Annotated in this window: 208 protein-coding genes and 4 pseudogenes (2 of these 212 running past the window's edge); 99 read left to right on the top strand and 113 right to left on the bottom strand. The window is 66.1% G+C overall.

All coding sequences use genetic code 11. The features are described from left to right. Positions 1-1,245: the 3' portion of an ATP-dependent chaperone ClpB gene (gene clpB / locus ACFVVK_RS01350; RefSeq protein WP_390262334.1), read on the top strand. 1,413 nt of this gene lie to the left of the window's left edge; the window shows 1,245 of its 2,658 coding nt (coding positions 1,414-2,658); the start codon falls outside the window, past its left edge; its stop codon occupies positions 1,243-1,245. A 148-nt stretch (positions 1,246-1,393) separates the two neighbouring features. On the opposite strand, the gene ACFVVK_RS01345 is transcribed toward clpB, so the two are convergent. After that, on the bottom strand, positions 1,394-2,227 hold the full coding sequence (locus ACFVVK_RS01345; RefSeq protein ID WP_390262331.1) for a septum formation family protein: 834 nt from the start codon (positions 2,225-2,227) through the stop codon (positions 1,394-1,396). Positions 2,228-2,521: 294 nt separating this feature from the next. On the opposite strand from ACFVVK_RS01345, the gene ACFVVK_RS01340 reads away from it, so the two are divergent. After that, positions 2,522-2,752: a DUF3073 domain-containing protein gene (locus tag ACFVVK_RS01340; protein WP_390262329.1), complete on the top strand. Its 231-nt coding sequence runs from the start codon at positions 2,522-2,524 to the stop codon at positions 2,750-2,752. Between the two features lie 350 nt (positions 2,753-3,102). Continuing rightward, on the top strand, positions 3,103-3,885 hold the full coding sequence (locus ACFVVK_RS01335; protein ID WP_390262326.1) for a VOC family protein: 783 nt from the start codon (positions 3,103-3,105) through the stop codon (positions 3,883-3,885). Between the two features lie 102 nt (positions 3,886-3,987). Here the strand turns inward: ACFVVK_RS01335 and purM are convergent, their stop codons facing one another. The 3 genes from purM to ACFVVK_RS01320 form a co-directional block, all read right to left on the bottom strand. Continuing rightward, entirely contained in the window at positions 3,988-5,157 is a 1,170-nt protein-coding gene (gene purM, locus ACFVVK_RS01330; protein ID WP_390262324.1) for a phosphoribosylformylglycinamidine cyclo-ligase, read from the bottom strand. Continuing rightward, the gene (gene purF / locus ACFVVK_RS01325) at positions 5,154-6,860 is read right to left on the bottom strand and encodes an amidophosphoribosyltransferase (RefSeq protein WP_390262321.1); all 1,707 of its coding nucleotides are present in this window, start codon (positions 6,858-6,860) and stop codon (positions 5,154-5,156) included. The genes purM and purF overlap by 4 nt, the downstream gene beginning before the upstream one ends. Positions 6,861-6,926: 66 nt before the next feature. Further along, entirely contained in the window at positions 6,927-7,304 is a 378-nt protein-coding gene (locus tag ACFVVK_RS01320) for a hypothetical protein (protein WP_390262319.1), read from the bottom strand. A 100-nt stretch (positions 7,305-7,404) separates the two neighbouring features. Between ACFVVK_RS01320 and ACFVVK_RS01315 the strand changes: the two genes are divergently transcribed. Next, positions 7,405-8,253 carry a class I SAM-dependent methyltransferase gene (locus ACFVVK_RS01315; protein ID WP_390262317.1) on the top strand — a complete coding sequence of 283 codons (849 nt, stop codon included), beginning with the start codon at positions 7,405-7,407 and terminating at the stop codon, positions 8,251-8,253. A gap of 52 nt (positions 8,254-8,305) precedes the next feature. Here the strand turns inward: ACFVVK_RS01315 and bcp are convergent, their stop codons facing one another. Beyond that, positions 8,306-8,785, bottom strand: coding sequence for a thioredoxin-dependent thiol peroxidase (gene bcp, locus ACFVVK_RS01310; protein WP_390262315.1), 480 nt, complete (start codon positions 8,783-8,785; stop codon positions 8,306-8,308). A 138-nt stretch (positions 8,786-8,923) separates the two neighbouring features. Here bcp and ACFVVK_RS01305 point away from each other — a divergent pair, with 138 nt between their 5' ends. After that, positions 8,924-9,916, top strand: a complete 993-nt coding sequence (locus tag ACFVVK_RS01305) for a serine hydrolase (protein ID WP_390262312.1) — start codon at positions 8,924-8,926, stop codon at positions 9,914-9,916. A 92-nt stretch (positions 9,917-10,008) separates the two neighbouring features. Here the strand turns inward: ACFVVK_RS01305 and allB are convergent. Together allB and ACFVVK_RS01295 are read right to left on the bottom strand one after the other, a co-directional pair. After that, positions 10,009-11,343 (bottom strand): annotated as a pseudogene (gene allB / locus ACFVVK_RS01300) (allantoinase AllB); the annotation flags it as partial. A gap of 264 nt (positions 11,344-11,607) precedes the next feature. Beyond that, complete coding sequence (locus ACFVVK_RS01295) at positions 11,608-12,408, bottom strand: hydroxypyruvate isomerase family protein (RefSeq protein ID WP_390262309.1); 801 nt, start codon at positions 12,406-12,408, stop codon at positions 11,608-11,610. Positions 12,409-12,603: 195 nt separating this feature from the next. Between ACFVVK_RS01295 and ACFVVK_RS01290 the strand changes: the two genes are divergently transcribed. After that, a complete protein-coding gene (locus ACFVVK_RS01290) occupies positions 12,604-13,488 on the top strand; it encodes an aminoglycoside phosphotransferase family protein (protein ID WP_390262307.1) in 885 nt (294 codons plus the stop codon). A gap of 28 nt (positions 13,489-13,516) precedes the next feature. On the opposite strand, the gene ACFVVK_RS01285 is transcribed toward ACFVVK_RS01290, so the two are convergent. From ACFVVK_RS01285 to ACFVVK_RS01250, 8 genes are all read right to left on the bottom strand, one after another. Continuing rightward, on the bottom strand, positions 13,517-14,527 hold the full coding sequence (locus tag ACFVVK_RS01285) for a cyclase family protein (protein ID WP_390262304.1): 1,011 nt from the start codon (positions 14,525-14,527) through the stop codon (positions 13,517-13,519). Then, positions 14,524-14,799, bottom strand: a complete 276-nt coding sequence (locus tag ACFVVK_RS01280; protein WP_390262302.1) for a hypothetical protein — start codon at positions 14,797-14,799, stop codon at positions 14,524-14,526. The genes ACFVVK_RS01285 and ACFVVK_RS01280 overlap by 4 nt, the downstream gene beginning before the upstream one ends. Positions 14,800-14,811: 12 nt before the next feature. Next, positions 14,812-16,149: a TRAP transporter large permease subunit gene (locus tag ACFVVK_RS01275; protein ID WP_390262299.1), complete on the bottom strand. Its 1,338-nt coding sequence runs from the start codon at positions 16,147-16,149 to the stop codon at positions 14,812-14,814. Between the two features lie 79 nt (positions 16,150-16,228). Next, positions 16,229-17,011: a DUF1932 domain-containing protein gene (locus ACFVVK_RS01270; RefSeq protein WP_390262297.1), complete on the bottom strand. Its 783-nt coding sequence runs from the start codon at positions 17,009-17,011 to the stop codon at positions 16,229-16,231. A 65-nt stretch (positions 17,012-17,076) separates the two neighbouring features. Further along, complete coding sequence (locus ACFVVK_RS01265) at positions 17,077-17,709, bottom strand: RraA family protein (protein ID WP_390262294.1); 633 nt, start codon at positions 17,707-17,709, stop codon at positions 17,077-17,079. Between the two features lie 111 nt (positions 17,710-17,820). Beyond that, positions 17,821-18,825, bottom strand: a complete 1,005-nt coding sequence (locus tag ACFVVK_RS01260) for a tripartite tricarboxylate transporter substrate binding protein (RefSeq protein WP_390262291.1) — start codon at positions 18,823-18,825, stop codon at positions 17,821-17,823. A 70-nt stretch (positions 18,826-18,895) separates the two neighbouring features. Then, positions 18,896-20,398, bottom strand: coding sequence for a tripartite tricarboxylate transporter permease (locus ACFVVK_RS01255; RefSeq protein ID WP_390262288.1), 1,503 nt, complete (start codon positions 20,396-20,398; stop codon positions 18,896-18,898). A gap of 2 nt (positions 20,399-20,400) precedes the next feature. Beyond that, on the bottom strand, positions 20,401-20,904 hold the full coding sequence (locus tag ACFVVK_RS01250; protein ID WP_390262286.1) for a tripartite tricarboxylate transporter TctB family protein: 504 nt from the start codon (positions 20,902-20,904) through the stop codon (positions 20,401-20,403). A 132-nt stretch (positions 20,905-21,036) separates the two neighbouring features. Here ACFVVK_RS01250 and ACFVVK_RS01245 point away from each other — a divergent pair, with 132 nt between their 5' ends. Both ACFVVK_RS01245 and ACFVVK_RS01240 read left to right on the top strand, forming a co-directional pair. Beyond that, a complete protein-coding gene (locus tag ACFVVK_RS01245) occupies positions 21,037-21,834 on the top strand; it encodes an IclR family transcriptional regulator (protein WP_390262284.1) in 798 nt (265 codons plus the stop codon). Between the two features lie 189 nt (positions 21,835-22,023). Next, entirely contained in the window at positions 22,024-23,430 is a 1,407-nt protein-coding gene (locus ACFVVK_RS01240; protein ID WP_390262282.1) for a DUF222 domain-containing protein, read from the top strand. 80 nt (positions 23,431-23,510) lie between these two features. Here the strand turns inward: ACFVVK_RS01240 and ACFVVK_RS01235 are convergent, their stop codons facing one another. From ACFVVK_RS01235 to pucL, 4 genes are all read right to left on the bottom strand, one after another. Beyond that, positions 23,511-24,323 (bottom strand): bifunctional allantoicase/(S)-ureidoglycine aminohydrolase, encoded by an 813-nt coding sequence (locus ACFVVK_RS01235; protein ID WP_390262280.1) that lies wholly within the window; start codon positions 24,321-24,323, stop codon positions 23,511-23,513. A 46-nt stretch (positions 24,324-24,369) separates the two neighbouring features. Beyond that, positions 24,370-25,728 (bottom strand): DUF6986 family protein, encoded by a 1,359-nt coding sequence (locus ACFVVK_RS01230; protein ID WP_390262277.1) that lies wholly within the window; start codon positions 25,726-25,728, stop codon positions 24,370-24,372. A gap of 3 nt (positions 25,729-25,731) precedes the next feature. Continuing rightward, the gene (gene aceB / locus ACFVVK_RS01225) at positions 25,732-27,330 is read right to left on the bottom strand and encodes a malate synthase A (RefSeq protein ID WP_390262274.1); all 1,599 of its coding nucleotides are present in this window, start codon (positions 27,328-27,330) and stop codon (positions 25,732-25,734) included. Between the two features lie 152 nt (positions 27,331-27,482). Next, positions 27,483-28,391 (bottom strand): factor-independent urate hydroxylase, encoded by a 909-nt coding sequence (gene pucL / locus ACFVVK_RS01220; RefSeq protein ID WP_390262271.1) that lies wholly within the window; start codon positions 28,389-28,391, stop codon positions 27,483-27,485. A 329-nt stretch (positions 28,392-28,720) separates the two neighbouring features. On the opposite strand from pucL, the gene ACFVVK_RS01215 reads away from it, so the two are divergent. The 3 genes from ACFVVK_RS01215 to ACFVVK_RS01205 all read left to right on the top strand — a co-directional run bounded on the left by ACFVVK_RS01215 (position 28,721) and on the right by ACFVVK_RS01205 (position 33,172). Continuing rightward, on the top strand, positions 28,721-29,215 hold the full coding sequence (locus ACFVVK_RS01215) for a nucleoside deaminase (RefSeq protein WP_390262269.1): 495 nt from the start codon (positions 28,721-28,723) through the stop codon (positions 29,213-29,215). 85 nt (positions 29,216-29,300) lie between these two features. Then, positions 29,301-30,317 carry an FAD binding domain-containing protein gene (locus tag ACFVVK_RS01210; RefSeq protein ID WP_390262266.1) on the top strand — a complete coding sequence of 339 codons (1,017 nt, stop codon included), beginning with the start codon at positions 29,301-29,303 and terminating at the stop codon, positions 30,315-30,317. After that, a complete protein-coding gene (locus ACFVVK_RS01205) occupies positions 30,314-33,172 on the top strand; it encodes a molybdopterin-dependent oxidoreductase (protein ID WP_390262263.1) in 2,859 nt (952 codons plus the stop codon). The genes ACFVVK_RS01210 and ACFVVK_RS01205 overlap by 4 nt, the downstream gene beginning before the upstream one ends. A gap of 20 nt (positions 33,173-33,192) precedes the next feature. Here ACFVVK_RS01205 and ACFVVK_RS01200 read toward each other — a convergent pair. After that, positions 33,193-33,911, bottom strand: a pseudogene (locus ACFVVK_RS01200) (ATP-binding cassette domain-containing protein). Between the two features lie 47 nt (positions 33,912-33,958). On the opposite strand from ACFVVK_RS01200, the gene ACFVVK_RS01195 reads away from it, so the two are divergent. Next, positions 33,959-34,942 (top strand): aldo/keto reductase, encoded by a 984-nt coding sequence (locus tag ACFVVK_RS01195; RefSeq protein ID WP_390262261.1) that lies wholly within the window; start codon positions 33,959-33,961, stop codon positions 34,940-34,942. A 26-nt stretch (positions 34,943-34,968) separates the two neighbouring features. Here ACFVVK_RS01195 and ACFVVK_RS01190 read toward each other — a convergent pair whose 3' ends face one another. Next, a complete protein-coding gene (locus tag ACFVVK_RS01190) occupies positions 34,969-35,493 on the bottom strand; it encodes a DUF488 family protein (protein ID WP_390262258.1) in 525 nt (174 codons plus the stop codon). Positions 35,494-35,579: 86 nt separating this feature from the next. Between ACFVVK_RS01190 and ACFVVK_RS01185 the strand changes: the two genes are divergently transcribed. Continuing rightward, positions 35,580-36,224 (top strand): uracil-DNA glycosylase, encoded by a 645-nt coding sequence (locus tag ACFVVK_RS01185; protein ID WP_390262256.1) that lies wholly within the window; start codon positions 35,580-35,582, stop codon positions 36,222-36,224. Positions 36,225-36,250: 26 nt separating this feature from the next. Here ACFVVK_RS01185 and nboR read toward each other — a convergent pair whose 3' ends face one another. The 12 genes from nboR to ACFVVK_RS01125 form a co-directional block, all read right to left on the bottom strand. Next, positions 36,251-36,859, bottom strand: coding sequence for a nicotine blue oxidoreductase (gene nboR / locus ACFVVK_RS01180; protein ID WP_390262253.1), 609 nt, complete (start codon positions 36,857-36,859; stop codon positions 36,251-36,253). Between the two features lie 9 nt (positions 36,860-36,868). Then, on the bottom strand, positions 36,869-37,213 hold the full coding sequence (gene uraH / locus ACFVVK_RS01175; protein WP_390262251.1) for a hydroxyisourate hydrolase: 345 nt from the start codon (positions 37,211-37,213) through the stop codon (positions 36,869-36,871). After that, positions 37,210-37,707, bottom strand: coding sequence for a 2-oxo-4-hydroxy-4-carboxy-5-ureidoimidazoline decarboxylase (uraD, locus tag ACFVVK_RS01170; protein WP_390262248.1), 498 nt, complete (start codon positions 37,705-37,707; stop codon positions 37,210-37,212). Before uraD ends, uraH begins: the two co-directional genes overlap by 4 nt. A 50-nt stretch (positions 37,708-37,757) precedes the next feature. Next, positions 37,758-38,594: an alpha/beta fold hydrolase gene (locus ACFVVK_RS01165; protein WP_390262245.1), complete on the bottom strand. Its 837-nt coding sequence runs from the start codon at positions 38,592-38,594 to the stop codon at positions 37,758-37,760. 258 nt (positions 38,595-38,852) lie between these two features. After that, positions 38,853-39,983, bottom strand: coding sequence for a phosphotransferase (locus ACFVVK_RS01160; RefSeq protein WP_390262242.1), 1,131 nt, complete (start codon positions 39,981-39,983; stop codon positions 38,853-38,855). A gap of 103 nt (positions 39,984-40,086) precedes the next feature. Next, complete coding sequence (locus tag ACFVVK_RS01155) at positions 40,087-41,973, bottom strand: ABC transporter ATP-binding protein (protein ID WP_390262240.1); 1,887 nt, start codon at positions 41,971-41,973, stop codon at positions 40,087-40,089. Then, positions 41,970-43,145 (bottom strand): glycosyltransferase family 4 protein, encoded by a 1,176-nt coding sequence (locus ACFVVK_RS01150; protein ID WP_390262237.1) that lies wholly within the window; start codon positions 43,143-43,145, stop codon positions 41,970-41,972. Before ACFVVK_RS01150 ends, ACFVVK_RS01155 begins: the two co-directional genes overlap by 4 nt. Further along, entirely contained in the window at positions 43,142-44,362 is a 1,221-nt protein-coding gene (locus ACFVVK_RS01145; protein ID WP_390262235.1) for a glycosyltransferase, read from the bottom strand. The genes ACFVVK_RS01150 and ACFVVK_RS01145 overlap by 4 nt, the downstream gene beginning before the upstream one ends. Next, positions 44,349-45,587: a glycosyltransferase family protein gene (locus ACFVVK_RS01140; protein WP_390262774.1), complete on the bottom strand. Its 1,239-nt coding sequence runs from the start codon at positions 45,585-45,587 to the stop codon at positions 44,349-44,351. Before ACFVVK_RS01140 ends, ACFVVK_RS01145 begins: the two co-directional genes overlap by 14 nt. A gap of 171 nt (positions 45,588-45,758) precedes the next feature. Then, positions 45,759-47,312: a sensor histidine kinase gene (locus ACFVVK_RS01135; protein WP_390262232.1), complete on the bottom strand. Its 1,554-nt coding sequence runs from the start codon at positions 47,310-47,312 to the stop codon at positions 45,759-45,761. 48 nt (positions 47,313-47,360) lie between these two features. Then, positions 47,361-48,026 carry a response regulator transcription factor gene (locus ACFVVK_RS01130; protein WP_390262229.1) on the bottom strand — a complete coding sequence of 222 codons (666 nt, stop codon included), beginning with the start codon at positions 48,024-48,026 and terminating at the stop codon, positions 47,361-47,363. A gap of 236 nt (positions 48,027-48,262) precedes the next feature. Continuing rightward, positions 48,263-49,165, bottom strand: a complete 903-nt coding sequence (locus ACFVVK_RS01125; RefSeq protein WP_390262227.1) for a serine hydrolase — start codon at positions 49,163-49,165, stop codon at positions 48,263-48,265. 183 nt (positions 49,166-49,348) lie between these two features. On the opposite strand from ACFVVK_RS01125, the gene ACFVVK_RS01120 reads away from it, so the two are divergent. Further along, on the top strand, positions 49,349-50,269 hold the full coding sequence (locus ACFVVK_RS01120; protein ID WP_390262224.1) for a 2-hydroxyacid dehydrogenase: 921 nt from the start codon (positions 49,349-49,351) through the stop codon (positions 50,267-50,269). Between the two features lie 36 nt (positions 50,270-50,305). On the opposite strand, the gene ACFVVK_RS01115 is transcribed toward ACFVVK_RS01120, so the two are convergent. Then, complete coding sequence (locus ACFVVK_RS01115; protein WP_390262221.1) at positions 50,306-50,683, bottom strand: VOC family protein; 378 nt, start codon at positions 50,681-50,683, stop codon at positions 50,306-50,308. 178 nt (positions 50,684-50,861) lie between these two features. Between ACFVVK_RS01115 and ACFVVK_RS01110 the strand changes: the two genes are divergently transcribed. Together ACFVVK_RS01110 and ACFVVK_RS01105 are read left to right on the top strand one after the other, a co-directional pair. Continuing rightward, the gene (locus tag ACFVVK_RS01110; protein WP_390262218.1) at positions 50,862-52,604 is read left to right on the top strand and encodes an ABC transporter ATP-binding protein; all 1,743 of its coding nucleotides are present in this window, start codon (positions 50,862-50,864) and stop codon (positions 52,602-52,604) included. Further along, positions 52,601-54,664 carry an ABC transporter ATP-binding protein gene (locus tag ACFVVK_RS01105; protein ID WP_390262215.1) on the top strand — a complete coding sequence of 688 codons (2,064 nt, stop codon included), beginning with the start codon at positions 52,601-52,603 and terminating at the stop codon, positions 54,662-54,664. Before ACFVVK_RS01110 ends, ACFVVK_RS01105 begins: the two co-directional genes overlap by 4 nt. A 339-nt stretch (positions 54,665-55,003) precedes the next feature. Here the strand turns inward: ACFVVK_RS01105 and lhgO are convergent, their stop codons facing one another. The 11 genes from lhgO to ACFVVK_RS01050 form a co-directional block, all read right to left on the bottom strand. Continuing rightward, the gene (gene lhgO, locus ACFVVK_RS01100) at positions 55,004-56,236 is read right to left on the bottom strand and encodes an L-2-hydroxyglutarate oxidase (protein ID WP_390262212.1); all 1,233 of its coding nucleotides are present in this window, start codon (positions 56,234-56,236) and stop codon (positions 55,004-55,006) included. Positions 56,237-56,279: 43 nt separating this feature from the next. Further along, a complete protein-coding gene (locus ACFVVK_RS01095; protein WP_390262210.1) occupies positions 56,280-57,056 on the bottom strand; it encodes an SDR family oxidoreductase in 777 nt (258 codons plus the stop codon). A gap of 529 nt (positions 57,057-57,585) precedes the next feature. Further along, on the bottom strand, positions 57,586-58,758 hold the full coding sequence (locus ACFVVK_RS01090) for an acyl-CoA dehydrogenase family protein (RefSeq protein WP_390262207.1): 1,173 nt from the start codon (positions 58,756-58,758) through the stop codon (positions 57,586-57,588). Continuing rightward, complete coding sequence (locus tag ACFVVK_RS01085) at positions 58,755-59,924, bottom strand: CaiB/BaiF CoA transferase family protein (RefSeq protein ID WP_390262204.1); 1,170 nt, start codon at positions 59,922-59,924, stop codon at positions 58,755-58,757. The genes ACFVVK_RS01090 and ACFVVK_RS01085 overlap by 4 nt, the downstream gene beginning before the upstream one ends. Further along, positions 59,921-61,120 carry a hypothetical protein gene (locus tag ACFVVK_RS01080; RefSeq protein WP_390262201.1) on the bottom strand — a complete coding sequence of 400 codons (1,200 nt, stop codon included), beginning with the start codon at positions 61,118-61,120 and terminating at the stop codon, positions 59,921-59,923. The genes ACFVVK_RS01085 and ACFVVK_RS01080 overlap by 4 nt, the downstream gene beginning before the upstream one ends. Positions 61,121-61,164: 44 nt before the next feature. Beyond that, on the bottom strand, positions 61,165-62,442 hold the full coding sequence (locus ACFVVK_RS01075) for a CaiB/BaiF CoA transferase family protein (RefSeq protein ID WP_390262198.1): 1,278 nt from the start codon (positions 62,440-62,442) through the stop codon (positions 61,165-61,167). A gap of 87 nt (positions 62,443-62,529) precedes the next feature. Continuing rightward, a complete protein-coding gene (locus ACFVVK_RS01070) occupies positions 62,530-63,297 on the bottom strand; it encodes an IclR family transcriptional regulator (protein ID WP_390262195.1) in 768 nt (255 codons plus the stop codon). Positions 63,298-63,369: 72 nt separating this feature from the next. After that, the gene (locus ACFVVK_RS01065; protein ID WP_390262192.1) at positions 63,370-64,329 is read right to left on the bottom strand and encodes a 2-hydroxyacid dehydrogenase; all 960 of its coding nucleotides are present in this window, start codon (positions 64,327-64,329) and stop codon (positions 63,370-63,372) included. Between the two features lie 41 nt (positions 64,330-64,370). Then, complete coding sequence (locus ACFVVK_RS01060) at positions 64,371-65,897, bottom strand: aldehyde dehydrogenase family protein (RefSeq protein ID WP_390262189.1); 1,527 nt, start codon at positions 65,895-65,897, stop codon at positions 64,371-64,373. A gap of 46 nt (positions 65,898-65,943) precedes the next feature. After that, entirely contained in the window at positions 65,944-66,630 is a 687-nt protein-coding gene (locus ACFVVK_RS01055) for a methyltransferase (RefSeq protein WP_390262186.1), read from the bottom strand. 1 nt (position 66,631) lies between these two features. After that, a complete protein-coding gene (locus ACFVVK_RS01050) occupies positions 66,632-67,735 on the bottom strand; it encodes a zinc-binding dehydrogenase (protein WP_390262183.1) in 1,104 nt (367 codons plus the stop codon). Positions 67,736-67,881: 146 nt separating this feature from the next. Between ACFVVK_RS01050 and ACFVVK_RS01045 the strand changes: the two genes are divergently transcribed. The 3 genes from ACFVVK_RS01045 to ACFVVK_RS01035 all read left to right on the top strand — a co-directional run bounded on the left by ACFVVK_RS01045 (position 67,882) and on the right by ACFVVK_RS01035 (position 72,677). Further along, the gene (locus tag ACFVVK_RS01045) at positions 67,882-68,928 is read left to right on the top strand and encodes a glycerate kinase (protein ID WP_390262180.1); all 1,047 of its coding nucleotides are present in this window, start codon (positions 67,882-67,884) and stop codon (positions 68,926-68,928) included. Between the two features lie 548 nt (positions 68,929-69,476). After that, positions 69,477-70,829 carry an MFS transporter gene (locus ACFVVK_RS01040; protein WP_390262177.1) on the top strand — a complete coding sequence of 451 codons (1,353 nt, stop codon included), beginning with the start codon at positions 69,477-69,479 and terminating at the stop codon, positions 70,827-70,829. Positions 70,830-71,225: 396 nt separating this feature from the next. Next, on the top strand, positions 71,226-72,677 hold the full coding sequence (locus ACFVVK_RS01035) for an amidase (RefSeq protein WP_390262174.1): 1,452 nt from the start codon (positions 71,226-71,228) through the stop codon (positions 72,675-72,677). Between the two features lie 227 nt (positions 72,678-72,904). On the opposite strand, the gene ACFVVK_RS01030 is transcribed toward ACFVVK_RS01035, so the two are convergent. From ACFVVK_RS01030 to ACFVVK_RS00975, 12 genes are all read right to left on the bottom strand, one after another. Beyond that, positions 72,905-73,441, bottom strand: a complete 537-nt coding sequence (locus ACFVVK_RS01030) for a recombinase family protein (RefSeq protein WP_390262171.1) — start codon at positions 73,439-73,441, stop codon at positions 72,905-72,907. Positions 73,442-74,197: 756 nt separating this feature from the next. After that, the gene (locus tag ACFVVK_RS01025) at positions 74,198-75,295 is read right to left on the bottom strand and encodes a glycoside hydrolase family 172 protein (RefSeq protein WP_390262168.1); all 1,098 of its coding nucleotides are present in this window, start codon (positions 75,293-75,295) and stop codon (positions 74,198-74,200) included. A 93-nt stretch (positions 75,296-75,388) separates the two neighbouring features. Beyond that, the gene (locus ACFVVK_RS01020; RefSeq protein WP_390262165.1) at positions 75,389-76,288 is read right to left on the bottom strand and encodes a carbohydrate ABC transporter permease; all 900 of its coding nucleotides are present in this window, start codon (positions 76,286-76,288) and stop codon (positions 75,389-75,391) included. Between the two features lies 1 nt (position 76,289). After that, on the bottom strand, positions 76,290-77,105 hold the full coding sequence (locus ACFVVK_RS01015) for a carbohydrate ABC transporter permease (protein ID WP_390262162.1): 816 nt from the start codon (positions 77,103-77,105) through the stop codon (positions 76,290-76,292). Between the two features lie 206 nt (positions 77,106-77,311). Beyond that, a complete protein-coding gene (locus ACFVVK_RS01010) occupies positions 77,312-78,634 on the bottom strand; it encodes an ABC transporter substrate-binding protein (protein WP_390262159.1) in 1,323 nt (440 codons plus the stop codon). Between the two features lie 164 nt (positions 78,635-78,798). After that, positions 78,799-79,854, bottom strand: coding sequence for a LacI family DNA-binding transcriptional regulator (locus ACFVVK_RS01005; protein ID WP_390262156.1), 1,056 nt, complete (start codon positions 79,852-79,854; stop codon positions 78,799-78,801). 436 nt (positions 79,855-80,290) lie between these two features. Continuing rightward, the gene (locus tag ACFVVK_RS01000) at positions 80,291-81,247 is read right to left on the bottom strand and encodes a carbohydrate kinase (protein WP_390262153.1); all 957 of its coding nucleotides are present in this window, start codon (positions 81,245-81,247) and stop codon (positions 80,291-80,293) included. A 238-nt stretch (positions 81,248-81,485) separates the two neighbouring features. Further along, positions 81,486-82,835: a hypothetical protein gene (locus ACFVVK_RS00995; RefSeq protein WP_390262150.1), complete on the bottom strand. Its 1,350-nt coding sequence runs from the start codon at positions 82,833-82,835 to the stop codon at positions 81,486-81,488. Positions 82,836-82,927: 92 nt separating this feature from the next. Next, positions 82,928-83,974, bottom strand: a complete 1,047-nt coding sequence (locus ACFVVK_RS00990) for a ribose ABC transporter permease (protein ID WP_390262147.1) — start codon at positions 83,972-83,974, stop codon at positions 82,928-82,930. Next, on the bottom strand, positions 83,967-85,499 hold the full coding sequence (locus tag ACFVVK_RS00985; protein WP_390262144.1) for a sugar ABC transporter ATP-binding protein: 1,533 nt from the start codon (positions 85,497-85,499) through the stop codon (positions 83,967-83,969). The genes ACFVVK_RS00990 and ACFVVK_RS00985 overlap by 8 nt, the downstream gene beginning before the upstream one ends. Before the next feature lie 75 nt (positions 85,500-85,574). Beyond that, complete coding sequence (locus ACFVVK_RS00980) at positions 85,575-86,537, bottom strand: ABC transporter substrate-binding protein (RefSeq protein WP_390262141.1); 963 nt, start codon at positions 86,535-86,537, stop codon at positions 85,575-85,577. A gap of 172 nt (positions 86,538-86,709) precedes the next feature. Next, complete coding sequence (locus ACFVVK_RS00975) at positions 86,710-87,765, bottom strand: LacI family DNA-binding transcriptional regulator (protein ID WP_390262139.1); 1,056 nt, start codon at positions 87,763-87,765, stop codon at positions 86,710-86,712. 231 nt (positions 87,766-87,996) lie between these two features. Between ACFVVK_RS00975 and ACFVVK_RS00970 the strand changes: the two genes are divergently transcribed. Beyond that, a complete protein-coding gene (locus tag ACFVVK_RS00970) occupies positions 87,997-89,214 on the top strand; it encodes a DDE-type integrase/transposase/recombinase (RefSeq protein ID WP_390262136.1) in 1,218 nt (405 codons plus the stop codon). A gap of 61 nt (positions 89,215-89,275) precedes the next feature. Continuing rightward, positions 89,276-89,446: a hypothetical protein gene (locus ACFVVK_RS00965; protein WP_390262133.1), complete on the top strand. Its 171-nt coding sequence runs from the start codon at positions 89,276-89,278 to the stop codon at positions 89,444-89,446. Between the two features lie 195 nt (positions 89,447-89,641). On the opposite strand, the pseudogene ACFVVK_RS00960 reads toward ACFVVK_RS00965, so the two are convergent. Then, positions 89,642-89,806, bottom strand: a pseudogene (locus tag ACFVVK_RS00960) (helix-turn-helix domain-containing protein); the annotation flags it as partial. A 79-nt stretch (positions 89,807-89,885) separates the two neighbouring features. Between ACFVVK_RS00960 and ACFVVK_RS00955 the strand changes: the two are divergent. From ACFVVK_RS00955 to ACFVVK_RS00935, 5 genes and pseudogenes are all read left to right on the top strand, one after another. Next, positions 89,886-90,062: pseudogene (locus tag ACFVVK_RS00955) on the top strand (FadR/GntR family transcriptional regulator); the annotation flags it as partial. 30 nt (positions 90,063-90,092) lie between these two features. Further along, positions 90,093-90,566, top strand: a complete 474-nt coding sequence (locus ACFVVK_RS00950) for a FadR/GntR family transcriptional regulator (RefSeq protein ID WP_390262771.1) — start codon at positions 90,093-90,095, stop codon at positions 90,564-90,566. Between the two features lie 248 nt (positions 90,567-90,814). Continuing rightward, a complete protein-coding gene (locus ACFVVK_RS00945; RefSeq protein WP_390262131.1) occupies positions 90,815-92,182 on the top strand; it encodes an MFS transporter in 1,368 nt (455 codons plus the stop codon). Next, the gene (locus ACFVVK_RS00940; protein ID WP_390262128.1) at positions 92,179-93,444 is read left to right on the top strand and encodes an alpha-hydroxy acid oxidase; all 1,266 of its coding nucleotides are present in this window, start codon (positions 92,179-92,181) and stop codon (positions 93,442-93,444) included. Before ACFVVK_RS00945 ends, ACFVVK_RS00940 begins: the two co-directional genes overlap by 4 nt. A 1,061-nt stretch (positions 93,445-94,505) precedes the next feature. Next, on the top strand, positions 94,506-94,778 hold the full coding sequence (locus ACFVVK_RS00935; protein WP_390262125.1) for a hypothetical protein: 273 nt from the start codon (positions 94,506-94,508) through the stop codon (positions 94,776-94,778). A 143-nt stretch (positions 94,779-94,921) separates the two neighbouring features. Here ACFVVK_RS00935 and ACFVVK_RS00930 read toward each other — a convergent pair whose 3' ends face one another. Continuing rightward, positions 94,922-95,503: a rhodanese-like domain-containing protein gene (locus ACFVVK_RS00930; RefSeq protein ID WP_390262122.1), complete on the bottom strand. Its 582-nt coding sequence runs from the start codon at positions 95,501-95,503 to the stop codon at positions 94,922-94,924. A gap of 27 nt (positions 95,504-95,530) precedes the next feature. Further along, positions 95,531-96,235 (bottom strand): GntR family transcriptional regulator, encoded by a 705-nt coding sequence (locus tag ACFVVK_RS00925; protein WP_390262119.1) that lies wholly within the window; start codon positions 96,233-96,235, stop codon positions 95,531-95,533. A 247-nt stretch (positions 96,236-96,482) separates the two neighbouring features. Between ACFVVK_RS00925 and ACFVVK_RS00920 the strand changes: the two genes are divergently transcribed. The 4 genes from ACFVVK_RS00920 to ACFVVK_RS00905 are packed head-to-tail and all read left to right on the top strand — an operon-like array spanning position 96,483 to position 100,335. Beyond that, positions 96,483-97,397 carry an ABC transporter substrate-binding protein gene (locus tag ACFVVK_RS00920; RefSeq protein WP_390262116.1) on the top strand — a complete coding sequence of 305 codons (915 nt, stop codon included), beginning with the start codon at positions 96,483-96,485 and terminating at the stop codon, positions 97,395-97,397. 6 nt (positions 97,398-97,403) lie between these two features. Next, a complete protein-coding gene (locus ACFVVK_RS00915) occupies positions 97,404-98,375 on the top strand; it encodes an amino acid ABC transporter permease (RefSeq protein WP_390262114.1) in 972 nt (323 codons plus the stop codon). Continuing rightward, positions 98,372-99,136 carry an amino acid ABC transporter ATP-binding protein gene (locus tag ACFVVK_RS00910; RefSeq protein WP_390262112.1) on the top strand — a complete coding sequence of 255 codons (765 nt, stop codon included), beginning with the start codon at positions 98,372-98,374 and terminating at the stop codon, positions 99,134-99,136. The genes ACFVVK_RS00915 and ACFVVK_RS00910 overlap by 4 nt, the downstream gene beginning before the upstream one ends. A 23-nt stretch (positions 99,137-99,159) precedes the next feature. Continuing rightward, entirely contained in the window at positions 99,160-100,335 is a 1,176-nt protein-coding gene (locus ACFVVK_RS00905) for an alpha-hydroxy acid oxidase (RefSeq protein WP_390262109.1), read from the top strand. A gap of 175 nt (positions 100,336-100,510) precedes the next feature. On the opposite strand, the gene ACFVVK_RS00900 is transcribed toward ACFVVK_RS00905, so the two are convergent. The 9 genes from ACFVVK_RS00900 to ACFVVK_RS00860 all read right to left on the bottom strand — a co-directional run bounded on the left by ACFVVK_RS00900 (position 100,511) and on the right by ACFVVK_RS00860 (position 111,087). Further along, positions 100,511-101,470 (bottom strand): hypothetical protein, encoded by a 960-nt coding sequence (locus ACFVVK_RS00900; RefSeq protein WP_390262107.1) that lies wholly within the window; start codon positions 101,468-101,470, stop codon positions 100,511-100,513. 167 nt (positions 101,471-101,637) lie between these two features. After that, positions 101,638-102,906: a M20 family metallo-hydrolase gene (locus ACFVVK_RS00895; protein ID WP_390262104.1), complete on the bottom strand. Its 1,269-nt coding sequence runs from the start codon at positions 102,904-102,906 to the stop codon at positions 101,638-101,640. Continuing rightward, complete coding sequence (locus ACFVVK_RS00890) at positions 102,903-104,573, bottom strand: amidohydrolase (protein WP_390262101.1); 1,671 nt, start codon at positions 104,571-104,573, stop codon at positions 102,903-102,905. The genes ACFVVK_RS00895 and ACFVVK_RS00890 overlap by 4 nt, the downstream gene beginning before the upstream one ends. Beyond that, positions 104,570-105,886: an MFS transporter gene (locus ACFVVK_RS00885; protein WP_390262098.1), complete on the bottom strand. Its 1,317-nt coding sequence runs from the start codon at positions 105,884-105,886 to the stop codon at positions 104,570-104,572. The genes ACFVVK_RS00890 and ACFVVK_RS00885 overlap by 4 nt, the downstream gene beginning before the upstream one ends. Before the next feature lie 29 nt (positions 105,887-105,915). Continuing rightward, a complete protein-coding gene (locus ACFVVK_RS00880) occupies positions 105,916-107,289 on the bottom strand; it encodes an ArgE/DapE family deacylase (RefSeq protein WP_390262095.1) in 1,374 nt (457 codons plus the stop codon). Positions 107,290-107,368: 79 nt separating this feature from the next. Further along, on the bottom strand, positions 107,369-107,986 hold the full coding sequence (locus tag ACFVVK_RS00875) for an RraA family protein (RefSeq protein ID WP_390262093.1): 618 nt from the start codon (positions 107,984-107,986) through the stop codon (positions 107,369-107,371). 5 nt (positions 107,987-107,991) lie between these two features. After that, positions 107,992-108,387, bottom strand: coding sequence for a RidA family protein (locus ACFVVK_RS00870; protein ID WP_390262091.1), 396 nt, complete (start codon positions 108,385-108,387; stop codon positions 107,992-107,994). Position 108,388: 1 nt separating this feature from the next. After that, complete coding sequence (locus tag ACFVVK_RS00865) at positions 108,389-109,783, bottom strand: MFS transporter (protein ID WP_390262089.1); 1,395 nt, start codon at positions 109,781-109,783, stop codon at positions 108,389-108,391. A 77-nt stretch (positions 109,784-109,860) separates the two neighbouring features. Next, positions 109,861-111,087, bottom strand: coding sequence for a PLP-dependent aminotransferase family protein (locus ACFVVK_RS00860; RefSeq protein ID WP_390262087.1), 1,227 nt, complete (start codon positions 111,085-111,087; stop codon positions 109,861-109,863). A gap of 152 nt (positions 111,088-111,239) precedes the next feature. On the opposite strand from ACFVVK_RS00860, the gene ACFVVK_RS00855 reads away from it, so the two are divergent. The 4 genes from ACFVVK_RS00855 to ACFVVK_RS00840 all read left to right on the top strand — a co-directional run bounded on the left by ACFVVK_RS00855 (position 111,240) and on the right by ACFVVK_RS00840 (position 116,502). Further along, the gene (locus ACFVVK_RS00855) at positions 111,240-112,142 is read left to right on the top strand and encodes a LysR family transcriptional regulator (RefSeq protein WP_390262084.1); all 903 of its coding nucleotides are present in this window, start codon (positions 111,240-111,242) and stop codon (positions 112,140-112,142) included. 132 nt (positions 112,143-112,274) lie between these two features. Continuing rightward, positions 112,275-113,927, top strand: coding sequence for a thiamine pyrophosphate-dependent enzyme (locus ACFVVK_RS00850; RefSeq protein WP_390262081.1), 1,653 nt, complete (start codon positions 112,275-112,277; stop codon positions 113,925-113,927). A gap of 8 nt (positions 113,928-113,935) precedes the next feature. Continuing rightward, positions 113,936-115,312: an NAD-dependent succinate-semialdehyde dehydrogenase gene (locus ACFVVK_RS00845; RefSeq protein ID WP_390262078.1), complete on the top strand. Its 1,377-nt coding sequence runs from the start codon at positions 113,936-113,938 to the stop codon at positions 115,310-115,312. 41 nt (positions 115,313-115,353) lie between these two features. Next, positions 115,354-116,502, top strand: coding sequence for a helix-turn-helix domain-containing protein (locus tag ACFVVK_RS00840; protein WP_390262075.1), 1,149 nt, complete (start codon positions 115,354-115,356; stop codon positions 116,500-116,502). Between the two features lie 46 nt (positions 116,503-116,548). Here ACFVVK_RS00840 and ACFVVK_RS00835 read toward each other — a convergent pair whose 3' ends face one another. Continuing rightward, positions 116,549-118,042 (bottom strand): MFS transporter, encoded by a 1,494-nt coding sequence (locus ACFVVK_RS00835; RefSeq protein ID WP_390262073.1) that lies wholly within the window; start codon positions 118,040-118,042, stop codon positions 116,549-116,551. 138 nt (positions 118,043-118,180) lie between these two features. Here ACFVVK_RS00835 and ACFVVK_RS00830 point away from each other — a divergent pair, with 138 nt between their 5' ends. From ACFVVK_RS00830 to ACFVVK_RS00800, 7 genes are all read left to right on the top strand, one after another. After that, a complete protein-coding gene (locus ACFVVK_RS00830) occupies positions 118,181-119,203 on the top strand; it encodes a DUF808 domain-containing protein (protein ID WP_390262070.1) in 1,023 nt (340 codons plus the stop codon). A 35-nt stretch (positions 119,204-119,238) separates the two neighbouring features. Further along, the gene (locus ACFVVK_RS00825; protein ID WP_390262067.1) at positions 119,239-120,198 is read left to right on the top strand and encodes a lipid kinase; all 960 of its coding nucleotides are present in this window, start codon (positions 119,239-119,241) and stop codon (positions 120,196-120,198) included. Between the two features lie 216 nt (positions 120,199-120,414). Beyond that, positions 120,415-120,687, top strand: coding sequence for a hypothetical protein (locus ACFVVK_RS00820; RefSeq protein ID WP_390262064.1), 273 nt, complete (start codon positions 120,415-120,417; stop codon positions 120,685-120,687). A 152-nt stretch (positions 120,688-120,839) separates the two neighbouring features. Further along, the gene (locus tag ACFVVK_RS00815) at positions 120,840-121,466 is read left to right on the top strand and encodes a TetR/AcrR family transcriptional regulator (protein WP_390262061.1); all 627 of its coding nucleotides are present in this window, start codon (positions 120,840-120,842) and stop codon (positions 121,464-121,466) included. Between the two features lie 97 nt (positions 121,467-121,563). Continuing rightward, positions 121,564-123,081, top strand: coding sequence for an aldehyde dehydrogenase family protein (locus tag ACFVVK_RS00810; protein ID WP_390262058.1), 1,518 nt, complete (start codon positions 121,564-121,566; stop codon positions 123,079-123,081). Next, positions 123,082-124,725 carry a GMC family oxidoreductase gene (locus ACFVVK_RS00805; RefSeq protein WP_390262056.1) on the top strand — a complete coding sequence of 548 codons (1,644 nt, stop codon included), beginning with the start codon at positions 123,082-123,084 and terminating at the stop codon, positions 124,723-124,725. A gap of 126 nt (positions 124,726-124,851) precedes the next feature. After that, complete coding sequence (locus ACFVVK_RS00800) at positions 124,852-126,414, top strand: APC family permease (protein WP_390262053.1); 1,563 nt, start codon at positions 124,852-124,854, stop codon at positions 126,412-126,414. A 111-nt stretch (positions 126,415-126,525) separates the two neighbouring features. Here the strand turns inward: ACFVVK_RS00800 and ACFVVK_RS00795 are convergent, their stop codons facing one another. After that, positions 126,526-127,755 carry an MFS transporter gene (locus tag ACFVVK_RS00795; RefSeq protein WP_390262768.1) on the bottom strand — a complete coding sequence of 410 codons (1,230 nt, stop codon included), beginning with the start codon at positions 127,753-127,755 and terminating at the stop codon, positions 126,526-126,528. A gap of 297 nt (positions 127,756-128,052) precedes the next feature. Here ACFVVK_RS00795 and ACFVVK_RS00790 point away from each other — a divergent pair, with 297 nt between their 5' ends. After that, positions 128,053-128,901 carry an aldo/keto reductase gene (locus ACFVVK_RS00790; RefSeq protein ID WP_390262051.1) on the top strand — a complete coding sequence of 283 codons (849 nt, stop codon included), beginning with the start codon at positions 128,053-128,055 and terminating at the stop codon, positions 128,899-128,901. 36 nt (positions 128,902-128,937) lie between these two features. Here the strand turns inward: ACFVVK_RS00790 and ACFVVK_RS00785 are convergent, their stop codons facing one another. Continuing rightward, a complete protein-coding gene (locus tag ACFVVK_RS00785) occupies positions 128,938-129,786 on the bottom strand; it encodes an HAD-IIB family hydrolase (protein ID WP_390262048.1) in 849 nt (282 codons plus the stop codon). 129 nt (positions 129,787-129,915) lie between these two features. On the opposite strand from ACFVVK_RS00785, the gene ACFVVK_RS00780 reads away from it, so the two are divergent. Beyond that, positions 129,916-130,539 carry a dihydrofolate reductase family protein gene (locus ACFVVK_RS00780; RefSeq protein WP_390262046.1) on the top strand — a complete coding sequence of 208 codons (624 nt, stop codon included), beginning with the start codon at positions 129,916-129,918 and terminating at the stop codon, positions 130,537-130,539. A gap of 148 nt (positions 130,540-130,687) precedes the next feature. Next, positions 130,688-131,089: a hypothetical protein gene (locus ACFVVK_RS00775; RefSeq protein ID WP_390262043.1), complete on the top strand. Its 402-nt coding sequence runs from the start codon at positions 130,688-130,690 to the stop codon at positions 131,087-131,089. A gap of 48 nt (positions 131,090-131,137) precedes the next feature. On the opposite strand, the gene ACFVVK_RS00770 is transcribed toward ACFVVK_RS00775, so the two are convergent. The 5 genes from ACFVVK_RS00770 to ACFVVK_RS00750 form a co-directional block, all read right to left on the bottom strand. Next, a complete protein-coding gene (locus ACFVVK_RS00770; RefSeq protein ID WP_390262041.1) occupies positions 131,138-131,470 on the bottom strand; it encodes a hypothetical protein in 333 nt (110 codons plus the stop codon). Between the two features lie 391 nt (positions 131,471-131,861). Further along, positions 131,862-132,680: a hypothetical protein gene (locus ACFVVK_RS00765; RefSeq protein ID WP_390262038.1), complete on the bottom strand. Its 819-nt coding sequence runs from the start codon at positions 132,678-132,680 to the stop codon at positions 131,862-131,864. A 756-nt stretch (positions 132,681-133,436) separates the two neighbouring features. Further along, the gene (locus tag ACFVVK_RS00760; RefSeq protein WP_390262035.1) at positions 133,437-134,447 is read right to left on the bottom strand and encodes a cytochrome b/b6 domain-containing protein; all 1,011 of its coding nucleotides are present in this window, start codon (positions 134,445-134,447) and stop codon (positions 133,437-133,439) included. A gap of 590 nt (positions 134,448-135,037) precedes the next feature. Then, a complete protein-coding gene (locus tag ACFVVK_RS00755; protein ID WP_390262032.1) occupies positions 135,038-136,021 on the bottom strand; it encodes an electron transfer flavoprotein subunit alpha/FixB family protein in 984 nt (327 codons plus the stop codon). Positions 136,022-136,034: 13 nt separating this feature from the next. Further along, complete coding sequence (locus tag ACFVVK_RS00750) at positions 136,035-136,811, bottom strand: electron transfer flavoprotein subunit beta/FixA family protein (protein ID WP_390262030.1); 777 nt, start codon at positions 136,809-136,811, stop codon at positions 136,035-136,037. A 150-nt stretch (positions 136,812-136,961) separates the two neighbouring features. Here ACFVVK_RS00750 and ACFVVK_RS00745 point away from each other — a divergent pair, with 150 nt between their 5' ends. Continuing rightward, the gene (locus tag ACFVVK_RS00745; RefSeq protein WP_390262028.1) at positions 136,962-137,807 is read left to right on the top strand and encodes an IclR family transcriptional regulator; all 846 of its coding nucleotides are present in this window, start codon (positions 136,962-136,964) and stop codon (positions 137,805-137,807) included. 93 nt (positions 137,808-137,900) lie between these two features. Here ACFVVK_RS00745 and ACFVVK_RS00740 read toward each other — a convergent pair whose 3' ends face one another. Next, positions 137,901-139,373: a purine-cytosine permease family protein gene (locus tag ACFVVK_RS00740; protein ID WP_390262026.1), complete on the bottom strand. Its 1,473-nt coding sequence runs from the start codon at positions 139,371-139,373 to the stop codon at positions 137,901-137,903. Between the two features lie 247 nt (positions 139,374-139,620). Here ACFVVK_RS00740 and ACFVVK_RS00735 point away from each other — a divergent pair, with 247 nt between their 5' ends. Together ACFVVK_RS00735 and ACFVVK_RS00730 are read left to right on the top strand one after the other, a co-directional pair. Continuing rightward, positions 139,621-140,913, top strand: a complete 1,293-nt coding sequence (locus ACFVVK_RS00735; protein ID WP_390262765.1) for a DUF6379 domain-containing protein — start codon at positions 139,621-139,623, stop codon at positions 140,911-140,913. 29 nt (positions 140,914-140,942) lie between these two features. Then, the gene (locus ACFVVK_RS00730; protein ID WP_390262024.1) at positions 140,943-142,421 is read left to right on the top strand and encodes a DUF6379 domain-containing protein; all 1,479 of its coding nucleotides are present in this window, start codon (positions 140,943-140,945) and stop codon (positions 142,419-142,421) included. Positions 142,422-142,483: 62 nt separating this feature from the next. On the opposite strand, the gene ACFVVK_RS00725 is transcribed toward ACFVVK_RS00730, so the two are convergent. After that, the gene (locus ACFVVK_RS00725; RefSeq protein ID WP_390262021.1) at positions 142,484-143,428 is read right to left on the bottom strand and encodes a LysR family transcriptional regulator; all 945 of its coding nucleotides are present in this window, start codon (positions 143,426-143,428) and stop codon (positions 142,484-142,486) included. 232 nt (positions 143,429-143,660) lie between these two features. On the opposite strand from ACFVVK_RS00725, the gene ACFVVK_RS00720 reads away from it, so the two are divergent. The 12 genes from ACFVVK_RS00720 (at position 143,661) to ACFVVK_RS00665 (ending at position 155,298) form a co-directional block, all read left to right on the top strand. Beyond that, positions 143,661-144,956 (top strand): ABC transporter substrate-binding protein, encoded by a 1,296-nt coding sequence (locus ACFVVK_RS00720; protein ID WP_390262019.1) that lies wholly within the window; start codon positions 143,661-143,663, stop codon positions 144,954-144,956. A 53-nt stretch (positions 144,957-145,009) separates the two neighbouring features. Further along, positions 145,010-145,969: a carbohydrate ABC transporter permease gene (locus tag ACFVVK_RS00715; protein WP_390262017.1), complete on the top strand. Its 960-nt coding sequence runs from the start codon at positions 145,010-145,012 to the stop codon at positions 145,967-145,969. A 3-nt stretch (positions 145,970-145,972) separates the two neighbouring features. Then, the gene (locus tag ACFVVK_RS00710; protein WP_390262015.1) at positions 145,973-146,809 is read left to right on the top strand and encodes a carbohydrate ABC transporter permease; all 837 of its coding nucleotides are present in this window, start codon (positions 145,973-145,975) and stop codon (positions 146,807-146,809) included. 143 nt (positions 146,810-146,952) lie between these two features. After that, positions 146,953-147,729, top strand: coding sequence for a TIM barrel protein (locus ACFVVK_RS00705; RefSeq protein WP_390262012.1), 777 nt, complete (start codon positions 146,953-146,955; stop codon positions 147,727-147,729). After that, a complete protein-coding gene (locus ACFVVK_RS00700) occupies positions 147,726-149,288 on the top strand; it encodes a GMC oxidoreductase (RefSeq protein WP_390262011.1) in 1,563 nt (520 codons plus the stop codon). The genes ACFVVK_RS00705 and ACFVVK_RS00700 overlap by 4 nt, the downstream gene beginning before the upstream one ends. Positions 149,289-149,355: 67 nt before the next feature. Further along, a complete protein-coding gene (locus ACFVVK_RS00695) occupies positions 149,356-149,751 on the top strand; it encodes a DUF6379 domain-containing protein (protein WP_390262009.1) in 396 nt (131 codons plus the stop codon). Next, a complete protein-coding gene (locus tag ACFVVK_RS00690) occupies positions 149,748-150,851 on the top strand; it encodes a sugar phosphate isomerase/epimerase family protein (RefSeq protein WP_390262006.1) in 1,104 nt (367 codons plus the stop codon). The genes ACFVVK_RS00695 and ACFVVK_RS00690 overlap by 4 nt, the downstream gene beginning before the upstream one ends. 20 nt (positions 150,852-150,871) lie before the next feature. Further along, positions 150,872-151,897: a sugar phosphate isomerase/epimerase family protein gene (locus ACFVVK_RS00685; protein ID WP_390262003.1), complete on the top strand. Its 1,026-nt coding sequence runs from the start codon at positions 150,872-150,874 to the stop codon at positions 151,895-151,897. Between the two features lie 9 nt (positions 151,898-151,906). After that, positions 151,907-152,677 (top strand): nuclear transport factor 2 family protein, encoded by a 771-nt coding sequence (locus ACFVVK_RS00680; protein ID WP_390262000.1) that lies wholly within the window; start codon positions 151,907-151,909, stop codon positions 152,675-152,677. An 8-nt stretch (positions 152,678-152,685) separates the two neighbouring features. Next, the gene (locus tag ACFVVK_RS00675) at positions 152,686-153,084 is read left to right on the top strand and encodes a DUF6379 domain-containing protein (protein WP_390261997.1); all 399 of its coding nucleotides are present in this window, start codon (positions 152,686-152,688) and stop codon (positions 153,082-153,084) included. Positions 153,085-153,101: 17 nt separating this feature from the next. Next, entirely contained in the window at positions 153,102-154,280 is a 1,179-nt protein-coding gene (locus tag ACFVVK_RS00670; RefSeq protein WP_390262762.1) for a Gfo/Idh/MocA family protein, read from the top strand. Between the two features lie 13 nt (positions 154,281-154,293). After that, entirely contained in the window at positions 154,294-155,298 is a 1,005-nt protein-coding gene (locus ACFVVK_RS00665) for a sugar phosphate isomerase/epimerase family protein (protein WP_390261995.1), read from the top strand. 89 nt (positions 155,299-155,387) lie between these two features. On the opposite strand, the gene ACFVVK_RS00660 is transcribed toward ACFVVK_RS00665, so the two are convergent. Further along, positions 155,388-156,416: a restriction endonuclease subunit R gene (locus tag ACFVVK_RS00660; protein WP_390261992.1), complete on the bottom strand. Its 1,029-nt coding sequence runs from the start codon at positions 156,414-156,416 to the stop codon at positions 155,388-155,390. A 53-nt stretch (positions 156,417-156,469) separates the two neighbouring features. Between ACFVVK_RS00660 and ACFVVK_RS00655 the strand changes: the two genes are divergently transcribed. Continuing rightward, on the top strand, positions 156,470-156,886 hold the full coding sequence (locus ACFVVK_RS00655; RefSeq protein WP_390261989.1) for a DUF6379 domain-containing protein: 417 nt from the start codon (positions 156,470-156,472) through the stop codon (positions 156,884-156,886). A gap of 27 nt (positions 156,887-156,913) precedes the next feature. Here ACFVVK_RS00655 and ACFVVK_RS00650 read toward each other — a convergent pair whose 3' ends face one another. Next, positions 156,914-157,816, bottom strand: coding sequence for a ThuA domain-containing protein (locus tag ACFVVK_RS00650; RefSeq protein WP_390261986.1), 903 nt, complete (start codon positions 157,814-157,816; stop codon positions 156,914-156,916). Between the two features lie 97 nt (positions 157,817-157,913). Continuing rightward, positions 157,914-159,176 carry an ROK family protein gene (locus tag ACFVVK_RS00645; RefSeq protein ID WP_390261983.1) on the bottom strand — a complete coding sequence of 421 codons (1,263 nt, stop codon included), beginning with the start codon at positions 159,174-159,176 and terminating at the stop codon, positions 157,914-157,916. Between the two features lie 105 nt (positions 159,177-159,281). Here ACFVVK_RS00645 and ACFVVK_RS00640 point away from each other — a divergent pair, with 105 nt between their 5' ends. From ACFVVK_RS00640 to ACFVVK_RS00615, 6 genes are all read left to right on the top strand, one after another. Beyond that, entirely contained in the window at positions 159,282-160,322 is a 1,041-nt protein-coding gene (locus tag ACFVVK_RS00640; protein ID WP_390261981.1) for a Gfo/Idh/MocA family protein, read from the top strand. Beyond that, entirely contained in the window at positions 160,319-161,116 is a 798-nt protein-coding gene (locus ACFVVK_RS00635) for a hypothetical protein (protein ID WP_390261978.1), read from the top strand. The genes ACFVVK_RS00640 and ACFVVK_RS00635 overlap by 4 nt, the downstream gene beginning before the upstream one ends. 163 nt (positions 161,117-161,279) lie before the next feature. Then, a complete protein-coding gene (locus ACFVVK_RS00630) occupies positions 161,280-162,776 on the top strand; it encodes an MFS transporter (RefSeq protein ID WP_390261975.1) in 1,497 nt (498 codons plus the stop codon). A 16-nt stretch (positions 162,777-162,792) separates the two neighbouring features. Then, entirely contained in the window at positions 162,793-164,370 is a 1,578-nt protein-coding gene (locus tag ACFVVK_RS00625) for a GMC oxidoreductase (RefSeq protein WP_390261972.1), read from the top strand. A gap of 75 nt (positions 164,371-164,445) precedes the next feature. After that, positions 164,446-165,408, top strand: a complete 963-nt coding sequence (locus ACFVVK_RS00620) for a LysR family transcriptional regulator (RefSeq protein ID WP_390261970.1) — start codon at positions 164,446-164,448, stop codon at positions 165,406-165,408. 72 nt (positions 165,409-165,480) lie between these two features. Beyond that, entirely contained in the window at positions 165,481-166,263 is a 783-nt protein-coding gene (locus ACFVVK_RS00615) for an SDR family NAD(P)-dependent oxidoreductase (RefSeq protein WP_390261968.1), read from the top strand. Here ACFVVK_RS00615 and ACFVVK_RS00610 read toward each other — a convergent pair. From ACFVVK_RS00610 to ACFVVK_RS00580, 7 genes are all read right to left on the bottom strand, one after another. Next, complete coding sequence (locus ACFVVK_RS00610) at positions 166,260-167,033, bottom strand: SDR family NAD(P)-dependent oxidoreductase (protein WP_390261965.1); 774 nt, start codon at positions 167,031-167,033, stop codon at positions 166,260-166,262. The genes ACFVVK_RS00615 and ACFVVK_RS00610 overlap by 4 nt on opposite strands. 1 nt (position 167,034) lies before the next feature. Next, positions 167,035-168,033: a fumarylacetoacetate hydrolase family protein gene (locus ACFVVK_RS00605; RefSeq protein ID WP_390261963.1), complete on the bottom strand. Its 999-nt coding sequence runs from the start codon at positions 168,031-168,033 to the stop codon at positions 167,035-167,037. A gap of 12 nt (positions 168,034-168,045) precedes the next feature. After that, complete coding sequence (locus ACFVVK_RS00600) at positions 168,046-169,119, bottom strand: amidohydrolase family protein (protein ID WP_390261960.1); 1,074 nt, start codon at positions 169,117-169,119, stop codon at positions 168,046-168,048. Further along, on the bottom strand, positions 169,116-170,240 hold the full coding sequence (locus ACFVVK_RS00595) for an FAD-dependent oxidoreductase (protein ID WP_390261957.1): 1,125 nt from the start codon (positions 170,238-170,240) through the stop codon (positions 169,116-169,118). Before ACFVVK_RS00595 ends, ACFVVK_RS00600 begins: the two co-directional genes overlap by 4 nt. A gap of 71 nt (positions 170,241-170,311) precedes the next feature. Beyond that, a complete protein-coding gene (locus tag ACFVVK_RS00590; protein ID WP_390261954.1) occupies positions 170,312-171,352 on the bottom strand; it encodes a cyclase family protein in 1,041 nt (346 codons plus the stop codon). After that, a complete protein-coding gene (locus ACFVVK_RS00585) occupies positions 171,349-172,311 on the bottom strand; it encodes a fumarylacetoacetate hydrolase family protein (RefSeq protein ID WP_390261952.1) in 963 nt (320 codons plus the stop codon). The genes ACFVVK_RS00590 and ACFVVK_RS00585 overlap by 4 nt, the downstream gene beginning before the upstream one ends. 6 nt (positions 172,312-172,317) lie before the next feature. Beyond that, positions 172,318-173,337 (bottom strand): VOC family protein, encoded by a 1,020-nt coding sequence (locus ACFVVK_RS00580; RefSeq protein WP_390261949.1) that lies wholly within the window; start codon positions 173,335-173,337, stop codon positions 172,318-172,320. 307 nt (positions 173,338-173,644) lie between these two features. On the opposite strand from ACFVVK_RS00580, the gene ACFVVK_RS00575 reads away from it, so the two are divergent. From ACFVVK_RS00575 to ACFVVK_RS00560, 4 genes are all read left to right on the top strand, one after another. Next, positions 173,645-173,992, top strand: coding sequence for a hypothetical protein (locus ACFVVK_RS00575; RefSeq protein WP_390261946.1), 348 nt, complete (start codon positions 173,645-173,647; stop codon positions 173,990-173,992). A 113-nt stretch (positions 173,993-174,105) separates the two neighbouring features. Further along, on the top strand, positions 174,106-174,525 hold the full coding sequence (locus tag ACFVVK_RS00570) for a YciI family protein (protein ID WP_390261944.1): 420 nt from the start codon (positions 174,106-174,108) through the stop codon (positions 174,523-174,525). 20 nt (positions 174,526-174,545) lie between these two features. Further along, positions 174,546-175,799: an RNA polymerase sigma factor gene (locus tag ACFVVK_RS00565; protein ID WP_390261941.1), complete on the top strand. Its 1,254-nt coding sequence runs from the start codon at positions 174,546-174,548 to the stop codon at positions 175,797-175,799. Positions 175,800-175,903: 104 nt separating this feature from the next. Further along, positions 175,904-176,209 carry a hypothetical protein gene (locus ACFVVK_RS00560; protein WP_390261938.1) on the top strand — a complete coding sequence of 102 codons (306 nt, stop codon included), beginning with the start codon at positions 175,904-175,906 and terminating at the stop codon, positions 176,207-176,209. A 69-nt stretch (positions 176,210-176,278) separates the two neighbouring features. On the opposite strand, the gene ACFVVK_RS00555 is transcribed toward ACFVVK_RS00560, so the two are convergent. From ACFVVK_RS00555 to ACFVVK_RS00535, 5 genes are all read right to left on the bottom strand, one after another. Then, on the bottom strand, positions 176,279-178,231 hold the full coding sequence (locus ACFVVK_RS00555; RefSeq protein ID WP_390261935.1) for a transketolase: 1,953 nt from the start codon (positions 178,229-178,231) through the stop codon (positions 176,279-176,281). 123 nt (positions 178,232-178,354) lie between these two features. Continuing rightward, positions 178,355-178,588, bottom strand: a complete 234-nt coding sequence (locus tag ACFVVK_RS00550; RefSeq protein ID WP_390261933.1) for a DUF6480 family protein — start codon at positions 178,586-178,588, stop codon at positions 178,355-178,357. Between the two features lie 187 nt (positions 178,589-178,775). Next, entirely contained in the window at positions 178,776-179,582 is an 807-nt protein-coding gene (locus tag ACFVVK_RS00545) for an SDR family NAD(P)-dependent oxidoreductase (protein ID WP_390261930.1), read from the bottom strand. Between the two features lie 129 nt (positions 179,583-179,711). Next, a complete protein-coding gene (locus tag ACFVVK_RS00540) occupies positions 179,712-180,218 on the bottom strand; it encodes a DivIVA domain-containing protein (RefSeq protein WP_390261927.1) in 507 nt (168 codons plus the stop codon). Continuing rightward, positions 180,215-181,348, bottom strand: a complete 1,134-nt coding sequence (locus tag ACFVVK_RS00535) for a globin domain-containing protein (RefSeq protein ID WP_390261924.1) — start codon at positions 181,346-181,348, stop codon at positions 180,215-180,217. The genes ACFVVK_RS00540 and ACFVVK_RS00535 overlap by 4 nt, the downstream gene beginning before the upstream one ends. A gap of 694 nt (positions 181,349-182,042) precedes the next feature. Here ACFVVK_RS00535 and ACFVVK_RS00530 point away from each other — a divergent pair. Both ACFVVK_RS00530 and ACFVVK_RS00525 read left to right on the top strand, forming a co-directional pair. Next, entirely contained in the window at positions 182,043-182,873 is an 831-nt protein-coding gene (locus ACFVVK_RS00530) for a DUF4192 family protein (RefSeq protein ID WP_390261921.1), read from the top strand. A gap of 138 nt (positions 182,874-183,011) precedes the next feature. After that, complete coding sequence (locus tag ACFVVK_RS00525; RefSeq protein WP_390261918.1) at positions 183,012-183,191, top strand: hypothetical protein; 180 nt, start codon at positions 183,012-183,014, stop codon at positions 183,189-183,191. 40 nt (positions 183,192-183,231) lie between these two features. On the opposite strand, the gene ACFVVK_RS00520 is transcribed toward ACFVVK_RS00525, so the two are convergent. Beyond that, positions 183,232-184,752, bottom strand: a complete 1,521-nt coding sequence (locus ACFVVK_RS00520) for an ATP-binding protein (protein WP_390261916.1) — start codon at positions 184,750-184,752, stop codon at positions 183,232-183,234. Next, positions 184,749-185,432, bottom strand: coding sequence for a response regulator transcription factor (locus ACFVVK_RS00515; protein ID WP_390261913.1), 684 nt, complete (start codon positions 185,430-185,432; stop codon positions 184,749-184,751). The genes ACFVVK_RS00520 and ACFVVK_RS00515 overlap by 4 nt, the downstream gene beginning before the upstream one ends. Positions 185,433-185,565: 133 nt before the next feature. Here ACFVVK_RS00515 and ACFVVK_RS00510 point away from each other — a divergent pair, with 133 nt between their 5' ends. Next, the gene (locus ACFVVK_RS00510; RefSeq protein ID WP_390261911.1) at positions 185,566-186,006 is read left to right on the top strand and encodes a hypothetical protein; all 441 of its coding nucleotides are present in this window, start codon (positions 185,566-185,568) and stop codon (positions 186,004-186,006) included. Between the two features lie 24 nt (positions 186,007-186,030). On the opposite strand, the gene ACFVVK_RS00505 is transcribed toward ACFVVK_RS00510, so the two are convergent. Further along, complete coding sequence (locus tag ACFVVK_RS00505; protein ID WP_390261908.1) at positions 186,031-186,879, bottom strand: Rieske 2Fe-2S domain-containing protein; 849 nt, start codon at positions 186,877-186,879, stop codon at positions 186,031-186,033. A 321-nt stretch (positions 186,880-187,200) separates the two neighbouring features. Between ACFVVK_RS00505 and ACFVVK_RS00500 the strand changes: the two genes are divergently transcribed. The 4 genes from ACFVVK_RS00500 to ACFVVK_RS00485 all read left to right on the top strand — a co-directional run bounded on the left by ACFVVK_RS00500 (position 187,201) and on the right by ACFVVK_RS00485 (position 191,446). Then, entirely contained in the window at positions 187,201-187,746 is a 546-nt protein-coding gene (locus ACFVVK_RS00500) for a DUF2127 domain-containing protein (protein WP_390261905.1), read from the top strand. 73 nt (positions 187,747-187,819) lie between these two features. After that, positions 187,820-189,268: an MFS transporter gene (locus tag ACFVVK_RS00495; protein WP_390261903.1), complete on the top strand. Its 1,449-nt coding sequence runs from the start codon at positions 187,820-187,822 to the stop codon at positions 189,266-189,268. A 365-nt stretch (positions 189,269-189,633) separates the two neighbouring features. Beyond that, positions 189,634-190,770: a sensor histidine kinase gene (locus tag ACFVVK_RS00490; protein ID WP_390261900.1), complete on the top strand. Its 1,137-nt coding sequence runs from the start codon at positions 189,634-189,636 to the stop codon at positions 190,768-190,770. Further along, complete coding sequence (locus tag ACFVVK_RS00485; protein ID WP_390261897.1) at positions 190,763-191,446, top strand: response regulator; 684 nt, start codon at positions 190,763-190,765, stop codon at positions 191,444-191,446. The genes ACFVVK_RS00490 and ACFVVK_RS00485 overlap by 8 nt, the downstream gene beginning before the upstream one ends. A gap of 49 nt (positions 191,447-191,495) precedes the next feature. Here the strand turns inward: ACFVVK_RS00485 and ACFVVK_RS00480 are convergent, their stop codons facing one another. Genes ACFVVK_RS00480 through ACFVVK_RS00460 form a run of 5 tightly spaced genes read right to left on the bottom strand, consistent with a single transcriptional unit; the run spans position 191,496 to position 197,099 of the window. Further along, positions 191,496-192,830 carry an LLM class flavin-dependent oxidoreductase gene (locus ACFVVK_RS00480; protein ID WP_390261895.1) on the bottom strand — a complete coding sequence of 445 codons (1,335 nt, stop codon included), beginning with the start codon at positions 192,828-192,830 and terminating at the stop codon, positions 191,496-191,498. After that, positions 192,830-194,227: an LLM class flavin-dependent oxidoreductase gene (locus ACFVVK_RS00475; protein ID WP_390261892.1), complete on the bottom strand. Its 1,398-nt coding sequence runs from the start codon at positions 194,225-194,227 to the stop codon at positions 192,830-192,832. Before ACFVVK_RS00475 ends, ACFVVK_RS00480 begins: the two co-directional genes overlap by 1 nt. Before the next feature lie 42 nt (positions 194,228-194,269). Next, a complete protein-coding gene (locus tag ACFVVK_RS00470) occupies positions 194,270-195,151 on the bottom strand; it encodes an ATP-binding cassette domain-containing protein (protein ID WP_390261889.1) in 882 nt (293 codons plus the stop codon). After that, entirely contained in the window at positions 195,127-195,990 is an 864-nt protein-coding gene (locus ACFVVK_RS00465) for an ABC transporter permease (protein WP_390261886.1), read from the bottom strand. The genes ACFVVK_RS00470 and ACFVVK_RS00465 overlap by 25 nt, the downstream gene beginning before the upstream one ends. Beyond that, entirely contained in the window at positions 195,987-197,099 is a 1,113-nt protein-coding gene (locus ACFVVK_RS00460) for an ABC transporter substrate-binding protein (RefSeq protein ID WP_390261884.1), read from the bottom strand. Before ACFVVK_RS00460 ends, ACFVVK_RS00465 begins: the two co-directional genes overlap by 4 nt. Positions 197,100-197,663: 564 nt before the next feature. Here ACFVVK_RS00460 and ACFVVK_RS00455 point away from each other — a divergent pair. Continuing rightward, positions 197,664-198,956 (top strand): amidohydrolase, encoded by a 1,293-nt coding sequence (locus tag ACFVVK_RS00455; RefSeq protein WP_390261882.1) that lies wholly within the window; start codon positions 197,664-197,666, stop codon positions 198,954-198,956. A 48-nt stretch (positions 198,957-199,004) separates the two neighbouring features. Here ACFVVK_RS00455 and ACFVVK_RS00450 read toward each other — a convergent pair whose 3' ends face one another. Together ACFVVK_RS00450 and ACFVVK_RS00445 are read right to left on the bottom strand one after the other, a co-directional pair. After that, on the bottom strand, positions 199,005-199,997 hold the full coding sequence (locus tag ACFVVK_RS00450; protein ID WP_390261879.1) for an alpha/beta fold hydrolase: 993 nt from the start codon (positions 199,995-199,997) through the stop codon (positions 199,005-199,007). Then, positions 199,994-201,457, bottom strand: a complete 1,464-nt coding sequence (locus ACFVVK_RS00445; protein WP_390261876.1) for a DJ-1/PfpI family protein — start codon at positions 201,455-201,457, stop codon at positions 199,994-199,996. The genes ACFVVK_RS00450 and ACFVVK_RS00445 overlap by 4 nt, the downstream gene beginning before the upstream one ends. A 112-nt stretch (positions 201,458-201,569) precedes the next feature. Here ACFVVK_RS00445 and ACFVVK_RS00440 point away from each other — a divergent pair, with 112 nt between their 5' ends. Beyond that, on the top strand, positions 201,570-202,598 hold the full coding sequence (locus tag ACFVVK_RS00440; protein ID WP_390261873.1) for a GlxA family transcriptional regulator: 1,029 nt from the start codon (positions 201,570-201,572) through the stop codon (positions 202,596-202,598). An 82-nt stretch (positions 202,599-202,680) separates the two neighbouring features. On the opposite strand, the gene ACFVVK_RS00435 is transcribed toward ACFVVK_RS00440, so the two are convergent. From ACFVVK_RS00435 to ACFVVK_RS00420, 4 genes are all read right to left on the bottom strand, one after another. Continuing rightward, positions 202,681-203,049, bottom strand: coding sequence for a YybH family protein (locus ACFVVK_RS00435; RefSeq protein ID WP_390261870.1), 369 nt, complete (start codon positions 203,047-203,049; stop codon positions 202,681-202,683). A 327-nt stretch (positions 203,050-203,376) separates the two neighbouring features. Further along, positions 203,377-204,876, bottom strand: a complete 1,500-nt coding sequence (locus ACFVVK_RS00430; protein ID WP_390261867.1) for a SulP family inorganic anion transporter — start codon at positions 204,874-204,876, stop codon at positions 203,377-203,379. Positions 204,877-205,201: 325 nt separating this feature from the next. After that, positions 205,202-206,581 (bottom strand): MFS transporter, encoded by a 1,380-nt coding sequence (locus ACFVVK_RS00425; protein ID WP_390261864.1) that lies wholly within the window; start codon positions 206,579-206,581, stop codon positions 205,202-205,204. Positions 206,582-207,053: 472 nt separating this feature from the next. Beyond that, positions 207,054-207,617, bottom strand: coding sequence for a hypothetical protein (locus ACFVVK_RS00420; protein ID WP_390261862.1), 564 nt, complete (start codon positions 207,615-207,617; stop codon positions 207,054-207,056). 331 nt (positions 207,618-207,948) lie between these two features. Between ACFVVK_RS00420 and ACFVVK_RS00415 the strand changes: the two genes are divergently transcribed. Both ACFVVK_RS00415 and ACFVVK_RS00410 read left to right on the top strand, forming a co-directional pair. Then, positions 207,949-209,157 carry an aspartate transaminase gene (locus ACFVVK_RS00415; protein WP_390261859.1) on the top strand — a complete coding sequence of 403 codons (1,209 nt, stop codon included), beginning with the start codon at positions 207,949-207,951 and terminating at the stop codon, positions 209,155-209,157. A gap of 45 nt (positions 209,158-209,202) precedes the next feature. Continuing rightward, positions 209,203-209,898 carry a 4-carboxy-4-hydroxy-2-oxoadipate aldolase/oxaloacetate decarboxylase gene (locus ACFVVK_RS00410; RefSeq protein ID WP_390261856.1) on the top strand — a complete coding sequence of 232 codons (696 nt, stop codon included), beginning with the start codon at positions 209,203-209,205 and terminating at the stop codon, positions 209,896-209,898. A gap of 152 nt (positions 209,899-210,050) precedes the next feature. Here ACFVVK_RS00410 and ACFVVK_RS00405 read toward each other — a convergent pair whose 3' ends face one another. Both ACFVVK_RS00405 and nac read right to left on the bottom strand, forming a co-directional pair. Then, positions 210,051-210,293, bottom strand: coding sequence for a hypothetical protein (locus ACFVVK_RS00405; protein WP_390261854.1), 243 nt, complete (start codon positions 210,291-210,293; stop codon positions 210,051-210,053). Positions 210,294-210,415: 122 nt separating this feature from the next. Then, entirely contained in the window at positions 210,416-211,366 is a 951-nt protein-coding gene (gene nac, locus ACFVVK_RS00400) for a nitrogen assimilation transcriptional regulator NAC (protein ID WP_390261851.1), read from the bottom strand. A gap of 391 nt (positions 211,367-211,757) precedes the next feature. Between nac and ACFVVK_RS00395 the strand changes: the two genes are divergently transcribed. From ACFVVK_RS00395 to ACFVVK_RS00350, 10 genes are all read left to right on the top strand, one after another. Next, positions 211,758-212,543, top strand: coding sequence for a LamB/YcsF family protein (locus tag ACFVVK_RS00395; RefSeq protein ID WP_390261848.1), 786 nt, complete (start codon positions 211,758-211,760; stop codon positions 212,541-212,543). A gap of 2 nt (positions 212,544-212,545) precedes the next feature. Beyond that, entirely contained in the window at positions 212,546-213,277 is a 732-nt protein-coding gene (locus ACFVVK_RS00390) for an allophanate hydrolase subunit 1 (protein ID WP_390261846.1), read from the top strand. Then, complete coding sequence (locus ACFVVK_RS00385) at positions 213,274-214,287, top strand: biotin-dependent carboxyltransferase family protein (RefSeq protein WP_390261844.1); 1,014 nt, start codon at positions 213,274-213,276, stop codon at positions 214,285-214,287. The genes ACFVVK_RS00390 and ACFVVK_RS00385 overlap by 4 nt, the downstream gene beginning before the upstream one ends. Before the next feature lie 141 nt (positions 214,288-214,428). Then, complete coding sequence (locus ACFVVK_RS00380; RefSeq protein WP_390261842.1) at positions 214,429-215,190, top strand: SDR family oxidoreductase; 762 nt, start codon at positions 214,429-214,431, stop codon at positions 215,188-215,190. Positions 215,191-215,256: 66 nt separating this feature from the next. Further along, positions 215,257-216,195, top strand: a complete 939-nt coding sequence (locus tag ACFVVK_RS00375; protein WP_390261839.1) for a 2-hydroxyacid dehydrogenase — start codon at positions 215,257-215,259, stop codon at positions 216,193-216,195. Positions 216,196-216,258: 63 nt separating this feature from the next. Continuing rightward, a complete protein-coding gene (locus ACFVVK_RS00370) occupies positions 216,259-217,029 on the top strand; it encodes an SDR family oxidoreductase (protein WP_390261836.1) in 771 nt (256 codons plus the stop codon). Continuing rightward, a complete protein-coding gene (locus tag ACFVVK_RS00365; RefSeq protein WP_390261834.1) occupies positions 217,029-218,102 on the top strand; it encodes an L-idonate 5-dehydrogenase in 1,074 nt (357 codons plus the stop codon). Before ACFVVK_RS00370 ends, ACFVVK_RS00365 begins: the two co-directional genes overlap by 1 nt. Further along, positions 218,099-218,668: a gluconokinase gene (locus ACFVVK_RS00360; RefSeq protein WP_390261831.1), complete on the top strand. Its 570-nt coding sequence runs from the start codon at positions 218,099-218,101 to the stop codon at positions 218,666-218,668. Before ACFVVK_RS00365 ends, ACFVVK_RS00360 begins: the two co-directional genes overlap by 4 nt. Before the next feature lie 132 nt (positions 218,669-218,800). Continuing rightward, positions 218,801-219,157 (top strand): VOC family protein, encoded by a 357-nt coding sequence (locus tag ACFVVK_RS00355; protein ID WP_390261828.1) that lies wholly within the window; start codon positions 218,801-218,803, stop codon positions 219,155-219,157. 33 nt (positions 219,158-219,190) lie between these two features. Continuing rightward, the gene (locus tag ACFVVK_RS00350) at positions 219,191-219,493 is read left to right on the top strand and encodes a putative quinol monooxygenase (RefSeq protein ID WP_390261826.1); all 303 of its coding nucleotides are present in this window, start codon (positions 219,191-219,193) and stop codon (positions 219,491-219,493) included. A 211-nt stretch (positions 219,494-219,704) separates the two neighbouring features. Here the strand turns inward: ACFVVK_RS00350 and ACFVVK_RS00345 are convergent, their stop codons facing one another. Genes ACFVVK_RS00345 through ACFVVK_RS00335 form a run of 3 tightly spaced genes read right to left on the bottom strand, consistent with a single transcriptional unit; the run spans position 219,705 to position 221,816 of the window. Next, the gene (locus ACFVVK_RS00345; RefSeq protein ID WP_390261824.1) at positions 219,705-220,037 is read right to left on the bottom strand and encodes a hypothetical protein; all 333 of its coding nucleotides are present in this window, start codon (positions 220,035-220,037) and stop codon (positions 219,705-219,707) included. A gap of 40 nt (positions 220,038-220,077) precedes the next feature. Then, a complete protein-coding gene (locus ACFVVK_RS00340; RefSeq protein ID WP_390262759.1) occupies positions 220,078-221,358 on the bottom strand; it encodes a Y-family DNA polymerase in 1,281 nt (426 codons plus the stop codon). A 26-nt stretch (positions 221,359-221,384) separates the two neighbouring features. Further along, positions 221,385-221,816 (bottom strand): LexA family protein, encoded by a 432-nt coding sequence (locus ACFVVK_RS00335; RefSeq protein WP_390261822.1) that lies wholly within the window; start codon positions 221,814-221,816, stop codon positions 221,385-221,387. A gap of 223 nt (positions 221,817-222,039) precedes the next feature. Here ACFVVK_RS00335 and ACFVVK_RS00330 point away from each other — a divergent pair, with 223 nt between their 5' ends. The 8 genes from ACFVVK_RS00330 to ACFVVK_RS00295 form a co-directional block, all read left to right on the top strand. Next, positions 222,040-222,390 carry a metalloregulator ArsR/SmtB family transcription factor gene (locus ACFVVK_RS00330; RefSeq protein WP_390261820.1) on the top strand — a complete coding sequence of 117 codons (351 nt, stop codon included), beginning with the start codon at positions 222,040-222,042 and terminating at the stop codon, positions 222,388-222,390. Beyond that, positions 222,387-223,091: an aquaporin gene (locus tag ACFVVK_RS00325; protein ID WP_390261818.1), complete on the top strand. Its 705-nt coding sequence runs from the start codon at positions 222,387-222,389 to the stop codon at positions 223,089-223,091. The genes ACFVVK_RS00330 and ACFVVK_RS00325 overlap by 4 nt, the downstream gene beginning before the upstream one ends. Beyond that, on the top strand, positions 223,088-223,498 hold the full coding sequence (locus tag ACFVVK_RS00320; RefSeq protein ID WP_390261815.1) for an arsenate reductase ArsC: 411 nt from the start codon (positions 223,088-223,090) through the stop codon (positions 223,496-223,498). Before ACFVVK_RS00325 ends, ACFVVK_RS00320 begins: the two co-directional genes overlap by 4 nt. A gap of 204 nt (positions 223,499-223,702) precedes the next feature. Beyond that, positions 223,703-225,064 (top strand): FAD-dependent oxidoreductase, encoded by a 1,362-nt coding sequence (locus ACFVVK_RS00315; RefSeq protein WP_390261812.1) that lies wholly within the window; start codon positions 223,703-223,705, stop codon positions 225,062-225,064. After that, on the top strand, positions 225,061-225,576 hold the full coding sequence (locus ACFVVK_RS00310; protein WP_390261809.1) for a GNAT family N-acetyltransferase: 516 nt from the start codon (positions 225,061-225,063) through the stop codon (positions 225,574-225,576). Before ACFVVK_RS00315 ends, ACFVVK_RS00310 begins: the two co-directional genes overlap by 4 nt. 48 nt (positions 225,577-225,624) lie before the next feature. After that, the gene (locus ACFVVK_RS00305; RefSeq protein WP_390261806.1) at positions 225,625-226,134 is read left to right on the top strand and encodes a DinB family protein; all 510 of its coding nucleotides are present in this window, start codon (positions 225,625-225,627) and stop codon (positions 226,132-226,134) included. A gap of 424 nt (positions 226,135-226,558) precedes the next feature. Beyond that, a complete protein-coding gene (locus ACFVVK_RS00300) occupies positions 226,559-226,735 on the top strand; it encodes a hypothetical protein (protein ID WP_390261803.1) in 177 nt (58 codons plus the stop codon). Positions 226,736-226,883: 148 nt separating this feature from the next. After that, positions 226,884-227,182, top strand: the 5' portion of a protein-coding gene (locus ACFVVK_RS00295) for an aminotransferase class I/II-fold pyridoxal phosphate-dependent enzyme (protein WP_390261801.1). It continues 1,162 nt past the right edge of the window; the window shows 299 of its 1,461 coding nt (coding positions 1-299); the start codon lies at positions 226,884-226,886; the stop codon falls past the right edge of the window.

Here is a 227,182-nt window from a genome sequence, read left to right as displayed (position 1 = left end):
CGGGTGGGGGACCTGCGGGCCAAGCTCGACGAGCTCCGCTCCGCGGCGGACAAGGCCCAGCGCGAGGGAGACCTCGAGACGGCATCCAGGGTCCTCTACGGGGAAATCCCGGCCCTGGAGCGGGAACTGAACGCCGCCGCCGCGGCCGAAGCCGCCGTGCCCGACAAGTCCGCGCAGATGGTGGCCGACGAGGTCACCGCCGATGACATCGCCGAGGTGATTTCGGCCTGGACCGGCATCCCGGCCGGGCGCATGCTGCAGGGCGAGAGCCAAAAGCTGCTGAATATGGAACACGTTCTGGGCGAACGGCTGATCGGCCAGAAGAAGGCCGTCGCCGCGGTCTCCGACGCCGTGCGCCGGGCCCGCGCCGGAATCAGCGATCCCAACCGGCCCACCGGCTCCTTCCTGTTCCTCGGCCCCACCGGCGTCGGCAAGACCGAACTCGCCAAGTCCCTCGCCGACTTCCTCTTCGACGACGAGCGCGCGATGGTGCGGATCGACATGTCCGAATACTCGGAAAAGCACTCCGTGGCCCGGCTCGTCGGCGCCCCTCCCGGGTACGTCGGCTACGAGGAAGGCGGCCAGCTGACCGAGGCCGTCCGGCGGCGCCCGTACTCGGTGCTGCTGCTCGACGAGGTGGAAAAGGCCCATCCGGAGGTCTTCGACATCCTCCTGCAGGTGCTCGACGACGGCCGGCTCACCGACGGTCAGGGCCGCACCGTCGACTTCCGCAACGTGATCCTGGTGCTCACCTCGAACCTGGGCAGCCAGTTCCTGGTGGACCCCACCCTCGACGCCGAGGCCAAGCGGAACGCCGTCATGGCCACGGTGAATGCCTCCTTCAAGCCGGAGTTCCTGAACCGGCTGGACGAGGTGGTGCTGTTCGACCCGCTGAACGTGGAAGAGCTGTCCAGGATCGTGGAACTGCAGGTCAAGGAATTGGGCGAGCGCCTCAAGGGCCGCCGGCTGAACCTGGAAGTTACCGAGGGCGCCCGCGCCTGGCTGGCGGTCACCGGATTCGACCCCGCGTACGGCGCCCGGCCGCTGCGCCGACTGGTGCAACGCGAGATCGGCGACCGGCTGGCCAAGGCCATCCTGGCCGGCGAGATCTCGGACGGCGACACGGTTGTGGTGGACACCGCGCCTGATCTGATGGAACTCACCATGGACGGCCGGGAAACCACGGACTGGCCCGACGGCGGCACGTCCACCGGCGCCGGGCTCTCGGTCCGGCGCAAGGAGTAGGGCCCCTCGGGGCCCCGCGGACCGAAAGGCCGCCGGGGCCCGCCGCCGGGCTCCTTCGCCAGCGCCGCCGGGCACGGCGTGAAGAGTAAGTTAAGCAGCACTGGCAGCCGGGATCTTTCCGGCTGCCAGTGCTGTGTGACGCGCCGGGTTAGGGCAGCAGGGATTTCGTGAGGACGTTTCCGGTATTTGCTACGACGTAGCAGTCGACCCGGCGGTCGCCCTTGTTCCAGCTGCTCGAGCTGGGATAGGCCAGTTTGTAGCTCAAGGCGTCACCGGTCTTGTCCGTCAGCGGTGCCGCTCTGCAGACATCACGTGCCTTTTGCTTGAGCGCTTCCCGGCCCGGGTAGGAGTCCCCGGCCGCGTACTTCTCCACGGCGACCAGCTGCGCCGAGTGGCCGGTGGCACAGTCGACGACAGTGGATTGTTGCGCATTCGGATCAAAGTCCTTGAAGCAGTCGCGCAGCTGGAAATCCATGGGGGTGACGCCTTCCAGCGGCAAGGTCCCGCGGCTGGCAGGGGACGAAGCCGACGCCGCTGCGGCGGCCGGACTGTTGTCCGCGGAGGGCTGGCCAGTGCCGGCGACGGACGCCACAGCCCACCAGGCCAGAAGCCCGAGGACGGCTAGCACGGCCGCGGCCACCCCGAGCCGTTTGGAGCCCTGGCGGCGGATCCGGCGGGCGACAGGACGGATCCGCCCCGCGACAGGACGGATCCGGCGGGCCAAGGGGCGCGCACGGTCGGAGAGTGCGGTGATGGCGCCGGCGAAGGCGGTCCCGGGGGCCTTCGCAGCGGGTTTCCCCGCTGGGGGCGCGCCAGGCGCCCCGACCTGCCCGGAAGGCTCGGCGGGTCCGCGTGAGGGCGCCGTCGAAGGTTTTGCGCCCCGTTCCGCATCGACTTCGATGACGGGCAGGGCGGACGTCGGCGGCCTCGAAGGCGGCGGCGGGATTGCCCCGGCGCCGGGCCTTGGATTCTCTTCAGCCAATGAGAAATTCACCACTTCCGTGCGTCTCTTGCGCGGGCTGGAGGCCCGGCGTCGTGGCCCTTTTCTGGGCGCACATCACGAAACTCTATCGAAGATGCACGGCGCGGCGCATACGCCCGGGCCCGCTGCTGCCCGCTGGAGGAGGCGCCGCGCTGTCCACAGGGGGCGGGGCGGCAAGCAGTCGGCGCCGAAAGCATGTAATCTAGGTGTACGACAAATTGACCAAACATTCCGGGGCCTCACCGATCGCCAAAGGTGACCACCTCCGGTCCAAGTACAAAAGGGGGTCACGCCATGGGGCGCGGCCGTCAAAAGGCAAAAGCTACTAAGCAGGCTCGGGACATCAAGTACTACTCCCCGAACACTGACTATTCGGCCCTTCAGCGCGAGCTCACGGGTCCGGGAAGTCGTGCCACGAACCACTTTGCGGATGACCCGGTTGAACCGGATTATTCAGCGTACGTGGATAAGTACGCGGACGATTTGGAAGACGACGACGAGGTAGATTCCCGTCGCATAGGTTAGTCGGCGCTTCGTCCCGGCAACCTTTTCCCGCGGTCGCATCGGCCAGGTCGCACTGGCCAGTTGCATTACAGTTGCACTGTTCAGTGGCCTTGTCCGGTGACAGTGCCCGATGGGATCCTTCCGGCACCGCGCGGTGCCAGTCATTGAACTCCAGGCCGTCGGCCGCGCCTGTCTCAGGCGTGTCCGGCGGCTTTTCTTGCGCCACGCGCTAGGCACCACGCGCTAGGCACCACGCGGTGGGGACCGCGGGTGAGGCACTGCGCTGTGCGGTTGTCACCCACTGTGCCGCGGGCTAGGTTGATCGTGCCGGATTCCTCCGGACAGGACGCCATTGCACCGGAAGGACTGCCATGACCCTACGCACGGGATTCGCCGAGGGCGAGCTCTGCTGGACGGACCTGCAGACCAGGGACGTGGAAGCGGCCAAGGCCTTCTACTCGGCGGTTTTCGGCTGGCGGTATGAGGACCTGCCCACCCCGGACGGACGCAGTTACGCGCAGGCCTTCCTCGGTGACGCCTTGGTGACGGTGCTCGCCCCGCAAAACAGCCAGCAGGAATCCGCGGGTGAACCGGGCCGGTGGAACGTGTACTTCGCGGTCGACGACGCCCGGGACCTGGCTGCCGAGCTGGCCCATTCCTCCGGTCGGCTTGAATTCGGCCCCGAGGAAATCGGTGACACCGGCGTCATGGTCTTTTTCGCCCCGCCCGGCGGCGGAACCACCGGGGCCTGGCAGGCCGGCAGCCATTTCGGTGCCGCCCGGAGCCAGGAAACGGGCGCCTTGACCTGGGCCGAGCTGCTGACCCCGGAACCGCAGGCCGCCGTCGGCTTTTTCCAGCAGATTTTCGGCCACGAGGTGACCGAATACCCCCAGGACGACGGCGGTACTTACACCACGCTCATGGTGGCCGGCACGGAAGTGGCCGGGATCGCGCGGGTGCCCGGCGATGCGCAGGACACCCTCCAGCCCGGTTGGCAGGTGTATTTCGGGGTGTCCGACGTCGCGGAAGCGGTGCAGGCCGCAGTGGCTGCGGGCGGGGTCGTGCTGATTGAACCGGAGGAGGGCGACGAAGCCGGCAGCATCGCCACCCTCCAAGACCCGCAGGGCGGCGTGTTCAACCTGCTGGAGGTCTGAAGCCCCGCCAGGGAACCCTGCCGGCGTGGGCCCAGCCACCGGCCCCCTTGCTAAGGGGCCGATTTGGAGCACCCGGTGCGTGCCTCGCGGGAGACCTCGGGCTTAGGCGTAGGCGTTGACCAGGCGGACAGCGCCGCCGTCGACACCCTTGGCGCCCTGGACGTAATCCGGGCCCGTCTTCACGATGGAATCCGAGTTCTCCTCCACGGTGCCCATGATCCAGGACGGCAGGCCGCGGTCGTTGAGCCGGTTCACCGCGGCGTCCGCGGCTTCCGGGGACACGATGGCGACCATGCCCACGCCCAGATTCAGGGTGCGCTCGAGGTCGGCGAGGGGCACGTTGCCGAGCTCGGAGACCAGCTTGAAGATGGCCGGCAGTTCCCACGTGGCGCGGTCAACGGTGGCCAGCAGGCCCTGCGGAAGGACGCGGGCCAGGTTGGCCGCGAGACCGCCGCCGGTGACGTGGCTGAAGCCGTGGACGGCCTTCCCGCCTGCGCCGGCGTTGACCGGGAAAGTGCGGGCGAGGTCCAAGCAGTCCGCCGCGTAGACGCGGGTGGGTTCGAGGAGTTCCTCGCCCAGGGTGCGGCCGAGTTCGGAGACCTGGCGGTCCAGGGCCCAGCCTGCGTGGTTGATGACGCGGCGGACCAGGGAGTAGCCGTTGGAGTGCAGGCCGGAGGAGGCCATGCCGATCACGACGTCGCCGGCGCGGACACGGTCCGGGCCGAGCAGGGCATCGGCCTCGACGACGCCGGTAGCGGCGCCGGCGACGTCGTACTCGTGCTCACCCAGCAGGCCGGGGTGCTCGGCGGTTTCGCCGCCCACCAGGGCGGTGCCGGCGACCGAGCAGGCGGCCGCGATGCCGCGGACAATGTCAGCGATGCGCTCGGGCACCACCTTGCCGCAGGCGATGTAGTCGGTCATGTAGAGCGGCTCGGCGCCCACCACCACGATGTCGTCGACCACCATGCCGACGAGGTCGTAGCCGATGGTGTCGTGGATGTCCATGGCCTGCGCGATGGCCACCTTGGTGCCGACGCCGTCGGTGGACGTGGCCAGGAGGGGCCGCTTGTAGGTCAGCAGCCTGGAGACGTCGTAGAGGCCGGCGAACCCGCCGACGCCGCCGATCACCGAGGCGTTGTGGGTTGCCTTGACGGCATCCTTCATGAGTTCGACGGCGCGGTCTCCCGCTTCGACGTCGACGCCGGCGGAGGCGTAGGTGATGCCGGAGTTCTGGGCGGCGTTCATGTCAGCGGCCGGGGAGGCGGAAGTCATACTGGCTCTTTCTTGTCGGCTGTGGTGACGCGGTCGGCATCGGTGAGCAGTTCTTCGAATTCCGAGTCCGGCCCCGGGTCGCAGCCCGTGGCGCCGGCCTTCTCGGCCGGATCCTCGTCCGCGGAGATCGCGGCGCCGGGGTCGGCGTCGGAACCGTCAGACGGTGCCGCAGCGGCCTGCGCGGAAGCGGCAGGAGCCGCGCCGGGCACAGCTGCGGTGGGGCCGGGAAGACCGCCGAGGTCCGTGCGCTCCAGCAGGTTCTTGCCGAGTTTGTCGGCGCCGGGCAGCTCGATCGGGTACTTGCCGGTGAAGCAGGCGGTGCAGAGGCGTTCGCGCGGCTGCCGGGTGGCGTCGATCATGCCATCCTCAGAAATGTAGGCGAGCGAGTCGGCGCCGATCGCCTGGGAGATCTCGTCAATCGTGGCGCCGTTGGCGATCAGTTCCGCGCGGGAGGCGAAGTCGATGCCGTAGAAGCACGGCCACTGCACCGGCGGCGAGGAAATTTTCACGTGCACGGATGCGGCCCCGGCCTCCCGGAGCATCCGGACGATGGCACGCTGGGTGTTGCCGCGAACGATTGAGTCGTCCACCACCACTACGCGCTTGCCGCGGATCACGGATTCCAAGGCGTTGAGCTTCAGTCGGATGCCGAGCTGCCGCAGGGTCTGCGACGGCTGGATGAAGGTTCGGCCCACGTAGGCGTTCTTGACGAAGCCGTGCGCGAACGGGATCCCGGATTCCTCGGCGTAACCGACGGCGGCGGGGGTGCCGGATTCCGGCACCGGAATGACGATGTCCGCTTCCTGGGTGTTCTCGCGGGCCAGCTGGCGGCCCATCTCCACACGGGATTCGTAGACCGAACGGCCGGCGATGGCGGCGTCGGGGCGGGCGAGGTACACGTATTCGAAGACGCAGCCGGCCGGGGTGGCCTCGGCGAAGCGCCGGGCTCGGACGCCGTCCTCGTCGATCGCGATGAATTCCCCGGGCTCGATTTCGCGGATGAAGCTCGCACCGACCGTGGCCAGGGCGGACTGCTCGGAGGCGACCACCCAGCCGCGCTCCAGCCGGCCGAGGCACAGCGGGCGGATGCCGTAGGTGTCGCGGGCGGCGTAGAGGGTGCCCTCATCCATGAAGACGAAGCAGAAGCCGCCCTTGATCTTGGGCAGGAGTTCCATGGCGGTCTGCTCGAGGGACTTGCCCTCTTCACCCTCCAGGAGCGCCGTGACCAGCGCAGTGTCCGAGGTGTTGCCCTGCTTCATTTCGCCGCTGAGGTTGCCGCCGTTGCGGTCCGTGATCATGGCCTTGAGTTCGGCCGTGTTCGTCAGGTTGCCGTTGTGGGCCAGCGCCACGGTGCCCGTGGAAGTGGCGCCGAGGGTGGGCTGGGCGTTGGCCCAGTGGCTCGCACCCGTTGTGGAATAGCGGCAGTGGCCGACGGCCAGGTGCCCGGTCAGGGTGTTCAGCGTCGCCTCGTCGAAGACCTGGGATACGAGGCCCATGTCCTTATAGACGTTGATCCGCTTGCCGTCGCTGGTCGCAATGCCAGCCGACTCCTGACCGCGGTGCTGCAGTGCATACAGCCCGTAATAGGTAAGTTTTGCTACTTCTTCACCGGGTGCCCAGACCCCGAAGACGCCGCATGCGTCCTGGGGGCCTTTTTCGCCCGGGAGAAGATCATGAGAAAGTTTTCCATCGCCGCGTGCCACTGGTCGATTATCTCATGATGTGCGCTAAGACTTTTCCGGCGGCCGGATTATGACCTGCCGCCCAACTCAGGCGCGGTTCCCGCCGTCGGCCTCCGGGGTTTCAGGAGCGGAGTCCGGGACGGGCTCGACGACGGCGCGTTCGGCCCGGCGGACACTCATCCGGTCCAGCACCAGGGCCGCCACGGCACCGAGGATGACGCCGCCGGCCGCGCAAAGAACCATGAAGAAGCCGAAGACCGAGCCGCTGTCGTAGCTGGCATCACCGGGGAGCGTGTAGGCGAGAACGGCGGCGACGATTACGCCCACGAGCCCGCCCAGGATCAGGAAAGGCACGTACTTCGGTGCCCGGCGGACGGTGACCTGGCGGCGCTCCGGGACGGTGCCCGGGGCTGGTTCCCGCTGGGGGTCGGTGCCTGCGGAGCCGGGTGTTTCATGGGGAGACATGCTGTTAAGCCTACTGCCCTTCGACTCATTGCCGGGGACTAATTCGCGGGGCAGACTAGGTGTGGGGGAGGGTCAGGTGCAGACGAGCTAAGGAACCGCCATGTTAGCTTCGGCCGGCCGTATTCGCGACGAGCAGCGTTTGATCTGGGATGAGTTCTCGGCGGGCTGGAAGAAGTGGGACGCTGAACTGCTCGGCTGGCATGCCCCCTTCGGCGCGACCCTGCTCCAGGAAGTCCGGCTGCGGCCCGACGCCTGGGTGCTGGATGTGGCGGCGGGCTCGGGGGAACCCGGACTCAACGCGGCCGAGCAGGTACAGGACGGTCGTGTGGTTCTCGCCGACATCTCCGCCGGGATGCTGCGCGTGGCCCGGGAGAAGGCAGCGGCCCGGGGCCTGAACAATGTGGACTTTGAGGTTTGCGATGCAGCCGCGATGCCCTTTGACGAGAGCGCGTTCGACGCCGTGTACTGCCGCTTCGGTTTCATGTTCTTCCCCGTGATGTCCGCGGCCATGCGCGAGATGGTCCGGACCGCCCGGTCTGGCGGCCGGGTTGGCGCCGTCGTCTGGGGACGGGCTGCGGAGAACCCGTGGGCCAGCCTGATCCTGGGCACAATTGCCAGGCACCGCGAGTTGCCCATTCCGCCGGTGGGAAGTCCCGGGCTGTTCCGCTGCGCACCCACCGGGTTCATGACCCGCATGTTCAGGGACGCCGGGCTCGCGGATGTGGCGGAGTACAAGGTCAGCACCGACCTGGTGCACGAATCCCCGGAGAGCTACTGGGAGTTCATGACTGACATCGCGACCACCATGGCGACGGGGCTGGCCAAGGCGGACGAGGAGTCGCGGGCCTTGATCCGCTCGGACGTCTTCCAGTTGCTGGGCCGCTACGAGCACGACGGCGCCATCCGGCTCAGGTCCACGGCCACGGTGGTGGCCGGGACGAAGCCATAAGCGGCGGGGGTTTTCGCGGCGGTGCGGGGCGGAGAAGAAGCCGCCCGGAGAACTAGACGCCGAGCTCTTCCTTCAGCGCGGCGACGTGCCCCTGGGCCTTGACCTGGTACTGCGCCAGCGTCACCTTGCCCTCAGGGTCCAGCACCACCGTGGAGCGGACGATGCCCTCCGTGATCTCGCCCGCGACCAGCTTCTCGCCCCAGGCGCCGTAGGCCAGGGCAACCGCGTGGTCCTCGTCGGCCAGGAGGGGGAAGGTCAGGGCGAAGTCGCCGGTGAAGTGGGCGAGGGCCTCGGGGGCGTCGGGGGAGATGCCCAGGACCTCGTAGCCCGAACCCTGCAGGGAGGACAGGCTGTCGCGGAAGTCGCAGGCTTCGGTGGTGCAGCCCGGGGTCGCGGCCTGCGGGTAGAAGTACACAATGACGTTCTTGCCGCGGTAGTCGGCCAGGGACACGGGCTTGCCTGCAGCGTCGGGCAGGGTGAATTCCGGGGCCGGCGTGCCGGGCTGGAGCTTGACGGTCCGAGTGGCGCTCATGGGGTGATCCTTCAGGGAGGGGACAACGGGTATGTGGTGCACAACACCGGCATCGCAGACTGTATTCCGCCGGCCGAGCCCATCATGACAGCCTTTTCAAAGCTCAGGCATAGCTGCTGCAGTTAAAGTTGAACCACTATGGAACAGCACACGCCACGGCAACGAGCAGTCGGATCCCGGCGCACCCCAGACGGCAGAACCGAGGGCAGCCGGCCCGGCCGGCTGGCCGGGCGGCCGCGTGTCCTGGTTTGGACGGCCTGCGCCGCGGTACTCGCCGTCGCGCTGGCGGGCGGCTTCTTCTCGACCGCGGAGGCGCGAACGACGGCGGCGGCCACCGGTTTCAACCCAGGCAGTCCCGGGGCGGGCGGCAGCGCTTCGCCGTCAGCCGGCCCCAGCGCGTCGGCCCCGGCGACTGCCCCTGCGGCGCCCATCGACGCCGCGCTGGACTCGAAAATCAACGCCATTCTCGAGGCCAACAGCCAGTACCAGATCGGTGTGGCACTGGTGGACGTGTCCTCCGGGGTCAGCTCCGCGAGCGATGTCCACGAGTACGGGGTCCGGGATGCGTTCGTTGCGGCCAGCACCGCCAAAGTCCTGGCCGCCGCAGCCTACTACCACCTGGTGGAAACCGGCGCCGCCACTCTCGATGACCCGTTGGGGGCTTACACATCCGGGTTCCAGCTCCGCGAAATGATCCAGCAAAGCGACAACGACTCGTGGTCGCTGATCATGAACGCTGTGGGCCACGCGGAACTGACCAACTACGCGGCGTCGATCGGTGTCGACTACGACCCGGAAACCAACACGCTGACCCCTGCCGAAATGGCCACCATCCTGGCCGGCGTCTATTCCGGAACACTTCTGAACGCCGAGGACACCGCCCAGCTGCTGTCCTACATGCAGGACACCAACTACGAAACGCTCATTCCCGCCGCTGTGCCGGACGGAATCACGGTCTTCCACAAGTACGGACTGCTGAACGCCGAACTGCACGACGTCGGCATCCTCGCCCAGGGCGGTACCGCCTACGCCTTGGTGATCTATACCAAGGGCGAAGGCCTCACCGACGATCCGGAACGCAGCGAGGTAATCCGTCAGATCACTAAGACGGTAGCCGGCACCCTGTTTTAGCTTGGCCGTGCTAAGTCCGCGCCGTGCACGCTTTGCCGGGGCTTTCCGTTGGCGCCGGGCTCGGGCCGCCCGGGGTTGCCTGGCGCTGACACCCCACGGCGGATCAGCTTGCCGGCCGGCGTCCGGCCGTCGACCAGAGTGCCGCGCACGAACGTCTGCCGGACGACGCCGGACAGCGCCTTGCCGTCATAGGGGGTGACGGGGTTCTTGTGCTTGAGCTTGGAGACATCCACGACGTAGGCCTCGTCGGGAGCGAAGACGGCAAAGTCGGCGTCGGAGCCCAGCGCGAGCTGGCCCTTGTTGGCGAGGCGTGCCAGCGCGGCCGGCTTCTCGGCCATCCAGGACACCACCTGCTCCAGCGGGATCCCGCGGTGCCGGGCCTCGGTCCAGATCAGGGACAGGCCTAGCTGCAGCGAGGAGACGCCGCCCCAGGCCACCGCGAAGTCCCCGTTTTCCAGGTCTTTGAGGTCGAGGGTGGACGGGGAGTGGTCCGAGACGATGCAATCGATGGTGCCGTCCAGCAGGCCGGCCCAGAGCAGCTCACGGTTGGCGGCCTCGCGGATCGGCGGACAGCACTTGTAGGCGGTGGCCCCGTCGGGGATTTCCTCCGCCGTCAGCGTGAGGTAATGCGGGCAGGTCTCCACGGTGAGGTGGACGCCGTCGCGCTTGGCGCCCGCGATCATGGGCAGCGCGTCCGACGAGGACAGGTGCAGAATGTGCGCCCGCGCGCCGGTCCGGCGGGCGCGTTCGATCACCTCGGCGATGGCCTTGTTCTCGGCACCGCGGGGACGGGAGGCCAGAAAAGTGGCGTAGTGGTGCCCACCCGGCCGGGGTGCGTGGTCGATCGTGTGGGCGTCCTCGGCGTGGACGATCATCAGCGAGTCAAAGGACTTGAGCTCGGCCATGTCCTCTTCCATCTCGTCCGCTTCCAGGTGCGGGAACTCGTCCACGCCGGAGTGCAGCAGGAAACACTTGAAACCGAACACTCCCTCGTCGTGCAGGCCGCGCAGCTCGGGCTTGTTCCCGGGCACGGCACCGCCCCAGAACCCGACGTCCACGAACGCCTGGTCCTCGGCCACCTCGCGCTTGAGCTTGAGCCCTTCCACGGTGGTGGTGGGCGGGATGGAGTTCAGCGGCATGTCGATGATGGTGGTGACTCCACCGGCCGCGGCGGCCCGGGTGGCGGACGCGAAGCCCTCCCACTCGGTGCGGCCGGGCTCGTTGACGTGGACGTGCGTGTCCACGAGGCCAGGGAGGAGCGCTTCGTCGTCGGCGAGTTCCAGGACCTCCGTGCCGGTCAGGGCGCCGCCGAGCGGCTCGATGGCGACGACCACGCCGCCGCGCACACCGACTTCACGCGCCGCGATGCCGGCGGTGGTGAGAATGCGCTTGCCCCGGATGACGAGGTCAAAGCTGTCTTCAGGCATTCAGGGACTCCATTTACGGGGACCTGCTTCGACTATGCACATTTCTACTCTGGCCTCCAGCGAGGCCAGCGGGTAGACCCGCCGCAATCCGGAAACCTTCTGCTCTTTTGGGTGTGCTGAAGGAAGCCCTGTGCGGTCCGGGGGGACATTGAGGGTCCTTCGGATGGGAAACGCCGACGGCGGGCCTACTTTTCGTGTCAATGTGCCCCCGGACGGCCCGATGAAGTAGCTACCCGGAGGAAAGGGCCCGGGTGCGGGTGGGGACTAACCGGCGACGTGCGGGCGGATGGCCCAGGCGAAGGCGGTCTCGGCGGGTTCCTTGTATTCGAGGCCGATGTGGCCCGCATAGCCGAGTTCGCGGCTGCGGCTGATCCATTCGCCCAGCGGCAGGTTCCCGGATCCGGGGGCCCCGCGACCCGGGCTGTCGGCGATCTGGATGTGGCCGAAGTCCCTGGCATGGTCCTCGATGACGGCGCCGACGTCCTCGCCGTTGACCGACAGGTGGTAGAAATCAGCAAGGAGCCTGAGGTTCTCCGTGCCAGTTTCGTCCTTGACCCGGGTGATGACGCCGAGCGCGGCCGCCGCGGTCAGCAGCGGGTAGCGGGGTGCGCCGCTGACCGGCTCCAGCAGCACAGTCCCGCCGATCCGGGCGACGCCGGCAGCGGCGGCCGCCAGGTTGGTTACGGCCAGTTCGTCCTGTTCCTCCGGCAAGTGCCCCTCCTGGCGGTTGCCGTAGAGGGCGTTGAAGGCGGTGCAGCCGAGGCGGCCGCCGATCCCGGCGACGACGTCGACGTTGTCCTGAAATTCGGATCCGCGGCCGATCCAGGACACCAGGCCGCGGTCTCCGCCGGGCATGTCGCCGGCATTGAAGTTCAGGCCCGTGAGCTGGACGCCGGCGTCGGTGATGGCGTTCTCAAAGCGGCTGGTCTCCGCGTCGGTGGGGACGGAGGTTTCGAAGGGCCACCAGAATTCGACGGCGTCAAAACCGGCAGCCTTCGCCGCGGCCGGGCGTTCCAGCAGGGGAAGTTCGGTCAGGAGGATGGAGCAGTTCACGGAGTACGTCATTGTGGTTCCTTCGGGCTGGGGCCGGAGCGGCTCCGGGGGTCCGCGGTTGGCGTTGTTTCCCGGGCTGCCGTCGAAGTCACTTTAGCGCTCGGCCGGCTGTCCTCCCCGCGGTTGAAGACCCCGTTCAGGACGGTGAGCCGCCGGGCCAGCGTATCTTGAGGGCAGGTGTAATCGACAAGGAAGGCGGGTCCCCTTATGGCAGGAATGCCACCGGCCACCGTGGAGGTGAGTGCCGCCGTCGTCCGTTCCCTCGTTCGGGACCAACGGCCCGACCTCGCCGGTCGCGCGCCGGTGCGGGTCGCCAACGGCTGGGACAACGCGACGTTCCGGCTCGGGAACGATCTCGCCGTGCGGCTGCCCCGCCGTGCCGAGGCCGTGCCGCTGATCCTGCACGAGCAGCGGTACCTTCCCGGCGTCGCCGAGCGCTCGCCGGTCCCGGTGCCCGTCCCCGTCCATGCCGGCCAGCCGACGCCGGGCTTTCCCTGGCCGTGGAGCATCGTGCGGTGGGTTCCCGGCGCCCCGGCGGCCGACGTCGAACCGGCGGAGCGCGGCCCGGCCGCCGCAGGCCTTGCTGCTTTCCTGATGTCCCTCCATGTGCCCGCCGGCGCAGGCGTCCCGGTGAATCCTTTCCGGGGTGTGCCGCTCACGGACCGTGATGCGGCCGTACGGGAACGGCTCGGGGACAGGGAATGCTACCCGCAGGCAGCGGAACTGCGGGTGCTGTGGGCGCGGGCCTGCGCCGCCGAAGCGTGGGAGGGCCCGGCGATGATGCTCCACGGGGACCTGCATCCGGGCAACATTCTGCTGGGGGCCGACGGATCCCTGGCCGGCGTGATCGATTTCGGCGACGTCGGGGCCGGGGATCCGGCTGTCGATCTCGCCGTGGGATGGCTGATGTTCGACGCCGGCGCCCGCCGACGCTTCATTGGCGCCTTTGGCCCCTCGGTCGACCGGGACACCTGGACGAGGGCCCGGGGCTGGGCTCTGGTCCTGTCGACGGCCATGCTCAGCAATTCCGACGACAATCCGCGGATGTTCGCCGTGGGCGAGTTCGGGATCCGGCAGGTGCTGGAAGGCTGAGCCCGCCCGCGTTCCCCGTGGCCCCGAGCTAGGTTACGGCTGTGGCGTTGGCCGGCGACCCGGTTGCTCCCGTGATGTTCAGCGGCTTGATGGTGACAAGTGCGTCCCAGCTGCCGGCGGCCTTCATGTGACGGCTGAGCGGGCCGAGGTTCCAGAGTTCGCCCAGGGGGAGGCCGAGTTTGGCGAGGAACTGCTGGTGCATCATGCCGTGGTCGTTGGGTGCGGTGAGGTGGTAGGGGCTGGCAGCAACTGGCGGGAGGCATTCGACGGCAAAGTTGTCCGCGGCGAGGACGGCGAGCTGGGTGTCCCAGACCCAGGCGACGAACTCTGCTGATTGTTCAATGCCGGTGGCCCGGCGGCGGTCGCGGAGGGTGTTTTTGTCCTCGGCCGGGAGCGCAAGGAACCATTCGCACCAGCCTGTGTGCAGCATCAGGATGTCGCCCGGCTGGAGGGTGAGGGATTGCGCGCGGGCGGCGGCCTGGATGAGCCCGAGGCTGAGGGGTTGCCCGGCGGCATGGTCTATTGGCGTGCCCTGGTCCCTGCAGTAGCCGTCGACGTCCAGCAGCACGCCGCGGCCGACGATGGGCTGCTCGGCCCACACCTGGATTCCGAGGGCGGCTGTCCCTTCGCGTATTTCCTCGTCCGGCGTGCCGTTGTAGAAGCCGACGTCGTCGGCCCTGCGGTGCCGGAGCCCGTCGATCTGGGTGGATCCCTGGAGGTAGTACCCGTCGAGATAGTCGTCCCGGTGGGCCGGGTGCGCGGAGTAGATAGTGTGCCGGGGCGCCCGTCGTTTCAGGGACATCCCGGGATCGAATGCGTCGGCAGGGTAGTCCAGGCCGAAGACGGTCCCGGTCCGGATGCAGCTGGCGGCCTCCTTGATTGTCCGGGACTGGATGAAGGACGGGGTGCCGCGCTCGGCGTCGGGAAACAGGCCCCAAGAGGTGCCGGCGAGGTGGCCGGGGCGTTCCAGCAGTTTTTGGTGGGACGGGTAGGTTGTGCCCCCGGTGCCGGTGCCGGTGCCCGCGTCGGTGGCCGTCATGGCAGGCGTACTTCCTGCTGCGGCTGGTCCCGTTTCTTTTTTTCTGTCCTCTTTTCTTCCGTGCCGTAGCTGAGCAGGAACCCGGCGATAGCGCAGACGGAGGCGGCGATGCACGCCGGACCCTTGACGGCGTCGTTGAGGATTGCCAGCCAGTCGCCCTGCCCGGTGAGCAGGGCCAGGGCCTGTCCCGCAACGAAAACGATTCCGGCGATGAGGAGCGCCGCCAGGCTGATGACGAAAACGGCGTTGATGGTGCGTCGAAGCTTCGGCATTTTTACTGTTCCTTAGACGGGGAGGACGCCGACGGCAATCAGCACCCCGATGGCGAGCAGCGGCAGGGCATAGAGGGCGAACAGGCGGGCGAAGGTCTTGATCGGGTCCACGTCGGCGATGCCGCACGCGACGTACAAGGGGGCGCCGCCGGGCGGCACTGCTGCCTCGCAGGAGGAGAACACCAGCACCGCGACTGCCGCGGTGGTTGCCGGCACACCGGCGGCGACGAGGGTGGCAACGCCCACGGTTCCGACGGCGGCCATGGTCGCCGTCGCGGAGAGCGGCGCGGCCACCGCAATGACAATCAGTCCGATCAGGATGGCCAGCAGCCACAGCGGCAGGTTGAACTGGTTCAGCAAGGCCGTCATTTGCTTGGGCAGTCCGGTGGCTGCCAGGGCGTTGGCACCGGCGAAGGCGAAAACCACCGTGACGCCGACGACGCCGAAACGTGGCGCGGACTGCTGCAGGAGGTCCCAGTAAGCCTTCCTGCCGCGCGGCAGCCCCCGCCGTCCCAGAATGAGGCCGGTGATGATGAGTACCACGGGGATCCAGACGATGACGCTGACGGATTTGGTCACGTCGGAGCCAGTCCAGCCGGACAGGAAGTCGGCGATGGCCCCGGAGGTAATGATCAGCGGGACGGCCACAACGATGAATAGGAGCATGGTGGCCCAGCCTTGGGCGAACGCCCGGCGGACGGGCGTTCGATCCGCCGAATCAACGGGTGCCATGTTGGACTGGCGGATCAGCACATACGTGATGATCATGCGGTGCAGGAAGCACCAGAGCCCGCCGATCAGGAGCGGAATGACAAGATCGTTGATCTGAAGCAGCGGCCCGACGGTGGCCGATCCGACCAAGACGAACATGGACGCGCTGAACGGGAAGGTAATGCCCATTCCCGCGTTGCCTGCCACGAGCGTTGCCGCGGACGGCTTGTCGAGCCGGGACTTTTCCATCCACGGGATAGTCACTGAACCCACGGTGGCGGCGATCGCCGCCTGGTTGTGGACCACGCCGCCCAGCCCGGCCGAGGCGATGGTGGAAACCCAGGCAGGGCCGCCCTTGACCCCGCCGATCAGGGAGTTCAGCAGTTCGATGAGCCGGTCCAGAACACCGGTCCATTCCAGCAGGTAGCCCATGAAGACGAACGCCATGGTGGCGTAGACGATCTCGTCGGTCACGGCCGCGTAGAGGGCGTTCCAGCCGGTCTGGGCGGCGGCCGCCCCGGTGAACGGAAGGACAACGAGGAACCCGAGGAGCATCGCTTCGCCGACACTGCGTTTGATGACGGTCGTCCACAGCAGGATGACGGCCAGGTAGGCTCCAAGAGCCCAGATGCCGGTCATCGGGCTGCTCCTTCGGGGTTTGGGTTTGTTTTCGGGTTCATCGTTGATTCCCTATTCATAGATTCTGCCTCATGCGCGTCTAGCGCAGGGCAGCCTCCGGGGCCGGCGCTGCCGCGATGCGTGTCAGCGCTGCAGCCGAGGCCTCCGTCATTTCTGCCGGGACGCCGAGTTCGGCAAGGTAGTTTGCCGTGTCCTGCATTTCCCGGGACCTGCGGACGGCGTGCTTGGACGTTCCCGTGATGAGCCGGTCGATGACTGCCTGGCCGTCGCCGGCGAGCTGGCGGGCGATTTGCTCCCGGATCCATTCCTCGAGGCCCGCGGCCCGGCCGGCCGTGACGGCCTCGACAACGATCGAGGCGAGGCCCTTCATCAGGACGCTGCGCAGCAGCTTGTGGGACATCGCGGCCCCCGGACCGCCGTCGGCAATTTCGACGTCGGTGCCCAGCGGCGTCAGCAGCTCTGCCACCGCGGCCGATCCCGGGCCGCTGACCATGATCGGGGTCTTGGCGCCGAGCGCGGCGACGGGACCGAGGATCGCGACGTCGGCGAAGAGCGCCTGGCTGGGCAGCTGGCTGAGTTCCTGCATGACCGCGGGGGAGGACGAGGTGAGGTCGGCGTAGGTGCTGCCTGCCGGAAGTACGGGCAGGCAATCCTGCGCGACGCTGCGGGCAGCGGCCGCGCCGGTGAGCACCAGAACAATCTCGGCGCCCTGGCACGCTTCAGCGGCCGTGGCTGCCCGGACGATTCCAGGGGTGGAGGGGGCCACGGGGTCGAATCCCGTGACCTGATGGCCGGCGGCAGCCAGTGCCTCGGCGTAGGCTGCTCCTGCCTCGCCCAGGCCGATGATGGTGCACTTTGTCATGGTTTTTCTTTCCTTACGTACTGGTTCTGGCTGCCGCCGGACGGCGATTTCTTGCTGGTGGCGGGTTACTGGCCGCGGGCGGCGATGATGGCGGCCCGGCGGTTGGTCTCGTCGGCGAACACGGCTTCCGCCGCTTCCGCCACGGCCGCCGCCTGCTCTAAGGGGATGACCACGACGCCGTCGGAGTCACCGATGATGATGTCGCCGGGTAGGACGGGAACGCCGCCGAAGGCGACGGGGCCACCGATCCGGTGGGGCCCGTTCTTGTAGGGACCGGCGGGGGTGACGGCCCGGGCGAAGACCGGCATGCCGATTTCACCGAGGGCTTCCGCGTCGCGAGCCGCGCCGTCGAGGGCGAATCCGGCGATCCCGAGGTTGATGGCGCGCTCGCCGATCAGCTCGCCCAGGAGGGCGCGGGACTCGTCGCCGCCGCCAGCCACGACGATCACGTCCCCGGGCTGGGCCGTTTTCAGGGCCTCATGGATGCCCTGATTGTCACCTGGGCGGGTCCAGACGGTGAAGGCGGGTCCGGCGATTTTCGCGCCGGGCCAGATGGCCTGGATCGCCGAGTCCGCCACTCCCAGCCGGTCCATGGCATCGCCGATGTTGGCTGCGGGCAGCTTGGCCAGCCGGTCGACGAGTTCCTGGTCCGGGCGGGTGAAGGTTGTGTCAGCGTCCTGAAGGGCGGGGGTTGTCATAGCGGTGTTTTCCCTAAGGGTGTCGGGGTGGAACTGGGCGGGGCAGGCTATGTCCCGGAGGGATTGGTCCTGCTCCGCCCAGTCCTTCTTCGATCAGTCGTTTATCTGGAATCAGTCTTTTTTCTGGACCAGGGGCAGGACCTTCTTGAAGTCCGCTTCCTGTCCGGCCCAGAACTTCTCGTAGTCGCCGCCGGAGAGGTAGCTGGTCTGCAGGCCGAGGGCGCTCATCTTTTCCTTGACGGCCGGGTCCTCGATGGCCTTCTGCAGTGCGGCTTCGAGCTTCTTGGCGACGGCGTCAGGCAGCCCGGCGGGGGCCGAGTATCCGCGGACGGTGCCGGCTTCGACGTCGTAACCGGATTCCTTGAAAGTGGGGACGTCCGGCAGCGAGGCGGCGCGTTCGGAGGTCATGATGCCCAAGACGCGTGCCTTGTTCTGCTTGGTCAGGTCGGTCACGTCGCTGACGTTCGCCACGAGGACATTGACGTGCTTGCCGAGGAAGGCCGTGGTGGCCTGGGAGGCTCCTTCGGAGAAGTGCACGGGTGCGAATTGGGCGCCGGTGGTCTCCTGGATCTGGGCGAGGGCGAAGTGTTCGCCGGTCTGCAGGCCGGTGGTGCTGGCGGTGATGGATTTCGGCTGCGCCTTGGCGGCGTCGAGGAGTTCCTTCAGCGTCTTGTAGGGGCTGTCCGGGCTAACGGCGATCACTGCAGGGTCAATAACCTGGCGTCCGAGGGGCTGGAAGCTGGCGCGGGTGTACTTGGCGCCGCGGGCCGGGTCCAGGGGGGAGACGACGACCGACGGGGAGCCGGTGGCGCCGATGGTGTACCCGTCGGGCTTGGCGCTGGTCAGTGCGGTGTAGCCAATCTGGCCGCCGGCACCGGGCTTGTTGATGACCTCGACGTTGGTGCCGAGTTCCTTCTCCAGGATCGGCTGGACGAGCCGCGCCGCGGTGTCCACGGCTCCGCCGGAGGAGAAGGCGACGATGAGGTCGATGGACTTGCCCTTCTTCGGGAAGTCGTCCCCAGAGGCTGCATTGTTGGCACTGGCGTTGGCGCCGCAGCCGGTGAGGGCGAGCAGGGCAGCTGCGGCGATGGCGGCGGTTATTTTCTTGCGTGACAAGGTCTTCTCCTTTGAAGGGATGTGCGGGCTAAACGGTTGTTTGGTACTCGGATGTGGGGATGAATCGGGTTTAGGCTTCGGGGTCCTCGGTGAGGGCCTTGGGTTTGCGGAACTTGAGCAGGGGGCTGCAGATGATCAGCACGCCCACGCCGATCAGCACGGCGGAGATGGGGCGGCTCGTGAAGACGCTGAAGTCGCCCTGGGAGATTTCCAGGGATTCGCGCAGGGAGCGTTCCATCAGCGGGCCCAGCACCAGGGTGAGGACCATCGGTGCCAGCGGGATGTCCAGGTTCCTCAGGGCCAGGCCGAGGAGGCCGAAGCCGATCATGACGTAGACGTCGAAGACGCTGAAGTTGATGGTGTAGGCGCCGATGACCATGAAGAGCAGGATCAGGGCGGTCAGGATGGGGGCGGGAACGCGCAGGATGGAGGTCCACAGGCCGACGAGGGGGACGTTGAGCAGGAGCAGCAGCACGTTGCCGATGAAGAGGCTGGCGATGATGGCCCAGGCGATCTCGGAGTGGTCGGTGAACAGGGCGGGCCCGGGGGTCAGGCCCTGCTGGAGGAACGCGCCCATCAGCACCGCGATGGTCGGGGATGCCGGGATGCCGAGGGTGAAGAGCGGGATCAGTGCGGCGTTGGCGTGGGCGTTGTTCGCTGTTTCGGGGCCGGCGACGCCTTCCACTGCGCCCTTGCCGAGTTGGTGGCGGAAGCGGGAGAACTTCTTTTCCGCGGCGTAGGACAGCAGGGAGGAGACCGATCCGGTCATGCCCGGAATGAGGCCGAGACCGAAGCCGACACCGGTGCCCCGGGCCATGGCGGGGGCGCTGCGGCGCCATTCCGTCCGGGTCGGGAGCAGGGAGCGCATGCCGGGGGCATGGACCAGCGGGGTCTCCGCGTTCTTGCGGTAGGACAGGATTTCGGAGAGTCCGAAGACGCCGACGATGACGGCGACGAAGCTGACGCCGTCCAGGAGCCGGTCCATGCCGAAGGTGAAGCGCGGCGCGCCGGCCACCGGGTCGATGCCGACCATGGAGATCAGCAGGCCCAGGGCGCCGGAGATGATGGCCTTGACCATGGACTTGCCGGCCAGGGCCACCAGCAGGGAGATCCCGACGACCATGAGCGCGAAGAACTCCGGCGGCCCGACGAGCAGACCCAGTTCACCCAGGGGTTTGGCGGCCGCGACCAGGCCGATGGTGGCGATGGTCCCGCCGACGAAGGATCCCACGGCGGCCAGCGTCAGCGCCGCACCGGCCCTGCCGATCTTGGTCATGGCGTAGCCGTCGATGGTGGTGATCGCCGAGGACGCCTCCCCCGGGGTGTTCAGAAGGACGCTGGTAATGGTGCCGCCGTACTGGGTGCCGTAGAAGATGGCGCACAGCATGATGATCGAGCCGGCGGGATCCAGGTTCAGGGTGAGCGGGATGAGCAGCGCCACGCCGGCCACGGGGCCGACGCCGGGAAGGACTCCGATGATGGTGCCGAGCAGGCAGCCCAGGAAGGCAAAGAGGAGGTTCTGCCAGGTCATGGCGGTGGCGAAGCCGCCGAGCAGTTCGTTGATTGTGTCCACGTCTAGAGTCCGATCAGGTTCAGCGGAGCGAAGGCCGACACGGGAAGGGCGACGTTCAGCCCGTAGTTGAAGGCATAGAACGCGCCGACGCTTCCGGCCAGGGCGATGATCAGCGAGGACACCCAGGTCCGGCGGCCGCGCAGTTTCAGGTGATAGAGCAGGAACAGGAACATGCTCAGCTGGAAGCCCAGCAGGTCCATGACGGACGCCAGGACAACAAGGCTGACCACGACCGAGGTCACCACGCCCCGGTCGATTGCCTCGGCCCGCTCGCTCGGTCGGCGCAGCTCCTGGACCAGCCAGAGTGCGGACATGGCGACCAGCACGCCGCCCATGGCGAACGGGAACAGTCCGGGACCGGGTCCCAGCGAGGTCCACAGGCCCAGGCCGACCGAGCTGACCAGAACATAGACGCCGACGGCGGTAAACGCGCCGATGCCGCAAAGCACCGACGGGGCGATGCGCACGGCGCGCCCGGGCTCTGTCAGTAGTGACTCCGTTGTCATCGTTTCCTTCTTACATTCCGTGATCGTTCATTTCATTCTATGAAAGAACATTTCGTCAGAAGAAATAGTGACACGGCCCACAGGGAGTGTCAAGCGGTCCTCAGCGGACGGGAAGTTACATAGAATGAAAGAATGACGGCCACCAGCACACGATCCGGCGCTGCAGCGGAAGACGGCTCCAAGCCTTCGAACATGCGCTCGCTCTCGCGGGCGATGGAAGTCTTCGCCGAGTTGCAGCGGGCCGACCGGCCCCAGCGGCTGAGCGACCTGGCGAGGACCTGTGGCATGAGCCTGCCGACGACACTGCGGATCCTGCGCGTCCTGCAGGACTTCGGCATGGTCAGCCAGATCGACAAGACCTACCGGGTCGGGCCGGCCGTGCTTCCCGCAGCGCGCAGCTACCTGGAGAACGACCCCCTGGTGACATCATCGCGTCCGGTGCTGCAGCAAGTCGCTGCGCAGACGGGAATGACCGCCTCCCTGTACACCCGCCTTGGTTACGAGCGCATCCTGGTAGCACGCGTCGACGGCGACGCCCCGCTCCGGTACGACATGCCTCTGGGCAAGCGGCTTCCGCTCACCGTCGGCGCCGCCGGCAAGATCCTGCTTGCGGGCGCCCCGGACAGCCATCTGCAGGAAGTGGTGCAGGCCGCGGTGGCCGCCGGACACGAACCGCCAACCTTCAGCCTGGCCGAGCTCAAAGCGCGCCTTCCCGAACCCGGAACGGACTACGCCTACTCGGCCGACGAACGCGCCACAGGAGTGCTCTCGGTCGCGATCGCCATCAGCAGGTCCGGGCTGCCCAGCGAGTCCATCGCCCTGACCAGTCCGGTGGAAGCGGTCACGGAGGACGGCCTGATGGCGGGCATCCCGGAGTTGCGCCGCGCGGCGGCACGCCTCGCGGAACTGCTCGAGGGGACCGCCTACTGAGCGTCACCGCATGGGGGCGGTTCGAACGTATTTAGTGTTAACAGCGCATTCGTCGGGCGCGTGACCGGCGCCGTACCGGAAGGCGGATTTCGAATCGGCATCAATGCCACCAGCCACCGTGGAGGTGAGTGCATCCTACGGTTCCGGCACTGCGGCTATTTTGTCGGTGGTCGCTGAAATGCTGTTGGTATGGAAGGCACGGCAGTTGTCGGGACGGTGGAGGCCATCGAGACCTCCGTCTCCGCGCTGGCTGCCCTTGCCGGACACCGGGCCGGGGACCCAGCTTCGACGAGTGCTGACCCGCTCCGCGATCAGGCGGACGCGTGCCTGGACGGCATGGCCGAGGTGGGCAGGATGGAGGCCCGGCTTGCCGCTCTGAAAGTCCACTTCACCGCCGGATACGCCAGCGCTGCAGAAGCAATGGCAAAGCCGGCGGAGTCCCCGCAGGAGCGCACCGCCCAAGAGATGGCCGTGAGGGCCGAGGTTGCCTGCGCCCTGACAGTGAGTGAAGCAACGGCCGCGGCGCTTCTGGCCGAATCCACTGCCCTGACCACGGTGTTGCAGCGGACCCTTGCCGGGCTGCAAGCAGGCACCCTGTCCTGGCAGCACGCGCGGGTGATGTGCGACGAAACGTCTGGGCTGGAGCCCGCGGCCGCTGCTGCCCTAGAAGGCCATTTCTTGGACCCTGATGCTCCCGGGGCCGCGCGCGGTTGCCCTGCCGGAGAGCTGGTGCCGTCCCGGTTTCGGGCCAAGGCACGCAGGTGGCGGGAACGGCACCACCCGGTCAGTATCGAGGAACGACACCGCCGCAGTGCCCTGGACCGTCGGTTGGAGTGCGTCCCGGACCGGGACGGGATGGCCTGGCTTGCCTCGTACCTGCCCGCGGATGCGGCGGAAGGCATCTGGTCCCGGGCCACTGAAGCAGCACGCGCACTGCAGGGCCCGGACGAGGCGCGGACGCTGACGCAGCTGCGCGCGGACGTCGCCGCCGACTGGCTCCTGCGCGGTGTCGCGGAAGGAACGCCGTCGCCAACGGCCCAAGTGCTCATCACCGTTCCGGTGTTATCGCTCCTGGGTGCCGGAGAGGAACCGGCTGTGCTGGACGGGTATGGGCCCGTCCCGGCGAGCGTGGCCCGCCGGCTTGTCGGAGAGGGCGCCGAGTCGTTCATGCGGGTGCTGACTGATCCGCGCAGCGGCGCGCCGCTGGAGATCGGACGGGCCAGCTACCGGATTCCGAAGGCGATGCGCCAATGGCTGCGGCTGAGAGACGGACGGTGTCCTTTCCCCGGTTGCAACAACCATTCCCTGGACAACGAGGGCGACCACCTCTTGGCGTGGTCCGACGGCGGGGGCACGGGCATCTCCAACCTTGGCCAGCCGTGCCGCAAGCACCACCGCCTCAAACACACCACACGCTGGGAACCGGTTGAGGCGACCCGGGATGAACCACCCGGCTGGATCTCGCCCTCGGGTCGCTACTACCGCAGCGAATACCAGGACTGGGAACCACCGGACTGGCCTCATGAGCTCGAAAGCTTCGACCCGCCGTTGCCAGTCGATCCCTTTCCTGACTGGGCATCATTCACGGCCGCCTAAAACCCGGCCGCACCAGATCAACGAAATACCAGAGTTCAGCTGTGTGAGGGGCCGATTGCTCCTCACACAGCCTGCAAAACTTAGGTCAGACGGATCTGGCGGTTGACGTCCTTGTACAGCAGGTAGCGGAAGTTGCCCGGGCCGCCGGCGTAGCAGGCCTGGGGGCAGAAGGCACGCAGCCACATGAAGTCGCCGGCCTCCACCTCCACCCAGTCGTCGTTGAGCCGGTACACCGCCTTGCCCTCCAGTACGAAGAGCCCGTGCTCCATGACATGGGTTTCGGCGAACGGGATGGAGGCCCCGGGTTTGAAGGTGACGATGTTGACGTGCATGTCGTGCGCGAGGTCATCCGGATCCACGAAGCGGGTGGTGGCCCAGGCCCCGTCGGTGCCCGGCATCGGCCGCGGTTCGACGTCCTGGTCGCGGGTCACGAAGGATTTCGCAGTGTGGCCCGCCAGCCGCTCATATGCCTTCCGGATCCACTGGAAGCTGGCGATCTCGCCGGTCTCGTTCGCCACGGACCACTGCGCCCCCGCGGCGAGGTAGGCGTAGCCGCCTTCGCCGAGCCGGTGGATTTCCCCGTCGAGGGTCAGTGCCAGCGCGCCCCTGGTCAGGAATAGAACGCCCTCGACGCCGGCCTCCGGTTCGGGTTTCGCGGAGCCGCCACCCGGGCCCACCTCGACGATCAGCTGCGAGAACGTGGTGGCAAATCCGGCGATGGGCCGGGCGAGGATCCAGGAGCGGGTGTTGGTCCAGCCCGGCAGATTGCTCGTGACGATGTCCCGCAGCGCGCCCTTGGGGATGACCGTGTAGGCCTCCTTGACCACGGCGCGGTCGGAGAGGATCTGGGTCTGCGGCGGAAGCCCGCCCTCGGGGTAGAAGTAGTTGCTCATGCGTGCGTTCCTTTTGCTCAGGAGGTGTGCCCAGGAGGAGGCGTGCTCAGGGGCCGGGGGAGCCGGCCCCCCGCGGATGGGCCAGTGCCGTAAGTTGGGGGAGCCCGACGCCGGCCAGCGCCGGGACTTCGTCGGCACCGACGGCGCCGCACTGGACGCCGCGCAGCACGAAGGCTGCCAGGGCACGGGCGGTGGCTGGTTCATCCAGGACGCCGCCGCCGGTTTGCTCCACGTAGCTGCGGAGCCGGGACGCGGCGGCGGGGAGCCCTTGCCGGTAGAAGGCATAGGTCGCGGCGAACCGGCTGGGCAGCTGGGCCGGGTGGAGATCCCAGCCCTGGTAGTAGCCGCGCTCCAGGGAACGGCGGACCAGCCGGCCGTGGAGCTGCCAGGCCTGCTCCACGTTGTCGCCCACCGGGAGGATGTTGGTGGAGCCGTCGGAGAGTCGGATCCCGGTGCCCGCCACGGCCAGCTGCATGACTTCCTTGGCGAAGTCCGCCACCGGATGCTCCATGGACTGGTATTCGGCGGAAATCTGCAGCGACGCCGAGTAATCGTAGGTCCCGTAGTGCAGACCGCTGATCCGGCCGGGAACCACGTGCGGCAGGCGTGCCACCGGCGAGGTGCCGTCCGGGCCTAGGACGAGCTGCGGCGTCTCCACCTGCACCTCAAAGCGGAGCCGGCCCGCGGGCAAGGAGTGGACTTCCTCAAGCCGGGACACGGCGAAGTCCATGGCCTCCACCTGTGCCACGGTGGTGACCTTGGGCAGGGTGAGGATGAGGCCGTCGGGGAGTTCGCCGGCGGCGGCCAGCTGTGACACGAAGAGGTCCAGGGTTCGCAGGCCCCGGGCGCGGGTGGCGGCTTCGAAGCACTTGAAGCGGATGCCGATAAACGGCGGCGCGATGCCGGTAGCGACGGCCGCAGCCACCGCTGACGCCGCGGCGAGGGCGGCGTCGTCCTCGGCGTCGTCGCCGCGGTCCCCGAATCCGTCCTCGAAGTCCAGGCGGAGGTCCTCGATCGGCTCGCGGGCCAGCTTGGCTCGGACGCGCGGCGCGACGGCGGCGGCCAGTTCGGTGTCCTGGCCCAGCAGCGCGCACAGGCTTTCGATCCCGCCGCGGGCCTCCGCCGCGGCCACGGCCATGGCGCCCCAGTCGGCGGCGAACCCGGGGCTGAAACGGTCGGCCGGAACGTAGACGGTGTGCACCGGCTGGCGGGATCCGTCGTCGCCCGGGTAGTTGCGCTCGAGCAGCCGGTCGGTGCCGGCCAGCTGCGCGTCGATCCGGGCGAGGTCCGCCCCGGAAAGGGCAAGCGTTCCCGGACCCAGGTTCCTCGCCTGACTCCTTGCCTGGCGGTGTGCCTGGCGCTGTGCCTGTGCCTGCGGCCCTCCGCTGGCCGAGGCGTCTGCCATGCCTCAGCCCACCAGCTCGTACGCCGGGGTGGTGAGGAAATCGGTGTAGTCCTCCGACAAGCAGATCTCACCGATCAGGCGGCTGGCGGGCTGGTAGTGCCGGGCGAAGGCTTCCTCGCCCACCTCACCGCGCAGTTTCTCAGTTTCCTCGGCGAGGATGGCGGAGACGAGCTCGCGGGTGACCGTGCGTCCGGTGTCGGCCAGCACCACACTGTTGCGGATCTGCTGCCAGACCTGGGACCGCGAGATTTCCGCCGTCGCCGCGTCCTCCATCAGGTTGTGGATGGCCACGGCGCCGTTTCCGGAGATCCAGACGGCGGTGTAGGCCATGGCCACGTAGAGGTTCAGCCGCAGGCCGGCCTCGGTCACCTGGCCCCGGGCGGACCGGATGTCCAGCAGCTGGTCGGCGGTGACGCTGACCTCGGGCCGCTGCTTGTCGATCTGGTTGGGCCGCTGGCCCAGAACGGAGTCGAACACCTCCTGGCAGACCGGCACCAGGTCCGGGTGCGCCACCCAGGAGCCGTCGAAGCCGTCGCCGGCCTCGCGCGTCTTGTCCGCCCGCACCTTCTCGAAGGCCTGCGCGGTCACCTCGGGTTCGCGCCGGTTGGGAATCACCGCTGCCATGCCGCCCATGGCAAAGGCGCCGCGGCGGTGGCAGGTCTTGACCAGGAGCTCGGTGTAGGCACGCATGAACGGCGCTGTCATGACGATCGAAGCGCGGTCGGGCAGGATAAAGCTTTCACCGGCGTCGCGGAAGTACTTGATGATGCTGAACAGGTAGTCCCAGCGGCCGGCGTTCAGACCTGAGGCGTGGTTGCGGAGTTCGTAGAGGATCTCGTCCATCTCGAAGGCCGCCGGGATGGTCTCAATCAGGACGGTGGCGCGGATGGTGCCTTGCGGAATACCGATGAAGTCCTGGGCGAAGACGAAGATCTCGTTCCAGAGCCGTGCCTCAAGGTGGCTCTCCATTTTGGGCAGATAGTAGTAGGGGCCGTGACCGTTTGCCAGGAGCCGCTGGGCGGTGTGGAAGAAGTGCAGACCGAAGTCCACCAGCGCGCCGATGGTGTGTTCCCCGTTGATCAGCAGGTGCCGTTCCCCCATGTGCCAACCGCGGGGACGGGCCACTACGACGGCGAGCGGACCGTCGGTGCGTAGCGCGTACTCCTTGCCTTCGGGCGAGGTGTACTTCAGGGTTCCGTCTGCGGCGTCGCGGAGGTTGAGGATCGATTCGACCACGTTGGCCCAGGTGGGCGTGCTGGCGTCCTCAAGGTCGGCGAGCCACACCTTCGCGCCGGAGTTCAGCGCGTTGATCGCCATTTTGGCCGGGGCGGCCGGTCCGGTCATCTCAACCCGGCGGTCCTGCAGCGCCGCGGGCGCCGGAGCGACGCTCCAATCGGCGTCGCGGATCTCCTGGGTCTCCGGCAGGAAGTCCAGGCGGCCGGTCCGGGCGACGCGCTCGCGCTTGATGGCGCGGGCCTTGAGCAACTCGTCGCGGGTCCCGGCAAAGCGGAGGTGAAGTTCCTCGACGAAGGCGAGCGCTTCCGGTGTCAGTATTTCCCCGGCCCGGTCGACGGGCTGGGGATCGGTGACGGTGAGAGCCATTTCTGGTCCTTTCGGGCTTGAATGGAGCGATCGCCGGGCCGACCTCCGGGGTCGGTTGGCCATGGCGAACACATTAGCGTCCTTGGCCGTGGGCGCAACGTGTTCCTCGCCGGTGACGTGGGGGGCCTGTATCTGAAGCAAGGCCGGACGGTCTAGCAGAAGCCGGCAATCCCGCTCCAGGCGATCTCTGCAGGAGCGGTGTCGTCTCGCTGGACTGTGGCCTCGATCAGGCCGTAGGGACGGTCAGCGGCGAAGAAGACCTCATTCGGGTTGTCGAGGCCAAATGGTGAGAGGTCGACAAGGAAGTGGTGCTTGTTGGGCATGGAGAACTTGATCTCGTCGATTCCGGGGTGCGCTTCCAGGATCTTGGCGCCCATGTCGAAAAGGGTCTGCTGCAGGGCGTGGGAGTAGTTTTCGCTGAAGCCTTCCAGCAGCAGGCTCCTGACCTCGTCGTAGCTCTTGTTGAAGTCGAGCGTGCCGAAATCGGTGCCTGTCTTGAAGCGCCAGCGGGCGGATACCTCGGTGGCCAGGATGCGGTCAGCGGTTTCCGGGAGGGTGGTGTATTTGTCCCGCGGGAAGCCGCTGAAGCCCGACTGGGTCGACTTCAGTACGGTGAGGTCCTTGAGCCCGGCGATGAGGTGTTCGGTTGCGCCGTCGCGGACCAGGACAGCAGTACGGACTTCCTGGCCGCTGCGGACGAAGGAGTGGCGGTGCCCGGTTCCGTGGGCCTGGATCCGGTCCCATTTGTAGGACTCGGCCGCCCAGCGGCCGCCGCTGACCCAGTCGAAGCTCGAGGTGAAGTGCTTGCCCAGCCGGAGCAGGAAGGCCTCGGGGGAGCCGATGCCCTCCCGGGCGAAGGCGTAGATGGTGTTCTTCTGGGTGTCCGTGGCCACCACATGGCTGTTGTCGCCGTCGAGGTGGGCGGCTGCAAAGTCCCCGCGCAGCTGCGAGGTGACGTTCAGGTCTTCGATTTCATGGCGGTCGGTGTCCCTGGTGATCTTGACGACCCGGACTTCCGCTTTGCCGTACTGGTTGTGGCCTAGGACGATCTTGTTGCTCATGGTCTGGTTCCCAACTTCAGGATGTGGCACCAGAGTCCCACATGGAATTAAGGTGTACATGACTTTCCGGAAAACCGGTTGTGGCCGCGCGGCCGCGACCTTGACTGCTGGCAGAAATTCATAGATCGAAACCGGGGTTCCGCCGAAATGCAGGCGCCGGCCGGACGTCCCGGTGCTACTGTCGATCTTGCCAGCGGCGGGCAGCCCGACCCCGGGGAGGCTGCCCACCAGGCGCACCTGCAAGGCACATGCTGAAGTCTGGTCATCGTCGCATCCGCCCTGGCGTTCCCGTCTCGGTGAACCGGCTTCCGCAGCAAGGGAGTCGCAGCATGACTACATCCGACACTGCCCGGAAGTACCTGGCGCGGTCCATCGAGCTGGCCACGGCCAACGTCTCGAATGGCGGCGGCCCGTTCGGCGCAGTGCTGGTCACCGCGGACGGCCAAGCGTTCGACGGCGTCAACCGCGTCACCGCCACCAACGATCCCACCGCGCACGCCGAGGTCACGGCCATCCGGCGGGCGTGCAGCGAACTCGGCACCTTTGATCTGAGCGGAGCCACGCTCTACGCGAGCTGCGAGCCGTGCCCCATGTGCCTGGCATCGGCGCTGTGGGCACGGGTGGCGCGCGTGGTGTTCGCCGCGGACCGGCACGATGCCGCGTCCGCAGGGTTCGACGACGCCGTCTTCTATGGATACTTCGAAAATGACCAGCGCGAGGCGCTCATGCCGGTCGGCAGGCTGGAGCTGACAGGGCCCGAAGCCCTCGGGGTCCTGGATCCCTTCAACGCCTGGAACTCGCTCGAGTCCCGGACCAAGTACTAGCGCCGGGGACTGCGGCCATGGTGGATCTGCTCCAGCTCCCTGGCACCTGGCGGCCGGCCGAGTCCGGACAGCGCCAGGAGGCCTCATGGACCTGAACACCGTCGAAGAGGTGGTCCGCACCGCTGACCCGGCCCAGTGGCGCGAGGGCGACGCCTGGCTCGCCGGGGGAACCGTGCTTTTCTCTTACGGTGGCGCCGCGTTTGGAAAGGAGGCGCCGCGGCGTCTGCTGGACCTGGGCTCCGCGGACTGGGCACCCCTGGCGGTCTCGGCCGCGGGCATCGAGCTAGCGGCCACCTGCACCATCGCCCAGCTGTACGCGTTCCCGGACTCGGAAGCCGGCCGGGACCGGGCCGGGGAGTGGCCCGGGCTGGAGCTCGTCCGCCCCTGCTGCGACTCCTTCGTGGCATCGTTCAAGGTCTGGAACATGTCCACGGTGGGCGGGAACCTGTGCACCTCGCTGCCGGCCGGGCCCATGATCTCGCTCTGCGCCGCGCTCGACGGCACCGCCACCCTCCTGGGACCAAGCGGCGCCACCCGCACGATTCCCGTGCTGGATCTCGTCACGGGGGACGGGACCAACTGCCTCGTTCCCGGCGAGCTCATGCGCAGCGTGAACCTGCCGGCGTCGGCCCTGTCCTCCCGGGTGGCCTTCCGCCGGTTGTCGCTGAGTCATCTGGGCAGGTCGGCGGTGCTGCTGATCGGAAGGCTCGACGCCGACGCCAGCATGGTCCTGACCATCACCGCTGCCACGAAGCGCCCCGTGCAGCTGCGTCTGAAGTCCTCCCAGGCGGCGCTCGCCGACGCGCTCTCGGCGGCGCTGGACGCGGCCATCCCGGATCCGTTGTACCACGACGACGTCCATGGCCTGCCCGCCTGGCGCAAGGACATGACGTACCGGCTGGCCCAGGAAATCCGGGCTGAGCTGACCGCCCTGGCAGGCGCCGGTCCGGCACCCGTCTCCGGTGACTTCTGGCCGCCGCGGGCCTGGCCACCGGCCGCCCGTGCCGCGGAGGCCGGTGCGGCGGGGGTCCGTGCGGCGGAGGCCGGTGCCCGGACGCCATCTCCCCGACCGCCATCTCCCCGAACGAAGGGGCCTGAATGACCGTCGAGTTCAACGGTGCAATCGAGATCAACGGCGTCCCGGCGCAGGCCGAACCGCGGCCTGGGCAGTGCCTGCGGACGTTCCTGCGCGAGCAGGGGAATCTTGGCGTGAAGAAGGGCTGCGATGCCGGCGACTGCGGCGCGTGCACGGTGCACGTGGACGGCGTGCCGGTGCACAGCTGCATCTTCCCGGCCGTCCGCGCGGCGGGCCGGGCAGTCACCACGGTGGAGGGGCTGGCCAGCACCGCCGGCGGCGCCGAGCTTCACCCGATGCAGCAGCAGTTCCTGGACCGGCAGGGTTTCCAGTGCGGTTTCTGCACGGCCGGCATGGTGATGACCGCCGCGACCTTCGATGACGAGCAGCGGGCGAACCTGCCCCGCAACCTCAAGGGCAACCTGTGCCGGTGCACGGGGTACGCGGCGATCGAGGACGCCGTCCGCGGCGAGGAAGGGCATCCGGACGCCGCCGCGGCGGGACCCGGGGTCGCGGATGTTGGCCAGGCCGGTGCGCAGCCCGTTCCGCGCACCGGCCAGCTCGGCGACGACGTCCCCGCACCCGCCAGCCTCGCCGTCGTCACGGGACGAGCCCGCTACACCCTGGACGTCCCGGCCGGCGAACTCCCCGGGCTGCTGCACGTGAAGCTCCTGCGCTCTCCGCATGCCCACGCCCGGATCCGCTCGATCGACGCCGCGGCCGCATTGGCGGTTCCCGGCGTCGAGGCGGTCTTCACGCACGAGGACTCCCCGGCGCAGCTGTTCTCCACGGCCCAGCACGAACTCCATACGGACGACCCGGACGACACCCGGGTGTTCGACGACGTCGTGCGGTTCATCGGCCAGCGGGTCGCCGCCGTCGTCGCCGATACCGTGGCCGCGGCGGAAGCCGGCGCGCGTGCGTTAAGGGTCGACTACGAACTGCTGGACGCCGTCTTCACCCCGGAGAACGCCATGCTGTCCGGTGCCCCCGCCCTCCACGGGGACAAGGACGCCGTCACGGCCCGCATCAGCCGGCCGGAGCGGAACATCGTGGCGGAACTACATTCCGAACTCGGCGATGTGGCCGCCGGGTTCGCCGCGGCGGACTTCATCCACGAGCACACCTATCGGACCCAGCGTGTGCAGCACACCGCGCTCGAAACCCACGGGTCCATCGCCTCCTTCGACAGTGACGGGCGGCTGCAGATCCGCACCTCCAGCCAGGTCCCGTTCCTGGTGCGGCGGACCCTGGGCCGGGTCTTCGGCCTGCCGGAAGAGCAGATCCGTGTGGTCGCCGGCCGCGTGGGCGGCGGATTCGGCGGCAAGCAGGAGGTCCTCACCGAGGATGTCGTGGCGCTGGCCGCGCTGAAGCTCAACCGCCCTGTCCAGCTGGAATTCACCCGGACCGAACAGTTCACAGCCGCTACCACCCGGCACCCGTTCACCATCCACCTCAAGGCCGGCGCCAGCCGCGACGGCCGGCTGACCGCGCTCCAGCTGGAGGTACTCACGAACACCGGCGCCTACGGCAACCATGCGCCCGGGGTCATGTTCCACGGCTGCGGCGAGTCGCTGGGGGTCTACCGGTGCGAGAACAAGAAGGTGGACGCTCACGCCGTGTACACCAACACGGTGCCGGCCGGCGCCTTCCGCGGCTATGGACTGAGCCAGATGATCTTCGCCATCGAATCCGGCATCGATGAGCTCGCAACCGGGATCGGCATGGACCCCCTGGAATTCCGCCGGCGCAACATGGTCCGCGAGGGCGACAGCATGCTTTCCACCCGGGACGAGCCCCAGGAGGACGTCCACTACGGCAGCTACGGACTGGACCAGTGCACCAAGCTGGTAGAGGATGCCCTGGCCCGCGGCCTGGAACGCTGCCGCGCGGCGGGCCTCGACAGCCCGGGCCCGGACTGGGTCATCGGTGAGGGGACGGCCCTGTCCATGATCGACACCGTCCCGCCCCGCGGCCACTTTGCCCACTCCTGGCTCCGGCTCCTGCCGGACGGGACGTACGCCGCCGACGTCGGGACGGCCGAATTCGGCAACGGCACCACCACTGTCCACGCCCAGCTCGCGGCCACCGCACTGTCCACCACGGCGGGCCGGATCACGGTCCGCCAGTCGGATACGGACCTTGTGGTCCACGATTCCGGCGCGTTCGGATCTTCCGGCACGGTGGTGGCGGGCAAGGCGACCCTGGCTGCGGCCACGGACCTGGCCGTCCGGATCCGTGCGTTCGCCGCCGGCATCTGGCAGACCCAGGCCTCCGCGTGCATCCTGGAGGATGACGCGGTCATCTGCGACGGAACCCGGGTGCCGCTGGCGGAACTCTACGACGCCGCCCGGCAGGCCGGCGTCGAACTCGCCGCCGAGGGGCATTGGGGCGGCACGCCGCGTTCGGTCGCGTTCAACGTCCAGGGGTTCCGCGTGGCCGTCAATACCGGCACAGGGGAGCTGCGGATCCTGCAAAGCGTGCAGGCGGCCGACGCCGGCGTGGTGGTCAACCCGCGCCAGTGCCGCGGCCAGATCGAGGGCGGCATCGCGCAGGCCCTCGGCGCCGCGCTGTACGAGGAGGTCAGGGTGGACGACGCCGGCCGCGTCACCACGGACATCCTGCGGCAGTACCACATCCCCACCTTCGCGGACGTGCCGCGCAGTGAGGTGTACTTCGCCGACACCAGCGACAAGCTGGGACCCCTTGGGGCCAAATCCATGAGCGAAAGCCCGTTCAACCCGGTGGCCCCGGCGCTCGCCAACGCCATCCGGAACGCCACCGGCGTGAGGTTCTCCCAGCTGCCCATCACCCGCGACAGGATCTATCTGGGCCTGAAGGAAGCCGGCCTGACCCCTCCCGTCCAAAACAACAAAACGTGAATTTCACGGAGTAAGCGCAACTAAATGTGCCGGAGGTACCGCTCGGGGGAATCCAAGAACGACCTCCAGTTCGTGACCAGATCTAGGTCCTCCCAAACCTGCGGCCGCAGACCCCAGGGCCCGACTTCCAGGATCTGAGCGCCAGGCAGCGCGGCCAGAACCGGTGAGTGCGTGGACATGATGACCTGTGAGTCGCCGGTGGCCAGAAGTTCCTTCAGGACAGCAAGAAGGGTAAGGCACCCGGTGAAGGACAAAGCTGACTCCGGCTCGTCGAGCACCCACAGCCCGTGTCCTCGGAATCGGTCTACGGCCAACTGCAAAAACGACTCGCCGTGGGACATGTCGTGAAACGCGATATCACCGGACCTGCTGGGGTTTTTCTCGAGGTAGGTGAAGAACCGTGCATGGTTTCAGCCCGCAAAAAGTACCCTCGTCTGGTTGCTCCCGCATTCCTGACCAACTGCAGATGATTCGCGAGCACCGATTCGGTGGACCTCGTGGTGTGACGCGCGCCCGTTGATCCGCCCTCTGGGGACAAACCGTAAGCCAGAGCGATCGCTTCCACGAGGGTGGATTTCCCCGATCCGTTTTCACCGACGAGGACGGTTGCGGGCGTCAGATCAAGGCCTTGGTCGAGCACCTGGGCTATAGGCGGCAGTGCAGCCGGCCATTGACCCCGGTCCAATACATTCTTCGGATCCTCTGACAGCCGTCGGACGGGGTGGTGGTGGAGAGGCATACGCACATTGTTGCAGGCGTGCTCTAGGAGGGTCTTATAGTCGGATGATGGAAAAGCGAATCTTGGGCAAGACCGCACGCAACGTCTCTGTCGTTGGCCTGGGGACATGGCAGCTCGGCGCGGACTGGGGCAACGTGGACCAGGCAGCGGCTCGGGCCATCCTGGCGGCATCCGTGGAAGCGGGCGTCACGTTCTTCGACACCGCGGACGTCTATGGTGATGGTCGCAGCGAGCAGGCCATCGGAGCGTTCCTGGCGGATAACCCCGGCCTGGACATCACGGTGGCCACCAAGATGGGCCGCCGGGCGGAGCAGCGGCCGGAAAACTACAACCTTGCCAACTTCCGCGAGTGGACGGACCGGTCGCGGCGCAACCTGGGCGTCGAAGAGCTGGATCTGGTCCAGCTGCACTGCCCGCCGACCGCCGTCTACAGCAACGCCGAGGTCTACGACGCGCTGGACACACTCGTGGCCGAGGGGGCCATCCGGAACTACGGCGTCAGTGTCGAACGGACAGACGAAGCCCTCGAAGCCCTGCGCCACGAAGGCACGGCGACCGTGCAGATCATCCTCAACGCCTTCCGGCTCAAGCCGCTGGACGAGGTGCTGCCGGCGGCAGAGGCTGCCGGGGTGGGCATCATTGCCCGCGTTCCGCTCGCCTCGGGGCTGCTCTCCGGCAAGTACACGAAGGACACGTCCTTCGCGGAGAACGACCACCGGAACTTCAACCGCACCGGCTCAGCGTTCGACGTCGGAGAGACGTTCTCTGGCGTCGACTTCGGTCAGGGCCTCAAGGCGGTGGCCGAGTTCGAGGAGCTGGTGCCCGACGGCGTCAGCACCGCCCAGGCGGCCATCGCCTGGATTGCGGCGCAGGACGGGGTCAGCACGGTGATCCCCGGCGCGCGGAACGCGGACCAGGCGCGCTCCAACGCCGCCGCGGCTGCCGTCAACGGCATTGACGCAACGTTCGACGTCGGTGTCCGGGAGATCTACGACCGCTACTTCCGCGGGTCCGTCCACCCGCGCTGGTAGCTGCTCCTGAGGCTGGCCGCGGCTGCTTAGTCTTCCGGATACCAGACCCGGTTTCCGTCAACGCGGGCAAAGGAGGTCCGGGTGTGGGGTTTGGCGGACTTGTGCGTCATGATGTCCAGCACTTCGACGTTCCGGGCCAGGAGCGCGTCGCCGATCAGGGAGCGGTGGCACCGCCACGGGACGGCTTCCGCGCACATGATCGCCGCATTATTGGTCCGTCCGCGTTCTATCAGCTGGTCGATGGCCGCTGAGAATTCCTCGGTCTGCATATAGTCCGCATAGCCCCGGAACGACGCGTTCCGCCAGGCACCGTTCGGGCTGTCTTTTCGGGCATGCCGCAGGCCGCCGAGGGATTCCATCCGCCGGTAGGTGATCCCGCTGGCACGCAGGCTCGCCGCCAGGGCGTCCCCGTTGAACTGCGGGTTGTGCCGCGACTTCGGGACGGTGCGCACATCGATGAGCTTCTTGATGCCGTGGGCCTTCAGGATGCCGATGAATTCGTCTACGGGATGAGTGGAGTGCCCGATCGTGAAGATGGTCATGTCCGTCATGCCCCAATGCTAAAGGGGGCGGCAATGTTTAGGGGGCGGCCGCTATATTCTGATTGCCGTATGAGCTGCCAAGGAACGGGCGTCGCGTGACTTCATCCTCCATCAGTGACTTCATTGACCGGCTCGCTTCGGTGGAAACCGGGCCCCAGTGCAACAACTTCTTCAACCATGCCGTGCCGGGGAATGCGCAGCGCCGGCGGAACCTGGAAATCTACCTGCAGGAAATGCTGGACCGCTCCCCGCAGGTGCTGCTGGTGGGCGAAGCCCCCGGTTTCAGGGGCATGAGGATCACAGGGGTTCCGTTCACCAACCGCACCATTTTCGAAGGCCCGGCCAACAGGTTCGGGCTGTTCGGGCCGGGGAAGGGCTATGTGCTGCCGGCCGAGGCTGCGGGCGTCGCGTCCGAGCCGACGGCGACGGTGATGTGGGAGGTGCTGGCCGAGCTGGAATTCCTTCCCCTGCTGTGGAGCGCCTGCCCGTGGCATACCCATGCGCCAGGCCGGCCCATGTCCAACCGCACTCCGACATCCGCCGAAACAGCCCTCGGAACTCCGTTTTGGCAGTCGTTGACGGAGCTGTTTCCCATCGAGTCCGTGGTGGCGGTGGGTAACGTGGCGCACCGCAGCCTGCAGCGGAGCGGACTGGACGCGCCGAAGATCAGGCATCCCGCCCATGGCGGCCGCGCCAAATTCAAGCTCGGCCTGCAGGAGCTGTTTTTCCGCTCTGGCTAAACCAGCGCGGCTATATCAACGCGGGGTCAGCGGAGAAGGTCGAGCTGGTCCGGGGTGTCGAGGTCCTCGCCGCCGGAGAGGTCGCTGCAGTCCACCAGGTCGACCAGGTCCGGGCGGCCCTGCAGGAACACCCGTGCCCCGGCATCGCCCGTTGCCGCGTCTGCTGCTGCGGCGCGGAGGCTGGCATCCAGCAGCAGCGGGTGGCCGCGGCGCAGTTGTCCGTCCGGCTCCCGGTAGGCTGCCGCCGTCACGCGGCCCGGACGGTGGGCGTCGATGAGCCGCTCGACGGTCGCCGGCGTCAGGCCGGGCTGGTCCACCAGCGCGATGAGCACATGGTCCTCCGGGTCCGCCGCGGCAACACCGGCACGGAACGAACTCCCCATCCCGGTGGCCCAGTGCGGATTTTCGATGACCCGGTGCCGGCTGAGGTCGGTGGCGGCGCGGACCCGTTCCGCTTCCGCGCCGAGTACCGTCACCACTTCCCGGCAGCCGCCGGCGAGCAGTACGTCGGCGAGCACTTCGACCAGCGTATGGCCGTGGAACGGGAGCAGCGCCTTGGGCCCGAGTCCCAGCCGCGTCCCGGCACCCGCGGCAAGCAGCACCGCCGTCGTGCGTGGTGGTCCGCTGTCGCTCATGTGGCTGCCTCAGCTGCCGCGGTAGGTGGAGTACGCGAAGGGGCTCAGCAGGAGCGGCACGTGGTAGTGGGCCTGGGAACCGTCTACCGCGAAGGTGAGCGTGACTTCGGGAAAGAAGGTCTCGGTCCGGGCGGCCGCGTAATAGGCTCCGGTGTCGAAGCCCAGCCGGTACGTGCCGGAGGCCAGCCGGTCGGGACCCAGCGACTTGATGCGCCCGTCGTCGTCCGTGGCGCCGGCCGCGATCCTGACCCAACGTCCGCCGTCGTCGAGCATGTCCAGGGTGACGGCGACGCCCGCGGCGGGCTTACCGGAGCCGGTGTCCAGGACATGGGTGGTGACGTGGGATGTGCTCATGCGCCGATCAGTCCTTGGAGTCGGAGTACCGCGATTTCGCGCAGTTGCTGGCCGATGATCACTTGTTCCTCTTCGGGGGTGTGGGCGAGCCTGGTGTTGAGGGCGGCCAGGATCTCCTCCCGGCTGCGGCCGGCCGCGCGGATGAGGAACACCTGGCCGAACTTCTCCTCGTAGGCGCGGTTTCCCTCGGCGGTGGCTGCCGCGACCGCAGGGTCCGGAGCGCCGAGAGCTGCCTGCTCCGACTGGGAGAGCCTGGCCTCCTTACTGGTTCCTGCGGCTCGTTCGCCGATGCGGGGATGGTGGGCGAGAGCGGCCGCCACCTCGTCGCCGGTGAAGGGGTCCGCCGCGTGGACTGCCGCGTCCCGGAGGCTTCCGGGGCTGCCGTAGGGCCGGGAGTCGAGGATCTCGGCAATCCACCGCTCAATGTCCAGGCAAGGGCGCAATACCGCCGCAGCTTCCGCGCGGCCGGCCGCATTAAAGTCTTCCAACAACATGTGCCAGATCTTATGGGACAGTGCGGGCATCCACGGGCAGCGCTGGGGGCCTACTTGGAAAGGAACCGCAGCAGGATTTCGTTGATCTCGGCGGCGTGCGTCCACAGCAGGCCGTGCGGGGCGCCGTCGATTTCCACATACTCCGCGGCCGGCAGGGCCTTGGCGAAGCGTCGGCCAGCGACGTCGATCGGGAGGATGTTGTCCGCGGTCCCGTGCACGATCAGGGCCGGCACGTCGATCTTGGGGATGTCGGCGCGGAAATCGGTCAGCCAGGTCGGCTGCGCGGCCACCGAGGCCGTGGGCCCGCCGGAAACGGCGAGGTTCCAGCCGGCGCGCATGACTTCCTCGCTGAGCCGCGGGGTGCCGAGGAACGTGTCGCTGTTGTAGAAATTCTTGAAGAAGTCGGTGAAGAAGGCGTACCGGTCCGCCGTCACGGCGTCCAGCAGGCCGTCGAAGACCGGCTGCGGAACGCCCTCGGGGTTGTCCTCCGCCTGCAGCAGGTAGGGTTCCAGCGAGGCGAGAAATGCGGCCTTCGCCACGCGGGCGGAGCCGTAGGTTGCCAGGTAGCGGCCAACTTCGCCGGTGCCCATGGAGAAGCCCACTAAGACGGCGTCGTTGAGGTTCAGCGTCGTCAGGATGGCGTTCAGGTCCGCCGCGAAGGTGTCGTAGTCGTAGCCGTCGGTGGGCTTGCTGGACTTTCCGAAGCCGCGGCGGTCGTACGTGATGACCCTGTAGCCGGCGGACAGCAGCGCCGTGGTCTGCTTCTCCCAGGAGGAGCCGTCCAGGGGGTAGCCGTGAATCAGGACTACTGGCTGTCCGGACCCGTGGTCCTCGTAGTAGAGCTCGACGTCCGTGCTGTTTTCAGTTCCAACCTTGATGTAAGCCATGAAGCGTTCCTCTCGGTACGGCGGATCAGTTCGGGGTGAAGCCGGCGCGTGCTCCCGGATCAGGTCCCACGTAGGGAAGTAACGCCCGCTGCCGGCAGGGTGTTCCCGGACTGGTCCGGGCCAGATCGGGCCGCATCCACCATACGTTGCAGATTTTCCAGTTCGACGGCGGCCGGGGCGGGGGTAGCGCCTCAACAATCGCGCGGTGCGCCGCTACCCCCGCCCCGGAGTGTTGCCGGGCCCAGCCCCTCGACCACGTCAGCGGCCGCCGGATTCCATAGCCTCGCTTGCGAAGCCGGACTTGTAGCCGGACCCGAGTGAGATGTGCGCGGCACGTTCGCCGAGCACAGCCAGGGCCCTGGCCGAGCGATTGGGATACGGGGAACAGGCCAGCCGCAGCCAGGCGCCGTCGGAATAAGCATGGAACCGGTCCGGGCTGACGTGCAGCTCTTCCGCGGCAGCCAGGATCCGCGTGTGGGCAGCCAGATACCGGTCCGGCGAAATGCAGGGTATGCGGGCACTCAGTTCCAAGTGAACGTCCAGGTTCGCCAGATCCAGGGCGGCCTCGGCCTGGGCGGTATCGTCGAAATCCAGCAGGCCTAGCGGCGAGGGGCCGTCGGCGGCAAGGATTTGCTTGTCGTGGAGGTCCCCATGCGCCCAGACCAGCGGATCCGGCGCGGTCCGGAGCAGGTTCCGGATCACGTCGTCGGCCCGTGCGCTCAGGGTGGCGCGTTGGGATGCGGCTTCCGGGACGTCGTTATAGTGCCGCAGCCAGCGGTTCACCCAGCGCCGCAGATCGGCGACCTCCACCTCCGGGGAATGGACGGGCAGCGCGGCCAGGGCTGCGTGCCCGGCGGAGCTACCCACCTGGGCGGTCCAGGCGTGCTGCCATCTCTCCCACAGTCGGTCGAACTCTTCATCACTGAGACCCGCGGTGTCGTCGCCCAGATACCCCAGGGGCTGGCCGGGAACGGCGCTAAAGACGATGACGTCCGGAGAGTTCCGCAGAACCCTGGGTGCGGTGAAAGTCCCGGGGGCGAGGAGGATCTCGGTCTGCGCGCAGCGTTCCGCGGGCACGATTGCACCGCCGGGCGGGAAGACCTTGATATAGCCAGCATCGGTCCGGACGACGGCGCGCATGTGCGGCCGGTAGGAGACCAGCTCCCCGCGCCGGGATTCGGCCCGCAGGGACGGAAGCCCTGGATCGTCCTCGGACAACAGCTCGAACGCTCCGCCACGCAGCATGCCTCCCCGGACGCCGGCCTGCCCCGGCGCCACGACCTCCAAGATGTAGTCGCCTGCCGTGCTGTCCGGCCACACCCGGTGGATACGCCAGGTTTGCCCGCAAGAGTCGACGGCGGAACGCGGGACCCGCGGGTGCCAGCTCATGCGATCAACTCCAGGGCTCGGTGGATAGGGCCGACAGCCAGAACGACGTCGGCGTGGAGACAACCGGGCTGGACAAGCCCGCGTTGTCCCTGCAGGACGCTGCTCATGTCGGCACCTTAAACAGTTCGCCGGGTTCTCCGCTCTGCTGCCGATGGACCCAGCCCGCAAAGCGGGAGCCCGGAGCGGCCAGCAATGACTGCGGCGGCCCATCTTCGAGGATTTCGCCGTCTTCGAGCCACACCACCCGGTCGCACGATTGGGCCGAGTTGACATCATGGGTAATCGTGATGGAGGTCCGGCCCTCCGTGAGTGTGTCCAGGGCATCGAGGACCGAATCGCGGGAGGCCGGATCAAGCCCGGCCGTCGCCTCGTCCAGGATCACGATGGGGGCCTTGCGGAGCATGGCGCGGGCTACGGCCAGCCGTTGACGCTGGCCCCCGGAAAGATCATTGGCCGCCTCGCCGAGGACAGTTTCGTAGCCCTCGGGCAGTGCGCGGATGAAACCGTCGGCCTGGGCAAGGGCTGCCACGGCTTCGATCTCCTCATCGGTGGCATCGAGGCGGCCGAACCGGATGTTCTCCCGGACCGAAGTTCCGAACAGCACGGAGTCTTGGAGCAGGATTGAGACGTGTGCGCGCACGGAAGCGATCGTCAGATCCCGCAGGTCCTCCCCGCCGAGGCTGACGCTCCCCTCCCAGGGGTCCACCATCCGAAGGATCATGGACGCCAGCGTGGACTTCCCGGCCCCGGAGGGCCCCAGCACGGCGCAGTGTTGACCCGCGGGTATGGTCAGGGTGATCCCCTTGAGCACCGAAGCCCCGTCGAAGTGGCCGGCCCAGACGTTGTCGAACACGATGTCCGGGTGCGGGCTCTTGAGCGCGACGGCGTGCGGTGACTCGGGGACATCACTCTGGGCCTCGAGCAGGTCCGCCACCCGTTCCCCGGAGGCCGTCGCGCGGGCGATGCGGCTGGTGTACCTGGCCACATCCTTGAGCGGCCTCATCCCGGTTTTCAGGTAAAACAGGAAAACGGTCAGATCTCCGGGGGTCATCGCATGTTGCATCACCCTCCATCCACCGGCAGCCAGGACAACCCCCGTCGCGATTCCGGTCAGGACATCGGTTTTCCGTTGCAGGCTGGCGGTCAACCGTAACGTGGCCACCCCGGAGCCAAGCGCTGCCTGGTTGCTCTTGCCGAAGCCCGAGCTGAGGGTGTCTTCGAGTCCGTACGCCTGGACTTCACGTATTGCTCCCAGGGTCTGTGCGGCTGTGGTGGCAAGGGCGCTTTCGCCCTTGCGTGATTTGCGGGCAGCGGTGGTAATCGATCCCGAGCTCTTACGGGACAAGACAATGAATATCCCGATGGACAGGAACGTCACCAGAGCGATAAAGGGATCGAGCCAAAGCATGATGATCATCATCGCGACCAGGGACACGATGTTGCCGATGAGCGGGAGCCCCGCGGTGATGGCCACGTCCTGCAGCCGGGACACGTCCCCGACGAGCCGTTGGACCGTGTCGCCGGTGGAGGCGCGGCTGTGGTGGCGCATCGACAGGCTCTGGAGGTGGCGGAAGGTCCGGGCGCGCAATTCGGAGGAAACGCGGGTACCCACGAGGGCAAACGAGATCGCGGACAGGTAGCTTGCCACGGCCCGGATCAGGCTGATGACAACTATTGCGCCGGCGCAGAGAAGCAGCACCTCGGCGCTTGCCTCCACGCTGAGCGGGGACTTGCGCAGATGGGCGCCGAGTGAGTGTGAGACGGAGTCGAGGACGATCTTCACCGGCCACGGTTCAAGTAGCCGGAAGAGGATTTCCACGGCCATGGCAATGAATCCCCAGGTGATGAGCAGCCTGTGCCCGCGCAGATGCGGGCGGATGCACCGCAGGGTCCGGCGCATCGGAGTGGGTTCGGCCGGTGCGGTGGCTCCGATCCTTCCCCACAGTGTTCGCCAGCCACGGGGGCTCGAATGCCTGGCAGCGGTGCTCATTTCGTTGCCAGTCTGCGTGCCGGCGGTAGCGCCTCGGTGATCCGGGACAGCACACCGCTCCAGCTGAACCGTTGCACGGCGTCGCTGCGGGCCTCGAGCCCCAGCCTGTCCCGCAGGTTCGGGTCTTCGCCGAGCCGGATGAGGGCGTCCGCGAGTGCGGCGGGGTTCCCGGGCGCGACGAGGATGCCGGTGCGGCCGTCCTGGATGATGGACGGGATCTGGCCCACGGCGCTTGCGATCACGGGCAGCGCGGCCGCCATGTACTCAAAGACCTTCAACGGAGAGAAGTAATCGTCCTGGCCGGGTGCGTCCGGGGGATAGGGGGCGGCGGCGGCGTCGAATTCTGCCAGGAGGCCGGGCACGGCTGCCGGCGCAACGGCGCCGGTGAACACCGTCGGCACGCCGAGGGACTCGGCGAGGCGTTCGAGGTCCTTCCGGCCGGGCCCATCACCCACCACCTGGACCTGCCAGCGCAGGCTAGGGTCGGCGGTCTGCTGGTTGGCGAGCGCGACGCCGTGCAACAGGGCGGGAACACCGTGCCAGGGCTTCAGGGTTCCGACAAACCCGACCGTGAGGTGGTCCGGATTCCGGCGGCCGGGGCGGCGGCCCGGGATTCGGTCGACGTTCACGCCGTTCTGTGCCAGCACGGTCCTGGCGGTCGGCACCCGCGCCCGCACCCAGCGCACCACGGGATCGGAGACGCAAGCCACGACGTCGGCCGTGGCGGCGTTGCGGCGGAACACCGTCTCAGCCTTCTTCACATCCAGCAACTGGCGGTACCGCTGTTGCTCTTCGATGAGCGGAGCATTCACCTCAAGCACCGACGGCACGTCCAGAATCCGGGCCACCACTGACAGGGCCGGGCTGAACAGCGAATAGCGCTCGTAGAACAGCCCGCAGCCGTTGCGCAGGACCTCGTCCGCCAGGCCCAGCGCGGCGTCCTGGACCGCCCGTTCCCGCGCGGGGCCGGGGACGGGTTCCGGATTGACTTCGACGACGTCGAGATCGGCAAGATCGCTGGGCCGCTCGGTCCCGAGCCGGGTGCAGTAGACCGTCACGGCGGCGCCGGTCTCGCGCCACGCCCGGACGATTTCCTGGACGTGCACCGAGGAGCCCTTGGTGCCGAAAACGGGCACGCCGGGGTCGGCGCAGAGGTAGGCCACGCGTGTCATGCGACTCTCCTTTCCGGTCGGGAGAGGGACCTCAGGAGCTCGGCCTGGCGGTGGACGTCGTAGTTCTCTTCGATCACGGCGCGGGCATTGCGGGACACGGCTGCCCGGTCGATGGCGGGGGAGCCGAGCGTGCGGATGCCGCGCGCGAGGGCGTGCGAGTTGCCGGGCCGGACCAGGACCCCGGTGGAGCCGTTCCGGACCACCTCGGGGATCCCGGTGACGGACGTGCTGACGCAGGGGACGCCGGTGGCCATGGCCTCAAGCAGGACCGTGGGCATGCCGTCCGCGTTGCCGTCGGCGCCCACCACGCAGGGTGCCACGAAGATATCGGCGGACTGGAGCAGCTCGTGGACCTGGTCCTGGGTCTGGGGGCCGAGGAGGCGGACGTACCCGCCGAGTCGGAGCTGGCCGATGCTGGCTTCCAGCTCCTCGGCCATGAGCCCGGTCCCGGCGATCCGGAGGTCCATTTTGACCCCCTGGTCCAGCAGTTCGGCGGCTGCGGGCAGCAGATGCTGGAAGCCTTTCTTTTCCACCAGGCGGCCGATGGCCGCGATCCGCAGGGTCGGTCCGAGCGGGCGGGGCTCCCGGTAAGGGAAGCGCTCCAGCTCCAGGCCGTTGCGCACCAGGTGGAGCCGTGACGTCGAGCCCGGGAAGCGGCGGCGCAGGTAGCGCATGTTGTACTGGCTGATGGTCACGGCGTGGTGGGCCTGCTCGAGCTTGAGCCGCAGATCCTCGTCCTGGACCGATTCATGGAAGATGTCCACCGCGTGGGCCGTAAACGAGAAGGGGATGCCGGTAATGAAGGACGCCAGCCGGGCGACCGTCGTGGCGCCCGAGGCGAAGTGGACGTGCATGTGCCGGATGTTGCGGCCCTGCAAAGCGGTGGCCAGGTTGATGGCCTGGACGGCTTCGTCCGCCGTGGCGGCGGCGAGTTCGGCGAAATTCCGGCCCAGGGCGGCCGTGAGCCCCGCCTCCTCGGCCAGCCGAAGTGACTCCCACAGGGCGATCGTCTTGATGGGGCGGTCAATGTAGGTCACCGGGGCCTGGACCCGGGCGAGCTCGGGGTGGAACCGGGCGTCGTCCGTGGGCAGGAGGGAGAATATCTCGATCCGGTCGCCCGCCGCCTCGCGGGCCAGGATCTCCGAGACAATGAACGTCTCGGAGAAACGCGGGTACATCTTCAGGACGTAGGCTGTCCCCGGTTCAGACGGCGACACGGCTGGCACCTTCCTTGGTCCCTACGGTTGCCGCGCGCTCACGACGAGTGCCGGACTGATCGGCACCGGACCGCTCGGCATCGGCCAGCGGCTGCAGCAGCTCGGCGGCCAGTTGGGGAACGCGGACCAGCCCGTCCAGCACTGCGCGACGGCGGTCCACAGCGGTGCCGAACCGCGAGGCCAGCCAGTCCGCCAGGAACTCCGGCGTCAGTGTGCCGACGTCGTGCTCCTCCAGATACCCCGCCGCCGCCAGGGACGCGGCCCGGATCCGCTGCTCGGCCCGCGACTGCGTGCGGGGCACAATCAGCGCGGGGACATGGGTGCCCATGATCTCGCACACCGTGTTGTAGCCGCCCATGGAGACGACGGCGCCTGCGTGCCGGAGGTGGAACACGATGTCGTCCACCGAGGCCACGACCTTGACGCCGGGGCGGGCCCGCCGCTGGAGGTCCTCGAGTTGCCCGGCGGGCATCTGCGGGCCGGCGACCACCAGGTGCCCCAGGCCGTTCGGGACCGGCGCGACGACGGCGACGCTGGCCAGGGCATAGCCGTCCGAACCGCCGCCGACCGTGGTCAGGCAGTAGGGGCCGGGCATGCAGCTGGTCCCCGAGGCCGAGAGCCTCCCCTCGGCGAGATAGCCCGTGTAGCGGATGAGCTTGCGGAGGGCGAAGGGTATTTCACCGGCGGCCACGGGATCGTAGACGGCGGGATCGCCGTAGACCCAGATGGCGTCGAACAGGGACTTGACCACCCGGGGACCGCCCACCCGCGCCCATTCGGCAAGGGCAGCGGCGGGGGAGTCCAGGACCTCACGGAGGCCGAGCACCACCCGCACGGGCCCGGCGGTACGGGCGCGCCGCAAGGCTCTTTCGAGTTCGCCGTGCACGCCCGTGGCGTGGCGGTCCACGATCACCAGGTGGGGGCGGAAGCCCGCCAGCGTTGCCTGCAGCAGCCTGGCCCGAAGAGGCACGAACTCCTGCATGGACAGCGCTAAATTCCGGGGCAGATAGCCGTCAGCGCTCTTCGCCACGCCCGGCAGGAGCACCCAGTCCCATCCCTCGGGCAACTGGAACGCCGGTGCCAGGGCTGTGCCCGTGATGAGGATCCCGGTGACCGGGCGGTCGACAAGCCCCGGCAGCTGATTGCTCAGGGCATGGGCCAGCGCCAAGTTCCGGCGCACATGTCCCAGCCCTACCGAATCATGTGAATACAGCACGATCCGCATTGGCTCCACAGCAAATCCTCCCGGCCCCCCGGTGCCCCGGAGACGCGTGCGATCGCACTGTTCCGGTGCCGGCGCTGACTGATGACACTAACCAGACTGCTCCCCAAGAGTGAGGGCGGGATGAGGGGAAGATTAAGGATTTCTCATCCAAGACACAGCAAACGTTCAGGGTCAGACGCGGACGCTGACGGACTGCAGCGGAATGCGGATCAGGAAGGTGGCGCCGTGGCCGTACGCCGAGTCCACGGTGGCTATGCCGCCGTGCGCCTGAGCGATGGCCGCGACGATTGCCAGGCCCAGCCCTGAGCCCTCCTCGCCGCGGCCGGGGCGCGCCCGGCCGAACCGTTCGAAAATGCGCTGCTGGTCCTCGGCCGCGATGCCGATGCCGTCGTCGCGCACCCACAGCAGGAGCGTGTCCGACGCCGGCACCGGGGTGCCGTCGGCCGCCGTCGGACCTTCGATCCTGGAGCCGAGCGCAATCGTGGAGGACGGATCGGTGTACTTGACGGCGTTCGCGGCGAGCTGGACCAGGGCCTGGGTGAGGCGCTGCGGGTCCGCGTCCACCACGAAATCGGCTTTTTCATCGATCTTCCAATGGCGGTCGGCCAGGACGTGCACTTTCTCCATCACCTGGTCCAGAAGCTCCGGGATCCGGACGGGCTCGCGCCGGATGAAGCCGGGGTCGCCGGAGTTGGCCAGCAGCAGGAGGTCGTCCACAAGGCGCTGCATCCGGTCCACCTCGTCCAGCAGCACCTCCCGTGTGGCAATGACGTCCTCCGGGTCATCGACCGTCTCCAGTTCGAGGTGCCCGCGGAGGATGGTCAGCGGGGTCCTCAGCTCATGCCCGGCGTCGTCCAGGAACTGCTGTTGCTGCTGCGCGCCCTCGTCCAGCCGTTCCAGCATGGTGTTGAAGGTCTTGGCGAGCAGGGTGACGTCATCCTCGCCCTTCCTCACCTTCACGCGCTGCGTCAGGTCCTCCGGGCTCACCGCACTGGAAGCCTCGCGCAGCCGGCGGAGCGGATTGAGCAACCGGCCGGCCACGATGCCGCCAATCACCGCGGCCGCCAGGAGCGTGCCGAGGGCCACCAGCGAATACGTCCGCACGGCGCCGATGTTGTGCTCGCGCTGATCGCCCGCGTCCCTGCCGACCAGGAGGAAAGTCCCGGCGGCGTCGGTGGTCCCCTTCAGGGGTACCACGACCGCCCGCAGAGGGCTGCCGGCGGCGTCGAGCTCGCCGAAAGCCGCGCCGGCCGCATCCCGCATCCCGGCGGCGTCGGCGAACATTGCATCGTTCAAGAGCGTCCTGTGCCGGTTGCCTTCGACGGTCCATGCCACGCGCCCGTCCACGATTCCGGCCATGACCTCGTTGCTGCGCGGCTCGAGATCTTCCGCGGCCTCGTGGAGGGCGCTGCTGGGGGTCCTTTCGGCGGAGTCCCCGGACGCCTTCTTGCCGGTCTGGACGAGCTTGACCACCGCTTTGGCCCGGTCCAGAAGCGCCTGGTCAAACCTGGCATCGGACTCCTGGAACTGGACCACGAAGGTCACCAGTCCCGCGGTGACGAGCCCGGCAAGCATCATCACCAGCATGGCCGCCACCACCCGGAACCGCACCGAGTGGACTTTCGCGCCCCAGCCGGCCGGGTCCTGGGTGCCCGCCGCGGCGGAGGTTCCGGCCGGAGCGGACTGGCCTTCCCCACCGGGCCGTTCGTCCGAGGTGGGCACCATGTCTCCTTTCCGGCGGAGGGCTGTTGCTTTGCCAGTACCTGCCGACGCCTAGCCGAGGCGGTAGCCGGCGCCGCGCGTGGTGAGGATGCGGTCCGCGCCGATCTTCAGCCGCAACTGGCGCACGTACACGTCCACCACGTTGGACGTGCCGTCGAAGTCGTAGCCCCAGACGTGGCTGAGCAGCTGCTGGCGGCTCAGGACCTGTCCGGGATGCAGCAGGAACATTTCCACCAGGGCGAATTCGCGTGCGGAGAGCTCCACCATCCGGCCGTCGACGCTGACGGTGCGGGTGAGCAGGTTCAACTCCAAGGGGCCGTAGCGCATGACGCTGCCGGCGAGCACATCTCCGGTGTCCCCTTTGCGGACCCGGGCCCGGATGCGGGCCACGAGTTCCTCAAAACGGAACGGCTTGACGATATAGTCGTCGGCGCCGCCCTCCAGGGCCGCGACGGTGTCGGCGGAGGAGGAGCGGGCCGTGAGGAAGATGACCGGGATGCCCACCTGGCCGTGGCGCAGCGCAGCCAGCACAGCGAAACCGTCCAGGCGGGGGAGTCCGATGTCGAGGAGCAGAAGATCGAATTCGCCGCTGGAGCCGTAGTCCACCGCGGTGACGCCGTCGGCGACCACAGTCGGGGCGAAGCCGGCGGCGCGCAAACCCTTTTCGATGAAGCGGGAGATGCGTTCTTCGTCTTCTGCAATCAGGATGCGGATCAAGGTGACTCCCTGGAAAAGCCCAGTGGTGGGGCATCTCCGGTAGGTGAGCCGGGCGGGACGCCGAGGCCCCAGCAGCCCCGATCGGCCCCAAAATCCCCGGCAGCTGCGGGCCCCGTGGTGTGGGCCCGTAAAAATCGGCGGGCGGTATCCCAATTTCTATCCTGCCCCTGTCAGGGGGCGCGCGCCACCTTTGAATGGTTGATTTTCAGGCTGTTAACAGCCCATAACCGCCGCCGCTACAACCGCCCGAACAGGGCTCCCGCGACCTGGCGGGTCAGCTGGTGGATGAGGTCCAGCCGGTCCTCGCTGTCGGCGTCGTTAGGACCCCACGTGTAGATGACCACGGCGTAGGAGCGGTCCCCTGAACTGAGCAGCGCGGCGTCGTGGACGTATCCTTCCACCACGCCGTACTTGTGATGGACAGTGATCTCCGGGGAGAGGGCCGCCGGGATGAGGTCTTCGTCATTGGTGTGCTGCATGTAGCCGAGCAGCTCCGCAGTGTGGTCGGCGTTGAGCAGCTTGCCGGTGGAGAGCTGCCCGAGGAGCCGGGCCACATCCGTCGGGGCCAGCAGGTTTTGCTTGGGATCGTAGGCGATGCCGAGGGTCGCGGCGTAGTCGGTCAGGCGCGGATAGCCGATGTCCTGCATCAGCAGCAGCCACGCGTCGTTGTTGCTGGCGTTGATCATGGCCTGGAGCTGGAACGCGGCGTTGAACGCGCCCAGTCGTGAGTCAAGAGACTTTTCGCCGGTTTCCACGAGGTGGTAGTACGCGGCGGCGGTCAGGACCTTCGCGGTGCTCGCCGCCGTGTACGGGGCGACGTCGCCGTAGCTCTGCAGCTGACCGTCGCGGGTGTTCAGAACGGCGACGCCGATCCTGTGATCGGGGTGTTCGCCGATGATCCGCTGGATCTCGGCGGGGAGGTCGACGGCGGGGCCGGCCGGCTGGCTGGCAACGGCCGGGGCGGCCTCCGGTTGGCTCTGCTGGAAGCTCACCTCCGTGAAGGCACGTTGCGGCGACGATCCGCTGAGGAGGATGCCGGAAACCACGACGCCGGCCAGCACCAGCGCGAGGGCGGCCCAGACGAACGCCAGCTTCCTGCGGTGGTGCGGCGCGGCCGGCCGGGAGCCCGGTTTCGTCATGTGCGTGCGCCTTCCTGGCTGGCGGTGGTTCTCACTTCGTGGTGCTCACGGATTTGACGTTAGGCGCGGTCGGCGGCGAAGTCCACGGAACGCGCGGGGCGCCGCGGAAGTCGGTCCGGATTCCGCTGTCCATGTGCCGGACCCGGCCCCGGCACGCGGTGTGCCTCTACTACGCTGGCATTCATGACCCGAAAAATCACCGTTACCCTGCCGGACGCGTCCTTGCGTGAACACTTTCAGCCGCATCCGGACGTCACCATCCTCGAGTGGGACTTCGACGGTGCGCCACCGCAGCCGCGGATCGACATCGCGGTGCAGCCCTACATGAGCGGCCCGCAGGTTCTGCGGGGTCTGGAAGGCGTGGAGACGGCGCTGGTGCAGAGCCAGTCGATCGGGTACGACGGCGTGGCCGGCTGCCTGCCTTCCGGCCTGGTTTTCGCCAACGCGGCCGGTGTCCACGAGACCTCGACGGCGGAACTCACAGTTGCCCTGATCCTTGCCAGCCAGCGCGAGTTTCCGCGCATCATCCAGAACCAGCAGGAGGGCCGGTGGGAGACGCGGCCCACGGCCAGCCTGGCCGACCGCCGCGTGCTGATTGTCGGCTACGGCGGAGTGGGCAAGGCGATCGAGGACCGGCTTCTTCCCTTCGAGGTCAGCGTGACCCGGGTGGCGAGCAAGGAGCGGACGGACGAGCGGGGACCTGTCCACGGCATTGCGGCGCTCCCCGCGCTGCTGCCGGAGCACGACATCGTGGTGGTCGGCGTGCCGCTGAACGACTCCACCCGGCACCTGGTGGACGACGCCTTCCTCTCGGCCATGCCGGACGGCGCCCTGCTGGTGAACATAGCGCGCGGGCCCGTGGCGGACACGGACGCCCTGGTGCGGCACACCGCCTCGGGGCGGATCCGCGCCGCGCTGGACGTCACCGACCCCGAACCCCTGCCGCAGGATCACCCGCTGTGGCGGACCCCGGGCGTTCTCATCAGCCCGCACGTGGGCGGGGCGAGTTCGGCAATGCGGCCGCGGATGGGCCGGCTGCTCCAGCGCCAGATCGGCCTCATGCTGGCGGGCGAACCACCGGTGAACGTGGTCCTGAACGGCTAGGCGGGACGGGCCGGGCGACTCTGGCGGCCCGGGCGGTCAGCCGGCCGGAGCCGGTTCCGGCTGGGCGGTGTCCACCACGCAGAACCGGTTGCCTTCGGGGTCGGCCAGGATCACGTAGTCTGCGTCCGCCGGCCGCTTGCTCCACTCCACGCGGGTGGCGCCCAGGGCCAGGAGGCGTTGGACTTCCGCGTCCTGCTGCTCGGTATAGAGGTCCAGGTGGATCCGCGGCGGAACCTGGACCGGCGCGGGCACTCTGTCCAAGGAGACGCACGGGCCGGCACCGCCCCGCGGCGCGAGGATGACAAAATCGTCACTCGGCTCGTGCCGCGGCTCGTAGCCCAGGGCAGCCTGCCAGAAACCCATCTGGCGTTCGAGGTTGTCCACCCGGATCACGATCGAGCCAATGCTCAGCATCCGCCCCAAGCTACACCCGGGCGAACAGCCCGGCAAGCAATCCCGCCGGGCAAACCACCTCCGCCGACGCGCCTCCGATTCGCCGTGAGAGGAACGCAGTCCATTCCCGGGATGCGGACGTAAACTGACGTTCGGATCACCGCGTACAGCGGGAATAACACTGCGAAGTGGAGACCGGATGCTCTGGAAACTGCTCGTCGAATACCTGCGGCCGCAGCGGCGGCTGCTGCTCGCCGTCGTCGTCTTCCAGCTGGCGGCCTCCATTGCCTCGCTGTATCTGCCCACCCTGAATGCGGACATCATCGATAACGGTGTGGCGACGGGGAACACGGAGTACATCCTGCGCATCGGCGGCGTGATGCTGATGGTTACCCTGCTGCAGATCGTCTGCACCGTTGTGGCCGTGTATTTCGGTGCGAAGGCCGCGATGGGCCTGGGCCGGGACGTCCGGGGTGCGATTTTCGGCCGCGTGGCCGCGTTTTCCGAGCAGGAGGTCACCCGCTTCGGCCCGCCCAGCCTGATCACCCGCTCCACCAACGACGTCCAGCAGGTCCAGCAGCTGGTCCTGATGTCCGCCACGCTCATGGTCACCGCACCCATGCTCTGCATCGGCGGGGTGATCATGGCCATCCGGCAGGACGTGCAGCTGTCCTGGCTGATCGCGGTCAGCGTGCCTGTGCTCGTGGCCGGCGTCGGGTTGATCGTCAGCCGGATGGTGCCGCTGTTCCGGCTCATGCAGGCCCGGATCGACACGGTCAACCGGGTGCTGCGCGAACAGCTCACGGGCATCCGCGTGGTGCGGGCCTTCGTCCGGGAGGACGTGGAAACCGCCCGCTTCACCCGCGCCAACGAGGACGTCACGGACACCGCGCTGCGGGCAGGCCGGCTCATGGCGCTCGCGTTTCCCACGGTGATGCTGGTGCTGAACGTCTCCAGCACGGCCGTGATCTGGTTCGGCGCGTTCCGGATCGAGGACGGATCCATGCAGGTGGGCACCATGATCGCGTTCCTGAGCTACCTGATGCAGATCCTGATGTCCGTCATGATGGCCACCTTCATGGCGATCATGATCCCGCGCGCGGCGGTCTCGGGGGACCGGATCGGCGAGGTGCTCGGCACCGAATCCAGCGTCCGGCCGCCGCTGCACCCGGTCTCGCGCGCGGCCGGCCGGGCGGCGCGCGGCGAACTGGAGATGGACGACGTCGGATTCGCCTACCCGGGTGCCGAGCAACCCGTGCTTTCGCACGTGAGTTTCACCGCCCGCGCGGGGCAGACGACGGCGATCATCGGCAGCACCGGCGCCGGCAAGACCACCCTGGTGAACCTGATGCCGCGGCTGTTCGACGCGACGTCGGGTGCGGTGCGGATCGACGGGGTGGACGTGCGGGAGCTCCACCCGGACCTGCTGTGGGGGCACATCGGCCTGGTCCCGCAGAAGCCCTACCTCTTCTCCGGCACCGTGCGCAGCAACCTGCTCTACGGCAAGCCCGACGCCACCGAGGACGAGCTGTGGCAGGCCCTGGCCATCGCGCAGGCGCAGGACTTCGTGCAGGAGCTGGAGGGCGGGCTGGACGCTCCGATCTCGCAGGGCGGGACCAACGTCTCCGGCGGCCAGCGGCAGCGGCTCGCGATCGCCCGCGCACTGGTGAAGCGGCCCGAGCTCTACATTTTTGACGACTCCTTCTCCTCGCTGGACACCGCCACGGACGCCCGGCTGCGGCAAGCGCTCAAACAGCACACCGCCGGGGCCACCCTGGTGATCATCGCCCAGCGGGTCTCCAGCATCGTGGACGCGGACCAGATCCTGGTGCTCGAGCGCGGCAGGATCGTGGCGCACGGTACGCACGAGGAACTGCTGGAGACATCTGGGACGTACCAGGAGATTGTGAACTCCCAGCTCGCGGCGGAGGAGGCGGCATGAGCCGGACCGACAAGGCGCCGACGCCGGCTCCCGCTGCCGTTCCCGCTTCCGCTCCGGGCGCCGCGCCTCCGGGCCCTTCCGCGCCTGCGGGGGCGCCCGCCGCGCAGACCCCCATGCGCATTCCCCGCCCCGCGGGCGGGCCCGGCCGCGGCGGCCCGTTCGCCGGGATGAACATCCCGGTGGAGAAGGCAATGAACTTCGGGCCGTCCGCCCGGCGGCTGCTGGGGGAGCTGCGGCCCGAACGGCTGTGGCTGACGCTGGTACTGATGCTCGCCGTCGTCGGCGTGACGTTCTCGGTGATCGGGCCCCGGCTGCTGGGCGAGGGCACCAACCTGATCTTCGCCGGCGTCGTGTCCAAGCAGCTGCCCCCAGGGGAGAGCCAGGCCCAGGTGATCGCGCAGCTGCGCGCCGCCGGGCAGACCCAGCAGGCGGACATGCTCAGCGCCATGACGCTGACGCCCGGCACCGGGATCGACTTCGCCGCGCTGGCCTCCGTGCTGCTGTGGGCGCTGGCGCTTTATGTGCTGGCCTCGGCGTTCGGCTGGATGCAGGCTTACCTGCTCAACGGCGTCGTGCAGCGCACCATGTTCCGGCTGCGCCAGCGGATCGAGGCGAAGATCAACAAGCTGCCGCTGCGCTACTTCGATTCCGTGCAGCGCGGCGAGGTGCTCAGCCGGGTGACCAACGACGTCGACAACATCTCCCAGAGCCTGCAGCAGTCCATCAGCCAGGCCGTGACGTCGGTGCTGACCGTGGCGGGGGTGCTGGTGATGATGATCCTGCTCTCGCCCACGCTGGCGGTGATTGCGCTGGTGACCATTCCGCTGACGCTGGTGACGACGGCGGTGATCGCCAAGCGCTCGCAGAAGCTGTTCGTGGCGCAGTGGCGGCACACCGGCGAGCTGAACGGGCAGATCGAGGAGACGTACACCGGGCACGCGCTGGTGAAGGTGTTCGGCCGGCAGCGCGAGGTGGAGGAGCGATTCCGGCAGAAGAACGTGGAGCTGTACCAGGCCAGCTTCGGCGCGCAGTTCATTTCCGGGCTGATCATGCCGGCCATGACGTTCATCGGGAACCTGGTCTACGTGGGGATCGCCGTGGTGGGCGGCCTGCAGGTGGCGTCCGGGGCGATGCAGCTCGGCGACGTGCAGGCGTTCATCCAGTACTCCCGGCAGTTCACCCAGCCGCTGGCCCAGCTGGGGTCCATGGCCAACCTGCTGCAGTCCGGGGTGGCGTCGGCCGAACGGGTGTTTGAGCTGCTGGACACCGAGGAACAGTCGACTGATCCGTCTCCCTCCGTGGCACCTTCCGGCGGCCAGGGGCGACTGGTGTTCGAAGACGTCTCCTTCGCCTACGCGCCGGACAAGCCGCTGATCTCATCCCTTTCTTTGGTGGCCGAGCCGGGCCAGACAGTCGCCATCGTCGGGCACACCGGCGCGGGCAAGACCACGCTGGTGAACCTGATGATGCGCTTCTACGAGCTCGACGCCGGGCGGATCACGCTTGACGGCGTGGACGTCACCGCGATGACTCGCAACGAGCTGCGCTCGCGGATGGGCATGGTGCTGCAGGACACCTGGCTGTTCGGCGGGACCATCCGCGACAACATCGCCTACGGCCGGCCCGGTGCGTCCGAGGACGAGATCCTCGAGGCGGCGCGGGCGACGTACGTGGACCGGTTTGTCCGGTCCCTGCCCGACGGCTACGACACCGTTCTGGAGGACGAGGGCGGCAATGTCTCCGCGGGCGAGAAACAGCTGCTGACCATCGCCCGGGCGTTCCTGGCCCGCCCGTCCGTGCTGATCCTGGACGAGGCGACGAGCTCCGTGGACACCCGCACCGAGGTGCTGGTGCAGAAGGCCATGAGCGCGTTGCGGTCCGACCGGACTTCGTTTGTCATTGCCCACCGCCTCTCCACCATCCGCGACGCCGACCTCATCCTGGTGATGGAATCAGGGCAGATCGTGGAGCAGGGGACGCATGCGTCCCTGCTGGCGGCCGGTGGGGCGTACGCCGCACTGTACGCGGCGCAGTTCGCTGCTCCGGCGGCGGAGGTATAAACGTCTGCGGTCTGCGAGGCCGGCCAACGCTGACATACGCGTTGACTCCGGCCTTTGGGGATGATCGGCAGACACAGTCAGATCCCCACGGGTGCTGGTGAGCATCAGCATTGTCAGGTTGAGATCTGAGAGCCTCTTGGGGCCGTGTCAAGAAAGGGGGAATCAGAACCTATTCTGACAACCTTTCGATCGCCTGCCTGACGTCAGGTTGGGGTGTACGTCAACCAAATAGTGCCCGGGTGACGAGCTACTCGCTCCTAGGCATTTTTGGCCGAGGTCCCCGCAATAGCAATGGGCGAACCGGCGAAGCCATCGGCAGACTCCGTCCCTCTTCCATTCCTATCCTGCTTGCGCGAGGGCTTCCTCAACGATGTGTTCGGCGATGGCGAGGGAAGCCGTGGCACCGGGGGAGGGTGCGTTGCGGACCTGGACGAGCCGCCCGGTGGAGCGGATGACGAAGTCGTCGACGAGACTTCCGTCCGAGTTGAGGGCCTGCGCACGGATCCCGCGCACGCCCTTGACCACGTCGGCTGATTCGATGGCCGGCACGAATTTGCGGGCTTCTTCGACGAAGGCATTTTTGCTGACCGCAGTGCGGACCTGCCGGAGGGTCGCGGGGATGTTATCGGCGGCAAACTTCCAGAAGCCCGGGTACGTCAGCGTGTCCGCCAGGTCGCGCAGGTTAGGTGCGTTGTTCCGGTAGTTTTCCCGGGCAAGGGACAGGAAGGCGTTGGGGCCGAGCATGACCGCGCCGTCCACGCGTTTGGTCAGGTGCACACCGAGGAAGGGGTACCGGGGGTCCGGGACGGGGTAGATGAGGCCGTTGACGAGTGAGGAGCGCTCGGGGCGGAGAAGGAAGTAGTCGCCGTAGAACGGCACGATTTGCGGTCCGTCGTCCTTCTTCCCGCGGGTTCCCGTCCGGTCGGTGACGGCGTTGGCGAGCCTGTCAGACTGCAGTCCGGCGCACGTGATGACCAAGTCGAAGGCCTCTGCGTCGAAGCCGGAGCCGGAAATCCTGACCTCGGAGCCGGTCACGTCCAGCCCGGTGACCAAGGCTCCGAGACGGATCTGTCCGCCGTCGGCCTTGACGTCCTCGGCGAGCGACCGGGTAAGTGCTGGGTAGTCGATGATGGCGGTGTGCGGGGAGCGCAGGGCGGCGATGCCTCCGGTGCAGGCCGGTTCCAGTTCGCGCAGCCGGTCGCGGTCGATGATGGCGACGTCGGGGACGCCGTTGGCCTTGGCCCGTTCGAAGATGCTGTGCAGCCGGTCGAGCTCAACGCTGGTGTGTGCTACGACAACCTTTCCGCATTCGTCGTAGGCGATGTTGTTCTTAGCGGCGTATTCGGCCAGCAGATCGACCCCGCGGCGGCAGAGCCGGGCCTTGAGCGAGCCGGGCTCGTAGTAGAGGCCAGCGTGGACGACGCCCGAGTTGTGGCCCGTCTGGTGTCCGGCCAGGTCAGACTCTTTCTCAAAGAGGGTGACCTGGGCGCCGTCGACCATCCGGGACAGCTGCCGGGCCACTGCGGTGCCGATGATTCCGCCGCCGATTACTGCAATTCGATTCGTTGTCATTACTCTTCTTCCGTTCTACTCAGCCACCACTCACCAGCCCGAGTCACAAGGTTCGGACCAGCCCGCCGTCGCAGCGAAGCGCTGTGCCCGTCACGTAGGAGGCAAGACCGCTGCATAGAAAGGCGGCCGTTGCTCCCAATTCCTCGGTGTTTCCGTAACGCCCCGCTGGGATGGACGCACGCGATTCTTGTTCAATTACGTCAACCGTGACTCCGCGTCGTCGGGCTGCCGCACGGTCAAGGCCACGGGTCCGCTCTGTCGCGATTCGCCCCGGGAGCAGCATGTTGACTGTGACATTGTCCGAAGCCACCTCTGCCGCGAGCGTTTTCAGGTACCCTGCCAGGGCAGCACGGCCGGTGTTTGATAGCGCCAAATTCGGCAGTGGGGCGGCCACGCCGCTTGAGCCTATTGCCAGGATCCGGCCCCATCGACGGTTTCTCATGCCTGGCAGAAAGCTGCTCACGAGTGCGTGCTGGGGCCGAAGCAGGAGATCGAACGCGGAGGACATATCTGCACTGCTGAGTCCGGTCGCTGTTCCCGGGGCCGGCCCGGGTCCGTTCAGCACGACGATGTCCACGGAGCCAAAGCGTGATTCGGCTGCGGTTATTGCTGTGCTGAGGCCCTCCTGCGTGCAGAGATCGGCTTCGACGCCGATCGCCGCGGTTGGCAACTCTGCTGCAATCTTTCTGGCCTCCTCGCCTCGTCGGCCGGTGATGACCAGATGGGCGCCTTCCCTGGCCAGGGCCGAGGCGACGGCCAACCCCAGGCCTCCGGTAGACGCCGCCACGAAGGCTGTTTTCCCCTGAATGCCGAGATCCACTAGGAGGCCTGTCGCGCCGGAGGCCGCGCAGGGGCGTGTCCTGAAATGTTCATGTAGCTTGTCTCCTTGGTGTCAGAGGGTCAGGGCATGTATTTCATGCCCTGGTAATCCTCGATGTACTACGACTCAGTTTTTTCACTTCATCATCATTTCAGCCCGTCGAAACGACGGTGATGCGGTTCGGGGGCGGGCACAAAGTTGTCGAGGCTGGCTACCGGGGACTTTGCCGACCGCTTGAACCTCATCCTGGACGTTTTCGGCGAACGCGTGTCCGCTAGGCCCAAGGGCCCTGTCCTGATCTGGAACCAGCAACTGGAGACACCGAGAGGCCAGCCCGACAGCCAGCGAGATGCTATTGAAGCCACCCATAGAAGGGGCGGCAGTGGATCGCTGCAGCGCACCCTGAGAAACAGGCAATTGCGGGACGGCCCGAGCGGTGGTTAGCTCCGGGCCGTCCCAAGCTGCGCTGGCGGCCGGAATCGAATCGGTAGGGTCGGTATCGGTATGACAGCGCGGCATGCCTCCGGGACTAGGAGAGGAGGTCCTTGGCGATGATGTTCCGCTGGATCTGGTTGGTGCCCTCGATGATCTGCAGTCCCTTGGCCTCGCGCATGAAGCGTTCCATGGGGTAATCGGTGCTGTAGCCCTTGGCACCGAAAATCTGAATTCCGTCCAAGGTGATCTGCATGGCGGTATCGGTTGCAAAGGTCTTGGCGATTCCGATCAGCGGCGCTGCCTCCCGGGGTGACATCCCGGCGTCGAGAACGGCTGCTGACTTGTAGACCAGGTGCCTCGACGCTTCAAGGCCGATCTTCATGTCTGCCAACATCCACTGCAGGCCTTGGAAATCGGCGATTGGCTGGCCGAATGCCTGGCGTTCCTTCGCGTATGCCACGGCGTGTTCGAGGGAGCCCTGTGCAAGACCGAGCGCACGCGCTCCAACGAGGGGGCGCAGCCGTGTAAAGGTGCTCGCTGCGGTCTTAAATCCCTCGCCTTCCTCACCCAGCCGGTCGCTGGTGGGGACAAAGACGTTGTTGAACTCCACCTCACAGGACGGGATTGCCCGGCCGCCGATCTTGTTCATCTTTGCGCCCCTGGTGACCCCTTCGGCGTCCGTGGGTACAACGAAGGCGCTGAGCCCCTTGTGACCGGGACCGCCGGTGCGGGCGAAGGTGACAAAGTAGTCAGATACCGGAGCGTTTCCGGCCCAGACTTTCTTTCCTGTCAGCCGGTATCCTCCCGCCACAGGCTCGGCCCTGGTCTGCAGGTTTGCCATGTCGGAGCCGACGTCGGGCTCGGTGTTGGCTGTGGAGAACCGCAACGTGCCGTTTGCCAGCTTCGGCAGGAACCGCTCCTGCTGTTCGGCGTTGCCTGCGGCGCTGATCGCGAAGAACGGCTGCCAGGTCATCATCAGCAGGTATGAAGTGTTGTAACAGGTGCGGGTCAGGCCCTCGATGGCCAGTGCGCAACTGAGGATGCCGGAGTTCCGGCCCCCGTGCTCCGGGGCGAACGGCAGTGCCAGAAGGTTTTTTTCCACCAGGAGGTCGAACATGTCTTGGGGGTATTCGCCGGTCTTGTCCCGCCTGTCCGCGCCGGCGGCTACGGGTCCGTCCGCCAGCACTCGGATTTCTTCCTGAAGGGCAATCTGTTCGTCAGTGAGTGCGTACTGGTCCTGCTGTTTGGTCTCGGTGATCGTGGTCATGACTGCTCCTCTGCGTGGGTTTCTTTTGTGTTTGTGGGGTGTGGTGCGGTGGGGTGATAACTTGGCTCGCGGGCTGCTCCCTGGGCTACCAATCGATCTATGTCACTGTTCGGGAAGCCGAGTTGGCGCAGGACTGCCCGAGTGTGCTCGCCCAGGCGTGGCGGGGGAGTGTCCACAACAGGCCATGGTGGGTCCGCCTCCACCGGGGTACGGACCTGCCTCAGAGTGCCGACAGCGGGATGCTGCACTTCCAGTGTCCGGGAAGGCGCGCCGGGCAGGACGTCGGATAGTTCAAGAACGGGGACGGCGCCGCGTCCTTCCGGGCCGAGCAGTTCCAGCCAGTGCTTACGGGGGCGGGTGCGGAGGATTGCCGCAACCTGCGCGCGGTTCAATTCGGATCCGTTGGACGGTTCAGACTGGAGGCCGGCGGCAATCCAGGACTCAGCGTCGTTCTCCACCCACAGCGACCGGCCGTCACCGCAAACGTACGGACCCCTGATCGAACCGGGGTCTACAGTTGAGTCAGCGTTTCCCACCTGATCCGTTTGGGCGTACAGCTGGGTGTCCAGCAGATTGAGGTCGATTGTGGAGCCCATTCCGCTGTCCGCCCGGCGGTGGAGTGCTGCCAGGATACCGACGGCGGCGAGAACTCCCGCCCCGACGTCCGGCAGACTGACTCCCATCCGCACCGGCCTGCCCTCTAATTGTCCGGTGGACGCCATCGAGCCGCTCAGTGCCTGTATCACCGGGTCATTGGCCGGGCGCGTCGCATAGGGGCCATCGGGACCAAAAGCGGACACGGTGCAGTAGATGAGTTCCGGATACCTGGCGCGCAGCTCAGCGGCGCCCAACCCGAGCCGTTCAGCAGTGCCGGGCCGGAAATTCTGAACGACGACGTCGGACCGTTCCACGAGCTGCAGTGCGGCATCCAACCCTTCCGGCTGCTTGAGATCCAGCGAGACGCTGCGCTTACCGCGGTTGAACCCGAGGAAGATGGCTGACTCCCCGGCGGAGTAGACGCTACCCATGCCGCGGCCGATCTCGCCGGCGGGTGGTTCGACCTTGGTGACCTCGGCGCCAAGGTCCGCCAGCAGCATGGTGCACCAAGGCCCGGCGACAAAATGCGTCAGGTCCAGTACGCGCACCCCTGCCAGCGGCCCGGTCATGAGACTGTTGCGCCGTCGGGGCGCCCGGATGCGCCGTCCATGGTGAGCGGGGCCGTCGGCCCAAGCGCCAGGACCGACCAGTCTGGGTGCAGGTGGCGGTATGCCGCTTCGACGATCCAGTAGTTGCCGTAGGGCATGACGTCCTCCAGGGGGAAGCGGGAGAATCCTGCTCCGGCTTTCTCTGCCGGGAGGCGGCCCCAACTGCTGTGCAGAAGGACTCCGCCGGGAGAGAGATAGTTGGTGAACAGCTCGGCGGTAATGGAGTCCGCCGCCGCCGAGGCCCATGCGGCCGATTCATCGTCCAGCCGTGCCAGGCGCATCAACGCATTCGCTGCGATGGTCGCGCTGCAGGAGTCGCGAGGGACGGCAGGTGCGTCGGGGTCTGCGAAGTCGTAGAACGGCACATGGTCCTCGGGCAGATGGTTCACGTACCAGCGGCACACCTTGCGTGCCACCTCGAGGAAGCGGGGATCGCCGGTGGCTTCATACACGTTGACGTAGTTGTGCATTGCCCAGGACTGCCCCCGCGCCCACGTGGTGTTGTCGCTGTAGCCCTGCATTGAGTAGCGGCGGGCTGGCTGACCGGATTCAAGGTCGAACTCGATGGCCTGATACGCCGCGCCGTCCTCGCGCACGATACCGTAGTCCAGCAGGTTGGTGTTGTGCACCCGTGCCGCAGCGGCCAGTTCCGGGTCCTCGGCGGCGGCCCAATAGAACGGAAGCAGGTTCAGCCCCGTGTCAATGACGGCGCGGTTGACGCCTACGACCTGGAAGAACACTCCCAGGCGCTCGTCGAAGTTTGTCCTGTACTGCCGCGTCGCCTCGAGGGCGGCTTTCGCGAGGCCGGCATCCCCGGTGAGGCGCGCTCCCAGGCAGGACGCGTAGAACAGGTCGCTGCCGGCCGCCGAGAACCGCGGCGGCTCCTGGGACAGGCTTCCTGCGACAACGCCGGCCAGCTTCCGGGCCGCGGCACGAACGCGGTCGTCATCGAAGTGGTCGGCCACCAGCCAGAGTCGCCCGGTCAGAAAGCCGACCCACTGGAAGGTGGACCAATCGTGCGGCAAGTAGGCCTCACAGGGACGGTAGCCACCGGTGGTGTACTTGAATCCGGGAACGGCGCCGACAGGTGAGTTCTCGATGAGCTGGAGAACCGGTTCGAGGCCGCGGCGGACGTCTTCGAGAGCCTGCTGTGCCAAGTCCTGAGTGGAAGAGCGCTGCGTGGTTAATGTTGGAATGATGCTCATGAGATTCCTTCGTGACTCTTGCTTGTGCTGTAGCTTTGGGTGCGCCGGGGCTGTGCTGCGGCCGGTTCAGGGCCTAGGGCGGCAGCGCCGCCATCAATGAGATTCCGGAGTTCTGTGTCCGAGATGCCGGCCCCCTGCAGGATTTCCTTCGTGTGTTCGCCCAACAGCGGCGGCGCGTTCCGGACAGGCGGACGCTCGCCGTCGAACGTCATGGGGAGGCCGACGGTGGTCAGCTCTCCCAGGGTCGGGTGCTGCATTTTGGCCAGCAGTCCGTTGTGGATGACCTGGGGGTCGGACATCGCTTCCGAAAGGTTGTTGACCGGTGCGCACGGGACTCCGGCGTCCTGAAGCGTCTTCAGCCACTCCGCGCTGGGACGCTGTGCCATGAGCGTGCCGAGCTGATCGGCGAGTTCCGCCCGATGCTCCACTCTCCCGACATTCGTGGCGTATTTCGGATCGTTGGCAAGCTCCGCCCGGCCCAGCCCCGAACACAGCAGGCGCCAGAATTTGTCGTTGATGACCGCAATGTACACGTAGCGGTTGTCGCTGCAGCGGAAGGCCTGATAGGGCGAGAACTGCGGGTGCGCGCTCCCCAGCCTCGGCTGTTCTTCGCCGTTGATGAGGTATTCCTGCGCGCGGGGTCCTAAGGCAAATACGGACACGTCCAGCAGGTTCAGTTTGACTTCGCTTCCCTGCCCGTTGCGCTGCCGGCCCACAAGTGCTGCAAGGATGGCATAACCGGCCATCATCCCGGCGCCGAAGTCGGGAACACTCACGCCCTGCCTGGACGGCGGACCGTTTTCCTCGCCGGTAATCGCCATGGCCCCGGAGAGTGCTTGGACAATGGGGTCGTTGCCAGCCAGATCCACGTACGGCCCTGAAGGTCCGAATGCGGAGATGGACGCGTACACAATGCCGGGATTTCGCTCGGCAAGGCTCGCCCGGTCCACACCGAGCTGCGCGGCTTTTCCGGGCCGCAGATTCTCCACCACGACGTCCGCGTTCTCGGCAAGGCGGAAGAAGACTTCCCGGCCCTCCGGCTGCTTCAGGTCAAGGGCAACGCTGCGCTTATTCCGGTTCAGAGACAGAAACACAGCACTCTGGTCACCCGCATAGATGCTGCCGGCCTGCCTTGACATATCCCCGGTCTCGGGCTTTTCGATCTTGATAACGTCGGCACCCAGGTCCGCCAGGACCATGGTGCACCATGGGCCGGCCGCAAGGTGGCTGAGATCCAGGACCGTGATTCCTTCAAGCGGCAATCGTTCGGCCATTACTACTCCTTGGTTCGTATGTAGGAAACCGGTTCGAGCATGTGCCCCCAATTGACCCATGCTGCGCGGTTTCACTTTTGTTGTCTGTTAGCGGGTAGAGAGTGCCGTGGATACGGTGTCAGCGGCCTGGACTACCTGGGCGCCGAGCTCCCTTTGCTCTGCGGTGTTCTTGCTGGAGCCAAGATAGGCCAGGCTGAGTGCTGCAACAACCTTTCCCGTGTGGTCACGGACGGGGGCTGCGAAGCCCGTGATGGCCGAATGCAGTTCCTGATTGTCGAGCGCATAGCCGCGTCTGGCCTGCTCCTGCAGGTCTTTACGGAAGGCGTCGGCGTCCGTAATCGTGTGGCCGGTCATGCGTTCGAAGACATGCTCTGCAAGCCACTGCTCCCGGTCGGCTTCAGGCAGGGCTCCTATGAGTACCTTGCCCAAGGACGTGACATGTGCGGGGATGCGGGTCCCTACGTGCGTTACCAGCCGTACCAGGCTGTCCCTGTTCTCTACCTTTTCTATATAGAGGACATCGTGTCCATCCAGTACAGCGAGGTTGCACGTTCCGCCGGTGCGGCCGGACAGTTCCTCCATGGCAGGTCTGGCAAGCTCCGGGAGATCAACGAGTTCCAGGGCAGTGGCCGCAAGAGAGAACAGCCGGAGACTCAGCCTGTACCGCTGGCTGGCGTCCCTGACCACGAACTCCTTGGCCTGCAGGGTTTGCAGGAGCCCGTGCGTGGTGCTTTTTGGCAGATCCAGTGCCTGTGCGATCTCGATCATCCGCATGGGTGACTTACGTTGCGAAAGCAGCTCCAGGAGAGCGGCAACACGCTCGACGGAGCGAACAAATCCGTTGTCGCTGACCAATTTTCATAACTCCTTCTCCGGCTGCACAGTCTATGGAACAGTAACAGCAGGCCCACTCGAATCGTTTCTTGCCTATCCGGTGACGGGTGTCACGGGAGGTTGGCCATCAAGCACGGCCAGAGCATTTTTCACTGCGAGCAATGCCATGCCCGTCCGTGTCTGCTCCCCGGCGCTTCCAATGTGGGGGGTGAGCACCACATTGTCCAGTTCGAGCAGTCCCGGATGAATGAACGGCTCATTCTCGAAGACATCCAGTCCGGCCCCGCGGATGCGTTTGGCCTTCAGCGCCTGCACCAGTGCGTCCTCATCTATCAGCGGGCCGCGGGCCGTATTGATGATCACTGCCCCAGGTTTCATGGAGGCGATCGCCTCGGCATCGATCAGGTGGCGCGTCTGGGCTGTAAGCGGTGCATGAAGGCTTACAACGTCGGCCGTGGCCAGGAGTTGGCTCAACGGCATCCGTTCCACCCCGCCGTTGGCTGTTGGTGCGGAGCCAGCGGCGATCACGCGCATTCCGAAAGCCCGAGCCCTTTTGGCAACGGCTTCCCCGATGCGGCCGTAACCGACGATGCCGAGTACTTCCCCGGTGAGGTCACGGCCGAGGAAGAGCCGAGGTCCCCACGACCAGGACTCACCGCGCCGGAGGAAGGCGTCCGCCTCGACAATCCTGCGGTTGAGCGCCAGCAGGAGACCCATTGTCAGGTCTGCAGTTGCGTCGGTGAGGACGTCGGGCGTATTGGTGACCGTGATACCGCGGCTCCTGGCAGCTTCGACGTCGACGTTGTCGGTGCCCACTGAAACTGCCGAAACCACCTGCAGCTGAGGGCCGGCGCGGTCGAACAATTCGGCATTCATCACCTCGGTGAGCAATGTAATGATCCCCGCAGCACCGCTAACCCCGTTTAGGAGGTCATGCCGGGTGGGCGGCAAGTCGCGATCCGGGTGCACTACGAGCTCCCGTCCGGAGTTCCGCAGTATCCTCATCGGTTCCGGGCCGAGGTCCCGTGTAACGTACAAGTGCCCTGTAGCCATGACCACCTCCATGTGGCTAGATCGGTTTATTGCCGGACGACTCAGGCCGGGTCGGTTCCGTTGTCCAGGATCAGGCCCCGCCGTCCTGAGACCGCCTGGCCTGGCTGGGATCCGCTGCTGTGCTTGAGGTAAACCACCTTCGTCTGGGTGAAGAAGTCAGCGTTGGTGAGACCGATGGAGAAGGCTCCCACGCCGGATTCCTTCACCCCGCCGAAGGGTACATGCGGCTGGCTGACCGTCCCGTGGTTGACATGGATCATGCCTGCGCGGGTTTCCCGGCTGAAGCGCATGACCAGATCGAGGTCTTCACTGAACACAGCCGCCGCCAGTCCGTAATCGGTGTCGTTGACGATGTCGATCGCTTCGTCAACGTCTTTGACGCGGGTAATCGTCAGCACGGGGCCGAAGATCTCCTCGCGGGCGACGGTCATATCCCGGGTGACGTGATCGAGGATGGTGGGGGCGTAGTAAAGGCCGTCCGGAATCTGCCGGTCCGGCGTCGTCCGCAAGGCGCCTTCCTCGATGCCCTGGCGCACGTAGCCGGAAACTTTGGTGAGCTGCGCGTGATTGACTAGGGGCCCGACGACGGTGCCCTCGGCGTCGCCCGGGCCCACCTGCAGGCCGGACCATGTCTCGGTGAGAATGGCTACCAGGTCGTCGGCGATCTCTTCGCGCACCAGAACCCGGCTGATGGACGTGCAGCGCTGCCCGGTGGCCTGGATCGCGGCGCTGGTGATCTCCGCGGCCACAGTGCGCAGGTCCTCTGCGCTGTGAACGTAGGCGGCATTCTTGCCGCCGAGTTCGAGTTGCACGGCGCCCATACGGCGGGCAACAGCCTCGTTGACCGTCCTGCCGACGCCGGTGGAACCTGTGAAGGAGACGCCTGCAATCCGGCGGTCTTCCGTGAGCTGTGTTCCAACTTTTGAGCCTCGGCCTGTCACTACGTTCAGGACGCCTTCCGGCAGTCCGGCGTCGCGGAGCAGGGCTGCGAGGGCCAGTGCGGTGAGCGGGGTTTCGAGGGCTGGCTTGAGGACAACGGTGTTGCCGAAGATCAGAGCGGGAGCGATTTTGCGTACGGGGGCGACGGCTGGGAAGTTCCACGGTGTAATGGCCGCAACAACCCCGATGGGTTCGCGTTCGGTGTAGACGAGCTGGCCCGGTGTGCGGCTGGGGATGGTGGTCCCGTGGATGCGGGTGCCCTCTCCGGCGGCGTACTCCAGCTCCATCCGGGCGCGGCCGAGCTCGCCGCGTGATTCTGCCAGCGGTTTACCCATTTCCCGAGTCATCAGCCGGGCGAGGTCTTCGAGATTCTCTCCGATAAGGTCGCTCCAGCGGCGGAGAATGTCGCCCCGTACCGGTCCGGGAGTTCCGGCCCAGCCGGGAAGAGCGCGCTCGGCGGCAGTGATGGCGGCGTCGACGTCCTCGGGGGTCGAATCCGGAACAATGCCGACGATATCGTCCTTGTCGGCCGGGTTCAGGGTCTCTACTCCCTCACCGGAACTCGGGACCCAGGCGTTGTTGATGAAATTGACCCCGTGCGGGTACTCAAGCGTCTGCTGATCAAGCATGGTGTTCTGCTCCTTGTGAATTCTGAGGTGTTCTTCGGGCCGGTACTTATCTGCTCACGCGCTGAACAGTCAGCCCGGCATCAACCCAACTGCGGTCCCAGCTGTCATCATTGATGGCCAGGGTGGTGATTCGTTCACGTTCAACAACGGCCTCGGCCGCTGCAACGACGTCGGCGATACGATGGCGGGGTACAAAGACGATCCCGTCTTCATCGCCAACCACCAGGTCTCCCTGGCTGACTGCCGTGCCTCCTATTGCAACGTTTCCCCTAATCAGTCCGGGCCCGTCCTTGTATGGGCCCAGGTGGGAGACTCCGCGGGCAAAGATCGGGATGTCGAGTCCGGCAAGCTCGGAGAGATCGCGGACGGCGCCGTCGAGCACGATCCCTGCTATTGCCCTGTTCTGCGCATAGCTGCCCAGAAGTCCTCCGATGATCGCGCGGTCTGTTTGCCCGCCGGCATCGACCACCAGCACGTCACCCTGCTCCGCCATGTCGACAGCCTTGTGGACCACCAGGTTGTCGCCCGGACGCGTCTGCACAGTCAGTGCGCGCCCGACCATGCGCACCGTCTTGCCGGCTGCAGCGTTCGAGGCGACAGGGGCGAGCCCGACTGCCCCGCCGAAGCGCTGCATGGCGTCCGAAAACGCGGCGGTCGGCAGATTCGCGCAACGCGCAAGAAGGTCGGCGGGGATCTCGGGGACCCGGTCATATACAAGACACTCGGCCGTCATCTCAGATACCTGCCGATGCCGGCCGTAGGACCGCTTTCATCACAGAGCCGGCCTTGACGTCGGCGACTGCTTCATTTGCCTGCTCGAGGGGGTATTCGGAGAGAAGCGCAGCAAGATCGAACTCGGCGAGCAGCCGGGGGAGGGTCTGGATATAACGAATGTAGTGCTGCGGAGAAAAGCCCCAGGATCCCTGAACGGTTAACTGCTTTCGGGTGATGTAGTGCGGGTTGATGGGAGTCGTGCCGTGGTCCGTGTATTGCCCCACCACGCAATACTGTCCGCCCGGACGGACCATTTCGATGCCCTCGGCCACCGCCGAAGGGATGCCCGCGCATTCAATAACTACGTCTGCGCCCTGGCTGTGGGGGGTAAGGGCCTTGACGGCGGCGATGCGGTCCTCCGTGCTGGTTCCGTCCATCACGTCGAAGTGCTCGTGTCCGACGCCAAGTTTGGCAGTGATTTCCAGCCTCGAAGCAGGACCGCCCACGATGATGACCTTTGCTGCGCCCGATAGCTGGGCGTAAATCGCGGCGGCAACGCCCACGGGCCCGCTGCCCTGGATTACTACGATGTCCCCGAAGCTGATTTTTGTTTCATACAGGACGCCGTGGACCGCTGTCGGGCCGGCGCAGCCGAGGGGGATGACATCCCGAGGGGTGATCCCGTCAGGAAGCTTCACAAGGGTGGTTCCAGGCTGCAGGTACATGGAGTCCGCCCACCCACCGGAAAGATGGGGAAACGTGTCGGCGCGCTGGTTGATGCCGTAGATCCGCCGTGACCCGGTGCAGAGGGTCGGCTGCTGTTCAACGAGGCAGTACCTGCACCTGCCACATGCCACGCTGTTCTGCCAGGCGACGGCGTCGCCTACTGCAAGCGGATTCCCGAGAACGTCGTGAGTGAGACCCTTGCCGAGAGCAGCGATACGTCCCACTGCTTCGTGCCCCAGGACGACCGGGGTCGGAATGGGCAAGCGGCCGGCCTGCAGGTGCACATCAGTGCCGCAGATCCCTGCGTACTCAACGTCAACAACAGCGGCGTTCTCACCTGGTTCCGGGATGTCGAAACTTCTCATTTCAAAGGGCTGTTCGAAAGCTGAAAGCACCATTGCTCGACTCTGAGCGGTCATCTGATTCTCCTTGGGTAAAACCTCGTGGACCCGTCCGGTTCATATATACGGACTAAGTTCTAAATAAGGTACCGTCATGTCGGATCTTGTACAACCCCTTTTTTGTATTGATAAGGAGCACGAGCATGAGGATCTTGGCAGCACCGGATAAGTTTCGCGGAACCGCAACCGCGGCCGAGGTGGCCGACACGATAGCGATGGCCGCACGGGATCTGGGCCATGTGGCGGAGACTCTGCCGATGGCCGACGGGGGAGAAGGCACGTTGGAGGCACTGGGGGGCGCGACGGAAGTTTCCATGGTCACCGGCCCCGACGGCATACCCCGGGAAGCGCACTGGCGCCTCTCGGAGGGGACGGCCGTTATCGAAATGGCCCGCGCCTCCGGCCTGGCCCTGCTGCCGGGCGGAATCAACGACCCCCTGACGGCCACATCCGCCGGCACCGGTGAGCTCATTAGGGAAGCCTTCGAACGCCGCGCCCGTACGGTCATCGTCACCATGGGAGGCTCCGCCACCACCGACGGAGGACTGGGGGCACTAAATGAAATGGGCGCGATCCCCGGCGGTGCCGAGCTGATTGTGGTCTGCGATGTGGAGACGCGGTTCAAGGATGCAGCGCGAGACTTCGGGCCGCAAAAGGGCGCATCTCCCGAGCAGGTCGCTGAGTTGACTGAGCGGCTTGAAGATCTCGAAGCTGAGTATCTGGACAGGTTCGGAGTCAACGTCAGCAATATGGTTGGCTCCGGGGCAGCTGGCGGCCTGGCCGGCGCGTTGCTTGCCGCCGGAGGGACCCTGCACCGCGGATTTGACTACGTCGCGGGCATGCTGAACTTGGATGCCGCGATTGAAAGGGCCGATATTGTGCTGACCGGCGAAGGACTCTTGGATTCCCAGTCCTTCAAGGGAAAAGTGGTGGGAGGAGTCGCCGCAACAGCCCGCATGCGAGGTGTTTCCATTGCGGCGGTGGTGGGCAGTGTCGCTCCCGGATTCGCCGCCCCGATTCGGGCCCGCAGCCTTGTGGAGACGGTCGGCCCCGCGGCCGCGATGGAAGAAACACTTTCGGCGGTTCGCGAAGCTGCCACTCTGGTCATCGCCGACCTAGCCCAGGCCCACGGGCAAAACCCACAGCTTCCGCGCCTGACACCTACCAAGGCAAAGCGCCTGCCGGCTTAGCTCGCTGCACGCCGGCCCGTAAAGCCTCAATTTCAGCATCAACCGCCGCTGGGCGACGACGCAGGGACCGTCCTCTCCGTCTGGCAGTATGTAGCAGCGGCGCCGCGTCCATTCCTTTCTCGGGCTGCCTCAGGTCGGCCGCACGTTTTACGCACCAGTGACACAAAGCACAAAAAAAGCTTGTTTTGCAGCAAAAAGGCCCGTACCTTATTTGGAACTGGGTACCGTATTTCGAACTGCGAGATTCCAGGAGCATTGAAACAAGGAGAATTAGGTGAACGCTCAGAGCCGAGCAATGATGCTTTCGGACGACGGGCGGGCCCTCACGCTCCACGAAGACCAAGATCGTCTGTCTAGGCCAAGTGCCTGGAATTGACGCCACATCCATCTCCGCACATCCTCCGATTACCGATGCCGCACGACGCAATTGCGGACATCAGCGGGGGCACTAGCGAAAACGACGTCCACTTTCTCGAGGAGACTTCCATGTCAGAACAGCAACCGGCCGGCGCGCCCCTGGTTCACATCATCGACGAGGGGGAGCGGCAATGAACGCTGAAGCCAAGACTGCTACCACCCACCCTTCCCCCACAGCCACCCTGGGCCGAGGCAACCGTTACCGGTGGGGGATCGGCGGCCTTCTGGCTGTGGGCGCTTTCGTCAATTACATCGACAGAGTCAACATTTCCATTGCTGCCAGCCCGCTCAGTGAATCTCTGCACCTTTCCCCGGGAGAGCTTGGACTGCTCCTGTCGGCCTACCTGTGGACTTACACAGTTCTGCAGTTACCGATTGGCTACCTGATCGACCGCATAGGCGTGCCGTGGGTGATGCGGATCGCCGTAGCTTTGTGGACCGTCTCCTCTTTCGTTACCGCGATAAGCGGCGGCCTCGGGCTCTTGTTGGTTTCGCGGCTACTCTTGGGGATTGGCGAAGCCCCCGCGTGGCCGGCATCCTGGAAGGCCATGGGATATTGGTTCCCGGCTCGTGAGCGCGGCAGATGCATCAGCCTCCTCGATGCGTCTTCGAGGGCCTCGAACGTCTTGGGCCTGCCCGTCATGGCCTATGTGGTTTCCGTTTTTGGCTGGCAGTCCGCATTCGTCCTGACCGGGGTCGTCAGTCTGGCCTACACGGTCGCGTTCTGGGTCATCTACCGCAACCCCGCGGAGGCCCGCCGAGCAGCCAAGCTATCCGCAGCGGAACATGAATACATCCTTGAGGGAGGCGCCCAGCAGGAGACGTCCCCGTCCGAATCCCCGTGGTCGAACGTCAGCTACCTGCTGCGTCGCCGCAAGACCTGGGGATTGGCCATTGGCTACGCAAGCTACGTGTATGTCTATTACCTTCTGCTGTCATGGCTGCCCTCGTACTTGGAAAAGTCGCAAGGTATGAGCGTCCTGAGTAGCGGAATATACTCTGTGGTTCCTTGGCTTGTAGCCGTGGTTGCCGAGCTTGCTATTGCCGGGTGGCTGATGGATCATCTTATCCGGCGTGGATTTGACCCCACGAAAACCAGGCGTGCCTTCCTGGTCCTCAGCATGGTTGGTGCGCTGGGCGTCGCGGGAACCGTGACTACCCACGACATCGTTGCCGTGATGATATATCTTTCGATCGGGGCTGCCGGGCTGGCTGTCAACGCTCCAACGGGTCAAAGCATTATCACCCTCATCGCGCCTCGAGGATCGGTGGCTTCATTAGGCGGCATTGTCAACGGGGCGGCAAATCTTCTCGGACTGACCGCGCCGATCGTCACCGGTCTCGTCGTCGAGGCCACCGGAAGTTTTGCGGGCGCGTTCATGATCGCCGGTCTCGTCACAGCGATCGGGATACTCTCGTACATCGTGGTGCTGGGCCGGATCGAACAGATTCCCGAACCGTCCCAGTCGTTGGCGCGTCCGTAACCATGCCACCACCGCCTGGATACCGCTCTTGCATCCCGTTCCATGGTTCTGTTCCGGGTCACCCTTCCCTCCCTCCGATTATCGGCTGAACGTCTCCGGAGCTATGTGCCCCCGAAGGAGCCCAAACGCCAAATAGGGAAAGATCTCTCAGATGGTTCCCAGAAGTTTGACTGGAACGGTAAGAGCCTGTGCCGCTAGGGCCTGAGCACGGTTTGCACCGGGCTCAGGCCCTCCAGCGTGATTGAGAGTTTCAGCCGCCTAGCCAACCAAGAGCCGTTCGGTCTAGGTAAGGCCAGAACCAGGGATATTGCCTGATCTTTAGGTTGAGTCGTTTTAGTGTTGGGGGCAGATCCGCCATCCCATTCCCGGGTACCGAGCAAGAGAAGGACGTATTTCGTGAGCACTTCGTTGTTGCGCAGGCTCAACTTCGGCCTGGACGATGCAACCGGCATCGCTGGGAAAGTCCGCACCGGCCGCCGCAGCGCCGTCGACGTCTTGGCCCAGGCCCGCGCGCGGGCGGAATCGGCTGCAGGTAAGACTGCCAACGCATTCATTACAGAAGACTGGGACCGTGCCGCCGAGGCGGCCGCCGCACTCGACAAACGCGGTGCTGCCCGCGAAGAACTGGGGCCACTGGCCGGAGTGCCGCTAAGCGTCAAGGATGTTATTGCAGTTGCCGGGTTGCCGGTTACCGCCGCCAGCCTGGCGTTCGCAGACAGGATAGCGACGACGACTGCGCCGGCCGTGCAGCGTCTGCTGGACGCCGACGCGATCCTGATCGGCAAAACCAATTGTCCCGAGTTCGCGTTCGGGCCCAGCTGTGACAGTCACTTAGGGGGCCGGACGACCAATCCGCGGTTTCCGTCGGCCACCCCGGGCGGTTCCAGCGGGGGCGAGGCGGCCTCCCTGGCTGCAGGAATCTCGGCTCTGGGGATCGGATCCGATTACGGCGGTTCCCTCAGATGGCCCGCCCAGTGCGTTGGAATAGCAGCATTGCGTCCGGGGCTGGGCAGCCTTCCCGTCGAGGGGCAGGTTCCCGGGGCCGATGGGTCTTTCGGCGACGATGGCATTATTCCGGCTACCGGCAGCGGAGTGCAGGGCACCTTTCAGACCATTGGCCCCATGGCCCGGTCCGTGCGCGACCTCCGCACCGCCTTCCAAATTATGAGGGACCAGTCGGATACCCCTACTGCAGAACCGCCCCAGTCTGTCGGTTACGATGGCGCCCGGGCCCGGCCAGGGAACCGCCCCATGCGGCTTTTGTGGACCGATGGAAGCAGGTTCGGCCGTGTCCGCAGGGAGGTTAGGGTCATGATGGAACAAGTCGCGGCGAAACTGCTCGCGGACGGGAGTGCGATCCGTGAAGAACCAGAAGCGCTAAGCGGCTGCCTGCCGGCCTACGACCGTCTGAGAGCAGTGGACCCTATGCAAGAACATGCCGCCGCAATCAGGGGCCGGGAACACCGCATCTGTCCGTCGAACCTGCACGCCGTCCGCTCGACATTCCTCTCCAGTCCGGCCGAAGTGCGGCACGCCTGGAGAGCGGCCGAGGCGGCGCGAAGGGCTGCGCAGGAAGAACTTGCGGCGGTCGACGCCCTCATACTGCCAGTAGCGGGCGGCCCTGCCGCCGATACGGATGGGCTGCTGGACGTCGACGGAACGTCCGCCCAGGGCTGGGAAATCATGGGGCACTGCCGGGCAGTAACACTCACCGGCTGCCCCGTAGTCTCGATTCCCGTTGCCATGTCATCCGACGGGCTCCCACTATCCATCCAGATTGTGACCGGTCCCGGCCTGGAACTCCACGCGCTGGACATCGCCGAACAGCTAGAGCTGCTTCTCGTTTAGGCAAAGCAGCATTTGCGCCCGCATCCGCAGGCTCCAGACCGATGGCACGGCCAGCGTCCTGCTGCCACAAGCCCTGACGCGGTGAGGGGCCGACTACGGTTGGAGCTGGCCTTTATTCAATCGCCGATAATGGACCTTTCGTCAGGTTGTCGCGCGGCTTTTTTGTCGCATTACGTCTATGCCGGCGGGGGAGGGATTCACCCCAGCTTGGCGTAGCGGAGGAACTGCTACACGGCTTCGCGGCTGATCCCGTCCTCACGGGCAAGGACGGCTTTCGGGACACCGCTACCGGCGCGCTGGACCAGCTCTGCCGCCCGTTCCGGTGGGAGGGTCTTTTTCCGCCCTTTATAGGCGCCGCGCTGCTGTGCCAGGGCGATGCCTTCCCGCTGGCGTTCCCTGATGAGGGAGCGTTCGAATTCGGCGAAGGCTCCCATGACGGAAAGCATAAGGTTGGCCATGGGGGAGTCCTCACCGGTGAAGACCAGACTCTCTTTGACGAACTCCACCCGCACCCCTTTACGGGTCAGGCCCTGGACGAGGGCGCGTAAGTCATCCAGGTTCCGGGCGAGCCGGTCCATGCTGTGCACCACCACGGTGTCCCCGTCGCGGGCAAACCGCAGCAATTCCGTCAGCTGGGGCCGGGCGGTGTCCCTGCCGGAGGCCTTGTCCGTGAACACCCGGTCCAGAACCTGGCCTTCGAGCTGGCGTTTCTCGTTCTGGTCCAGCGTGCTGACCCGCACGTACCCGATCCGCTGCCCAGCCACCGGCACCTCCAACCCTCCTCCTGTCAGGTTGAGTTCTAGGCCCGTCCCAGAAGGAAGTCAAGACGTCCAGGCCCCGAACCGTCAGGCTGGGGGTGTACTCCAACTGCTCAGTGAATTCTGCACCGGCAGAATGACATCGGTTTGACGAAAGACCGGGGAACTTCTTCGTGCCCAATCATCCGAAGATCGCTGGGCCCTCGGTTTCCGCGTCGGCACCACCACTACAGAGATCAACTGTCCGGTGATGTTCCCCCGAGCGCGTGGGCACCCAAGAGTCCCAGCTATTACGACGGGATCGGCAGGGCCGTTCAGCGCCCGAACGACCGACGTACCAGGTATCCCCGCTGGCTCGACGAACCACGAGGTCGGCTGACCACCCCCCTGACCGGGCCGGTGACCACAAATCGCTGATAGAACGCCTTCGTGGGCTGGACGGTAAACCGCCCAGCCCACGTTGGCCCCAAGGATCGCGTTCTGACGCCGAGGATTGTGAGCCACCGGGTCAAGGATCTCATTGGCTAATGCTGGCACAGCCCATTAGTCGCCGGAGGGTCTTGGTTAGTCGGGAACGAGACTCTGTGTGGAGTTGGAGTCCAGGGTTGCGGAACTGTGGAATAACGGCCTCATCCTCACAGTGCCCATTCCCCGGGTTGCGGCCTTGCGTCCAGAACTGGACGTCCCCTATTTCCACAGTCCGGTGAAGGCTCATGCTCAAAGCAGCGACACGTTCACAACCCGGACCATCCGCTGGCTCCGCTACCTCGGCCATCTTTCCGTTGCGGCAGGAAGGCTTGGGAGGGACCGCGCGGGGGACGATTGGTACCAGTAAGCGGTTGTGCAGATGTCGTCTTGTCGTTCGAAGAGGCCGTGGTCCCAGGCGCCGATCTGTTGCAGGGTGACCTTGAGCTTGTCGTCGAAGTAGATCGGGTCGGGCAGGTGCCAGCGATACAGCCCGTGCATGGGGGGCATCTCGGTAGAGAACGGTGAGGCTTTCGTCGTGTCTTTTGCCGAGTGGTACGGGTAGCCGAAATAGGGTGCGCTGAAGGTGAGGATCTCCGGTTCGGGCTCGGTTCGCAGTTCGTCTTGAAATGCCCAGGCCCCTCCGGCGTAGTCCTCAAGGCCTGTGCTGCACAGCGTCGGGTGGTCCTTGTCGCTGTCGACGTAGAACTTGACCTCGCCTTCGCCCCACCAGTAGCGGTGCAGGGAGGTGAGGGCCACGTAGGTGCCGACGTAGGTCCCCCGCCCGGACACTCCGTCGAGGATGACGTGGTCGGTTCCTAGCGGGGTTGTCCCGTTCGACCGGCGCCACTGGGCGTGGAAGTAGCCGACATCCGTGCCAAGGTCGTCGCCGGTGGTGTAGTCGATCTGGAAGAAGATGTGGGGGAGGTCGCCGCCGTGCTGGCTTTCCAGGGTAAGCCGGGCGCCGGAGCGGAAGGGCATCGGGAAGTAGCAGTTCATGCCGCCAGTCGGGGCGACCACGATCGGGATGGAGTTGACCAACGCGCGGGTGGCGAATCCGTTGCAGAAGAAGTCCCCAAGCGGCACTTCGACCGAGGGCGACTCGGACCCGTCCCAATAGGCCCTGAGCACTAGGTCCCGCAGGACGAAGGGGCCACTTTCCGTGCGGTCAGCGACTGTGATCCAGATGTGGCGGATCACTCCAGGTCCGTCGATGTCTGCCAAGGTGAGGGTTTCACCGGCGGGAAGGGGCAGGTACGCCGTTCCCTTACGTCCGGGTCCGAGGTTGGATGCTGTCTGGGCCGCTTTGCCGGCCTGCCCTGTCGGGTTTTCGGCGTTGATCGATCGGCTGCGCAGGCCGGGGTTTGAGCTCAGAGTGCTCCACGTGGTGAACAAGATTGGTGTCCCTTCGGATTATTGTTTGGGCATGGCTCAACCACACCGATGGTGATGGCTGATGACCTAGTGACTTTCGGTTCTGGTTGCCGGCTATTTGACGGCTCCCGCGGTTACCCCGTGGCTGAGGGTTCGCTGGAAGATCAGGAAGAAGATGAGCGTGGGAAGCAGGGACAACAGCGATCCGGCGTTCAGCACGGTGACGTCGATGTTGTGTTGTCCGCGGAGCGTCGACAGGGCAATCGGCACGGTCTGGGAGGATTGATCGGCGAGCAATACGACCGGGATGTAGAACTCGTTCCAGGTCCAGATGAAGAAGAAGACGATGAGTACCGATAGCGTCGGTGTAAGCACTGGGAGGAGGATCCGCCGGAGTATCTGCCAGCGGGTCGCGCCGTCGATGGCAGCCGCCTCGAGGAGCTCCTTGGGTACGGTGGCCATCACGCTGGCAAGAAGGTAGGTGCCAAACGCGGCCTGTAGGACCGTAAAGACAATGATCACCGACCACACGGTATTGAAGGTGTGGGTTGCTTGCGCTCCGTAGAACAGTGGGTAGATCAAGGCTTCGTGGGGAAGCATCGTCGACAGGAGCAGCAAGGCCAGAATGAGTCCGCTTCCCTTCACCCGGCCGATGCCGATCGCGTACGCGCTGATCAGCCCTAGCGCGGTACCGAGGAATGCCACCGCGGTCGAGATGAGAATCGAGTTCCACAAGGCGACGGGGAAGTTGACGATCGACAGGTAGTTGTAGAAGGCGTCGACACTGAAGAATTCCGGCCAGGACAGTGGCCCGTTCGCCGAGTAGTCGGCGCCGGATTTGAAGGCGTTCAGCACCATGAGCAGGAACGGTGAGAGCATAATGGCGGCGATCAACGATGCGATGGCCAAGATCAGCCATCGCATCGTCGAGGGCCGGCGGTGCCGTCTCTGACTAGCGGGGGTGGGCGGTTCTGCCTTGGCAGTCTCGTAGATTGGGTCAACTTGAAGGCTCATGTCAGCCTACTCTTTGGTCGTTTTCGGAGCGCCGCTGCCAGATCAGCATCGCGGCGGCCACGATGAAGATCACGAACGACATGACGGTGGCGATGGTGGAGCCGTAGCCCACTTGAGAGAGCTCGAAGAAGTTTCGGTATGCGTAGTAGGAGGGCACGACGGTCGAGCCCTCAGGTCCGCCGCCGGTGAGGATCAGGATGGGTGCGAAGACTTTTAGTGCGGCCACGGTCGCCGTCAGGACGACGATGAAGACCTCTGGCCGGATCGTCGGCACAGTGATCGCGGCAAACCGCCGCCACCAACCCGCGCCGTCGAGCGCGGCGGCTTCGTAGAGTTCGGGGTCAACCCGAGAGAGTGCGGCCATGAAAATAACCACGGGGTAGCCGATCTGCAGCCAGCCCAGCATGAGCATGACCGCATACAGTGCCAGATTCGGGTCACCCAGCCAGTCGGGCGGATCCGTGACGCCGGCAGTTTTCAGGAAGGTGTTGATGGACCCGCGGCTAGGATCCAGGATCCAGCTCCAGATGAACCCGGCGACAGCGATGGGCAGGATCTGGGGCAGGTAGTAGGTGGCGCGTAGGAACGCGGCGGTCCGGCTTCCGAACTTCTTTCCGAGGTAGTCGAACAGCATCGCGGCCAGCAGGAGGCCGATCAGAGTCGGGACGACGACGATCGCCACGACCATGAACAGCGAGTTCTTGAACGACAGCCAGAAGTTCTCGTCATGGAGGAGGTCGACATAATTGCCGATTCCGTACCAGCGGAACGGCGCTGATCCGCCCTTCCACTTGAAGAGGCTAAAAACGACGTTCATTACGAAGGGAACCGCGACGACTGCCGTGAAACCTACGCTGATGGGGAGGAGGTACCACCAGTACGAGGCAGAGCGCCGGGGATTTTCTCGCGCAGGGGGCCGCGTGGGGACTAGGACTGCCATTGTCCGTCACACTCTCTTTCTGTTTGGCAAGGCCGGGGACGCCGCATCCATGGCGCCCCCGGCCTCTTTCGAAGTCGGACGAGTCAGCGTTTCGTGCCGTCGTCGTAGAACTTCTGCAGCGCCGTCATGTATTGGTCTGCTGTCTCGTTGCGGTTCGACATCGCCTGCATGTGGTTCTGAATGAAGTCCAGGAAGCCGGGAACCGGGTAGTCCGGGTAGAAGGACAAAGTGTCTGCCGCGACAAGCTGGTTGAACCGCTCAGTGAATGCGCGAGTTGTCGCGTCCGTGATCTTGTTGGCATCGCCCGCGAGGGGCAGACCTCCCAGCTGTCCGATAGTGTTCTGAACCTCGGGGCTGAGGGTCGTGTCGATCCAGTCGTAGGCGAGATCCTTGTTCTTTGCTTTGGACGGGACTCCCCACAAGTGGCCGGAGGAACCCATCGTCAGGTTCGCCCCTGGCATGGTGAAGTACCCCCAGTCGAATTTCGCGTCCTTGCGAATCCGGGCAAACTGTCCGTTGTTCCAAGGCAGCGTCGCGGCGTTGCCGCTGAGGAAGTTAACGGTGGCCTGTTCGAATGACAGGCCTCCAAGCTTGTCGCCCACATATCCCTTGTCGATCCAGTCCTGGAACTTTTTGGTGGCTTCAGCCCAGGGCCCGGAGTGGAAGTCGACGGAGTTCTTGATGAACATGAAGTCGTCGATCTGTTGCCGGGTGGCAGCAGCAGAGACCAGTGAGTACCAAACCCACATCTGGTTGAATCCCTGGCTGGTGCTCGCCGAGCTCGAGATCGGAACCTCGCCGCTGGCTTTGAGCTTGTCCATGGCGGTTTCGAACTCCGCCATCGTTGTGGGCAAGTTGGTGATCCCGGCCTTCTGGAATTTCTCTTTGTTGTAGTAGAACATCACGTACTCGCCGATGTTCGGGATGCCGTACCAATCGCCGGAACCGGCGCGGCCGTCCTGGTCATATTTGGCGAAGGCCGCCATCGAGCCCGTCACCTTCTTGTCCCAGCCATACTTGGTGACCTGGTCGTTGAGCGGGTCGAGCAGTCCTTGGGCGGCGAGCTGTCCGCCGTCGGCGTTGCCCTTGTTGAACTCAATCACGTCGGGAACGTCGTTGCCCGAAAGGGTGATCTTGGCGTTCTGGCGAAGCGCATCGAAGCTCGTTTGCTGGAAGTTGACCTTGACATCCGGGTGTTTGGCCTTGAAGATCTCCAACGCCTTCTGCCAGCCTTGGCCCTGGGGAGTCGTGGGGTCCTCATATTGAAGGATGGTGAAGGTCTTGCCGGCATCGCTGCCTGAGCTCCCGCTGCTGCTGCCGCAGCCGGCAAGCCCTACTGCGGTGAGGACAGCGGCCGTTAGGACCGCACAGGCTTTCCTCGTCGCGCCTTTCATTCCTGCTTTCACTTACTAGCTCCTTTGTTGTGTTGCCTCGGTGGGCCGAGGGGGGATTGGGCATTTCGCTGGTTTCGGGGTCTTTTGGGCAGGGGGAACCGAAGTCGAGTCGTTCCCTGTTCTCGTTCCGTCGATTCCGTCAGGCCATTTGAGGCGTGCTTTTCCAGGTGCCGCCGCTACGGCATCGAACCGCCCCTGCCTATATGTGCGGTTGCGGGGCCAACGGAGTCTCGTTCGATTACCGGGCAAGGCATTAGCCGGTGGGCTGGTGCCTGGTCCGAGCCCGCGCGAGTGCGGGCTATGGCCTGTTTGGCCGCCCATGCTCCCATCTCGCGGTGCGGTAGCTGGATGGTGGTTAGACCCGGCAGGAGACTGTCGGCGACGTACTGCCGGTTATCGAATCCGACGATGGACAGATCATCCGGGATCTGGAGTCCAAGCTGGTGAGCTGCCTGATAGAACCCGAAGGCGATCTGGTCGGAGAAGCAAAACACCGCCGTAGGACGGTCTGAGCGTTGAAGAATTTCCAACGCCGGTAGCCGACCCGCGGCCGCGCTCGGTTCTGCGGCCTCCACGATGAGTGAGGGGTCCACCGGGATCCCGGATTCCGAAAGAGCCGCCTCGTACCCGGCCAGCCGGAGCGATCTAGCCACAAACTCCGAACTGGACACATTGCAGAAGGCGATCCGACGATGTCCCGCCTGAATCAGATATTGCGTCGCTGCGAAGGCGCCCCCCACCTCGTCGGGGACCACCCAGTCGACAGTGCTGTCGCCGTTCCTCGGCCGTCCGTTGAGGACAACAGTGGGCACGGAAGCAGGAACGAGGGGCAGATCGACGTCACGATGAAACTCGGCTGCGACGATAAACCCCTCAATGTTGCGTTGCAGGAGTGCCTTGACCGCAGGACTATCCAGTTCGTGGTTGCCGGCAGTGTCGATCAGCATAAGGAGAAATCCCTCCTCGGCGGCTGCGACCTGCGCACCGGCAAGCATTTGGCCACCAAACGGGATGGACGCCACGCGATCGGACAAGAGCCCGATGGTCCGGGTCTGCCGGGTCTTCAACCCGCGTGCCAGCAAGTTGGGCACGTACCCTAGTTCGTCCGCTACCTGGCGGATGCGCTGGGCGACGTCGGCTCTCACCCGTCCCCCGTCGCGGTCATTCAAGACCAGCGAGACAGTCGATACAGAGACGCCGACATGCGTGGCGATGTCTCTCATGGTCAGCATGGGCACCTCCGTCAAACGATTGAAGTCAAACGATTGATGTCGACGGTAGGGACGTCAAACGCGTTGACGCAATCACGTTACCTAATCGTTATTTTTGTGAGGATCGGCACGCCCAAGCGTGGAGGGCGCGGGGGAGTGAGATGCGGTCCTTATGGCTGTTGAGGCAGCGGAGTTCGCTACGACGGGTGGTTCGTGTCGGGCCGGTGAGCCGGGGGATCAAGATCGGTTCAACGGAGGTAAACGCGGCTGTCGGGTTCAAAATCCAGAACGTTGCGAAGATTCTTGAAGTCGCGTCGGGGGTGGGTGTGCAGGCAGTGGCGTCCTCCTGCGCTGGGTTGGACGAGGACCGGGACCAGGCACCTTCTGCAGCAGGCCAGGATCACCCTGCCCGAACATCCACCTGTAGGGAGTAGGTGACCGTGGATTGCATCCCTATCTAGGCATCCGCGACTGCGGTGGATGTCGCCAATTCCGGCAGGTCCGCGAGCAGCTCTACCATTGTGGGCGGGTTGGCGCCGGGCCGGCGGACGGTGATGGCTGCGGCCTTGGTCGCCGTGAGGCCTATGGCTTCCAGTACGGCTGGTGCGAGTCCGTCCGTTCCGCGTGCCAACAGGCCGTATATCAGGGCTGCCATGTAAGCATCCCCAGCGCCGATCGTGTCCGCCACTTCGGATCTGATGGCGGGTAGATGCAGTTGTGTGGCCGGGGTAGCCAGCAACGAGCCCTCGGAGCCCCTGGTGACCACCGCTAGATCTGTGCCGAGTCCGAGGAGCCGTGCGGCGGTGTCCTCGAGCTGCAGCTCCGGGTAGAGCCAATGAGCGTCGTCATCGCTGAGCTTGACCACGTCGGTTAGCGGGACGAGCTCTTCAAAGATGGATCTGGCCTCGGCATGACTGCCCAGCAGCGCCGGCCGGATGTTCGGATCGTAGGTGACCATGCATTCGCGGTGGGCCTGTTCCAGCAATGCTTTGACGGCAGCTGCTCCTGGAGCAAGGAAGGTCGCGATCGAGCCCGTGTGGAGCACCTTGGGAAGGCGGGCCGGGGCTATGGGCGGCAGTTCCCAGTGGATGTCGAAGTCATAGCGGGCGGAGCCGTCGGCGGCGAGGGTGGCGGTTGCGGTGGCTGTACGGCCCTGGGACTTGGAGCCGGGAACGAGCATGACGCCGGCGTTTTCGAGGTGTGCCTCTATTGCCCGGCCGCGTTCGTCGTTGCCGAGCGCCGTCAGGAGGGCGGTACTGACACCGAGGCGCCCCAGTCCGTAGGCGACGTTGGCCGGTGATCCGCCCGGGTGCTCAACGGTACATTGGGCGGAAGTAACGATGTCGACTAAGGCTTCGCCGACGACGATGACGTCCGGGGCCGTGACGGAGTCGCTGCAATGGGTTCTAAGCATGGAGGGCCTTTCTGGAGCCGCCCGGGGGCCTTTTTTGGGCACCCGGGACGGGAGGCGGGGAGGAGATGAGGGGTTTCCCAGCGGGCTAGGTCTGGCGGTGCCCCTCGGAACGAGTGGCAATTCGGCGTGAATGGGCAGCCTGCTACGGCCTGTATGCCAGCTAACTAATCCTTCGGCTGGGCCAGCCAGCCAGACCGTTCACGGGCGGAACGACATTGGAGGGAGCCATCGCTGGTGCTCACGCCGACTGGACTGCCGGCGGGGTCTCGAGCTGGTCGGCGACGTGCTGCCAGGTGTCGGCGAACGCGCCGTAGGCCGTTTTGATCTGGACGCCGACGGGGAGTTCGGGGCACTCGTTTTCACCGTTGGTGCCCCAGTTAACCCAGCCGGACTGGCGCCGTTGCACGATCTGGAAGGCTCCCGATGGTTGGGAGGTCCACCAGATCATGGCCCTGCCGAGTGTCGAATGGAATTCTGCCGTTTTAGAGGCAGGTCCAGGGAAGATCGTTTCGTGCGCCACGCTGGAGACATCGACGGGCTCGCGCGCGATGGTCCATTGGCGGTCCGGCAGATCCGCGAGCACGTGTGAACTGGCCCGTACCCGGGCCAGCCGTTCGCGGATCTCGTCGTTGTCGAGCGCGCCTTCCCAGCTGCAGAACAGCCGCCAGTAGAGGTCCCAGTGGGCTGCTTCAATATTGCCGCTGAGTTGGCGGCGGAATTCTTCGAACTTCGCGGTGTCAGAGGTGGAGGCAGCGATGGTTTCGTCCACCATTGTGGCGAGTTCAGCCGCGTACGGATCCCCGGACCGGTAGCGGGTGCCGCCGTATGCTTCGAAGCGGTCGAAGACCACGTCGCCCTGGCCGGCCTCAAATTCATCGCCGACAGTGATCTTGTTCGTTATTGAACGGCCATTGATGACGGTCTGGAAGTCATCGATCCGGTAGCTGCGCGTGAAGTGGGGGGTGCCGTAGGTGAATTTCCAGTCTATGGAGAACGTCTTGCCCTTGAGTTCGTCGAGCAAGCCGTCCGGGATTGTCCCGTTCATCCGGTAATGATGCAGAACGGGGCCGTACTCGAGCGTTTCGATTTCGACGGTGGTGTGCTCGGGCGGGTTGATGAGGCCGTTTTCCGGGGTGAAGAAGGGGCCGTAGAAGCCTCCGATGGCGTTGTTGCCTGAGGGGAGCAGGTCGATGCCTTCTTTCAGGGTGGCGAAGTGGCGCAGTCCCCACTTTGAGGATCCGGTGCCCTCGGCTGTGCCCGAGCACATTTCGAGGTCGAAGTATCCGGTGTCGAGCCGTACAAAGGCGTCAGGTTCAACAGGTTCCCGTTCGGTGATTCCTTCGACGTGTCCCGTTGCCGGCGCTTCCAGGGCGAGTTCCACGCTGCCTTCAAAGGACACGACGGTGATGAAGCTGGTCTTCCCCGCCACGGGCTGCGCGTGTAGCCGCTGGCACATAAGGGTCTCTCCGGCGTTGGTGGTCGCCGTCCAGAGGTTTTCCGTTAGTTCGGCGTCGACGGTGAAGGTTACCGGTTCGTTGATCCGGCGTCCGGGAAGCGTGTCCTTCAGGACAATGGTGGGCAATGCCACGGGATTTCCTCTCGATTGGGGGAGTGTTGCCTGTCCGGCTGTTCCGGGTTCTTGGGCGGGCTGGTCGGGTCGGGCAGGCTTCGGCAGTATGTTTACGCGGGCGTCTGGGCGGCGACGGCCCGGGACCACGGCATGCGGAGTGTGCGTTGCTTCAGGCTGTCGATGATCACTGCCAGGATGATGACGAGCCCTTTGATCAGCAGCTGGGTGAAGAATTGGACGTTCATCAGGATCAGTCCCGTGCTCAGGACGCCGAGAATGACGGAACCGATGAGGGTGCCGTAGATCCGGCCCCGCCCGCCGACGAGACTGGTGCCACCCAGGACGACCGCCGCGATGGCATCCAGTTCGTAGCCGGTGCCGGCTGTGGGCTGGGCCGAGACCACTCGGGCGGAGAAGATGACGCCCGCGAGTCCGGCGCAGGCCCCGGAGATGACGTATACGGAGGTGAGGACGCGCTTGACGTTGATGCCGGCGAGTCTGGCAGCCTCGGCGTTGCCGCCGACGGCGTATACGTGCCGGCCATACCGGGTGCGTTCCAGGACGAACCACGCCACGACGTAGACGATGACCATGATCACCACGGGGACCGGTATGCCGGCGATGTACCCGTTGCCGGCATCGCGGAAATTAAGGGTGTTGGAGACAATGGGTTGCCCGTCGGTCATGGTGAATGCCGCACCGCGCAGGAATGTCATGGTGCCGAGGGTGACGATGAAGGCGGCCAGCGACATGTACGCGATGAGCATGCCGTTGATCAGACCGGCGGCCGCCCCCGCGAGGACGCCAACGAGGATCGCGACGGGTGCAGGCAGTCCCGCGATGCCGGTCATGACCGACGCGACGCCGGCCACTGCCAGGATGGAGCCGACGGATAGGTCGATGCCGGCGGCGAGAATGACGAATGTCATTCCGGCAGCCAGGATGGCGTTGATCGAGATGGACCGGGCGATGTTGAGCAAGTTGTTGACGCTCCCGAAATTAGGCGCGATCACAACCATCAGCACCACTAGTGCCACCAACACGACGAGGATGCCGACGCGATCCCACCAGTACCCGAAGTCGAAGCCACGGCTGGGCGGTGGTGCCGCCTCCGGCCGGACGTCCGCGTCCTGTGGGTTGAGGGCCTTGTTAGTCATGGAATTCTCCGTTTGTCTGTGCTGCGGTACCGGTCGCGTGGGACATAACGTCCTCTTCGCTTGCGGTTCGGGAGTTGAGTTCGTGGACGATCCGGCCGGAGCGCATCACGAGGAGCCGGTCGCTGATGCCGATCGCTTCGGGCAGATCAGATGAGATGACCAGGATTGCCTTGCCGGCCCGGGCCAGGTCATTGATGACTTCGTAGATTTCGCTCTTCGCTCCGATGTCCACACCTCTGGTGGGCTCATCGAGGATGAGCACGTTGGATTGGCGCATCAGCCAGCGGGCCAGGACCGCTTTTTGTTGGTTTCCGCCCGAAAGTGCGCTGACCGGCAGCCGTAGCGCGTTCTGCCGCAAATGGAGGCGTTCCATCTGCTTTTTCACCGCCGCCCGGATTCTGGAGCGCTGGAGCACCCCGGCGCTGACGTGGCTGCCCAGGGAGCTGACCGCGATGTTGTCCTCGACAGTATGGGACACGAACAATGCTTGGTCTTTGCGGTCCTCGGGGACCATGGCGATTCCCCGGGCGATGGCCTGGGCAGGGCTTGAGGCCGATGCCACCTTGCCTTGGACGGTGACCGTTCCGCCGCGGGGCCGGTCCGCGCCGAAGATCATCCGCGCAGTTTCGGTCCGACCAGCCCCGATCAGCCCGGAAAGGGCGACCACTTCGCCTGAGCGTACGTGGAAGCTGACCGGACCAATGCCCGCTCCGTCCGTGAGCTCCTTGACCTCCAGCATGACGTCCCCTGGGCTGTGCCGGTCGTGGTGATACAGGTCTTCGAGATCGCGTCCGACCATCATCCGTACGACGTCGGGCGGGCTGATCTCGTTCTTCTCCCGCGTACCGACGTAGGTCCCGTCGCGGAAGACTGTGACCCGGTCGGCAAGTTCCCACACCTCCTCCATGCGGTGTGAGATATAGACGAGGCCCACTCCGGAGGCGCGCAGTTCGTTGATGATCGCGAAAAGGTGGAGGGTTTCCGTGCGTGAGAGAGCAGCAGTTGGTTCATCTAGGACGAGGATTTTGGCGTTCTCGCTGACGGCCCGGGCAATTTCGACCATCTGTTGCATGCCGATGCTGAGCTCGCCGAGCTCTCTGCGCGGGTCGATCCGTGCACCGACCCGGGCGAGCTTTTCCCGGGCCTGGGCGATCATGGCGCGTCGGTCCAGGGCCCCGAATCGAGTGGCCGGTTCACGTCCGAGTGCCAGGTTTTCGGCCACCGTCATCGCCGGAACGGTGTTCAGCTCCTGGTGAATGATGGCGATGCCGTGGGAAACGGCCTCCTGCGGGGAGCGGATGTCGATTTCGGTGCCGTCCATCAGGATGCGCCCGGAATCACGGGCGACGTTCCCGGCCAGGATCTTCATCAGGGTGGATTTTCCGGCACCGTTCTCGCCCATCAGGGCATGCACCTCGCCGGAACGCAGGTCGAATTGGACGTTGTTCAGCGCGAGCGTGGCGGCGAACCGCTTGGTGATGGCTTCCAGCCGCAGCAGCGGCTGGGGTACGGATGTTGTGGTCATGGTGGCCTAATTTCGGTCCGGCTGTGTGGGGCCGCTGCAGGAGCTGGGCGACCCCACAAAGGGATGGTGGAGCGGTTACCAGCCTTTGTATTGGCTGACCTTGTCCCGGGTCACGAGCTCACTCGGGATCAGGACCGTCGTGTCCGTCGGGGGCTTGTTATCGACGATGTTCTGCGCGATCTCGACGGCCTTGCGGACCATCTCGGCGGGATTCTGAGTCGCAGTTCCGATAAAGGGGGATCCGGCCTGTTTGAGTTCGGCCACGGCCTCCGGGCTTCCGTCCACGCCGGTGACTTTTACGGTGCCCGCCTTGTGGGCCTGCTGGACCGCCAGCACGGCACCGAGGGCTGAAGGATCATTCATGCCGAAAACTCCCTGGACGTCCGGGGTGGCGGTGAGCATGTCGGTGGTTACGGCCAGGCCAGAGGCACGGTCGTTCTTTGAGGCCTGCTGACCGACAACTTTAATGTCGGGGAATTTCTTCACGACGTTCTTGCACCCCGTGATCCGGTCCCGGATCGTCTGAAGCGGGGTGCCGTCCACCATGAGGACGTTGCCCTTTCCGCCCATCTGCTCGAACAGGTACTGGCAGGACTTCTCGCCGGCCTGGACGGCGTCGGTCATCACCACTGCATCAGCGCTTTTGGCTGGGGTGTCCACGGCGATGACAATAATGCCGGCCTGCTTCGCCCGTTCGATCGCCGGCTGGATGCCGTTTTCATCCACTGCGCTGATGACGATCAGGTTCATGCCTTGCTGGATGAACGTATCGATCTGGGAATTCTGGTTCGCCAGGTCAAGCTGAGCGTCCTGGGTGTTGGAGGTGGCGCCGATCTTCGCCGCGGCATCCTTGACCCCCTTGTCCATGGCCGAGAAGAACGGGTTTGACATGTCCTGGACCATCAGGCCGATCTTCTCGATCTTCTGCGGCTTACTGGCAGCGGGCTGCGCGTCGCCCGAGCTGCAGGCCGATAGGCTCAGCGCGGCCAGTGCGGCGCTGGAGGCGAAGATTGCTGACTTCTTGGCGAGTTGATTCATTGTCGGATCTCCTTTGAACCGGAACCTGTTGGGCCGTCGCGGCCGGTCAGGTCGGTGAAATAAATGGATGGTGTTGTGGTGGCTCCCTCTGGGAGCCGGGACTTTCGGGTCGGTCCGGTTGTTGACCGGTCCGGAACCTGTTCTTTCTTCCTCCGCTCTGGCGGAGCTGGGGTCAGCAGCCGCAGGACCGCCGCACAATCAGGTCGGCGCTCACCTCCCGGCGGTCCTCGGGACGATAGTCGGGCACAGGGGGCACACCCCGCCGGTCGGCGTCAATCTGGCTGTCCAGGATGCGGGTCAGTGTCTGGGCCGCGAGAACCCCGATCGATTCGCTGTCCTCATCCACCACGGTCAGCGGGGGATCCAACAACGGCGCCCAGGCGAACTCATCGAATGCAATGAGTGCCACCTGGCCGGGGACAGCGATTCCACGTTCCTGGAGCACGGTGAGGACGCCGTGGAGCAGGGGGTTATTTCCCGCGATGATCGCCCTCGGCAGGGTCCGCGCGGGTGCGTCAAGGTAAGCAGAAAGTGTGCGGTGCGCTGATTTGGAGTCGTTCTCGGTCTCCAGCACCCGGAGTCGGGCCCCGTGTTTGAGGGCAGCTTCCTGTAGTCCGCGCTCCCGCTCCGCGCGGGTGGACCAGCGACCAGGGTAGGCCAGGAAAAGCCAATCCGTATGCCCGTGCTGGGCCAGGTGGGCTCCCGCCATCATGCTCGCCGCATAGTTGTCCGTCAGGATGCTCGGAACGCGCGTCGCATCCTCCGGCGGTGCCGAGTCCACGAACACCACCGGAATGTCCCAGCTTTCGAGGAGTTTGATGTTCTCTGTACTCAGCGTCAGCGTCGTGATGATGCCCGCCGTCCGCGACTGAATCAGATCCTGAACGGTGGCATCTTCCACCTCGGCCGTGTAAACGCCCTCTGCGGCGATGTCGGCCACAACCGCATTGCGGTTGGATCCGGCCAGGACCCGCTGGATGCCCTTCATCAGATCGAGGTAGTAGTAATTCGAGGTACTCGCCGTGATAACAGCGATCGTGCTCCGCGTTTTCTTGCGGAGCTCCTGCGCGGCACGGTTCGGGACATAGCCAAGCTCCCTGGCGGCCTTCAATACGAGTTTCCTGCTCGCATCGGAGACATCAGCACCGTTGCTCAGTGCCCGGGAAACCGTGTAGGACGACAGCCCCGTAACTTCGCTTAGATCCCGCAATGTTGGCTTCTTCGACATTACTTACAGGCTTCCTAATCGTTTAGGGAAGGCTTCGCAACTCTGTTAGTTGGGTTACCTAAAGGATTAGGGTCAACGGTACTGTGAGTTGTCACACGCGTCAAGAGTCCGCGTTGACTCGTCAAAGATGCCCGTAGCGGTATTCGAGGAATCATTTGAGAATGCCCGCGTAGCGGCGTGTCCGCCGGGGTGGTGTGCGCCGCTTCGGCAGGGTGAGCCATGGAGCTTTCGATGAGTGAACGCAGGGCTGTCACCAAGGCGATTGCCACCCGCTATGCCCGCTCGGACCGGGCGGCGAAGAAACTGGTTCTGGACGAGTTGTGCGCGACGACGGGCTGGCACCGGGACCATGCCCGGAAGGCGTTGCGGCTGGCGCTGGTGCCGAAGCCGGTCCCGCCGGCGGCGCCGCGGTCTCCGCTCTATGGGGAGCCGGTGATCGAGGCGCTGCGGTTCTGCTGGGCGGTGCAGGGCACCCCGTGCGGGCGGCTGCTGGCGGCCGCGCTGCCGGATCTGGTGCCACGCCTGCGCCGGTTCAAGGAGCTGCAGATCGACGACACCACGGCGGCGCAGTTGCTGCGCATCGCACCGGCGACGATTGACCGCCGGCTCAGGCCGGACCGGGCAAAACTCGCTCCCCGCGGCCGGTCCCACACCAAGCCGGGGACACTGCTGAAAGACTCCATCCGGGTGCGGACCTGGGCCGAGTGGGACGACGCGGTGCCGGGGTTCGTCGAGGTCGATCTGGTCGGCCACGAGGGCGGCAACAGCAGCGGCGAGTTCTGCTTCACCCTGGATATCACCGACATTGCCACCGGCTGGACAGAAACGCGGTCGGTCAGGAACAAGGCCCAGAAATGGGTCTTTGCCGCCATCAAGGACGCGAGGGCCGCGTTCCCGTTCCCGATCCTCGGCATCGATTCCGATAACGGCTCGGAGTTCATCAACCGGGAGCTGCTGCGCTGGTGCGAACAGGAGAACCTGACCTTCACGCGGTCCCGCTCCGGGAACAAAAATGACGGCGCGCATGTGGAGCAGAAAAACTGGCACATCGTCCGCCAGACCGTCGGCTACCACCGCTACGACACCGCCGCCGAACTTGAACTGTTGAACCGGATCTGGGCGCTCCAGCGGCTGCTGACGAATCATTTCGCACCGCAGCAGAAGCTCGTGGCGAAGGTCCGGACCGGAGCGAAGGTCAGCAAGACATACGACCGGCCCGCGACCCCGTTCCAACGCGTTCTGGCCGACACCGGCACCGTCTCCCGGGACGTGAAGACGCGGCTGCGGCGGGAGAACAAGCCCCTGAACCCGGCTGGCATCCAGCGTCAGGTCCAGGCACTCAGCGCCGAACTCCTGACTCTGACCACCGCGAAACAGGGCACCAAACCCCAGCCCGCCATCCGGGCAAAACCAAATGATTCCACGAATCAACCCAGGCGGGCATCTTGACATGATTCCCCGGGGAGAGCGCGTTGACTGCGTCGCAGAGCAGAAATTCAAGGCGCATGCCGTGCGGTTGTATCTGGAGCGGGGCGCGGAGCACCAGGAGGTCCAAGGACGCGGCCATCCGGAAGTGGCCACGATCGTGAGCGTGCCGGTGGACACCGTGCGTACCTGGGCGCGGCAGGCCGAGGTTGATGCGGGGGGCCGTCCGGGGATTTTGGTGGACAAAGGCACCTAAATCCCGACCAAGCAGTCCCAGGAGGTGGGTTCGTTTACTTGCGCCGGCAACCCGGCCGGAACGCCCGGCTGGTTCCTTGGCGGGAGTTCTCGCAGCTTCTGCTACTCCCGTAGTTTTGACGCCGATAATGGATCTTCCGTCAAGCTACGTCCGCGTCGGCTACGCCGCAGCGACCTCGCCGGCAGGGGAGAGGATTCACTCCGGTTTGGCGTGGCGCAGGTACTGGTAGACGGTCTCCCTGCTGATCCCGTAGTCACGGGCAAGTACGGCTTTCGGAATACCGTCGCCGGCGCGCTCGGCCAGCTCGGCCGCCCGTTCCGGCGTGAGGGTCTTTTTCCGCCCTTTGATAGGAGCTCGACGGTCCACCGAGAAGCCCTAGCGAATGCGCGACAGTAGTTGGAAACGGCTTGGCCTGCCTGACCTGCAATAATCGGTGGAGATGAAAGCGCACGAGGCAGTGATGAACTGGGTGACCCGAGAACTCTCGAGCGGTCGTCTCCGAATCGGCGACCACCTTCCGAGTGAACGGGCCCTGGCTGAGACGTTGCAAGTCTCTCGGAGCTCGTTGCGTGAGGCGTTGAAGGTTCTAGAGGCCCTTGGAACAATTCAGGCGTCCACTGGTTCCGGGCCGCGTTCCGGTACCGTTGTGACTGCGGCGCCCGAGCAGGCGTTGGCGCTGGCGCTTAACCTGCAGTTGGCGACGAGCCACGTCGAGCACTCACATGTGTATGAGGTGCGTCTGCTGCTTGAGACATGGGCCGCCGAGCACTCGGATCCGGGCCGAGGAGACTGGGAATCTGCGGAGCGGCTGCTTGAGCTTATGGACGACTCCAGTACTCCTGTCCCTGATTTCCTTCATCTCGACGCCGAGTTCCATGTAACGGTTTCGCGCGCCGCGGGAAATCCCCTCATCAGCACGCTCATGGACGCCCTGCGTACTTCCATTGCAGATCACACACTTGCCCGCGCCCAGGCGCTTCCCGACTGGGAGAGCGCCGCCGCACGCCTTCGTTCCGAACACCGTGCGATCTTGGACGCCCTCCGTCGCGGTGACCGGGCGGCAGCTGCGGAACTCCTGCGCGAGCACATTCGCGGGTATTACATGGAGACAGCGAACTAGTCGGCAACTGTTCGGCAGGCGCAAACCGGCTTGTTTCGCGCGTTTTCCGTGCGCCGGCGCGGAGTGAAGTTGACCTGCCTCATCAGCTTCATCTCCTAGACCGCGGGTTATCTTGCGCTGCGCGGGACCGTCCTGCAGTTTCTGCAAGACCAGTCAAACCTTGACGTGTCGACGGTCACAGCCTACAGTTTCCTGTGGTCGGACCATGTGGTAGGGCCACACCTCCTTCGATTCCAAAGGAAAGATCCTTGACGCTCACTACATCCTCAGAAGAGACAAAGAGCGAAGAGAAGCTGAACTATCGGGTACTCTTGGGCAGCCTCAGCGGCAGCGTCATCGAGTGGTTCGACTTCCTCGTGTACGGCACCGTTGCCGCCTTGGTCTTCAACAAGCTCTTCTTCCCGAGCGACAACGCGTTCGTGTCGACTTTGCTTGCCTACATCTCGTTCTCGCTTACCTTCTTCTTCCGTCCCTTGGGCGGCATTATTTTCTCTCATATCGGCGACCGCATCGGCCGGAAGAAAACGCTCTTCATCACCCTCACGCTCATGGGAGGCGGAACGGTCGCTATCGGGCTACTGCCTGACTACGCCGCAATCGGCATAGCCGCCCCGATTCTGCTCATCCTGTGTCGCATCCTTCAAGGTCTTGGCATCGGCGGCGAATGGGGCGGGGCACTCCTTCTCGCATACGAATACGCGCCGAAGAATCGTCGCGGGCTCTATGGTGCTGTGCCGCAGATGGGCATCAGCCTGGGCATGCTGCTCGCTGCCGGCGTTGTCGGTCTCCTTACTCTCCTTCCGAATGGGCAGTTCCTTGTCTGGGGCTGGCGCGTTCCATTCATAGCCAGCGTTGTGCTCGTCTTCATCGGGCTCTGGATTCGTAATGGCCTGGACGAGACCCCGGAGTTCAAGCGCATTCGAGAGGCGGGCGCGCAACTGCGTCTGCCCATTAAAGAGGTCGTCACCAAGCACTGGGGTGCCGTGCTCGTGTCGATCGGTGCGAAGGCCGGGGAGACGGGCCCGTTCTACATCTTCGGCACCTACGTCATCGCCTACGCCACTAATGTTTTGGGAGCACGCGGGAACGTCGTTCTCCTCGCTGTTGCTGCGGCTGCGCTGGTGGCAACAATCTGGATGCCGGTCTTCGGCCGAATTTCCGACAAGTTTTCGCGCGGCGTGCTCTACCGCTGGTCGGCCACGGCAACACTCATTTTAGTGGTGCCCTACTACTTCGTGCTAAACACCGGTGCGACATGGGCGCTGTTCGTCGCCACCATTGTCGGTTTCGGCCTTCTGTGGGGCAGTGTCAACGCGATTCTGGGTACGTTGATCGCAGAGAACTTCGCTCCCGAGGTCCGCTACACCGGCGCTTCACTCGGCTACCAGCTCGGTGCAGCGATCTTCGGCGGCACCGCTCCGATCATTGCGGCAGGGCTCTTCGAAATCAGCGGCGGACGGTGGTGGCCCATCGCAGCATATGTTGCCGGGTGTGCGGGGATTTCAATCGTGGCTTCCTTCTTCATCAAACGCGTCGCACACCGCGAAGGCTCGGACGTGGTCCCGGAGGCCGCGTCGTCGGACAACTCCCGTTTTCAGAAAGGATCAGTACTTTGAACCGTCAGCTTCCCAGGCCCGCAGAGGTTCTTGAACTTCTGCAGTTCAAGAAACCCGAGTTCAACGGCAAGAAGCGCCGCCTAGACGCCGCCCTCACCACACAGGATCTGCGGCAGATAGCCAAGCGACGCACACCAGCAGCCGCCTTCGACTACACCGACGGCGGAGCCGAGGGCGAGATCTCAATGCGGCGTGCCCGTCAGGCGTTTGAGGATATTGAGTTTCACCCCGATATCCTCAAACCGGCACAGCACGTCGACACCTCCACCGAGGTCCTCGGCGGGCTCTCGGCGCTGCCTTTTGGCATCGCTCCAACCGGGTTCACTCGGCTCATGCAATCCGAGGGTGAGGTTGCAGGAGCTGGAGCCGCCGGAGCTGCGGGCATTCCCTTCACCTTGTCCACCCTGGCGACGACATCGATCGAACAGGTGAAAGCCGCTAATCCTGGCGGCCGCAATTGGTTCCAGCTCTACGTCATGCGTGAGCGTGAGATCTCGTACGGTCTTGTTGAACGGGCTGCGCAGGCCGGCTTCGACACGCTCATGTTCACCGTCGATGTCCCTGTCGCCGGGTATCGGATGCGCGACAAACGCAATGGATTCTCGATCCCTCCTCAGCTCACCGCGGGTACGATCTTGAACGCGATACCCCGTCCATGGTGGTGGGTTGATTTTCTCACCACTCCCAAGCTGGAATTTGCCTCGTTGTCCTCGACCGGGGGTACCGTGGGTGACCTGCTGAACTCCGCAATGGATCCGACGATTTCGTATGAAGACCTTGAAGTCATCCGGCAGCTGTGGCCCGGGAAGCTCGTCGTCAAGGGTGTGCAGAACGTCCCTGACGCGGTCAAGCTCATTGATCGCGGCGTGGACGGCATCGTGCTCTCGAACCACGGTGGCCGTCAACTCGACCGCGCCCCCGTGCCGTTCCACCTGCTGCCGCAAGTGGTACGCGAGGTTGGCCGTGACGCCACAGTGATGATCGACACTGGAATCATGAACGGCGCAGACATTGTCGCCGCTGTCGCGCTCGGGGCGAAGTTCACGCTCGTTGGGCGCGCCTACCTCTACGGTCTCATGGCTGGTGGGCGCGCCGGGGTCGATCGCATGGTCGAGATCCTTCGCAGTGAAATAGAACGCACAATGAGCCTGCTCGGTGTCTCCTCACTTGAAGAACTCGAACCACGCCACGTGACACAGCTAAGTCGGCTTGTCCCCATGCCGAAAGCGAGTGTGGCTCTCGCGGAGAGCCTGACCTCCTAGACACACACTCCTGAGCGTCCAGTCTCGGCGGGCCTGGGCCGGCCGGACATTTGGCGATCGGCCCAGGCCTAATCGGCGACAATCTGGACGGGGGGCCTCCTGCCCTGCGGCCGCCACCGGCAACTCCATCAATGCCCTGTGGCAGGAAGTCGGTCCCGACGAGAAACGTCCCAAAGGAGTAGGAATTTTCGTTGGGGTAGCGAAGCTGAGGTCGGCAAGACCGCGCGCCCCGCTCCGCATAGTTCCATGCAGAGCCAGAGGGAGCAGCAGAGGCCATAGTCCGGGGGTTCCTTGACATGCGGTGGTGGCAACCAGAAGCAGTAGTCCAAAGAACTTTGGACTACTGCTTCTGGGCTTCCTCAGCCATAACGAATTGCTGGCATGTGTCAACGCGATCAGGACCGATTTTTGGGAGCGTCTATATCGATCCGGATGCGGGTCGTCAAGACACCAGGCACAGGGATGTCAGGTTGGGGTGTGCTTCAGGCTGATAGGGGAGAGTAGCTGCGCCTCCTTTTATCGGGGAAGCCGCGCGGGAGGCGGTCCTGAGTGTAGAGCTTGGCCGCGGCAGAATCGGACCCGGCGGTGTCAGATCTTTTTATTAGTGACGACGGCGGCGCGCCTGCTCAGCGAGGACGGCACCAACATCAACGGCGCCGTCCTCGCCTCCGACGGCGGCTGGTCCGCGCTGTAAGGAGCGGCGCTGTAGGGGAGCGGCACCCAGCGCCAGCGGACGACGGCGGGAGGACCGCCGTCGTCCGCTTTGGGAGCCTGCTTCTCGTCGGCGTCGACGCCGCTCAACGAGCCGCGCTGGTGCGGAAGCCGATGGGCGCGCTGCGCCCAGACCGGACGAGCTTCGTGATCGCGGAGCGGCTCTCCGCCCTCTGCGACGCCGGCCTCATCCTGGTGATGGAGACCGGGCAGATCCTGGTCGCGACCGCTTTTTCTGGCGGTCTATCGGAGATAAGGCGGCCGTGGTAATTTCTGCTTGGATCAGGGGTTCCTTCTGCGATTCCTTTCCAATCCAGCCCCTGAGGCCGCTTTCGAAAGCAGAGGCTACGATGGCAACTTTATTGATATTCCATGAGGTCGAGGACGTTGACCACTGGCTCAGCTCGCCACGACGCCGGGAACTCTTCGGACCCTTGGGCATGACCGTGCGAACCTTTGTCGACCCGGAGAAATCCAACCGCGTCGGTCTGATCGTCGAAGTTCCGGACATGGACACGTTCCAGCGAATGATGGAGTCCGAGGCTGCGGCGGACGCCATGAAATTCGACGGCGTACGCCGGGACACGATCCTGATGCTGGTCGAACCCGAGCCCAGCACCTGACCTATGAGACACCTGCCGGCTCGACCAGGTCCCGGAGGCGCTCACCGGACTCGCCTCCGGGTCCGTCGGCCGCCCGGGCATTGAAGATCGACGTCGTCGTCCTGGATCTCGTAGCGCCGGTGGCTCTGGCGCAGACAAGCTATCTAGTCGGACTGCTCGCGCAGTGCTGCCCAGGCTTGGAAACCACCGATAAGGTCGGTCGCACGTGCCAACCCCAGCCGTTGCAGGGTGTGTGCAGCGAGGCTGGAGCTGTAGCCCTCATTGCAGACGACCACGATCCGCCGAGCGGGGTCGTCAGCGATCGGGAGCCGGTGGGGGCTGGAAGGATCGAGCCGCCACTCGAGGACGTTCCGGTCAATGACGACCGCTCCCGGAAGACCACCGTCGCGGTCGCGCTGATCGACCGGCCGTGTGTCCACAACAAGGGCGCCTGCTGCCATCTCCCGCTCAAGATCCGCAGCGTGAACACGTTCGAGCCCAATCCGGCTCTCAAGTAGTAATTGGTTGATCGTAAGAGTCCCGGGGGAACCGCTCGGACCTAACTGCGCGGGCGGGGCGCCGTCGTCGAGATATGACACTGCGTGACCGTTTTCCTCGCTTGCCTGCTGATCGGTCGGTCGTCGTTCCACCATGAAGAGAAATGATGGGCTACTTTGATCGTCAATTTCAAGGGCACGGAGGGATTCTGTCAACGGCAGATCCGATCCAGACTCCAGGTTGGGCATCGCCGCCTGTGTGTTTAACGTTGGCGCCTAACTCTTGCCGGAGAACTTTGTGAGGCTGGACGAGCGCGACCTGATTCCGTCGACGTGCTCGCTCATCGCCGCCATCGCGGCTTCGGCGTCGTGTGCCCGAAAGGCGTCGATGATCGCTTGATGTTCCCGCACCGTATGTTCGCCGCTCATGTCGTTATGCACCATGAGCCTGAACCGCTGAATGTGGCCTTCAATTGAGCTGTAGGCCCTCAGCAAGAACTCATTGTCTGTGGCTTCCGCTATGCGACGGTGAAAGCTCTCATCCGCCTTCCAGTAGGCGCGGTAGCCGACGAAGGTGTCGCCCCCAAGACGAGACGCGTCGAGGTCGCTATTGAACTGTTCAAGTTCGGCCACCAATCCATCAGTCACGTTGGTGCACGCGATCCGCGTGAGCGCCGGCTCCAGTACCTGCCGTGAGGTTAGGAGCGCAGCTACATCCGCTGCCGTCGGTTCCGGGGCAACCTTGTAGCCCCGCAGTGCCTCGCGCCGGATCATCCCTGTTGCCTCGAGTCGCGCCAGGGCTTCGCGGACAGGGGTGGAGGACACCTTGAAGCGCTTAGCCAGGCCATCGATGCTCAGTGGCGAACCGGTGGAGATTTTGTCGTCCAGCAGCAAGGACAGGACTGCCTCGAACACCTGATCCACCAGCATCGGCCGTGCGGCGAATGGCCCCGCTTCTTCCTCTGACGAGATGGCGTCCATGTGGAAATCCTCTACGAAGTGATCGTTCTGTTCCAATTTTGAGAGCGGAAAGCGAGTGCCTGTTCTCCTGAAAGGCAGAAGCCCGTCACCCGTTGCCGCAGAATCATGCATGATGTACGGTACATGATACCAAGCGCCAAGGTGACCTGGAACACACCAGGCCTTGGCCCTACGGCAGGATCGATTGCTAGGCCTCATGGCCTAGTCACCAGAATCGGCATGAACTCGACTCTCAAAAGGTGTGCAGATGAATCAGCTCCGAAATGCGTTGTTGTCCCTCGCCGCAGTCTCCCTTGCAGGCGCCCTCCTCACAGGATGCTCCAACCCGTCGACGGTCAGCGCTGCTACCCCAGAGGCGGCAAAAACTTCGGGCTCCAACGCAGCCGTTGAAACCGACGCCGCCGCTGCAGCAGCCCTACCCCAGGCCATCCGCGAAAAGGGAACGCTCACGGTGACCATGAGTCAGAGTTCGCCGCCATTGCACTTCATGGCCGGAGACGGGACCACCACCATCGGCGTGGACCCGGAAGTGGCGGCCGCATTGGGGCAGTCGCTTGGGCTCAAGACCACCGTTGTTAGCGGACCGTTCGACGGCATCATCCCCGGCATTGGCGCCGGTAAGTTCGACATGGCCATTTCCCAGATGTCGCCCTCTGCCGAACGCATGAAGGTGCTCGATTTCGTCGATTACTACCAGTCCGGAAGCGGGATCGGCGTTGCGCCGGGAAACCCCCAGCACCTGACCGTGGACACTCTGTGCGGAAAGCGCGTTGGCGTGCTGAAGGGATCATTCCAGGATCTCAAGAGACTTCCGGCGCTGTCCGAAGCGTGCACATCCTCGGGCAAGGAAGCCATCCAAGCCATGACCTACCCCGATATGCAGGCGCCCAACCTCGCGCTGACTGCCGGCCGCATCGATGCCGTGTACGTTGACGGCCCCACCCTGGGATATGCCATCAAGCAGGGCGGCCAGCTCGAGTTGCTTGGTGAGAAGGACCTCTCGCCCGTCAGCATCGGGTTCAAGAAGGGGGCTGGCCTGGAGAAGGCCGTGCAACTCGGGATGCAGTCTCTGGTCAAGAGCGGCAAGTACAAGGAGATTCTCGACAAGTGGGGCGTGGGTACCGGCGCGATCGCGGACTTCGCCTTCAACAAGGCACAGTAGGCCGCCGTGAGCGACACAGCTACAGCATCAGGCGACCAAGCGCTTGTGGACGACGGCATAGACCGCCAACTTCTTCTGGGACGTCCGCACCAGCACCACGGACTGCTGTGGCTGACCGCAGCTATCGTCCTGTGTGCGATATTTCTGGTCGGCTACTCCCTTGTGACTAATCCCCGCTTTGAATGGGGCGTCGTCTTTGGCTGGTTCACCTCGGAACGGCTGTTTACCGGCCTGATGCGCACTCTTCAGTTGACTGTCATCTCCATGACCGTCGGAATTGTCGTCGGGGCCCTGCTGGCACTTGCCAGGCTCGCCCCGAACTTCATCATCGCCGGGGTTGCGGCATTTCTGGTCTGGATTTTCCGCGGTGTGCCGGTATTCGTCCAACTCCTTTTCTGGGGTTTCATCGCCGCCATCTATCCACGGCTCGAAGTCGGGATTCCGTTTGGGCCCGAGTTCTTCTCTGTTGACGCCAACGTGATCATCACCCCATTCCTCGCCGCGATCCTAGGCCTTGGCCTCAACGAAGGGGCCTACATGTCCGAGATCGTTCGGGCAGGCCTCTTGAGCGTGCACCGGGGGCAAACGGAGGCCGCCAAGGCGCTCGGCATGAGGCGGTTGACCATACTTTGGCGGATTGTCCTGCCGCAGGCAATGAAGATCATCATTCCGCCCACCGGAAACCAAACTATCTCCATGCTCAAAACGACGTCCTTGGTGAGCGTGCTGGCCTTTCCCGAACTGCTCTACTCCGCACAGCTCGTTTACAGCGCGAACTTCAAAACCATCCCGCTCCTCATTGCTGCAAGCCTTTGGTACCTGCTGGTCACCAGCCTTCTGAGCCTGGGCCAGTTCTACATTGAACGGCATTTCAACAGAGGAACGGCAACATCTGGGCGCATTTCCCGCCGCAGCTCTCTCCGCAAAGCCAAGGCATTGCGGTCCCGCACCACCGCCGCGCAGGAGGTCCAATCGTGAACGACGTAGTGATCGAGGCCAGAGGCGTCACCAAGCAGTTCGGTGACCTCAACGTCCTCAAAGGGATCGACCTAACGATCAATAAGGGCGAGGTCACCTGCATAATCGGACCCTCCGGCTCCGGCAAGTCCACGTTCCTGCGTTGCATCAACCAGCTGGAAACGCTCGACGGCGGGTACATCCTCGTTGAGGGACAGCCGGTAGGCGTGAAAATCAAGAACGGGCGGGTGCATGCGCAGAGCAACGCAGAGGCTGCGAGGTCCCGCGAGAACATCGGCATGGTTTTCCAAGGGTTCAACCTCTTTCCCCACATGACTGTGCTCGAAAACGTCTGCGAGGCACCCATTCGGGTGAAAAAGGAAACCCGCAACGCCGTCCGGGAGCGGGCCAGAATCCTCCTGGAACGGGTGGGACTGGCGGCCAAGGCGGACGCGTACCCGGGTTCGCTGTCCGGCGGCCAACAACAGCGCGTGGCGATCGCTCGGGCACTGGCTATGGAACCGCGGTTGATGCTCTTTGACGAGCCGACCTCCGCCCTGGATCCGGAATTGGTGGGCGAGGTCCTCGACGTCATGCGCGGGCTGGCCGAGGCCGGGATGACGATGATCGTAGTCACCCACGAGATCGGTTTTGCCCGGGAAGTAAGTGACCACCTGATTTTCATGGACGACGGCTGCATCGTGGAGCAGGGCGATCCGCGCACCGTCCTGCGCGAGCCCCGGCACGAACGGACCAGGCAGTTCCTGGCAAAAGTACTTTAGACCTTCACATTGGAGCAGGAATCTTGAGAAAAAAATGGATTGTCAGCATCGACGATTACCGCAGGGCGTCCCGGAGGCAGCTTCCCAGGATGATTTCTGATTACCTGGAGGGTGGCGCCCTAGATGAAACCACCATGCGGGCCAACGAGGAGCGGTTTGACACCCTGATGCTTCGCCAGCGTTCTTTGGTGGACCTCACGGGCATGAACACGTCCACCACAGTCCTGGGCCGTTCCCTGGCGATGCCGCTCATGGTGGCGCCAATGGGGATGTTGACCATATTCCATCCGGGTTCTGATCCCGCCGTCGCCCGGGCGGCGGTCAGGGCAGGATCGATTTTCATTCACAGCGCCTGGGCCGGATGCTCCCTCGAAGAAGTTGCCAAGGTGGCTCCAAACAATCTCTGGGCACAGGTCGCCTTCTGGAAGGACCCCGAGGAAACTGCCAGCTACGTTAAGCGGGCACGGGCAGCCGGCGTTGATACGTTGGTGGTCGCGGGCGACGTCGGGTCGTCAAGCAAACGGGAACGCGACCTCCACCATGGGCTGTCCATGCCGCCACGCCCCCCGGTCGCGGACTACTTCAACGCGGCAACCCGCCCGGGGTGGCTGTGGCGCTGGCTGACGGGCCGGAAGATGACTTACGGCAACTACGAGGTAAACGGCCGTCCGCTCCGGATGGATGAAATGAACAGCTGGATGGCGTCCAACAAGAATCCCGCAGCCACCTGGGACGACTTTGCCAAGCTCCGCTCGGAGTGGTCGGGAAACCTCGTCATCAAGGGGATTATGGATCCCGAGGACGCTGCGCGGGCTGCGGACGAAGGGGCGGACGGCATCTTTATTTCCAACCACGGTGGCCGGCAGTTCGATTCCCAGCCTGCCACTATCGATGTCCTGCCCTCCATCGTGGAAGCTGTCGGCGGACGGGCGGAAATCTATCTTGACGGCGGAGTCCGGCGCGGCCACGACATCGTGAAGGCAGTGGCACTGGGAGCCCGCGCAGTGCTTGCTGGCCGCCCGTTCGCCTACGCCCTTGCCACCGGCGGAGAACCCGCGGTTGATCGAGCCTTCGGCATTCTCCACGAGGAGCTGAAGGGGGCCATGGGCTTCGTGGGCAGGGCTTCCGTCGCGGATCTGGACAAGTCTGTGTTTGCGCACCAGAGTCACACTCCGGTACGCGAGGGCTTGCTCCTGTAGCCAGTTTGCAGCCGGCCAGTCATGCGGTGTGGAGGCCTCGGCTAGGGGAACATCGAAAGCGATCCGGCCGTGTCGGAGCGGGCCGTTTGGACCCAGGGCTGTGTGGCCGTCGCGCGCGAAAGGGCGCCCCTCCTGCTGGAGTGGCGCCCTTCGAATCCGCGGGCGAGCCCGGATTTTACGTCGACGGGGAGGCGGGAACGTCCGGCCGCCGGCGGGCGGCAATAGATTTGGCGCCCAGCCCCGCCAGCGCGACGGCGAGGGCCAGCAGGATTCTGGGCACTGCTCCGCCCTGGGGTCCAAGGGTTGCCGCCAGGATTTGCCGGCTCATCAACAGCATTTCCTGCAGGTCGCCGGCCAGTACACGCGTCCCCAGGACGTAGTTGACGGAGATGAACAGGGCGGGGACCACCCACAACAGGGCAAGGTTCACGGCCCACACCGCGGCCCGGCGCGCAGGCCGAAGGCCGCACCACGCCAGGGCGCAGCCAACGAGGATGGCGGGAACCCAGTGAGCCATTGACGGCACTGCGGCGGGGACGTTGGTGTGCCCAACGAAGCCGACAACCCACTCCACCGCCCACGAAGCGAACGGCACGGCCATGAGCCCGGCGCCCAATGCCGCCAGGCTCCGTGACCGCGAACATAGCAGCAGGAGTGCCACGAGGGCCGCAGCGACGGCGGCGGTGACCCCCGCGAGTAGCCCGGCAAAGTAGAGCCCCGCCATCGTTCCGCCCGTCAGGCCGTCGTTGAGCACTGTGAATGACTGGACGGCCGCCGTGAACTGGACCACCAGAAGGCCGCCTGCCGCGCACCACGCCGCCAGTCGCCGTCGGGCGGGGGACCAGATGCGCACCGCGAGTCCGGCCGCTGCACCGCCCACGGTGAGGAGGGCAACGATCGTGGTGAGTTCGTACTGGCTGAGCGGCAGTAACGACACCGGCATCTGGTCCGGGGCAACCTCGGCGCCCCACAAGTTCTGCAGCGGGAGCTGTGCACCGGTCACCAGCCAAGGCCCCAGGCCGAGCAGCCCTGCCAGGATCCCGATCAGCCACCCCCAGGCCGCATCCCCGGCGGGAGTCCGGCCCGGGCGCTTGCTGGGAGCTGTCTGGTCCGTCGCTTGGTCCGGAAGGCTCACGGAGGCTCCTTGGGGTATGAGCGCTCCGGGGGACGCGCGCGAAAACGTGAACGGTCCCACCCAGAATAATGCATCGAATGGATTAACCCCCGAGGTGCCCCTGGGCGGCCTCGGCGCGAATCCGGCGACGCGTCGATGTTCGGCGGGACCGTCCGGGCCGTCCGTGCTCAGCGCTCAGTGAGCTCACCGGCAAGGAGCCGCTCCATCACATCGGTCAACACAGCGAGCCCGGCGACCAGATCGCCGTCGTGCGTGTATTCGTGCTCGTTGTGCGAGATGCCGTCCACGCTCGGGACGAAGAGCATGACCGTGGGGACGATGTCCTTCATGTTCGTCGAGTCGTGCCCGGCGAGCGTCATGACGGGCCGGTGCACGAGGCCGAGGTCCGCCGCGGCCTTCGCCGCGAGCTCGACGCCCTCGGGCTGGTACGGCGTGACGGGCCACGAGTGCGAGGTGCGCCGCTCGATGGTCACGCTCGCGGCCGCCTCGATCCGGCCGACCCGCTCGTGCAGCATCGCGTCCGCCTCGGCAAGGACCGGCTCGTCGGCGGAGCGCAGGTCGAGCAGGAGGCTCACCCTGCTGGGCACGACGACGGGCGAGTTCGGGTAGACGTCGAGCTGCCCCACCGAGGTGTGCACCACGCCCGGGAACGCGTCGGCGATCTCGCGCGCCGCGACCACGAGCATCGAGGCGCCCAGGAGCGCGTCGTGGCGGTCGGCGATGACGGTCGAGCCGGTGTGCGCCTGTTCCCCGTGCACCACGAACTCGTACTTGTTCGCGGCCCAGTTGGAGTGCACGAGCCCGATAGTGACCCCGTCGCGCTCCATCGAGCGGCCCTGCTCGATGTGGATCTCGGCGCACGCGGCGGCCTCGGGGCCGTCCCAGTCGCCGCGGAACCCGAGCGCATCCAGCGCCTCGCCCACGGAAACGCCCGCGGCGTCCCGCACCGCGAGGGCGTCCCCGGGCGCGAGCTTGCCGGTGTAGACCGAGGAGCCCATCATCGAGGGCTTGAACCGCGATCCCTCCTCGTTGAACCAGTTGACGACGGCGACATTCGCCACCGGCTCCCGGCCCACGGCCGCGCCGTGTGACCCTGAGCGGTGCCGGGCGGCGACCCGGAACGCCGCGTGCGCGGCGGCGAGGACGCCGTACGCACCGTCGTACTTCCCGGCCGTCGGCTGGGAGTCCATGTGCGAGCCGACCACGACGTACGGCGCGCCCGGCACGAGCTCGAGCAGGCCCCACTGGTTGCCGATCCGGTCGTACCGGACCGTGAAGCCCCGGTCCGTGAGGAGGCCCTCGAGCCAGCGGCGCTGCTCGCCGTCGGCCGCGGTGCCGGCCTGGCGGTCCACGCCGCCGTTGCCGGTCGCGCCGAACGTACCCATCGTGGCGAAGTCGGCGAGGAAGTCCTGGTCGGTGGGCGGGGTGGCGTTCATGCGGGCACTCCTTCGAGAGCGTGAGAGTAGGTCGGCCTGCCGCCGAGGAGCGTGGTCTCGACGGCGATCGTGGTCAGGTCCGGCGCGTCGAGCGGGTTCGCCGCGAGCACGACGGCGTCGGCGAGCCTCCCGGGGGACAGCATTCCCTTGGTCTGGGCTGCTCCGGTGGCCGCGGCGGCCTGGGTCGTGTAGAGGGAGAGCGCCTCGCGGCGAGTGAGCCGCTCGGCCGGGTTGCCGAACACCGCGCCGGAGGACGTGCGGCGGTCGACGTAGGCCTGCATGCCGCGGAGCACGTCGCCGTCCGCAACCGGGCGGTCGGAACTGCCGGCCACGGTGACCCCGGCGCCGAGGAACGAGGCCGCGCGGTAGGCCCACGCGGCCCGCCCGGGGCCGAGGGAGGCGGTCATGCCGTCGCCGCCGTCGTGGAAGAAGCTCGACTGCGGGGTCACGGCGATCCCGGCCGCGGCGAGGCGGGGGAGCTGGTCAGGGCGCACGATTGAGGCGTGCTCGATCCGGTTGGGCAGGGCACGGCGGCCGTAGCGGGCCTGGAGGTCCTCGAACAGCTCGAGGGCCAGGTCCACGGCGCGGTCGCCGATCGCGTGGGCGGCGACCGCCCACCCGGAGCGGTACGCGGCCTCGATGGCGGCCTTGAGGCCTTCGGGGTCGCCTTGGAAGTAGCCCGTGTTCGGGTGCCCGTGTCCGTTCCCGTGCGTGCAGTACGGCTCCGTCACGGCGGCCGTGCGGCCCAGCAGGGAGCCGTCGAGGAACACCTTGACCGGGCCCAGGGACAGCAAGTCCGAGCCGAAGCCCGAGTGGATCCCGAGGTCCAGGCCGGTGCCGAGGGCATCCGAGGCGTGCCCTGTGAGTGGCCGCAGCGCGTCGAGGACGGGCATGACCTGGGCGCGGGCCGCGAGCGTCCCGGCGGCGGCAGCGCGCTGGAACGCCGCGAGCTCGACCGGGCTCTGCCCGATCCAGCCGCCGCCGATCCCGGCGTCGGTGAAGGACGTGATGCCCTGGGACGCGTACACCGTCGTGGCCCGCTCGATCGCGGCCTGGAGCGTGGCGAGCGGCCGGGGCTGGAAGAGGGCCTGGAAGATCTTCTGCGCGGTCTCCTCGACCACGCCGGTGGGCCGTCCGGCGTCGTCCCTCACAATGGTGCCGCCGTCCGGGTCCGGCGAGCCCGGCTCGGCCAGCCCTGCCCGCCGGAGCGCGGCAGTGTTGACGATGGCGAGGTGCCCGGAGTTGTGGCGCAGGAACAGCGGCACGTCCCCCGTCGCGGCGTCGAGCCGCCCGAGCGAGGGGAAGGCCCCGCCGAAGAGGTCGTGGTTGAAGCCGGAGGCGATGAGCCACTCCTCGCCCGTGGCGCCCGAGGCGACCTCTCCGGCCGAGCGGGCCAGGAGGCCGTAGAGCTCCTCAAACCCGGCGCAGCCCTCGACGGAGGGTTCGATCAGGCCAAGCCCGAACCAAGGCGTGTGGCAGTGGGCGTCGATGAAGCCGGGGACGAGGGCCCGGCCGCCGAGGTCCAGGACCTCGGCCGCAGCGAGCCCGTCGATTTCCTCATCGAGCCCCAGAATCCGCCCGTGCAGGACCCCGAGAGTGGCCGCGGACGGCCGGGCCGGGTCCATCGTGACGATGTCCGCATTGCGGATCACGAGGTCGAGCTTCACGCTTTGACGCCCTCGTGCTTGATGCTCAGCGCGGGGATCGCGAGGCCGGAGAGCACGGTGAGCGCGGCGATGCCCACGAGCATCCAGGCGCTCGGAACCCACGAGTTACCGCTCGCGACGAGGGTGGCCGTGGCGATCATGGGCACGAATCCGCTGAGGAGCCCGGCGAGGTTGGAGGCGATGGCCACGCCCGTGTAGCGGGTCTGGGTGGGGAACATCCCGGACAGGGCCACACCGCTGACGGCGTAGGGGATGCTCAGGGCCATGACGCCCACCGTCATGCCGATGACCACGAGTGCAGGGCTCCTGCTCTCGACCGCGAGGAAGGCCGGGAACGCCAGGAGGACGGTAGCGAGGCCGCCGCCGAGAATCACCTTGCTCGCGCCGAACCGCTCCGCCATCCGGCCGCCCGCCAGCAGCGCGGGGATCTCGAAGACGGCGGCGACCAGGGTCGCGGTGAGCATGAGGTTGCGGTCGAGCTTGAGCACAGTGGTGCCGTAGAAGACCACGAACGTGGTGACGAGATAGAAGCCGCCCACGCCGAGGAGCGCGGAGGCCATGCCCACGAGGATCTGCTTCCACGAGTTCCTGAGTACGCCGCGCAGCGGGGACTTCTCGACCTCCTCGGCCTCCATAAGGGCCACGAACTCGGGGGACTCGGAAAGCTTGGAACGGATCCACAGGGAGATGAGCAGGAGCGGGATCGCGACGAGGAACGGGATGCGCCAGCCCCATGCGTCGAAGCTGTCCTTGCTGAGGAGCGCGGCGAGGAGGGCGAAGCCGCCCGAGGAGAGGATGGTGCCGATCGGCGAGCCCAGCTGGGGGAGCGCCGCGTACCGGCCACGCTTAGCTACGGGGGCGTTCTCGACGGCGATTACCATGGCGCCGGACCATTCGCCGCCCACGGCGAGACCCTGGACGATGCGCAGGAGAACGAGCAACACGGGCGCAGCAACGCCGATCGCCGCGTAGCTCGGCAGGATGCCGATGAGGCCCGTCACGACGCCGATGCCCACGATCGTGACCATGAGGATCTTCTTGCGGCCGATCCGGTCGCCGAGCATGCCGAACACGACGCCGCCGATGGGGCGCACGACGAACCCGATGGCTAGGGTCGCGAACGAGAACATGCCGGCGAGGATCGGGTCCTTTGTGGCGAAAAACTGGGTGTTGAACACGAGCGCTGAGGCGGTCGTGAAGAGGAAGAAGTCGTACCACTCGAGGGCGGTGCCGACGAGGGCGCCGAGTGCGACGCGCTGGGTGACCTTCTCATCAATGGGAAGGCCGACCTGTGTGGCCGTTGTAGTGCTCATGGTGCTCCGATGGCTCTGTGAGATGGCTCTCAGGGGGTTTCCTCAATGGTGACAGGGTGTTCGCCTAAAAGAACTGGCAATTCGCCGCCTGTTTTGCTGTCGAGACTGTGCGCACACACATCCGCGGACTCCTCGACTCCGCACCACTCCGCGATGAAGAGGGCGATGGCCTGCGTGATCCGCCGGACCGACTCGATGCTGACGCGCTCGTCGAAGCCGTGAATGGCCTCCGAGACGGGCCCATACACGAGGGCCGGGATCCCGGCGTACTGGACGAACACGCGACCATCGAGGTAGCCCGGGGTCGTGAAGGTCTTCAGTTCCTCGCCGAAGACCTGACGATGGCTCTCCCGGAGGGCATCCTCGGCGTCGCTCCCCTCTTCGAGGACGTAGCCCTCGGCGTAGAAGCCGGTCCGTGTGGCCGTAGCCAGGATCGGGTGGCCTGACTCGTCCTTCCCGATCCCCGCGAGCAGCTGTGTGATCGCGCGCCACGCGTCGTCGGGCGCGGTGCCGGGGTAGAGCGCGATCCGCAGGTCCAGCTCGCACCACGCAGGGACGCTCGACCCCCAGTCGCCGCCGCTGATCCGGCCGACGTTGAGGTTGATCGGGTGGTCGAGGTCCTCGAAGTACCGGTGCAGGCCCTTCTCCGCATTCCACTCCTCCTCGAGTTCGCGGAGCCTCGTGAGGACATAGTACGCGGCGTCGATCGCATTGAAGCCCGAGGACATCTCGCGTGGGTGTGTGGGGTGGCCCGCAACGCGGACACGGAACCAGATGACCCCGACGTTGGCGCGGACCAGCATGTCCTCCTCGGGCTCCGGGATGACCACCGCATCCGCCGTGTACCCGCGCAGGAGCGCGGCGAGCGAGCCATTGCCGGTGCACTCCTCTTCGGCGACCGACTGGACGTGGATTCGCCCGGTGGGGGAGAGGCCGGCGTTCCGGACGGCGTCGAACGCGAAGATGGCCGCGGCGAGTCCGGCCTTCATGTCCCCGGCGCCGCGCCCGTACAGCCATCCTCCCCGGATCTCGGCGTTCCAGGGCGAGCCCGACCACTGGTCCTCGGGGCCCTCCGGCACGACGTCGATGTGGCCGTTGAGGATGAGTGATCGGCCCGTCTCCGCCGCAGGGCGGTAGGTGCCGACGACGTTCTCGACCCCCTCATAGGAGACCTCCACGGCGCCCGCGCCGGGGTGAGCGGCGAGCTCTTGCGGGTCGAGCTGCCAGCGGTCCATTTCAAGTCCCCGCGCGCGGAGACTGTCGAAGACGAGGTCTTGGGACGTGCCCTCGCGCGTGCGCGTCGAGGGGCGCCGCACGAGCTCCTGGGTGAAAGCGATCTGGTCGTCGAACCCTGCGGCGACGGCGGCGAGGATTCGGTCGCGCTGGTCGGGGGAGAGGGGCATGGGTGGTCCTTCCTTTTGTGCCGTCGGGCCGCCACGCGCGGGATGGCGTGGCCGCCCGAGTGGTGGGTCGACCGGCGGGTCAGTGCGCGAGGAGGCCTTCGAGGGGCTCTCCCGTGCGGATGCGGCGGAGCAGCCCGGGCTCGGCGGCGTCGGATTCCTCGGCGAGGCGCACGACGCCGGCCGCGGCCTCCCGCGTGAGGCTCGCCACGCCGTCGTCCGAGGCCAGGACGAGATCGCCGGTGGCGACCGCAACGCCCCCGCACTCGACTGGGGCGCCCTGCTCCGAATCCGTGCCGTAGTGCCGCTTGGTGGTGAGGCACGCGGTCCCGCGGGCGTGGACGGTAAGGCCCGAGGCGCGCAGGTCCGCGACGTCGGTGACCACACCGTCAACGACGACGCCGAGGCCGCCCCGGGCGACGATCGCGGCCGCAGTAACCGCGCCGAGCGGAGCGTGGCGGTGGTCCCCGGACATCGAGACGACGAGGATCTCCCCGCGCTCGAGGGCGAGGATCGCGTGGTTCATGGCGATGGCGTCGTTGCCGGCGATCCTCACCGTGCGGGCGGGCCCCACCACGGTCCCTGAGCCGGCCAGCCGGGTGATCCCGGGATCGAGGAAGCCGTCCTCGAGGAAGTGCCCGATCGTGGGGACGGTGACGCCGCGGAGCCTTTCGAGGAGGGTCTCGGTCTCAGTGCCCACGGCGGTCACGAGGCTGCGGCCTTGTTGTCAGGCAGCACGGCGATGCAGTCGATCTCGAGGTCCAAGCCCCACAGTTCCACGCAGATGCTCGTTCGGGCGGGGCGGTGGCTGCCGAAGAACTCGGCGTAGATCTTGTTGTACGGCTCGAGCTGGTCCTTCGAGGTGAGGTAGCCGTTGCACCGGACCACGTGGTCCAGGTCCGTCCCGGCCTCGTTGAGGACGGAGCGGAGGTTCTCCAGGGTGCGGCGGACGCGGTCCTCGAAGCTCTCGGGCTGGTCCTCGAGCCCGCCGGGGCCGGAGGCCATCTGCCCGGTCACGAAGACGAACCCGTTGGCCACCACGGCCTGGGAGAAGGGGCCAATGGCGTCGGCGAGGCCGGGGGCGTGGGCGATCTTCTGCATGTCAGTGAACTTCCGTTTCGGTGAGCTGGGTCTGGGTCTGGGCCAGGGGGAGCTGGGTGTCTGCAGGGGCGCCTTCGACCACGTCGATGTTGCTCCTGCGGGTCTCGGCGAGGACCACGAGCGCGGCGAGCGAGAGGCCGGCGCTGACGAGGATGAACCACGCGACCGAGGAGCTCTGGTGCGTGACGCCGAGGAGCCAGGTGGTGATGAACGGCGTGGTCGCCGAGCCAAGCAGGCCCGAGAGCATGTAGGCGAGGGACAGGCCCGAGTAGCGCACTTTGGTGCCGAACAGCTCCGCAAGGAACGTGGCCAGCGGGCCGTAGTGGGCGGCGAACGCGGTCATCATAGCCAGGTAGGCGACGAAGAGGAGCGCGACGGACTTGGTGTCCATGAGCCAGAACATCGGGAAAGCGACGAGCGCCTCGGCGGACACGCCGGCGAGGATGATGGGCTTGCGGCCCACGCGGTCGCTCAGGCGGCCGAAGAACGGGATGAGCACGAAGCACAAGGCGCACGCGGCCATGACCGCGATGAGCATGGTCGTGTCGGAGTGGCCGAGGTCCTTTTTGCCGTAGGCCACGGCGGTGGCGGTGATGAGCGTGAAGGTCGAGCCGGTCGAGAGCGTGGCGACGGCGCCGAGGAGGACTTGCTTCCAGTGATCCCGCATGAGAGAGGCGAACGGGAGCTTGGCCTTCGCACCGGCCTCGCGGACCGCATGGAAGGAAGGGGTCTCCTCGATGTTGAGACGGATGTAGATGCCCACCGCGACGAGCAGTGCGGAGGCGAGGAACGGGATGCGCCAGCCCCAGCTGACGAGCGCGTCCGCGGAGACGCTCGCGGCCACGAGGAGGAAGGCAAGGTTGGCGATGAGCGTTCCGACCGGGACTCCGATCTGCACGAGCGAGCCGTAGAAACCGCGGCGGTTGGACGGCGCGTGCTCGACGGTCATGAGCACCGCCCCGCCCCACTCGCCGCCGAGCGCGAGGCCCTGAATGACCCGGAGCGTCAGGAGGAGGAGGGGCGCCCACACGCCGAACGTGTTGTAGTCCGGAACCAGGCCGATCGCGAACGTCGCCGCGCCCATGGTCAGGAGCGAGACGAGGAGCATCGACTTGCGGCCGAGCCGGTCGCCGAAGTGGCCGAAGATGATGGCGCCGATCGTGCGCGCGAGGTAGGCGGCCGCGAACGTGCCGAAGGCCAGGAGCGTCCCGACGAGCGGGTCAAAGGACGGGAAGAAGATCTTGTTGAAGACGAGCGCCGACGCGGTGCCGAAGAGGAAGAGGTCGTACCACTCGACGGTGGTGCCGATGACGCTGGCCATCGCGATCTTCTTCATCTTGGCCGCATCGAGCCGCGCCGACGCGGTGCCTGCCGGCGAATGGACATGCTGTGACATGGAATCTCCAATGAGGGTGCGGAAAATGAGGGTGCGGAAGGGTGGACGGGACCGGCGGCCGCCGGCGGCCGCCGGATTCAGGCGAGGGCCTCCGTGAAGAGGCCGCCGAGGATGGCCGTGCCGTGCCGGATCTCCTCGACCGAGGGGAGGCAGAAGCTCAGGCGGAGCTCGGAGCGGCCGGCCCCGTTGGCGTAGAACGCGGTCCCTGGAACGTAGGCGACGCCCCGCTCGATGGCCTCGTGCACGAGCTCGTGTGTGTCAATGCCCGGCGGCACCGTGACCCAGAGGTAGAAGCCGCCGGTCGGGCGGTTCCAGGTGGTTCCTGCGGGCATGTGCTCGGTGAGGGCGCCGACGAGCGCCTCGAGCTTGGTCCGGTAGAGGCCCCGGTAGGTGGCCAGCGTGTCCCTCCACGACGGGTTGTCGAGGTAGGCGGCCATCATGAGCTGGTTGAACACGGAGGGGTTGAGAGCCGCCGTCTGTGCGATGTCCGTCAGGTGCTGGTGCATCGTCTCGGGCGCAAGGACCCAGCCGAGGCGGAGGCCGGGCGCGAACATCTTCGAGAAGGATCCGAAGTAGAACGTAATCTCGGGGGCGTCCGGCTGGATGGCCCGCATCGTCCCGCCGTCAAATCCGAGGAGGCCATAGGGGTTGTCCTCGAAGAGGAGCAGCCCCTGATCCTGGCAGATCCGGCCGAGCAGGCCCCTGCGCTCGGCGGAGAGGTTCATCCCGCCGGGATTCTGGAAGTTCGGGACGGTGTAGAGCGCCCGCGGCCGCTTTCCTGCGGCGCGGGCTCCGCCGATGAGCCGTTCGAGGTCTGCGGGGATGAGACCATCCTCATCGCTCGGGACGTGGACGATCTCTGCCTCGTAGCTCGAGAACACGGCCATGGCCCCGGCGTAGGACGGGCCCTCGGCGAATACCACGTCCCCCGGGTTGACGGTCGCGTGTGCCACGAAGCCGATCGCCTGCTGCGAGCCCGCGGTGATGATCACCTGCTCCGGGTCCGCGGCGATGCCCTCGAGGGCCATGAGGTCCACGATGTGCCTCCGGAGCTCGGGGATGCCGTTGCTCGTGCCGTACTGGAGGGCCGTTGAGCCGAGCTCCGTGAGGATCCGGTGCGCTTCGTCGGCGAGCCGATCGAACGGCAGCTCGCCCAGGAACGGCGAGCCGTTCGCGAACGAGATGATGCCCGGGCGCCTCATGGCGGCCTGGAAGACCTTCCTCACCTCGGAGGACCGGCCGCTTGCCACGCGGTCCGAGAGCTCGATGGGCGGCGATGACGTCGTCATCGGGGAGGGCGCCACGGCGGCCTCCTTTCCGGGTAGGGTGGGTGACCTGCGTCACCCGGATAGGCCCCAACTATCGCCGCCTTCTTCTCATGCTGTCTAAGACAACTTTTGGCTGGACTCCATGCCGGACGCGCATGATGGGCGGCGATGTGCCCCATGATGGGGGTATGAACTTTCGACGCATCGAGTGCTTCCTCGCCGTGGTCGACGCCGGGACGGTGACCGCGGCGGCGGAGCAACTGCATGTCGCCCAGCCCGCCCTGAGCCGGCAGATCAAGACGCTCGAGCGCGAATTGAAGCTTGCGCTCTTCGAGCCCCAGGGCAGCCGGCTCGGCCTGACCTCGGCGGGCCGGGCCCTTGTGGCGCCGGCGCGCCGCCTCATGGCAGAGGCACGCTCGTTCGACGGCGCCGCTTCCACCCTGCGCACGGGACGCGTCGAGGAACTCGTCGCCGCGACGACCAGCGCGTCCCTGCGCTCGTTCCTCGCCCCCTTCATCGCGACCATCGGCCCTGACGACCCCAAGATCACAACCCGCGAGGTGGGCCACTTCGAGATGACGGAGGCACTGCGCCACGGCTGCGACCTCGCGGTGTCGCCGGCTGCCCCGGACGGCTCCCTCGCCACCGCCCCGCTGGGCCGGGTGCCCATCAGGGCCTTCGTCAGCGCGGACCACGAGTGGGCACGGGCCGGCGTCGCCGAGCAGCCGTTGTCCGCCTTCGGGGGGTCGACGGCGATCATCCCCACCCGCCACAGTGCGAGCCGCTACATCCTGGACGACGCGCTCTCGCGGGCGGGGATCACGTTCCCGCACGTGACGGAGTGCGACGACGGCCAGACCATCCTCGCGCTCGCGGCGGCCGGGCGCGGGGTCGGCTTCTCGACGGACCGGCCCCGGTACGGCGCCCATCCGATCCTCGTCCTCGACGACGGTGGCGGGGACGGCCGCCCGCTCGCGCTGCCCCTCCACGTCGCGTGGCTTCCGGGGCACTTCGCGGAGGCGGCGATCGCGGCTTTCGCCGGCCGGATCCGGGCCTTCCTGCGCGAGAACGGCATCACGCTCGCCGAGTAGGCGCCGCAAGCTGCGCGTGCGGCTATGCAATTCCGGCATGAGGAGCCTGCGAAGTTTCTATTGGACGGCATCGGAGGGCACGGAACAGACTGGAACCCGCCCCGAAAGAACAAGTCGCCCAGGAGACCCCCCGTGACCCAGAAGCCACGCCACGCCGGCCAGGCGATTGTCGATTCCCTCACCCTCCACGGAGTCAAACGCGTCTTCGCCGTCCCCGGGGAGTCCTACCTCGCGGTGCTCGACGGCCTGCACGGAACGGACATCGACACGGTCGTGGTCCGCCAGGAGGGCGGTGCCGCGTACATGGCGGAGGCGCACGGCAAACTCACCGGCGATCCCGGCGTGGCCATGGTGACCCGCGGACCGGGCGCCGCGAACGCGTACGTGGGCATCCACACGGCGTGGCAGGACGCGACCCCGATGGTCCTGTTCGTGGGCCTCGTGCCGATCGCGGACCGCATGCGGGAGTCATTCCAAGAGTTCGACCCCAACGCCTGGTTCGGCTCCCAGGCCAAGCGCGTGTTCGTCCTCGACCAGGCAGAGCGGGCCTCCGAGGTTGTCGCGGAGGCGTTCTTCGCCGCGAAGTCCGGCCGCCCGGGCCCAGTGATCGTAGGCCTACCGGAGGACGTCATCACGCACGAGTTCGCGGGCACACTCGTGGCCCCGATCCCCGTCGCGGAGGGCGCCGTCTCGGCCCGCGAACTCGAGGCGATCACGGCCGCACTCGCGGGCGCTGAGAAGCCGCTCCTGTTCGTGGGCGGGCAGCGCTGGACCCCCGAGGCGGCCGCCGCGCTCACGCGCTTCGCCGAGGCCAACGGCATCCCCGTGGCCCAGGACTGGCACGCATCGGACCGCGTCCCGTTCCGCTCCCCGGTCAACATCGGCACGCTCGGCTACGGCCGCGGCGACACAGCCGCCGCGATGTTCGATCAGGCGGACGTCGTCGTCGCCGTCGGCGCCCTCCCCACGGACGTCCCCACGGATGGATTCACCCTGCGCCAGCACCCCGACGCCGTGAATTGGCTCGTGAGCATCGACTCCGCCCTCCGCGGCCGCTCAGGCGCGGTGACCGGGCACGTCCTCGCCTCGCCGGTCGCATTCGCGGAAGCGGTCGACGGCCTGGCGTTGGGCCGCGCCGCCGTCTGGGACTCATGGCGCGCCCGCGGACACGAGGCCCACGTGGCGTTCGCGACGATCGGCAACGAGGCCGGCCTCCCGGCCACGGCCGACGGCACAGCGCATATGTCCGTGGTAGTCAGCGAGCTCCTCGAGCGACTTCCGGAGGATGCCCTCTACACGATCGGGGCGGGCAACCACATCATGTGGGCCCAGCAGTTCATCCCCACCAACGTCTACCCGTCCCAGCTGGCCACGCGCAACGGCTCGATGGGCTACTCCATCCCCGCCGCGGTCGCTGCGGGCCTCGAGTCTCCCGAGCGGCTCGTCGTGGCAGTTTGCGGCGACGGCGAGTTCCTCATGAACGGCCAGGAGCTCGCTACGGCGGCACAGCACGGCGTCCCCGTCCTCGCGATCGTCCTCGACAACCGCCAGTTCGCCACGATCCGCGACCATCAGGAGCGGCACTTCCCGGGGCGCGTCTCCGGCACCCAGCTCACCAACCCGGACTTCGCCGCGCTCGCCCGGGCCTTCGGCGGCCACGGCGAGACGGTGACCGCCGACGGCCAGGCGGCCGGCGCCGTCGAACGCTCGCTCAAGGCCGTCGCTGAACAGCGCAAGCCAGCCCTCATCCACGTCATCGCCGACCAGTCGATCAACCTGCCGTAAGGGATCCCATGACCAAGTACACCGTTACCAACCCCGCCACGGGCCAAACCGAGGCCGAGTACCCTACCGCGACGGACCAGCAGGTCCAGGGCGCCATCGCCGCCGCAGACAAGGCGTTCGCGGTTCTCAAGGGCCTGGCCGCCGCTGAGCGCGCCGACCTCCTGCACCGGGTCGCGGACCTGCACGCCGAGCGCCGCGATGAGCTCGCCGCGATCATCACGCGCGAGGTGGGCAAGCCGATTGCCCAGTCGCTCGGCGAGGTGGACATCGTCGTCTCCATCTACCGCTACTACGCCGAAAACGGCCCCGGATTCCTCGCCGAGGACGTGCTGACTCCGGCGGCTGGGGGATCGGCCGTAGTGCGCAAGGAGGGCCTCGGCCCGCTCCTGGGCATCATGCCGTGGAACTTCCCGTACTACCAGGTGGCGCGGTTCGCGGCGCCGAACCTCATGATCGGCAACACAATCCTGCTCAAGCCGGCCCCGCAGTGCCCCGAGTCGGCGCTCGCGATGGAAGAGATCTTCCGCGATTCCGGCCTGCCCGACGGCGCGTACGCGACGCTGTTCGCGACCAACGATCAGGTCGCGGATGCCATCGCGGACCCGCGCGTGGCCGGCGTCTCGCTCACCGGCTCGGAGCGCGCGGGCGCGGCGGTCGCCGAGACGGCCGGGCGGCACCTTAAGAAAGTCGTCCTCGAGCTCGGCGGCTCGGACCCGTTCGTGGTCCTCGACGCGGACGGGGCCGGCATGGACGGCCTGGTCAAGCGCGCCGTCGTCGCGCGGCTCGGCAACGCCGGGCAGGCGTGCAACGCCGCCAAGCGTTTCGTGGTCCTCGACGAGGTCTACGACGAGTTCGTGGAGAAGTTCACAGCGGCCCTCGCCGCCACTGCGCCCGGCGACCCGACCGATCCCGGGACGTTCCTCGGCCCGCTCTCCTCGCAGGCCGCCGCAGACACGCTCCAAGGCCAGCTCGACGCCGCCGTGGCCGGTGGGGCGAGTGTGCTCCTGCCCGGCGGGAAGACGGCTGAGGACTCGGCCTTCTTCCGCCCCGCGGTCCTTGCCGACGTCACCCCGGACATGGGCCTGTACTACGAGGAGCTGTTCGGCCCCGTCGCGATGGTCTTCCGGGCCGGCTCCGAGGCGGAGGCCGTCGCGATCGCCAACGACACCCCGTTCGGCCTCGGTGCCTCCGTGCACTCGGGAGACGCGGAGCGGGCAGCCAGGGTGGCGGACCAGATCACCGCTGGCATGGTCTCGATCAACGAAGCTGGCGGCAGCGCTGCGGAGCTCCCGTTCGGCGGAGTCAAGCGCTCCGGCGTCGGCCGGGAGCTGGGCCGGTACGGCATGGAGGAGTTCGTCAACCGCAAGCTCATCCGCACCCGCTGAGCGCGCCCGCCCCGAATCCTGCAAGGTCCTAGAGTGGGCAGATGAACATCACTGTGCCAGCCGCGGCCGGGGACCGGTGGGCGGAGCTCCTCGCGGCCCTCGCCGGACGGATCGATGCCATGGCCGCCGACTTCGCCGGGCGCGTCCAGGAAATCCGCGAGTACGCCGAGGGCCTCGTCCCGCACGCCGAACTCGCGGTCACCGCGGCCCGCACGTTTGCCCTCCTCGTCGGCGCGCTCCGCGACGGAGGGGCCGGGGCCGAGCGGGAGATGCTCGCGTACGCCGCGAGCCTCGGTGCGAAGCGCGCGCGGGCAGGGATCCCGCCGTCGTCCCTCACCGCCGCCGTGCGGCTGGACTTCTCCATCATCTGGGTCCAGCTCCTTGAGCTCGGCGAGGAGGCCGACGCCGTCCTGCTCGCCGCCCGCGTCGAGCAGGTGTGGCGCGTCGTGGACGAGTACGCGACCGCGACGCACACGAGCTATCTCGCCGAACGTGTGCGGATGGCGCACGAGGAGTCGAGCGTCAAGCGCGAGTTCGTCGCAACGCTCTTCGGCCCCGAGCAGCTCACCCCCGAGGCGCTCGCCCGCGCCGGGGCTGCCCTGCGGATCGACCCGGACGCCGAGCTCGTCCTCGCGGCGGGCACGGGGCGCGCGGGCGCAGCTATCCGCGCACACGCGGAAGCCATGCCGGGCCGCGTCCGCGTGCACGCGTACGAGGCGGGCAGTGCCGTCTACGGCTTCTGGGTTGCGCCGTGGTCGGGGAGCCCGGTGCCTGTGGGCCTCGCACGGATCCCGTGCGGGCTCGTGCGCGAGGTCGCGGGGCTCGGCGGGCTGCGGCGCGCAGCCGTGGTCGCCGCGGTCCTCGCGGCGGAGGCGAGAGACGACGACGACAGGCCGCTCGAGCTCGATTCCTCCTGGCAGCGGGTGGCCCGCACCCTGCTCGAGGGTGCGGGCGTGTCCCTGGCCGCGGGGCTCGACCGCGCGCTCGAGGGCAGCCGGGGGACGGAGCGCGAACGGCTCGCCGAGACGGCGCGCTCGTTCCTCGCGACCGGCAGCGTGACCGAGACGGCCGCCGCGCTCTACTGCCACCGCAACACGATCCTCAACCGCCTCTCGCGTTTCCACGAGCTCACGGGCGTGGACCTCACCGTGCCGGCGCAGGCCGCGCGGGTACTGGTCGCGTGGGCGTGAGTCCCGTTCAGCGGTCCGCAGCCGCGGACCTCGTCCCGATTGGGGGCTAGGCGGTGTTCGCCGCCCCCGGCTCCCCGGCAGCCGTCCGCGCATACGTCGCCGAGACCCGGCGGTAGACCGGAGTCAGGAAGGCCAGCAGGGCGGCCACGATCATGATGATCCCGGCTACCAGGAACACCAGGGCGATGCCGCGGGAACTGCCCTCGCCCAGCAGCGGGGCCAGCTGGGCGGCGCCCTCGGCGGACCGCGCGTACGGGATGATCCAGACCTGGGCGATCGGCGCGATGAGGAACGCGGTAATCGGCGCCGCCGCGGACTCGAACGCCATGGCGAATCCGAACACCCGGCCCTGCCGATTCAGGGGCACCACCTGCTGGATGACAGTCTGTTCGGCGGCCTCCACGAAAGGCACCAGGACCAGGTAGAGCCAGATGCCGGCGATGTACAGCCAGGCCCACTCCCGCAGCGTGAACACCGCACCGAGGACGCCCATCAGGATCACAGCGATGAGCATGGTGCGCAACGGGTTGGACCCGAGACCGAACTTGCCGATCAGCGCGCCGCCCACGATGAACCCGGAGGCGCCGAGCGCAAAGTAGGTCCCCCACAGCTCCACGGGGAACATCTCCAGGCCATAGGGATCCATCAACGCCATGTAGACGCCACCGATGAAGTTGTTGAACGTGGAGAACAGGATCAGCGCGAACAGTCCGGAAATGGCCAGCACGGCAGCGAGGGAGCCGCGCAGGTCGAATCCGCCCTGCGCGTCCGTTGCGGCCGCGTGCACCTCCTCGGGCATGCGCAGCGTCAGCAGGTGTGCGCATGCCAGCGCCGTGAGCACCAGGGCGACGACGATCGTCCAGCCCATGCCCAGCAGCCCGACCGAGAGCCCGGAGAGCACCGAGGTGACGATGAACATCAGTCCCTGCACCATGCCTACCAGCCCGTTGGCGTTGGCCCGCCGCTCGGGCTCGATGAGGATGGTGACCGTGGTGGAGAGGGCAATGTTGCGCATGTTTTCCACCACCGCACCGACCAGAATGGTCAGCATGAAGATCCAGAACCAGGGCTTTGCGAGGTCCAGTAGCAGGGCGGAGGGCGTCAGCAGGAACATCACCCCGGACAGCAGGAACATCACCAGGGTGAAGCCGGCGGCGAAGCGCATCACCGCCAGCTTGCGGTAGCGGTCCACGAAGGTGCCGAAGCTGATGCTGGAAAGGGCGATCAACAGCATGTAGGCGCCGCCGACCACCCCGGTGGCGATCACGTTGCGGGTCTGTATGTACACCCAGAACGTCAAGGCGAACCACAGGTAGCTGGTGGTGATGTTGGCAAGGGCGGTGTTCACCAGGATCCCGGCGAAGGTGCGGGACCGCTGTTCCGGACTGCGCAAGGACGTGTCGACGGCGCCGGGATCGGCCAGCCGGAGAGCCAGGCCGTCCTCGACCGGCGCGGACGGGACCGCCACGTCCTCGGGGAGGCCCGCGTTGCCGCGGGGAGCCGCGGCGGCCCTGGGCGGACCGGGTTCCTGCTCGGTCATGGGTCCCAGTGTAGTGACAACCAGCAGGGCCGGACACGGATTCCGGCGGACACAATATACTTCGAGCATGCCGATCACTCCCCGCGACCGCGACGTCCACGACCAGCCGTCCGCCCTCGAGCACTGCGCCGGTGAGCTGTGAGCGGCGGTCTGGTCGCCCTCCTGGACGACGTCGCAGCCCTTGCCCGCATAGCAGCTGCCTCCGTGGACGACGTCGCTGCCGGAGCCGCCAAGGCGGGGGCCAAGGCCGCCGGCGTGGTAATCGACGATGCCGCCGTCACTCCGCAGTATGTGTCCGGGGTGGACCCGTCTCGCGAATTGCCGATGATCAAGCGGATCTTCTGGGGCTCCCTCCGAAACAAACTAGTGATCATCCTGCCGGCGCTGCTGCTCGTCAGCGCCTTCGTTCCGGGAATCATTCCGTTCATCCTCATGTTGGGCGGCACCTACCTCTGTTACGAGGGTGCCGAGAAGGTCTGGCACAAGCTCAGCGGCCACTCCGCGGACGAGAAGGCGCCAGCGGTCGAGCGGGGACCCGAAGCGGAGGCTAAGGTGACCAAGGGCGCCATCACCACCGACTTCATCCTGTCCTGCGAGATCATGGTCATCGCGATGAACGAGGTGGCGGATGAGTCCTTGTGGGTCCGAGCGCTCATTCTGGTCGTCGTAGCGTTTGCCATCACGGTAGCCGTGTATGGTGCCGTCGCGCTCATCGTCAAGATGGACGACATCGGCCTGCACCTGGCCGCCAAGGACTCCGTGGGCTCTCAGCGCTTCGGCGAGCTGCTGGTCAAGGGAATGCCCGCGGTGCTGGCCGCGATCACGCTTATCGGAACGATCGCCATGCTTTGGGTCGGTGGCCACATCATGCTGCAGGGGGTATACGACCTCGGTTGGCACATGCCGTATGACCTGGTCCATGCCCTCGAGACACCTTTCGCCGCAATCCCGGTGGTGGGCGGCTTCCTGGCCTGGCTCCTGAACACTTTGTGCTCGGCCGTCCTCGGACTCGCCTGGGGCCTCATCATCATGATGATCCTGCACCCGCTGCTCAAAATGCTGCCGTCCGGCAAGAAGCAGAACGTGCACGAAGAGGGCGGCGTCGCCCCCGCCGCACCCGCCGGCCATCGACCGGCGAAACGTGGCCCATACGGCATGTAGGGATTTCACAGTTCAATCTGTCTAACATGTCCCACATGAAGGTAGCCCGAGAGGCGCGGTCTGCTGCCGTGGTGATTAACGCCGGATCACGCCGGGGGGCGGCCGCACCGGAACTGGCAGTGGACACGATGCGAAGGGCCGGGGTGCCGATCTCCTCCGTGCACAACGTGCTGTCCGGTGCAGAGCTGGCCGAGACGCTCGACCGAGTGGTTGCGGACGGCCATGACCTGGTCATTGTCGGTGGCGGCGACGGGACGGTGAGCTGCGCCGCCGGTCGAGTTGCCGGCACCGGCGTCATGCTCGGCGTCCTTCCGCTGGGCACCGCCAACGACCTCGCCCGCACGCTTGAGATACCAGATAATCTGGCCGACGCGTGCGCTGCCGTCGCAGACGGCAAGGTGGTCGACATCGACCTCGGCCGGGCCAACGGTCAGCCATTCCTCAACGTCGCTTCCGTTGGGCTCTCGGTGGGTGTTACCGAGGCGCTGAGTCCACGTCTCAAGCGGCATATGGGACCGCTAGCCTACGGCATCGCTACCCTGCGAGCTTATGCTCGGCACCGGCCGTTCCGGGCCCGTCTCGAGTTCCCGGAGGGGGACCACGAGCCGATGGAGCTTGAGAACCTGCTGCAGGTGGCCGTGGGCAATGGCCGGCACTACGGCGGCGGAAACACGGTGTCCCCGACAGCTGGGATCGATGATCACACTCTTGACACCTACGCAATCTTGGGTGCGCCGATCCGGGATCATGTGAAAATCGCGCGGTTGCTCAAGGACGGAAGCTTCGTCGAGCACGACCGGGTGTACCACCTGACCAGCCGACGTGTCCGGCTGGTCACCGAGCCGCCGCTGCCGGTGAACCTCGACGGCGAGATCGCGACGATCACGCCGACTGACTTCACCGTCCAGCGCAACGCCGTTCACGTGGTGGTACCTCAGAGCAGCAACAGCGCTTCGTTCGACGGGCCGGGCGCCGCGAGCGGGCCGTCCGTGTGAGCGCCCGTGGGCCCAGGGGCCTGAAGCTTTCCTAGCGAGACTAGCGGACGGCCCATTTGAGGCCGATGGAGGCCGGCAGGTCGTGGTCTCGGCCGCCTTTTCGGGCGGTCTACGGGAGATAAGGCGGCCGTGGTAATTTCTGCTTGGATCAGGGGTTCCTCATGAGATTCCGTTCCAATCCAGCCCCTGAGGCCGTTTTCGAAAGCAGAGGCTACGATGGCAACTTTATTGATATTCCATGAGGTGGACGACGTCGACCACTGGCTCAGCTCGCCGCGACGCCGGGAACTCTTCGGACCCTTGGGTATGACCGTGCGAACCTTTGTCGACCCGGAGAAATCGAATCGCGTCGGTCTGATCGTCGAAGTTCCGGACATGGACACGTTCCAGCGAATGATGGAGTCCGAGGCTGCGGCGGACGCCATGAAATTCGACGGCGTACGCCGGGACACGCTCCTGATGCTGGTCGAACCCGAGCCCAGCACCTGACGTAGGAGACGCCTACCGGCTCGGCCAGGTCCAGGAAGCGCTCACCGGACTTCGTCAATTCGAGCGTGACGTTGGCGGCGGGTGCCAACCGCCCTCGCTTCCGCGCTGCCCGAAAAGTGCACTCCTGGCGGGTTTGGCAATAGTCTGGCCAGATGGGGACAAATACCGTGAACTCCGGCGAACAGATGGACAGACAGTCGCGCATTCTCGAAGCGGCCCTCGATCTGCTGTCCCGCCACGGTATCTCAGGAGTAAATATGCGGGCCGTGGCCCGTGAAGCCGGCGTCGCACTAGGTCTCGTTAACTACTACTACGAGGACAAGCTGAGCCTGATCCGCGCGGCCCTGCACCGCGTCGACGAGCACGACCTTATGCTGGTCGCACCCGACCCGTCGTCGGACCCGGACGACCAGTTGCGCAAAGCCCTCCGGCGGGTTGCGGGTGCGGAGCTGCTGACCACCCGGTATCTGTCCCTTCGCCTGCACCTGTGGGCCCTCGCTCAAGCCCATGACGACTTTGCGGAAATAAATGCTGCAGCGTTCGACCGGTATCTCGATGGACTCGCGGCGCTCGTGTCCAACGCCAACATCGGGCTCTCCTGGGAGGAATGCAGGGAACGTGCAGCCGACATTGTCGTCGTTCAAAACGGCATGTGGCTAACAGCGCTCCTTGGCGTGGACAAGGCATCCATCCAGCGAAGCATCGCCCGTACAGAGGAGATCGCCTTCGCCGCGCCGCGTAGCAACACCGGCCAAGGCACAGGGCTTCTGAAGGAATAAGGGCCAGTCGACGGCCCCTGCGCACCCAAAAAATTTTTTGAACGTTTGTTCAAGATAACTATTGAACGCTTGTTCAACTTCCATTACTGTCCTGCCTATGACTTACGCCACACCCTCTCGTGCCACCACGGCATCCACCCTGTTCATCAACGGCGCGTGGGAACCCGCCGCCACGGGCGCCGTACGCCAGATCAGCAATCCCGCCAGCGGCGAACTGACCGCCACAGTGTCTGAGGCCGGCCGGGAAGATGCCGAGCGTGCCATCGCCGCAGCGCGTTCGGCCTTCGACTCCGGCGTCTGGTCAGCTGTCCCGGCACCCGAGCGCGGCACGTTCCTGCTTAAGGTGGCCGCGGAATTGCGCGAACGCCGGGAAAAGTTCGCCCGCGGCGAATCACTGGACACCGGGAAGCGGATCGCGGAAAGCCGCATCGACATGGACGATATCGCCGCCTGCTTCGAGTATTTTGGCAGGCTCGCCGGGCAGCAGTCAGGCCGCGTGGTGGATGCGGGGGACCCCGCCGTCGTCAGCAAAATCGTCTACGAACCAGTGGGGGTCTGCGGCCTGATCACACCCTGGAACTACCCCCTGCTGCAGGCCGCGTGGAAGATCGCACCCGCGTTGGCCGCCGGCTGCACCTTCGTTCTTAAGCCTTCCGAACTGACCCCGTCCACCGCCATCCTGGCCATGCAGTTGCTGCAGGATCTCGGCCTGCCGGACGGAGTCGCCAACCTCGTGACCGGGCCCGGCGCCGAGGCGGGCGCACCGCTCTCGGAACATCCCGCCGTCGACCTCGTCTCCTTCACCGGCGGACTGGAGACCGGCAAGCGCATCGCCGCGGCCGCGGCCGGAACCGTGAAAAAGGTGGCGCTCGAGCTTGGCGGCAAGAACCCCAACGTGGTGTTCGCCGACGCGGACTTCGACGCCGCCGTGGACAACGCCCTCAACGGCGCCTTCGTCCACTCCGGGCAGGTCTGCTCAGCCGGCGCCCGGCTGATAGTGGAGGAATCGATCGCCGAACGCTTCGTCGACAGACTGGTCCGCCGCGCGCAGGGTATCCGGCTCGGCGGCCCGTTTGACGACGCCGCGGAGACCGGGCCGCTGATCTCCGCAGCCCACCGGGACAAGGTCCACGCCTACGTCCAGCGCGGCATCCAGGAGGGTGCGCGACTGCGGTGCGGCGGCGCGGCACCTGTTGAGGAGAAGTACGACGGCGGGTTCTACTACCAGCCGACCGTCTTGGACGGCGTCCAAAGGGGAATGTCGGTGGTGGTGGACGAAGCCTTTGGCCCGGTGGTGACGGTCGAGACCTTCCGTACCGAGGACGAGGCCGTCGCGACGGCCAACGACACGATCTATGGCCTGGCCGGCGCGGTCTGGACCCAGGACGCCTGCAAGGCGCAGCGCGTGGCGTCCCGGCTGCGGCACGGCACCATCTGGATCAATGACTACCATCCCTACCTTCCCCAGGCCGAGTGGGGTGGCTTCGGCCAGTCCGGCGTCGGCCGCGAGCTCGGCCCGACAGGCCTGGCCGAGTACCAGGAAGCCAAGCACATCTACCAGAACACCAGCCCGCAGGTAACCGGCTGGTTCGCCGACCACGGCAAGGAGAACTAGATGCACTGCGACAACATCGAGGACCTCACCGCACGCGGCTTCGACTACATCGTTGTTGGCGGTGGATCCGCCGGCGCCGCGGTGGCCGCGCGGCTGAGCGAGGACCCGGACGTCACCGTTGCCCTGATAGAGGCCGGCCCGGACGACCGCGGCCTGCCCGAGATCCTGCAGCTTGACCGCTGGATGGAACTGCTCGAATCCGGCTACGACTGGGACTACCCGGTGGAACCGCAGGAGAACGGCAACTCCTTCATGCGCCACGCCCGCGCCAAGGTCATGGGCGGCTGCTCCAGCCACAACTCCTGTATCGCATTCTGGGCTCCCCGCGAAGACCTGGACGAGTGGGAGTCCAAGTACGGCGCCACCGGCTGGAACGCTGAAGCCGCCTGGCCGCTGTACCAGCGGCTGGAGACCAATGAGGACGCCGGTCCGAACTCACCCCACCACGGAGACTCAGGCCCCGTGCACCTGATGAACGTGCCCCCGGTGGATCCCGCCGGCGTCGCCCTCTTGGACGCCTGCGAACAGGCTGGCATTCCCCGCACAAAGTTCAACACCGGAACCACTGTGGTGAACGGCGCCAACTTCTTCCAGATCAACCGCCGCGCCGACGGCACCCGTTCCTCCAGCTCGGTCTCCTACATCCACCCGATCATCGAGCGCAGAAACTTCACACTGCTGACCGGCCTCCGCGCACGCCAGTTGGTGTTCGACGCCGGCAAACGCTGCACGGGGGTGGACGTGGTGGACTCAGCGTTCGGCCGGACCCACCGGCTCTCCGCGCGCCGCGAGGTCATCCTGTCCACCGGCGCCATCGACTCGCCCAAGCTGCTAATGCTCTCGGGCATCGGCCCGGCAGCGCACCTCGCCCAGCACGGCATCGAGGTCCTGGTCGATTCCCCCGGTGTCGGTGAGCACCTGCAGGACCACCCCGAGGGCGTGGTGCAGTTCGAGGCCAGGCAGCCGATGGTGCAGACCTCGACCCAATGGTGGGAGATCGGCATCTTCACGCCCACGCAGGACGGCCTGGACCGCCCGGACCTGATGATGCACTACGGCTCCGTCCCGTTCGACATGAACACCCTGCGGCACGGCTACCCCACTACGGAGAACGGCTTCAGCCTCACCCCGAACGTCACGCACGCCCGCTCCCGCGGGACCATCAGGCTGCGCAGCCGGGACTTCCGGGACAAGCCGGCAGTGGACCCGCGCTACTTTACGGATCCGGACGGCCATGACATGCGTGTGATGGTTGCCGGGATCCGCAAGGCCCGGGAAATCGTCGCCCAGCCTGCCATGGCCGAGTGGGCCGGGCGCGAGCTTTCCCCCGGCATCGAGGCGCAGACCGACGAGGAACTGCAGGACTACATCCGCAAAACGCACAATACCGTTTACCACCCTGTCGGCACCGTTCGGATGGGACCGGTCGACGACGAGATGTCACCGCTCGATCACGAGCTCCGGGTCAAGGGCGTCACGGGACTTCGCGTCGCTGATGCCTCCGTCATGCCTGAACACGTCACCGTCAACCCCAACATCACCGTCATGATGATCGGCGAACGCTGCGCGGACCTAATACGCGCCAGCCGGTCCGGCGAAACCATGACCGCAGAAGAAATGGAGTTCATCGCGTCCCTCGCCTGAGGGGCAAAGTTCGGAGGCTATTGATTTCGCCCGCGTCCAAAGACGGCCGCGGGTTGCATCGTCGTACTTTTCTGACTTAGGAGTTCACACATTTTGGAACCCAGCAAGAGTATTGATTCAAGCGGCATGGACGAATTTGGCTATACCCAGACCCTGGACCGAAGCATCGGTAAGTTTGCCAGCTTCGCCGCAGGCGTCAGCTACATCTCCATCCTCACCGGCGTCTTCCAATTGTTTTATTTTGGTTTTTCCATGGCCGGCCCTGCGTATGCGTGGTCCTGGCCCCTCGTCTTCGCCGGCCAGCTGATGGTGGCGCTGTGTTTCGCCGAATTGGCGGGACGCTACCCTGTGGCCGGGTCGGTGTACAACTGGGCCAAGCGGCTGGCCTCCGGAACGTCGTCCTGGCTGGCCGGCTGGTTCCTGCTGCTGTCCTCCATCATGGCGCTGGGATCGGTGGCGCTGGCCCTGCAGATCACCCTGCCGCAGCTCTGGTCCGGTTTCCAGTTCGTGGGTGACGGTACCGGCCCGTACGACTTCGCCATGAACGGCGTGGTGCTGGCCACCATCATGATCACCATTTCCACTCTTATTAACGCGTTCGGCGTGAAACTGATGACCCGGATCAACAGCATCGGCGTTTTTGTGGAGCTGGTGGCGGCCGTGCTCCTGATCCTCGCGCTGGGCTGGCATGTGGTGCGGGGGCCTGAGGTCTTCTTCGACACTGCCGGCTTCGGGGAAGGCCACGATCTGGGCTTCTTTGGCGTGTTCCTGATCGGCGCGATGGCGTCCGGTTATGTCATGTACGGCTTTGACACCGCCAGCTCCCTCGGGGAGGAAACGAAGGACCCCAAGCGGACGGCGCCCAAGGCCATCCTGCGCGCCGTCATTGCATCCTTCCTGCTGGGCGGCCTGATCCTGCTCTTCGGCATCCTGGCCGCACCGGACCTGACCGATCCCCGGGTGGGTGAGGCCGACGGTGGCCTGCAGCACATTGTGCTCTCCGTCCTGGGCGGGCCTTTCGGCAAGGCGTTCCTTGCCTGCATTGTGGTGGCCGTGATGGTTTGCACCCTGGCCGTGCACGCCGCAGCCATCCGCATGATGTTCGCCATGGCGCGGGACAACAACCTCCCATTCAGCCGGCAGCTCAGCAAAGTGGATCCGGTCCGCAGGACGCCCACTGTCGCCGCCATCGTGATCGGCGTCCTGGCAGTCATCCCGCTGCTGGTCAACGTCACCCAGCCGGCCATTTTTACCATTCTGTCCAGCATCAGCATTGTCCTGATTTACCTGTCCTACCTCCTGGTCACGGTTCCCCTGCTGCGCAACCGGCTCCTGAAGAAGTGGCCGCTCGCCGCCGACCGCTCCGAGCCCGGCTTCAGCCTGGGCAAGTGGGGCCTGCCCGTGAATGTCCTCGCGGTCCTGTGGGGCTGCGCCATGACTTTGAACCTGGTCTGGCCGCGGCCGGAGATTTACAACTCGGTGCCGCCGTTCGAGTGGTACCTGCAGTGGGGAGGGGTGATCTTCGTGGCCAGCGTCACCGGGGGCGGGGCCCTCCTGTACCGGCTGAAAATCCGCCATCAAACGGGTGTGCTGGCGGAGCATGCCGCAGCCGTCGCGGCGCACCCGTCGTCCGGCTCCGCCCAGCACGGAGCCCCGGAGGATGCGCTGGCAGTCAATGGCGGACGTTGAACGCGTCAACGCTCCCGGGTTCGCACTCGGGAGCGTTGACGTACTGCAACGGGAGACGGACACGCACTGCGTTGCCCGGCGGATCAGTGTGGGCGGGCCGGCCTAGGTTGTTCAGCTCACGCGTTCCCGCGCCGGCCGGGTGGTAGCAATGGCGTGCGGGACCGCCAGCAGGGCTAGCACGGCGAGAGCGCCGGCCGCTGCGAATACGTAGAACCCCCAAGGGTAGGCGGTGCCGGCAGCGACCAGCCCGCCTGTCACGGCAGGTCCTGCGATGGCGCCAACGCGACCAACACCGGCAGCGAATCCGAGCGCCGTTGCGCGTAGGCGGGCCGGGAACAACTGACTAACCCAGGCATAAACGAGCACCTGCGAACTGAAGACAAATACTCCCGTGACGAAGACGAGGGCGTTAAGCAGGAACGCGTTTTCAACCTTAATACTTAAGAGGGCGAGGCACACCGCCGAAAGACCGAACCACAGTAACACGACGGGTTTGGCTCCGTGCCTGTCGGCCAGGACGCCGGCCATGATAAGACCGGCAACGGCGCCAAGGTTCAAGACCAGGAGCAGGGAAAGCCCTGCGCTGACCGGATATCCAGCCGAAGCCATGAGCTGCGGAAGCCAGGTGTTCAAGCCATATACAAGCAGCAGCCCCATGAATGACGCTGCAGCGATCGCCGCCGCGACCAGAGGGTACGGCTTCTTCGCCAGATCCCGGAAGGCAGTTCGCTCCGTGGCCCCTTCAGTGTCGGCAGTCCGGACAGCGGGCAGGGTTTCTGGCAGCTTAAACCACAGGAACGGCACGAGGACGAGACCCGAAACGCCTCCCACGATGAACATGATGCGCCAGTCGGGAATGACCATCAACGCCAGGAAAGCGGTGGCCACAGCGCCCACGTGGTAGCCAGTCATCGTGCGGGTGGTTGACCTTCCGGCGGAACCTGTCGGCGCGTAGTCGTTCATGTAGGCGAGAGCGGCAGGCAAGCAGGCCCCAAGCCCGAGCCCGGCTAGAAGCCGGAGAGCACCGAAGACTGCAACGTTCGGGGACCACACCACTGCGATCGTGAAAATCGAGAACGAGGCCACACAGGCAACCAGCAATTTCCGACGTCCGAAGCGGTCCGAGAGCGGGGCGATAAAGAGCGCGCCCAAACCCACGCCCACGAGGGAAATCGTTGCCACCAAAGTAGCGCCGACCGCGTCAAAGCCAAGCTCCCCAGTCTTTATAAGAGTGGGAATAACGGTTCCGAGCACCACCAGATCAAAGCCATCCAAGACCATGGCGAGCCAGCAAAGCCAGACTGGCCATCGCGAAGGGAGTGTGGAGGGAGAAGCTGTCATGTAATCCTCATTGATTAGTGAACGAGATAGAAGCACGCCCGGCGGGGCCTTCATCAATAGAAGAAGTGATGTATGGCACTTCCACCGATCGAGAATACATTGCTGTTCACGCATCGCACAAAAGTTCGCCATGCGAACCAAATATCAGTGAGGTGGGCAGGGCCGGCCGGGGACCGGCGGGGCACAGTGCGGCGCACCACCGTTGAAGTCACTTCGGAGTAGCCTGACAAGAATGCCGTCCGCGCTCCGCCGTTGCATGACGCGCCAACAGGAAACCTATCTGCAAAGGAAGTATCGATGATGCCGGAAATCCGTGAAAACAATATCCCCGCCGTGACCCTCAACAACGGCGTGCAGATCCCTCAGCTCGGCTTCGGCGTTTTTCAGGTCCCGCAGGAAGAGACTCAGCGCATTGTGGAGGATGCCCTGGAGACCGGATATCGGCACATCGACACCGCTGCCGCCTACCGGAACGAGGCCGGCGTCGGCGCCGCCATCGCCGCATCCGGCATCCCGCGCGAAGACATCTTCGTCACCACCAAGCTGCGCAACGGCGAACAGGGCACGGCTCACGCCGCGTTCCAGAACAGCCGCACCGCCCTCGGCCTCGACTATGTGGACCTGTACCTGATCCACTGGCCGGTTCCTTCCCAAGGGCTCTTCACCGAGGCTTGGAAGACCATGGAAAAGCTCTACGCCAGCCGCGAGATCCGCGCCATCGGAGTCTCAAACTTCCTGCCGGACCATCTGGACACGCTCCTCAAAGCCTCGGACGTCGTTCCGGCGGTCAATCAAATAGAAATCCACCCCACCTTCCAGCAGCAGGACCTCGCGGTCAAGAGCCGCTCCCTGGGCATCGCCGTGGAGGCCTACAGTCCCTTGGGGCAAGGCGGCGACCTCGGCGCAGCCGCAGTGCAATCACTGGCCTCCCGGTACGGTGCGACTCCCGCCCAGATTGTGCTGGCCTGGCATCTGGCCCAAGGCACCATCGTCATTCCGAAGTCCTCCAACCTCGCGCGCATGCGGGAAAACCTGGGTGCCACGGCGCTCACACTCACTTCCGCCGAAATGGCGGAGATCACAGCGCTGGACTCCGGGGCCCGCGTGGGCGCCGACCCCGCCGTCGCCGCGCATAGCCAGCTATAGCGTTAACCGGCAGGGCTGGCGAGGGACCGGGCCCGGTCAGAGGAGGCCGAGTTCGGCGAAGGCGGCAACGAGGCCTTCCTGCCGCGGACCCGCTGCAGTGCGGTCCGCGATGGCCATGAGCTCGGGGGCGGATCCTTCGATGGCGACGCCGACGCCTGCGTACGCGAGCATCTCCAGGTCATTGGCGCCGTCGCCTATTGCAATCGTGTCCTCCCGGGCGATGCCGAGGTGGGCGACAGCGGCGGCGACACCGTCAGCCTTGCTGATCCCGCGCTGGTACAGCTCACCGGCATGCCAGCCTTCGTTGGCCACCGAATTGGCGACGACGGCAATCCCGCCACCGATTTCCTGGACCAGGCGCTCCATGGCAACGGGGGACTCAAACACGGAGACCTTGGCGAACGGCACGGCGGCGCGGTCCGCTGTCGGGCGCACCGCGGCGAGAATGGCGGAAGAACCCACCGGGCCCTCGGGCGACTTCCTGAAGTGGGCGTCGAGGATGGCGCGTAATCGCTCCATCGCCGCCGGCGGAGCGTACAGCGCCTCCTGCGCCTCCAGGATGTACACGGCGTGGTGCGCGTCGAGCGCCCCGACCGTTCTGGCCGCGAGGTCTGCCGGGAGGCGCCGGTCCAGGAGCACGGTCCCGCCCACCTCCGCGTAGGCGCCGGCGCTGGCCACCAGACCGTCGAAGCCCGCGGCGAGGATGTTCTCGGGCAGCATCGACACCGGCCGGCCGGTGCAGAGCAGGACCCGGTGGCCCGCTTCCCGCGCCGCCCGTACAGCGCGCACGTGGCCTTCCGGGACCACGCCGTAGTCCGCATAGGTGCCGTCCACATCGAGGAAGACCGCCCGGACACTTCCAGTGATGCTCGGCTTTGCGCTCATGGTCCGGGATCATACCGATCAGCACCGCCGCGACCCAACCGCGACCCGTTGCTTCGCAGGGCGTCGTGTGCCAGCCTCGAAGTGATCCCGTTGCCGGGACGACGGCGGGCGGCAGAGAAGGAGCACGTCATGGGACTGATCCATATCGACCTTTTCACCACGCTCGACGGCGTCGCGCAGGCACCCGGCGGGCCGGAGGAGGATGCTGAAGGCGGTTTCGCGTTTGGCGGCTGGCAGGCGCCCCTCTTCGACGAGGCCGTCGGCGAGCAGGTCGACGCCGGGATGGCGGGGATGGACGCGCTGCTGCTCGGGCGCCGCACCTACGACATTTTCGCCGCGTACTGGCCGCATGAGGACGGGGACATCGCGCGGCTGTTCAACCGCCTCCCGAAATACGTGGCCTCCCGCCAGGCGCCGACCCTGGAGTGGGCCGACTCCACACTGCTCGGTCCTGACGTGGTCGCCGCCGTGCGCGAACTGCGCGAGCGGCATGCGAACATCCACGTCATCGGCAGTCTCGACTTCGTGCAGACCCTGTTCGCCGAGCGGCTTTTCGACCGGCTCACGCTCTGGGTGTATCCGATCCTCCTGGGCACCGGAAAGAAGGTCTTCGCCGACGGGGTGGTTCCGACCAACCTCAGACTCATCGAACCCGTCGTCGCCTCACCGAAAGGCGCGGTGCTACAGCGCTACGCGCTCGCCGACGGCACGCCGGGCGTCGGCGATATGACGGCCGTCGACCAGGAGGGTTAGGACGCTTTGCCTGGAACGTCCTCCGCCGCACCAGCTGCAGGAGGCCGTGGCACGGGCCTTCTGTTTGTCCTGTGAGTTGTGCAGGCTGTGGTTTCCGTCCATATGCTGGGTGGGTTGGTAGAGCTGATCATCAGAAAGGCGAGTGACCATGAGCGAAGAGAATTTCCCGGACGAAGAACTTGAGGTTGTCCAGGACGACGACATCCTGCTGGACGAGACCCCAGGCGCAGCTTCGTCCTTGGAGCTCGACCCCGTTTCGGGAGAGCCGGACAGTTATCCCGGGGCCGCCGAAAACAATCCGGACCGGTGGCAGGAGGATCCCTTGCTGCAGGAGGAGGCGGTTTCGGGAGAGGAAGAGGACTTCCCCAGCGAACAGAGCCTGCGCGATGAAATGTCCGGAACGACGGACGTGCCGACCATCGGTGAGGCCGCCGCGGACGTGGACTTCGGGGAAGTGCCAACCGGTGAGGAAGCGGACGGAAGCGACGACGAGTCGAACTTCGGCGGGTCTCCGCTCAGCGAGTTCGATCCCGACGACCTCGACAACTGACTTTCACGGCATAGTGCCTGCCGGAGCGAACATCCGCTCCGGCAGGCACTATCCAGGTTCTGTGTCGAGCCCCCAATGGACTCGGATCGCCTCTGCCACCCGGCCGGCGGTCACATCGACCCGGAAAGCAACGGGTGCGGTCCCGGTCTCCTCGATGACCGTGTCACGATACACGCGGCCGCACGACGGACACAGGGTGTAGAGGTCCTCATCCTCGGGCCATTTCGCCAGCCCGGCGGGGACAGGGGTGTCCCCTCCGATGTAAACGGCGATGCCTTGTGAGTTGCACTGAATCAATCCGTTTTGGCTGACAGTGTTGCCGCACACGCAGGTGATGGTGGTGACATCATGGTCGATGACATCGGCGGTTTCAGAGTCCATGATGAGCTCCCCGGCGTGGTTGGGACGTTCTGTTTGTAGCCGATGCCGGCGGATCGGCCAGTCCGGGGGCCGACATAGCGGGTTCTTTGGGACGGTTTTTGCGGTAGTCGGCAAAGAACGAAGGCCGACGCTTCATGATGCGCTTTCGTCCGGGACGCTTGTCAAGGCTGTTTTCATTTCGCACCCGCAGCTGGGACAGCACGCCATGATGGCACCAGCGTCAACGGCGCCACCGCGCGTCCGACGGCGCGTGGTCGGCACTGTAGGGAGAGGCGCCAAACGGAAACGGACGACGGCGGGAAGTCCCGCCGTCGTCCGTCACCCGCAGTCTGGGCGGAGCAGTGCCGAGTAGGAGGGGCTTCCTATCGGGCCTGAGTTCGTGTCTGGGTTATTACCGCGTGGGCTGTTCGGCCGATCCCGGATCCGAGGTGACCTCCGGTTGCGAGGTCGGTTCGGTTGCGGGGGAAGGCGGCGAGGTCTGTTCCGTTTCGGGGGCGGGCTCCGCCGGCGTGGTGGCGCGTGGCACGTCGGCTTTCGGCGCTTCAGTCCCGGCCGAGCCGCTGTCCCCGCGGCTGGGGCTGCCGTCCGTGGTCACGCCATTTTCCTTGCTGGCGCCCTCCTCGGTTTGCCCGGGCAGTTGCTTCAGGTTCTCAGTCGATCCGCCTGTCTTGTCCGGGACCGTCGGAGTGCCGCTAAATGCTTGGCCCAGCGTCGTGGTGTGCGCGGCCGCAGCGCCGTCGATGCTCGACGTCGACGAGACAAGGCTGGAGATGGGCTTGTTGGTGCCGAACTCGACTGCAGTGACACCGACCATCGCGATAGCGAATGCGGCAGCGCTGACCGCCCCGAGCTTGATCCAAGTCTTGCGGGTGAACTGCCTCCCCAGGCGTTTGACTCGGAGGTCGTCCCTCTCGGCCGGCGCGCCGGCAACCAGCACGCTGGCGTCGGCAACGGGCAGTCCGTCCCTGCCTCGCTGGGGGATTTTTCGCATTGCCACGGTGGCGGCCGAACTGAGTGTTCGGGCGTAGAGAGCGGCACCCACCGTGGCAACCACAGAGCCGAGGGCGGCGCCGATAAGCGTCCCGGCAACGCCTGTGAAGGACCCCACCAAGGCAGAGGTCACTGCGGCCAAGGCCGAGCCAATAGTCTGGGTGCCACTCAGTCCGAGGAACTGTTTCGGCTTGTCGTCAGCAGGGGAGTCTGCAGGCATATATACACGCATTTCAATCAGGGGGGAGGTTACGAACAGATAACGTTACCAGATTGTTGTCGGCAGTTCTGCGTGTTCATCTGCTGCGCCCTACGAATGGGGTCCCCAAAAGCGGGGAGCGGTTCAGGACGCATCCGGCGCAGGGCAACGTAGGTCGCGGGCCTCCTATTATTCCGATGCTCGGTATGCGAAGCTTCCTGCCATGGGAAATCCGATGGATTTCAGACTTGACCCTGTTTCCAGGCCGAGCCGGGTCCGTGGGGCTGTTGCCGTTGTTTCCTTCGTGCTCACGATCACTGCATGCAACTCAGAAGGCCCATCGACTGCGCCCTCTGCGCCACCAAAGGCCGTGGTTCAATGCGCCTCGCCCTCCAGGATCCTAGAAGGCGGCCTCAACGGTACCGAAGTTGAGGGTTCGTCCAAGGACGGAATTACGCTGTATGGCCAGGTTCAATCGCAGGAATTTTTTCTGCCTTCTGACGCTCAAAAGAAGATTGTGTGGCGCATCAGCGGCTCTGGCGAGCCAGCCGTTGCGGTGACCAGGCCCAGTGGCGACGCATCGAGCCTGGCGTGGGGACCCGAATTCCACCCGTCAAGCAACTACGCCCGTCCGGGAGATGAATATGGATCTGCTCTTGTTCTTGACGAGCCAGGATGCTGGAGCATCCAGTTCACCAGAGACTCCCAAACGGCGGACGTGTGGCTGCAGGTAAGCTCAGCGCCTGCTGCGCCAAGGTCATGATGGTGCGGTGAAGCCTAACGACTGCTCACCTGACCGAACCGTTTGGCGATTGGCGCGAGTATGAGCGGGCGGGCGGCGTACCATCCGGCCGCGGTGATGGCGATTGCCGCCGCGAAGAGCCAGAACCCGACCCAGTTCACCGCATCGGTGCCGCCGAACATGTGGTTCAGGTTGCGCAGCGCACCGGTCGCGAACACCAGGAAGAGGTGGATGAGAATGAACAGCACGAAAAACAGCATCGTCGGGAAGTGGATGGCGCGCGCAACCTCCATCGGGTAGATCCTGTTCAGCCTCGTCGCGTCCTTCGGCCAGAACTCGCTCATGCGCACACCCGTGATCGCCGCGAGTGGGGCCGCGATGAACACCACGACGAAGTACATGAGCTGCTGCAGGCTGTTGTAGTTCACCCAGCCGGTCTCCACGGGCCAGTCGAGTGTCATGTACTGCAGGAGCGCGGAGAGCGCGTTCGGGAACGCCTCCCAGCTGGTCGGTACGATCCGCATCCAGCGGCCGGAGGCAAACAGCAGCACCACAAAGATCAGCCCGTTGGCCAGCCACAAAACGTCGAGCGTCTGGTGCAGCCACAGGTTGATGCTGATCTTCTTGCCACCGCGTTTCGGCGTCCAGAACGCCGGCGGCTTCTGCTGGGTGCGCACCTGGTAGCCGGAGCGAATGATGAGCACCATCAGGAAGAAGTTCAGGAAGTGCGCCCACTGGGCCCACCACGGGAAGCCCGGCTCTGCCGCATCTGGCAGGTCATATGCGCCCGGGTACCTCGCGAGGAACTCCGGAACGCCCGGCAGCGTGGTCACACCGCGCGCGGCGAGCACGAGGATCGCTGCGGCGGCCACGGCCCCCATCGCGAGGAGCACGACGAGCTTGATCCATTGGCCCCGAGTCCGCGAACCGTAGAGCCTTGGCTCGGCCTTTGGCCTCGCGGGCTTTTCGGCGGGCACGGACGGTGCCACTGATGCTGGGGCGGCTGTGACCGCAGGGGCGCTCACGGTCCCCGGCGGCTCAGTCATGGCCACTGTCTCCGCCGCGCTGGCAGCCGGAGCGGGTTCCGGGGTCATCTGTAGGGGAGCTGCCTGCACCGCAGGGGCCGCAGCGGCTGCCGGAGCAAGTCCAGCGGGCGGCCACGGCTCACCACCGGGGACGCGGGGAAGCCCGCGGCGAAGCGGGGTGATTCCCGTCGCCGGTATGGTGCGCGCCGTCACGGGGGCAGACGCCTGCGACGTCGCTGTCGGTTCCGTCTTCTCCGCGGCAGCAGCGGCGGGCATGGCCGCCGCCGGCATCGCGGCTGCGGTGCGGGCTACGGGCAGAGCCGCCGCTGGAACCTCGCCCGCTGGCGGCCAAGGTTCGCCGCCCGGCACCCGCGGCAGGCCTCGGCGAAGCTGCCGCGCCAACCCGTCCGCATTGATTGCAGGGCCGTCCACCCCCGGGGCGTCGACGGCGAGGACCGGAGCGGACACCGCTGTCGAAATCGGCGCCGCATTCAGGGGAGCGGCGGGGGCGGAGATAACACGTGCGGGCGCCTCACCCGCCGGCGGCCAAGGTTCGCCGCCCGGTACGCGCGGCAGGCCCCGCCGAAGAGTCCGAGACTGAGTTGCCATCGCTACTTCTTCCGAGCCTCAAGCGCGCTGATCAGCTGTGGCACAACCTTGAAGACGTCTCCGACCACACCGAAGTCGGTGATCTCGAAGATCGGCGCGTCTGAATCCTTGTTGATGGCGACGATTGTCTTGGAGGTCTGCATCCCAGCCCGGTGCTGAATCGCACCCGAAATGCCCAGCGCGATGTACAACTGTGATGACACGGAAACGCCGGTCTGCCCGACCTGATACGACGGCGGGAGGTAGCCTGCGTCCACCGCGGCACGTGACCCGCCAACGGCAGCGCCGAGTGTATCGGCGAGTTGTCCGACGAGGGCAAACTGTTCCTCCGAACCGAGGCCGCGGCCGCCCGCGACAACCTTCGCGGCGCCCCGCAGTTCCGGCCGCGAGGTGGCGGCAACTGCCTCCTCGAACGCGTCGATCCGCGCGGCCGGCTTACTGGAGGGCGTCACCGCCAGAGTCGCCGACGCCGGCGGCTGGGCCGTGGCCCGCGTTTCGATGGAACCTTGGCGGATCGTAATGACCGGCGGCCCAAATGTGGACGTTGACGTCGCATTGTAGGCGCCGCCGTAGACGGAGTGGTGCGCCACGACGCCCTCGTCATCACGGGACACCCCGATCGCATCGGCAGAAACCGCTGCCCGCGAACGGGCAGCGTAGCGGCCGGCAACGTCGCGCCCATTCAGGGAATGCGATATCAGGATCGCGTCGGGTTGCACGTGCTCCGCGGCGGCGGCAAGCGCGTCAACGCCAGGAACGCCGAGTGCGGACGGATCCGGAGTCTCTGCGATCAGAACGTGCGCGGCACCAAGGAGTGCGGCCTCCGCGGCGGCCGCGCTCCCTGCGCCGGGTGCGGCAAGCACCAGGGCAATCGGCGTGCCGACTGCAGCGGCTGCGCCGAAGAGTCCGGGTGCAGCCTTCTCGAGCTCACCGCCAGCCAGGGTTTCCACGACGACGAGGATGGCGTCACGAGGGAATTCAGTCATGTGTCGTTACTCCTTACGCCAGTCGGTTTTCTATGAGGAAGTCAGCGAGTTTCTCGCCGGCGTCACCTTCGTCAATGATCTTTACCCCCGCCGCGCGCGGGGGCTTCTCGGCAACAGTCAGCATGATCGAACGCGCCGCGTCCGGGTTGTCGGCCGTAACCCCGAGGTCCGCGAGGGTAAGCGTCTCAAGGGGCTTCTTCTTCGCGGCCATGATTCCCTTGAAGTTCGGGAAGCGCGCCCCGGGAAGTGCCTCGGTAATCGAAATCACCGCGGGCAGGTTCGCCGATACCTTTTGCACGCCGGATTCCACCGGGCGGGAGCCAGACACCGCTCCGTCGCTGATCTCCACGGAGCTGAGACCGGTGGCATGCGGCACGTCGAGCAGTTCTGCAAGCATCGCGGGAATCATGCCGCCGGATCCATCGGTGGAGACATTGCCGGTGATCACAAGGTCAAACTCCACGCGACGGATCGCTGCGGAAAGGGTCTCAGCAGTCAGTCCCAGATCCGCGCCCAGGAGCGCCTCGTCAGAGATGTGGGTGGCGCTTCCGGCGCCCATCGCCAGCGCCTTGCGTATGGTTGCCGTGGCACCCGCAGGAGCGAGGGAGAGGACTGCGATCTCGGTGCCCTCGTTGGCGTCGGCGTACTTCAGCGCCAGCTCCAAGGCGCGCTCACCGATTTCGTCAATGACCGCCTCGCTGGCTTCTCGATCGGCGAGGCCTGTTTCAAGGTTCAGTTTTCGGTCCCCGTATGTGTCGGGGACTTCCTTGACAAGGACGATTATCTTCATCGATGGCTCTTCCTGTGGCGGGCTCGCCTCTATGGGGCGTGCCGAATCTCCATTGAGTCTACGAAAGCCGGGCCATTCTTGCCTGACGGCGCCCGTGTCGTGCGAATTCGCCGGACGTATCCAGAACGCGGCGAAATGTATTGTGGGTCCGTGAATTCGTCGAAGGCCAGGCCGAAAGTCCCTGCTGCCGCTAATGTCTTGGCGGTCCTCAGGTATCTGGGCAGTCAGGCGGGGCCGGTGGGCGCGTCGGTGATTTCCAGAGATGTCGGACTGCCCCGGTCCACGACGTATGACCTTTTGCAGGCATTGATGGATGACGGGTTCGTCGTTCATCTGCCGGAGGAACAAAAATATGCGCTTGGCGTCAGTGCACAGGAGCTGGGGACCGGCTACGCCCGCCAGGTGCCGCTACAGCGGATCGGGCGCTATCCCTTGTCGAAGCTTGTGTCGCGGACCCGCCGCACGGCCCATTTGGCGGTGATGCACGGGCGCGATGTCATTTATGTGATCGAGGAGCGGGCACCCCGTCAACGGCCGCTGGTGACGGACTTGGGTGTGCGGCTGCCTGCGCATTTGACCGCCAGCGGCCGGGCAATGCTCGCCTGGATGGAGCCGGCGCAGGTGGCCGCGCTCTATCCGGACCGAGATGCGTTCACGTCACGGCTCGAGGACGGCCCGCAGACCCTCCCTGAGCTCCAGGAGCTGCTCGCTCGGGTCCGCAAGGCGGAGTTCTCCTGGGAGCAGGATGAGATCACAGTCGGTTTTTCTTCGGTGGCTGTGCCGGTCCTTGACCGTGGGCAATATCCCGTGGCGAGCGTGACCGTGACGGTGGCGAACCGCGCTTTTCCGGGGAGGGCGACCGCTGCCAGGGCCGTCCAGGGCGAGGAAACGCGCCTCGATCGGACAGTCCGGCTGGAGGACATGGCCAGGGAATGGGTGCCTGAAGTGGCTCGCTGCGCCAGGGAGATTTCCAGGCGGCTGGGCACGGCAGGTTAGGCTCCCTCGCGCGCGGAGACCGTCCAGGTGCACGGCTGCTGCGCCTGGACGGTCTCCGGTCTTGTTAGATGTCTCCTGCGGGAGGTCTGAGTTTCAGAACACTACTTCGGTCTCCGGCCGCACGGGCGCCGGCGCGGTTTCCTCATCCCGGGGATAGATCATCTCCGACGGGGGATTGGACGTCCTTTTGGCCAGCGGGTAGTAGACGAGGGCAGTCACGACGAGCCCGACGAGCCAGGAAATGTCCGCGCCGCCGAGCAGCTCTGTCATCGGCCCGGTGTAGAGCGTCTGCGCGAGGAACGGTATCTGGACCACGATGCCGAATGCGTAGGTGGCAAGGGCTGTGACATTCCAGCGCCCGTAGCGCCCGTTGAGATCATAGAGTGCAGGGATGTCGACCTTTTCCTTTGAGATCAGGTAGTAGTCGACAAGATTGATGGAGCTCCACGGGATGAACACCATCAGCAGCAGTAGCACGAAGTTCTTGAAGTTGGAGATGAAGTCGGGCGAGGCCAGCACAGCGATGACCACCGACACCCCGATGAAGCCCACCACATAGGCGAACCTGGTCCAGACCGCCACAGTGGATTTCCGCGTGAAGGCGGTGATGGAGGTCAGCATGGTCATGTAGCCGCCGTAGGCGTTCAGGGTGTTGACGGTCAGTTTGCCGACCACGATGACCAGGTAGATGACGACGGCGATCAGGCCGCCGCCGCTGAGGTTGCCGAGAAAGGCGACCTGGCCGTCCAGGAACCTTTCCCCCTTGGGCAGGGCGAGCGCGGCGAACAGGGCGCCAAGAGTCATTGACCACTGTGAGCCGAGGACCGTTCCCAGGAAGGAGGAGCGGAATGTGCTCGCGATGCTGGTCTTCGCCGGCAGATAACGGGAGTAGTCCGCAACGTACGGTCCGAAGGTCAGCTGCCAGCCGGCGCCCAGCGAGATGGCCAGCAGGAACGTGGGGAACTCGAACTGGGCGTCGCCCAGTACCGCGCCGACGTCGTAGTTCGTGAAGAGCCGGATGCCCAGGTAAGTGAAGCCCACGACGCCCACGATGGTCGAGACACGGCCCAGGGAGTGGATGTACTTATACCCCAGGGTCGCGATCAGCACTGTCAGTGCACCGAAGATGACCATGCCCACCGCGGGAGTTCCGGTGTGCAGGATCTGATCGACGGCCTGGCCTGCGAGGACGGTTCCAGTGGCGGCGAATCCGAGGTACATGATGACGACCAGGATCAGCGGAATCACGGCTCCGAGGATGCCGAACTGGGCCCTGCTGGAGATCATTTGCGGAAGACCCAGGCGCGGCCCCTGGGCAGCATGAAGTGCCATTACTGCACCACCCAGCAGGTTGCCGACGAGCAGGCCCAGGATGGCCCAGAGTGCGTCGGCGCCGAAGAGCACCGCCAGTGCGCCGTCCACAATCGCGGTGATCTGCATGTTCGCACCAAACCAAAGCGTGAACTGGTGGAACGGGGAACCGTGCCGTTCGCGTTCGGGAATGAAGTCGATGGAGCGGCGCTCCACGCGCGGCCCCGCCGTCCCCGTTGCTGTATTCGCCTGCATTGCGTATTCCTTCTATCGGAACTGAAAAGTGCTTCCCCGTGGGGCCATGTCCATCAGAGCATGATGGAGATCACAGGGGGCCCCGTGCGGCCCGATTCTGTCCGGTGCACCGGACATGGCCCCAAAACTCGAAGCGTCCGGCCCGGCGGTGCCCCCGGCCGGTTCTGTCGATTATCCGCCAACTTATGCACAAAACTGTCAAAATGGTTGCTACTCTGAAATTTGCACCTACAGAGAGTGAGCAATGATGCTTCTCGAAAGAGACCTCATCCAGTCCGTCGGCTTCCGCAACATCAGGGAGGGCGGACGTGTAACCGGCTTCCAGTTCCGGGTCCGAATGCCGTCCTACCGCGGAATGACCGCGTCCCTCATCGATGGCATCGCGGTGCGCGTTGGCAGCATCGTCGACGTCGGGCCGGATGTCCCGCTTTGGACGTTCGGCGGGCGGACCTACACGCTGGAGCAGCTCTGGGAAAGTGACGGCGTGCGCTGGCCCCTTGAGGAAGCGGCCGTGGTGACCGTTCCCCTCGACGGCGGCCTCCCGCAGGGCGTGCATGAACTCTCCATCGAGCTGCGGTTGCGCATGTCCTATATACCGGTGGAGCACCAGCCCACCGTGCACCGGACCAGCCGTAAGGTGACGCTCGCGCCGGAAGGCGGCGAAGGCGCCTTCCGCTACGGCGTTTCCCTGTACAGCTACATGGGTGACTACGGCACGGTCATGGACCTGGAGACGGCCTTGGCAGCCGTCGCCGACGTGGGCGCCACCGGCGTCGAGATCCTCGGCGAGGGCCACATCCCCAACTATCCGGAACCGTCCCCGGCCTGGATCGATAGCTGGTTCGGCCTCCTGGAGAAGTACTCCCTGGAACCCACGAACTACGGTTCCTGGATTGACACCCGTCTTCACCCGGGCCGCACCATGACGGCCGCCGAGGGCGCGGAGGCCCTGCAGCGGGACCTGCGGCTCGCCGACCGCCTGGGCTTCGGCTTCGTGCGCCCCAAGATCGGCGTCGTGTCCAGCGACCTGGTCCCGGACCCCATCTGGACCGAGTCCGTGGAACGCTCCCTTGACCTGGCCCACGAGCTGGGCATCATCATCTGCCCGGAGATCCATTCGCCAACGCCCATCAAACACCCCGTCGTCGATGACTACATCGCACTCATCGAACGGACCGGCACCAAGAACTTCGGGCTCCTCATCGACACCGGCATCTTCCAGGACCGGCCCATCCCGCTGCGCGAAGGGGAGACCCGCGAAACGCGGCCCGCCTTCCTTGACGGCATCGGCGTCGACCCGGCCGACTTCGCGGACATCGCGGAGTACGTGGTGTTCGTCCAGGCCAAGTTCCACGACATCAACGAGCAGCTCGAAGACCAGCAGATTCCCTGGCTGCCCGTCCTCAAGGCCCTCAAGGACTCCGGCTACACCGGCTACCTCTCCAGTGAATACGAGGGCGAACGCACGCCGTGGCGCGCCATCGAGCAGGTGCGGCGCCAGCACGCCCTGATCCGCCGCACCGCCGCCGGACTTACCTGACCCATCCACCTCCCAGCAAAGAGACAACCATGCCAAACGGACTTCTTGACGATGCAAGCCTCCGCACCCACCCCGAGGGCCTCGCGCTGGCCCTGACCCTGCCGTGGTACCGGAGCCTGTGGCTCTCCTCGGTCTCCAGCCTCCGGCTCACCGTTGACGGCCAGGAAATCCCCGCCGGGGACCTGACCCTGGAACTGGACGGTGTCCGCTATGCGCTCCCGGACCTGCCCGCGCAAAGCGAAACTCTCTGGTACCTCCAGGAGCATCCTCTGCTCATCGCCAAAACGGACAGCCCTGTTGCCTTGGGCGAACAGCACACGGTCCAGCTCATCGGTGAGCTGCGCCTGCCCTACATGCAGATTGCCCCCGGCCAGGACGGCGGACCCGGCATGTACGTCCCCAACTTCGTCAACCAGACTTTGGAGCTGACCGTCACGGACACTGACGTGCCGGCCCCGGAACTCACGACGGCGGTCACCCCGCCCCCGCCGAAAGCCGACGGGGATCCCTTCTCTCTCGGGCTCACCCTGTACTCGGCAAGTGCCGAATTCCGGGCCGGCTGGTACGACTTCGACGGTCTGTTGAACCGGGTCGCGGAGCTGGGGATCGGCCCCGGGATCGAGATCGTGGCCTCTCAGGTGCTGCCGACCTACCCCAACGTGACGGATGACTTCGCGCGCTCGTGGCACGAGGCCTTCGACAAGCACGGCTTCACTGCCAGCTCCTTTGGCGCCAACCTGGATATGGGCCGACGCCGGGACCGTGACATGACCCCGGACGAGGAGTACGAGTTCACACAGACCCTCTTCCACGGCGCCAAGAAGCTCGGTTTCCCGCTCGTCCGCATCCAGAGCGCGAAGCCGGAACTGCTCCGCCGGCTCCTGCCTCTCGCCGAGGACCTCGAACTCAAACTTGCCTACGAGATCCATGCCCCGCTGGGACCCAACTCCCCGGAGATCATGAAGGTCCGCGACGTTTACGCGGAGCTTGACTCACCGCTGTTGGGTTTCGTGGCCGACTTCTCCTCAACCATGCACAGCATGTCCCCCACGCTCCTGCGCGCGGTCCGCCGTGCGGGGCTGGACGACGAAGCCGTCCAAAGACTGCAGGCCATCTGGGCCACCGACGCCCCGATGCGGGCGCGGCAGGAGGAATTCATTGCGTACCTGCGCGGACGCGACTTCGATCCTGCCCGGCTTGGGTCCTTCGCCCACCTGGCCTTCAATATGCACGGCCACATCCGCCCCGCAGAGTGGGCCGACATCATGCCGCAAATCATGCACGTCCACGCGAAGTTCTACGACATTGATGACCAGGGCAACGAGCCGGCCATCGACTATCCGGAACTCGTCCGCGTCTTCGTGGAAGGCGGCTACCGCGGCTACTGGTCCAGCGAGTGGGAAGGCCACGCCTTCGCCGAGCTCGGCGAAGTGGATCCGCTGCTGCTGGTCCGCCGGCAGCACGACCTCATCCGCAAGAGCATGCGGACCGCGCTGGCCTCAGCCTGACGCCGTAACCGAAGGTCCCATCGCTTCGATGCCCGTCCGGAAACGGACGGGCATCGAGGCGTTCAGGGGGCTTCCTTCGTTGCGGCGGCTGCCACGATGTCACCCGCTTCTTTGAACAGGCCCCGCATCCACTCATGCTCCGAGTCGCGGTTGTGCACCGGGTGCCACCACAGGGCATTGACCAGCGGCGTGGCATCGAAGGGCAGCGGCAGGATCCGCACCCCGCCCACTCGCAGCGCGAACGGCACCAGTGCCGCCTGGATAAGCGCGATCCTGTTGGTCCCCACCACAAAGTGCGGCAGGGACTGGAAACTTTCCACCACCACATCCACCCGCGGCTCAACACCCAGCTGCATGATCTGCCGTTCCGCCGAGGTGGAGGCGGACCGGGTCTGATAGGTCATCACCCAGGGAAGCTCGGCGATGTTCTCCATGGTGATGCGCTCGCCGACGGCTTCATTGGACGAGGAGACCACGGCCACCCACCCGTCCCGCCACAGGTCCAGGTAGGGGAGCCCGGTGAGGAATCCATGGGGAATCACCATGCCGTCCACGGAACGAAGGCGGTTGGCAGCATCCTCCACCACCATCGGATTGTGGAGCATAAACCGAAACCGGACTCCGGGGGCGCGCTCGGCGGCAAGCTCGGAAGCAACCCGGCCAATGGTGGTGAAGCCATAATCCGAACCGTAGATGGAAAACTCACGCTCCGATTCGGCGGGCTCCCAGGTTGCCTGGCTCTCAAAGACGCGGCGTGCGGCCTCGAGTGCCGTGGTGGTGTGCTCCGCGAGGCGGAGCGCGAATGGCGTTAGCTCGTAGGCATTTCCGCGCCGCGCCAGGATGGGGTCCCCGAAGTGGGACCGGAGCCGCGCGAGCGACGCGCTCAGCGCCGGCTGGCTCAGGTGGAGCCGCTCGGCCGCCCTAGTGACGCTGCGTTCGGTAATGAGGGCGTCCAGCGAAATCAGCAGGTTGAGGTCGAGTCGGGAAAGCAGGACATGATTCGTCACGGCACGCGATCCTTCAAAGGTGAACTAGGTCAGGGCAGTGTATCAGCGGCGCCGATAACTTCGGCTGCGCGCATCAGACCTTTCGATGCAATCGCTTCAGCCACCCCTTGCGTAACTTATGTCTGTTATCGGTAAGACTTATGTGCTTTTTCGGCACATCTCCTACATACTGATGAGTGACCGGGGTCACGGCCTCGGATTTTTTTCGACAACGAAGTCAGAAAGGCTGGACATGACACAGCACCGTCGCTTTTCGGGCCTAAAGGTCGGCGCCCTCGCCGTCCCCACGGTCGCAGCCCTCGTCCTCACCGGCTGCTCGGCCTCCGCCGGCAGCAGCTCCTCTTCGGGTGGTTCCCAAGAGTTCTCACTGTCCTTCGCGACATCCAACACCATCGAGAGCCCCTTCCAGGTTCTGGCTGAAAATTACATGAAGTCCCACCCGAACGTGAAGATCACGTTCAACCCGCAGCCCAATGACTCCTACGACCAGACCCTGCGGACCCAGCTCCAGGCCGGAAACGCGTCCGACGTCGTTGTGACCTCACCGGGTTCCGGCACCGGCCGCAGCATCCTGCCCCTCGCTCAGGCCAGCTTCCTCGAGCCGCTGGACGATGCCGCCAAGAAGCTGGTTCCCGCAGGAAGCGCTAACCTTTTCGGGGCCGAAGGCAAGGTCTACGGCCAGGCTGCGGAAATTACGGTTGTGGGGCTGGTGTCGAACGAAACGGCCTCCAAGGCTGCCGGCATTGCTGACCTCCCGTCAGACTTCGCCTCCCTTGAGCAGCAATGCAAGACACTCGAATCCTCAGGCAAGTCATTCTTCGCGCTTGCTGGCTCGGCTGCTCCAAACACCGGGCTCATGGCGATGTCCCTCGCCGCCTCGCGTGTTTACGCGGAAGACCCGACGTGGAACGAAAAGCGTGCTGCGAAGCAGACTACGTTCGCTGACTCGGCGGGCTGGAAATCCTCCCTGGAGGCAGTCCAAAAATTGAACGATGCCGGCTGTTTCCAGAAAGGCGCCGCAGGTGCCGGCTTTGATGCCATCACCAAGGGCCTTGCCACCGGAACCTCCCTTGCCGGATTTATCCCCGGTCCCAGCTGGAAGCAGCTGAAGTCCGCGGCCGCCGGTTCGGACTTCGGTGTTAAATCGCTTCCCGCGGAACGGAGCTCGGGCAAGGGCTTCGTGTATGCCAGCGCTAACTACGCGTTTTCCATCAACGCCGCGTCCAAGAACAAGGATGCTGCCAAGGCCTTCCTCGACTGGGCCGCGCAGCCTGAGCAGACCAAGGCCTTCGCCGAAATCGACGGCGCCCTCCCGGTCACCGGCCTGGACAGCTACGACTTCAACGGCGGCGCCTACAAGAACGTCGGTGAGCTCATCAAGGGCGGAAAGTACGGCCCGCTGCCGAACAGCCAGTGGCCGAACTCCGCCGTCTACGACGCACTCGCCACCGGCGTCCAGGGCCTCATCACCGGACAGAAGACTGCTGACCAGGTGCTGCAGGCAATGGATTCGGCCTGGGGACAGTAACAGTTTCACATCACCAAGCTCCGACGACTCAAAGGGACAAGCAAGGATTACCAATGACTGCGACGATGCAACCCAAAAGCGAAGCAGCTGAAGCACCCCGGCGAGGCAGGCGCACTCCGGGGGCGGGTGAGAACACCCGTCCCCGGCGGGGGCCCGTGCAGTTCGGGCACTGGTGGTGGGCACTGCCCGGCATTGCCCTTGTTATCGCCATCCACTATGTGGCAACGGGTATTGGCGGTTTCTTCGCCTTCACCAACTGGACAGGCATCGGTTCTTTCAAGATCGTGGGTTGGCAGAACTTCGAATCCATTTTCAAGGATCCCGCCAAGCTCGGTGCCCTGTTCAATACCATCTTCCTGGCATTTGGTTCCGTCATCCTCGGCAACGTGGCAGGGCTCATCATCGCACTCGGCCTGAACCGGGTCCTGAAAACGCGGTACATCCTCCGCACGCTCTTCTTCATGCCCGTAGTGCTCAGCCCGCTGGCCACGGCCTACGTCTGGAAGTACATCTTCGATTTCGACGGCCCCATCAACGTCTTTCTCACCTCGATAGGCTTCGGCGACCTGGCGAAGCCTTGGCTCGCGGACCCGCAGTGGGCCATCTGGACCGTCCTCGTGGTACTTGTCTGGGGCTCCACCGGCTTCGCCATGGTGATCTTCATGGCCGGATTGGCCGACGTCCCGGTGGAAGTCGAGGAGGCAGCCGCCATTGACGGCGCCAACCTGTGGCAGCGCTTCCGGAACGTCACGCTTCCGGCCCTCCGTCCCGCCGTCGCCATCGCCACCACCCTGGGAATCGTCCAGGGGCTCCGGGTCTTCGACCCCATCATGGCCTTGACCAGCGGCGGACCCGCCGGTGCAACCGAAACGCTGGCCACCCAGGTCTACAAGCAGGCCTTCGCGCTCGGCAACTTCGGCGGCGGTGCCGCCCTGGCACTGGTGCTCGCCGTCATCATCCTGTTCTTCGCCGTTATCCAGCAGCGGCTGACGCGATCGAACCCCGAGGACTAACACATGTTCCGCTACACCAAACTCACTCTGCTTCGCGAAATTGGCCTCTGGGCCCTTGCCCTGGTCTTCCTTGCCCCGTTCTACTTCCTGGTCACCACCGCCCTGAAGCCGGACAGCGAGATGTACACGACCTCACCGCTGGCGCCGCCGAAGAGCCCGGACTTCAGCAATTTCGTTGCTGTCCTGACGGCGAGCGGCAACTCCAACGTTGTCCTGGGACTCGTGAACAGCATCATTATCACCGCGGGCAGCATCCTCGGACTGATCGCACTAGGCTCAATCACCGGCTACGTCATCTCCCGCAACACCCGCCGCTGGAGCAAAGGCGCGTACTACCTCTTCCTGATCGCAATCATTCTCCCCGGCCAGCTCGGCGCGGTGCCCTTGTATATGGGTGCACGCGCCATGGGGCTCACGGGATCGGCGTGGGGCCTGATCATTCTGTACACCGGCATGCTCCTGCCGCTGTCGATCTTCCTCTACGCCAACTTCTTCCGCGGCCTCGGCACGGACTTCGAGGAGGCGGCAACCATTGACGGTGCCAGCAAGTCGCAGATCTTTTCCAAGGTTGTGTTTCCCATGATGGCTCCCGCCACGGGCACCGTCACCATCTTCGCCGGGCTGATCGTGTGGAACGACTTTTTCACCTCGCTGATCTTCCTGGGCGGCTCTGCCAACCAGACGCTGCCGGTGGCCATGTACTACTACATCGGCTCCCTGGTCTCTGAGTGGAACTCCATCTTCGCGATCGTGATCGTCTCCATGATCCCCATCCTCGCGTTGTTCCTGTTCGCGCAGAAGCGCTTCATCCAGGGCTTCTCTGGCGGCCTGAAGGGCTGATTGCGAATGGCCGACAACCGCGAAGCGTTCGAGCGCTTCGCGGAGATCTTCTACACCCAAAAACGGGTGGGCGAAGCCTTCGACTTCCCCCATGTTTTAGACCACCCCTCTTAGACCAACCCTCAACTCTCCAGGAGACACCCATGTTCCAACTTTCGCCCAACATCGACCTTTTGTTCGCCGAAGCTGGCGAAAGCGCTGCCGACCGGGTTCGTGCTGCAGCCGCCGCCGGCTTCGATGCCGTCGAGATGTGGGGTCCGACCGGCAAGGATATTCCGGCCCTCAAAGAGGCGCTCAAGGAAACCGGCGTCCAGCTCACCGCCCAGCTGGCGGAACCGCGCATGCAGTTCATGATCCCGCCCCGCAACCACGAGCCCTTCTACGAGGGCCTGGACGCCGGCGTGGCCGTAGCGCAGCAGCTCGGTTGCCCGCGCATCGTGGTGGGCAGCGGCACCGGATTCGGCGGCCGCAAGCGGCGGGACCAGCTGGACGAACTAGTCGAGATCTTCACCCGCGGCGTCGCACACATCGAGGGCTCCGGCATCACGCTGGTCCTCGAGCCCGTGAACGTGAGGGTTGACCACCCCGGAGCCCTCCTTGACCGGACCTCGGAAGCCGTTTACGTGGCCCGCGGTGTGGCTTCCCCGAACTTCGGCGTGCTCTACGACCTGTACCACTCCACCGTCGAAGGCGAGGACGTGGCCGCCGAGCTCGCCAACGCCGGTGACCTCATCAAGTACGTGCAAATCGCCGACGCTCCGGGGCGCGGGGAACCCGGTTCGGGATCCATTGACTGGCACGCCCGCCTCGGAGACCTGCAGGCCAGCGGCTACTCCGGCCCGATCGGGCTGGAGTACTACCCGACGATCGACTCGGCAAAGTCCGTGCGGCGCATCCAGGAACTGGTGGCGGGCCGGTGAGCAGCAACCGGTACCCCGACGCCGTCGATGTCGCCATCGTGGGCAGCGGGCCGACGGCATCGGCGTACGCGCGGATCCTCAGTGAGGAAGCACCTGGCGCCACCATCGCCATGTTCGAAGTCGGGCCCACGGTCAGTTACCCGCCCGGGGCGCACGTTAAGAACATCGAGGACGCTGAACGCCGCAGCCACGCCCAGCGGGCATCGGAAGGCCCGGGAGCCGGAGCCGAAACGGTGAACTCACCCGGCGCCGTCAAGAGTGGAGAGCGCCGCGCCCGGCCAGGCACCTACCTGCTGCCGGACGGCTACGCGTTCCCGGGAGAAGACGGGCTCCCCGTCGCGGCCATGTCCAGCAACGTGGGCGGCATGGCCGCGCACTGGACCGCCGCCTGCCCACGCCCCGGCGGCAAGGAGCGCATACCGTTCCTGCCCGACCTGGAGCAACTCCTCGGCGACGCCGACCGCCTGCTGGGCGTGACCACCCACGCCTTTGACGGTGCCCCGTTCTCAGACCTCGTCCGCGCACGCCTTGCCGCCGCGGTGGACGCGGGCCGCACCCCCGACGCCCGCGTCCAGCCCATGCCGCTTGCCGTGCACCGCCGGGAGGACGGGGGCCTGGTGTGGTCAGGGTCCGACGTCGTGATGGGTGACGCGACCCGGGAAAACCCGCAGTTTGAGCTCTTTGACGAGTCTCTGGTGGCCCGCGTGCTCGTCGATGAGGACGGCAGGGCTGCCGGCGTTGAAGTCCGCGACCGGCGCAGCGGAGAATCCCGCCAGGTGGCCGCCCGTTACGTTGTGGTGGGCGCGGATGCCCTGCGCACACCACAGCTACTGTGGGCTTCCGGAATCAGGCCCGCCGCCCTGGGGCGTTACCTCAACGACCAGGCGCAGGTGGTGTTCGCGAGCAGGCTGCACGGCGTTACGGCCGACGACGCGCCGCGGGCCGCCGACGGCGCACTCAGCGAGCAAAGCGGAGTGGCGTGGGTTCCCTACACGGACGAGGCGCCATTCCACGGCCAGATCATGCAGCTGGATGCGTCCCCGGTTCCGCTCGCCGAGGATGACCCGGTCGTCCCCGGATCCATTGTGGGCCTCGGGCTGTTCTGCGCCAAGGACCTTCAGCGGGAGGACCGGGTCGCGTTCGACGACGACGCCCGCGACTCCTACGGGATGCCCGCCATGCGCATCCACTACCGCCTCACCGAACGGGACCACAGCGTGCTGGAACGCGCCAGGCAGGAGATTGTCCGGCTGGGCAAGGCAGTGGGCGAGCCGCTCGACGAGCGCCCCTTCGTCCTTCCTCCCGGCGCCTCGCTGCACTACCAGGGCACCACCCGCATGGGGGAGTACGACGACGGCGCGAGCGTCTGTTCGCCCGACAGCGAGGTCTGGGACGTCCCCGGGCTCTTTGTGGCCGGCAACGGCGTTATCCCCACGGCCACGGCGTGCAATCCCACCCTCACGGCCGTGGCGCTCGCCGTGCGCGCGGCACGCAAAATCGCGGAAAAACTCACCGGCACTTTACTTATGTCGGAATTAGACAATAGACTGACTAAATAATGAAGAAGTGGCCGGCGGCCGCTTCGGCTAGATGCAGGCAAGGCATGCCGCAGACAAGGAGGTCTCGATGATCGCCGACCGCATTATCGAGCAAGGAACACTCACCACGCAGGACGGGCGCACCGCCGTCGAAGTCCGCATCCCCTGGTACCGCGCCCTGCCGGGCTCGTGCATCGCAGCGGCTGCATTGACAGTGGACGGCGTCGCCGCCCCCACGGACTCGCTGCGCTGGACCATGAACAACCGCACCTTCAGCTTCGAGGAGCTCGTGGACGAGACCGGCGAATGGTGGTTTCCCCTGGACTCGGCCGTTCTTTCGGGGGACCTTCCCGTCCCGGACCACGATGCCGAGCACGAGGTCCGCGTGGACCTGAAGCTCTATATCCCGTACATCATCACCGACCACGGCGTGCTGCACATCGAAGAGCACGACACCAAGACCATGAAGGCGGCCCAGCGATGACCAGCCTCGGCACGCCGATCCAGGGCGTCACACTCTACAGCTTCACCCGGGCCTCCCACGGCCGGCAGTACGACCTCGACGGCCTGATCCGCAAGGTCGCGGCCGAAGGCTTCGGCCCGGGCCTCGAAGTCATCGGATTCTCCAGCCTGCGCGGCTTCCCGGACCGGATCGATGACACCTTCGTGGGGCAGTTCCGCGACCTCGTGGCCGAGGTGGACCTGGTGCCCACCTCGCTCGCGGTCAACGTTGACACCGGCATCCGCCGTGACCGGCTCATGAACCACGACGAGCTGGTCGAATACATGCGCAAGCAGATCGAGGTGGCCTCCCGGTTGGGCTTCCCGATTGCCCGGGTGCAGATCTCGCTGACCCCGGACGCCATGGAAAGCCTGCTGCCCGTGGCCGAGAAGTACGGTGTCACGCTGGCCCTGGAAGTCCATGCCGACCAGCACGGGGCCCACGAGCGCGTGCTTGCCCTGCGCGACCGGTACGAGAAGCTGGACTCGCCGCTGCTGGGCTTCACCGCCGACTGGGGTGCCACAGTCACCGGCTTCGCCCCCTCGCTGCTGGAGGCCTACCGCCGGCGCGGGGCCTCGGAGGAACTGCTCCAGCAGGTCGTCGAGCTGTGGAACGGCTTCTACGCCGAAGGGCCACCCAACAACCAGAAGATCCACGGCGAACGCTTCGGAGCCTTCATCGGCCTGGCGGCCCGCAACGGCAGGCCAGACCTCGGCATCGACTTCGCTATCAACGGTACTGGGCTCTTCGGTCCGGCACCGCTGGACACCTGGCTGGAAATCATGCCGTGGGTCCGCCACGTCCACGGCAAGTTCTTTGGGATCGACGAGAACGGCGAGGAGCCTTCGGTGCCGGTCCGCGGCCTCGTCCGGCAGCTCGTCGAGAACGGCTACGCCGGAGCAATCTCCAGCGAATACGAAGGCTGGCACTGGAACAACTGGCAGGACCCGTTCGACATCATCCGCGGCGAGCAGGCCGTCCAGCGCTCGGCCGCAGCCAGTGCCGGTTCGGCCATGATCACTGACGCCTCCGAAGCGCGCCGCATCCTCAACAACCACCTCGCACAGCCCGTCCGCGGCTGACAACGAAGGGACCACAAGTTATGTCAGAAGGCATCGCAGGCTCGGGCATCGAGCTTGGCATCACCCTCTATTCACTCACCTCCGAGTTCGCCGCGGGGCTCTACACCCCCGAGACGCTGATCAAGGCCGTGGCCGATGAAGGCCTTGGCCCCGGCGTGGAGTTCAACATCGCCCAGATGCTGCGCACCTACCCCGACGTCGATGACGACTTCATCCGTCTGTGGCGCGACAGCATGGACCGCTACGGCCTCACCCCCAGCGCCGTGGGCACCAACCTGGACATGGGCCGCCGCAAGGACAGGGACATGACGCCTGACGAGGAATATGACTTCTTCGCCGCTCAGCTCCGCACGGCCAACAAGCTCGGTTTCCACCGCGTGGTGATCCGCTCCGCCGGCAAGGAACTGCTCCGCCGGCTGCTTCCCCTGGCCGAGAAATACGACCAGAAGCTCGGCTACGAGATCCACGCACCGCAGGGCCCGAACGATCCCAAGATCCTGCAGATCCGCGAAATGTACGGGGAACTGGGCAGCGACCGGCTCGGTTTCACCGCAGACTTCAGCTCCACCATGCACAGCCTTTCCCCGACGCTGTTCCGCACCCTGACGCAGATGGGGCTGCCCGAGGAGCACTTTGCTGTCATGCAGGACATCTGGCGCAAGCCGCTGCCGATGCAGGACCGCAACCAGGAATTCGAGGACTACCTCAGCGCGAACAACTTCGACCCCGCGCGCCTGGGCCCGTTCACCCGGCTGGCCTTCAACATGCACGGACTGGTCCCGCCGGAGGAATGGCTGGACATCATGCCGCAGATCTTCCACGTCCACGCGAAGTTCTACGACATCGACGAAAACGGCAACGAACCCGCCATGGACATTCCCCGCATCGTGCGCCAGTTCGTTGAGGGCGGCTACCAGGGATACCTCTCCAGCGAGTGGGAGGGGCACGCGTTCGCGGACCTCGGCGAATCCGATCCGATCGATCTCGTCAAGAAGCAGCACTCGCTGATGCGGCGTGCCATCGAGGAAACCGTCGTTCCGGCCTGAGGAGGATCCATGCCTACCGTCGATACCGACCTCGCAGCCGAGGTGGAGCGCCTCCGTGCGGAACTCGGGGAAGCCCTGAAGCTGGCCCGGCGGGCCAATGACCGCGGCGACATCGAGAACCTGTTCAACCGCTACATGTACCTGCACAACGCATTCCAGGACGAGCAGATCATCCCGCTGTGGGTTAAGCCCGGCACCCCCGGCGTGCGGGCGAGGTACACCAACGCCGGCCAGTACACCGATTACGACAGCGTCATCGGCTATCACCGCGGACGCCCGTCACCAGTGGGCAAACTGATCCTGCACTACACCACGACGCCGGTCATCGAAGTTGCGGCCGACGGCGAGACCGCCAAGGGCGTCTGGATCATGACCGGCAACGAGTCGGGCCTGACGGACCCCGACGTGGCCAAGGAAAGCCCCGACTACATGTACTCGCCGGGCGAAGTGCAGGGCAAAAAGGTCTGGGCCCACTGGGTCTGGTGCAAGTACGCCGTGGACTTCCTGCGCCAGGACGGGGAATGGAAGATCTGGAAGTTCCGCTGCTACGAGCTCCTGCGGGCGCCGTTCGAGGAAAACTGGATCAGCTTCGCGGAGAAGAACCAGCACGCCTTCGCCCTGGACCTCATGTACTTCGGCGACGACGGCAAGCCCGTCTTTATGCCGCCCGCCGACGAACCCGTGCCCCAGGAGTACCACCCGTATAGCCCGTCCACACGGCAGACCCTGGACCCCCTGCCGCCCACACCCCACGACACCTTTGTCGATACGTTTAAGTAAGGAAAGCCATGGCAACTCACAATTCCCTGTTCCAGGACACCGACATCCGCAGGCACCCCGAGGGCATTGCCGTGTCGGTGCAGCTGCCCTGGTACCGCAGTCTCTGGCTGTCGGCCGTTGACGACGTCGTCGCAACAGTCAACGGTGTCGAGATTTCCAAAGAGTCCCTCCGCTTCGAGCTGCAGGGAAAGTCCTACTCCATAGCTGAGCTGCCGCAGCAATGGGAAACCCTGTGGTTCGTCGCCGACAAGCCCGCCGTCATCATCCCGCTGGACCGCGTCCCGGATGCCGGCGAGGAGATCGAGGTCGAAGTCATCCTCACCCTCCGCCTGCTCTACATGCAGATCGCCCCCATGCGTTACGTCGGCAACCGGGTGGCGGTCGAGCGCAAGGTAGTGCTGGCGTGAACACCCTCCGTGTGGCCATGATCGGCTATGGCTTCATGGGGGCCGCCCACTCCCAGGGCTGGCGCACAGCGCCGCGGGTGTTCGACCTTCCGGCCGAGCCGGAAATGGCAGTGGTTGTGGGCCGCAACGCCGAGGCGGTGGCCGCTGCGGCCCAAAAGTGGGGCTGGGCTGAGGCAGCCCCAGACTGGCGCGGGGTGATCGCCCGGGACGATATCGACGTCGTCGACATCGTCACCCCTGGTGACTCCCACGCTGAGATCGCGATCGCCGCGCTGGAGGCCGGGAAGCACGTTTTGTGCGAGAAGCCGCTGGCCAACACGGTGGCGGAGGCCGAAGCGATGGCCGCGGCGGCCGAGCGCGCGGCAGCCCGGGGCGTCCGGGCGATGGTGGGTTTCACGTACCGCCGCGTTCCGGCCGTCACGTTCCTCCGCGATCTCATCGCCGACGGCGCCGTGGGCACGGTCAACCACGTGCGCGCCTCCTACCGGCAGGACTGGCTCGTGGACCCGGAAATGCCGCTGGCCTGGCGGCTGCAGAAGGAACACGCCGGGTCCGGGGCGCTGGGGGACATCGGCGCCCACGCCATCGACCTGGCCCAGTTTGTCACCGGGCTGAGCCTAGCGAAGGTCTCCGGCGTCATCGACACGATCGTGAAGGAGCGGCCCCTCCCGGACTCAGGTACCGGACGTTCCAGCACCGGGCTGTCCGGCACTGCCGGGACCGGTTACGGCCAGGTGACCGTGGACGATATCGCCATCTTCACCGGCCGCTTCGAAACCGGGGCGCTGGCATCGTTCGAGGCCTCGCGCTTTGCCACCGGCCGCAAAAACGCGCTGGAGATCGAGGTTTCGGGTGACAAGGGCGCCCTGGCCTTCGACCTTGAGGACCTGAACAGCGTCCTGTTTTACGACCGCACGGCGCCCGCGGACCGCCAGGGCTTTCGGAAGATCCTGGTCACGGAGGCGGAGCACCCCTACGTTTCGGCGTGGTGGCCCGCAGGGCACATGCTCGGCTACGAGCACGGGTTCTCCCACCAGGTCAAGGACCTCGTGGAGGGCATCGTGGGCGGCACGAACCCGCACCCGTCGTTCGCTGACGGGCTGAGGGTGCAGCGGGTGCTCGACGCCGTCGAGCGCAGTTCCGACAATGATTCCGCCTGGACACGGGTCGCTTCCGGCGTTCCTGTGGCCGGTTGAGGAGGGGAAGTACGTGGCACGACCAATTACACTCTTTACTGGCCAGTGGGCCGACCTGCCGTTTGAGGAGGTGGCCCGGCTCGCCGGCGAGTGGGGCTACGACGGCCTGGAGATCGCGTGCTGGGGAGACCACCTGGACCCCTGGCGCTGGGACGACGACGCCTATGTGCAGGGCAAGCTGGACATCCTGGAGCGCCACGGCCTCAAGGTGTGGACCATCTCCAACCACCTCAAGGGCCAGGCTGTCTGCGACGACCCGATCGACGAGCGGCACCGCGGCATCCTGCCGGACGTCGTGTGGGGCGACGGCGATCCTGAGGGGGTCCGCCGTCGTGCCGCCGAGGAACTGAAGAACACGGCGCGGCTCGCCGCCAGGCTCGGCGTGAAGACTGTGACCGGGTTTACCGGATCGTCCATCTGGAAGTACGTGGCAATGTTCCCGCCCGCTACCGAAAAAATGGTCGATGCCGGTTACCAGGACTTTGCGGACCGGTGGAACCCCATCCTGGACGTCTTTGACGAGTGCGGAGTCCGGTTCGCCCATGAGGTGCACCCATCCGAGATCGCCTACGACTACTGGACAACGCAGCGCACCCTGAAGGCGATCGGGCACCGCGAGGCGTTCGGCCTGAACTGGGACCCGAGCCACATGGTGTGGCAGGACATCGACCCGGTGGGGTTCCTGTGGGACTTCAAGGACCGTATCTACCACGTGCACTGCAAGGACACGAAGAAGCGGCTGGTCAACGGCCGGAACGGCCGCCTTTCATCCCACCTGCCCTGGGCGGACCCGCGCCGGGGCTGGGATTTCATCTCCACCGGCCACGGCGACGTGCCGTGGGAGGATGCGTTCCGGATGCTGAATGCCATCGACTACCGCGGCCCGCTGTCCGTGGAGTGGGAGGACGCCGGCATGGACCGGCTGGAGGGCGCCCCGGAGGCAATGGCGTTCGTGCGCCGGCTCTCCAGCTATGAACCCTCAGCAGCGGCCTTCGACGCCGCTTTCAGCACGAAGTAGCGCCCGCACCAAATAGCGCACAGCTGAACGGCCGGTCCTGGAACTCCAGGACCGGCCGTTCTGCTGTGTCCGCCTTCGGTGTATGCAGATCAGACCGCAGCGCCGGCGGCGAGTGCCCCTTCCGCGAGGGCGGTTTCAGCCAGCGCCAGATGCCTTCGTGTCATCTCCGTGGGATCATCCTGCAGCCATTCGTGGCCGCCCCATTCGCTGGTCAGCGTGCCTTTAAACCCGTTCCGTCCGAGCAGGCCGCCAAGATCGCTCAGCGGCTGCGTAACCCGGCGGTCGGCGTCGTCCAAGTCCCAGAACTTCAGGTGGAAGCCCCCCACGAGGGGAAGGATGTCCTGCAGGTCGGCGGCGTCGCTCCGGCCGAAGCGGATGAGCAGGTTCATGAACAGGGTGTGGACGGGCGGCGGAACCTTCCCCGAGCGAAGCAGGGCCGTGACGGCATCGGGGGTGGCGGGATCGCGCCAGTCATTCTCCAGGCGCTCCAGCAGGTCGGCGGACACGTCTCCCCGCCGCAGTTCTTCAAGGTAGGTTACGGGAAGGGCGGGCATCAGCATGCTGATATCCACGAGGACCCGCACGCGATCGTCGGCGAGACCGGCGATCGCATCCAGGGCTGGTGCCACTGCCGGATTCCTCGGAGTCTGCTGGCCCTGGATCTCTTCGTACAGCACGAGGTCGAGCTCGTGCAGGAGCGGCTGCACCAGTGCCAGCAGCTCGGTGCCCGCCTGTCCGATCGGCAGCCGGATTCCGCTCGCGCCCACCCGGTGCGCGGCATGGAGCTGGGGGACCAGAAAGTCCAGGCGCTCCCGCAGCGTGCGGCGTTCAGTCGGCGAGGTGAAGTCGTCGAGGCTGGCGCCAACGATGCTGACGCGTCCCTCCTTGGCGGCCAACGCTTCGCGCAGCCCATCCACCTCGGCGTCCTGCGGAGCCGGAAAGGACCGCCACAGCAGTCCGGGTTCCAGTTCGATGGATTTCGATACGGAGTCGGCTATGCCGCTGACGATGTCTTGGGCCGGCCGGCGAGCGGCGATGATCTCGGGAGTCCAGTTGAACGAGCTGGCGCACAGAGTCCAGCTCTCGGGAAATACGGGGACCATCAGGTGCCTTCCCATTTATGCTTGTTAATGACAAGCTTATGTCACTTTTAGGATAAAGGATGGAGGCGATGTTGGAAACCGCTTTGCGTGAAGATGCGCTGACCACCACGCCGGGCGGCTTTGAACTTCGGATCGGGCTGCCGTGGATCCGCTCGATGCCCTTATCCAGTGTTGTTGGGATCGAAGTTGAGGTCGAAGGCATCCGGGTGGCGCCAGGGGAATTGTCGGTGGTGCTGGGCGGCCGCCGCGTGCCGCCCGATTCGCTGCAGGGGGAGTCCGGCTGGTGGTTTGTCCAAGACAGGCTGGTCCTGGCTGGCCGGCGCGAACTTGGCCGCGGTTCGCACGGCGTCGCCGTCGACTTCCGCCTGCTGGTGCCATACCTGCAGGCGCGTCCGGGTTCGCCGCTGATCCTGCCGTTCCATCTTGGGGCCCGGCTGGAGCTTGACCGGCCGCCGGTGCCCAGCGTGTCCTTGGACGTGGCCTGAGCGGTCCAGGCCACGCCGGGACGATACCTATTTCTGGGAGGCGGGCTCTCCTGCTGCTACCCAGTCATTGAACATGCCGCGCACCATGGGCTCCAGCGTGGTGGGCCACCAGTCGCCGCCTTCTACGGCCTCGCCGAGGTCTCCGGGCGTTGGAATTGTCACCGCACCGGTCGCCGCCCACTCCGCGCTGCGCGGGAACAGGGCGCGGAAGGCGGGGTGTCCGATGGCCTGCTCGTTGTGGCCGATGCCGATCGACACTGACCGTCCCTCGCCGTACTCAACGGCCCAGGCGAGGGGGTGGTCTTCGCCCATTCCCGGCAGGCTGCGCCACTGTGACGGGACCTGGGTGTAGCGCAGGGGATTGTCCCATCCCTTCAGCAGAACGGTCTTCCTGACGCCCTCCGGCCACTTGAGGCCGACGTAGAGGTCGTCGTTGTAATGCGGGAATTCCGCCGGCCAGCCGGCGGTGATGGGGTGGGGCTCCGCTGTGTGCACGAGGAAGTCGTTGTTTGGCGCCCGTCTGGAAGTCTCTTCCCGCATGACCCCGCCGAGCAGGCGCTCGTACTCGGGGTCCCAGCCGACGCCGCCGGCGAGTGTTGGGTGATAGGCGATGAGGCCTTTGCCGCTGGCAACAAAGTCGAAGAGCGCCTGCTCCGCAACCGGACCGAAGCGCTCTTCCGGAACATCGCGCCAGGGGTCGGAGCGTCCGTAGTAGTTGAGAACCACAAGGTCGTAGGGTTCCAGCGTTTCTGCCGTTGCTCCGCGGAACTCCTCAGTAACGCGCACCTCGAAGCGGCCCGTCTGCTCAAGGAGCTCTTTGAGGGCGGGCGTGGTCTTGCGCCAGTCGTGGTGGACATCAGTCATGCCGGTGACGATCAGCGTTCTGATGAGGTCGGACGGGGTTCCGCGGGACGGGATTCTTTCGGGCATTGTTATGCACTCCTTCGTGTCGAGACTTACGATCCGAAGATACATTCTTAAGTCAGAAACAGGAAGAAGTTTGGCCCCGGGAGTTTAGGCCGGAACTTTATGCCGGAACGGCGGTCCGTTCCGGGGACGGCCGGCCCTCCGCGAACCAGCGGGGAAAGGTGACGTCGAACAGCTGCTCGCGGGCCAGTTCGGCTCCGCCGCGCAGCGGTTCGCGCTCATCGTTGACGGACAAGGTGATGGTGAGGTCCCGGGTGGCTAGCGGCAGCGACAGTTCGTAGACGCGTTGGCGCACCTCGGCCAAAAACACCTCGCCCGCAGACGCAATGGCACCGCCGATCACAATGACTCCCGGATTGAACATGTTCACCAGGGCCGAAATGGTCTCGCCCGCCACCCGTGCCGACTTCTGGATGAGGGTGATGGCCAGGGAGTCCCCTGCGTTGGCCGCCAGGGTGATGTCCTCGAAGGTCAGCGCTCCCTTTTTGGCACTCGGGGCAAGGGAGCTGTGGGCACCTCCCTTGATGGCCTGTTCGGCATCCCGGACGAGGGCCCAACCGCCGGCAACCGCTTCCAGGCAGCCGACCTTGCCACAGCGGCACTGCACATCAGAGTCCGAGACCCGGACGTGGCCGATGTCGCCGGCGGCCCCGTTTGCGCCACGGTGAATCCTGCCCTTGGACAGCAGGCCGGCCCCAACGCCTGAACCGATCTTGCAGTAGATGAGGTCCGCCAGGGAGTCGCGCCGCCGGGCGCGTTCGCCAAGGGCAAGCAGGTTGGAGTCGTTATCGACCCATACCGGTGCATTGAACCGTTCCTCGAAAGGCGTGCGGACATCGTAAGCGTTCCAGCCGGGCATGATCGGAGGCGCCACGGGCTGCCCCGAGGCAAAGTCCACCGGGCCGGGCAGTCCCACCACCACACCCCATACGGGCACCTGGGGGTCCTTCTTCAGGACATCTTCGATCAGGGACATCACCGCGGCGATGGTCTTCTCCGGACCCTGCGCGATGTCCCAGGTGCGATGCGTGTGTTCCAGGATGTCGCCGTCGAGCGCAGCTACGCCAACCCGTATGTGTGCCGCGCCAAGCGCGCATATCACGATCCGTCCCTGCTCCGCGCGGAAACGCAGGGTCCGGGGCGCGCGGCCGCCGGACGAGGCCCCGAACTCTCCATCGCCCAGGAAACCGATTTGAATGGCCTGATCTACGCGCTGACTGACAACGCCGCGTCCCAAGCCGGTGACCTTGCCGATTTCAGGGCGCGTGGTGGCCTCGCCGGTGCGCACCAGGTTGACGATCCTCAGCAGGCTCGTCACTTCATCCGTCTGCGCTCCAAAGCGGAGTGTGGAGTCTGTCGTCATGGTCACAATTCTCACACAAAAGTGCCACTAAGGTGCCGTCGGGCGCGACTATAGCCAGAACTACCCGAACTTATGAATAATAGGCACATAAGAAGGGAGGCGACGATGCCTTGGAACGTAGGGGTCCTTGGAGCCGGGCCGGGCGTGGCTGCCCTTCACCTCCCGGTGCTGGGGCGGCTGGCGGAGCTGTTCAACGTGGTGCACATTGCCGACGCCGGGAGCGGGCGCGCCGAGGCCCTGGCCAGAACATGTGGTGGCCGTTGGTCTGAGGGGGAGGCCGAGCTCCTCGCGGACAGGGACGTGGATGTGGTGGCCGTATGCAGTCCACCGGCTGAACATGCCCGCCAGATCCTCGCTGCAGTGGCTGCGGGCAAGCGGGCCGTGTTCAGCGAAAAACCGCTGGCCACCAGCAGGGAAGAAGCTGAAGAAGTCGTTGCGGCATGCCGGGCCGCAGGCACCATCCTCCTGGTGGGAACCAATCACTTATTTGATGCGGCATGGGGCCGGGCAAAGCATCACCTGCTCGCCCTCGAGGGCCGAGTGCAGACAGTCTCCGTAACCCTCGCGCTCCCGCCGAACGACAGGTACCACCGCCTGGTCGCAGAAGGGGGCCCTTTTCAGCCTGGGCGCCGGGGACGCCCTGACCTGCATGACCCTGCTGTGGCGGCCGGCGTCTTAAAGCAGTTGCTGACGGGCCTCGCGATCCATGATCTTCCGGCCGTCAGGGACATTGCGCCCAGCATCGACGAAGTGGTTTACGCAAGAATCGTTCCGCCGATCGGTTATCTGGTGGGGTACCGGGCAAGCGGGATCCTGATCCAGCTGGCGCTCACCATGCTTCCGCTGGGGCCGGATGCTCTCTGGCGGTTGAGCGTCGCCACCTCCCACGACCGTATCGAGGTCAATTTCCCGCCCGCCTTCGTCCATGCCGGAAGCGCCGCCACCCGTGTACGAAGCGTGGACGGGCAATGGACGGAGTACCGGCGGGACACCGAGGACGGCTATGTGGCGGAGTGGCGCCTGCTTGCGTCGCTCCTGGCGGGTGCGGCGCCGGTGGAGTACGACGAACTGCTGGCCGACTCACACTATGCAACCGACCTCGCCGACGCTGCCGCCGCGAAAGTTCTTGAAGGAGTGCCCCTGTGAGTGCGGTGAAGCGAGGCCGCGGCGTATTCACTGCGCTGCCTTCCTACGTTGGCGCTGTTGCCGAACTTCCCCTCAGTGCTGTGCTGACGGCCGACGTCAGCGGGGCGGTGGTGGTGGTGCCTGGATCCGGTGATTGGTGGCAGGCTCTGCTCTCGGCCCGGGCGGGAGGAGCAGCGGCCGTGGTGATTGCGGACCCGGAGGTGCTTCCGCAGGAGACGATCGGATCTGGCTCCTGGCCGGCTGACGTTCCGGTCATCGTTGAGCGCCCGCGCCTGCGCCCCGATGCCGTTGCCGAGGCAATTCGGGCAAGAGGGGGCAGCCCGGCCCGGATCGTCACGGTCGAGTGTTTTGCCGCCGTCGCGAGCCTTGACGCCGTAATCCGTGACGGCGTTGGCTGGGCGCGGTCCCTGCTCCCGGGATCGCTGACGCTTCGGTCGGGCGTGGCCGCGGCCCAGAGCAGAATCGCGCTCCTGGACTCGGCTGGGGCCGCCGGCGGGTCAATTCCCACCACCCTTGCGGGGACAGTGGCGGGCGGCCTTCACCCCGGAGGCCTGCTCCGGCTGCTGGCCCTCGGTGAGGTGAGGACGGAACTAACCGTGGACCAACCCGCGGGGCTGACCCGCCTGGAGACGTCCACCGAGGACGGGGCACTTAGGGCTCCGGAACGCTACGAGTCTTCAGCGCGGCTCGCGCTCCGCCGGGCTCTCGTTGCCTGCTCCTCGGGCGAGCACGTCACAGACCTGGAGGAGCTGCTCGAGGACATGGCCCTCACCTGGGCCCTAATAGGTGTCTGAAATGCAGCATGTCGAATCCGGACATTCTTTTGTTGTTTTCAGACCAAAGTGGAGTAGTATGGCGAATGACGTTGGGGTTCCTGCCGGACCCGTTCTCGGCCGTGATGGTGCGGCCGAGGCACAACACGTCGCGTCGACGGCCCGATCGTTCGGGTAGATCAATATGCCACTTTCACCTTTGAGACTCCGTCTCCTTGTTATCGCCCTGCTCTCGGTCTCTTTCCTCGGGGCCTTGGACCACACAGTGGTTTCCACATCCCTCGCCACCATTGCCGGTGAGCTGGATGCGCTGACACTGATGAGCTGGGTTGTTGTCGGCTACACCCTGGCCAGCACCGTGCTGCTGCCTGTGCTCGGGAAACTGGGTGACGTGCTGGGAGCGCGCCGCATCTTCCTTGGTTCCCTGGTTGTGTTCCTGGCCGCTTCCCTGGCGTGCGGCTTCGCCCAGGACATGGCTTGGCTCATCGCGGCGCGCGTCCTGCAGGGGATGAGCTCAGCCGGCCTGCAGCTCATGTCCCAGACCATCATTGCCCGGGTCACCTCGCAGCGCGAACGCCCCAAGTACATGGCGATTATCGGCGCCGCCTTCCCGATCGCGATTCTCGTCGGTCCCGTGCTCGGCGGTGCGATCACTGACTACTGGGGCTGGCAGTGGGTCTTCTGGATCAACATCCCAGTGGGCGCCGCAGCATTGGTCCTGGCGCTGATCGCTGTTCCCCGCCTGGCACCCGGCCCCAGACCCCGCCACTTCGATGTTGCCGGCGCTGCCGTCTTCACCACTGCCCTAGTGGCCCTGGTGCTGGCCGTTACCTGGGCCACCGGGCGGAGTCAGGGCCCCGCCACTGCTGTGGCGCTCGGCGCCAGCGTCGTGGGCTTTGTTGCCTTCTTCTTCATTGAGCGGCGGGCCGCCGAGCCCATCGTGCCGCTCCACTTCTTCGCCAGCCGCACGATTGCGGCAGGCACCGCGCTGTCGGCGATCATCGGCGTCGGGCTCTTTTCCATCACTGCCTACCTGCCGACGTACTTCCAGATGTCCTACCAGACCACGGCCACCGTGTCCGGGCTCGTTCCCATCGCTACGGTGTTCGGCATGCTGATCAGCAACCTGCTCACCGGGTGGCTGGCCAGCAGGACAGGGCGGTACCGGGTCTTCCCGATCGTGGGAACATCGCTTGGCGCGGCCAGCCTATTTGTCATGGCCGTGCTGCCTGCCGGGCTTCCGCTGTGGGTTCCCATGATTGTCATGGGGCTTGTTGGAATGGGCACCGGAGCGTTCATGAGCCTGATTGTCGCTGTGGTGCAGGGAGCGGTCCCCGCCAGCCAGACCGGCACCATCACCGCAACCATCAACCTGGTGCGGCAGGTGGGGTCAACCGTTGCGACGGCGATCATCGGCGGGGTGGTCGGCTTCGGCGTGGCGGCCCTTCTGCCTGCAGGCCTTGACGCTTCCACGCTTATCCCGCAGCTGGTCCACGCCGCTGCGCCGGAGGTGCAGGCCAGCGTCGCGCATGCCTATAGCTCCGTCTTCACGCCCATCTTCACCGCCTTGGCGGCCACCTATGCCGTGGGCATTGTCGCCGCGGTCCTGTTGCCGCACGGCCGACTCTCTGACGAACCCGTTCCCGCCCAGCAAACAACTTCCGAAGCTCTTACGGCCTGATTTCAAAGGAGACCTCATGTCCAACCCCACTATTGCCATCGTCGGCAGCGGGCCCATCGGCTCTACCTATGCACGCGTGCTCCTCGAGCAGGTGCCGTCTGCCCGGGTGGTGATGTTCGAAGCCGGTCCGCAGCTGACGGCGGTTCCCGGCGAGAGCGTCCGGAACATCCCTGACGCTGCCGAAAAGGCCCGCGCGCGTGAGATGTCGCAGGGACCGCAGGCCGGCGACTACCGGGAATCGCTCGGCCTCCCTGCCGGCACCGTGACTGAAGGCATGTTCACCGCCCGCCAGGGCACGCACCTGCTCGACTTCGGCGGGGCGGGCTCCGCACACGCGGCAACCTTCCCCGCGGCGGCCGCGGCCACCAACGTCGGCGGCCAGGGCGCGCACTGGACCTGCGCGACGCCGTCGCCGGCCTTCAGCGAGAAGGTTCCGTTTATCGCGGACGAGGAATGGGACGGGCTCATCGAGGACGCGAAGCAGCTGCTGCACGTCCACAGCGCCGCGTTCGCCGACTCAACCGTCGGTGAGGCCATCCGGTCTCTCCTGGACGAAGAGTTCGCGGCGGAACTGCCCGAAGGTTACGGGGTGGGTACCCTTCCGGTGGCCGGAGACCCGCAACCGGACGGATCCATGCGCTGGGCGGGCGCCGACGTCGTCCTCGGCCCGCTCCTGGACCAGGACAGCCCGCTCTCCAAGCAGTTCGAACTCCGCGACCTAACCCTGGTCCGCCGCGTGGAGCTGAACGGACACCGGGTTACCGGCGTCACCGTCCAGGACCTCCGCACGGGAGAGACGTCATTCGTGCCAGCCGACTTCGTCGTGGTCGCGGCGGACGCCTTCCGCTCGCCGCAACTCCTGTGGGCCTCGGGCGTGCGGCCGAAAGCACTTGGCCACTACCTGACCGAGCATCCCGTGGTCATCTCCACCGTGGCGCTGGATGCCGAAAAGATGCGCCGCTTCGCCACTGAGAAGGATCTCGACGCCGAACTGGCCCGGCGCGCACTGAACCCGGCAGACCCCGTTGCGGCAGTGAACCGCATCCCGTTCTCGGAGCCGGAGCACCCCTTCTCCGTCCAGGTGATGTATTCCGAATCGACCCCGTTCCCGATGGAGCCGGGAACCCCGTACTCCGAGAACCGGTGGGGCTACGTCAACATGGGCTACGGGATGCGCAAGCACCCGCGCTACGAGGATGCCGTCACTTTCGACGACGGCGAGCAGGACTACCGCGGATTCCCCAACATGAGCATCGAGTACGCGCTCACTGAGCGGGAAAACGCCGAAATCGCCGAAGCCACTGAGCGGCTGCGGCGTGCCGGCAAGACCCTTGGCACCTTCGTTGCCGAGCCCCGCCTCATGCCCAACGGCTCGAGCCTGCACTACCAGGGCACCATGCGCATGGGCGAAACCGATGATGGGGCCTCGGTGGCGGACCCGTGGTCACGGGTGTGGGGCTACGACAACCTGGTGGTGGGCGGAAACGCGCTTATTCCGACGGCGACGGCCATGAATCCCACGCTGATGAGTGTGGCCATCGCGGTCCGCGGCGCCCGGAAGGTTGCCGAGGAGCTTGGTTCGGAGGGCGCCTGAACCGGCAGCTCGATCGGAGCCAGGCGCCACCGGCCGCTAAGTCGGCCGGGCTCGGAGCACGGATAACCTATGGGTATGAAGAATCTGGACCTGAATCTGTTGCCCCAACTGCAGGTCCTGCTGGAACTGCGGAACGTTTCCAGGGCGGCTGAACGGCTCCAGCTCAGCCAGCCGGCCACCAGTGCCGCAATGGCCAGGCTCCGGCGCCATTTCGACGACGAGCTTCTGGTGCGGAACGGCCGAACGTATGACCTCACGCCCTTCGCGCAGTCCCTGGTCCCGCTGGTTGATGAAGCAGTGCTTCACATCCAGCGGGCCACGCGGGTACGGTCCGGCTTCGACGCCGCCACGAGCGAGCGAGAATTCGTTATTGCCGCCTCGGACTACGCGGCGGCGCTGATTGTGGGCCCGCTGCGGGGCATCCTGCGCGAGGCAGCCCCCGGCGTGTCGGTGGATTTTGTTCCCACGGCCAAGTCCGGGATCCAGGGCCAGATGACTGACTATTCTAAAATCGACCTGCTCGTCGGGCCCACGGGATACCACATGCAGGGAGCCAGCAAGCAGCTCTTCCGGGACAGCTTCGTGGCTGTGGCTGACACCGCAAATCCCCTGCTCCAGCAGCCCCGGCTCACCCTGGCGGACCTGGCCGCCATTCCCCACGCCGTCGGCTATTTCGGCGAGGGAATCAGCACCCCGGCCGACAAATTGTTCGAGTCCAGGGGCGTTCAGCGCCGCGTGGCCGCGGTGGTGGCCGGGTTCCTGTCCCTGCCACTTCTGGTGGAAGGGACAGACCTCGTGGCGCTGGTCCCGGGGATGCTGGCAGCACGGGCTCAGCGCGGCGCGGACATCGTTGTGCTGGAGTTCTCGGAGGGCGCTGAAGCGTCCCTCGTGGAAGCAATGTACTGGCACCCGTCCCAGACAGAGGACCCTGCCAGCGTCTGGCTGCGTTCCGTGGTCCAGCGGGCTTGCTCGCGGCTGCACGAACTCTTCCCCGTCACCGCCCACCCGGTGACTATCCGTGCAGCGGATACCACCTAGAGCCAAAGCGCCATTCCCCGTCCGGACCATCCCTGCGAGAGTCGAAGAAACGCAGATTCGGAAGGACCCCTCATGCCTGTCCCCAGCCAACGCCTGGCCGGCAAAACCGCCGTCATCACCGGAACGGCCAGCGGCCAAGGCAGGGCGGCGGCGCTCGCCTTTGCTGAGGCAGGGGCCCTAGTGGTCGGCTGCGACATGGACGACGACGGCGCCGCGGCCACCGTCCGCCAGGTCACCGCGGCCGGGGGCCGGATGATCAACAGCCGGGTTGACCTCACCGACGAGACCGCTGTGGCGGCATGGGCGGGAGACGTCGCCGCACGCCATGGCCAGGTCCACATCCTGTACGCCAACGCGGCGGTCACCCGCTTCGCCCCGGTGGAGCAGCTCACGTTTGCCGACTGGAAATGGAACGTTGAACACGAGATGGATGTGGTGTTCCTGCCGGTCAAATATTTCTGGCCACAACTGATCCGGACGCAGAACGCCGCCATCGTACTCGTCGGTTCCACGGCAGGAGTTACCGGCTCCATGACCAACGGCCGGCTGGCCCACACCGCCACGAAGGGAGCCGTGGTGGCCATGACCAAACAGCTCGCGGCCGAAGGGGCTCCGCATGGACTGCGCGTTAATGCTGTCAGTCCAGGAATGATCCGCACCGCGGCGACCGAGGGCAACCTCCTGGCCCCCGACCACCCCATGCGGTCCATCGCCGGCAGCATCCCGCTGGGCCGGATCGGCGCGCCAGACGAAGTCGCCAAGTGCGCGCTGTTCCTTGCCTCCGACGAAGCGTCCTACGTGACGGGCGCCAACCTGATGGTCGACGGCGGCTGGTCGGCGGTGCTGCCGGGCTAGCGCATGGCGTCGGAGACCGACTTGGCCCCGCCGTGGCCTGACTGGCCCCCGTCCACCGGGATTTCGGCTCCCGTTACGAAGGTCGAGAGCGGGCTGAGGAGGAACAGCACGACGCCGGCGACCTCCTCTACGGTTCCGGTGCGGCCCAGCGGGGTCTCGGCCAGGGTCGCCTGCCGGAACTCGGGCCCGGCGCTCGCCGTCATGGGCGTCTCGATGAAGCCCGGGTGGACGCTATTTACGCGGATGCCGCGCGGTCCGAGTTCCATGGCTGCCACCTGGGTGAGTCCCCGCAGTGCCCACTTGCTGGCGGTGTAAGCGACCGGATAGTGGGCCGTCAGGCCCGCCACGGAGCCGACGTTCACAATGGAGGCTCCGCTGCCCATCAGGGGTGAGAGCGCCTGGATTCCCAGCAGGCTTCCAGCGACGTTGACGTCATAAACGCGTCGCAGGTCTGCCACTGAGGCATCCAGCAACCTGCTCCGCTGGGTGATGCCGGCGTTGTTGACCAGCCCGTCCACCCGCCACCCCTGGGACTCGATCCATGAAGCGAGACCGGACCAGCCGGAGGAGTCGCTGACGTCCAGTTGCCGGTACACCACCGCACCGGCACGCGGCGAGACGCCGGCCAGGCCGGCCGGTACGTCCGCCGCCAGGTCCGTGGCAATGACCCGCGCCCCTGCGTCCGCGAGCATGCCTGCCTCGGCAGCGCCCTGACCCTGGCCCGCGCCGGTGACCACCACGGTCCGGCCATCGAGCTGAAGGGAAACCACCCTACGTCCCGGAAGGGACCGCAGAGGCAACCCGGTTGCGCGGACGCTGGCGGGCAGGCACCCGGGTTACGGTCTCACGCCGGGCGCCCACCGTGTTTTCGATGGCGCCGATTCCCTCCACCGTCATGCGGACCACGTCGCCAGTTTTCAGTGGCGGGGGAGTCTGTGAACCGTTCCGTCCCCAGAGCTCGGCGAGGCAGCCGCTGCCGCACGTGCCGGAGCCCAGCACATCGCCGGGCCGCACCACGGAGTCCTGCGAGGCGTAGGCCACCAGCTCGGCGAACGGCCAGCCCATGTTGGAGAGCAGGTCCTGGCCGACGGCTACGCCGTTGACGTCCACGGCCATGGAGATCGGCAGGAAACCCTCGGCGTCGTGACGGTCCTCGAACTCATCCGCGGTGACAATCCAGGGGCCCAGCGTATTGGAAAAATCCTTGCCCTTGCACGGCCCCAGACTGACCTTCATCTCCCGGCGCTGCAGGTCCCGTGCCGACCAGTCGTTAAGAATCGTGTAGCCGAAAATGTGGCGGTGCGCCTCCGCTGCCGTCAGGTTCCGGCCGTCGCTGCCGGGAACCCGCCCGACAACGGCGGCGACTTCCGTTTCAAAGTCCAGATCATCACAGCCCGCCGGAATACCAATCACCTCTCCCGTGCCGGTCACCGTATGCGGGTTCGTGAAGTAGAACGTGGGCGCCTCGTACCATTCGGGCACCACGCCGGCCACCCCGTCGATGCTCTTCCGCACGCCTTCGACGTGTTCCTCGAAGGCCACGAAGTCCCGGATGGTGGCGGGCACCAGAGGGGCGAGCAGCTGCACGGCCGCCAGCGGAACGGCCGGGCCGGAACCGATGGTCTGCCGGGCAAGGGCCAGCGCTTCTTCCAGTCCGGCGTCCAGCAGCGTCTGGACGCTGTGGCCTGCGGGCAGGGCGTAGCAGGTTCCGCCGTCCACGAAGCCGGACTGCGTTCCGCCGTCGTGGTTCCAGCGTGCAATCTTGACCATAAAAACCGTTCCTTAGGCTGTGCGGGGGGTGGCGGGAATCGCGGCGGGCGTGATGCCCAGGGCGGCGGCGTTGCTGGCCAGCACCCTGGCCTCGTCCCAGGCGGGAAGCCGTGCCTCGGCCACCTCCGCCACGGGGTTCTCGGAGCCCATGTCGAACGGGTAGTCCGAGCCGAGCAGCACCTGCTCCGGGCCCGCGGCGGCCACGAGGGCGCGCAGTTCCGCCGGGCTGTGGACCAGCGAATCGAAGTACAGCTTCTTCAGGTAGGACGACGGCGGCTGGGCGCAGCCGTGGGCCTCCGGCCGGACCCGCCAGGCGTGGTCGGACCGGCCCAACGTGGTGGGAAGGTAGCCGCCGCCGTGCGCGGCCAGGACCAACAGGTCCGGGTGTCGGTCCAGGACGCCGCTGAAGATCAGGTGGGACAGTGCCACGGCGTTTTCCGCGGGCTGGGAGACGGTGTTGGCCAGGTAGAAGCGGTCCAGCCGCTCATCCAGCGAGCAGCCGAACGGGTGCAGGAACACCAGGGCGCCCAGCTCCTCGGCCCGGCTCCAGAACGGTTCCAGCCTGGGGTCGGACAGCTCAACGGTGCTGCGCTCCGGGTCTTCGGGGGTGCCGGCGAACGAGCCGATCTCCACGCCGAGCAGTCCGCACTCCAGCACCGCGTGTTCCAGGGCTTCCACCAGCAGGGCAGGATGCTGGAGCGGCACCAGGCCCAGGCCGTTGAGCCGCTCCGGTGCGCTGTCCACGAACTCCCGCACTGCGTGGTTGGCGGCCCTGGCCACCTGCAGGGCCAGTTCTTCGCCGGCGAAGTAGTAGAAGTGCGACGGTGAGGGGGAGACCAGCTGGACGTCCACGCCCTGGGCATCCATGTCCGCCAGCCGGCGGTCCAGGTCCGTTAGCTGCGGCCAGCGCTCTTTGATCATCTTGCCCGACGCGGCCATGGACTGCGGCCCGTTGCGGCGTACTTCCAGGGCCTGCTGGGCGCCGAACCCCTCGGGATCAGCTCCGGCCACGAGCTGCTGCAGGGCCGGAAGGAGGATGTGGGCGTGGACGTCCACAGTGGGGTTTTCTGCAGGGCCGGTGCTCATGCGGGCTCGCTAACCAGGCTGGAGACTGAATGCATTAGGCCCGGCACGTTGGCGTCCCGGACGCCGTCGAGCATCCACTGTCCCAGCTGGACGGAGGCGTCGACCACTGTTTTTGCCCGATCCAGGCGGCGGTCGGTGAACTCTTTCCAGAGTGTCTCGGTAACGTGGTCAGCGTTAATCAGGAGCTCGGCCAACACGGCTGCGTCCTCCATTGCCATGGCGGCACCCTGCGCAATGGTTGGCGGGCAGCTGTGGGCGGCGTCCCCGATGATGACGGTGCGGCCGCGGTTCCACGGGCCATCCACCAGGTGGGTGGTGAACCAGGTGTAGTTGATGCGGGCACTCTGGTCCAGGTTCGCGCGGATCTCGTTCCACGGGCCGCCGTAGGCGGCGGCGAGTTCGGCCATGATACGGGGGCCGTCCTCGTGCTTGCGTTCCTGCGCCTTTTCCACCAGGTAGGCATAGATGGTGTCCGGGCCGGTGGGGCAGTACCCGGCGATGAAGCAGGGGCCGCCGTAGGTCAGGTCGGTGCGGACCACGTCCTCGGGCCGCTCCACGAACGCGCGCCAGATGCCCATGCCCGTGGACTGTGGTTCGACGTCGATGCCGATGGCCTTGCGGACCGCGGAGTGCAGGCCGTCGGCGCCGATCAGGAGGTCATAGGTGGCGCTGCCGCCGTCGGCGGTGCTCACGGTGACGGAAGCGCCGTCGTCCGCTATTCCGGTGACGGTCTTGCCGTAGCTGATCCGTGCACCGGCCTGCTCGGCCCGCTCGCGGAGGATGGCGGTGAGGTCGGGGCGGTACATGCCCATGGTGGCGGGCAGGTCCTCGCCGCCGGTGCGGATGTCCTCAAGGACCGCGAGAACGGTGCCTGCGGGGTCCGGGGCGCGCAGGCCCAGGGTGCTGAACGGGTAGCCCTTCGCTTCGATCTGCTCCCAGACGCCGAGCTGGCGGAGGACCCGCAGGGCGTTGCCCTGCAACGTGATGCCGGACCCTAGGGTCTGCGGAGCCTCGGCCTTTTCAAGGATTTCGACCTGGATTCCGGCGTCGGCCAGCAGGATGGCTGCGGTCAGACCCGCGGCTCCCGCCCCGACGATTCCGACGTTCTGTACTGCTGCCATCGCTGACTCCTTTGTATTGACGGCGTAACTGGTGGTTGTGCTGCTGTTGTACTGAAAGTACCGGTCGTCTATTACCGCACAGCGATCGGGTTGACGGGTGAGCCCACGGCGCCGGTGATGGGAAGCGGTGCGGCGGTGAGCAGGAAGTCGTACCTTCCGTCCGCCGCGCAGGCTTCCGCGAGGCAGTCCGGGTCCCACATTTCGCCCAGGAACAGTCCGAGGTTCGGGATGGCGATCTGGTGGAGGGGCTGGAAGGCGCCGTCGAACTCGTTGGGCCGGACCTCAAAACCCCAGGTGTCGGTGGCGATCCCGGCGATTTCGCTGCGGTGCAGCCACGGCGCGGTGCTGAAGGACAGTCCCGGGGCTGGGCCGCCGGCGTAATCGCCCCAGCCCTCGCGGCGGACCCTGGTGTGCTGGCCGGTGCGGATCACCACGATGTCGCCCCGTCCGACCTTCGAGCTGGGCCCCTGCAGTTCAATGGTCCGCTGAAGGTGTTCCGGGGTGATGGCGAAACCGTCCGGAAGTTCGCCGTCGTTCCTTCCGAGCTCGGGCCCCAGCGCCCGGCCAACATCGAGCAACACCCCGCGGGTGACGATCTTGGCGGCGGCGGTTTCGATGCCGGTCACCAGGTCGCCTTCGGAGGTGACCACGTCCCCGGCAGCGCGGCCGTTCCAGGCTTTGCCTTGGTCGAAGATGTGCCCCAGGCCGTCCCACTGGGTGGAGCATTGCAGCGGCATAGCGATGACGTCGTCCGCCCCGCCGAAGCCGTGCGGGAACCCCTGGTTGCCACGTTCGGCGTCCACGCCGGTGTCGGTCATGGTGTGCACAGGATTGGTGCGGCGGCGCCAGCCCTTCTGCGGTCCGTTGGTATCGAACGGCTGGGACAGCGAGAACGCCTCACCCGTCGTCACCAGGGCTGCTGCCTCAACGCGCTTGGCGGCGTCGATGAAGTTCAGGGTTCCCAGCACGTCATCGTCACCCCAGCGGCCCCAGTTGTTGTGCGCTTCAGCCATGGCCCGGATGCTGCCCAGCGGGTCTTCACGCCGGATCACCGGGGAATCAGTTGCTGATTCCCCGGTGCCGGTGGTGGGTGCGGTGTCCTGGGCGGTCACTTCTGGCCGCCTTCAGTTTGAACTTCGTCCTTGCAGTGGATGAGCTGGGTGCCCAGCCCCGTGATGGTGCCTTCCATGATGTCGCCGTCCTGGAGCAGGCGTCCCCAGTGCTGGCCGTTGCCGGCAGGGCTGCCGGTGAGGACCAGGTCGCCAGCGCGCAGCGGCATGATCTGCGAGGCCTCGCTGACCAGCTTGGCCACTCCGAAGATCATGTCCTGGGTTGACTCGTCCTGCATGGCCTGGCCGTTCAGCTTCAGCGTCACCTGGACGTCCTGCGGGTCGCCGAAGAACTTGGCAGGCACCAGCAGCGGTCCGGTGGGCAGGAAGCCGGGGGCGTTCTTGGCGCGGTACCAGTCAGAGCCGATGGCGGGCATGTCCTTGCGGAAGACGTACTCGCGCGTGGTGATGTCGTTGACCATGGTGTAGCCGAACACGTACTCCAGGGCTTCCTCGGGGGTTACCCGGAAGGCCGTCCTGCCGATGACTGCCGCCAGTTCCAGCTCCCAGTCATGGGACTTGGAGTAGGCGGGCAGGGTGAGGTCGTCAGTCGCGGACGCGATCGCCGTCGGGAGTCCGATGAAGAAGTACGGCGTGCCCTGGCCTGCCCGCTTGTCCATCATGGCCGCGGTCTTGGCGCGCACTTCTTCCTCGTCCTGGCCCGGTTCGCGGTGTGCCGCGGCGAGGTCGATCACGTGCTTCCGGTAGTTGGCGCCGGTCTGCAGCACCTGGACGGGCTCCACCGGGGCAAGGACCTCGACGTCGGCCAGCGCCAGGCCGGCGTCCTCGCCGGCCGACGCGGCGAGCGAGTCCAGCTGGGTCTCGGTGGTGCCCCAGTGCTCGATCAGGGAGTTGATGTCCCCATCCAATGGCAGGACCCGTTCGCCGACCAGCAAACCCGGGCGCGCCTTGCTGTCATCCGCTTCCTGGAACCGGATGAGGGAATATGTAGCTTCGGCCATGGCGTGTTAGCCCCGTCCCTGCTTGGCGTAGGGGTTCAGGAGGGCGTCCTTCATCTCGGCGGAAGCACCTTCCTCGGTGGCGGTGAAGCCATCGGCGGGCGGGAAGGACTCGGTCATGGAGTGCGGCATGGCGCCGTTCTTGTAGAAGTTGTTCGAGCCCTCGGACGGTTTCCAGGTGTTGGCGTCCCAGTCCGGGACGTAGTTGCGGTAGCCGCCGGAGTTCAGCTCGACGCGCAGGCCGGAAGGATCGCGGAAGTACAGGAAGTTCTGCTCGCCCACGCCGTGGATGGAGGGGCCGTATTCCATCGGGGTGCCGTTTTCCATCATGACGTCTGCGGTGCGCAGCAGGTCCTCGGTGGCATCCACCCAGAACGCGATGTGGTTGACCCGGCCGGCGCGGCTGGAGGTGTCCAGGACCACGCCAAGGTCGTGTGATTTCTCGTTGGTGGTCAGCACGGAGAAGACGGTGATGGGGGCCTCGTCCAGGTCCACGAAGGCCATGACGCGGAAACCCAGGGCTTCGTTGTACCACTTGGCAAAGCCGCGGACATCGGCGGCGGCCACCGTGACGTGGTCCAGGAAGCGGGGCGCTGCGGCGTGGCTGCTGCGGCGCTCCGGGCGGTCCGGGTAGGTGGACTCGAAACCGGCCTCGGCGACGAACTTCTCCACGTCGTAGAAGACGCGCATGTGGTGGCCGTAGGGGCCGGTGAATTCGTATGCCTTGCCGTAGCCGTGGCCGCCGGCGGTCCAGGTGCCCTGGACTCCGGTTGCTTCGATGCGCTGGGCGGCTGCTTCAAGGGCTTCCTGGGAGTTGGTGCGCCAGGCCATCCGGCCCAGGGAGGCTTCCGGGCCTTCGGTGATGACCAGGCTGTAGCGGTAGGAGTCGCCCCAGCAGCGCAGGTAGACATTGCCGTCAACCCGGTCAATGATGCGCATGCCGAACTTTTCCTCGTAGAACCGTGCGGACGCTTCGACGTCCGGGGCGGTGATCTCGAGGTGGGCAAGATGGGAGAGCGGAGTTTCCACGTTGAATTCCTTCTGGTTACTGGCTGCGGTCGGATTGGTGCAGGTCCTGTAACCACTGTGAGGGATTTCATATATCTGGGAAAGGGCAGATTTCCAATAGAAACTATCCGTGAAGCTGATACCTCACCCGGCGCCGTCGGCCACGTATTCACCTGGCCCCGGCGCACCGCTGGAAGCGCCGCACCGACGTCGCGCCTCATTCGGCAACCGGTTGATGCGTGCGTAGACGTGCATACGCGGATCCGCTGATGCCGCCGCCAGAACACGGAAGGCTGTTCAGCATCGGCTCCATGGCAGACTTTCTGCCATGGAGCCGATGGATTGTCTGGTCATCTACGTCCCCACTGAAGCTGCCCACCTTGTCCGGCAGGCCATTGGCGATGCTGGGGCGGGGAGGCTGGGCAACTATTCGCACTGTTCGTTCAGCCTCGAAGGCACCGGCCGCTTCACCCCGCTGCCGGGTGCGAACCCAAGAGTCGGAGCCGTCGGTTCCCCCGAGGAGGTGCCGGAAACCCGGATCGAGGCGATCTACGCGCGTTCCCGGCGAAACGCCGTCGTCGAAGCCGCACTGTCCGTGCATCCATATGAGACGCCGGCGTACATGACCTTCCCCGTCGATGCCGGCCTGCCGGCCAGAACAGCCTCAGCGGACTAGCACCGCGGGGCCGGCCAAATAAATTATCCGGCTCGTGTCGATTTTGCCCTCGCGCTGTTCGACCTGTGGGTGAGAAGGTCGGAGGGCGACCTTCCGCAACCTAGGAGATTGAAATGGCAAAGTACATGTTGATCATGCGGGGCACCGACGAGTCGTACGCCAACCTTGAGAAGGCCGACTTCAACGAAATCCTTGAGACCATGGGCAAATTCAATGACGAATTGATCCGCTCCGGCGTCCTGCTGGCGGCCGAGGGCCTGGATGATCCGAAGGAGGGCGTCGTGGTGGACTTTACCGGCGATACCCCGGTGGTCACTGACGGGCCGTACGGCGAAACGAAGGAACTGTTCGGCGGCTACTACATCCTCGATGTCGCGTCGAAGCAGGAAGCCATCGAGTGGGCCAAACGGGCCCCCCTCACTGCCGGCACGAAGACCGAGATCCGCCGCGTGCCCTCCATTGACGAATTCCCGCAGGACAATGAATGGATCCAGAAGGAACGCGCCTGGCGCGAGCAGACCGGCCAGGTCTGAGCCAGCCCTCCGGAACAGCAGTGAGCAGCAACGCGGCAAGGGCCGCCGTCGAAGCGGTGTGGCGCATTGAATCCGCCCGCATCGTCGGCGCCCTTGCCCGTTACACGGGCGATTTCCCCTTGGCCGAAGACCTGGCGCAGGAGGCGCTCGCCGAAGCCCTCGTGTCCTGGTCGGTGAAGGGGGTTCCCGCCGAGCCGGTGGGTTGGCTGCTGACTACCGGCCGGCGCCGCGCGGTGGACACCTTCCGGCGTCGTGCCGCGCGGGACGAAAAGTACGCCCTTCTGGCCCGCGACCTCTCGGAGACGGAACCGGGCACGGATGCCCTGTTCGATCCCGACGCGATTGACGACGACGTGCTGGCCCTGATGTTCATCTCCTGCCATCCCGTGCTGTCCAAGGAGGCCCGGATCGCGTTGACGCTGCGCGTGGTGGGCGGCATGGGCACCGACGAGATCGCGAAGGCGTTCCTGGTTCCGGTGCCGACCATCCAGGCGCGCATCACACGGGCGAAGAAGACCCTGGCCGCCGCCCATGTTCCGTTCGCCCTGCCGGACACGGCCGAAGTCCCCGAACGGCTTGGCTCCGTACTCCAGGTTTTGTACCTGATCTTCACGGAGGGCTCGTTCGCGTCCGGGGGTGAGTCATGGATGCGCACGGACCTGGCCGGCGAGGCGCGCCGCTTGGCCAGGGTCCTCACGCGGCTGGCGCCGGAACCCGAGGTGTTCGGCCTGCTGGCCCTGATGGAGCTGACTGCCGCACGCTTCCCCGCAAGGCTCGATCCGTCCGGGCGCCCGGTCCTCCTGGCCGACCAGGACCGGTGGTTGTGGGACCAGTCGGCGATCCGGCGCGGCCGCGCCGCGCTGGCGAGGGCCGTCGCTGCCGGCCGCGGGCTCGGCGCCTACGGACTGCAGGCCTCCATCGCCGAATGCCACGCGGTGGCCCCCGCCGTCGCGGAAACGGACTGGCAGCGGATCGTCATCCTCTACGAGGCCCTGGGGAGACTGGCGCCGTCGTCCGTTGTCGAACTGAACCGCGCCGTGGCGGTGGCCATGGCCTCGGGCCCGGCCGCGGGACTGGAACTGGCCGACGCGATAGCGGCCGGGGGCGAACTCGACGGCTCCCACCTGCTGCCGACGGTCAGGGGCGAGCTGCTGACCAGGCTCGGCCGGCGCGGGGAGGCACAGCTCGCCCTGCAACAGGCTGTCGCGTTGTGCACGAATGCGGCCGAGCGGAGAGCGCTCGAACGCAAGATCGACGAGCTGGGCCGCCATTAGGGCAGGGGCAGGCGACGGCGTTCGCTCCCTCGGACCCTACCGGGCCGGCGCCGGACGGCCTATCGTGGTCCTGTCCTGACACAGCACGAGGGAAAGGAACGACGATGTTCACCCTGCAAATAAGCTATCCGGTCCGGGACTACGGGGCCTTCAAGGAAGCCTTCGACAGCGATCCCGCAGGCCGTGCCGCCTCGGGCGCCCGCTCTGTCCGGCTGTTCCGGGATACAGACGACCAGAACAGCGTGGCCGTGCTCCTTGATTTCGACACCAAGGAGGCTGCGACCGGCTTTTTGGACCGGCTGCGCACCATGGTGTGGGACAAGCCGGAGGTGATTGGGCAGCTGATGGCGGCACCGCCGACGGCCAGGATCCTGGAGGAAGTGGGCCGCGAGGGTCAGGGCGCGGGTTAGCTGCTGCCGTGAGTGGGCAGGCCCTGCCACGGGACTGCCGTCAAGGGATCAGCGGCCGCAAACACGGTCCTACGGCTTTTGGGCTGGAAGAGCCAGGCCATCGGGGCCGGTGAGGGGCCCCGCCTCAACCATGCGACGGGCCGCCGCGGCGATGTGTTCGGCGTCGATGCCTGCCCAGGCGAGGAGCTCCTGCCCGGTTCCGGACCCGGGCATGCCGCGGACGGCCAGGTGGGCTATGGACAAATCACTCGGTGGTGACATGAGCAGTGCGTCCTTGACCGCTGATCCCAGGCCGCCCTCCGGGTGGTGGTCTTCTGCGATGACGACGCGGCCCTGTGTCTCGCCGGCGGCGGTGAGCAGCGTTTCTGCGTCGATTGGCTGGATGGAGTAGCAGTCGATGACGCGCGCCTGGATTCCTTCAGCGCCGAGGATGTCTGCCGCCTCGAGCGCTGCATGAAGGGTGATCCCGGCACCGATGAGGGTGACGTCGTCGTTGTCGGAGGACCTGAGGAGTTTGGAACCGCCGACGGGGAACTGCTCTGCGGCGTTGTACAGGACGGGGTAGGCACCGCGGGTGGTGCGGAGATAGCTGATGCCGGAGGTGTCCGCCATGCCTTGCACCAGGGCAGCGGTGCTGGTGGCATCGGCGGGGTAGAGGACGGTCGAACCGTGCACGGCCCGGATCATCGCGAGGTCCTCCAGTGCCATCTGGGAAGGGCCGTCGGCACCGATCTCGACGCCGGAGTGGGAGCCGGAAAGGCGAAGATCGGCACCCGAAATGGAACCCATCCGGATGAAGTCGTAGGCGCGGGTGAGAAATGCCGCAAAGGTGGAGGCGAAGGCTTTGTATCCCCGCATGCTGAGTCCCGTTGCGGCGGCGATGAGTTGCTGCTCGGCGATGTACATCTCGAAGAACCGGTCGGGGAATGCCTTGGCGAACTCGTCGGCATGGGTCGAATTGCTGACCTCGCCGTCCAAGGCAACAACGGTGGGATCGTTTGCACCCAGTGCTGCCAAGGCGTCGCCGTAAGCTTTTCGAGTGGCGACCTTCTCGCCCATCTTGTAGCTAGGAAGGGTTGCGCCGGGAGCGTCGATGCCTGCTTTTGACCCTTCTTCCGGACGAGGCCCCCGCAGGGTCAGCGTTCTTGGGCCGCCGAGCCCCGCAATCGCCCTGTCAGCCATGTCGGGTGGGAAGGGTTTTCCATGCCAGTCGGGACTGTCTTCAATCTCGGCGAAGCCCTTGCCCTTGATTGTCTTGGCGAGGATGACCACGGGCTTGCCAACAGGCGCTTCTGCCGCAGTAGCAAAGGCCTCGTCAATCATGGCGAGGTCATGGCCATCAATGATGACGGCCTGCGCGCCGAACGCTTGGACCCGTCGAGCGTATGACTCCATGTCCCAGCCCAGTTCGGTCGCGCCGCGCTGTCCCAGCCGGTTGACGTCGACGACGGTGATCAAGTTGGTGAGGCCGTAATGGGAGGCCTTGTCCAGGGCTTCCCAGATGGAGCCTTCCGCCATTTCGCTGTCGCCACACAGTACCCACACCCGGTAGGGGAGCCGGTCAAGGTATTTTCCCGCGAGGGCGACGCCCACGCCGTCGGGAAGTCCCTGCCCCAGCGAACCCGTAGCGAATTCGACCCAGGGCAATGCCGGCGTCGGATGCCCTTGCAGGCGCTGGCCGAAGCGGCGGTAGCCGGTCATGAGCTCGTCGTCAGAGACGACGCCGACGGCTTTGAATACGGAGTACAGCAGGGGAGAGGCATGGCCTTTTGAGAAGATCAGGTGGTCGTTGGCGTCACGGTCCGGGTTGTCCCAGTCATAGCGCAGATGGCGGCTGATGAGGACGGCCAGAAGGTCCGCGGCGGACATGCTCGACGTCGGGTGGCCGGATCCGGCGGACGTGCTGGATCGGATGGAGTCCACTCGGAGCTGTGCAGCGAGTTCAGCGACCGTTGAGAGGTCGGAGCCGGATTCTTCCTGGTGTGCCGAGGGCATGGCGGGGTCCTTCGTCGATGGAACCATGTTGGACCCCTGCAGGTTGCCTCCGGAATGGGGAATGAGTCAAGAGTCTTCGGTCTCGGCGGCGGCGCCTGTCGCCCCTGCGACCGCCGTTCGTGCCATGAGGTCAAGCTCTGCGGGCTATGCCTAGTCGAGGAATCCCACGATGTAACCGATGAAGTACAGCAGCGACAGCAGGACCACCACCGCGATGCCAGCCATCCAAAGGACCTGGGCGCCCTTCATTGGGCCCTGCTCGTCATGACCCTGCGGCCCCGCCGTCGATGCTTCTCCCGGAGGGGTCTCGCCCGGCGGCACTCCGCCCCCCGGCTCCAAGCCAGTGATCTTGTCGTCCTCCGGGTCCGGATTGCTTCCTGACACATTCACTCCTCGATCGCAGTGCTGGTGCTTTGATCAGGGTATCGGGCGGCGGTAACTGGGCCTAGGCCGCCCGGCAGGTCAGGACTCCGCCCAAGTCGCTTCGGACATCACCCGGACCGACGGTGAGCCGTCCACGGCGGCCAAGTCGTGGACCCCTTGGTGTCCTCGAGCTGAGCGGGCGAGCGTCCTAGATGTCCGCGAAGGTAAGCACCGGCGGTGAACTTCCGTCGATGTCCAGGACGCCGAACTCCTTCGCGACCGCGGCGGCGATGAGCACCTGGCCGGTCCGCGCCATCAGGTTCGAGTCGTGGAACAGCGCGCTGATCACGCGGCCGATGAACTCAGGGCTTTCGCTGGTCGACAGGTCGAAAGCGCCACTCCTCGCGGCTGCCAGGACGGCTTCGGTTCGAACCAGGCCGGGGTACAGCGAGATCACCGGAATATCGAACGGTTTCAGCTCGACGGCCATGTCGGATGTCATCTTGTCCGTCGCCGCCTTGGCGATGCCGTAGATGGTGTTGCCGAGGTGGCGTTGTGCTGACCAGGAGCTGATATTGATGATCAAGCCGCGGTGCCGCGGCGTCATCATGCGCGCCGCGTGGGCCGAACACACAAAGGCAGCGCGCACGCCGACGTCCATCATGCCGGTCCAGCGGTGCGGGGGTTGTTCCCAAAACGGCGCGGGCCACGTGAACGCGCCACCTTCGACCATCTTCTCGTAGCCGCCCCAGGCGCAGTTGACGAGGAGATCGAGGCGGCCGCACTCGGACCGGATCGCTTCAAACACGGCCGCCGTCTCTTCGTCTTTGAGATGGTCGCAGCGCAGGCCCGCTATCGTCCGCGGCAGGTCTGCCTGCTCGATGGAGCGGCCCGAGCCGTAGACTCGAAACCCCGCTGCCAGAAGGCCAAGGGCGATGCCCCGGCCAACCCCTCGGCTGGCGCCCGTCACGAGCGCCACGCTTTCCTCCGGCGCTTCGTTGCGTTCGCTGGTCATGCCAAGCGCCCCCGCCTACCTTTCGTTCGTGTCCCCCATGATAGGCCGGAGCCGGTGCCTCGGACCCGCAGTGTGGCGGAAATGCGCGTGAGACAGGGAGTGGGCCGACAAGCGCGAAGTCGGCCGGTGCTACCTGATGGGCCTGGACGCCGGTACGTCGCCGAGACGGTCGACCTGTTCGGCCAGTGCGTCGATGACTGCCCGAAGCTGCACCTGTGCGACCTTCGTGTAGGTGCGGACGTACTCGATCTCGTGGATCGGTGTTGTGTAGGCCGGGGCGGCGACGGTCGTGGCCAAGGCCCGACTTTCACTGCGGTTGGCCGCGGATTCCTCGGCGCGCCGAAGGATCTCGCTGTACTGGGTCCGGGCGCTGGCGACGAGATCCTTGGAGTACTCCTCTGCCTCCGCGACGAACTTCTCTGCGAGAATCTGCGCCTGGCTGATGATCTTAACCGTCTCGTCCTTGGCGGTGATCTTCTGTGCTTCGATCTGGGCAAGGTCAGCTTCCATCTGGGCGGCAACGGCTTGGAGGAAGTGTTCGACGGCGCCTGTATCGTAACCGCGATCGACCACGTAGAACGTGGCGCTACCGACCTCTGACGGGCTGATCCGTCCGCCGTGGCTGGGGGTGCTCATCGTGATCCTTCTAACTGGTCTTCTCTGGTCTGTGTGGAGTTGTCCTCGACACTGGTGTAGTCCTCGTAGCGGATGTCGCTGCTTGGAATCCCCGCCGCGATGAGTTCGTCGACCGTGTGTCGGACCATCGGCGCCGAGCCGCACACCAGGGCCAGCGGGGCTGTCGTCGACACGTGCGCGGCGGCGGCAGTCCCCACGTAGCCGGTGAGGCCAGGGAATGACGGATCGTCCGAGACGACCGGGTGGAACGTGAACCACGGTTCTGTGGCCGCTAGCTCGGCAAGCCGCGCCTGGTCGTAGAGGTTCCATGGAACCCGCGCTCCATGGAACAGGTCCACGCGCGGTCCCTTGCCCGTCTCACGCCGCCGGGTGGCGACGGCGTCGAGCACGGCGGAGAGTGGCGCCAGCCCCGTGCCGCCGGCGATCAGGAGGAGGTCGCATTGGCCGTCTACGGTGAGCTGGTCGCCAATGGGGGCGCCGACTCGGAGCGTGTCGCCCGGCTGGGTTTTCCGGACCGCGGCGGTGCTGAAGAGGCCGCCTGGGATCAGCTGGACATGGAACTGGACAACGCCGTCGGTTCGGGGAGCGTTCGCCGGGCTCAGATACCTCCACGTGCGTGGAAGGGCGGGAAGCTCAACGGCGGCCGACTGGCCAGGATCATAGGTGAAGCCCCCAGGCATGCGGACCTCGAGTACCGCTACGTCGAGGCTGCGGCGGTCCACGGAGAGGACCTCGCCTTCCCACCACGGCGGCGTCGTGTCCGAGGACTCCTCGGCAGCTACCACCATGACTTTTGCGATGAGCCCGTACGCCTCGGACCAGCTCCGCGCGACCTCGTCGGTCCACGCGTCGCCCAAGAACTTCTGCAGCGTCGCGAGGAAGGAAGCACCGACCATGGAGTAGTGCTCAGGTGCCACCGAGAAGCGGCGGTGATCACGGCCGAGCTGGCCGATGAAACCTTCGACTTCGCCGATCCTGTCGGCATGGCTGACGATATGCCCCAGCGCAGTGAAGAGCTTGTCGCGCTGGGTGCCCATGGCGACGGGGAACATGTCCCGCACCTCTGGGTGGGATGCGAACAAGTGGGAGTAAAAGTACAGCGGGACCTCGTCCCCAAGCGCAGCGGCCATCGACCACGTCCGCTTCAGCGCACCGGAGTCCACTATGTCAGCCCCCCTGCGCCCGAGCGTGTGCGGGGTGAGTTGCTGACACACTTCACGGGACATTCATCCTTTGGTTGGCTGAAGGCTGGCCGGCGCCCGATGGGGGCAGGCGCCAGCCTGCACTTAGATTGAAAGGCCAGCCGGGTCCTGCTTGGGGGGTCCAGGCCCCGGCGGCGCTTACAGAGGGGTAATCGCTCGCGACCCTCGAAAGGTTACGCTGCAGCCGGAATTTCCTTTTTTGTGTTCAGTACGGGCCCTTGTCCCGGCCGCGGGGCCGCGCACTTCGTCCGTCGTGCTTGCGCGACGGTGGCCATGGGTGGCCACCCATCCTGAACAGAAATGGAAATCCGGCTGCAGCGTAACCTTTCTGGGTTCTCAAACGATTACCCCTCTGTAAGCGCCGCCGGGCCGGACCCCCATCAGAGATCCGACTGGCCTTCTAAATGCGGGCTGGCACCTGCCCCCATCAGGCGCCGGCCAGCCTTCAACCCAAGCAAAGGGTGTATGCCCCGTGAAGTGTGTCAAAAACTCATCCCGCACACGCTGGGCTACCAGCCCGCAGTCTCGCTCGTAGTGACGATCGATGACACGAAACTGGGCGCGACCCTGTGGCCCGACGCCCCGCAGGAAGTCTCCGCCCTCGGATTACGCCCAGGCACCCGTGACCTACCTCGCGGCACGCGACGCCGCCACGGCGGCCCAGTTGGTTGTCCATTCCGACGAAATCGGGCCCGAGGAACGGCGCCCATACGGCACCCACATCGAAGCGCTGAACCCGGAACTGTCAATCACGTCCATGCCAATCCGCGATGGACGGCGGGTCACATCACACCACCGGCGGAACCCGCTGTGCCAGGACAGCTGCTGCCCGGATGAGCCGCTTGACGCGATCGCCGGTTCGGTGGCCACCCCCTCCCTGATCTACGCAGGAAGTAGCGCGGACACGTTCACGACGCCGGCACCGTTCACCGGCGACCCGGACGCCGCCCAGATCACTGCCGCCGAAACTCCCGGCGGCCAGCCGGGCAACTTTGACGCTGCCCGCGCCGCCTGGGCACAGATCCTTGACCGTCCCGCTACCCTTGGCCCGTTCACGGCAGGGCAGGTCGCGGGCGCGTTCCAGCACAAACTGATCCGGGACTACCTGATGACCGACGTCATCACCACCGCCTCGGAACAGTTCGCCTCCGTCATTCTTGGGGTTGTCACCGGCCGCCCTGACTGGGCCCGCGTGGACACCGCCCAGGAACTTGCGTTCGAATTGATGAAAACCACCCCGGAAGGCCAGCGCGCGCCGATGCTGTGCCTGATCGGCTGGCTCGAATGGCTCAAAGGAAAATCCAGCTTCGCCGCCCGCTACTTCAAACTCGCCATGGACGACGTGCCAGGGTTCCGGCTCGCGTCATTGCTCGCCGAGCTGATCAACCGCGGACTCGTCGCCGACGTCGCCCGGAATAAGGCCACTGCCTACACCCCGCCAGCGCGGAACTAACCGCCACTGCCGGACCCCGCATTCGCGCTCCTCCGGCCGCCGGCAACACTGCGCGGGCGAAGCACCCTGCCAGCCGACAGGCAGGAACCGTGGCTAGGGTGAAACGAAAACGCCGTCCGATCACTCAGGGAGCACCCTTTGGCAACAGAACTCCGCATGACCGAAGACGACGCCGTCGGCCCCGGCACGAGCCTGGCCGAAGACCTGTTGGAACTGCGCCTGCTCACCGCAGAAGACAAGGGACTCGGCCCCGTAGACTTTCCCGCCAAAGACCACCAGTTCGGGGGTGGAGATCTGCAGATCGACGAGCAGCGGTAACACCGGCAGCGACGACGCTGCCTCGCAAAATTTCAAGCCGCTACATGGGGTCGGTCTCGGTGTCCTTCGTGCCGGTGTGGAAGGGCGGCCCTCCTGTCGGCGACTCGACGGCCACGATACGGTCCGACTCTCGAGCCCCTTTGAGTGACTGCGCTCCGCCGGATCCGACGGCAGCCTGGAACCTCACGCATACGTCCAGTCCCTGGTTCCCGTCCGCGGCCGGTGCCAGCGACGCGACGCCGCCGCCCGCCGTCGAAAGTTGCTGAACGATCGCCAGCCCGAGTCCGCTGCCTCCGGAACTCTCCGAGCCCCGCCAGAAGCGGTTAAAGGCCCGCTGGCGGTCGTCCTCAGAGAGGCCAGGCCCCTCGTCCAGGACGTGAAGCTCCACGAACTCCCCGTTCTCCACCGGCGCGACGGTAAGCCGAATCTTTGAATCCTGCGGCGCCACGGCCAGGGCGTTGTCGATGAGGTTGTCGATAATCTGTTCGGCCGCTCCGGGCAAGGCAGTGACGTAAGCCTCGGCGGGGGCATCCAGAATGATGCGCACACCGGTTTCCTCGGCAAGCGCCTCCCATTGTTCCAACCGGCTGCGGGCGACGTCGCTGAGGTCCGTTGTGACGCGGCCGATGTCCCGGCCGTCGGTCCGGCTCAGGAGGAGGAGACCGTCGATGACCCGTTGCAGCCGGTGGGTTTCCTCGAGGGAGTCGGACACCATGACGGCGGCGGCCTCCGGATCGGTGTTGACGGAGTCGGCGGCGTTCTCCAGCCGCAGTCTCAGCGCGGTGAGCGGGGTGCGGAGCTGGTGGGATGCGTCGCTGGCAAAGCCCTGCTGCTGCTGCAGCAGCTGCTCCAGCCGGTCTGCCATCCGGTTGAAGGACGCGGCGAGGGCGCGCAGTTCGGGTGCGCCCTCCTCCTCATCGGTGCGGGTGGCGAGGTTGCCTTCTGCGAGCAGCTCCGTGGCTTTTTGCAGCCGCTGGATTCTCCTCGTGACGGCGTTGGCCATCAGGTACGCGACCAGCCCCGCGAGCAGCACCGTGGTTGCCGCCACGGCCGCCATCACCTGCAACTGTCCGGACACCCGGTCCGTCACCACCGACGCCGGATAGGTCAGGCGGACGGCCCCGGCGATCTTCTCATCGCTGAGGACCGGGACGGTGACGTACAGCAGATCAAACCCGAGGGTTTCCGAGTACCGCTGCCCCGCTGTGAGCTGGCCGGTGAGGGCGGCCGCTATTTCCGGGCGGGAAGCGTACGAAGCGCCGGTTGCGGACTGGTCGTCGTCGGAGGTTGCCACGGCAGTGCCGTCGGGCCTGACGATCACCACCCTGGAACCGCTTGCCTCGCTGTATTTGCGGATGGTGTCGGCAACGTTCTGGGGCACTTGTTCGCCGGATTCGAGTGTTTGCCGCGTCCGGCCGCCGAGCAGGAACGCATCCCGTTCCAGGGAAGTGGTCATGCGGTCACGTTCAACGCGGACAAGGTAATTCCCCAGCGGGATGTCCTGCACGAGGATTACGAGCAAGGAAATGAGCATGAAGGCGGAAATCAGCCGCCACTTCACTGCGGCACGTCCAGTCTGAACCCGATGCCGCGGATGGCCTCGATCCAGCGGGGGTCGCCGAGTTTTTTGCGGAGCGCGGCCACATGGGCGTCGAGGGTCTTTGTGGTTCCGTACCAGTTCCCGTTCCAGACGGCGCGGAGAATGGCGCTGCGCTGGCAGACCGCGCCCGGGTCTTCGGCGAGGTAGCACAGGAGTTCGAATTCCTTGACCGTCAGGCGGATTTCCTCCCCGTCCAGGAGCACCCGCCTCGACCGCTGGTCAACGCTCAGCGGACCGATGCTGGTGGTACTGCCGGAGGTGGCCTGATCGTCCCCGGCGCGGTCATCGGTGCGGCGTGCCACGGCCCGGATCCTGGCGATGAGTTCCCGCATCCCGAAGGGCTTGACAAGGTAGTCGTCGGCGCCCAGTTCCAGCGCCAGCACCCGGTCAATCTCCTCGTCACGGGCACTGACAACGATGATGGGGGTCGCACTGAGGGCCCGGACGGCGCGGCACACATCCGTCCCGTCCATATCGGGGAGCCCCAGGTCCAAGATGATGAATTCCGGGCGCGCTTCACGTACGTGCGCCAGGGCCGCCCCGCCGCTGGCGACGTGGCTGGTCTGGAAGCCTGCCCGCGTCAGACCTTCCACAACGCCGGCCGCCACTGATTCGTCGTCTTCCACCACCAGAATCTGCATACCTGATTATGTTCCTGCAGGTGCGGAAGTGGCACGATATACAGATGATGCAGGCGAATTGCGTGATGAATCTTGGACAAGTCTTGGATTTCCCCTCCACCTGCCTTTTCCAACTGCTTCCTACAGTCGAAGCATGAAAACAAAAACCGCACTCGCACTGTCAGTCGCCGGCATTCTCCTGACCGGCTCCGCCGCTCTCGCCGTGAACACCCAGACCCTCAACGGGTCCCATACGGGAACCACGGGCAACACCGATCAGCTCCTCCTGCCGGCAGTCTCGCTCAGCAGCACGCCGGCCGTTTCCATCCCCGCGGAAAGCGCAGCTCCACAACCGACGACGACGGCGTCCCCCTCGCCGGAGGACCGGAATGCCCCGCGGTCCCCGGCGTCCGCCACGCCCTCAACAGCTTCCCGCCAGCCCGGGGACGACAAGGGCGGGCTCCGCACCACGCCTGAGACGGGTGACGACAAGGGCGGCCTCCGCACCACGCCTGAGACGGGCGACGACAAGGGCGGGCTCCGCACGACCCCCGAACCGGGTGACGACAAAGGCGGCCACGGCCGCGATGACTGAGTCGGGGCGGCCGGGCCGGCTGTCTCAGCCGGCCCGGCGGACCTCGATCCGGCCGTCGTTTATCCGCGTTTCATAGGCGGGCTGGGGGCGGGTGGCAGGTCCGCGGACAATCGTCCCGTCGGCCAGCCTGAAGGTGCTGCCGTGCCATGGACAAATGACGCAGCCGTTCTCAATCTTCCCCTTCTCCAGGGGGCCGCCCATGTGGCTGCATACGGCGTCGAGTGCGTGGATCGCTCCCTCGGACCGGTGCAGCAGGAGGGAGACCCCGCCGACCTCCACGGTGCGGCGGTCGCCGTCGGACATCCCGTCGGCGTCGAGTACCGCCGTCCACTTGGAGGGCCCGGTCCGCTCCGCCGTCTTGTTCACATTCACCGCGTCGGCGTAGGTCAGGTGCCCGCCCAGGAAACCGCCGGCGGACATCAGGCCGAAGCCGGCCAGGCCCAGCGTCTTTCCCAGACCGCGGCGGCCGCTCCTGCGGGCAATGGCCGATGAAACGTAGAGGCAGAGGGCAGCGCTGTTGGCCAACGCATGGACCACCCCGGTCCGCCTCGTCTTCCCCGTGGTGTCCGACCAGTCATTGAGGCCGGCTGCAGCCGTTGGGATAGCGGTGGCAATGCCGACGACGACGAGGGCGTCGGCGGCCGGTTCGGAGGCCCGCCCCCCGGCCAGGTCCAAAAGCGCGGCCATGCTCCAGGCGCCGATGGGCAGATCCGTGAGTGCCGGATGCAGCGGGTGCCCGATGTAGGTTCCGCTCAGAAGATTCCGGACCGGCCGCGGGCTTACTGCCTTTCCCACAGCCTTCGCGAGGGAAGACGCCGCCCCGTCGAGTAAATCGAACTGCTCGACGGCTTTGACGACAGAATCTAGCTTCATTGCAACTCCTAGGTCTCAGCATTCGGCTCGTGCTGTTCAGGAACAGGTCGCTGGTTCCCCCGCGGTGTCCGGTGGCCCCGTGGACGAAAGCTAAGCACCGCCCCACCGTCCGTGGCAAGACCTGCGCCGGCCTCGCCAACAGCGCCCGCCCTTTGCGCCGCGGAGACGCGCATCCTTGATGAGTGGACGCGGGCGCTAGACGGAGAGCCGCAAACCACGGGATAATCCACACCACCACAAAGCAACGTGCACAACGATGTACACCACTCCTTGGACTCCATTGCCAGCGCTGTCGAATTCGCCGCACGATGAATGCGCCGGGTGGTCGGATACAGCACGGTGTCGCAGGTGCGGGCGGCAATCGAGCGGTGGGAGAGCGGCACTTTGGACCGGACGTTCCGGGTCATATTGATCCTCAAGGGCCTGGACGGCATCTTGGAACTGGTGGGCGGAATCCTCCTGCTCGTGGTGTCTCCCCAGCAGATCGGGGCCATGGCCCGGGCTCTGACCCAGCACGAACTCTCCGAGGATCCCCACGACCTGGTTGCCAACGCCCTGGTGCAGGCCACCGGCCATCTCTCTGGCTCAGCATCGCTATTTGGAGCCGTCTATCTGCTTCTCCACGGACTGGTCAAGGTTGTCCTAGTCTGGGCTGTCCTGCAGGACAAGCTATGGGCCTATCCTTGGATGATCGGCTTCCTGCTGGTCTTCATCGTCTACCAGAGCTATAAGATCCTGGTTTCCTTTTCTTGGGGCATGGTTCTACTGACTGCCTTCGATGCTTTCATCGTGTGGTTGACGTGGCGCGAATACCGGCGGCACAAAGCCCGTACGGGCAGCGAGAGACGTCCGGGACTAATTCGGTAAGCGACGAAGTTATGCAATCGGGCCTGGAACCGGTTCATGCGCGCGCTTGGCGCGCCGAGGGGAGTGAAAGTACGTGACCACAACGCATGCCGAGGGAGTGGGTTTCCGCTCCGAACGCGGACCTGTCCTCATTGCCCTGATGCTCTCGACGGGTCTGGTGGCGATCGATGCGACGATTGTGGCCACAGCGGTGCCTTCGATCGTGCACGACATTGGCGGGTTTGCGTCGTTCCCGTGGCTTTTCTCCGCCTACCTGCTGGCGCAGGCCGTGTCAGTACCTGTCTACGCGAAACTCTCCGACACCATCGGCCGCAAGCCGATCATGCTGATCGGAATCGGGTTGTTCCTGCTCGGCTCGATCCTGTGTGGAGTCGCCTGGAGCATGCCGGTCCTCATCGCCTTCCGCGTGGTCCAGGGGCTGGGGGCCGGGGCGGTCCAGCCGATGGCCATCACCATCGCCGGCGATATCTACACGCTGGCAGAGCGGGCCAAGGTGCAGGGCTACCTGGCGAGCGTGTGGGCCGTTTCTTCGGTGGTTGGCCCGACGCTCGGGGGAGTGTTTGCCGCACTCGGGATCTGGCGCGGCATCTTCCTCGTGAACATTCCGCTGTGCCTGGTGGCCGGGTGGATGCTGGTCCGGTCGTTCCACGAGAATGTCGAGCACGTGAAGCACCGGGTCGACTATCTGGGAGCCGGGCTGCTCACCGCCTCGCTCACCCTGCTCATACTCGGCGCTCTTGAGGGCGGCCAGGCCTGGGCCTGGAACTCGGCCGTCAGCATGGCAGTGTTCGCGGGCGGTGCCGTCCTGTTCGCCGCGTTCATCCTTGTCGAGCGGAGGGCGGCGGAGCCGGTCCTGCCGCCGTGGGTCGTGTCCCGGCGGCTGCTGGCGACGACGGCGATGATCTCTTTCGGTGTGGGAGCGGTCATGCTTGGCCTCACTTCTTACGTCCCCACGTTCCTCGAAGGGGCCCTCTCGACCTCCCCAATCCTGGCCGGGCTGGCGCTGGCGGCGCTGACGATCGGCTGGCCGATCAGCGCGTCCCAATCGGGCCGGCTGTACCTTCGGATCGGGTTCCGGAACACGGCCCTGATCGGCATCACGATCACCGTTATCGGCACCGCAGTCCTTGCCTTCACCGCCACCACCCCCAACGTTCTGCTGGCCGCGGGCAGTTGCTTCATCGTCGGGCTGGGACTCGGGCTCGTCGCCACCCCCACGCTCATCGCCGCCCAAACGAGCGTCGAATGGAACGAACGTGGTGTGGTCACCGGCACCAACCTCTTCGCACGGTCAATCGGCAGCTCCATCGGCGTCGCCGTTTTCGGGGCGATAGCGAACGCCGTCTACGCCGGAACCCTGCACGGCGAGACCGACCCCCATACTGTCGTCGCGGCCTCCGCGGCCGTGTTCCTGGCGGTTACGGTCGTCGCGGCCCTCACCGTCGTCGCCGTGATCGGCATGCCCGCCGCAAGGAACATCAAACAGGTCCCCGCCGCGGCGCAGGCCAATCCGCGAGGCTAATCCGGAGGCTGGGGTCCGGGCAGCAGGCCCAAAAGCTGGCTCAGAGCATGAATCAGCTGGCTTTTAGGTTGAGATCTCAGCGATATGGAGAGAACGGTGTGATTGCCGTGGATATGGTGACTGGCATGGAACCAGTTTTGAATTTTGCTCGGCGTTGGGGCGCCCCTGTGGCGGCCGTCATCTTCTTTTCCCTCTGGTGTGTGGCGGAGGCCGGCAGAATGGGAGGATCCTGGCTGACATGGTCAGGGAACTGGCCGCTGGTGCTGATGACATTGGCGGTTGCCACGGCCACCTGGAAACCGCTGGTCTCCCTTGGGTGCACCGTGGCACTCCTTGCCGGACAGTTAAGTCACACCCTGCCCCCGATGGCTTCCAACCACTGGGCCATCTACCTGGGCTCCTTTATCGCCCTGGGCTTCATTCTCTGGACGGCCCCTCTGCGGCTGCGGTACCTCGCTGCGGGCACGAACGTGGCCGCCGCTGCTGTCATGGCGTTCCTGATGCTCTCGTGGAGATATGGCGACGGTGTCGGATGGTACCCGCCTGCCTACGCCGGTGACCGGTGGATGCTGCAGGACTACGGCTGGCAGCTGTTCGCGCTCCTCCTGTTAATCGCGGGAGCCTGCGCCGCCGTCGGACTTCTGCTGGCGCTGTATCAGGAACGGGGCAGCCTGTTCCGGGCCCGGGAACTGGCGCAAAGCAGCCTCAAGGAAACCGAGATCGACCTGATCGTGGAACAGGAACGGACACGCATCGCCCGGGATCTGCACGACGTCCTCGCCCATTCCCTCGCGGTCATCGCTGCGCAGGCCGACGGAACCCGCTACCTGAGCAAGGACCAGCCCAAAGCCGTCCTCAACGCCCTGGACACCATCGCCGGGTCCGCTCGCAGCGCCCTGGTGGATGCCCAACGCGTGATCGAGGGGGTTCGTGATGACGGCATGGTGACGCCCCAGCCGCGGCTGAGCGACATCCCGGCACTCATCGACGGCATGCAGCGCGGCAGTTTGAAGATCCACCCGACCGAGTCCGGGACGCCCGTGAAGCTCTCCACCGGACAGGAAATGGCCGTCTTCCGGATCGTTCAGGAGTGCCTGACCAATGCCCTCAAGCATGGCGGACGCGGCACCGACGTGCGGCTCCACTTTGACTGGAGCGGGCCGGGCCTCACTCTGCACGTGGCCTCGGCCGTCGCCCCAACCGGCCAGGAAGACGCTGCAAATCCGGCCAGGACCCGGGGCGGGAGAGGACTTCCCGGCATGCGCGAACGCGCCCACCTGGCCGGCGGCTGGCTGACGGCCGGGCCGGACGGCGAACACTTCCGGGTGACGGTTTTCATCCCCTACGGAACCCGGGAAGCGAGGGCGGCGGACGAAACAGCCGGCGCCGAAGCCCGGAGTACTTTCGGTGAAATATCGGGCGACGAAGTCCGGCCGGCGCTGACCGCAACTGGCCTACCCCGCCCGGCAGGGATCGCACGCGAAGCCCACGACCGTGGCTGATGCCGGGGCGCGCGTCACCGTGGCCCTGGTGGACGACCAGCCCCTGTTCCGGGCGGGCATCCGCATGCTGATAGAGAGCCAAGGGGACATGGAACTCTCGGGCGAGGCCGGTGACGGGGAAGGCGCGGTGACCCTCGCAATCGAACGGCGCCCGGACGTGATGCTGATGGACCTGCGTATGCCGATCATGGATGGCGTCGAAGCCACCCGGCGGATCGTACAGCACGCCGTGGCGGCCGGAACCGACAAGCCAAAGATCATCGCGCTGACCACGTTCAACCGGGACCAGGCCGTGGTCCAGGCTGTGCAGGCCGGGGCGAGCGGGTATCTGCTCAAGAGCGCGGAACCGGAATTCCTGCTGGCAGCGATCCGGACCGTCCACTCCGGCTACTCCGTTATCGCGCCAGGATCCATCCATTCTCTCTTCGAGCACGCGGCCCGCAGCGTTCCCGCTGCCGGTCCGGACTTATCCGTTCTTAATGTGCTGTCCGTCAGGGAGCGGGACGTCTTTCTGCTCGCGGCAAAAGGTCTCAGCAACGGCGAAATGGCGGAGAGTCTGTTCGTCTCTGAAGCCACCATCAAGACTCATCTGCGCAGCGTCTTGGACAAACTGGAACTGCGCACCCGCCTCCAGTTGGTCGCATTCGCCCACGAACGCCGTCTACTGGGCGCCTGAACCTACGACGGACAAGCGACGCCGGCGGAACCCAGGGTGCGGCACCCGGTCATGCGTGTGTTCCTAGCAGTTGCTGGCTGTACTGGCTTTCAGGACGGTCGAGGCCGAAGTGCTCGCGCAGGGTCCGGCCGGTGTATTCGGTGCGGAAGAGGCCGCGGGACTGCAGGATGGGAACCACCTCGTCGGCGAAGGCCTCAAAACCGCCAGGCAGCCAGGGCGGCATGATGTTGAACCCGTCCGCGGCGCCGCCCTCGAACCAGCGCTGGATTTCGTCCGCCACCTGCACCGGCGTTCCCGCGAACACGTAGTGGCCACGGGCCCCCGCGAAGCGGTGCAGGACCTGGCGCACGGTCAGGTTTTCGCGGCGGATGGTGTCCAACAGCAGCTGGCTGCGGCTGCCCTCCCGGCCCGCCGCGGCGAGGAGTTCCGCCGGGAACGTCTCGTCCAGCAACACCCCGTCAAGGTCGACGCCGAGCAACTTGCGCAGGATGCCCAGCCCGTACTCCGGCTGGGTCAGCTCGTCGAATTCCTGCTTGAGCGCCCGGGCCTCGGCCCCGGTGGAGCCGAGGTACGGGCTGATGCCCGGCAGCACCAGGAGCCGGTCCGGATCCCGGCCCAGCGCCGACGCCTGGGCCTTGATGTCGGCATAAAACGCCTGTGCACTTGCCAGGGTCTGGTGCGCCGTGAACACCGCCTCCGCGTGCTGCGCCGCGAAAGCCTTCCCGTCGGCGGAGGACCCGGCCTGCACATGCACCGGCCGGCCCTGCGCGGACCGCGGCGTGTTCAGCGGCCCCGCGACGCGGAAGTGGTGGCCCTCATGCTCAACGGGGTGAATCCGTGAGGTATCGGCGAAAACTCCCGTGCCGGCGTCGGCCACCACCGCCCCGTCCTCCCAGCTGTCCCAGAGCTTGCCCACCACGCGAACGAATTCATCGGCGCGGGCGTACCGCTCCGCGTGCGGCGGGTGCTGGTCCAGGCCGAAGTTCTGGGCGGCGCGTTCGGCACCGGTGGTGACGATGTTCCAGCCCGCGCGGCCGCCGCTGAGGTGGTCCAGCGACGCGAACAGCCGGGCCGCGTTGTACGGCTCCAGGTACGTGGTGCTGGCCGTGCCGATCAGGCCGATGCGTTCAGTGGCGACGGCGATCGCGGACAGCCAGGTGAAGGGCTCGATCCGGAACCGGGTGGCGTACTGGACGTTGCTTTCCAGCGCGGGGCCGTCGGCGTAGAACACGGCGTCCAGCTTTGCCTGCTCCGCGCGCTGCGCCAGTTCCTGGTAGAACCGGATGTCCAGGAGCCTCTCGGGCTGGGACTTCGGGTGCCGCCAGGCGGCCTCGTGGTGGCCGCCGGGGTAGATGAACAGGTTGAGTTTCAGCTGCCGGGCCATTAGAGCGCCGATCCGATGGAGGCCAGCTCCGCCGCGGCGGCAGCGGCGTAGCGGTTCTCCGGGCGCTCCAGACCGTAGTGCCCCCGCAGGGTGCGGGCAGTGTATTCGGTGCGGAACAGGCCGCGGTCCTGGAGGATGGGCACTACCTGCTCCACGAACACGTCCAGTCCCGAGGGCAGCACGGGCGGCATGATGTTGAAGCCGTCTGCCGCGCCGCCGTCGAACCATTCCTGGATGGCGTCCGCAACCTGCACCGGGGTACCGGTGAAGGTACGGTGCCCGCGTCCGCCGCCCAGGCGGCCGATCAGCTGCCGGACCGTGAGTTGCTCGCGGCGGGCCAGCTGGACGATCAGGGTGTAGCGGCTCTTCGCGCCCTCGATCTCGTCCTCGCTGGGCAGGTCGTCCGGCAGCTGCCGGTCCAGGGGCAGGTCCTCCGGGTTGACGCGCAGGGTCTTGGCCAGCTGGATCCGGGCGTACTCCGGCTTGATCAGCCGGTCCAGTTCGTGTTCGAGCTCCAGCGCCTCTTCCTCGGTGGCGCCGATGACGGGCACGATCCCGGGGAGGATCTTGAGGGTTCCGGGGTCCCGGCCGGCGGCGGCGGTGCGGGCCTTCAGGTCCCGGTAGAAGTCTTGGGCGTCCGCGAGGGTCTGGTGGGCGGTGAAGACGGCGTCCGCGTACCGTGCCGCGAGGTCCTTGCCGTCCTCGGATGAACCGGCCTGGACGATCAGCGGGTGTCCCTGCGGCGGGCGCTGGACGTTGAGCGGGCCGCGGACCTTGAAGTGTTTGCCCTCGTGGCCGATGACGCGGATCTTCTCACCGTCAGCCCAGATGCCCTCGGCTTTGTCGGCCACGACGGCGTCGTCCTCCCAGCTGTCCCAGAGCTTCCGCGCCACCTCGATGAATTCCGCGGCACGCTCATACCGGACGGCGTGCGCGGGCTGGTCGTCCACGCCGAAGTTCCGGGCAGCGTCCGGCCCGGCCGTGGTGACCACGTTCCAGCCCGCACGGCCGCCGCTGACCCAGTCCACTGAAGCGAAGCGGCGGGCCAGGTTGAACGGCTCGTTGTAGGTGGTGGAGGCGGTGGCGATCAGTCCGATGCGCTCGGTGGCGCCGGCGATGGCCGTCAGCAGCACGGTGGGTTCCAGCTTGCCGGCGGGGCGGCGGCCCACCTCGCCGAACAGGACGGGGGAGTCGGCGAAGAAGATGGAGTCCAGCTTGCCGCGCTCGGCGGTGCGAGCCAGCTCCTTGTAGTGCTCCACGTCGGTGTTGGCCTGCGGGTCGCTTTCCGGCAGGCGCCAGGACGACTCGTGGTGGCCGGTGCTCATCAGGAAGGCGTTGAGGTGGAGCTGGCGCTGCGCGGAAGCGGGGTTCTGGGAAGCCGGGTTTTGGGAAGTCATGGGTGGTGCTCCTTGAAGGTCAGGTGTGCGGGAAGGTTTGGGTCAGAGGGCTGCGGCTGAGTGAACGGCCGTTGCGGCTCCTGCGGCGGCAGGTTCGTCGCCGGTGCTGACGGCTGTGTTGACTCCAAGGGCCTTGAGGAGGTCGCGGCGCAGCGCTTCGTGGCCGGCGGCGTCGGCGGCGGAACCGACCTGTGGTGCCACGTTGCGGACGGTGGCAATCCGCCCGTGGTCAAGGACCACGATCCGGTCGGCCAGGGCGATGGCCTCGTCCACGTCATGGGTGACCAGCAGGACCGCCGGGCGGTGCGCGGCCACCAGGTCCTGGAGCAGCCCGTGCATCTTGAGCCGGGTCAGGGCATCGAGGGCGCCGAACGGTTCGTCCGCCAGCAGCAGCTGCGGTTCACGGACCAGCGACCGGGCCAGCGCCACGCGCTGCTGCTCGCCGCCGGACAGCTGGTGGGGCCACGCCTGTTCGCGGCCGGCGAGCCCCACCTCGGCGAGGGCCCTGCGCGCCCGGGCCTCGGCGTCGTGCACCCGAAGGCCCAGGGTGACGTTGCCCAGCACCGTGTCCCAGGGCAGCAGCCGCGAATCCTGGAACACCACCGAGACGCGGTCCGGGACGTTGATGACGCCGCTGCCGCGCACGTCGTGATCCAGGCCGGCGAGGGCGCGCAGCAGGGTGCTTTTGCCGCAGCCGCTGGGGCCCAGGAAGGCCACGAATTCGCCGGGGGCGATGTCCAGGTCCACGCCGTTCAGCACGCCTTTGGGTCCAAAGCCGCGGATCAGGCCGCGCACCGACACGGCCGGGGTGGCCGCCCCAGCGGGTCGGGCGCCGGCGCTGGCTGCCCCGGCGGGCCGGGTGGCGGAGGGGCGTCCGACGGCGGAGGGGGCGGCGGCGGTCAGCCCGCCAGTGTGCGCTGCCATGAGAGGGCCTTTCGTTCGATGAAGCGGACGGCGCCGTCGGAGAGCAGGCCGAGGATACCGTAGACGGCCAGTCCGAGGACGATGATGTTGGTTTGGCCGTAGGTGCGGGCGAGCTCCATCATGTAGCCGATCCCGCTGGTGGCGTTGATCTGTTCCACGACCACCAGGGACACCCACGCGCCGGTGACCGCGAAGCGCAGGCCGAGGAAGAATCCGGGAAGGGCGCCGGGGAGAACCACCCGGCGGATGAAGCTTGCCCGGCTGAGGCGCACGGTCTGGGCCAGCTCGACGTAGCGCAGGTCGATGCCGCGCAGCCCCGCATAGGTCTGCAGGTAGACGGCGACGAAGACGCCCAGGGTGATGGTGAGGACCTTCATGGTCTCGTCGATGCCGAACCACAGGATCAGGAGCGGGATCAGGGCTAGGCCGGGGATGGCGCGTTTGATCTGCACGGGTCCGTCGATCAGCGCTTCGCCGACCCGGCTGAGTCCGGCGACGACAGCCAGCACGGCGCCGCCGACGGTTCCGAAGAACAGGCCCAGCAGGGCCCTCTGGGCCGAGATGGCGAGGTTTTCCTGGAGCCGGCCGTCGGCGATCAGTTCACCGGCGGTGGTCACCACGGTCCAGGGTTCGGAGAGGACCCGGGGGTCCAGGAGCCCGGTGGCCGAGGAAACTGTCCAGAGCAGCAGCAGAGCCGAGGGGCCCAGCAGCCAGGCGAGCCGCCGTCGTCGTCCCGGTCCCAGCCTCCTTCCGGTGGGCCGGACGTCTTCCCGGTCCGCGACGGCAGGGTCCCGGTGGGGCGCGACGGCGGGACGGTCCAGTACGGTGGCGGCGCTCACGCGGTCCCTCCCTTGGCGGCCGCGGCGAAGGCGGTGCCAGCGATGGCTTCGTAGCGCGTGTCGTAGAGGTCAGCAGCCTTGAGCTGGGGCTTTTTCTGTTCGCGGGACAGCAGGTCGATGGTCTGCTGGTGGCGGGCGATGCCCTCGGCCCAGGACGTGGGCAGGTCCCTCTTGCCGGCGGCCTCGATCAGGTACTGCCCGTCCTCGCGGGACAGGCCCTGGTCCTTGATGTAGTAGCCCTCCAGCCATTCCTTCGGGTGGTCTTCGATCCAGCGCTGGGCCTTGCCCCACACCGCGACGTACTTCGCCAGGGCGGCGGCCTTGGCGGGGTCGGCCAGGGCCTCGGCGGGGGAGTAGAGGAGGCTGGGATCGTCCCGGAGGCCATGGCGCAGGGTGGCCGCGCCGTCGTTCTTGTATTTGGCGAGGTACCGCTTGATCTGGACGCCGCCCAGCGGCGCGGCGTCCACCTGCTTGCTCGACAGCGCCGTGGCATAGGTGTCGCCGGTGCTGGGCAGTTCCACCAGCTTTACGTCCTCCTGCTTGAGGCCGGCCTTCGCCAGGATGCGCAGGACGAGGGCGCCCTGGGCCTGGCCGGGGCTGTAGGCCACTTTCTTGCCGCGCAGGTCCGCCAGGGAGTTGATGCCGGAGCCGGGGGCGACGCCGAGTTCGTACAGCGGGTGGTCCACGGCGTCCTGCCGGTAGGCGCTGGCGATGATCCGCACGTTCAGGCCGGTCCAGGTGGCGTGGATGGGCGGGATGTCCGCCACGGAGCCGACGTCGAGCGCCTTGGCCCGGAAGGCCTCCGTGGTCTGCGGGCCGCCGGAAATGTTGGCGAACTCCACGTTGACTCCGTCCAGCTCCTTGGTCAGGCCGGACAGTTCGAGGGCCACCCGGATGCTGGGGTCGCCCACTTTGATGGTGGTCCCCGCGGGGACCGAGGTGGCGAGCGGTGCCGGTGCGGCCAAGCTGGCTTGTGGGCTGCCGGCGGTGGCTGCCCCGCCGCAGGCGGTCAGCAGGCCGAGGGCGGGCAGTGCCAGGAGGGCGCTCAGAGCCCGGCGCCGGGTGACTTTCGCTCCGGTAATTGTGCGATTGGAAGACGTGAAGAACATGGCGGCCTTTCGGGACGGTGAAGGGGGACAAACGGGCACAGCGGAGCTGGCCCGGGGAGTGTCCGGGCGGGGAAAGGAGGGGAGGTTGCGCCGGGCCGAGGGGTGGCTGACAGCGGTTGGCGGTCCTGCGATTGCGTTCGTGGTGGGTCCATGTTGCTGCGGCCTGGCCTTGACCGTCGAACCACCTAAGCACGGCTCCCGCGGTCTTGGCCAGCACTCGGCAACGGAGGCTAAACAGGACGAAACGGCGCTACATATGGCGCCATGCTGGGGGCGGGCCGGGCAACCCGGCGCCATGAACTGCAATGCAGGTTCATGTGACTTGAGGTGTCGCGGAGATGCTCTTGGATGCGGCACGCGCTCGTCGGCTGGCGGGGCTATCGTCGGCTGGCGCGACCGTTTCCGGGCCCGGCGCCGCCCTGCTCTCCTTGTTTGGCACGTCGCTTCGGTGGATACTCTCAACGGAGCCAGGCATACCGGTCGATGAAGGCAAAGCGGGCGACGGGCCGGCCGGGGCCGCCGGTAGCGGCCTCGATCACCGCGTCAGACAGGGGAGGTACGGAAATGAGGGCAGGTGACGGCGCCACGGACCGGGGTCCGGCGGCCTTGGTACTCTCCGGGCAGAACGGTATTGCGGCCTGGCAGGAGGACCTCTACCGGGCACTTCACCGGCACCCGGAACTGGGCAACCAGGAAGTCGAAACGGCCGCGACAGTGGCCCGGCTTCTGACCGGGTTCGGTTTCGACGTCCGAGAGAAGATCGGCACCACCGGCGTCGTCGGCATCCTGGAAAACGGCGACGGTCCGACTGTGCTGGTGCGTGCGGACATGGATGCCCTGCCCATGGCCGAAGAAACCGGGCTGCCGTATGCAAGCACTGATACCGCGACCGACGACGCAGGGAACACCACCCCTGTCGCTCACGCCTGCGGACACGACGTTCACGTCGCGAGCCTCCTGGGGGCTGCCCGGCTGATGGCAGCCGAACGAACGGCCTGGAGCGGAACTTTCGTCGCACTCTTTCAGCCGGCCGAGGAGCTGGCGGATGGGGCCCGCCGGATGGTCGAGGGCGGACTGGCCGGCCTGATCCCGAAGCCGGACGTGGCCCTGGCACAGCATGTGCTCGCGTTTCCGGCCGGTAGGGTCGGAACGCGCCATGGGGCGGTCCTGTCCAGCGCGGACAGCATGAGGATCACCGTGTACGGGCGCGGCAGCCACGGTTCGATGCCGCAGCTATCGGTCGACCCCGTGGTGCTCGCGTCGATGATCGTCATCCGCCTGCAGCAGATTGTGTCGCGCGAGGTCGCGCCGGGGGAGTTTGCCGTACTCACGGTCGGACGGATCAGCTCAGGATCGAAGAGCAACATCATTTCGGACCGTGCGGTGCTTGAGCTGAACATCCGCACCTTCAACAGGGGCACCCGCGAGCTGGCTTTAAACGCCATCAAGCGGATCGTGACCGGTGAATGCCTGGCATCAGGATCGCCGAAGGATCCCGAATTCGAGCTCTATGATCGCTACCCGGTGACTGAGAACAACGCGGGCGCGACGGACAGGGTTTCCTCGGCCTTTCGGGAGTACTTCGGCGATCAGGCCTTTACCATCGGCCGTCAGTCAGCCAGCGAGGACTTCAGTGAGATTCCGAACGCCTTGGGTGTGCCCTACACCTATTGGGGAATCGGCGGGACCGATCCGCAGCTGTATGCGAAGGCCGAGGCCGGGGGCACCATCTTGACCGACATCCCCGCCAACCATTCGCCGAAGTTTGCTCCGGTCATCACGCCAACACTGCAAACCGGCACGGCGGCTATCGTGGTGGCTGCCTGCGCCTGGCTCGGCCGCTCGCCGGACGCCTGATCGAGGGTCTCAGGACGTAGGCGGCAATACCGACGGCCGTCAGATACTTCAGCGCATCCTGGTGCCCAGGAAGGCTTTGATCTTGGCGGCCATGACCGGCGCTTGGGTCCAGTGCAGGTAGTGCGCGCCGGGGAGCGTCACGATCTCGTGGTGGCGGACGTTGCGGAGCAGGGCCTCGTGCCGTGCCGGGTCCGCAGGGGTCTCCTTCGCCGAGGCGAGGAACGTGAGCACGGGCACACCGTCCGGGTAGCGCAGGGTTTGCACCTTGCGGGCGTTGTCCGCGATGCGATTGGTCTCGTCGAGAACGGAAGGGTTGCCGAAATTCCAGTTGGTCATCAGGCGCATCTGGTCCCGTTCACGCTGGGTGTAGGCGGTGCCGTCCGGTTCCACCAGGCTCGGCACGAGCATGCTGGCCCAGCGGAGCAGCCCACTCGCGGCGATGAGACGTTGCCAGTTGATGCCGTCCGCGGGGACGCTGGTCTGGTCTGCGGGGATGGTCTGGGCGGCGGGCGCGGTGGGGTCGATGCCGACGACGGCCGCGACGTCGTTCCGGTACCGGTTGGCATAGGCGAGCGTGTAGAAACCTGCGATGGAATGGCCCGCGAGAACATACGGCCGGGGAACGTCCAGTTTCGCCAGGGCCTGATGCAGTTCGGACGTGATGTTCTCGACGGTGCGCTCCACCGGGGGCTGGTCGCTGTACCCGTAGCCGAACCCTTCGACGACGATGACGTCGTAGTCTTCGAGCTCACGGATGAGGGGCGCGAAGTCCAGTGCCGGCGCCGGCGTGCCGAGGCCGCCGAGCAGCACGATGGACTGCCCTGTCCTGCTGTTGCCTGGCGTTCTGAATACGTTGAGGGCGCCGTGGCTTGTTTGCACGCTCTGCCCATAGGGAGCAGTTGCGGACCGCTCAGCCTGATTCAGTGCGAGGTTCGCGGCCGTGGAGGTGACGAGGAGGGCTGCCACCATGGCCACCGCCACGCCCAGCGTGCGAAGGCTGCGGAGCGGTGCCCCGATCCGCGCTAGTGCGGGGGCGGTCATGACCGATCCTTTCCTGCGGTATGTGCGGGCTCTGGTGTGCGTGCCTTCCGGGCTGAACGAACGACGCCGGCGCGCCGGAGAACGGTGGGCAGCGCGCCGGCGGCCGCTGCGAGGGCGACTGTCATGACGAACAGCCAGGCGGAGCGGGTGTCGGGGCTAGTGCCGTTCAGGTGCAACTGGGCGGTGGGGTAGTCGATAAATTTCGCGGTCGTCATTGTTGTGCTGTTCCCGGCGCGCCCGGCCAGCTCCTCGAGGGCGGCGTCGAAGGCGCCTCGCTGGCCCGACGATTGGGGCAGCACAGTCGTGGCAAGCTGCTGGCTCCCGGCCCAGGACAGGATGCGGGCGTCGTGGGCGGCGGACCCCGGAAGGATCAGCCGGTCCGGATTCGGCCCAAGGGATGCAAAGGGCGTCGTGAGCAGGACCAGGCCGTGCTTGGTCGTTACAGTCGGGCCCGCCGCGAGGGCGACCGTGCGGGCCGCGCCCGAGACGGTGTACACCTCGAACGCGGCCACGGCGTCCAGCTCGCTGATGCCGTCCGTCAGCCCGATCCCCACCGTCGGCCGGAACCAGGGGAGGGCGGCGTTGAGGACGACGGGAGCGTCGCTGAGGTTCAAGGCCTGTTCGGAGATCGCCTTGCCCGTGGACGTTGACCAGCCCGGGTATCCGATCTCGGCGCCCACCCGTGCAGCTTCGGATTCCCCGGCGAGATCGTGCACCAGCTGCAGAGCGCCGGGGATCCCGGAGGTGACGCCCGCCGTCGTCGTGATGCGGCCGTCCTGAACGAAACGCTGGCCGGTGACCCACTGCACGGCGGCCCTGCTCTCGCGCAGCGAACTGATCCGTGACCAGTGGGACGTGGCGCGGTGCCCGTCGAGCACGCCGGCCTCCGCGAGCAGCATGGACCCGGCGCAGACCCCCAAGATCCGAATGCCGCGGGCCGATTGGCGGGCAATCCAGGACCGGGTGGCTGCTTCGTCGTTGCCACTTGGATCGACCACGGCCGGCACCACCAGCAGGTCCGGTGCCGGCGCCCTGCCGGCGTCGATGTCGCCGAACGTGGTCGCCGGGACCACAGCGGGGGCACCTGCAAGCTGAACGGGTAACCGGTCGGCTGCGACGGTTGTGACAGTGAACCGCGGGGACCTGGCGAAGACGTCGTAGGGGGCAAGCACGTCGGCTGCCTCGGTCCCGCTGCCGCCCAGCACGAACGCGACCCGGATGGTTCCGGCGCCGGCAGCCGGCCCGGACATGCTGTCCCGTGTCCCCGCGGGAACGGCCGGCCTACGCTCCAGGCCGTTGTCGCGACCGACGGCGGCGGCGCCGGCCACCAGGACTCCGGCGAGTGTGGCGCCGGCCAAAGCAACAGCCAATGCGGCCCGCATCAGTCGCCGGGCCAGAGCCTTGGCCCTGCGGCGGCTGGCTGGAGGGGAAACCGGTGCTGAAGGTTGAAAGCTGATCATGGGGCTAAGACTGTCAACACGCAGCGGCGCCGGGGAGTGGCAAAAATAGCCACTATGAAAAGGATTCTGCAAGCAGTGATCCCAACAGGTGCGGCGTGAGTACAGTGGCCTCATGCATCGTGTCGTTGCCCTGGCTCTGCCGGATGTCGTCGCCTTCGACCTTGCCATTCCCGCGCACGTATTCGGCCACGAGGACGAACGGCAGCTGTATTCCTTCCAGGTCTGTGCGCCCGAGCCCGGGCTGGTCCCCACGACGTCCGGGTACGCCATCCACGCCGCGGCCGGGCTTGAGGCCCTTCTTTCGGCCGACACCATAGTTGTGCCCGGGTTCAGCCCGCTCACCGACCCTCCGGCCAGCGTCTGCGACGCGCTCCGTGAGGCGGCCGAAAACGGAGCCCGGGTGGTGTCGGTCTGCACCGGCGCATTCGCTCTGGCCGCCGCCGGCCTCCTTGACGGCAAGCGCGCCACAACGCACTGGCGGAACGCCCAGCGCCTGCAAACCATGCACCCGGCTGTCGACGTCGACGCCGGGGTGCTGTACATCGACGAGGGCGGCGTCAGCACCAGCGCCGGTGTCGCGGCCGGGATCGACCTGTGCCTGCACCTGGTCCGCAGGGATTACGGCACCGAGGCAGCGAACCGCATTGCCCGGCGGATGGTCGTGGCCCCCCACCGTGAGGGCGGGCAGGCACAGTTCATGGAACGCCCCGTAGCCGCGCCGCTGACCCACTTCGCCGAAACGTGCGCCTGGGCCAGGCAGCATCTGGCAGAGCCGCTAACCGTCGTCGATATGGCCGGTCACGCCGGCTGGGCGCCGAGCAGCTTCGCGCGCAAATTCCTGGCTGAGGCGGGAACGACGCCGCTGCGCTGGCTGACCAGCCAGCGCCTTGCCGAGGCGTGCCGGCTGCTGGAAACGACCGATCTGACCGTGCAGGCAGTCGCGGATAGGACGGGCTTGGGAACCTCCGCGAATTTCCGGCTCCATTTCATGCGGGAGCTCAACACCACGCCCTCCAGCTACCGCCGCCTCTACCAGGGCCGGAACCGGCGGGTGACGCGACGTGAAGCACTTCCCGCCCCGGCGGCCATATCTGCTGCGCTGGAGCAGGGAACCGTGGCAGATGCAGACAACCAAGATTGACGCACGGTGCCCGCAGAACCCGCCCGGGTTAGCGGGCATTGGCCGCAGCTTTTCGACATGTTGGGGTTTGGAGCAGCGCGATTCAAGTCGTGCCAAAGGGATTGTCGATGGCCAACTTCCATCCCCGGCTTCCCTTGCGCAGGACGTCGGCAGTTCTGCCTTGGAGGTCCACGTCGCTGCCGTCGGCCGCGGTTCCCTTGATGGCCCATTCGGCGATGACCAAGGCGAGGTCGCCCGCGACGTAGACATGGCGAGTGGTGACGCTGATGGGCAGCCCTGCCTGAAGGAATCCCTTCAGGGCGTTCAGGCTGTCTTCACCCGTGGTGAGTGTGCCTGGCTGTGGGATCAAGACCCCGTCAGGCTCAAAGAGTTCCATCATTCCGTCAGCGTCCCGGGCGTTGAAGCGCTCGGCCCATGCGGCATGAAAAGTGTGCGGATCGGCTATTTCCACGGTTCCCTCCCAGGTTTCCGGTCGCTCTGAGGCGGGTAATGTACCAGCCGTCGGTTTGCGGAATCTAGAGGCTAACTGTGGCACCTGAAGAGGTGCCTTTGCTCTTTAGAGAGTGACGTACGGCCGTAGGCCGCGAAAGCAGATCTCGCGAATTCGGTGAGGACCAGGGGAGGCCAGCGCGCCGACGCGGAATCGAGCCGCTATGGGCGAGCGTCCCGGCCTGTGGCGGACAAAACCTGCTAAATCATTGCGGGGTGACTCTTTCGTGATGTCCGAAAGCCTAGTCGCCACAGCATTATTGTCCCGCTTCTTTGCGTGCGCTCGAAGTCAGGCGCCCAGGTGTCCGGTGAGGCGGCGGTGGAAGCCGGTGCTGCGCTCATCGAGGCCTTCAATTGCCACTGTTGCGCCGTGGTCCGCGTACTTCGTCTCGATGGAATCGAGCGCTGCGACAGTTGAGGCGTCCCAGATCTGGGCGCGGCTGAGGTCGATGGTCACCGAGGCGGGATCGTCGGCGTACGCGAACTGCTCCACCAGGTCATTGCTGCTTCCGAAGAACAGCGGCCCCACCACCCCGTAGCGAACGCTATCGCCGTCGTCCGCCAGGGTGCGCTCCACGGTGATGACGTGGGCCACCCGGCGGGCGAACAGCACCATCGCGAGGATGACGCCCACCAGCACACCTTGGGCCAGGTTCCCAGTGAGGACCACGACGGCGACGGTGACGGCCATGACCAGCGTCTCCGGTACCGGCATCCGCTTCAGGGTGGACGGTTTCACGCTGTGCCAGTCGACGGTGGTCACGGCGACCACCATCATCACCGCGGCAAGGGCCACCATGGGAATCTGGCCCATGATCGAACTGAGCCCCGTCACCAGTGCCAGCAGGAACAGCCCGGCCACGAGCGTCGAAATGCGGGTGCGGGCCTGGCCGGTCTTCACGTTGAGGACGGTTTGACCGATCATGGCGCAGCCGGCGATGCCGCCGTAAAAACCGGCAAGGATGTTCGAGACGCCCAGTGCCCAGGACTCGCGCCCCTTGTGGGAAGGGGTGTCCGTGATGTCGTCCACAAGCTTGGCCGTGAGGAGGGTTTCCATCAGGCCCACGAAGGCCACGCTGAGTGCGGTGGGCAGGACCAGCTGGAAAGTCTCAGCGCTTACTGGGAAGAGGAACGGCGTGATCCCGGGCAGCTTGCCCGTGAGCGGGCCCTCATCCGCGACGTCCGGAACGGTCAGGCCGGCGATGATGACAATCGCGGTCACGACGACGATGGCCACCAGGGGCGACGGGACCACCTTGGTGAACCGGGGCAGGATGAAGATGATGGCGAACGTCAGGGCGAACAGGGCGTAGGCGAGCCAGGGCACATTGAGGACGTGGGGCACCTGCGCCATGAAGATCAGCACACCCAAGGCGTTGACGAACCCGATCATCACCGACCGCGGGATGAACCGCATCAGCCTCGCCAGCCCGGCCAGGCCAAAGACAACCTGGATCACGCCGGCAATGAGCACCGTGGGCAGGACGTACTCGACGCCGTGCTCGTGGACCAGCGGGGCGATTACCAAGGCGACGGAACCGGCAGCCGCGGTCACCACACCGGGGCGGCCGCCCAGGATGGACATGGCCACGGCCAGCACGATGGAGGCCACAAGGCTCACCATGGGATCGACGCCGGCCACGATCGAAAACGAAATAACTTCCGGGACGAGCGCCAGGGTGGTGACCATCCCCGCCAGGACCTCGCGGCTGAGCTGCCGCGGGGAACGCAGGGCGGTGAGGACGGTGATCGGTTGCCGAAGGGGGCGGGTACGGTCAGCGACGGCCAAGGGGCGGCTCCAGGGGACTTGGCTCTGGGAGAGCGGTGTACAACGTTCGTGCGCGCCACGATGCGCAGGGGTCCAGCCCGGCCATGGAAGACAATGGGGCTGGAGAAAGAATGCGCCAGGGATTCTCGGCTGCAGACTGAGGTGACGTAGAGTTCTCCATCGGCTAGGCGGGCATTACGCGAGACATGAAGACCTCTTGGTCGTGTATGCGGTAACCACGAAACCAAGAGGTCTTCACTTGTTCACGATGTAACCAACGTCTTGAACCTTACAGCTAGTGCGCGATCAGCTCAGGGGCGACAACCCGGCACTTCTGCATTCCAGGCTAACCAGCGAGGCCGTGGGTAGCTGTGCCCGTGGAAACGGTCGCGGCCGTGAGGACGGCCTTCTCCCGCTCGCCCTGCTGCACCTCGTCGAGTTCCTTGAGCGTGTACTTCTTGGTCTCCTTGGCGGTGAGGGCTGAGATTCCTGCCAGGACCATGAACCCGAGGGCGACCATGGACGGCCCCACCCAATCTTTCAGATCGGGGCCAGCGAGTGCTGTCGAGAGAACGGGGCCGATGACGCCCGAGATGGCGAAGCCGATCTGGGTGCCAAGGGCGAGTCCGGAGACGCGCAGCCGGCCGGGGAACATCTCTGCGAAGAACGAGGGCCAGGACGCGTTGACCATTGAGTAGAAGAGGGAGTAGTTGATGATGCCGAACAGGAAGATCAGCGACCAGTTGCCGGTCGTGATTGACCACAGGTAGGGCACCATTGTGATGCCTGCACCGCCCGTTGCGATGAGGAACATCGTTTTGCGGCCGATCTTGTCCACAAGGAATCCTGCCAGGGGCGTGATTCCGAGGGCGATCACTGCCGAGACTGTGGTCGTCAGGAGCATGGTCGGCTTATCCAGCTTGTATCCGGCGGTCCCGAATGCCACCGAGAAGGTTTGCATCATGTAGCTCGTGCCGGCGATGAGCGCACAGAATACGATCCGCAGCACCGCGCGCCAGTGGAAGCGCAGGAGATGCCTGAGGGGGGCAACGTTCACCTTAGCGGCCTGGGCCTCTACGAACTCAGGCGGCTCCTGGACGTGACGGCGAATCAGGTACGCAGCGACGACTACGACGGCGGACGCCCAGAACGGAAGCCGCCAACCCCAGCTCAGCAACTGCTCCGAGGGCATGGCGGCGATAGGGATGAAGACCAGCAGGGTGAGCAGCGTACCCGAGGAGGAGCCCAAAGTGGTGAAGCTCGCGAGGAAACCACGACGACCCTCGGAAGCATGCTCCAGGCTCATGGTGATGGCACTGGGCTGCTCGCCGGAAAGGCACAGTCCCTGGATGACGCGGATCAGCACGAGCAGGATCGGAGCAAGAGGACCGATCTGGGCGTACGTCGGCAGGCACCCGATCAGGAAGGTACAGCCGCCGATGCCGAACAGTGTGATCATCATGACGAACTTGCGGCCACGGCGGTCACCCATCGGCCCCAGGATGAGGGAGCCGAGGGGGCGTACCGCGTAACCGACCGCGAAAGTGATCATGGCGAGCAGCACGCTGATGCCCTGAGGCAACTCGGGCGAGAAGAAGAGCACGTTCAGAACCAACGCAGACGAGGTGCCATACACCGCGAAGTCGTAGTACTCCAACGTCGTGCCGATCCAGGCCGCGACTGCGGCCCTGACCGGGGTCTTCCTGGGAAGTGTGGTTTCTGTCATTTCGTCTCCATTGGTGATGGGTGAACACCGGTTGCCGCTGCACCTGGGCTCTCGGAAAGAGATCTCGAGTGGAATATCCGGTTGATCCTGCTGTGAGCTCTCTCGCAAGTCGTGTTTACGGCTTTGCGGACCGGCCCCAAACATCAAGTTAACGTTTGCGGTGTGGGTCACACAAAGTCGCCTTTTATGTACCTACATAGCGATTCGTTATGGCACAGAGTCGAAGAACGGGAGATCTGGACAACGGGAAGCCCCGCGTGGAACGGGGACGCCTTAGAGCTGTCCTCCAGCCCTGGGCTTGGTCTTCTGCACCCGGCTGCGAATGGCGGGCGAGCACTTCGGTGCTGGGGCTCACGAGGGCGGATCCGCTGGGCGGCGGGAATTTGTTCGTCGGCGCCGACGAGGATGATCCGTTCCGCGAGTCCTCTATCCTAGGGCGGAAGACGGCTGGCAGCGGACCAGCCGGGACGGATCATTCTGGCTTGGCCACACCCAAGTTCACGCCCTTGGTCACTTTTCGGATCTCGTCGGACTTCATGCCGCTTGCCCCGGCAAGTTGGTAGTCGTCAAGGAGCCGGGATTTCCTGGCCTGGGCCAGTACCTGCGTGCGTTCTTCTTCCGCGGCACTCCGGGTGCCCTCGGCTGCCGCCAACTCCACGGCCAACCCTGCAATGAGGTCAAGATGCCCGCTTCGGGTTTGGCCCGACGGGTACAGCTCGCCGCGTGCCACCGCGGCAGACCGGATACTGGCGGCAGGCAGGCCGGCGGCCTGTGCGACGGCAGCCACCTTCACGCCATCACACAGGGCCTGGGCGACGCAGTCACCCAGCTCGGTGGTGAGGGCACGCACCCTGCTGGACCGGAGCGCGATGGTCGTCCGCAGCTGGACCAGCATGGCCAGGGCTTGTTGGGCGCGGGCCCTGGCGGGGTCCGGCTTCGGGACGCCCCGGTACCGGTAGGCCGTCACGCCGTCCCCAACCGTCCCGGTGCCGGCTGTACGCGGAAGTATCCGTTCCTGACTCTCTCTGCCCGGCATCTCTGCTCCTTGTCTCCGTTGGTGCTTCCATGTCAGCCCGGCTTCCCGCCGGTAAGGGCACCTTTCCCGCGGTTCGCCCGCCGGCCTGAAAGGAACGTCGCCGGGCCGGCGCTGTGCCTTATTAGGGTCCGTTATCCACCCTGCAGGTTACGCCGCGGGCAAGCCCGGAAGGCAATACCGAAAGTGCGTGGAGCAATACATGAAAGTTCTGGCTGCTCCGTCATAAGGGCTGCTTATCTGTCCACGCACTTTAGGTCTTATCCAAGAGGACGGCTCCTTCCCTAGGCTCGAATGAACCAACCTCATCCGTACCGGAACCCTGGAAGAGAACATGCCTGAATTCGTGCCCGCATCACGCGTAACCCGTATCAAATCCTCGCCCAGCGTTGCCGCGGCGGCCCGTGTCCGGGAGCTCAAGGCCGAGGGCCGCCGGATCCTGGACCTGACTGTCGGCGAGCCGGATTTCGATACGCCTCAGCACATCAAGGACGCTGCCATCGCAGCCATCGGCCGTGGTGAAACCAAGTACACATCGGTTACCGGAACGCCCGAACTGCAAAAGGCCATCCTGCAGACACTGCAGCGCAAAACCGGCCAGCAGTACACGCCTGCCGAAATCACCGTCGGAGGCGGCGGGAAGCAGGTCATCTTCACCGCATTCATGGCCACCCTGGACCAAGGCGACGAGGTTGTCATCCCCGCCCCGTACTGGGTCTCCTACCCGGACATGGTGCTCGCCAACGAAGGAACCCCTGTCATCGTTTCCTGCGGCGAGGACACCGGCTTCAAACTCACCCCTGAGGCTCTGGCAGGGGCACTGACGGAACGCACCAAGTGGGTCATCCTCAACACGCCCTCCAACCCCACAGGAGCGGTGTACTCCCGGGAAGAACTGGCCAGCCTGGCCGCCGTCCTCAAGGACCACCCTGCCGTCTACGTCCTCACCGATGAGATCTACGACGAGATCCACTTCGGCGAAGAGCCCATCACCAGCCTGGTGGCCGTTGCCCCTGAGCTCAAGGACCGTGTGCTGGTCACCAACGGCGTTTCCAAGGCCTACGCCATGACCGGATGGCGCTTGGGCTATGCCGGTGGGCCACGGCCCCTGGTGGCTGCCATCAACAAGCTGCAGTCCCAGATGTCCTCCTGCCCGTCCTCCATCAGCCAGGCCGCTGCCGCCGCGGCACTCAGCGGAGACCAGACATTCGTCCGCGACAGCGTGGACGTGTACCGCGATCGGCGCGATGCGGCAATCACTGGGCTGAACGCCGTCAACGGCCTGCAGTGCACGACGCCGGAAGGCGCCTTTTACGCATACGTCAACTGCTCCGGGCTCATCGGCAAAACGACGCCCGATGGCAGGCAGATCACCAACGACGAGGACTTCACGCTGTACTTGCTGGAAGCGGCGTCTGTTGCCGTCATCCAGGGTTCGGCGTACGGACTGAGCCCCTACTTCCGGATTTCCTACGCCACCGGGCTGCCGGTGATCGAGGAATCCATTGCTGCCATCGAAAAGGCCGCCAAGGCCCTGTCCTGACCCAACCATCCGATTGCCCACGCTTTTCACCAACAGGAGCACCCCATGATCCACGTCAAAACGAAATTCGACCGGCCTTCCGAAGATGCCGTTCAGCGGCTTTCCAAGTTCTCCTCCGCCACAGTGCATGAAGCACAGGGCCGCAAAGGGGCCCTGAGTTCGAAGATCAAGCCCATCGACCGCAGCATGTCCTTCTGCGGGCCCGCCGTGACCGTCGTCTGTGCCCCGCGGGACAACCTCATGCTCCAGGTGGCCATCCATTACGCCCAGAGGGGCGACGTGGTCCTGGTGGCCGCCGGTGAGTACGAGGAAGCCGGGACGTTCGGCGACGTGCTGGGCAACGCCATGAAGGCAAAAGGCCTGGCCGGTATGGTCACGGATTCCGGTGTCCGCGACACCAAGGACCTGATTGAACTTGGATTGCCGGTGTTCTCCGGCAGTGTCTGCATCAAGGGGACCGTCAAGGAAACCATTGGCCCCATCAACCATCCCCTGGTGTTCGGCGACGAGATTGTCTACCCGGGCGATGTCCTGCTGGGTGATGCCGACGGTGTGGTCGTGGTCCGCAAGGATGAGATCGAGGAAGTCATTAAGCTGTCGCAGGCACGCGTGGACGCTGAGGACGACCTCATCCGCCGCTACAAGGAAGGCGGCACCACCATCGAGTTGTGCAAACTGACGGAGGTGCTGAAGGCCAAAGGCCTGCTGGTGGAGGACGCCGAACTGGAGCCAGCCCTGTAGTCACGCATTCCATGGATTGCTGGGTACTTGTCGTTTTGACTCTTCCTTCTAACGGCAAGTTCTCAGCATTCGACACGGTTAAGCCAAGAGGCCCGGGGTTCCTTTCGGAACTCCGGGCCTTGCCTCTTGCCGCTTTAAAGTCGATGTGCCGATCAGTTCACGCCGGGCAGCAGGTGGGCCGGCGGTCCCACCTGTGCGTCGTCCAGGTACCACATGGTGGAGCCGCGCCTGCCCGAGGGCATCATGCTTCCCTCGAACACGAAGATGGGCTCGGTGGCGGGTCCGTCCTCGGGACGCCAAAAACCGTTGGTGGGGCAGTGGGAACCAGTGCTGGCTTTCAGCTGGATTCTTCTGTCAGCTGCCTTCCGGTACTGCGGGCTGGTGATCTTCTTCATGGCTGGGCTCCAGGGAATTTGTTGCCGCGGTATCACCTTTGGCGAAACCTTTATGGCTTTTATCCTAGAACTTACGCAATTCCCTGAATAAGACTAAAGCGACGTGATCTGATAAGGCCTGCTTATGATGCCTCGAACGGTGTGGTGGGGAGCGGGGAATATTTACTCCGGAGCATTTCCTGCAGCATTTCCTTGAGTACCAGCAGGACGGCGGACGCGGCCTCCGACAAGGGCTCATGGTCGGGCGTGCACAATGCAATCCTGCACTGCAGTGCAGGCTCGACGATCCTCAGGACCCGGAAGTCCTCCTCGTGGAACAGGGCGTCCGCGGCTGACTTGGGCAGGATGGTGGCCCCGAGGTCCGTGCGCAGCAGCCGGGTGAGGGAGGGTACCGATTCCACCTCGCCCACCAGCTTCAGCTTCAGGCCCCTGCTTTCGATGCCCGCCTGAACCACCTGCCGAAGGGTGTGGATCTGTTCCGGCAGGAAGAGCCCCACGGCAGCCACCTCTTCCAGGTTGATGGTGTCCGCGTCCGCCGCTACCGGAAGTTCCCGACGGGAGTTCGCAATCAGGTACAGGTCCTCGATGATCAGGGTGGTGAACTGCACCCCCCGGATGGACCCCGGTTCATAGATGAGCGCCATGTCCAGCCGGCCGTTCTTGATGGCCTCACTGAGCACGCCGCCGTAAATCTCGGTCAGGTGCAGCACAATGTCGGGGTAGCGGCGGCCCACCTCGGCGATGATGCGCGGCGTCAGGCTCGAGGCCATGCTGTAGGGGGCGATGGCTATGGACACCCGCCCTGACGGTGCAGCGCCTGAGGCGGCTACATCGATTCTGGCCTGCTCCACGAGCCGGAGGATGGTCTGCGCGTGCCGGTAAAGGGTATGGCCGGCCGCTGTGGGCTCCACGCCCTGCTTGCTGCGGATCAGGAGCCGCTGTTTCAGTTCCGTTTCGAGGGCGGCCACCTGCTGGCTCAGCGCGGGCTGGGCCACGTGGAGGGCGGCGGCGGCCTTGGTGATGCTTCCTGAGTCGACGATCTTGACGAAGTACGCCAGCTTCCTGGTGTCCATAGCGCTCCTCTTTCAGCGGGGACGGCACAGCATGCGGGGTCATACGTTGGCGCTATGGCGGGACAGGCATTACGTCTTTGTGTGATCCGAGTCTCGGGCATAGGTTAATTGCAGATGACTTTCCAATGACCAGAACATTCTATCCCCGCCTAAGCCATCGCCGATTTTGATGGCGGCATATGTTTTTTGCATAAGCAGGTAAAGGGCTTATTTGCAGCACCGTTTTTATAGTCACGAAACAAGGTCGCGTAGATTCTTTGGGCCGGTGCCAATAGCGCCGGCGAAGGTCATAACTGTTCCCTATAGCGTGATACCGAACTCGTCTTTGTGTGGCTCATATCCCGATGCCACACTGATTTACACCGGCAGTACCAGCAGAGGAAGGCCCGTAATGCCCACAGTCGATCTCGTAGCGGATCTTGGTGAAGGTTTTGGCGCCTACTCGATTGGCGACGACAAAGCCCTGCTGGAGATTTTGTCCAGCGCCAACATCGCCTGCGGCTTCCACGCAGGGGACCCTGACATCATGGACGCCACGGTGGCTGAATGTGTCAGGACGGGAGTCGGCATCGGCGCCCATCCGAGCTTCCCGGATCTCCGCGGCTTCGGCCGCCGGGCCATGGACCTCACAGCTGACGAAGTCCGTACCGACGTCATCTACCAGCTGGGAGCCCTCTCAGCGTTTGCCGCCTACCACGGCGGTTCCGTCTCCCACCTGGCACCGCACGGCCGCCTAGGCAACCTGGTGGCCACCCGGGCGGACTATGCCCGAGCCGTAGCGGATGCCGCCGTCCGGGTGGACCCGAAGCTGATCATCCTGGCGCAGGACGGTGAACTCGCCACCGCGGCGGCGGAGCGCGGCCTGCGGGTGGCGATCGTTGGCATCGCGGACCGCGCCTACCAGGATGACGGCACACTGGTGCCGCGCAGCCAGCCCGGCGCTGTAATCCACGACCCCTCCGTCATCGTCGAACGCACTGTGCGGATGGTCTGTGAAGGACTCATCGAGACTGCCTCCGGCAGGGACATCGCCATCCAGGCAGACACGGTGCTGCTGCACGGCGACAACCCGGGCGCCGTCGAACTGGCCCGCCTGATCCGCAGCGAACTGATTGCCGCGGGCGTCACCATCGCCCCGCTCGCGCAGGTCCTCGCGGCCAAGCAGAGGGTTTCCTGACAATGGCCACCACAACGACGACCTGCCGGACAACGCTGGACATCTACGAGTCGGGCGACGCCGCCCTGCGCGTGGTGGCACGGTCGGATGACGCGGACACGAGCTGGTCCACCGTCCACTCGTTGGCCGGTTGGCTGGCCGCCGCCGGCGTCGACGGCATTTTCGGCGCCGTTCCCACCTATGATTCCGTCCTTGTCGAATTCGACCCCTATGTCACGTCCGCGCGCCAGGTCCGGGCGTTCGTCCTCCTCGGCATGCGTCAGCTGGACTTCACTGGCACAGCCATGCGGGAACCGCGCCGTTTCGAGGTGCCCGTGGTTTACGGCGGTGAATACGGACCCGACCTGGAACGCGTTGCGGAACACCAGGGCCTGGACGTTGAGGACGTCATCGCCCGGCATACGGCCAAGACCTATGTCATCCGCTGCCTGGGCGCGCCGGCAGGATCTCCCATGATGGACGGGCCGGACTTCCCGGTCCCCGTGCCGCGGCTCAAGGATCCGCGGCTGTCCGTTCCCGCGGGTGCCGTATCCGTGGCCGGACGCCAGGCCGTGATCGCGCCCGCCGTGGCACCCGGGGGCTGGTGCGTCATCGGGCAGACTCCCCTAACGGTCCTGGACGCAGCACGCGAACCCCTGGTGCCTTACGTCCCCGGGGACGAACTGCGCTTCCACCGGATTCCCGCGGAGGACTTCGGAAACTTCGCCGGGCAGTTCCTGAAGGCCCGGCCATGACCGGTTCACTGATCATCCTCCAGCCCGGCCACTCAGTGGTCACCGATCTCGGCCGGACGAAGGGCCCCGCCTACGGACTCCCCGTCAACGGCGCACTGGACCAGTATTCCGCCAAGGCGGCGAACATCCTCGCCGGCAACGAAGACAACGACCCGCTACTGGAGCTCACTGCGCTGGACTTCCGGATGCGCGCCACCACCGACCTGCTGATCGCCGTCACCGGAGCGCCCCTGAACCTCACCGTGGGTGGGCATGACTGCCCTCAGTGGGAACCGGTATCTGTCCGAGCCGGCGAAGTCGTGGCCGTACGGGGAATCCGGACCGGACTGCGCGCCTACATCGCCGTCCACGGATCCTTCACTGTCCCCAGCCTGCTGGGCAGCTGCGCCCCGGACACTGTTGTGGGCTTCGGGTTGAAGCTCGTGGAGGGCTTTCGCCTCGAAACGCGAAAGACCACGGCGCCCATCACCCAGCCATACTTCGGCCTGCCGCTGTTCCGGCTCGGCCTTACCAAACCCGTCTTCACGACCAACCCGGTCATCGATGTCACCGACGGGCCGGACGTGGCGGAATTCGGGGACACGGCAGACCTGCTGTTCACCACGCAGTACACCGTTAGTCCCCGCAGCAACCACATCGGGCTGCGGCTCGGTGGTGCCCTGCCCGAGCGTCAGCTCACGTCCGAAGTGCTCTCCCGCGGCGTCCCGGTCGGGGCCATCGAGGTCCCGTCCCGGGAGGAGCTGCTGGTGCTGCACCGGGGACGGGGCGTGACGGCGGGCTACCCGGTCCTGGCAGTAGTCACGAGCCGCTCACTGGACGTCCTGGCGCAAGCCAGGCCCGGACACGCCATCACCTTCAGAAAGACCACTGTGGCTGAGGCAACAGCCATGCACCGCACCGCCTGCCTGGAATTGGACAGGCTCCGGAACACCATCAATACAATCTTCGGACTCCTCGGCATCGGCGCCGGTCACCGCTGGCACGAACTCAGCCCAGCGTCAGGAGCCTGAACCTCGTGAATGCTTTTCCCGCCGCCACGGACCGCGCTCACGAACCGCTACGCGATCCCTAACCCCTGCCAACCCGGGGCTACTACGTCCAACCCATTGCCGGACGTAAGAGCCCGCCCGTTCCGTCTTTTTGGAGTACCAATGCCTTTTTCCGACTACACCACCGCCCTTGTCACCGGAGCCTCCACCGGCATGGGGGCCGCTATCGCCGAACGGCTGGCCAAGCGCGGCCTCACCGTCCACGCCGTGGCCCGCAACGAAGAACGCCTCACTGAGCTTGCCGACCGTACGGGAGTAGTCCCGCACGTGGTGGACCTGACGGACACCGCCGCCCTGACCGCCGTCGTCAATGACCTGAAAGTGGACGTCCTGGTGAACTGCGCGGGGGTGTCCCGGCCCGGTAACATCCTGGATTCCTCCGAGCAGGACATCGACGAACTGGTAGACGTTAACCTCCGCGGGCTGCTGCAGCTCACCCGGCTGGTCCTGCCCGGAATGGTGGAACGGGACCTCGGCCATGTCGTCAACATCAGCTCCATCGCGGGCACCTACAACTTTTACGGCCACACGGTCTACCACGCCACCAAGGCAGCGGTGCACCAGATTTCCCGGCAGCTGCGAAACGACACCGTGGGCAAGCGGATCCGCGTCACCGAAATCTGCCCCGGCCGCGTGGAAACAGAGATCTTCGGCCGGAATATGGGCGGCAGCCCGGAAGCCATGGAAGAAGCCTGGCAAACGTACTACGAGGGCTACGAGTCGCTGACCACCGACGACATCGTCAACGCCCTGGACTACGCGATCGAAACCCCCCGGCACGTCAACGTGGGCATGCTGGAACTCATGCCCACGTTCCAGGTCCCCGGCGGCCTCACCTTCGACCGCCGCGGGGACTCGGACTAAAGCCGCCCCCGTGACGCCCAAACCCGACGAACTACTTTCCGACCGCCCAACCGATAGGCCCTCCAGATGCAGTTAGTACGAACCGTCAGTTTTCCTGAACCCCAGCTCCTCGCTGACCTCACGCCACTCCCCGAAGGACTACGGGGCGTGGTGTGGGACATGAAGGACGAGCCGGGGGAGGAGCTTGGCGGCATCGACGGTGTCATCCTCCCGTACCTCGACGCCGGGGCAGTAATGGGTTCCCTGAGCAAGGTCCCGGACCTTAAGTTCGTGCAGACGCAGTCAACAGGGTACGACGGCGTCTGCGAGGCCGCCGGCCCGGGCGCCGCTGTGGCAAACGCCTCGGGCGTCCATGCAGCTGCCACCGCTGAGCTGGCCGTGGGACTCATCCTTGCCAGGCTGCGTGGCATTGACGAGGCCGTCAAGGACCAGCAGACCGAAAGCTGGAAGCCGCAGCGCCGCCAGTCCCTGGCAGACCGCAAGGTCCTGCTGCTGGGCATCGGCGGGATCGGCAAGGAACTGGCCCGCCGCCTGGAACCCTTCGAGGTCACCATCACCCGGGTGGGAAGCACTGCCCGCACGGACGCGGACGGACAGGTCCACGGCCCCGAGGAACTGGTGGCCCTTGCCGCGAACCACGACATCCTGGTCTCTGTCCTGCCCCTGAACGACAGCACCCACCACTTGGTGGGCCGCGACGTCCTGGCCGCCCTGCCCGACGGAGCCCTGGTGGTGAACGTGGGCCGCGGCGCCGTGATCAGCACCGAGGCATTGACCCGCGAAGTGGTGTCCGGCCGCCTCCAGTGCGCCATCGACGTCGTCGATCCCGAGCCGCTGCCCGCCGGCCACCCCCTGTGGGCTGCGGAGAACGCCCTCATCACCCCGCACGTGGGCGGCAACGCCTCCGCCTTCGAGCCACGCATCCTCAAACTCCTGAAACAGCAGCTCGAGGCGCTGGCCGCCGGCCAAACCCCGGCCAACCTCGTCCAGCAGGGCCCGTTCTAAGGGCCGCCGGGATCTGATGCAGGCAGCGGCGCGAAACGACAAGAAAGAGGGAGTAACCACGACATGACAGGGCTTTTTGATCTCACCGGGCGCGTAGCCCTGGTCACGGGTTCGAGCAGGGGCATAGGTTCGGCCCTTGCCAAGGCGCTGGCCAACGCCGGAGCAACAGTAGTGCTCAACGGTGTGAACCCGCAGCGGCTCAAGGACGCCGAGGCGGCCATGGCGGCGGATTTCCCGCCGGGCCGGATCCACAGCATCGCGTTTGACGTCACCGACGACGACGCTGCCGCCCGCAACATCCGCTGGATCGAGGACAACGTGGGCCCGCTGGAGATCCTGGTGAACAACGCCGGCATCCAGCACCGCGTCTCCATGCTCGATCTGGACGTGGCTGACTGGGAACGAGTCCTCTCCACGGACCTAACCAGCGCCTTCCTGGTGGGCCGCGAGGCCGCCCGGCACATGATCGGCCGCGGGCGCGGAAAGATCATCAACATCTGTTCTGTCCAGGCCGACCTGGCGCGTCCCACCATCGCCCCGTACATCGCGGCGAAGGGCGGACTGCGGAACCTCACCCGCGCCATGACCGCCGAATGGGCAGCTTCCGGGCTGCAGATCAACGCCGTTGCGCCCGGCTACATTCACACCGAAATGACCCAGAACCTGGTCGATGACGAGGAGTTCAACTCCTGGATCCTCGGCCGTACGCCGGCGCATCGCTGGGGCACCGTGGAGGACCTGGCCGGACCCGTGGTGTGGCTGGCCTCTGACGGATCGAACTTCGTGAACGGACAGACCATCTTCATCGATGGCGGAATGACGGTGGTGGTCTGATGGCTTCAATCACAGAAAAACTCCCGGCAACCGGCCCGGCCCTGGTGGCCCATGCCGCCGGCGACCTGCGCATCGACGAGGTCCCGCTGCCCCAGCCGGCACCCGACGAAGCGGTGGTCGAGGTCCTCTACGGCGGCATCTGCGGCTCTGACCTGCACTACTGGCTGCACGGCGCGGCGGGGGAGTCCATCCTCAAGGCGCCACTGGTCCTGGGCCACGAAATTTCCGGCGTGGTGGTGCGCCCGGCGGCAAGCGGAGAAGGGCCGCAGGCCGGAACCGCCGTCGCCGTCCATCCGGCAACTCCCGGTCCCGGCGCCGCGCGCTACCCGGAGGACCGCCCCAACCTGTCACCCGGCTGCACCTACCTTGGCAGCGCCGCCCGCTACCCGCACAACGATGGGGCCTTCAGCCGGTATGTCACGCTGCCTGTCCGGATGCTCCGCCCGTTGCCGGACAGCATTGACCTGCGCACCGCGGCGCTGATCGAACCGGCCTCAGTCGCGTGGCATGCCGTGTCCAGGGGTGGGGACGTCCGCGGGAAAACTGCGCTGGTCATCGGCTCGGGCCCCATCGGAGCCCTGACCGTTGCCGTCCTCAAGCGCGCAGGCGCCGCCCGCATCACCGCCGTCGACTTGCACCCCAAGCCGCTGGAAATCGCCACAGCCGTCGGCGCGGATGAGGTGATCGATGCCGCAGACACCGAAGCCATCGCCGCCGTCGAGGCCGACGTCGTGATCGAATCCTCCGGCAACCACCACGGGTTGGCCTCTGCCATCAAAGGCGCGGTACGCGGCGGAACAGTGGTGATGGTGGGCCTGTTGCCCACCGGCATGCAGCCGGTTCCCATCTCACTGGCCATCACCCGCGAACTGCAGCTGCTGGGCTCGTTCCGCTTCAACGACGAGATCGACGACGTCATCACCGCCCTCGCCGACGGCTCCCTGCACATCGAGCCCGTCATCACGCACGAATTCCCGCTGGCCGACGCCCTCCACGCGTTCGAGGTGGCCAAGGACTCCACCAGCTCCGGCAAGGTTCTCCTCTCCTTCGGCGATGCCGGGCAGACCCAATGAGCGGGCATCTGCCTCCCTTGGTAGTGATGGGTGTGTCCGGCTGCGGAAAGTCCACCGTCGGCGCCCTCCTGGGGCAGCGGCTGGGCATGCCGTTCTTTGACGGGGATGATTTCCACCCGGCAGCCAACAAGCAAAAGATGGCCGCCGGGGTTCCGCTGACGGACAGGGACCGGGAGCCGTGGCTTGCCCGGCTGGGTGAGTTGCTTGCAGCGAAGGCCGACGGCGGCGCGGGAGTACCTCCGATTGTTGCCTGCTCCGCGCTGAAGCGCCGGTACCGGGACCTCCTGCGCAGTCATGCACCGGATATTGTCTTCGTCCACCTCGCCGGCACTGAGGCAACAATCGGCGCACGGATGGACGCCCGTTCCCACGAATTCATGCCGCGCGCACTGCTGGAATCCCAGTTTGCCGCGCTGGAGGACTTGGCGGCGGACGAGGCCCACGTTCTCGGCGACATCACCCAGCCCCTGGACATCTTGGCCGAAACGCTCGAGCTGAAGCTGAAGCCCGCGGATGCAGTCATGACTGGAGCCGATGACGCTTCCGGAAGTCCCCCAACTGCGTGAAGTAGGAGAGGGTTTCCTCCCCGGCTCAAGCCGCGGAACCCGCGCCACAGGACACAGAAGCCACCGGCAGCTCGCCAATATCGTCTAGCAAACCGGGTGCAATCCGCCGGAAACGGCCCTAGAGTGTTGGCCATGGCTATCGCACGCTTCCCGGCCGTCGTGCTGGACTGTCCTGACCCCAAGGCCCTGGCCGAGTTCTACGGCGCCCTGCTCGATTGGAAGGTCGAGCTAGACGACGACTGGTGTTCCGTCCGCGCCGAGTACGGCGATTCGCTGAGCTTCCAGAAGGTCGACTCCTATACGCCGCCGCAATGGCCCGGCCAGGACGTACCGCAGCAGATGCACATCGACGTCGTGGTCGACGATCTCGACGCCGCCGAGGCTGCAGTGCTTGAGCTCGGCGCGACCAAGCACCAACACCAGCCGGGAACGTCGTTCCGGGTGTTCCTTGACCCGGCCGGGCACCCGTTCTGCCTCTGCCTGGACTAACCCCAGGCGTTATCAGCGGGAGTCCGTAGGGCTATGACCTTTGCCAATGTGGGAACGCTCGGCGCTGTCTCAGGGAAGCGCGACGAGCTGGTGCGCCACCTGACGCAGCGCAGTGAGACGCTCCGGCGGATCGGCTGCCTTGCTTACGAGGTTGGAGTCAACGACGACGACCCGGACACCGTGTTCGTGATGGAGCTGTGGGAGAGCGAGGAGGCCCACAGGTCCTCCCTCACGCTGCCGGAAGTCCAAGAATCCATTACCGTCGCACGCCCGCTACTGTCCGGCACGTTCGGAGGGTTTCGATTCAACGTTGTCGGGTCGCCGCTTCGCGACTGACATGAACCGATGTGGCGCTCGCGGGGGGTTCCCCCATGAAAGCTGGACGGCCCGCCCCTTTTGGACCTCCCGGTACTTGGATACCTGACCGCCTCCATGCTTTCGTCGCTGACTGGCCAGTGTCGATCCCGGGCGAGGAACACGGAGACGTCGAGTACGCGATCTCCCGGCATGAATGGGAGCTAAACGGAGCAGTCTGATGGGTGACGGTTCAATCGACGGTGACTTCTTCGGCATCGCTGATGTTTTCGAGGAGCCATTGCGTTGATAGTGTTTCCCGGCGGAGCGTGGCGACCCGACATGCAGAGGTGGAGTCGGTCCGGACCTGAACCCGCCAATATTCACTGCTCACCAGGTCACCGGCGACGACGGCTGCCGTGCCTCTGCTGTCCTGCACGGCATCCAATCCCTGCCAGTGCCGGGACTCGGCGGTGGGATCGACAAGCCAAATCTGTCCGTCGTGCCGGATGGCGAGGGGTTTGCCTGACAGGTCGGTCCGGACCTGGACGTTGTGGGTTCGGGCGGGGGCCTCGGTAATGGTCATGGGTATTCCTTCATGTTGCGGTCGTGCTGGTTAGTTCGGTTTAGGCGGCTTTGACGAGGGGGAGCTCGTCCCAGTGGGTGGTGTAGCGGGGCGAGAGCATGTCTCGCTTCATGGTCCAGTCCAGGCCGGTCCTGATGCCCGCGCGGCCCAGACCGATGGAGCCGCGTCCGTAGCGGCGGGTGACGTCTTCCAGGAGGGTGCCGATATGGCGTTCCTCGTGCTGGTTTTCGAACAGGGCCAGGGGTGCCTGGTTGCCGGTTGGCCGCAGGTCGGTGACCATGATGCCGGCCTTGGCGTACCTGATGCCTTCGTGGATGTGGGGGAGGAGGGCGTGGGCGGCCCTGGTCAGCAGGACCGGATCCGAGGTCGGCATCGGCAGGGCCAGGCACACCGAGGGGTAGGAAGTGTCTTTCGGGTTGTAGTGGGAGGTGGCGGCAAACGCGGTGAGGACTTTGGCCTGGAGGCCGTGTTGGGCCAGCCGCGCCGAGGCTTGCTGGCCATAGACGGACAGGACCTGCCGCATCCCGGCGGCGGTGGTGACGGGAGTGGCGAAGGAGCGGGAGAAGATGAGCTGGTCCCGGCCGATGCGTTCTTCCTCCATCGGGATGCACGGGGTGCCCTGCAGTTCCAGGACGGTGCGCATCATGACCACGGAGAAGCGGTCCCGGATCATGACCGGATCGGCCCGGGACAGGTCAAGGATGGACCGGATGCCCAGGACGTTGAGCCGTTTGGTCAGCCGGGCCGCGACACCCCAGATCTCGATCACGGACAGGCGGCGCATCAAGGCTTCCCGGTCTGTGGCGGGCACGGAGTCCCAGTGGCAGACCCCGCCGAAGGCCGGGTTGTTTTTGGCCCACTTGTTGGCCAGTTTCGCCAGCGTCTTCGTCCCGGCGATCCCTACACAGACCGGCACCCCGACGTTCCGCCGCACGGTGGTCTTCATGGCCCGGCCCAGGGCCAGCAACTGCTCCGGGGTACCTTTGACGCCGAGGAAGGCCTCGTCAATGCTGTACACCTCCAGCCAGGCCGAGTACCTGCCCAGCAGCTCCATCACACGGGCGCTGATGTCCCCGTAGAGCTCGTAGTTGCTGGAGCGGGCAACGAGGCCCCACTCCTTGGCCCGCGGGGCCAGTTTGAACCACGGCTCACCCATCGGGATGCCGAGGGCTTTGGCTTCCGGAGAGCGGGTAACGGCGCAGCCGTCGTTGTTGGACAGGACGACGACGGGCCGGCCCTCCAGGGACGGGTCAAAGGCCCGCTCGGCCGAGGCGTAGAAGCAGTTCACGTCCACGTGCGCGATCTGCGGCATGTGCCGCATCGGGGTCGGCTTAGACATGGCTTTCCTCAAACATGGTGCAGGCAACGGGTCGCGACGCCCCAGATCACCAGGTCCGCCAGTGACGGGACGCGGATGTCCGGGTACGCCGGGTTGTCAGCCTGCAGCACGACGCCGGCTCCCGTGATGCGCAGCCGCTTGATGGTCAGTTCGCCGTCCAGAACCGCGACAACCACGGACCCGTCCTTGGGTTCCATGGCCCGGTTGACGATCAGTTCGTCGCCGTCGCTGATCCCGGCGCCTTCCATCGATTCCCCGGACACCCTCACAACGTAGGTGCTGGTGATGTCTTTGATCAGGTGCTCGTTCAGGTCGATCCGCCCGTCAAAGTAGTCCTGTGCCGGCGACGGATATCCGGCCGCGACGGGGACCGGGGAGATCAGCACCGACAACAACGAGCTGCCCGCGTCTATCACGCGGGGACCGATAATTATGCCCACAACACACCTTTATTCGAATATATGTTCGATATCTTCAGTGTAGCGGGACGGGCCGACAAAAGAACTTCTCCATCATGTTGCACCGGACGCTGTATCCCCGGAGGGCGCGTCCATCATCTTCTCCTCGTAGACCGCAGGGCGGCCCGAAACCTCCCAACCAGACGAACCGACCGCCGAAGGGATTGCGCGTTACATAGATAAGTGTAAATATTTACGTGTGCCTATGTCTTTGGAGTTGACCCCGGTCCAGGCGGTTGCGTGCTGCTCACCGCTGGCGCGGGAGCCGTTGTCCTCGTCCGAGGCGGACGGGATCGCGCCGCTGTTGAAGGCGCTGGCGGACCCGGTGCGGTTGCGGTTGATGTCTTTGGTTGCCTCGCACGAGGGCGGGGAGGCGTGTGTCTGCGACCTGAATGACGCCTTTGAGCTGTCCCAGCCGACGATCAGCCATCACCTGAAAATCCTGCACGAGGCTGGTCTGCTGGGCCGGGAGAAGCGTGGCGTCTGGGTCTATTACCGGGCCCGCACCGAGGCGCTGCAGAACCTCGCCGCCCTGATCGGGGGACAGGCCACGTGAGCGTCCTGGCCCGCCGGGCCGCGGCCGAGTTCGTCGGCACGGCCTTTCTGGTGATGGCCGTCGTCGGTTCCGGCGTCATGGCTTCCCGGTTGTCTCCGGACGACGCCGGGCTGCAGCTTCTGCAGAACAGCCTCGCCACAGGGGCGGCGCTCGTTGCGCTGATCGTGGCCCTGCAGCCGGTCTCCGCGTCCTTCAACCCTGTCGTGACGCTGGTCGAGCGGGCCCTGGGCGTGATCGACACCAGGATCGCGGCAGGCCTGATCGCCGGCCAGTTCCTGGGCGGCCTGGCCGGCGCAGTGGCCGCGAACCTGATGTTCGGGCTGGACGCGGTCACGTTCTCCACGCATGAACGCGCCGGGGCCGGACTCTGGCTCGGCGAAGGGATTGCCACAGCGGGGCTGGTGCTGATCATCTTCGGCACGGTCCGCTCTGGCAGGACCGACCGGGTCGCGTTCGCCGTCGGCGGCTACATCACGGCCGCGTACTGGTTCACCAGCTCCACCAGCTTCGCCAACCCCGCCGTCACGGTCGCACGGACGATCACTGACACCTTCGCCGGGATCGCACCCTCAGCAGCCCCAGGCTTCATTTTCGCGCAGCTGGCCGGCGGCGCCGCCGGCTTCGTCCTGGTCCGCGTCCTTTACCCCACCCTTGTTACTTCCGCCGCGGCCGCCGCGGCTGATCGAAAGGTGCTCTCATGAGCCACAAGCCCTCCGTCCTGTTCGTCTGCGTCCACAACGCCGGCCGCTCCCAGATGGCCGCCGCGTTCCTCACCACCCTCGGCAAGGGGGAGATCGAGGTCCGTTCCGCCGGGTCCCAGCCCGCGGACAAGGTCAACCCCGCGGCCCTCGAAGCGATGGCCGAGATCGGCATCGACATGTCGGCCGAGACCCCTAAGATCCTCACCACCGAGGCCGTCAAGGACTCCGACGTCGTGATCACGATGGGCTGCGGCGATGAATGCCCCTACTACCCGGGCAAACGCTACGAGGACTGGGTCCTGGAAGACCCGGCCGGGAAGGGCGTCGACTCGGTCCGGCCCATCCGCGACGAGATCAAGGGCAGAGTCGAAGCGCTTATCGCCTCGCTGACCCCGGCAACCGCATAGCCAACACGAGCAGGGGAGGGGGTGAGACACCATGACCACCGGCTGCTGCGACGACGCCGGCTGCGGCGACGACTGCTGCGATGACGAGCAGGGCTGCTGCTGACCCCACCTCCATCAGCATGGCCTGCCCGCCCCACCGGCGCGGGCAGGCACCCTACCGGAGAGGCATCACGAGTGCCGCCGATGATTGAAAATGAGGACAGCATGACATCACAGGAATCCCTGCCTGTCGCCGTGATTGGCGCCGGCCCGGTCGGTCTGGCCGCGGCCGCGCACCTGCTCGAACGCGGCCTGGAACCGCTCGTCCTCGAAGCCGGCCCAACACCCGGCGCCGCCATGAAGGAATGGGGCCACGTCAGGGTGTTCTCCACCTGGCGGTACAACCTCGACGCTGCCGCGGTCCGCCTGCTCGAGCGCACCGGCTGGGAATCGCCCCGCCGGACCGCGTTGCCCTACGGGCACCAGATCGTCACCGACTACCTCGAACCCCTCGCCGCCACACCGCAACTCAAAGACCGGATCAAGACCGGGGCCCGGGTTGTTGCCGTCACCAGGCAGGGCATGGACAAAGGCCGCAGCAACGGCCGCGACCAGACCCCGTTCCTCCTGCGCATCCAGGACACCAACGGCGAGGTCACCGAGGTCCTGGCCCGGGCCGTCATTGACGCCTCGGGAACCTGGACCACTCCGGCGCCACTGGGATCCTCCGGGCTGCCCGCCCCCGGGGAGTGCGAGGCCCGGGCGGCCGGTCTGATCACCGGACCGCTGCCCGACGTCACCAGGGATGGCTTCGCCGGCGGCCGCACCCTGGTCATCGGCTCCGGTCACTCGGCCGCGAACATGGTCCTGGACCTCGCCGGGATCGCCCGCGCCAATCCCGGCACCGAGGCCCTCTGGGCCATCCGCGCTGCGACCCCGGCCCGGGCCTATGGCGGCGGGGACGCCGATCAGCTGCCAGCTCGGGGCCAGCTCGGCGCCCGGCTGCACGCCGCCGTCGACACCGGAGCCGTCCAGCTGCTCACCAGCTTCCACACCAGCCACATCGAAACCCGCGACGGCTCGGTCACCGTAGTGGCGGTGGACGGCCGCCGAGTCGAGGCCGACCGGGTCATCCCGGCGACCGGGTTCCGTCCCGACTTGTCCGTCCTCTCCGAGCTGCGCCTGGACCTTGACCCGGCCGTCGACGCGCCGAAAGCGCTGGGCCCGCTGATCGATCCGGACTTCCACAGCTGCGGCACCGTCCCGGCCCACGGCGCGAAAATCCTCGCCCAGCCCGAGAAAGATTTCTACCTGGCCGGGATGAAGTCCTACGGCCGCGCACCAACGTTCCTCATGGCCACCGGCTACGAGCAGGTCCGATCCATCGCCGCCGCCCTCGCCGGAGACACCGCAGCCGCGGACGCCGTCGAACTCGAACTCCCCGAAACCGGCGTCTGCTCCACCAGCATCCCCAGCGACGCCGCGGCCGAGGACTCCTGCTGCGGAACCCCCGAACCTATCCCGGTGACGATCGGCTTCGCTACCGGGCTGCAGCACGGCCGCACCAACGAAACAGCATCCCTATGAGCCCGGACTTTCCGCTGCCGATCCGGGAACTGGCCAGGCAGGACTGGCCTGCCGTCGGAGCGATCTGGGCCGAAGGCATCGCCACCGGACACGCGACATTCGAACCCGCCCCGCCTACGTGGGAGGACTTCGACGCAAGCCGCCGACCGGACCTGCGCATCATCGCCGAAGACCAAGGCACCATCATTGGCTGGGCCGCCGCGTCCCAAGTGTCATCCCGGCAGGTCTACGCCGGCGTCATCGACCACTCGATCTACATCAGTTCGGCCGCCCGCGGACAAGGGCACGGCTCCCGACTCCTGGACGCGTTCATCCGGCACTGCGAAACCGCAGGAATCTGGACCATCCAATCCAACATCTTCCCCGAGAACACGGCCTCCCTCGCCCTGCACCAGCGCCACGGATTCACCATCGTCGGCACCCGCCACCGCATCGGGCAGATGAGCTACGGGCCCTACGCCGGGCAGTGGCGCGACACCCTCCTGCTCGAGTACCGCAGCCCCGCGGCGTAGCTAAGAGAAGCTAGGCTCAGAGGCGCTGGCCGTAGACGGGAGGCTTCAATGACTGGCTCCGAGAACGATCAGGTCAGGGCGGACCTGTTATGGATTGCGGCCGACTTCCGGGAGATCATCGAGAGCGCTCCGGCTGACGAGCTGGACCTGCCCTCGGCGGGAACGCGCTGGACGAATCGGCAGCTGCTCTTCCATCTCGTCCTCGGGCAGAACATCGCCCTCGCCGGGATGCCCCTGCTCGGTCTGTTCTCACGCCTCCCGTCTTCGGCCTCGCGGAATTGGAGCCGGGTCCTCGATGCCTGCACCGGACCCTACAACTGGGTGAACTGGGCCGGGAGCGCCGCCGCCGGCCAGGTGCTCAAGCCGGAGGGCATGGTGCGAATGATGGACAGGACCACCCGCACAATTGTGCGCTGGTACGGCCGAGCCGACAACGAAGCGCTAAGCCGCGGCATGACGATGCCCACGTCCTGGGACCCCTACTTCGAGTCCTGGATGGACAGACGCGCAATCCTTGGATGGGCGCCTAAACACACCGCCATCACCGCGCACAGCTGACCCTCACCACGTTGCAGCCCTAAACGCTTCAGCGAGCTGGCACGGATCAGAAACAGCTTCCCGTGAGGGCGCAGGACGCCAACGATCCAATTACTGCACCCTATGAGGTGAGGCTGAACTGCAGCCTCAATAGCCGCCGGTTCTGTCCGGCGGTAAGTCCAACGGTGTTGGACTTACCGCCTGCCACGGTCCCACGTCACGGTCCTCCGCAGCGTGGCCAGCAGAGACCCCCAGGGCCTCAATGTGCTGATCGCTCGTTATCGAACCTGCTTCCTGGCCGGAGCGCGAAGGCGACGAGGAGCCGGGAAGAGCGTTCCACGAGCGTCACCATCGCTGATTTGTTCCCTACGCCTCTTTTGCGAACCCGGGTCAGGCCGCTGATGCGGGAAAAGCGGCAGGCGGCCAGGAAGAGTTCAGAATCGCCGTGACCGACGCGGTCTGCCGGGACAAGACCGGGTTCCACGCTGCCCTGGACAAAGTCCTGGACAAGTACCTGACAACCCGCATGCAGGAACTGGCCCCGCAGACCGCGAAGGTCAAAGAGATTCGCCGCACGGCCGACGCCAACGCGGCGGCGCTGGGCGGCACGGCGTCGAAATAGCGCGGGACGGCGAAACGGCCGACGGCGTCCTGTCAGGATTGGGGGTGACAGGACACCGCCGGCTTCCGCGCGTGGTAGGAGCAGTCCTGCGTGGTCTGTGAAACCCTGAGATGATCGCGTCCACCCACAAGGCGGAAAAGAGAACACTATGGATCAAAACGAAGCACCACTGATCGACGCCCTGGCCGAGTACCACCGGTTAGACCGCTACGGCTTCACCCCGCCCGGACACAGGCAGGGCCGCGGGGCAGACCCCAGGGTCCGGGAGGTCCTCGGTTCCGAAACGTTCCGTTCGGACGTGCTGGCCTCGGGAGGCCTGGATGACCGTTCGTCGTCGGGCGGGTATCTGAAGAAGGCCGAGCAACTCATGGCCGAGGCCGTCGGTGCCGAGCAAGCATTCTTCTCCACGTGCGGCAGCTCCCTGTCCGTCAAGGCCGCCGTCCTCGC

Source organism: Arthrobacter sp. NPDC058192 (genome assembly GCF_042883665.1).
Classification (GTDB): domain Bacteria; phylum Actinomycetota; class Actinomycetes; order Actinomycetales; family Micrococcaceae; genus Arthrobacter.
Note: the sequence above shows the minus strand (reverse complement) of the source record. Positions and strands in the feature narration are given on the sequence as shown.

Coding starts and splice junctions, on each gene's coding strand:
- ACFVVK_RS01340 (WP_390262329.1), top strand. CDS start 2,522: ATGGGGCGCGGCCGTCAAAAGGCAAAAGCTACTAAGCAGGCTCGGGAC.
- ACFVVK_RS01335 (WP_390262326.1), top strand. CDS start 3,103: ATGACCCTACGCACGGGATTCGCCGAGGGCGAGCTCTGCTGGACGGAC.
- purM (WP_390262324.1), bottom strand. CDS start 5,157: ATGACTTCCGCCTCCCCGGCCGCTGACATGAACGCCGCCCAGAACTCC.
- ACFVVK_RS01320 (WP_390262319.1), bottom strand. CDS start 7,304: ATGTCTCCCCATGAAACACCCGGCTCCGCAGGCACCGACCCCCAGCGG.
- ACFVVK_RS01315 (WP_390262317.1), top strand. CDS start 7,405: ATGTTAGCTTCGGCCGGCCGTATTCGCGACGAGCAGCGTTTGATCTGG.
- bcp (WP_390262315.1), bottom strand. CDS start 8,785: ATGAGCGCCACTCGGACCGTCAAGCTCCAGCCCGGCACGCCGGCCCCG.
- ACFVVK_RS01305 (WP_390262312.1), top strand. CDS start 8,924: ATGGAACAGCACACGCCACGGCAACGAGCAGTCGGATCCCGGCGCACC.
- ACFVVK_RS01295 (WP_390262309.1), bottom strand. CDS start 12,408: ATGACGTACTCCGTGAACTGCTCCATCCTCCTGACCGAACTTCCCCTG.
- ACFVVK_RS01290 (WP_390262307.1), top strand. CDS start 12,604: ATGGCAGGAATGCCACCGGCCACCGTGGAGGTGAGTGCCGCCGTCGTC.
- ACFVVK_RS01285 (WP_390262304.1), bottom strand. CDS start 14,527: ATGACGGCCACCGACGCGGGCACCGGCACCGGCACCGGGGGCACAACC.
- ACFVVK_RS01280 (WP_390262302.1), bottom strand. CDS start 14,799: ATGCCGAAGCTTCGACGCACCATCAACGCCGTTTTCGTCATCAGCCTG.
- ACFVVK_RS01275 (WP_390262299.1), bottom strand. CDS start 16,149: ATGACCGGCATCTGGGCTCTTGGAGCCTACCTGGCCGTCATCCTGCTG.
- ACFVVK_RS01270 (WP_390262297.1), bottom strand. CDS start 17,011: ATGACAAAGTGCACCATCATCGGCCTGGGCGAGGCAGGAGCAGCCTAC.
- ACFVVK_RS01265 (WP_390262294.1), bottom strand. CDS start 17,709: ATGACAACCCCCGCCCTTCAGGACGCTGACACAACCTTCACCCGCCCG.
- ACFVVK_RS01250 (WP_390262286.1), bottom strand. CDS start 20,904: ATGACAACGGAGTCACTACTGACAGAGCCCGGGCGCGCCGTGCGCATC.
- ACFVVK_RS01245 (WP_390262284.1), top strand. CDS start 21,037: ATGACGGCCACCAGCACACGATCCGGCGCTGCAGCGGAAGACGGCTCC.
- ACFVVK_RS01240 (WP_390262282.1), top strand. CDS start 22,024: ATGGAAGGCACGGCAGTTGTCGGGACGGTGGAGGCCATCGAGACCTCC.
- ACFVVK_RS01235 (WP_390262280.1), bottom strand. CDS start 24,323: ATGAGCAACTACTTCTACCCCGAGGGCGGGCTTCCGCCGCAGACCCAG.
- ACFVVK_RS01230 (WP_390262277.1), bottom strand. CDS start 25,728: ATGGCAGACGCCTCGGCCAGCGGAGGGCCGCAGGCACAGGCACAGCGC.
- aceB (WP_390262274.1), bottom strand. CDS start 27,330: ATGGCTCTCACCGTCACCGATCCCCAGCCCGTCGACCGGGCCGGGGAA.
- pucL (WP_390262271.1), bottom strand. CDS start 28,391: ATGAGCAACAAGATCGTCCTAGGCCACAACCAGTACGGCAAAGCGGAA.
- ACFVVK_RS01215 (WP_390262269.1), top strand. CDS start 28,721: ATGACTACATCCGACACTGCCCGGAAGTACCTGGCGCGGTCCATCGAG.
- ACFVVK_RS01210 (WP_390262266.1), top strand. CDS start 29,301: ATGGACCTGAACACCGTCGAAGAGGTGGTCCGCACCGCTGACCCGGCC.
- ACFVVK_RS01205 (WP_390262263.1), top strand. CDS start 30,314: ATGACCGTCGAGTTCAACGGTGCAATCGAGATCAACGGCGTCCCGGCG.
- ACFVVK_RS01195 (WP_390262261.1), top strand. CDS start 33,959: ATGGAAAAGCGAATCTTGGGCAAGACCGCACGCAACGTCTCTGTCGTT.
- ACFVVK_RS01190 (WP_390262258.1), bottom strand. CDS start 35,493: ATGACGGACATGACCATCTTCACGATCGGGCACTCCACTCATCCCGTA.
- nboR (WP_390262253.1), bottom strand. CDS start 36,859: ATGAGCGACAGCGGACCACCACGCACGACGGCGGTGCTGCTTGCCGCG.
- uraH (WP_390262251.1), bottom strand. CDS start 37,213: ATGAGCACATCCCACGTCACCACCCATGTCCTGGACACCGGCTCCGGT.
- uraD (WP_390262248.1), bottom strand. CDS start 37,707: ATGTTGTTGGAAGACTTTAATGCGGCCGGCCGCGCGGAAGCTGCGGCG.
- ACFVVK_RS01165 (WP_390262245.1), bottom strand. CDS start 38,594: ATGGCTTACATCAAGGTTGGAACTGAAAACAGCACGGACGTCGAGCTC.
- ACFVVK_RS01160 (WP_390262242.1), bottom strand. CDS start 39,983: ATGAGCTGGCACCCGCGGGTCCCGCGTTCCGCCGTCGACTCTTGCGGG.
- ACFVVK_RS01155 (WP_390262240.1), bottom strand. CDS start 41,973: ATGAGCACCGCTGCCAGGCATTCGAGCCCCCGTGGCTGGCGAACACTG.
- ACFVVK_RS01150 (WP_390262237.1), bottom strand. CDS start 43,145: ATGACACGCGTGGCCTACCTCTGCGCCGACCCCGGCGTGCCCGTTTTC.
- ACFVVK_RS01140 (WP_390262774.1), bottom strand. CDS start 45,587: ATGCGGATCGTGCTGTATTCACATGATTCGGTAGGGCTGGGACATGTG.
- ACFVVK_RS01135 (WP_390262232.1), bottom strand. CDS start 47,312: ATGGTGCCCACCTCGGACGAACGGCCCGGTGGGGAAGGCCAGTCCGCT.
- ACFVVK_RS01125 (WP_390262227.1), bottom strand. CDS start 49,165: ATGACGAAACCGGGCTCCCGGCCGGCCGCGCCGCACCACCGCAGGAAG.
- ACFVVK_RS01120 (WP_390262224.1), top strand. CDS start 49,349: ATGACCCGAAAAATCACCGTTACCCTGCCGGACGCGTCCTTGCGTGAA.
- ACFVVK_RS01115 (WP_390262221.1), bottom strand. CDS start 50,683: ATGCTGAGCATTGGCTCGATCGTGATCCGGGTGGACAACCTCGAACGC.
- ACFVVK_RS01110 (WP_390262218.1), top strand. CDS start 50,862: ATGCTCTGGAAACTGCTCGTCGAATACCTGCGGCCGCAGCGGCGGCTG.
- ACFVVK_RS01105 (WP_390262215.1), top strand. CDS start 52,601: ATGAGCCGGACCGACAAGGCGCCGACGCCGGCTCCCGCTGCCGTTCCC.
- lhgO (WP_390262212.1), bottom strand. CDS start 56,236: ATGACAACGAATCGAATTGCAGTAATCGGCGGCGGAATCATCGGCACC.
- ACFVVK_RS01090 (WP_390262207.1), bottom strand. CDS start 58,758: ATGACCACGATCACCGAGACCAAACAGCAGGACCAGTACGCACTCACT.
- ACFVVK_RS01085 (WP_390262204.1), bottom strand. CDS start 59,924: ATGACCGGGCCGCTGGCAGGGGTGCGCGTACTGGACCTGACGCATTTT.
- ACFVVK_RS01075 (WP_390262198.1), bottom strand. CDS start 62,442: ATGGCCGAACGATTGCCGCTTGAAGGAATCACGGTCCTGGATCTCAGC.
- ACFVVK_RS01065 (WP_390262192.1), bottom strand. CDS start 64,329: ATGGCTACAGGGCACTTGTACGTTACACGGGACCTCGGCCCGGAACCG.
- ACFVVK_RS01060 (WP_390262189.1), bottom strand. CDS start 65,897: ATGCTTGATCAGCAGACGCTTGAGTACCCGCACGGGGTCAATTTCATC.
- ACFVVK_RS01055 (WP_390262186.1), bottom strand. CDS start 66,630: ATGACGGCCGAGTGTCTTGTATATGACCGGGTCCCCGAGATCCCCGCC.
- ACFVVK_RS01050 (WP_390262183.1), bottom strand. CDS start 67,735: ATGGTGCTTTCAGCTTTCGAACAGCCCTTTGAAATGAGAAGTTTCGAC.
- ACFVVK_RS01045 (WP_390262180.1), top strand. CDS start 67,882: ATGAGGATCTTGGCAGCACCGGATAAGTTTCGCGGAACCGCAACCGCG.
- ACFVVK_RS01040 (WP_390262177.1), top strand. CDS start 69,477: ATGAACGCTGAAGCCAAGACTGCTACCACCCACCCTTCCCCCACAGCC.
- ACFVVK_RS01020 (WP_390262165.1), bottom strand. CDS start 76,288: ATGAGCCTTCAAGTTGACCCAATCTACGAGACTGCCAAGGCAGAACCG.
- ACFVVK_RS01015 (WP_390262162.1), bottom strand. CDS start 77,105: ATGAACGTCGTTTTTAGCCTCTTCAAGTGGAAGGGCGGATCAGCGCCG.
- ACFVVK_RS01005 (WP_390262156.1), bottom strand. CDS start 79,854: ATGCTGACCATGAGAGACATCGCCACGCATGTCGGCGTCTCTGTATCG.
- ACFVVK_RS01000 (WP_390262153.1), bottom strand. CDS start 81,247: ATGCTTAGAACCCATTGCAGCGACTCCGTCACGGCCCCGGACGTCATC.
- ACFVVK_RS00990 (WP_390262147.1), bottom strand. CDS start 83,974: ATGACTAACAAGGCCCTCAACCCACAGGACGCGGACGTCCGGCCGGAG.
- ACFVVK_RS00985 (WP_390262144.1), bottom strand. CDS start 85,499: ATGACCACAACATCCGTACCCCAGCCGCTGCTGCGGCTGGAAGCCATC.
- ACFVVK_RS00980 (WP_390262141.1), bottom strand. CDS start 86,537: ATGAATCAACTCGCCAAGAAGTCAGCAATCTTCGCCTCCAGCGCCGCA.
- ACFVVK_RS00975 (WP_390262139.1), bottom strand. CDS start 87,765: ATGTCGAAGAAGCCAACATTGCGGGATCTAAGCGAAGTTACGGGGCTG.
- ACFVVK_RS00970 (WP_390262136.1), top strand. CDS start 87,997: ATGAGTGAACGCAGGGCTGTCACCAAGGCGATTGCCACCCGCTATGCC.
- ACFVVK_RS00935 (WP_390262125.1), top strand. CDS start 94,506: ATGGCAACTTTATTGATATTCCATGAGGTCGAGGACGTTGACCACTGG.
- ACFVVK_RS00930 (WP_390262122.1), bottom strand. CDS start 95,503: ATGCCCAACCTGGAGTCTGGATCGGATCTGCCGTTGACAGAATCCCTC.
- ACFVVK_RS00925 (WP_390262119.1), bottom strand. CDS start 96,235: ATGGACGCCATCTCGTCAGAGGAAGAAGCGGGGCCATTCGCCGCACGG.
- ACFVVK_RS00920 (WP_390262116.1), top strand. CDS start 96,483: ATGAATCAGCTCCGAAATGCGTTGTTGTCCCTCGCCGCAGTCTCCCTT.
- ACFVVK_RS00895 (WP_390262104.1), bottom strand. CDS start 102,906: ATGAACGCCACCCCGCCCACCGACCAGGACTTCCTCGCCGACTTCGCC.
- ACFVVK_RS00885 (WP_390262098.1), bottom strand. CDS start 105,886: ATGAGCACTACAACGGCCACACAGGTCGGCCTTCCCATTGATGAGAAG.
- ACFVVK_RS00880 (WP_390262095.1), bottom strand. CDS start 107,289: ATGCCCCTCTCCCCCGACCAGCGCGACCGAATCCTCGCCGCCGTCGCC.
- ACFVVK_RS00870 (WP_390262091.1), bottom strand. CDS start 108,387: ATGCAGAAGATCGCCCACGCCCCCGGCCTCGCCGACGCCATTGGCCCC.
- ACFVVK_RS00865 (WP_390262089.1), bottom strand. CDS start 109,783: ATGTCACAGCATGTCCATTCGCCGGCAGGCACCGCGTCGGCGCGGCTC.
- ACFVVK_RS00855 (WP_390262084.1), top strand. CDS start 111,240: ATGAACTTTCGACGCATCGAGTGCTTCCTCGCCGTGGTCGACGCCGGG.
- ACFVVK_RS00845 (WP_390262078.1), top strand. CDS start 113,936: ATGACCAAGTACACCGTTACCAACCCCGCCACGGGCCAAACCGAGGCC.
- ACFVVK_RS00840 (WP_390262075.1), top strand. CDS start 115,354: ATGAACATCACTGTGCCAGCCGCGGCCGGGGACCGGTGGGCGGAGCTC.
- ACFVVK_RS00835 (WP_390262073.1), bottom strand. CDS start 118,042: ATGACCGAGCAGGAACCCGGTCCGCCCAGGGCCGCCGCGGCTCCCCGC.
- ACFVVK_RS00825 (WP_390262067.1), top strand. CDS start 119,239: ATGAAGGTAGCCCGAGAGGCGCGGTCTGCTGCCGTGGTGATTAACGCC.
- ACFVVK_RS00820 (WP_390262064.1), top strand. CDS start 120,415: ATGGCAACTTTATTGATATTCCATGAGGTGGACGACGTCGACCACTGG.
- ACFVVK_RS00815 (WP_390262061.1), top strand. CDS start 120,840: ATGGGGACAAATACCGTGAACTCCGGCGAACAGATGGACAGACAGTCG.
- ACFVVK_RS00810 (WP_390262058.1), top strand. CDS start 121,564: ATGACTTACGCCACACCCTCTCGTGCCACCACGGCATCCACCCTGTTC.
- ACFVVK_RS00805 (WP_390262056.1), top strand. CDS start 123,082: ATGCACTGCGACAACATCGAGGACCTCACCGCACGCGGCTTCGACTAC.
- ACFVVK_RS00800 (WP_390262053.1), top strand. CDS start 124,852: ATGGACGAATTTGGCTATACCCAGACCCTGGACCGAAGCATCGGTAAG.
- ACFVVK_RS00795 (WP_390262768.1), bottom strand. CDS start 127,755: ATGACAGCTTCTCCCTCCACACTCCCTTCGCGATGGCCAGTCTGGCTT.
- ACFVVK_RS00790 (WP_390262051.1), top strand. CDS start 128,053: ATGATGCCGGAAATCCGTGAAAACAATATCCCCGCCGTGACCCTCAAC.
- ACFVVK_RS00785 (WP_390262048.1), bottom strand. CDS start 129,786: ATGAGCGCAAAGCCGAGCATCACTGGAAGTGTCCGGGCGGTCTTCCTC.
- ACFVVK_RS00780 (WP_390262046.1), top strand. CDS start 129,916: ATGGGACTGATCCATATCGACCTTTTCACCACGCTCGACGGCGTCGCG.
- ACFVVK_RS00775 (WP_390262043.1), top strand. CDS start 130,688: ATGAGCGAAGAGAATTTCCCGGACGAAGAACTTGAGGTTGTCCAGGAC.
- ACFVVK_RS00770 (WP_390262041.1), bottom strand. CDS start 131,470: ATGGACTCTGAAACCGCCGATGTCATCGACCATGATGTCACCACCATC.
- ACFVVK_RS00765 (WP_390262038.1), bottom strand. CDS start 132,680: ATGCCTGCAGACTCCCCTGCTGACGACAAGCCGAAACAGTTCCTCGGA.
- ACFVVK_RS00760 (WP_390262035.1), bottom strand. CDS start 134,447: ATGACTGAGCCGCCGGGGACCGTGAGCGCCCCTGCGGTCACAGCCGCC.
- ACFVVK_RS00755 (WP_390262032.1), bottom strand. CDS start 136,021: ATGACTGAATTCCCTCGTGACGCCATCCTCGTCGTCGTGGAAACCCTG.
- ACFVVK_RS00750 (WP_390262030.1), bottom strand. CDS start 136,811: ATGAAGATAATCGTCCTTGTCAAGGAAGTCCCCGACACATACGGGGAC.
- ACFVVK_RS00740 (WP_390262026.1), bottom strand. CDS start 139,373: ATGCAGGCGAATACAGCAACGGGGACGGCGGGGCCGCGCGTGGAGCGC.
- ACFVVK_RS00735 (WP_390262765.1), top strand. CDS start 139,621: ATGCTTCTCGAAAGAGACCTCATCCAGTCCGTCGGCTTCCGCAACATC.
- ACFVVK_RS00730 (WP_390262024.1), top strand. CDS start 140,943: ATGCCAAACGGACTTCTTGACGATGCAAGCCTCCGCACCCACCCCGAG.
- ACFVVK_RS00720 (WP_390262019.1), top strand. CDS start 143,661: ATGACACAGCACCGTCGCTTTTCGGGCCTAAAGGTCGGCGCCCTCGCC.
- ACFVVK_RS00715 (WP_390262017.1), top strand. CDS start 145,010: ATGACTGCGACGATGCAACCCAAAAGCGAAGCAGCTGAAGCACCCCGG.
- ACFVVK_RS00710 (WP_390262015.1), top strand. CDS start 145,973: ATGTTCCGCTACACCAAACTCACTCTGCTTCGCGAAATTGGCCTCTGG.
- ACFVVK_RS00705 (WP_390262012.1), top strand. CDS start 146,953: ATGTTCCAACTTTCGCCCAACATCGACCTTTTGTTCGCCGAAGCTGGC.
- ACFVVK_RS00695 (WP_390262009.1), top strand. CDS start 149,356: ATGATCGCCGACCGCATTATCGAGCAAGGAACACTCACCACGCAGGAC.
- ACFVVK_RS00690 (WP_390262006.1), top strand. CDS start 149,748: ATGACCAGCCTCGGCACGCCGATCCAGGGCGTCACACTCTACAGCTTC.
- ACFVVK_RS00685 (WP_390262003.1), top strand. CDS start 150,872: ATGTCAGAAGGCATCGCAGGCTCGGGCATCGAGCTTGGCATCACCCTC.
- ACFVVK_RS00680 (WP_390262000.1), top strand. CDS start 151,907: ATGCCTACCGTCGATACCGACCTCGCAGCCGAGGTGGAGCGCCTCCGT.
- ACFVVK_RS00675 (WP_390261997.1), top strand. CDS start 152,686: ATGGCAACTCACAATTCCCTGTTCCAGGACACCGACATCCGCAGGCAC.
- ACFVVK_RS00670 (WP_390262762.1), top strand. CDS start 153,102: ATGATCGGCTATGGCTTCATGGGGGCCGCCCACTCCCAGGGCTGGCGC.
- ACFVVK_RS00660 (WP_390261992.1), bottom strand. CDS start 156,416: ATGGGAAGGCACCTGATGGTCCCCGTATTTCCCGAGAGCTGGACTCTG.
- ACFVVK_RS00655 (WP_390261989.1), top strand. CDS start 156,470: ATGTTGGAAACCGCTTTGCGTGAAGATGCGCTGACCACCACGCCGGGC.
- ACFVVK_RS00650 (WP_390261986.1), bottom strand. CDS start 157,816: ATGCCCGAAAGAATCCCGTCCCGCGGAACCCCGTCCGACCTCATCAGA.
- ACFVVK_RS00645 (WP_390261983.1), bottom strand. CDS start 159,176: ATGACGACAGACTCCACACTCCGCTTTGGAGCGCAGACGGATGAAGTG.
- ACFVVK_RS00640 (WP_390261981.1), top strand. CDS start 159,282: ATGCCTTGGAACGTAGGGGTCCTTGGAGCCGGGCCGGGCGTGGCTGCC.
- ACFVVK_RS00630 (WP_390261975.1), top strand. CDS start 161,280: ATGCCACTTTCACCTTTGAGACTCCGTCTCCTTGTTATCGCCCTGCTC.
- ACFVVK_RS00625 (WP_390261972.1), top strand. CDS start 162,793: ATGTCCAACCCCACTATTGCCATCGTCGGCAGCGGGCCCATCGGCTCT.
- ACFVVK_RS00620 (WP_390261970.1), top strand. CDS start 164,446: ATGAAGAATCTGGACCTGAATCTGTTGCCCCAACTGCAGGTCCTGCTG.
- ACFVVK_RS00615 (WP_390261968.1), top strand. CDS start 165,481: ATGCCTGTCCCCAGCCAACGCCTGGCCGGCAAAACCGCCGTCATCACC.
- ACFVVK_RS00605 (WP_390261963.1), bottom strand. CDS start 168,033: ATGGTCAAGATTGCACGCTGGAACCACGACGGCGGAACGCAGTCCGGC.
- ACFVVK_RS00600 (WP_390261960.1), bottom strand. CDS start 169,119: ATGAGCACCGGCCCTGCAGAAAACCCCACTGTGGACGTCCACGCCCAC.
- ACFVVK_RS00595 (WP_390261957.1), bottom strand. CDS start 170,240: ATGGCAGCAGTACAGAACGTCGGAATCGTCGGGGCGGGAGCCGCGGGT.
- ACFVVK_RS00585 (WP_390261952.1), bottom strand. CDS start 172,311: ATGGCCGAAGCTACATATTCCCTCATCCGGTTCCAGGAAGCGGATGAC.
- ACFVVK_RS00575 (WP_390261946.1), top strand. CDS start 173,645: ATGGAGCCGATGGATTGTCTGGTCATCTACGTCCCCACTGAAGCTGCC.
- ACFVVK_RS00570 (WP_390261944.1), top strand. CDS start 174,106: ATGGCAAAGTACATGTTGATCATGCGGGGCACCGACGAGTCGTACGCC.
- ACFVVK_RS00560 (WP_390261938.1), top strand. CDS start 175,904: ATGTTCACCCTGCAAATAAGCTATCCGGTCCGGGACTACGGGGCCTTC.
- ACFVVK_RS00555 (WP_390261935.1), bottom strand. CDS start 178,231: ATGGTTCCATCGACGAAGGACCCCGCCATGCCCTCGGCACACCAGGAA.
- ACFVVK_RS00545 (WP_390261930.1), bottom strand. CDS start 179,582: ATGACCAGCGAACGCAACGAAGCGCCGGAGGAAAGCGTGGCGCTCGTG.
- ACFVVK_RS00540 (WP_390261927.1), bottom strand. CDS start 180,218: ATGAGCACCCCCAGCCACGGCGGACGGATCAGCCCGTCAGAGGTCGGT.
- ACFVVK_RS00535 (WP_390261924.1), bottom strand. CDS start 181,348: ATGGCCGCTGCGCTTGGGGACGAGGTCCCGCTGTACTTTTACTCCCAC.
- ACFVVK_RS00515 (WP_390261913.1), bottom strand. CDS start 185,432: ATGCAGATTCTGGTGGTGGAAGACGACGAATCAGTGGCGGCCGGCGTT.
- ACFVVK_RS00510 (WP_390261911.1), top strand. CDS start 185,566: ATGAAAACAAAAACCGCACTCGCACTGTCAGTCGCCGGCATTCTCCTG.
- ACFVVK_RS00505 (WP_390261908.1), bottom strand. CDS start 186,879: ATGAAGCTAGATTCTGTCGTCAAAGCCGTCGAGCAGTTCGATTTACTC.
- ACFVVK_RS00490 (WP_390261900.1), top strand. CDS start 189,634: ATGGCTTCCAACCACTGGGCCATCTACCTGGGCTCCTTTATCGCCCTG.
- ACFVVK_RS00480 (WP_390261895.1), bottom strand. CDS start 192,830: ATGGCCCGGCAGCTGAAACTCAACCTGTTCATCTACCCCGGCGGCCAC.
- ACFVVK_RS00475 (WP_390261892.1), bottom strand. CDS start 194,227: ATGACTTCCCAAAACCCGGCTTCCCAGAACCCCGCTTCCGCGCAGCGC.
- ACFVVK_RS00470 (WP_390261889.1), bottom strand. CDS start 195,151: ATGGCAGCGCACACTGGCGGGCTGACCGCCGCCGCCCCCTCCGCCGTC.
- ACFVVK_RS00460 (WP_390261884.1), bottom strand. CDS start 197,099: ATGTTCTTCACGTCTTCCAATCGCACAATTACCGGAGCGAAAGTCACC.
- ACFVVK_RS00455 (WP_390261882.1), top strand. CDS start 197,664: ATGAGGGCAGGTGACGGCGCCACGGACCGGGGTCCGGCGGCCTTGGTA.
- ACFVVK_RS00450 (WP_390261879.1), bottom strand. CDS start 199,997: ATGACCGCCCCCGCACTAGCGCGGATCGGGGCACCGCTCCGCAGCCTT.
- ACFVVK_RS00445 (WP_390261876.1), bottom strand. CDS start 201,457: ATGATCAGCTTTCAACCTTCAGCACCGGTTTCCCCTCCAGCCAGCCGC.
- ACFVVK_RS00440 (WP_390261873.1), top strand. CDS start 201,570: ATGCATCGTGTCGTTGCCCTGGCTCTGCCGGATGTCGTCGCCTTCGAC.
- ACFVVK_RS00425 (WP_390261864.1), bottom strand. CDS start 206,581: ATGACAGAAACCACACTTCCCAGGAAGACCCCGGTCAGGGCCGCAGTC.
- ACFVVK_RS00420 (WP_390261862.1), bottom strand. CDS start 207,617: ATGCCGGGCAGAGAGAGTCAGGAACGGATACTTCCGCGTACAGCCGGC.
- ACFVVK_RS00415 (WP_390261859.1), top strand. CDS start 207,949: ATGCCTGAATTCGTGCCCGCATCACGCGTAACCCGTATCAAATCCTCG.
- ACFVVK_RS00410 (WP_390261856.1), top strand. CDS start 209,203: ATGATCCACGTCAAAACGAAATTCGACCGGCCTTCCGAAGATGCCGTT.
- ACFVVK_RS00405 (WP_390261854.1), bottom strand. CDS start 210,293: ATGAAGAAGATCACCAGCCCGCAGTACCGGAAGGCAGCTGACAGAAGA.
- nac (WP_390261851.1), bottom strand. CDS start 211,366: ATGGACACCAGGAAGCTGGCGTACTTCGTCAAGATCGTCGACTCAGGA.
- ACFVVK_RS00395 (WP_390261848.1), top strand. CDS start 211,758: ATGCCCACAGTCGATCTCGTAGCGGATCTTGGTGAAGGTTTTGGCGCC.
- ACFVVK_RS00390 (WP_390261846.1), top strand. CDS start 212,546: ATGGCCACCACAACGACGACCTGCCGGACAACGCTGGACATCTACGAG.
- ACFVVK_RS00385 (WP_390261844.1), top strand. CDS start 213,274: ATGACCGGTTCACTGATCATCCTCCAGCCCGGCCACTCAGTGGTCACC.
- ACFVVK_RS00380 (WP_390261842.1), top strand. CDS start 214,429: ATGCCTTTTTCCGACTACACCACCGCCCTTGTCACCGGAGCCTCCACC.
- ACFVVK_RS00375 (WP_390261839.1), top strand. CDS start 215,257: ATGCAGTTAGTACGAACCGTCAGTTTTCCTGAACCCCAGCTCCTCGCT.
- ACFVVK_RS00370 (WP_390261836.1), top strand. CDS start 216,259: ATGACAGGGCTTTTTGATCTCACCGGGCGCGTAGCCCTGGTCACGGGT.
- ACFVVK_RS00365 (WP_390261834.1), top strand. CDS start 217,029: ATGGCTTCAATCACAGAAAAACTCCCGGCAACCGGCCCGGCCCTGGTG.
- ACFVVK_RS00360 (WP_390261831.1), top strand. CDS start 218,099: ATGAGCGGGCATCTGCCTCCCTTGGTAGTGATGGGTGTGTCCGGCTGC.
- ACFVVK_RS00355 (WP_390261828.1), top strand. CDS start 218,801: ATGGCTATCGCACGCTTCCCGGCCGTCGTGCTGGACTGTCCTGACCCC.
- ACFVVK_RS00350 (WP_390261826.1), top strand. CDS start 219,191: ATGACCTTTGCCAATGTGGGAACGCTCGGCGCTGTCTCAGGGAAGCGC.
- ACFVVK_RS00345 (WP_390261824.1), bottom strand. CDS start 220,037: ATGACCATTACCGAGGCCCCCGCCCGAACCCACAACGTCCAGGTCCGG.
- ACFVVK_RS00340 (WP_390262759.1), bottom strand. CDS start 221,358: ATGCGGCACATGCCGCAGATCGCGCACGTGGACGTGAACTGCTTCTAC.
- ACFVVK_RS00330 (WP_390261820.1), top strand. CDS start 222,040: ATGTCTTTGGAGTTGACCCCGGTCCAGGCGGTTGCGTGCTGCTCACCG.
- ACFVVK_RS00320 (WP_390261815.1), top strand. CDS start 223,088: ATGAGCCACAAGCCCTCCGTCCTGTTCGTCTGCGTCCACAACGCCGGC.
- ACFVVK_RS00315 (WP_390261812.1), top strand. CDS start 223,703: ATGACATCACAGGAATCCCTGCCTGTCGCCGTGATTGGCGCCGGCCCG.
- ACFVVK_RS00310 (WP_390261809.1), top strand. CDS start 225,061: ATGAGCCCGGACTTTCCGCTGCCGATCCGGGAACTGGCCAGGCAGGAC.
- ACFVVK_RS00305 (WP_390261806.1), top strand. CDS start 225,625: ATGACTGGCTCCGAGAACGATCAGGTCAGGGCGGACCTGTTATGGATT.